This is a genomic window from Falsirhodobacter sp. alg1, assembly GCF_000739715.2.
Taxonomy (GTDB): Bacteria; Pseudomonadota; Alphaproteobacteria; order Rhodobacterales; family Rhodobacteraceae; genus Falsirhodobacter.
Genome location: NZ_BBJC02000003.1, coordinates 115,344 through 343,573, shown reverse-complemented (window position 1 = coordinate 343,573; position 228,230 = coordinate 115,344). Strand labels below are relative to the sequence as shown.

Here is a 228,230-nt window from a genome sequence, read left to right as displayed (position 1 = left end):
TCAAGGCCATGGGCGGCCCGGACCTTGTCCTCGATGCTGCGCGCACTGGCCGGATTGGCCCGCAGGAACTGCTTTGCGTTCTCACGTCCCTGCCCGATACGCTCGTCGCCAAAGGAGTACCACGAACCCGATTTCTCGACCACGCCAGCCTTGACCCCAAGATCCACCAGCTCACCCAGCTTGGAGATGCCTTCGCCATACATGATATCGAACTCCACCTCCTTGAATGGCGGGGCGACCTTGTTCTTGACGACCTTCACACGGGTAGAGTTTCCAACGACCTCGTCACGATCCTTGATCGCACCGGTACGGCGGATATCCAGACGGACGGAAGCATAGAACTTGAGCGCATTGCCCCCTGTCGTTGTTTCGGGGCTGCCGAACATGACGCCGATTTTCATGCGGATCTGGTTGATGAAGATGACCATGCAGTTGGAGCGGCCGATCGATGCGGTCAGCTTGCGCATTGCCTGGCTCATCAGACGGGCCTGGCTGCCCATCTGCATGTCACCCATATCACCTTCGATTTCAGCCTTCGGCGTCAGCGCCGCAACCGAATCGACGACGATCAGGTTCACCGCACCGGACCGGACCAGCGTGTCCACAATCTCCAGCGCCTGTTCACCTGTATCGGGCTGCGAGATAAGCAGTTCATCCAGATTCACGCCCAGCTTTTTCGCATAAGCGGGATCAAGGGCATGTTCCGCGTCCACAAAGGCGCAGACACCACCGGACTTCTGCTCTTCAGCCACGACATGCAGCGTCAGCGTTGTCTTGCCCGAGCTTTCCGGGCCGTAGATTTCGATGATCCGTCCCTTGGGCAGGCCGCCAATTCCAAGCGCGATATCAAGACCCAGCGATCCGGTCGAGGTTGCCTCAACATCCATCACGGCATTATCTTGCCCTAGCTTCATGATCGAGCCCTTGCCGAACTGCCGTTCGATCTGAGCCAATGCGCTTTCCAACGCCTTTGCCTTATCCATTTCGCGCTTTCCGTTCGATTCAAAGAGGTTCGCAGTTGCCATCGAAATCCCTTTTCGCACAGGCTACAAGCACCGGCAATCGGGCTTGATATTCTCTTTTTGTTCCTATGCTATATGGGCAAGCGGACCCGAGATAGCAAGGGTTTTCATCAAATTGATCTTTTTGCCAAAATGCTTAAGCAATACTTAAATGACGATGCGCTTCACGAAGGAATCAGACGATGTTAGTTTTTTGGGAACAGCGGCTTGTTTTCCTCTCGACGCCGAAAACAGGGTCAACAGCCATCGAAAGCGCGCTTGAATCGCTTTCCGCGATTGCGGTCACGCGGCCGCCGGTGCTGAAACATACCACCGTCCATCGCTACCGCCGGTTTATCGGCCCCTATCTGCGCGCAACCTCGGGTGCCGATTTCGAAACCGTGGCCCTGATGCGAGAACCGCGCGACTGGCTGGGAAGCTGGTTCCGCTATCGCACACGCAATTCCGTCAGTGCGGAAAAGGGAACCCAGGGGCTAACGTTTGAACAGTTCGTTACGGCCTACGCCTCGGAGGACAAGCCTGCCTTTGCCGATGTCGGATCGCAGGAGCGTTTTCTCCGCCCCCGCAATGGCGAAGGGATCGATCATCTGTTCCGCTACGAGGATATCGACAGCTTCGTCGCCTTTCTCGAAGACCGGCTGGATTGCGCGATCACCCTGCCCCGCTTGAACGTTTCGCCCCCCGGTGCCCTAGATCTTTCGCCCGAAGGCGAAGCCCTTTTGCAGCAGGCCTGCGTGAAGGATTACGAGATGTATGCCTCGATCAACTCAATTGGCGCTGCACCGTCATCGTCAGATCATTGAGAGAGAAGGGTTTTGGCAGGAATACCGAATTGGTGAACTGCGCCTGTTCGTCGGCAAAGGCCTCTTCGGCATAGCCGGATACGAAGATGATATGTGCATCGGGACGGTCCTGCAGCGCCCGGCGCACCCATGACGGGCCATCAAGGCCCGGCATGACCACGTCGGTAACGAACAGATCGACATGCAGCGACGTGTCGGCCAGCAAAGCCAGCGCTTCCTCCCCGCTCCCCGCCTCCAACACGGTATAGCCGCGCAGTCGCAGGGCGCGGGACGCGAATGCACGCACCGGGGCTTCATCTTCCACCAGAAGCACGACGCCATCACCAGGGCGGAACTTGGGCGTGACAACGGCAAGCGGCTCGGTCGTCTCGGGCATGTCGTAACTGCGCGGCAACAGGATGTGGAACGTACTGCCGATCCCGAGAATACTGTCGACAAAGATGAAGCCACCCGTCTGCTTGACGATCCCGTAAACGGTGGAAAGCCCGAGGCCGGTCCCTTCCCCCTGACGTTTGGTAGTAAAGAACGGCTCGAATATCTTTTCCAGCTGATCGGCAGGAATACCCACCCCTTTGTCGATCACACGAATGACAGAATAATCACCCGGCGGCACCACCGCACGATTGCGGCGCAATTCCTGCGTCAGCGCCATGCTGTCGGTTTCGATCAGGATTTCCCCGCCCGACATCATCGCATCGCGGGCGTTGACGACAAGGTTCATGATCACCTGTTCCAGCTGACGCCGGTCGGCATTGACGCGCCCCGCCCCCGAGGCATTCGACAGGCACAGCCGAACACGCTCTCCAACCAGGCGGTTCAGAAGGTGCGTCAGGTCCGACAGCACATCCGTCAGATCCAGCGTTTCCAGCTTTTGCGTCTGCTTGCGCGAAAATGCCAGCAGCTGCCCCACAAGGCTGGCTGCCCGATTGGCGTTCTGGTGGATCTGCATAAGATCCGAATATTCAGGATCATCCTGGTCGTGCCGCAACAACAAAAGATCGCAGTGCCCGGAAATAGCTGTCAGCAGATTGTTGAAATCATGCGCAATTCCCCCGGCAAGCTGCCCGATGGCCTGCATTTTCTGGCTCTGATTGAACTGCGCCTCCAGCGTCTTGACGGCTGTTGCATCAATCAGAACGGCCATCACCATCGGATTGCCGTTCGACGTCATGCGTCGTAGCGTCACCTGCAGGAAGCTGTCGGCCGTGGCCCGTTTGACACGCAAGACCTCGCTTGCAGGCGGAATACGACCAACCACCACGTCATGCAGCCAGGTGCTGACCGAACGCCCCAACCCCTCCAGCAGATCGGCAATCCCCGCAGGTTCACCGGATGGAATTAGAAGCTGTTCCCGCGCCAAAGCGTTCGCGCTCAGAAGCGTCCCGTCCATGGCGAAAGTAACGATCGAGAGCGGAATATCCTCGAAGAACCGTTCCAGCAGGGGCGCTTCGGCAGTTCCGTCCCCGGTGACCGCCAATGTGGAATCGGCGCAGCTCAACCGCTCTTCGATCCGCCAGAAATAGCGATCCACCCCGGCGGCATGAACGGACAGGCGAGCCTGCCGGGTATGCATCACCACATCTTCATAGGCGGAACCGACGCGGCTGGCCTGCGCCTGCAACCGGTACAGCACCGATGCCGGTGCGGCAAACAATGTGGACAATGCGGGCACGGGACCGCGATCCTCGACCTTGCCGACGCGGGCACGGGCCGCTGCGTTGACCCAGACGATCCGGCCATCCCCTGCCGTGGAAAAGCACATCGAGGGATCCCCCTCGGCCATCCGCTGCAAGGCAAGGCGCAACGTCCGCTCTCGCATCATGCGGACAGTGTACAGACAGGCGGCACCGAACGACAGCGTCCATAGCGTCAGCGTTACGGCAAGCGCCGCCTCGATCAGGCGAAAACTGCCTGCCGTGACGGTGACGACCAACGCCACCGCCCCACCCGCCAGCATGGCGACAATCCAGAAACCATAGATCCGCGAGAATGGCATTGTACGTCCGGGATATCTCATGCCAGTGGCGTCGCAGGAATTGATTAACTGTCGGTTAATCCTGTTTCTACGCAGAGTTATGCCTGCCGCTGCAACAGTGAAACAAAGAAACCGTCACCACCGTCCAGCGGTGTAAGCGTTCGGGTCGAAACGACCTTCCAATCGGGATTGCCTGATAGAAACGCCTCGATACGATCCTTGTTTTCCACATCCAGCAGCGAGCATGTCGCATAGGCCAGATAGCCACCCGGCTGGACCGCCCCGCGAACCTGCTTCAGGATGGCATCCTGTATCCCCGTCAACTCGTTCAGACGCTCCGGTGTCAGGGCCCACTTCCCCTCAGGAGAGCGCCGCCAGCTCCCCGAACCGGAACATGGCGCATCTACCAGCACCAGATCGTAGGTTTCGCTCAGCGCGGCAGCCGTATCCAGATAGCCGACACGAACGCCCGCACGTTCGGCCCGCACCCGGAAATCGGCCATGCGCCGCGGCACGGAATCATGGGCCACCAGCTTCAACCGTGCCCGTGTCGCCATGGCCAGGGTCTTGCCGCCGCCGCCCGCGCAGAAATCCAGAACGCGGTCATTGTCAGCCAGCGGCAAAAGCTCCACCACCGCCTGCGAGGCCGCATCCTGCAGCTCGACCTTGCCCGAGGCATAGGCCTTGGACTGGAGGATCTTGCGCGCGCCTTCTTTCACTTCCAGCGCCTTGGCAGCCAGCGGGTGCGGTTCGGTCATGATCCCTTCGGCAGCTAGGGCCTTGCGAACAGCCTCGACATTGCCGACTGCGCGCAGAAACACCGGCGCGCGATGGCGCAGTGCCTCCATGACGGGCGCAAAATCACCTCCCAGCGAGGATTCAAGCTGTGCGGCCAGCCATTCAGGACAATCCAGAGCTGCCCCGCCCTCGGGGGTATGGCCGGTCTCATCTTCGGCCACAGGGGCCGGGGCGTGGCCCTCACCGGTAAACATCCCGACCGGATCCTCCCCCCGCGCCCGCAGACCACCAAGGATCAGCCCGCGCCCCGTTTCCGAACCGCCAAGGGCCGCAAAACTGCGACGGCAGCGAATGGCGTCGAACACAAGATCACGTACGGCATTACGGTCACCAGACCCTGCAAAACGGCTGGCGCGAGCCCAGTTCACAAGGGCCTTTTCAGCGGGAACTCCGGCCAGCCAGCGGTCAAGGATCTCGATTGATGCAGATAGACGGGCGGCGGGGGTCATCATGGCCTCATGCGTTATAAGGCCCTGCCCATATCCCACCTCGCCCCTGCTGTCACGTCTGGCTACGGATTTGCCTTGGTTCTGCGGCAAAAAGGCTTCCCGTATGCGGATGTCCGGTTAACCTGTTCAACCGAATTAAAATCGCTTATGCGGACGCCGCGAAGGGATATCTGCCATGGATGAAGAAATTATCGCCCGCTGCGAAGCCAAGGGCCTGCGTATGACAGAGCAACGCCGCACCATTGCGCGCGTGATCGGCACGTCGAACGATCATCCTGATGTGGAGGAGCTTTATGCCCGTGCGCTGGCCCTTGATCCGCGCATTTCCCTGGCGACCGTCTATCGCACGGTTAAGCTGTTCGAGGAATCCGGGATATTGGACCGGCTGGAGTTCCAGGACGGCCGCGCGCGTTACGAGGATGCGGAACGTGACCATCACGACCATCTGATCGACCTCTATTCCGGCAAGGTCATCGAATTCGTCGATCCTGAAATTGAGGCATTGCAGGAAAAAATCGCACAGAAGCTGGGCTATACCCTGAAGGGCCATCGGCTGGAACTCTACGGCGTTCCGCTGAAGAAGACCTGAAACAGGCTTTCCAGACGTTCATTGGCGGGCTAGACAACTTCCAGACCTAATAGGAGGACTGTCATGAGCACGATTATTGATATTCACGCGCGTGAAATTCTGGACAGCCGCGGTAACCCGACGATCGAGGTTGACGTGACGCTGGAAAGCGGCGCGATGGGCCGTGCGGCAGTGCCATCGGGCGCCTCGACCGGCGCGCATGAGGCGGTGGAACGTCGCGACGGCGACAAATCCCGCTACATGGGCAAGGGCGTTCTGGAAGCCGTCGCAGCCGTCAACGGCGAGCTGGCCGAAGAGCTGATCGGCTTCGACGCGACAGACCAGATCGGCATCGACCGCACGATGATCGAGATGGACGGCACGCCGAACAAGGCGCGCCTGGGCGCGAACGCGATCCTCGGCGTATCGCTGGCGGTTGCAAAGGCTGCGGCCGAGGTTACCGGTCAGCCGCTGTTCCGTTATGTCGGCGGCACATCCGCCCGCATGCTGCCGGTTCCGATGATGAACATCATCAATGGCGGCGAGCATGCCGACAACCCGATCGACATTCAGGAATTCATGATCATGCCGGTTTCGGCTGAGAATATCCGCGATGCCGTACGCATGGGCTCCGAGGTGTTCCACACACTGAAGAAAGAGCTTTCGGCAGCTGGCCTGTCCACAGGTATCGGGGATGAGGGCGGCTTTGCACCCAACATTAGCTCTACCCGAGACGCGCTTGATTTCATTCTGAAATCGATCGAGAAGGCCGGATATAAACCGGGTGAGGATATCTACCTTGCACTGGATTGCGCCTCGACCGAATACTTCAAGGACGGTCGCTACAACATGAAGGGCGAAGGCAAGGTTCTGACTTCGGCCGAGAATGTCGATTACCTTGCAGAACTCTGCGCAGACTATCCCATCATTTCCATCGAGGACGGCTGCGCCGAAGACGACTGGGAAGGCTGGAAATTGTTGACGGACCGTTTGGGCAGCAAGATCCAGCTGGTCGGGGACGATCTGTTCGTCACCAACCCCAAGCGTCTTGCCGAAGGTATCGCCAAAGGCTGCGGCAACTCGATGCTGGTCAAGGTCAACCAGATCGGCACGCTGACCGAAACACTGGCAGCCGTCGATATGGCGCACCGCGCAGGCTACACCAATGTCATGTCCCACCGCTCGGGCGAGACTGAAGACAGCACGATCGCCGATCTTGCTGTTGCCACGAACTGCGGCCAGATCAAGACAGGCTCCCTGGCCCGTTCGGACCGGTTGGCAAAGTACAACCAGTTGATCCGGATCGAGGAAATGCTGGGCGCGGTGGCGGAATACGCCGGCCGTTCCATCCTGAAGTCTTAAGACCTCTGCCCGCCGCCCGCACCCCTGATGCGGGCGGCGGCATCACATGCTGATCCGCCCCCCTGTGACCGCCACAGGAACCCCCGTGGTCAGCGGTGCCGACAGCGGCATGCCCCGTGCAGATCGAACTGCCAGATAGGCAAAGGCCTGCGCCTCCAGCATATCGCCATCAAGACCCATCGCCTCGACAGGATGCACATCCAGCCCCGTCCGCTGGGCAATCATCTGCATCAACGTCGCATTATGCCGCCCGCCCCCTGTTACCAGCAGTCTGGCCACAGGCACCGGAAAATGCGGGAGCGCCGCCGCCACGGCCACGGCAATACCGGCGGTCAATGTCGCGCAGACATCCGCATCAGATCCCGTCACTGCCGCAAGGCTGTGCCTGAAATCATCCCGGTCCAGCGATTTGGGGGGCACCCTATCGAAGTAGTCATGCCGGACGAATTGCGCCAGAAATGCCTCATCCGCGTGCCCCTCCGCCGCCAGCTTTCCGCCTTCGTCGTAATCAAGCCCGCGCCGGGCCCGCATCATATCGTTGACCGGGGCATTCGCGGGGCCGGTATCAAAGGCAAGAATGGCCCCTGCGCTTTCGGGGGCAGCATGCCGTGGATCCAGCCATGTGACATTGCCCACACCGCCCAGATTCAGGATGGCAACAGGCGCTGCCTCATTGGCCCATTGAGCGCAGGCAAAGTGGAAAAACGGCGCAAGCGGGGCCCCTTGCCCCCCCGCTGCCACATCCGCACTGCGGAAATCCCAGACGACGGGCCGGCCAAGCGCCGCAGATAGCACCTGCCCCGAACCTGTCTGCAGGGTGCCGCGGCCTGCCGGATCATGCGCCAATGTCTGCCCGTGAAAACCGATGATATCCGCCTGCGGAAACTTCGCCAGAACCTCGATATGCGCGGCCTCCACCACCTGTGCCGCGGCAAGCACGGCATCGCCGTCCCACTGGCCCAGGGCGGCGCGGATCACCTCGCGTTCGGCATCGGTATAGGCGCGATATGCCGTGGCTCCGAATTCGTAGATCCGCTCTCCATCGGTCAGCACCATGGCGGCATCGACCCCGTCCAGCGACGTACCGGACATCGCCCCAAGCGCCCAGACAGGTCCGGAATTCAACATGGCCAATCCCCATTATCACCGTTATACGAAAGACCTGCACGATATAACGCAAGAGAACAACCATGACCTACCATGCGAAATCAGACTTCCTCCGGGTGATGATGGAACGCGGTTACCTTGCCGATTGCACTGATTATCAGGCACTCGACGAGGCATGCTGCAAAGGCACGGTCTCTGCTTATATCGGCTATGACGCGACGGCGGCTTCGCTGCACGTCGGGCATCTGTTGAACATCATGATGCTGCGCTGGCTGCAAAAAACCGGGCATAAGCCGATCACCCTGATGGGCGGCGGCACGACCAAGGTCGGAGACCCTTCGTTCAGGGCGGACGAACGCCCCCTGCTGACCAGCGACCAGATCGATGCCAATATTTCCGGCATGCAACGGGTATTCGCCAAATACCTGTCCTATGGCGATGGTGCCACGGATGCCATAATGCTCAACAATGCCGAGTGGCTGGACAATCTGAACTACCTTGAATTCCTGCGCGACATCGGCCGCCATTTCTCGGTAAACCGGATGCTGGCCTTTGAATCGGTCAAATCGCGCCTGGACCGCGAGCAGAGTCTGTCGTTCCTCGAATTCAACTACATGATCCTGCAAGCTTATGATTTCATGGAACTGAACCGCCGTTACGGCTGTGTCCTGCAGATGGGCGGTTCGGATCAGTGGGGCAATATCATCAACGGGATCGACCTGACCCGTCGTACGCTGGACACGCAACTGTTCGGATTGACCTCTCCCCTGCTGACCACCTCCGACGGCCGCAAGATGGGCAAATCGGCGGGTGGTGCCATGTGGCTGGATGGCGATATGCTGTCGCCCTATGATTTCTGGCAGTTCTGGCGCAATACCACCGATGCGGACGTGGGCCGTTTCCTGAAGCTCTATACCGAACTGCCGGTTGAGGAATGCGAGCGTCTTGGCGCCCTGCAGGGATCGGAAATCAACGAAGGCAAGGTCATTCTGGCCAATGAAGTTACCACCCTTCTGCATGGTGCGGCAGCAGCGGCAGCGGCGGCGGAAACCGCGCGGGCCGTGTTCGAACAGGGCGGCGTGGGCGGCGAACTGGAAGTGGTCACACTGCCCGCGGATACACTGCGTGCTGGCCTTGCCGTTACCCGCTTTCTGGTGGAGTCCGGCCTCGTTTCCTCGGGTAAGGAAGCGAAACGTCTGGTTGCCGAAAGCGGTCTGCGGTTCAACAACGACCTTGTCACCGACCCGAACATGGTAGTGACGGCGGAAACGGTTGGTGCCGAAATGAAAGTGTCCATCGGGAAGAAAAAGCACAGGTTGCTAAGACTTTCCTGATGGGGGTTGCCGCAGCGTTCCGGCGCTGCATTATAGAACATAAGCGAACAACAGGCACACGGAACATGACAATCAAGGCAACTCTGGCAGCGACGGCAATGCTTGCGGCATTGGCTGGCTGTGCGCAGATGACGGCATTGACGGGGGTGGGCCAAGAGACGGCCGCAACCGATACAGTGCCACAAGAACCCGAATTCTTCGAAAACGCATATGTGGCGAAGGACGCGGGCCGTTATGACCTTCCGGCGGTACCGGAAGACCAGATCCCGGTCGCCTATCGCCGCCAGATCGTCCCCTATACGACCACCGAAGTTCCCGGCACGCTCGTGATCGATCCGACACATGCCGTGCTGTATTTCGTGCTCGAGGGCGGACGCGCGATCCGCTACGGCATCTCTGTCGGTCGTGACGGTTTCGGATGGTCCGGTATCGCAAAGGTTTCCCGCAAGGGAAGCTGGCCGACCTGGACCCCCCCGTCGGAAATGATCGACCGCCAACCCAGCCTTGAGAAATGGCGGGGCGGGATGCCCGGTGGACCGGAAAACCCCTTGGGCGCACGTGCGATCTATCTGACCGTGAACGGTATCGATTACGGCTGGCGCGTGCATGGAACCCCCGAATGGCGGACAATCGGCAAACGGGCATCCTCGGGTTGTTTCCGCATGATCCAGCAGGATGTACTGGACTTGTACGAGCGTGTTCAGGTTGATGCGCGCGTGGTGGTGCTGACGGCCGATGGTGAAACACCCACGACGCTGACAATGCCGCCGCCTGCCCCGAAACCGGCAGCAAAGCCCAAGGCCAAACCTGCGCCCGTTGCGGAAACTGCCGCGGCAGGTGTGGTGGAAACCAAACCGCTGGCGGATACTGCAGCCAACACGACCGTGCCCGACGTGGCTGAAACGACGGATACGCCCGATCCGGCCCCGGCAGAACCTGCGACCGAGACACCGAGCGAACCGGAGCCTGCCCCCGAGGCCGCCCCGGTACAGCCCGACGCGCAGGCTGCGCCGGAAAGCCCAGCAGCAACCGATGAACCGGCACAGACCGAAGACCCCTCTTCGGAAACGCCACCCTCGGTTTACATCACGCCACTCCGCTGATCTTCAAAGGGCCGTGCAGATGCGCGGCCCTTTGCATTTATTTTAGGCATTCTGCCATCGTGCAGCACCCTTCACCTTCGCCTCATCACAATCTATGTTCGGGCCCAAGTACGGGAGATTTCTTCATGCGTGGCACCTCGCACCGCCCTGTCATCGGGATCATCGGCAACAACCAGCATCTGAACGAGGGATATGCGGCGCATACCAGTGGCAGCATGTGTACCGAAGCCATTGCCCGTGCCGCCGGTTGCATGCCGATCATCATTCCATCCGACCCACGCCTGGTATCCACGGATGAACTGCTGGATCTTTGCGACGGTTTTTTGCTGACCGGTGGGCGCCCCAACGTCCATCCAGAGGAATATGGCGAAGAGGAAACCCCCGCGCATGGTGCGTTCGACCGGCTGCGTGATGCGGTGACTCTGCCGTTGGTACGGGCTTGCGTAGATCGGGGACAGCCATTTTTCGGCATATGCCGTGGCTTTCAAGAGGTGAATGTCGCCATGGGTGGCACGCTCTACCCTGAAATCCGCGATTTGCCGGGCCGCATGAACCACCGCATGCCCCCGGATGGCACGCAGGAAGAAAAATTTGCGATGCGCCACATCGTCCGGTTTTCCGAAGATGGGCCCTTTGCAAAATTGATGGGCAGTTCCGAGGTGCTGACGAACTCGCTTCATGGGCAAGGGATCAAGACCGCCGGGAAACGTGTGGTCATCGATGGTTACGCACCCGACGGTACGCCCGAGGCCATCTATATCGCCGATGCGCCCGGCTTCACCTATTCGGTACAATGGCACCCGGAATGGAATGCGGCGGGCGATCCGGTTTCCCGCCCGCTGTTCGAGGCATTCGGTGCCGCCGCGGGCGAGTGGTCGGCAGAAAAACGCGGGTTCCGGCGGAGCGCTTAAGCGCTCTCACCGATCACACGGGCAGCCGCTTCGACGCCGCCTTTGCCGTGCGGAATACCGAGCGCGACCATGGCCGCCTCGATCACAGCAATCGCACCCAGCGTCATGTGTGCGTTCACATGGCCCATATGGGCAACGCGAAGAAATCCGTGATATTCCGGTGACGCCGGATCAGCCATGCCCAGCCCGATCCCGAGCGTGACGCCGGCCTTGTGTTCGGTCCATCGACGGATCTCCGTGGCATGGGGGGCTCCGAAACGCGCTGCCGTCACGGCATAGGCACGAAAGGCCGGTTCGGGGACATTCAGCCCGATTTCCGGATTATCGGTGCCCCACGCATCGAAAGCCGCCCAAACGGCACGGGCCAGGGCTTCGTGGCGCTTCCAGACGGCCTCCAACCCCTCCTCCCGCAGCATTTTCAGCGCTTCGGCAAGGCCGAACAGGTGATGCGTGGGCGCGGTGCCTGCGAATTGTTCGTAGAACATTTTGAAATCGTTGCGCGGCGTCCAATTCCAGATCGGCGTGCACAAATCGGTTTTCGGAAGATCCCGCGCCTTGTCCGAGAACCACACAAAGGCCAGCCCCGGCGGTGTCATCAGCCCCTTCTGGCTGGCCGAGATCATGACGTCCACGCCCCATTGGTCCATCAGGAACGGATCGCACCCCAGCGATGCGACGCAATCCACCGCCAGCAACGCATCGCTTCCGGCGGCATCGATGGCCGCACGAACCTCGGAAATGTTGTTGCGGATGGTGGTGGCGGTATCGACATGCGTGACCAGAACAGCCTTGATCGCGGGATCCGCCCGCAAAGCCTCGGTCACGCGTGCGGGGTCCACCGGAGAATGACGGCCAAAATCCAGTTCCTGCACATCGACGCACATACCACGGGCCGTTTGTGCCCAGGTCTTGCCGAAATGTCCTGTCTGCAGAACCAGTGCCCGATCCCCGCGCGAAAAGATATTCGCATTGGCCGCTTCCCACCCGGCATGGCCATTGCCCATATAAATGGCAACATTCTGCGTTGTGCCTGCCAACCACTTCAGATCGGAGCGGATCTCCTTGACGAGGTCGTAAAGCTCACCTTCGTAGATGTTCGGCGCAGCACGGTGCATGGCGTTGAGAACACGGTCCGGCATTACCGAAGGTCCTGGAATTGCAAGGTAATGTCGACCGTTGGCTAGGCTCATCGTCTATTCCCCAAAACTTGTGTAGCAATTGCGTACGCCCCGCAAATACTCGCGTCAATGCCACGCGCTTGTCAGCCCCCGCGCGTCGGGGTAGACCCTTCCGCAAAGGCGGAGATGGCCATTGTCCGAGACAGACCCGAACGACAGCACCGATCCCCGTTACTCATCCGGCCGCCTTTTTGGCCGGTTGTGGTCGGGCTATCTGCATAAGCATAAAGGGATGATGGCCTTCGCCTTCGCCCTGATGGTGATTGAAGGCTCCACGTTGGGGACGCTTTCATGGATGATAAAACCGTTATTCGACAAGGTGTTCGCCCCGGGCGGTGAAAGCGCGCTGGTCTGGGTCGGATTTGCGATCCTTGGTCTGTTTGTAGTCCGTGCCATCACGTCGATCCTGTCGAAGGCGATTCTGACACGCATTTCGCAGCGCAGTTCCACCGCGATGCAGGCGGATCTGCTGCGCCACCTGATGACGCTGGATCAGGCGTTCTTTCAGCGCAACTCTCCGGGGCAGCTCATCGAGCGGGTCCAAGGCGACACGATGGCGGTTCAGGGAGTATGGACATCGGTCATTACCGGCGTGGGGCGGGATACGATCGCACTGGTCGGTCTGTTCACCGTGGCATTGACAATCGATGTGAAGTGGACGCTGGCCGCCATGATCGGCACGCCCTTGCTGCTGCTGCCGGCCATCATCGTGCAGCGCTATATCCGCCGCAAGGTTGGGCAGACCCGTGCACAGGCAGGGTTGCGCGCCACACGGCTGGACGAGATTTTTCATGGAATCCAGGCAATCAAGCTGAACGGCATGGAAGATTATCAGGCAGGCCGCTTCCGCTCTATCGTCGGGCGGATTGTCAGCGCCGAGGTAAAGACAGCGACGGGGCGGGCATCCATGCCCGCGCTGATAGATATCGTCACGGGACTGGGCTTTTTTACCGTGCTGATGCTTGCTGGAGGACAGATCACTTCGGGTGATCGGACCGTGGGTGAATTCATGTCCTTCTTCACGGCCATGGCCCTGACGTTCCAGCCTATGCGCCGTCTGGGGGATATGGCCGGATTTTGGCAGGTGGCTGCCACCAGCCTGACCCGCATTTTCCGCCTGTTCGACATGACTCCGTCTGAACGCCCCCCCGCCACGGCCAAACCGTCGGGAAAACCGCCCCGGATAGAGCTGCGTGATGTGCATTTCGGATATGGCGATATGCCGGTTCTGAACGGTACGTCATTTGTTGCCGCAGCCGGCAAGATGACCGCCCTTGTCGGGGCTTCCGGCGCGGGGAAAAGCACGATCTTCCATCTGCTGACCGGCCTTGCCCAGCCTGCCTCCGGCGCAATCCTCATGGATGACACCGATACCGAGGCGTTTGCGCTACGGGATCTGCGATCGCAGTTTGCGGTTGTCTCACAGGACTCGGCCCTGTTCGACGAAACCATCAGGGAGAATGTGGTTCTTGGCCGCAATCTGCCCGAAGACCGTCTACGCAAGGCTCTGGATGCGGCGCATGTGACCGAGTTCGTGAGCAATCTGCCCAACGATGTGGATACGGCAGCCGGGCCGAGGGGCTCCGCGCTATCGGGTGGCCAGCGGCAGCGCGTGGCGATTGCCCGGGCCTTGATCTCGGACGCCCCTGTCCTTCTGATGGATGAGGCCACTTCGGCACTGGATGCCCAGTCCGAGGCCATGGTTGCCGCCGCATTGGCAACACATGGAAACGGGCGCACGATGCTGGTCATTGCCCACCGGCTGTCCACAATCCGTGAGGCGGACAGCATCGTGGTGATGGACGAAGGTCGTGTTGTCGACCAAGGCACGCATGACGAGCTTTTGGCCCGGGGCGGACTATATGCCGACTTGTACCGCCTGCAATTCAGGGACCAGACATGACCCAACGTATCCTGTGGACAATCAATGGCACCGACCGCTTGGACTTTCTGCAGAACCTTGTCACCAACGATGTGATGGTTTTGCGTCAGGATGGCATCATCTGGACGGGTCTTCTGACACCACAGGGAAAATACCTCGCGGATTTCTTTGTCCTGCGCAGGGGAGATGACCTGTTGATCGATATTGCCGAACCTCTGGCAGAAAGCACGCTCCGGCGCCTTTCGATGTACAGGTTGCGCGCTGATGTGCAGATCGTGCCGTCAGATCTGAAGGTCGCACGGGGCCTTGGCCCGATGCCCGACGGGGCATTTGCGGATCCTCGACACTCCGGGATGGGCTGGCGCCTTTACGATACGGATGCAATTGAGGCACCCGAGGATTGGGATGCCCTGCGCGTTCGACATACAATTCCCGAAAGCGGGATCGAGCTGACGCCTGATACATTCATTCTGGAGGCCGGCTTCGAGCGCCTGAATGGTGTGGATTTCCGCAAGGGATGCTACGTCGGGCAGGAAGTTACCGCCCGCATGAAACACAAGACCGAGTTGAAAAAGGGCTTGCGCCGCGTCGCGATCAGCAAGCCGGTTCCGGTCGGAACAGAAATAACAGCCAATGAAAAACCGGCAGGAACGATTTTTACGACTGCCGGAAACGAGGCAATTGCATATCTGCGATTTGACCGGATCAATTCCGGAATGATGGCAAATAACGCCACCGTCTCTATTATTGACTGATCGAAATCGTTAAAATATCTGATTAACGCGCAGCAGAAATTAACCATACATTTTCCACATTTAACGGAACATGTATAGGAATGACCTTCTGATGCAGGAAGGTCACAGTCTTTGATTTACATAAAGCTGTATCTGACAAAAGAATTAACAATTCCCTAACAAGGGTGCATAGAGTCGAAGATAGACGAATAATTCTCCCAACCCTCCCGAGGAGTACCCCATGTTCAAAACCAGCTACGCATTCGCTACCGCTGCCGTTGCAGCCATCGCTTCGCCCGCACTGGCCGGTGGCCCTGTTGTTCCGGTAGCAGAACCGGTTGTTGCCGCTCCGGTGGCTGTTGTGCCCGCTGCTCCGACATTTGCAGGCGGCTATGTTGGTGGTGGCATCGGCTACGCCTTCGGTAGCGATGATGGCGTTGGCGTACGTCGCGCAAACAACACCTCCTTCCGCAACTTCACCATCGGTGACGTCGCTCCTTCCGGTGTTGAAGTGAACGCGCACGCCGGTTACCGCTGGCAGCAACCGGGCAGCAACTTCGTCTACGGCGTCGAAGGCATGATCTCGACCGGCGAAGTAGAAGATTCCATTGAATCAGGCGATTATGCTGCCGCTGCGAAAATGCAGTACAGCGTGACACTGCGCGGTACGCTGGGTTACACCGTACGTCCTGACACGCTGCTGTACGGCTTTGCCGGTTACACCGCTGGCCGCTCGGAATACACCGTTGTCGGCCCGCTGGGCATCATCGACGAAACGGATGATGTTGACGGCTACGTCCTCGGCTTCGGCGCAGAAAAGTTCATCAACGACAAATGGTCGGTTCGTGGCGAGTACGAGTACTCCAACTACGGCAGCACCGACATCACCTCGAAAAACGGCGCTTACTACACAAAGAACACGCCGGAATTCAACACCATCCGCGTCGGCGTGAACTACAACTTCTGATAAGAAATCATCTTGCATGATTTGACGGTGGCTTTTGCAAAATAGCCACCGTTTCGCTTGCTTAAATAAGATATTAGGATAATGATCGCCTAGTTATCAAAAAGCGAGTATGGTCGTTTCTATGCAAATGGCCCCGAACCCCCAAATTCCAACTGCTTTTCCATCCTGTATTGGACGTGGAACGCTTGTGGATACATATCACGGGCCAATTCCGGTTGAAGATCTTGTAATCGGCGACAAGATCATGACCAAAGACGACGGCTTCCAACCCGTTAAATGGCTTGGAAATATCGCCGCCGAAGCACGGGGCCGTCATGCCCCCGTTCGCATTGCCCCCGGAACCCTTGGCAACAGCCGCAGCCTTATCGTATCGCAATACCAGCCCCTGCTTGTCAGCGACTGGCGCGCCGAACTTCTGTTTGGGGAACGAGAGGTTCTGATCCCGGCCCACCACCTGGTGAACAACGAAACGATCTGGGTGCAGGAAGGTGGGTTGATCGATTACTTCATGATTCTCTTTCCCCGGCATCAGGTTTTCTACACGCAGGATTCATTTGCCAGCAGCTTTCACCCTGCATCCCCGGGGTTGGAGATGATCGGCAATGACGGGCAGAACCGCCTGCGCCGCGCCCTGCCCGCCCTGGCAAACAACTGGGAGGCATATGGCGCCCCCGCACGGCCCATCCTGAAATCCTTTGAGGTTCGCGCGATGCGCGCCTTCGGATCGTGAACACAGCATTGCCGCTTCTATTCAAATATGTAAGGAAGACGGCATCGCGCAACCGAACACGAGCTTGCCATGACTGATTTCGCTACACGCCGCACTGTAATGGTTGATACGCAGGTGCGCCCATCCGATGTAACGACCTATAGCATCATTGATGCGATGCTGAAGGTTGCCCGCGAACGCTATGTTCCCGATTCCATGCGCGAAGCGGCCTATGCCGGGGAAAACATCGAAATCGGGGGGCAGCGCGTGGTGCTGGAGGCGCGGACCTTCGCCAAGATGCTTGATGCCCTTGATATCCGCAGCACGGAACTTGTTCTCGATATCGGCTGTGCGCTTGGCTATTCCGCAGCTGTCATGGCGCGTTTGGCCGATGCCGTCATCGCGGTGGAGGAAAGCGCCCTCGCCGAGGAAGCTGAGCGCAACCTTTCGGAGGATGCGGTTGATAACGCCGTCATCGTGGCAGGCGACATCACCCAGGGCGCGGCAAAACACGGGCCATATGACGTGATCCTGATCGAGGGCGGCGTGGAAGAAATTCCACCGGCCATTCTGGATCAGTTGAAAGAAAGCGGCCGTATCGCTGCTGTTTTCATGGAGCGTAATCTGGGCGTGGTGCGCATCGGGTACAAGGTAGATGGCATCGTCAACTGGCGCCCGCTGTTCAATGCCTCTGCCCCGATCCTGCCCGGTTTTGAAAAAGTCCGCGATTTCGTTCTGTAAGGCGTCTTGCCGCATCGGCCTCCCCTGCCTAGACTGAACCTGCAGCTACAAGGGGAAAACGATGCGCGATCCGATGGCTGAACCGCAGGTTGATGATGTCCTATCGTCCATCCGGCGACTGACGACGAGTGCCCCCGTGTCCGATACCGCCCCGCTTGGCAAACTGCTTCTGACGCCCGCATTGCGCGTCGATCCGGATCAATCGGCTGCATCACAGCTGCCCGTATCGGGGGATGTGCATGACCGAATGGCCCCTATCGATGAAGAAGTGCTTCACGATCTGATACGCGACCTGCTGACGGAAGAGCTGCAAGGCCCCTTCGGTGAAAAGATCACCCACAACATCCGCAAGATGGTGCGTGCCGAAATAAGTCGTGCCTTGGCACAGCACACTCAGAAATAAAAAAGCGCCCCCGCAAGGGAGCGCTGAATTCAGAAAGACCGGTAGGTTCAGGCAGCTTCTGCCTGATCCAGTTCCGCCGCATTGCGGCGTTCGCTTTCCTCGCGCGATAGCGCAACGGATGTCCGTACACCTTTGGCAACGAACTCCATCAAGCCCTTCACAACGCGCTCGTTCGGGTCGATCCCCGAGCAGGACAATACCTCACGGCCATCACGCGACCGCGCCCAACGGGCAATCTGGTCGGGGCCATTTCCATATTTCTTGTCATCCGCAATCGCATCATCCAACGCGGCGAGCACAACTGCGGCAAAGAGCTTGCGGGCACGTTGCCCCTGCTCAAAGTTGAACGCAGTGCTGTCAACAAAATCGGCCATCGCTTTTTTTCCTGTTCTTGCTCTTGCGGTTTCTGGCGTCTCGTGGGCTTAATCCCATTAACGTCTCATTAGGACTTCCAATTTGGAACGCCTGCCATGCGTATACTGCATGACGGGCCGCATCGCATACACAATTCAGTCATAATCGCTTTAATCACGGTTGGCATATAAGGCCGGTGTCCGAGCGATCAAGGTTTGCGCGCCATCGTCCTTAGCACTTTCTTAATCTGCAAAGCCTGTGTGTGTTGGGGCTTCCCTTGTAACTGCGGCTTGATTACGGTTTCGTGAATGTTTGATCGGAGAGATTGATGACGCGTTTTCTGACAGCCACAGCGATGGCAGCTTTGATTGCCGGCTCTGCACAAGCAGAGGATATCAAACTGGGAATCATCTTCGGATTCACAGGCCCTCTGGAATCGATCACGCCCGCCATGGCCGCAGGGGCCGAAATGGCGATGACCGAAGTGACCGAATCCGGCGCACTTTTGGACAATTCCACCGTCACTGCGGTCCGCGCCGATTCCACATGTGTGGATGCCACGGCGGCGGCTGCTGCTGCAGAGCGTCTGGTAACATCGGACAAGGTAAAGGCAATCGTCGGCGCGGATTGCTCCGGTGTGTCATCGGCCATCCTGCAAAACGTGGCACGCCCGAACGGCATCGTCATGATCTCCCCCTCGTCAACCTCACCCGGTTTGTCGCATACCGAGGATGACGGCCTCTTCTTCCGCACGGCGCCCTCGGATGCGCGCCAGGGCGAAATCATGGCCGACATCATCAGTGAGCGCGGCATCAAGAGCGCGGCTGTCACCTACACCAACAGCGATTACGGCAATGGCCTTGCCAACAGCTTTGCGACCGCCTTTGAGGCAAAGGGGGGCGAGGTCACCATCCAGTCGTCGCATGATGACGGCAAGGCGGACTACTCGGCTGAAATTGCGGCCCTCGCCTCGGCGGGTGGTGAAATTCTGGTCGTGGCAGGCTATGTCGATCAGGGTGGCCGTGGCATCGTGCAGGGCGCATTGGATACCGGCGCCTTCGATACATTCTATTTCCCCGATGGCATGTACGGAGACTCTCTGCTGGAGACATTCGGTGATGATCTGGACGGATCCTTTGGCGACGTTCCTTCCGCCGATGGTGACAATGCGACCGCGTTCCAGACCCTCGCATCGGATGCCGGACTGGACGGCACCGCGGTTTACGCCGGCGAAAGCTACGATGCGGCGGCCCTGATCCTTCTGGCGATGCAGGCTGCAAAATCCTCCGACCCGCAAGCGTTCAAGTCGCATGTGTTCGATGTGGCCAATGCCCCCGGCGAAAAAATCAATCCGGGTGAACTGGGAAAGGCGCTGAAGCTTCTGGCTGATGGCGTGGACATCGATTATGTGGGCGCGACAAACGTCGAATTCGTGGAGCCGGGCGAAAGCCGCGGGACATTCCGCGAGTACGACATCGAGGATGGCGAAGCCAAGACAGTCGGCTTCCGCTGATACTGCCGGCACGGAACAAGGGAACCGGATGATACGGGTCGAAAATCTGCACCGTCATTTCGGTTCGTTCCGGGCGGTTGATGGCGTTTCCCTGACCATTCGCCAAGGGTCGATCACAGGTCTGATCGGCCCGAATGGCGCGGGGAAATCCACTTTATTCAATGTTCTGGCGGGCAGATTGCCCCCGACATCGGGCAAGGTCATGCTGGCGGGGGAGGATGTTACCGGCCTTCCGCCCCATGCGCTTTATGCCAAGGGTCTGCTTCGGACCTTCCAGATCGCACATGAATTCGGGTCCATGACCGTGCGCGAGAACCTGATGATGGTGCCGCCGCAAGCGGGGGAATCGCTTTGGGCCACGTGGTTCCAGCGGGGGCGCATCGCCAAGGATGAGCGCCGCCTGCGCGACAAGGCCGATGAGGTTCTGGAATTCCTGACCATCAGCCATATTGCCGATGAAAAGGCCGCAAATATTTCGGGCGGTCAGAAAAAGCTGGTGGAACTGGGCCGCACCATGATGGCCGATGCCCGTATCGTGTTTCTCGACGAGGTCGGCGCGGGTGTGAACCGCACCCTGCTGAACACCATTGCCGATGCGATCCAGCGTTTGAACCGCGAACGCGGCTACACCTTTTGTGTGATCGAGCATGATATGGATTTCATTGGTCGCATCTGCGATCCGGTTATCGTGATGGCCGCAGGCCGGGTTCTGGCTGAAGACACACCTGACAATATCCTGCAGAACGAGGCCGTGATCGAAGCCTATCTTGGAACAGGTCGCAAGGCAGGTACCGTCAATGTCTGAACCCCTGTTGATTGGTCAATCCATGGTCGGCGGCTATGGCGCCGCCAATATCCTGAACGGCTGCACCATTTCCGTCCAGCGCGGAGAGATTGCGGTGATTGTCGGTCCCAATGGAGCCGGAAAATCCACCGCAATGAAGGCGATGTTCGGCATGATGTCGCTGCGCAGCGGCTCGGTCATGCTCAACGGGCAGGATATCACCGCCCTGTCGCCGCAGGACCGTGTGCCACTGGGGATGGCCTTCGTGCCGCAGACCCATAATATCTTCACCTCCATGACGGTGCAGGAAAATCTGGAAATGGGTGCATTCCTGCGACGGGATAATATCCATGCCACATTGGAAATGGTGTATTACCTGTTTCCAGTTCTTGCGACCAAGCGCCATCAACCGGCGGGCGAGCTGTCGGGTGGGCAGCGTCAGCAGGTTGCCGTCGGGCGCGCCCTGATGACCGAGCCACGCGTGCTGATGCTGGACGAACCGACTGCCGGTGTTTCCCCCATCGTGATGGATGAATTGTTCGACCGCATCGTGGAAATTGCCCGCACAGGCATTTCGATCATGATGGTCGAACAGAACGCACGGCAGGCGCTGGAAATCGCGCACCGTGGGTACGTGCTGGTGCAGGGCGAGAACCGTTTCACCGATACCGGCGCGGCCCTTATGGCCGATCCCGATGTCCGCCGCAGCTTTTTGGGAGGCTGAGCGATGGATTTCCTCAATGCCATGGTCGTTCTCGCAAACTTCGTCGTCATCCCGGCGCTTGCCTACGGGGCGCAGCTGGCGCTTGGCGCGCTTGGGGTAACGCTTGTTTACGGGCTGCTGCGTTTTTCGAACTTTGCGCATGGTGATACGATGGCCTTCGGGACCATGGTGACCATTCTGGCCACATGGGGGCTTCAGGCGGCAGGCATCGGCTTTGGCCCCCTGCCCACCGCGCTTCTGGCCCTGCCGGTCGGGATTGCCGGAACCGCGCTGTTCGCTTTGGCGACGGACCGTGCCGTTTACCGTTTTTACCGCAAGAATCGTGCCGCGCCGATCATCATGACCATGGCCTCGCTCGGGGTGATGTTTGTGATGAATGGCGTGGTCCGTTTCGTGATCGGTGTGGACGACATCTCCTTTGCGGATGGAGAGCGCTTTCTGGTGACGGCGCGCGATTTCCGTGATGCGACCGGCCTTGACGAAGGGCTGGCAATCCGGATGACGCAGATCATCACGCTTGTGGTGGCCGGCGTGGCCATGGCCTTGCTGTTCTGGTTCCTGAACCGCACGCGTACCGGAAAATCCATGCGGGCCTTTGCCGATAATGAGGATCTGGCCCGTCTGTCCGGGATCAATCCCGAACGGGTCGTCCGGCTGACATGGATCATCGTTGCGGCATTGGCCACAACGGCGGGCGTGCTGTACGGGTTGGACAAAAGCTTCAAGGCGTTCACCTATTTCCAGCTGTTGCTGCCGATTTTCGCAGCCGCGGTGGTTGGTGGCCTCGGCAGCCCGCTTGGCGCGGTGGCCGGCGGGTTCCTGATCGCGTTCAGCGAGGTCGGGATCACCTATGCGTGGAAAAAGGTCGCAACCTACGTCCTCCCAGAAGCGCTGGCCCCCGATGGATTGGCCCAGCTTCTTTCCACAGATTATAAATTCGCCGTCAGCTTTGCCCTACTGGTTCTGGTGCTTCTGGTGCGTCCGACAGGCCTATTCCGCGGGAAATCGGTATGATGCGAAATGTTCTTCTGTTTGCACTGGTCGCGGCCCTGTTCATTCTGACCGGCGCCCTGCAAAGCTGGAACTCTGCTCTGGGTATCCTCAACATGGCCGTGATCTCTGCGATCATGGCCATCGGGCTCAATATGCAGTGGGGCTATGCGGGCCTGTTCAACGTCGGGGTCATGGGTTTTGCTGCCCTGGGCGGATTGGGCGTCGTGCTGACGTCGACATCCCCGGTACAGGGTGCGATGGCCGCAGGGGGCTGGCGCATTCTGGGCGCATTGATCTTTGCGGTGGCGGTAATCGTTCTGGCGCGCATCCTGTGGCTCCGCACCACGGGCAAGATCCGTTACTGGCTGCTGGCGGCCTGCCTGATTGTCGGCGCCATCATCTTCCGCATCATTTTCGATGCAGGTGTCGAAGGTGTCGAATCCATCCGCCCGACGCTGGAGGGGAACATCGGCGGTCTGGGGTTGCCGGTGCTGCTGGCCTGGCCCGTCGGGGCAATCCTTGCGGCCGGGGCTGCATGGGCTATCGGCAAAACCGCCCTCGGCCTGCGTTCGGATTATCTTGCGATTGCCACGCTCGGGATTGCAGAAATCATCCTGTCGGTCATGCGGAACGAAGAATGGATGTCACGGGGCGTGAAGAACGTGATCGGCCTGCCCCGCCCCGTCCCCTACGAAGTGAATTTGCAACAGGATCCGGATTTCGTAGCCTGGGTGGTAAGGCATGGCTTCGATCCCGTCACGGCCTCCTCCATCGTGGTGAAGCTGTGCTATCTAGGCCTTTTCGGCCTCGTACTGGCCGGGATCATGCTGCTGGCGGAACTGGCGCTCCGCTCCCCCTGGGGGCGTATGATGCGGGCAATCCGCGACAACGAGATTGCGGCCTCAGCCATGGGCAAGGACGTAAAGGCACGTCACCTCCAGATCTTCATCATCGGATCTGCGGTTATCGGCCTTGCCGGTGCAATGATGACCACGCTTGATGCGCAACTCACGCCATCAAGCTATCAACCGCTGCGGTATACCTTCCTGATCTGGGTCATGGTCATTGTCGGCGGGTCCGGCAACAACTGGGGCGCCATGCTGGGCGGTTTCATCATCTGGTGGCTTTGGGTCATGGTAGAGCCGATTGGCACGGCCGCCCTGTCAACGCTGACCGATGCCCTGTCGGATGGCTGGCTCAAGGCACACCTGCAGGATGGCGTCGCCCATATCCGGCTTCTGACCATGGGCGTCATCCTGCTGCTGGTGTTGCGGTTCAACCCGCGCGGTCTGCTTCCCGAACGCTGATCCGCGCGGGTTTCCGCACCTTCAGCGGTTTCCGGACCGCTGGAAACCGCCGACGCCTGCCCCCTGACCTTGTGGCCCTCCACGCATGTTTTTAGCGTTCGGGGTGTTACGGAAGACCACAAGGAACATTCCTATGAAAAAGACATTCGCCACAACGATGATCGCTTCGGCCCTATTGGCCGGCGCGGCTGCGGCGCAGACCGAAACGCCGCAACTTTCGATGGATGATGCCTATGCCGCAGCGCGCAACCAGCTGGGCGTTCTGGAATACTGCCAGTCCAAGGATGCGGCAGATGCCTCGGTGCTTGATGTCCAGAACCGCCTTCTGGGAATGATCCCGACGCCCGAGGATACCTCTGCCGCAGACACCGCCTATGAAAAGGGGAAAGCTGGCACGGTTTCCGCAATGGGTCAGGAAACCACGCTCGCATCCGTTGCGGAAACACGGTCTACCACGGAAACAGCGCTTTGCCAGCAGATGGCACAACTGGTTACCCAGGCGGGTGAACAGATGCCCCCGGGCTGAGCGAATTCCGGGGCGGGCCTAGCGTCCGTCCCGACCCTCCTGCCGCCGTTGGCGTAATGCGCTGAAGATAACCCAGAGCATGAAGAATGCGGCAGCGCAGCACACGATCCCGACAAACCAGAATCCGAAGAAATACAAATACCCCAGCAGCGTGTCCGTCTCGCCCATCGGTAACCCCCTTGCAATACGCATCATGTTTACGCTTTGGCACCGCCAAAGGCAAACAAGCGGCCGCGGGATGTTTCAAAATATGCCTTGCCCGGTCTAGGCCACTTTGAAATCCCATGTTATGCGGTGGTTATGGTACGCACTCCGTGCCTTCCGGTTTCCATATTCGGACCCTTCAATGATCGATTTTCTTCGCCGCAGCGGCCAATGGCTCCTCTCTGCTGAATATACCGTTTATCTTGGCGCAATCTGGATGGGTCCGCTTCCTATACCAATGTTCCGGTTGGCGGCAAATGACGCCTGCAAGACGATGCTGCTGGTCCTGTTGTGGGGGGCCACGGTCACCTTGACGGTTCTCCATCTCGCATTCGGCCCGTTGCCGGGTCCGGCTGCGGTCGGACACTGGATGCTTCAACAGAATTGATACCGCACCGATGATCGCACAACGTGTTATTTCGCCGCGTGCGTGGATCGGCCTGATCCTGATCGCGGTATTCTGGGGCGGCTCTTTTTTGGCTATCCGTCTGGCGCTTGACGGTATGGGGCCGCATTGGATCGTGGCCACCCGCTGCCTCGGGGCATTTGCGATCCTTGCCGTATATATCCGCTGGCGCGGCCTGCCTCTGCCACAGTCACTACGCATATGGCTGGCATTTGCAGCCCTTGGTGTCTTCAACAATGTCGTTCCCTTTACCCTGATCACCTGGGCGGAACAGACGGTCCCAAGCGGGCTCGCATCTATCATCAACGCCTCGACCGCGCTGTTCGGCGTGACATTCGCTGCAATTGCCTTTGCCGATGAACGGCTGAGCGCACGGAGGCTGACGGGCGTTCTGATCGGATTTGCCGGGGTGGTCATAGTGATCGGCCCCGATCTTCTGGGCGAGTTCGACCTGACGTCCTTGGGCCAGCTGGCGCTGATCGGCGCCGCGATCTCCTACGCGGCATCGGGATTGATCGGGCGGATCGCCCTTGGCGGTGAACGCACCGCCCCGCAGGTTGTTGCGACGGGTATGTTGGGGGCATCGGCGGCGGTCAGCGTCGTTCTCGCCTTTCTGACCGAAGGCGCACCCCATCTGCCCGGTTTTGTACCGGCCCTGTCCATCCTGTATCTGGCCGCGCCGTCGACGGCATTGGCCTATCTTATGTATTACAGATTGATGGCGACCGCCGGCGCAGGAAATACCAGCCTAGTCACCCTGCTTGTGGCCCCCATTGCCGTGCTTCTGGGGGCGCTGGTTCTGAACGAGGTGCTGCCCCTTCGCGCATTTGCAGGCTTTGCAGGGATCGTTCTGGGCCTTCTGATATTGGACGGGCGCATTCTGGCGCGTATAACCCGCCGAAAGGCTCCCTGATTGAGGCATCGCATGATCTATACCACCGCCCGGGAATGGACCGACGCCCCGCGTAAACGGGCCCTGCTGTTCGGCATGTCCGGCCTGGGGAAAACCCACGCCTCTACCCTGCTGCGTAGCAGCGGCAAGTGGTTCCACTATTCCATCGATTACCGCATCGGCACCCGGTACATGGGCGAACACATCGCCGACAACTTCAAGCGCGAGGCGATGAAGATCCCGTTTCTGCGCGAGTTGCTGATGAGCGATTCCGTAAGCATCGCGTCGAATATTACCTTCGACAATCTTTCCCCCCTGTCGACCTACCTAGGCAAACCCGGCAATCCGGATAAGGGCGGCCTGCCGTTTGACGAATATCAGAACCGCCAGAACCAGCACACAAAGGCCGAGATCGCTTCGTTGATGGACAGCACCAGCTTCATCAACCGCGCCGAGGAAATCTACGGCTATCCGAACTTCATCTGCGATACCGGCGGCTCGATCTGTGAGGTGGTGGATGCAGAGAACCCCTCGGATCCCGTCATGACAGAGCTGTCGTCGAACATGCTGATGGTCTGGATAAAGGGCTCCGAGGCGCATACCGAAGAGCTTGTCCGCCGGTTCGACCGCGCCCCCAAACCGATGTGCTATCAGCCACAGTTCCTGCTGTCCTGCTGGACCGCCTATCTGGAGGAAAAGGGCAAGACACCCGCACAGGTGGACCCGGATGACTTCATCCGTTGGACCTATGCCCGCGCCCTGGCCCACCGCCAGCCGCGTTATGCCGCCATGTCCAGATGGGGCGTCACCGTGCTGGCCGAGGATGTGTATGATCTGAAGGATGACGCAGGCTTTATTGCCCTGATTGCGCAGGCTCTGGAAAACCGCGGTTCAGGGGCGTAAATAGGCCGTCTGCGAAAGGTCACAACATGCCCATCACCCTGCCCGAAACACTGCCCGCCTATAACATCCTGTCCCGCGAAGGCGTGATGGTCATGTCGCCGGGCCGTGCGGAGATGCAGGACATCCGCCCGCTGCGGATCGGGCTGCTGAACCTGATGCCGAAAAAGATCCAGACTGAAAACCAGTTTGCCCGTCTGATCGGAGCCACGCCGCTGCAGATCGATTTCCAGCTGATCCGCATGACGGAACATCAGGCGCGCAACACGGCTGCCGAACACATGGAAGAATTCTACCGACCCTTTCAGGACGTGAAACATGAAAAGTTCGATGGCCTGATCATCACGGGGGCCCCGATAGAACATCTCCCGTTCGAGGAGGTGACGTATTGGGACGAACTGCGCGAGGTCTTTGACTGGACCCAGACCAATGTGCATTCCACCTTTGGCGTTTGCTGGGGTGGAATGGCGATGATCCATTACCTGAACGGCATAGCCAAGCTTCCCTTGGCGGCCAAGGCATTCGGCTGCTATCCGCATGACAACCTGCAACCCACCTCTCCCTATCTGCGCGGGTTTTCGGATGAAATGGTCATTCCGGTCAGCCGCTGGACCGAAATGGACGAAACCCAGATCAAGGCGCATCCCGGCCTTACCACCCTTATCGGCTCGGATGAGGTTGGCCCCTGTCTGGTCGAAGATCCGGCGCACCGCGCGCTCTATGTCTTCAACCACCTCGAATATGACAGCGACACGCTGAAGCAGGAATACGACCGTGACGTGGAAAGCGGCACACCCATTGCGGTGCCGGTGAACTATTACCCGGATGATGATCCGACCAAGAAGCCGCGCAATCACTGGAGAAGTCACGCCCACCTGCTATATGGCAACTGGATCAACGAGATTTACCAGACAACGCCATATGATCCGCTTAATATCGGCAATTAGCCTTATCGCGCTGCTTTCGGGCTGCAATGCCCTTGCGGATGCACGGGCCAAACGGATCGATGGGCGCTTTCCTCCGCTTGGCCAGTTCGTGCAGGTGGATGATGCGACGATCCACGCCGAAATCACCGGCTCGGGCCCCGATCTGATCCTGATCCATGGTGCCAGTGGCAGCACACGCGATATGGCGGATCTGGCGGCACGCCTGTCCACGCGCTACCGGGTGATCCGCTTCGACCGCCCCGGCCTCGGTTATTCCAGCAATCCCGGCGACAAGACCAACAGCCCCCTTGTGCAGGCAGAATACCTGCGCAAGGCGGCAGAGCAGCTTGGGGTCCATCACCCGGTCGTTCTGGGCCACAGCTATGGCGGCGCCGTTGCCATGGCCTGGGCATTGGAAGAACCGGATACACGCGCCCTGGTCATCCTTGCCGGCGCCGTCTTGCCGTGGGAGGGGGGCAACGACGATCTGTACAGCCGCGCCGCCACCCCGTTGGGCGAGGCGACGCTGGAACCGCTCGCCTCGGCGTTCCTGCCGGATTGGGCGCTGCACCGTGTCATAACCAATCTGTTCAAACCGAATGCCGCACCGGATGATTATGCCGAAACCGCCGGTGCGGCATTGGCAATCCGGCCGGACACCCTGCGCGCCAACCTGCGGCAACTGCGTGAACTGAAGGGCTATGTCCGCCTGATGGCCCCCAATTACCGCAAGCTGACCCTGCCGATCGAAATCGTGCATGGCACCGATGATCCGGTTGTATCCTATGAGGTTCAATCGGTTCCGATGCAAAAACTGCCGAATGTGCACCTGACCCCCCTGCCGGGCGTTGGACATATGGTGCATCATGTCGCACCCGATGCCGTTGTCTCTGCAGTGGATCGGGCCTTTGCGCGCTCCAACTGAACCGCTTGACCGGAAAGGACGTTCCGATGCCACATCCATTTGACGGGCTGATCACGCAATATCTTCAGGAATCCGCCCCTGAAGAGATCAGGCACGCGATCAAACACGGCAAAGAGGATGATATCCTGTCGGAAAGCTATCCCTATCGGGAACGGATTTCGAAAAAGCAGTACAAAAAGAAGATGGCTGCTCTGCAATGCCAGATTGTACGCATGCAAGCTGATCTGCGCAAAACCGGCAAGCGTGTCGTGGTCGTGTTCGAAGGGCGCGATGCGGCGGGCAAAGGCGGCACCATCGACGCGATGCGGGAAAATCTGAATCCGCGCGTGGCCAATGTTGTCGCTCTTGCCGCGCCGAATGACCGCGAACAGGGGGAATGGTATTTCCAGCGGTACATCCGCAGATTGCCCGCAGGGGGTGAAATGGCCCTGTTCGACCGCAGTTGGTACAATCGAGGTGTGGTGGAAAAGGTATTCGGCTTTTGCCACGATACCGAGCGCGAGCGTTTTTTCCATCAGGTTCCGCAGTTGGAAAAGATGTTGGTCGATGATGGCATCACGCTGGTCAAATTATGGCTGAATGTGGGGCGTGCGGAACAGTTGCGGCGGTTTCTTGCACGCGAATCCGACCCGCTGAAACAATGGAAGCTGAGCCAGATCGATGTCGAGGGCCTGCGGCGGTGGGATGAATATACCAAGGCCATAGACGAAACCCTGTCCCGGACACATAGTCCGGAAGCTCCGTGGACCATCATACGGTCCGACGACAAACGGCGGGCACGGATTGCAGCCATGCAGACCCTGCTGAACCGCGTGGATTTTGATGGCAAGGATATCGGCAAGATCGGCACCCCGGACCCGGAGATTTGTGGAGGCCCCGAACTTCGTGACTAGGCGCGGCTATCATCACGGCAATCTGCGTCAGGCACTGGTCGAGGCAGCCCTGACGCTGATCGCGGAGAAAGGGCCGCAGGGGTTTACCCTGTCCGAAGCGGCAAAACATGCGGATGTAACACCCGCGGCTGTCTACCGGCACTTTGCCGGCCGTGATGACCTGATCATCGAAGTTGCGCGCCAAGGCTACGATATATTCGGCGCACTGATGGAATTCGCCTTTGACGAAGGCCGCCCGACGGCCCTTGCCGCCTTCGAGGCAGTGGGTCGTGCCTATCTTGCCTTTGCCCAGAAATATCCGGGGCATTATCAGGCGATGTTCGAAAGCGGGCTGTCGGCGCAGCGCCATCCCGATCTGGCACTTGCTTCCCGCACGGCATCGGATGTGCTGGAAAAGGCGGCGGCGCGGCTTTCGGAACATCTGCCACCGGCAAAGCGCCCCCCCGCCGCAATGTTTTCGGCCCATATATGGGCCATGAGCCACGGCGTCGTCGAGCTGTTCACGAGGGGCGATACCCGATCCCCCTTTGCCGCCAGTGATTTGCTGGAGGCGGGTATCGGCATCTACCTTCGCGGCCTCGGCCTTCTTCCACAGGATACCTGACCATGCAGACCAAGCTTCGCTGGGGACTGAAAAAGCTGATGCGGAAGCTTTGGGTGCGGGCCTCGGCAATCGGCGCATTGGGGATCGCTGCGGCAACGCTGGCGCTGGCAGCCGACCGCCTTGTACCGCTGACGATACCTGCGCTGCCCAGCAATGCGGTTGGAACAATCCTGACGATCATTGCCTCCAGCATGCTCAGCGTAACGACATTTTCCTTGTCGGTGGTTACGGCGGCCTATTCCTCGGCAACCAGTAATGTCACGCCCCGCGCCACCCAGCTGATCATGGAAGACCGGGTCACGCAGAACACGCTGGCAACCTTTCTCGGGTCGTTCCTGTTCAGTCTGGTCGGGCTGATCGTGTTGCAGACCGGGGCCTATGGCGAACAGGGGCGCGCGGTCCTGTTTCTCTTTACGCTGGGGGTGGTGGCGCTGATCGTGGCCATGCTGCTGCGCTGGATCGGCCATCTGAACGGTCTGGGGCGCGTGGCCGATACAACCTCGCGAGTAGAGGCTGCGACATGGCGGGCGATGGAGGGGCGCCTGAAATCACCCTGGCTCGGGGGCGTTCCGCTGACCGCGCAGAACGAGATCCGCAACGGTTTGGCCCTGCGGTCGGGGCGGACCGGATATATCCAGCATGTGGACGTCTCGGCTCTGCAACGGCTGGCGGAAAAGCATGATCTGCATATCCAGCTGGCGGATCTACCCGGCTCATTCGTGCATAAGGGTGAGGCCGTTGCCCATATCCGGGGTGGCGCCGATGCCGAAATCTGCGAAGACCTGTTCAAGGCCTTCATCGTCGATCACCAGCGCTCGTTTGAACAGGACCCGCGTTTTGGCTTGATCGTTCTAGGAGAAATCGCATCCCGCGCCCTCTCGCCCGGTATCAATGATCCGGGAACTGCCATTGATGTGACTGGTCGCGTTGTCCGCCTGCTGCTGGATTGGGCCATCAAGCAGCAGGAAATGGAAGAGGCAGCGCCGATCCATGACCGGCTGTACATTCCATCCCTGCTGGCCGAGGATATGTTTGACGATGTTTTCACCTCCATCTCGCGCGATGGGGGAAATACCCTGTCCGTGCAGATCCGGCTGCAAAAGGCGCTTGCCGCTCTGGCAACGGCACCCCATCCGGATTACCGCGCGCTGGCCACCCGCCATTCACGCGAAGCCCTGGCCCGTGCCGAGTCCGCCATGAGCTTTGAGGGTGACATCAAACGGCTGCGCGACATGGCGCTGTAAGAGGTTACCGGAAAAGGATCAGGGCTGCAGGGCTCCAGGCAATGCGGACGGCGGCCCCCCGATCCAGTACGGCACGGTTGAAGGTGTTTCGCATCGACAGCCGGGCGGCACGTTCCGTCCCTTCGATCCGCACATCGTAGTAGGTCATATCACCATAATACACGACCTCTTCGATGATGGCGGGCACCTCTCGCCCACCGGCAATCGGGGCATCCTGAATGATCGTCAGCGTTTCCGGGCGAAACCCTACGCTGGTTCCATGCCCCGCGTCAGCGCCAACTTGGTCCGCAGCCAATGTCATCCGGCCAAACCCCTGGGCGTCCACCTCCACGACATCATCGCTTTCGGCAATGACCGTGGCCGGCAGGAAATTCATCGTGCCGATGAATTCCGCAACGCGGCGGGATTTGGGCCGACGATACAAGGTTTCCGCATCGGAAAGCTGCGCAATCTCTCCGTCGAACATAACGGCGATCCGGTCCGACATGACCAGCGCCTCTTCCTGATCATGGGTTACAAGGATGAATGTGATGCCGACTTGCCGCTGCAGCTTGATCAACTCTACCTGCATCTGTTCACGCATCTTCTTGTCCAGCGCGGACAGCGGTTCATCCAGAAGCAAAACCTTCGGCTTCAGGATCAGCGCACGGGCAAGCGCCACACGCTGCCGTTGCCCCCCTGAAAGCGCATGGGCCGCCCTTGCGCCATATCCCTCCAGGCCGACCATTTCCAAGGCTTCACCTACCCGGCGGGCCATTTCATCCTTGCTCAACCGCTGTTTGCGCAGGCCGAAACCGACATTCTGCGCCACGGTCAGATGCGGAAAAATTGCGTAACTCTGGAACATCATGTTCGTTGGACGCTTGTTGGCGGGAACGTCCGCCATATCCTTGCCATCCACCAGAACGACGCCATCCGAAATGCCCTCGAACCCCGCAATGGTTCGCAGCAGCGTAGTCTTTCCACAGCCGGATGGGCCGAGAAGTGAAAAGAACTCCCCCGCACGGATCTTGGCACTGATCCCGCGCAATGCGTGATAGTCGCCATACCACTTCTGCACATCACGAAACTCGATCATCGTCTGATCGGCGATCGGCGCCTTGGGGATCATAGAAAGCCTCCGGTATCGGTGCCGCCCGAACGCGTAATGCCGCGGCGGCGGAAATATTCGGCAATGGTCAGCAATAGCACCGACAAGGCCACGAGAATGGTCCCCAGAGCCATGATAACAGGCACAGAGGCCGGAAAGCGGAACTGTGCGAAAATATAGACAGGCAATGTCACCTGCGTTCCCCCTAGGAAGAAGGCAATGATGAATTCATCAAGGCTGAGGGTGAACGAGATCAACAACGACGAAATGATGCCCGGCATCACCAGCGGCAGGATCACAAGGCGAAAGGCCGAAAGCCGTGTTTCCCCCAGATCATAGGCGGCTTCTTCCAACGAGCGGTCAAGGCTCTGGAAGGAAGAGGACAGGATGGCGATGGCAAAGGGAGTCGTCATCAGCACATGGCCCAGAATGATCGTCAGGATCGACAAGGGAACGCCGATGCCCAGAAGAACGACCAGCAAGGAAACGGCGACGATGATCTCGGGCAGGACCAGCGGCAGCATGATCAGGCCCATTAACGGCCCCTTTGCCGGAAATGCGTAACGGGTGGACGCGCGTGCCGCGAAAACCCCCAGCATCGTTGCGAGGACGGCCGTGGATACCGCGATGATCAGCGAATTGCGAACCGCCTGCCCCAACCCCGGCTCGGTCCACATCTGCGCAAACCAGCGCAGCGTAAACCCTTGCAGCGGAAATGCTATGACCGTGCCGTTATTGAATGCAAAGATCGGCAGCAGCACGATGGGCGCATAGAGGAACAGAAGATAGGCCAACGCATAGGCCCTGAAAATGGCGACGCCCTTCATTTCGGACCCCGCAGATATTTACGCGTCATGAACAGGAATACCGCGCTGAGCAATGCCACAATCCCCATCGCGGAAATGGCGATCGCGGACCCCAATGGATAATTATCAAGTCTTAGATACTGAAGCTGGATCAGGTTCGCCACCATGCGCCCCTCGGGGCCGCCGACCAGTTGCGGGGTGACGTAATCCCCGATGGTTGGAATGAAGACGATCAACACAGCCCCGACCAGTCCGGGCATCGCCAATGGCAACGTTACACGGAAAAACGTCATGAGCTTCGATTCACCCAGGTCCTGCCCTGCCTCCAGCAGGGAACGATCGATCCGTTCCAGTGCGACAAAGATCGGCAGAATGGCGAACGGGGCATAGGCATGTGCCAGCGTGATGACCACCGAATTGGTATTATACAGCAGGAAGGTCAGTGGCTCCGAGATGATGCCGGTCTTCAGCAGGCCGGCATTCAGCACCCCGTTGTATCCAAGAATGACCTTCCACAGGAAAACGCGGATCAGATAGCTGGTCCAGAAGGGAATCGTGATCAGGAACAGCCAGGTCGATTTCCGGTTCGGGGCAACGTGAAAGCTGACGAAATAGGCAACGGGAAAAGCCAGCAGCACAGTAGAAACCGTGACCAGCAGGGACACCATCAAGGAGCGCATCATCACGCCGCGATACAGCGGGTTCGTCCACGTTTCGTGATAGTTTGCAAAGGTGAAATCACGGATGATTTCAAGATAGCCATCGGTCCAGAAACTATAAACTAACAGCAGCAAAAGCGGGGCCGCCAGCAACAGCAATGCATAAACCGCGGGCGGGGCAATCATCAGCAGACCGCCCAATGCCTCGGGGTTGGCGCCTCGGACGCGTCGTGCCATGTATCCTCCGCGTCAAAACCTTTGCGGTCCGAGTCTTGCCCAAGCACTTTGCCGACGGCAAGCGGTTTTTGCGCGACTAGACCGCCAGATCGCCTGGTGGACTGAGCAGCAGATCACGCAAGCGCAGCAAGGCCTGTTCATAGGCATCACGCGGCACAGCCCCCGCAGTTGCCAGACGCACTGCATTCGGGGCGTTTCCATGCATCAGCGCATATTCGTCGGCGGACCGGATCAGAACTCCGGCGGCCTGCGCCGCACGCGCGAACGTCGAGGCACGCCACCCGTTCGGCAGGCGCAACCATGCGATGGCCAGGCCGGGCTGCCATGTCAGATCCTGGCCTTCCAGCGTTTCGACCATCAGGCGCATCCGCTCGTTCAACTCGGCCTGCACCATGATGCGCATGTCCTCGGCCGCCCCGCTTTGCATCAACTCGAGGCTTAGATCCGCCACAGGGCGCGGCAGGGCAAAGCTCATATGCTGCGCTGTCAGGCGCCCCGCATTGCCCATGCCGGTGGGGCATACGAGATAGCCGAAACGCAGTGCAGCGGAAATCGATTTGGAGAAGCTGCCGATGTACCACGTCCGTTCAGGAATATGCGCGCGGATCATGGGGCGGGAACTGTCGCTGACCGAATAGCAGTCATCCTCGATCACCTGCAGATTGTAGGCACGGGCGATCAGCGAAATTTCGGACCGGCGGCTTTCGGGCATCCGTACGGCTGTCGGGTTCTGCGCTTCGGTGGTGACACAAAGGATCTGCGCTTTGAGCCGCCGGCACGCGGCCTCCAGGGCATCGGGCCGCAATCCATGCTGATCAAGCTCGATGCCCACCACCTCGGCACGGGACAGGCGCGCCGCATGGCGAAAGCCGGGATATGACAATTCCTCGGTCAGAACCACGGGGCGATCCCCCCTTAGACAGCAGCTCATCACCAGATTGATCGCGGCCTGCCCGCCGTAGGTCAGTGCGATATCATCCTCGGACACCGGCCCCATCTTGCGATCCGAAACCCAATCGACCACGGCATGGCGCAGGTCCGTCTCGGATACCTGCGATGGATATTCGACAAAATCATCGGTGACGCGCGCGGTGACACGCTCCATGGCCGCCCGGAAGGTTTTGCCCTGCCCCAGAAACGGCAATGTCGGGGATCGCAGATCGACCACCCCCTGCGTGACAAGGCTATGATCAACATACAGTGGTTGGGTCGGTCCCAATTGTGGTGTGCTGGCCGCGACAAATGTCCCGCGGCCTACCGTTGCGGCAAGCAGGCCCTCTTGTGTGGCCAGCTGATAGGCGCGTGAAACTGTTCCGGGTGTAATTTCCAGACGCCATGCCAGATCCCGCACAGTGGGCAGCTTTGTATCGGGGGCCAAAGTTCCATCCCGAACGGCGTCCCGCAGGGCGCGTGACAGCGCAAGATACTTCGGGCCGGGGTATTGTGCCAAATCCGGCTGCCACTTTGTATCAGTCACAATAAAATACTCGCCGCGAATAGTGGAACAATCTATATATCAGGTAATCCAAATTCATAATTGTATCAATACAGAAAAGGTACACAACGTGTTTGCTTCAACTTCGAACAGCGCCCCAAGATCCATGCCGGCACTCGCATCGGCTGTCTTCAACCTTAGAAACACCCTGCGCACATGGGAAGCGCGTCGCTCGTCGCGTCGTCGCCTGGCAAAACTGGATCAATATATTCTGGCCGATATCGGCATGGATGCCACTGCTGCAAATGCCGAAATTCGCAAACCGTTCTGGCGCGCCTGAGCTTTTTGTCAGGTTACAATGCAAAAGGCCCGCCATATTGGCGGGCCTTTGTTTTGATATATGGAATATCAGCGCTTCGAGAACTGGAAGCTACGACGAGCCTTGGCTTTACCGTATTTCTTACGCTCTACAACACGGCTGTCGCGTGTCAGGAAGCCGGCAGCTTTCAGAGCGCCACGCAGCGAGGGATCGTAGAGTTGCAGCGCCTTGGACACGCCATGCTTTACAGCACCGGCCTGGCCGGACAGACCGCCACCAGCAACCGTCGCAACAACGTCGAACTGGTTTTCGACATTGGTGATCTGGAAAGGCTGACGCAGGATCATCTGCAGCACGGGACGGGCAAAATAAACTGCCATTTCCTTGCCGTTGACAATGACCTTACCCGAACCCGGCTTGATCCAGACGCGGGCAACCGCATCCTTACGCTTACCGGTTGCATAGGCGCGGCCCTGTGCGTCGCGAACAGCTTCGCGCACTGGCGCTTCGGCTTGAACCGGAGCAGTCTCCGACACGGCCGATTTCAGATCGTCGAGGGATTTGATGTCAGCCATGATCAGGCGCTCCGCGTGTTTTTCTTGTTCAGCGACGCAAGGTCGAGAACGGTGGGCTGCTGTGCCTCATGCGGATGCTCAGCGCTGGCGTAAACGCGCAGGTTGGTCATCTGCTGACGACCCAGCGAGTTACGGGTGATCATACGCTCTACGGCTTTGGTCACAACACGCTCGGGGTGCGCACCATCCAGGATCTGCTGAGCAGTACGGAACTTGATCCCGCCCGGGTGGCCTGTGTGCCAGTAGTAACGCTTGTCAGCGCGCTTGTTGCCCGTCATCTGCACCTTGTCGGCGTTGATGACGATCACGTTGTCACCCATATCCATATGGGGCGTGAAGGAAGGCTTGTTCTTGCCACGCAAGATGTTGGCGACGATCGTAGCGAGGCGACCCAGAACGATGCCTTCGGCATCAATCAAGATCCACTTCTTCTCGATGTCCGCCGGAGTAGCGGTAAAGGTTTTCATATTGAACCCTAATGAGTGGAGCGGGGTGGTCCCCGCGTAATCGTTGGGGGTGTATCGTCCATGTTGCCACGCAGGTCAAGCCGCAAGGCAATCATTAAATTATACAAAAACAGTGACTTATAAGAAAGGTATTATAATACCCCAATTCAACGGAGGCGTGGCGGCTTGTCGGGGTCGCTTCCCGGCGCCTTGGGGGCCGGCGCTTCGGGCGCAACAGGGGCAGGCATATCCAGGCGCATGCCGATTTCAGCCATGCGCCTTGCGGCCGGCCCGTCGGGCAAACAGACTACATCCATCTCTCCGGCATCGATCCCCGAGAACGTCAGCGCCTCGCTTGCGGCACGGGCCAGTGCCTCCTCGGCCCCCTCACGCGCGCCGATGAATGCAAGCAGGTGGCCGTTGCGGCCATCCGAATAGGAAACACCGGCAATCAGCGCATGTGAGGCCAGCCCCCCTGCCCGCGCCAGCTTCTGCCCCAGGCCGTCCAGCAGCCGCTGCGGAACCTGTGGCGCCTGAAACCCGGTGGGCTGCGCCTCGGCAGCCTCGGGGCCGTGCGACAATGTCCCTGCCAGCCAGTCCACGGCATCTGGCGGCAGCAGCATCGCGCTGTCTGCCCCCAGATTGATCCCGAGGCCGATCTGCTGCCCTGCCAATTGCTGCGCGATCACCCTGCCGGGCAAAGCCGCATAGGCATTGATGGAGCCTGTGAACGCCGACAGCTTCTCCTCGCTATCGAAAGCCAGCACATAGGGGCCGCCTTCCAGCGGAAAGACCCGCGGCGTGATCGTGCCACCCTGGGCTTCTTCCTCGACCAGCAATACCAGTTCGTCATCCGCAAGCCGCCCGTAATAGGTCAACCGTGCATTGTCATCTTTGGTATCGGCAGCCATTGCGGCATATGCTTGATCAAGTGGGGTCATCTGGCACTCCTTCGCCCTTGCAGGTAACGCCCCGCAGTGCGGCAGGCAAGGCAGCGCGCTTGTCAATTGTGTCGTAGGCGGACATGACATAGAAACAGCCAGATGCTTTGAAAGAAGCGGGACATGCCTACAACCATCGTGTAACAACGTCCTGTGAATTGGAGGGGACTCGATGATCGAGTTCGACAACGTAAGCAAGTCGTTCTGGACCGGAACACAGCGCAAGGTCATTCTCGACCGCGCCTCGTTCCGCGTGGAGCTTGGGAATTCGCTTGGCATCCTTGCACCGAACGGAACAGGGAAAACCACGCTCATCAACATGATGGCTGGGCTTGAACAGCCGGATGAGGGTACGATCACCCGCAGATCGCGGATCTCGTTTCCGCTCGGGTTCATGGGCGGGATTGTCGGCAAGCATACGGCGAATGAGAATGCCCGCTATGTTGCGCGGCTCTACAACCTCGACCCCGATTATGTCGAAAGCTTCTGCCGCTGGCTGGCCGATATCGGTGAGTATTTCGACCGCCCCATGTCCACCTATTCCGCCGGAATGAAATCGCGGTTCATGTTCGCGCTGATGCTGTCGCTGGAATTCGACATCTATCTGGTGGATGAGGGGATGCCCAGCACCACCGATGTCGCCTTCAACGAAAAGGCGGGGGCGATCTTGCAGGATCGCCTGATGAAGGGAACGATGGTCATCGTATCGCACCTGCCTGCCACACTGGAAAAATTCTGCCGGAGTGCGGCCGTTCTGATGAATGGTCAGCTTTACATGTTTGATTCTCTCGAGGAGGCGCGCCGCCTGTATGACTACCAAGCTCACAGCTAAGCGGTTCAATACGCGCACAACCGAAAACGGGGATCACCCCCTGTCGAACCAGCGGCCCGAGAATATGTTCGAGGCGCAGGATGACGGCATGGGCCCCGGCCTCAATCCGCAAAAGCCGGCTGGCGATGCCGATCATGCGATCACCGAAGAAGAACTGGCGGCCCTTGCCCAAGAGCATCTGACCGGTCGGCAGCTGCGTCTGGCACGGCGGATCGCGGCCAAACACAACATCGAGGCCCCGACGGACGAGGCGGCGGTGATCCTGCTGCGCCGCGCCGGTATCGACCCGCTGCAGCGTTCGTCGCTGATGGAACTGGTGACCGCCGGGCGCGATGACAGCAAGATCCAGCTGCCGCAGCGCATCCAGCCGGTCCAGGTCCCCTCTACCGAGCAGCGCGCGCAGGACAGCCATCTGTCCGATCTGCGCGAGATCCAGCGGGATATTGCCCGCCGCCGTCAACGCAAACTGGCGCTGCTGGGCGCACGCCTCGGGTTTTTCGTGGTACTGCCGACAATTGTCGCCGGCTACTATTTCTATGCTGTCGCCACACCCCTGTATTCGACCGAATCCGAATTCGTCATCCAGCAGGCACAAAACCCGACCGAATCCAGTGGCCTAGGGGGCACCGTTTCCACGGCGTCGCTTTCCTCCATTCAGGATTCCGTTGCCGTTCAGGGATATCTGCAGTCGCGTGAAGCGATGGAGCGTCTTGATGCGGATCAGGGCTTCCGCAAGGCGTTCTCCGGCCCCGAGATCGATAGCCTTCAGCGTCTGCCCGAAAACGCGACGATGAACGAAGCCTATTCGACCTACGAGAAAAACGTCAAAATCTCGTTCGATCCCACCGAAGGTATCGTAAAGCTGGAGGTCATTGCCCCCAAGCCCGAAGAAACCATGGCCTTTTCGCAGGCCTTGATCAGCTATGCCGAACAGCAGGTCGATCAGTTGACCCAACGGATGCGCGAAGACCAGATGGCTGGGGCGCGTCAGGGATATGACGACGCCGAGGCGAAGATGCGCCAGGCACAACAGACATTGGTCAACCTGCAGGAACAGTTCCGCGTCATTTCCTCGGATGTCGAAGTGTCGCTTGTCACCCAACAGCTCAGCGCGCTGGACAGCCAGTTGCTGCAGGAACGCCTGTCATTGGCGCAGATGCAGGCCAACAGCCAGCCGAACGAGGCGCGGATGCAGCCCGTTCGCGCCCGGATCGAACGGCTTGAGCAACAAATCACCGATCTGCGGGCGCGCCTGACGGAAACCACCGACGGCGGAGATTCCATTGCCCGACTGCAGGCAGAGCTGGCGGTCGCCCAGGCAGACGTCGAAACACGCCAGTCGATCATGGCGGATTCGCTGCGTGCCATGGAAACCGCCCGCGTGGAAGCAAGCCGCCAGACGCGGTACCTCTCGCGCTCGGTAAACCCGGTCATGCCTGACGAACCCGCCTACCCCCGTGCGTTTGAAAACACGGCCGTATCGTTTATCGTGTTCCTCGGCATCTACCTGATGATTTCCATGACAGTCGCCATTCTGCGCGAACAAGTTTCATCCTAAGGACGACTTATGAAAACCGTTTCTATCGGCTCCTTGACCGTTTCCAATGACTTGCCACTTCTGGTGATTGCAGGCCCATGCCAGTTGGAAAGCCTTGATCATGCGCAGATGATCGCCGGGAAAATGGCCGAAGTCTGCGCCGCAGCAGGTGCCCAGTTCGTGTTCAAGGCCAGTTACGACAAGGCCAACCGCACCTCTCTGAACGGACGGCGCGGCGTAGGGATCGAGGCTGGTCTGGGTATTCTGGAAACGATCCGGGCAACGGGCCTGCCGGTTCTGACCGATGTTCATGATGCAGCGCAGGCACGTGAGGCCGCAAAAGTGGTGGATATCATCCAGATCCCCGCATTCCTGTGCCGTCAGACAGACCTTCTGCTGGCTGCCGGCGAAAGCGGTGCGGTGGTTAACATCAAGAAAGGCCAGTTTCTGGCACCGGGCGATATGGGCAACGTTGCCGAAAAGGTTGCCTCTACCGGGAACGAGAACATTCTTCTGACCGAACGTGGCGTCTCGTTCGGCTACAATACACTGGTGGCCGACATGCGTAGCCTGCCCACCATGGCGCGCACCGGATATCCGGTGATCATGGATGCGACGCATTCCGTCCAGCAGCCCGGCGGCCTTGGCGGATCAAGCGGTGGGCAGCGCGAATTCGCACCAGTCATGGCACGCTGCGCGGTCAGCCTTGGGGTGGCCGGCGTGTTCATCGAAACGCATGAAGCACCGGACACCGCGCCATCGGACGGGCCGAACATGATCCCGCTGGATCGTATGGGTGCGCTGATCGACAGTCTGATGCAATTCGATCGCCTGGCCAAGGCAGACCCGATCCGCGTTTGACGGTCATCGCCGCCCGAACCGGGCGGCGATTGTTTTTCATCAGGCTGCCACGGTCGGGGCAGCCTGACGATATGGGTGGCTGGACGGAAGTTTTTGCTCCAGCCCGTAGCTCCAGGCAACACTGCCCTGAATGCGCGCCAGAAGGTCATCCTTCGGCTCCACCCCAAGTGCCAGCGCCATCCACATGGGGCCGCGCCAGCCACGCCCCGTTGCATTGTTTGTACGCCCCAATGACCATTGCGCGCTTTGGGCCGAACCGCGCAACTCGACCATTCCCATGGGCAGCGGCAGAACCGTGGCCGAAGAAGCCGCAGCATTCACCGAGGCCGTCGATGCCCAGACACCGCTTGATAGCAGGACTGCGCTACTGTCATCCCCCATAACACGCGCCGTCGCATTGCTGGTGGCACCATCTGAAATCAGAGTCGGATAACTCTTTTTCGGCCAGAGCGAGGTCTTTCCATCCGAAAACTGCATGACGATCAGCCACCAGACCGGGGCAAATGATGCAGTGGGCGCAAGGAAAAGATCATTGCTTGCATCGGGCCAGACCGCGGCAGGATAACCGGAAACCGTTTCATACGCAGGCTGGTAGGTTGATGTGGCCTGCATCATCGGCCGCACTCCCCAAGCATCTGGCACCGAGGAAATCTGCCCGCCAGAGGTCTGCGCAGCAGACATACGCCACAGCCCCCCATTGGTCCGATAGGAGGCCGGAATGTCATCGAGTGTCCACGCCTTCGTGAGACCTGTCGTCAGCGGGGGTTGGGTCAGGGACAATCCGATCCGTGGATACATCAGATCCAACCCGTGATTTTTCCAGCCGTCGTACCGGTCGCCATGATGCGAGTCGCAAACATCGCATAGGTTCCGATCGGAAGCTCGGCAGTAACATAGGTTGTTCCATCCTGCGCCACATAGCGAACGATACCTGCAGTGCCGATCGTGATGCTGCGAATGTCTTCTGCCAGATCGACCGTATCCGAAGGGGTCACTGCAAACGCACCCACAGCGGCCGAAGTTACGCCCTTATGAAAATTGGAAAACCGGTTGGCCATGACCACACTCCTTCATACCTGCCGCAAAAGCACGGCGTCTGATCGATGGCATGAATGTGGTGCGGGGTAGCTTAACGTATCCGGTATGCTGCGGCTGGCAGGTTAACGGGCTGTTCATAGCTGACCGATGTATGGCCCCCTGCGCCGGGGGCCATTGCAGATCAATGAACAAGCAGATGTTCATTCTTCATATGCCGGGAAACCAGCGCGCGGGATTTGCGCCCGCGCACCAATGGCCGCGCTGGCACGGCAATATAATCCGGGTCGGCCAGCATCGGAAACAGGGCTAGGATTTCATCCTGCGCCGCCTTGCTGACGGATCGGAGCGCAACCGGCCCGGTGAACATCGTCTCACTCTCGGCGCCGTTCGCGAACACGATTTCATGCGCTGCACACAAGAAATGGCAATAGGTGACGGTTTGCACGTCCGACGCGATTTCGACACCCTCAAGGCCCAGCAGGTGCTTAGCCGCAACCAGAACCTCATCGCTGTCGAACATCTTGCGCGCAATGCGCGAACGTACAAGCACACGGTGCTGCGGTGATACCAGCAGATCGGCCGCGGGGGTATTGCGACCCAATGCGCCTGCCCGAATCCGAATCGGTTGCAGTTTTGGATTGCGTGACAGGGAGCTGCCCGACACGTGAATGGAACCGACCCAGCAAACAGGTTGCAGGCCATGATCACGCGTTGCAACAAGATCCCCGACCCTCAGCTGCTCTACGGCAACAAGCCCGCTGTTGGTTTCGATCAACGTCCCCGCAACAAAGCAGATCACCGAATCGACCGGCAGAATGGTGTCCTCTGTCGTATCGACATCCATCGTGACCGCAGCCGCATTGAGCGTATTTTCCAGAAGCGTCTGCGAGCTTGCAACGGTCGCGGCAACAATTGTTCCTGCAAACCCGAGATTGGCATCCGTAATCGTATCGGAAATGCTGGAGGCAAGTTCGGATATCGGCGCTGTAACGGTGAGATCCTGACCCAGAACGCTGATCGTTGCGGTTACGAGCAAGTCGGCGTCGGTAACCGAACTGTCACTAACGAAATAGACATCACCGGTTTCAGACTCGATCAATGATCCTGTTACGGGGTTCACCTGCAGCGTGATGCCTGCAATACCGATATCCAGACCAACTTCTGCCGTCGAAATCGATGCGGTACCGACATAACTGCTATCGCCGGTAATATTGTCCGTACCATCAAGCAGCGCAACGCTATCGCCACTGCTTAGCGTCGTGTCGTTACCTGCACCCACGTCATACGTATCGAATTCCTGAGACGAATCGAAGAAGTTTCCGAGGGTTGTATTGGGAATGGTAACAACACCAAGATCAAGACCGATTGATGTGAGACTCGTTGGAAGATCGGTTGCGAAGGGCATGATCAATTCTCCTGACAAAGCTGAAATGGCCACTAAGCTCATTCATCGCAGCAGGCTGCGCTGTGAAATTTGCCGTGCGCTTCATGGTTAATCCACGCTTAATCAATGATCATTTAATTAACATACTATGCAATGCTAAAATAAAGCATTCACATATTTTATTTAAGAATGCCAAATAGAATCGGCGCTTCATTAAAATAACCGATATGATAATTTATTAATATTAAGTTAACAAATTCTAAAAACATCATGGCAAGATGTGTATTACGGTCATGCGTGCATCCCTTGCCCAATATTCCGGCACACCAAGATACAATACAGACAATGCGCTTGCGCCAGATCGGGCAAACCTGAACAGCCAGATCAAACCAACACCCGCGAAATTGCGATATGTTCGGCACAGCCGTCTATATTTCTTGGAATCTGGGAAAATTTCGCGCAACATTGTCGCGAGAATATGGTACCCAAGGTCGGACTCGAACCGACAAGCCGTGAAGCGGGGGATTTTGAATCCCCTGTGTCTACCATTCCACCACTCGGGCACTGGACCGTCATTTAGGCGATCATTTCCATGTCGTCAATGGCTGATCACGGGGGCTGTACACAACTTGGTGCCTTTCCCTGAAAGATTGTTCCGCTATGGTCCGGCGGACAAAAACATGGGGAATGGCATGGCAAGGGTTCTGGCAGGTTTAGCAGCGGCAGGCTCGGGGGCGTTACTGCTGGGGGCGCTGGCATTTCAATATATTGGCGGCCTCGCACCCTGCCATCTGTGCATGTACCAGCGTTATCCGCATGTCGTGGCGGTCGTCATCGGAATTGTCGTTCTCGCATTGCCGAAACGCGCCCTCATGTATCTGGGGGCGCTCGCCCCCCTGGTCAGCGCAGCCGTAGGCATCTTCCATACGGGGGTAGAGCGTAAATGGTGGGCAGGCCCGGCAAATTGCACAGGGTCTTCCAGCAGCCTTAGCGGCATGTCCGGCGGGGATCTGCTCTCGCTTGATACGCCGGTGAACCTTGTGATGTGCGATCAGGTCGCCTGGTCACTGGGGGGCTTGTCGATGGCGTCCTGGAACGCCATCGCATCTGTCATTCTGGTCGCAATCTGGATTGCCGCAGCCAGATCACCCCAAAAGCCGCGCATGCTCCTGTAAAGCATAACGGTCGGTCATGCCCGCTACGTAATCGGCTACGTGGCGGGCATATTGCACATCGTCATTTTCCGGCAGGCCTTGGCGCCACTCATCCGGTAGCAGCGCAGGCTTTGCCATAAATGCGCGGAACAGCCCGTCCACAGCTTCGGTCACCCTTGCCCGTTCGATCATGACCGAAGGGGCGCGGTACATCCGGTTGAACAGGAACGACCGGATCGCCTTCAGATCCTGATACATCGGCTTGGAAAAACGGATGACCGTCTGCTCCATTGCGCGAATTTCCTCGACCGATTTCGGCTGCGCCGCATCCAGCCGGATCTGTGCCACATGGATCACATCCTCCACCAAGGCACCGAATACGCGGCGAAGGGCCTCGTGGCGGCGACGTGTCGGATCAAGGTTGGGATAAAGCTTGTCGACCGCGGCAAATGCCGGGCCGGTAATGGGCAGTTCCATCAGGTCATTTTCGTCGAACAACCCGGACCGGAGCCCGTCATGCAAATCATGATGTGAATAGGCAACGTCATCCGCGATCGCCGCAACCTGCGCTTCGGCACTTGCAAAGGTATGCAGCTCCAGATCCCATTCCGCATTGGCCTCTGCCAGCGCATAGGGCAGCTCTCCGGTTACGGGACCGTTATGCTTTGCGATCCCCTCCAGCGATTCCCACGTCAGGTTCAACCCGTCGAATTCGGCATAATGCCGCTCCAACCGCGTCACGATCCGCAGCGCCTGCGCATTATGGTCAAACCCGCCATAATCCGCCATCAGCCGCTCCATCGCGTCCTCGCCTGTATGGCCGAACGGGGTATGCCCCAGATCATGGGCCAGCGCGATCGCCTCGGCCAGGTCGGTATTCAATCCCAGCACACCGGATATCGTGCGCGCCACCTGCGCCACTTCCAGCGTATGGGTCAGACGGGTGCGATAATAATCGCCCTCATGCTCCACAAAGACCTGCGTCTTGTGCTTCAGCCGGCGGAATGCAGAGGAGTGGATGATACGGTCACGATCCCGCTGAAAGGGCGACCGGAAGGAAGACAGATCTTCACCATAAAGACGCCCGCGCGATTCTGCGGGCTGGCAGGCATAAGGGGCCAACATGTTTTCGCCTGTTCTTGTTCGTCGTTTTACGGCATCCTATATGGGAAATATGAATTAAATGACATGGGGTATCGCAATGGAACTAAACCTTCCACCACGCGTGACCGACCGCGCTTTTGCCCGTTTGGCCGAAATTGCTGAAGATAGCGGAACCCCGCGCGCCCTGCGCGTTGCGGTAGAAGGCGGCGGCTGCTCCGGTTTTCAGTACGACATCAAGCTGGACGACGCCACCGACGACGATCTGATTCTGGAGAAGGACGGTCAGAAGGTGCTGGTGGATAGCGTCTCCCTGCCATTCCTTGCCAATGCCGTCATCGATTATTCCGAAGAGTTGATCGGCGCACGCTTTGTCATCCAGAATCCCAATGCTGCATCGTCCTGCGGCTGCGGCATCAGCTTTGCGATGTAACGAATGAAGATTGCCACATTCAACATCAATGGCGTCAAGGCGCGGATCGAAGCGCTATTGACGTGGCTTGATGAAGCAAAGCCGGACGTTGCCCTGCTGCAGGAAATCAAATCGGTCGATAAGGGGTTTCCCCGCGAACTGATTGAGGAAAAGGGCTACCGTGTCGAAACGCATGGCCAGAAAAGCTTCAATGGCGTTGCAATCCTGTCGCGCCTGCCGCTGGAAGATGTGACACGCGGCCTGCCCGGTGATGATACCGATGAACAGGCGCGCTGGATTGAGGCGACCGTTATCGGAGACCAGGGTGCCGTGCGCGTTTGCGGCCTGTATCTGCCCAATGGCAACCCTGCCCCCGGCCCCAAATACGATTACAAGCTGGCGTGGATGGCGCGTATGGAGGCGCGGGTTCGTGACATTCTCGCAACCGAAGAACCTGCGGTCTTTGCCGGTGATTACAACGTCATCCCGCAACCCGAAGACGCCGCAAAACCCGATGCATGGCGCGATGACGCGCTGTTCCTGCCGCAAACCCGCGCCGCATTTCGCCGGATTGTGAATTTGGGCCTGACTGAGGCTTTTCGGGCTCGCAACCAGATGGCCGGGCAGTATTCGTTCTGGGATTATCAGGCAAATTCATGGGGCCGAAACAACGGCATTCGCATCGACCACCTGCTGCTGACACCCCAAGCCGCCGACCTGATGCTGGATGTTCAGATCGACCGCGAGGTTCGTGGCCGGGAAAAACCCTCGGATCACGTGCCTGTCTGGATCGAGCTTGCCGCCTGAACCGGATCATAGCGATAAAGCCAATCGTATTTTTTCAGCGGCAGCTGGGGCGCAACCCGATCTGCCGCTGCCATTGCAGCCTGCATGATACGGCGCTTCAGCCCTTCTGCATGATATGTGTCCGCATTTGATGCAGCTGCGGCTACGATGCGGCGGCAGCGGGTCTGGCGCGCTGCCTGATATTCGCGCAGGGCAATATCCTGGGGCATCCGGTCAAGGCAATCAGCCAATATCCACGCATCCTCCAGTGCCATATTTGCACCTTGGGCCATGAAGGGAAGCGTGGGATGCGCCGCATCCCCCACCAGACACATTCCTTGCCCGTACCAATGTGTGGCTACGGGATGCAGAAACAGCCCCCAGACCCATGGACGCTCTACCTGTGCCAGCCAGCTCCGGACTGAGGGACCGAAAGTTGCAAAAGCGCGCTGCAAATCATCGCTCTCGTCGCGTGAAGACCAGCTTTCCTCGGCCCAGACTGTCCGCTCTTCGACCGCGACGATGTTGCGCAGCTGCCCCCCGCGGAGTGGATAGCTGACAAGATGCCGCTTTGGCCCCATATGAACCTGTGCAACCGGGTTGTCTGTATCGCCTGAAATCACGGCCCGCCACGCGACATGCCCACTGAACTGCGGCGCCGTGATGCCGTTCAGGGCATGGCGGATCTGCGAATGAACCCCGTCCGCCCCGATCAGAAGACCACCAGCGGCCAGTTCCGGCCCGCCGCGCTGGCCCAATCTGATCGTTACGCCCGCCTCGCGGGCGCCGTCGGCCAGCAGCCCGATCAGATCGGCACGGTGCAGCATGTGCCAATCACGATTTCCCAAGGGCATGCGCAGAATTCTACGGCCGCTTGGGCCGTCATGCAGCTCCACAGCCTGCCCCTGAACGGATATGGAATGCGGGTCCAGCCCGAGGGCGGCCAGAACGCGCGCGCCATTGGGCCCGATCTGCAGGCCTGCGCCGATATCCGTCAGCGCAGGCGCTTGTTCGTAAACCTGCACATCCCAGCCACGCAGCGCCAATGCACGCGCCGTGGCAAGGCCGGCGATCCCCGCACCAAGGATGATCGCCTTGTGCATGGGATCAGTCCTCGCGGTGAACCCGCTCGCGACGCTCGTGCTTTTCCTGAGCCTCAAGGGTCATTGTCGCAATCGGACGGGCATCCAGACGGCGCAGCGAAATCGGCTCACCCGTAACGTCGCAATATCCGTATTCACCATTTTCGATCCGGCGCAGGGCCGCGTCGATCTTGGATACCAGTTTGCGTTGACGATCCCGGGTGCGCAATTCCAGCGCGCGGTCGGTTTCCTCGCTGGCGCGATCCGCAATGTCCGGAACGTTCCGGCCCGATTCCTGCAGGCCTTCGATCGTCTCGGCACTTTGCGACAGAAGTTCGGATTTCCAGCTCAGCAGCTTGCGGCGGAAATATTCCAGCTGCCGGGCATTCATGAAGGGTTCCGACTCGGCGGGGCGATAGTCGTCTTCTAGAAAGTTCTCTGCTCTCATGTCTGCTTTTCCGCAGGCCGTGGCCCATAGGACTGGGGAGGTGGGCCCGGCACTCCCTTTCTCGCGTTCAAATACCTCTTTGAACCTGTCTTGTCACTATAAGACCACACGTCAACGCCACAATCTCAGGTAGACTGCGTCCCCCTGCCCGCAGGTGGCACCAAATGGGGTGGCAAGATTGCGATCATATCACGTTTCGGCCCCTTGGCGCGCCCGCGCTTCCATGATTATCGTCGCCCTACGGACCGGCATGTCGCCCTTACCCGTCTTCTCCGCCCAAGGGTGCCCATATGCGTCTCCGCCCCCTCCTGATTCCCGTTGTATTGTGTCTTGGAGTTGCCGCCTGCGCACCCGCGCCGCAACCTGCCCGGCCGACACCGCAAGTTCCGCCCCTGACCGACCGTCTGCCCCCCATGAAGCAGTTCGGCACTCCGAATCCCCTTGCCGCCCGCCGCAGCAATGATGAGATGTCGCGTGATTTTCTGGACCTGTCCTTCATGATGGAAAATGGCGAGGCCCTGCCCGTCATGAGCCGCTTTGAAGGCCCGATCACGGTTGCGATCCGCGGCCCCTCGCCGCCAACCGCGGAACATGATCTTGACCGCGTGATCAGGCGGTTGCGGAACGAGGCAAAGCTGGACATCAGCCGCACCACTCGCGACACGGCCTCTGTCGCGGTAGAGTTTGTGCCCGTTTCCCAGCTGCGCGAAGTGGCCCCGACGGCTGCGTGCTTCGTTGTGCCCCGCGTTACGTCCTTTGCCGATTATCGCGCCCACCTGCGTGGACCGGAGCCGGACTGGACAACCCTGACGCAGCGCAAGAATGTGGCCGTGTTCATCCCCGCCGATGAAAGTCCGCAAGAGATCCGTGATTGCCTGAACGAGGAACTGGCGCAGGCCGTGGGTCCGCTGAACGATCTGTACCGTATTCCCGATACGGTCTTCAACGATGACAACTTCCACAACATCCTGACGGGCTTCGACATGCTGATGCTGCGCGCCTATTATGCACCCGAGCTGCATAGCGGCACGACGCGCGAACAGGCCGCAGCAATCGTGCCAACCCTCCTGCAACGGTATAATCCCAAGGGGTCCTATTCGGCAGCCCTGCCCGATCCCGAAACCCCGCGCGCATGGATCAGGGCGATCGAGACATCCTTTGGCCCCGGCACCGCTGACAGCCGTCGCATCACTGCAGCCAAACATGCCCTGCAGATCGCCACCAAGAACGGCTGGACCGATACGCGCATGGGCTTCAGCCAGTTCGCGGTGGCCCGGCTCAGCCTTGATGGCGATGTCGGCCAGGCGCTTGACGCCTATCTGAATGCGGCTCGGATCTTCAGAACCCTGCCCGATGCAGACATCCATGCGTCGCATGTCGATATGCAAATGGCGGCCTTTGCCTTGTCATCCGGTCAGGCGGATGCGGCACTCATGTTGACGGACGTAGCCATTCCTGCCGCACGCAAATCCGAAAATGCCAGCCTGCTGGCGACACTTCTGATGATCCGCTCCGAAGCATTGCGTCTCAGCGGTGATAAATCGGGGGCTGCTGCAGCCCGTCGTGAAAGCCTTGGCTGGGGCCGTTATGGCTATAAGAATGATGCTGAATTGCGCAGCCGCTTGGCCGAAGTTCAGGCCCTGTCACCGGATCGGGGGCTTTAGGCGGTAACAGCCTTGGCCAGACGCGGCAACCGTGCGCGCTTCCACAGGGCGCGTGCGGATACGGGGGCGGCGGCCATCTCTTCCGCGCGCGCGTGCACCCGGGTAAGCACGGAATTCACTTTGTCAGGATGGTGGGACCAGATTTCCCATAGAAAACCATCGGGGTCACGGCGTTCCACCCCTTCGGCCCGCAGGGTATGCTGAGGAAAATCCGACGCATTCAATGTGACGATCACATCCGCACTGCCGCCAATTGCGGTTGCCAATACATGGATGTCATCCGGATCCGGCAGATGAAGGCGCGCCTCCAGCCCCGTCTGCAATCTGACGCGTGCAGCCGGAAATTGCGCGTTCATTGCAACTGCAACCGCCCGCGCCTCATCTTCGGAGCCGTGGCGGCGGGCGGCACGTGCCCATTCCTCAAGTATGCGGTCCGACCACAACGGTGCATAAAGCCCCGCTGCGGCCACCCCCAGCAGAACATCCCGCATGACAGGCGGAAAGATCACGCAGGTATCGAGGACTGCCCTCAACCGTCCAACCGGAAGAACAGCGCCTTGAGGTAGCCCCCCTCGGCCAACTGCGGCAGAACCGGGTGGTCCGCACCCGCAAAACCGGTGTGGATCAACTGCGCACGACGACCGCCGCGCCCGATCCCACGTGCACTGGCATTGCGAAACGCCGAAAGATCCGCCGCATGAGAGCAGGAGCACAAGACAAGGTAACCACCCGGCGCAACCAGCGGAGCTGCCAGACGGGCGACACGCTCGTATGCGCGCAGCCCGGCCTCCAGTGCAGGCTTGGCCGGGGCAAATGCCGGAGGGTCGCAGATCACCAGATCGAATTGCGCCGCTTCGGTGTTCAGCTCTTCCAGCACGGCAAAGGCATCGCCCTGCCGCGTGGTAAAGCGATCCCCCGCGCCGCCTGCCTCTGCACCGGCCTCGGCCAATGCCAAAGCAGCGGCCGAGGCATCGACCGCCAATGTGCTTTGGGCACCAGCAGCCAGTGCTGCAAGTCCGAATCCGCCGACATGTGTGAAAACATCCAGAACACGAGCATCCCTGGCCAGACGTGACGCAAAGGCGTGGTTCGGACGCTGGTCATAGAACAGGCCGGTTTTCTGTCCGCCTGTCAGATCAGCCATATACGTGGCGCCGTTCATCATGACAGGAACCGGACCATCAAGGTTACCGCGCAGAAGCACCGTTTCCTCGCCCAGCCCTTCAAGAGTACGGGAACGACCCGAGGCATTTTTGACAATTGCTGTAACGCCGGTCACATTCGCAAGTGCCGTGGCAAGCATATCGAGATGCGTTTCCGCCCAAGCGGCGTTCGGCTGGATTACGGCCGCATCGCCGAACCGGTCGATCACGATGCCCGGCAGCCCGTCCGCTTCGGCGTGGACAAGGCGGTAGAACGGAGTTTCGAACAAACGGGCGCGCATTGAAAGCGCACGCTCCAGCCGCGCCTCAAACCATGCAGCATCGATCTGCGCTTCCGGATCGCGATCCAGCATCCGCGCGATGATCTTGGATTTGGTGTTCACAGTCACCAGACCCATTGGGCGGCGATCCGCATCTTCCAGCACCGCAAGCGCACCGGGGGCCAGGGCCTGTGTGCGCCTGTCTGTTACCAACTCATCGGCATATACCCACGGAAAGCCATGGCGGATTGCACGTGCTTCGGCTTTCGGCTTCAGGCGTACGGTGGGACGGGTGTGTGATGCTTCGCTCATCCCCGCGCATTACCGCTTCGAAGGGGTTTTGGGAAGCCCCTCAGGCAGAAACAGGGCGCGTCGGCATGTTGCGGATACGGCCAAGCATACGGAAGAAGCTTTTTCCCAGTTTGCGCAGGTAGGCTGCACGGTCGGCTTCGGCTTGACGCAGGATGCGGGTATAGTCTTCGTGTGTCATGTTCTGTCCTATCAACAAGTGTTGTTATTGCTGTCGAGAACGAAGTTATGGCCTTTGCCGGGGGATGAGCAGGTATTTAACGCGAAACCCCGCCATGCATTTCGCGCAACGCTCTTTAATCTGATGAATGTTATCGCTACCATCATGGCAATCGTCGCGTCCGGCACCATCTAGGACGCATAATCCAGAGGTGGAGGTGGCCCGACCCATGAAACTCAATAGCACAATCGCCCGCGTAACCGATCGTATCCGCGAACGTTCCGCACCAACGCGCAGCGCCTATCTGGCCCGCATGGCCGAGGCGGCAGGCAACGGCCCGAACCGCGCACATCTTACCTGTGGCAACCAGGCGCATGCCTATGCCGCCATGGGGGATGACAAGGATGCGCTTGCCGAAGGACGTGCCCCCAATATCGGCATCGTCACGGCATATAACGACATGCTCTCGGCGCACCGCGTCTACGAGAATTACCCCGAACATATCCGCGAGGTGGCCCGCAAGGTCGGCGCCACGGCACAGGTGGCTGGCGGAGTCCCCGCGATGTGTGACGGGGTGACCCAGGGGCAGACCGGGATGGAGCTTTCGCTTTTCTCCCGTGATGTCATCGCATTGGCCGCAGGCGTTGCCATGTCGCACAATGTCTTCGATACCTCGTTGTATCTTGGCATCTGCGACAAGATCGTTCCGGGGCTGATCATTGCTGCTTCTACCTTCGGGCATATTCCCGCAGTTTTCGTACCGGGCGGCCCGATGACCTCGGGCCTGCCGAATGATGAAAAGGCAAAGGTCCGCACCCGTTTTGCCGCCGGTGAAATCGGGCGGGACGAACTGATGGCCGCTGAAATGGCCTCCTACCACGGTCCGGGGACCTGCACGTTCTACGGGACGGCCAATACCAACCAGATGCTGATGGAATTCATGGGCTTGCACCTGCCCGGTTCCAGCTTTGTCAACCCGCATACCCCCCTGCGCGATGCCCTGACTGCGGCGGCTGTTGAACGCGCCGTTTCGATCACCGCGCTCGGCAACAGCTATACCCCGGTTTCGGAAATTCTGGACGAACGTGCCTATGTCAACGGGCTTGTCGGCCTTATGGCCACGGGCGGCTCCACGAACCTTGTCCTGCACCTTCCGGCAATGGCTCGTGCCTCGGGCGTGATTCTCGACCTTCAGGACTTCGAGGATATTTCCAATTCCGTGCCGATGATGGCCAAGGTCTATCCGAACGGTCTGGCAGACGTGAACCATTTCCACGCCGCCGGCGGTCTGGGTTACATGATCGGCCAGCTTCTGGACAACGGCCTGCTGCACCCGGATGTGAAAACAGTAATGGGCGACGGGCTTGCCCCCTACCGTGACGAGCCGAAGCTGATCAATGGCGAGCTGACATGGGTCGAAGGCCCGAAGGACAGCTCCAACGACCGCATCCTGCGCCCCGCCAGTGACCCGTTCCAGAACACAGGCGGCCTCAAGCAGCTGAACGGCAATCTGGGCCGCGGCGTGATGAAGGTGTCCGCCGTTTCTCCCGAGCGGCATATGGTCGAGGCCAAGGCCCGCGTGTTCAAGGATCAGCTGGACGTTCGTACGGCATTCAAGAACAACGAGTTCACTGAGGATACGATCGTCGTGGTCCGTTTCCAGGGGCCAAGCGCTAACGGGATGCCCGAACTGCACTCGCTGACGCCGATCCTCTCGGTGCTTCAGGATCGCGGGTTGAAAGTGGCGCTGGTCACGGATGGCCGGATGTCCGGCGCGTCGGGCAAGGTGCCGTCCGCGATCCACGTCTCGCCCGAAGCGGCGCAGGGTGGACCGTTGGCTCGTGTCCGAGATGGTGACCGTTTGCGCGTAGATGCGGTTGCAGGCACGCTCGATGTACTGGAAGATGGGTTCGACGCCCGCACGCCGGTTACCGAAGATCTTACGGCAAACCGTTTTGGTCTGGGGCGTGAATTGTTCGAAAACTTCCGCCAGTCGGTCGGCAATGCGACCGAAGGTGCCGCCGTCGTCATTTGAAAGAGGATATCATGACTCCTGCCGAACAAAGCGCACGCAGCGCTGAAATCTGCCGCAAGGCCCCCGTCATTCCCGTTCTGGTGGTGGAGAACGTGGACCATGCGCGCCCGCTGGCCGAGGCGCTGGTCGCAGGCGGCACGCCCGCGCTGGAGGTGACATTGCGCACCCCCGCCGCTTTGGACGTGATCCGTGCGATGGCAGATGTCGAAGGCGGCATTGTCGGTGCCGGCACACTGCTGACCCCGGCCGATGTCAAAGCGGCTGTAAAGGCGGGCGCTACTTTCGGCGTTTCGCCGGGCGCAAGCGACCGTGTCATCGGTGCCTGTGAAGACGAAGGTTTGCCATTGCTGCCGGGCGCCGTGACGGCATCCGAAGTCATGGCCTTGCTGGAGCGTGGCTACACTACTGCCAAGTTCTTTCCGGCGGAAAGCTCGGGTGGTGCAGCGGCCCTCAAAGGGATCGGCGCCCCTATTCCGCAGGTAAGTTTCTGCCCGACAGGCGGGATCACCGTCGCCTCGGCAAAAACCTATCTGAGCTTGCCGAACGTCTTGTGCGTGGGCGGAAGCTGGCTGGCCCCGAAGGCTATGGTAGAAGCAGGCGATTGGGCAGGCATCACCGCCCTCGCCCGTGAGGCATGTTCACTCCGCGCTTAAAGAGCGGCTGACAACGCCCTGTTCGGCAAGTATTTTATCGAACAGGGCATCTACGTTTGCGGCATGTACCGCCAGAATATCGGGAATATCCATATCTCCCGTTTCCCGCGCCAGAAACGCCCGGCCTCCGGCTGCCAGTCTGGAAACATCCGCCGGCTTTATCCCCAGAAGATTGAAGGCCATCAGGACGGTCCGTCCAAAATGAAACGCCTTTTCCGCCATGTCCGCCTCGGCACTGTTCAGCAAACCGGCGCGCAATTGTTCTGGGATCGCCCGAGCAGACGAGCCTGCCCGCAGCGCACAGAATTCGGCAAGCAACTCCAGATCTTTCAACTGCCCCGCACCATCCCGAGGATCGAACGGCCCTGATTTCGGTTTGGCCTCGGCCAATCTGCGACGCATGTCCGCAAGATCCCCAGCGGCACGCGGATCCTGCCCGCAGTCACGCAGAATGGAGCAACGCAGATCCTCCACCTCGCGGCATAATTCCAGCGCGCCGGTCAACACTTCCGCACGGGTCAGGGCAAGGTGCTCCCACGTCCAGGCTTCGGTGCGCTGGTACTGGGAAAAGGCTGCGAGCGATGTAGCCAATGGCCCCTGACGGCCCGAGGGGCGAAGGCGCATATCGGCCTCGTACAGGTTGCCCTGTGCGGTGTGAACGGTCAGCGCCGTCAGTAAAGCCTGCGTCAGCCTTGCATAATAGATGCGGGATTCCAGCGGTTTGCCCCCGGAGCTTTGTGCAATGCCCGCCTCGTCATAGATCACCAGCAGGTCGAGGTCTGACCGCGCATGCAGTCGTCCCGCACCAAGGCTGCCCATTCCAACGACAACAGCCCCCCTGCCGGGCGGCTCGCCATGCCTTTGGGCAAAATTACGAACCACCGCCGGCCATAGCGCCACCACAACCGCGCGGGCCAGTCGCGCATAGGCCTGCCCTGCCTCATCCGCCGTCATCAGGCCGCGCAGATGATGAACGCCGATCCGGAAATGCCGCTCTTTCATCCAGCGGCGTGTCTGGTCAAGCTGCTCTTCATAGTCCCCGGCCTGATCCAGAACCGCACCCAGGCTTTGCGTCAATTGCCGGACATCGGGGAGCGGTTCGAAAAAGCTGCCGCCCAGAACCGCGTCCAGCACCGACGAATGGCGTGACAGATAGGCGGCAAGATCAGGCGCCACCGATGCGATTTCTACAATCAGGTCGACCAATGGCGGATTGGCCTCGAACAGTGAAAATATCTGAACGCCGGCAGGCAGGCCGCGCATGAACCCGTCCAGGGCCAGCAATGTGGCGTCCGCATCCCCCGCCTCCTGTATCCGCGCCAGAAGCTGTGGGCGAAGACGATCAAAGATACGGCGCGCCCGTACCGAGCGTAGGGCGGGATAGGACGGCCAGCGTGCAACGATCCCTTGTGCACGTTCGGAAATTTCCGGCTCGGCCGGTGTTTCATTCGGGGCAAAAAATGTTTCCGTCTGAGCTGCCGTGCGTTTGAGGCGGTCCATCACGTCCGAACAGAATGCCTCTGCCTCCTGCCCGGCCAGATGGGCCACACGGGCCAATGCCTCTGGTTCGACCGGCATTTTATGGGTTTGCTGGTCACCGATCATCTGCAACCGGTGCTCCACCTCCCGATGGGCACGGTACAGGCATGTCAATTCAGCAGCCACATCGGCGGCAATCCACCCTGCGTCGGCCAGAGCAGCCACCCCGCCGACCGTGGTACGGTCCCGCAACCCCGGATCGCGGCCACCGGCGATCAACTGCAGGGTCTGCGTAAAGAACTCGATATCGCGAATTCCCCCGCGCCCCAGCTTCATATCATGCCCTGCAACCTGCAGCGGACCGTGCAAGGCCCGGTGGTCGCGAATACGCAGCCGCATGTCATACGTGTCTTCGATAGTTGCGAAATCGAGGTGTCGACGCCAGACAAAGGGTGAGATCGCCTTCAGAAACCGCTCCCCTACGGCAAGGTCCCCCGCGCAGGGTCGCGCCTTGATGAAGGCAGCGCGTTCCCATGTGCGTCCCTCGCTTTCGTAATAGCTCTCTGCAGCGGAGACCGACAGGCACACCGGTGTCACCGCAGCATCCGGGCGCAGGCGCAGGTCGGTCCGGAAAACATACCCCTCGTCCGTAATATCCGACAGGATCGCCGTCATCCGCCGTGTCACGCGGATGAACGCGGCCCGCGCCTCATGCGGGTCATCATAGCGCTGATCGTCAAACAGGCAGATCAGGTCGATATCCGACGAATAGTTCAGCTCTGCAGCGCCGGTCTTGCCCATTGCCAGAACGACCATTCCGCCCGCATCCGGCCCTTCGGGCAATCGCCCCCGCCGCATCTCGGCCTGCACGAGATGCCGCACGCAAAGATCGATGGCCCGATCCGAAAGATCCGTCAGCGCACCCGTCACCTTTTCCAGGGGCCATACACCAGCCAGATCGGCCAGCCCTGTCAGCAGCGCCACACGCCGCTTCATCCCCCGCAGCAACGATGGCAGCGCAGCGACATCCCCATCCCGCGCCAATTCGGTCGCCAGCGCGGCATCAGGATCGGCAAGGGCATCCGGCAGCCAGTCCCGCTCCTTGCGCATCAAATCGCGCAAATAAGGGCTGCAGCTTGCCGTATTTGCCAACAGATCGGGCAATTGGCCGGGCAGATGCGCCCATTCCCCCCGCACCTCCGCAGCAAGTCGGGCATCATGGATCAGTGGCAGGCGAACAGGCTGGAACTTTATCATGGCCTATTCTGGAAGGTTTCGAACTACGGGGCAATCCTCTGTGTCGATATGTAAATAACATTAACATCGCCCCTTGAAGTCAGGCCACCCAATCCCGAAATCAGTAATGTGAAAGATATTTACATTTTCGAACCTCGGGAGACAGACCCTATGAACCAATCGTCCGTTTCCGCCCCCGGCGGCATTCTAAACTTGCCGCGGCAAGCGCAGGACTGGCTCGATGCACGCGGCAAGGCCGCCTGGATCGCGGCCACCGTTCTTGCAACCATCTTCGCCTGGCCCGTGGGGCTGGCTCTTCTTGCCTATGTGATCTGGAGCAAACGCATGTTCAACCGTTCTTCCTGTGGCCGTCGCGCCGCATCCGCCTTCTCCACTACCAAGTCCAGCGGCAACAGTGCCTTCGACAGCTACAAGGAGGATACCCTGCGCCGCCTGCAAGAAGAGCAGACCGCATTCGAGGGCTTCCTTGAGCGCCTGCGTCAGGCAAAGGACAAACAGGAGTTCGACGCCTTCATGGAAGACCGTGCCCGCACCCGCGACACGGCCCCTAACGACGCCAACTGACCGACGGGCGGCCATGTGCCGCCCCCTTCAGCGGAGAGATTGATGACCGATACGACCCTCATGGATCATTTGCCAGACCCTGACCGACACGCCGAATTCTACGAAGGTGTGGCCAGCCGCCGCGCGTTCGCATGGCTGGTGGATGTGACCGTGATCTTTCTGATCACATTGGTCATCGTGCCCTTCACGGCCTTTGTCGCCTTGTTTTTCTATCCGCTGCTGTTCGTGACGGTCGGCTTCATCTACCGCTGGTGGACCTTGGCCCGATCATCGGCCACGCCGGGCATGCGACTGTTCGGGATCCATTTCCTGAACCGTCATGGTAACCGGTTTGATACGGGGGAGGCTCTGCTGCATGTGATCGGATACGCCCTGTCGATGACGACCTTGCTGGTCCAGCTTCTTTCGGTTGTTCTGATGCTGACAACCGCCCGCGGTCAGGGCCTGACCGATCTTGTTCTGGGCACCGTCGCCGTCAATCGGGCGGCCTGACAAGAAATTGTCGCAAAACGTCTTGGCGCAAAGGGGGTGGAGGGTTACGTTACGCCCAATCACCCCAATTCCGGTACGTGTCCATGCGCCATACACTCCCTATCGCGCCCCAGTTCTATGTGACAGCGCCCCAGCCCTGCCCGTATCTGGATGACCGGATGGAGCGTAAGCTATTCACGGCACTTCAGGGGGATCAGGCGCAAACACTGAACGACGCGCTGTCGAAACAGGGGTTCCGGCGGTCGCAGAATGTCCTTTATCGTCCGGCTTGCGCGGAGTGTTCGGCCTGCATGTCCGCCCGTATCCGTGTGGCCGATTTTGAGCCGTCACGCACCCAGCGCAAGGTTATGCGCCGTAACAGCTATTTGCAGCGGAACCCGACCTCGGCATGGGCGACCGAAGACCAATATGCGCTGTTCCGCCGATATCTGGACGCGCGTCACGCCGATGGCGGCATGTCCGACATGGATATTTTCGAATTCGCCGCGATGATCGAGGAAACACCGATCCGTTCGCGTGTCGTGGAATACGCAGATGACGATGGCCTTGCCGCGGTCTGCCTGACCGATGTGTTCGATGACGGGCTGAGCATGGTCTATTCATTCTACGATCCGGACCGGGCCTCGGACAGCCTCGGGGCCTATCTGATTCTGGACCATATCGCCATCGCACGTGAGGCGGGCCTGCCGTACGTATATTTGGGGTATTGGGTGCCGGGCAGCCGCAAAATGGGCTATAAGGCAGGATATTCCGGGCTCGACATCTATAAGGACGGTATCTGGCAGAAAATGGGCAACCCCGAGGACCACCTCGATACACAACGCCCTGCCCTTGTCGATCCGATCGCAGAGCAAGTCTCGCGCATCACCCTTCCCGAGGCTCGGCGCGTCTGACACGAGGGGTTGCCGTAATCGTTACGCGTCGCTAGGTGTAATCCACCCCCTGAAAGGGGATACGAACGGTGACCGGGCCCCTCTGGCGTCAGTATGCGGCAACTACGTGATGTCGGCACCGCAACGTTCCTGCCGCATGGACGTTCGATTTATGAAAAATCATGATTTCCGGACCGGAGGCCTGTCATGACCCCGGCCCCCGCAAGCAAAAGCACCCTTTCCTATCTGACCTGGGCCTTCGTTGTCACCGTTGTCGGCCTCGGGCTCGGGATCTGGCTGGGGTGGGAAACCACGGGCACCTTCGAAGGCACGGCTTCGGTCTTCTTCATCGTTGCCGTTCTGGCGGTGCTTGAGATTTCCTTGTCCTTCGACAATGCCATCGTCAATGCAAACAAGCTGAAAACAATGGACCCCGTCTGGCAGCACCGCTTCCTGACATGGGGCATCATCATTGCCGTCTTCGGCATGCGGATCGTGTTCCCGCTGTTGATCGTGGTCATCGCAGCACAGGTCGGTCCGTGGACCGCTATCGTGATGGCCGCCGCCGAACCGGAGCAATATGCCGCCATCATGCATGATGCACATATGCCCATTGCGGCCTTTGGTGGCACATTCCTGATGATGGTTGCGTTGTCGTTCTTCTTCAATAGCGACAAGGACGTGCACTGGATGCCCGGCATTGAGGCATGGGCGCAGCGTTATTCCTCCATCAAGGGTATGGAAATTGCCTTTGTTCTGATCGTCTCCCTGCTCATCTCGCGCCTCATTCCCGAAGGGGCCGATCGTTCCACATTCATCCTGTGCTGCATCTATGGCTTGCTGACCTTTCTTCTGGTCGAAGTCCTTGGCGCATTCCTGGACAAATCGCAGGAAACGACCGGTGCGGCCATCAAGGGTGGCCTGGGTGCATTCCTTTATCTGGAGGTACTGGATGCGTCATTCTCGTTCGATGGTGTCATCGGGGCATTCGCCCTGTCCCAGAACCTGTTCGTGATTGCCATCGGCCTAGGCATCGGTGCCATGTATGTTCGTTCAATGACCATCATGCTGGTGGAGCGTGGGACACTGGCCCAATACCGGTATCTGGAACATGGAGCCTTCTATGCCATCCTGATCCTGTCGGTCATCATGTACGTTCAGGCCATTCCCGGGGTCCATATTCCCGAAGTCATCACCGGTCTGGGCGGCGCCTGTCTGATCGGGATCGCGCTATGGTCCTCCATCAGGTGGAACCGTGCCAATCCGGATGCGGAACCGATGGAACACTGAATGAAAAAGGCCCGCATGATGCGGGCCTTTTTCTTATTCCTCGACGGTCACCTTGACCATGCGGTCCGGGTTTGCCGGCGGCTCGCCCTTCGTGATCTGATCCACCACATCCATGCCGGCGATGACCTGCCCGACGACCGTGTACTGGCCGTTCAGGAAATCACCCGGTGCGAACATGATGAAGAACTGGCTGTTCGCGGAATTGGGATCCTGCGAGCGTGCCATACCGACCGTTCCACGCTGGAACGGACGATCGGAGAACTCCGCAGGCAGGTCCGGAAGCTCCGACCCGCCCATGCCCGACTGACGGGTCACAGCACCCTTGCCGAATTGCACATCGCCCGTCTGCGCCATGAAGCCGTCAATGACGCGGTGGAAAACCACATCGTCATATTCGCCGGTCTCGGCCAGTTTGACGATTTGCGCCACATGCTTGGGGGCCACATCCGGCAGCAGGTCGATCACGACCTGACCATTGGCGCCGGGGCCAGCAATGTCGATCACCAGATTGGGGCCCGGCCCGTCAGATGTCTGTGCCAATGCAGCACCGGCCAGCAACGAGAATGCTGTCGCCAGAATTGCCTTAGACATCCGCAGCCACCCGAACCTTGATCATGCGATCAGGGTTTGCCGGCGGCTCACCGCGGACGATCTTGTCCACATGTTCCATCCCTTTGATGACCTGCCCGTAAACGGTGTATTGCCCGTTGAGGAAACTGTTGTCATTGAAGTTGATGAAGAACTGGCTGTTGGCCGAATTCGGGTTTGCCGAACGTGCCGCGCCGATGCTTCCGCGGGCATGCGGTACCTTGGAGAATTCTGCAGGAAGGTCGGGCATGTCGGAACCACCGGTTCCTGCGCGGCGCAGATCGAAATCCTTTTCGGCATTACCGTTGGCCACATCGCCCGTCTGGGCCATGAAACCGTCGATGACGCGGTGGAAAACGACGTTGTCATAGGAACCCGCGCGTGCCAGCTCTTTCATGCGCGCAACATGCTGCGGTGCCACGTCGGGCAAAAGCTGAATCGTAACGTCCCCATCCTTGAGGGTGATGATGATCGTGTTTTCGGGATCGGTGATCTCGGCCATGAAAGGCGCTCCTTCTTCGCAGTTACGCAGCGGAACCTAATGCGCCCGCACTGCCATGAAAAGGAGCAACAGTCGTAGTGGCGCAATGCCGCCCGTTGACCTGACACGAAACGGGTGCGACTTCTGCTGCAACCGTAAGGAGGATCTGATGGCCTATAAGACGCTGGACGACATTGAAATGCAGGACAAGGTTGTTCTGGTGCGCGTGGATGTGAACGTCCCGATGGAAGGGGGTGTCGTGACCGATGCCACCCGCATCGAAAAAATCGTGCCCACTGTTCGCGATATCGTACAATCGGGTGGCAAGCCTGTATTGTTGGCCCACTTCGGCCGCCCCAAGGGAACTCCGGTTCCGGACATGAGCCTGCAACACATTCTGCCAGCCCTGGAAAAGGCACTGGGCATGCGCGTGATCTTCGGTGCCGATTGCGTGGGTGATGCTGCCCGTGATGCGATCGGTCAAGCTGGCGAGGGCGATGTGGTCCTTCTGGAAAACACCCGCTTCCACGCCGGTGAGGAAAAGAATGATCCCGCGCTGGCCCGCCAGCTGGCTGACCTGGGTGACATCTATGTGAACGACGCCTTCTCGGCAGCCCATCGCGCCCATGCCTCTACCGAGGGCGTTGCGCGCCTCCTGCCCTCTGCGGCGGGCCGATTGATGGCCGAGGAGCTGCGTGCCCTTGATGCCGCCCTGGGGTCGCCCAAACGTCCGGTGGTCGCTGTTGTCGGCGGCGCCAAGGTTTCGACCAAGCTGGACCTTCTGGGCAACCTCGTGACCAAGGTGGACCATCTGGTCATCGGTGGTGGCATGGCCAACACGTTCCTTGTCGCCCAGGGTATCGAAGTGGGCAAAAGCCTGGCCGAACGTGACATGGCCGGCACCGCTCAGGACATTTTGAAAAAGGCCGAAGCTGCGGGCTGCACGATCCACCTGCCCGTCGATGTGGTTGTCGCACGTGAGTTCAAGGCAAATGCCGCCTCCGAAACCGTTGCAGCCGACGCCTGCCCTGCGGATGCGATGATCCTCGATGCGGGCCCGGAAACCGTAGCCGCATTGTCCAAGGTCTTCACGGATTCCTCCACCCTTGTCTGGAACGGCCCGCTGGGTGCGTTCGAGATTGAGCCCTTCGATGCCGCAACAAATGCCGCCGCGCTGAAGGCCGCAGCCCTGACCGAGGCAGGAACGCTCGTTTCGGTTGCCGGGGGTGGCGATACGGTAGCAGCGTTGAACAAGGCGGACGCCGCCGCGCGCTTCAGCTATATCTCCACGGCTGGCGGTGCGTTTCTTGAATGGATGGAAGGCAAGGTCCTTCCCGGGGTCGCAGCCCTCGGCTAACCGCGGCTTCTGACCAAATGGAATGTGACACGGCTGATACACGCCTGTCACATTCCGACATTTCCCCTCCGAAACTAAGCGATTTCCGGCCCGAAATACGATTTTTCGTATTACGTTTAATATGTTAGCGCCACCACAGTTGCCGAGCCCAAAATCAGTCCCTAACACAGTTCGGGAGTAGGTATTTTAGGGAGATAAAGATGCGTGCATCCAGAACTGTCCAACGTATTCTGGCCAACTACGAGGGAGAGAATGCCGGCGTGAAAGGCAACCTTTGCCGCATGCTGATGGAGGGCAAACTGGGCGGAACCGGCAAGATGATCATCCTGCCGGTTGATCAGGGGTTCGAGCACGGCCCTGCCCGTAGCTTTGCACAGAACCCTGCCGGTTATGATCCGCACTATCACTACAAACTGGCGATCGATGCCGGCATGTCGGCCTATGCGGCGCCGCTTGGCCCGCTGGAAGCCGGGGCGGATACATTCGCAGGTCAGATCCCGACCATTCTGAAGGCGAACTCTGCCAATTCGCTGATGTCCGACACAGCTGGCAAGAACCAGGCCGTCACGGCATCGGTGGATGATGCGCTCCGCCTTGGCTGTTCGGCCATCGGCTTCACGATCTATCCGGGTTCCGACATGGCCCTCGATATGTTCGAGGAAATCGTCGAGATGCGCAAAGAGGCCGCGTCCAAGGGGATCGCAACGGTCATCTGGTCCTATCCGCGGGGTGAGGCGATCAGCAAGGACGGCGAGACGGCGATCGATGTTGCCGCCTATGCCGCCCATATCGCGGCTTTGCTTGGCGCCCATATTATCAAGATCAAACTGTCCACCGACCATCTGATGCTGCCCGAGGCGAAAAAGGTCTACGAAGCGCAAAACATCAACGTGGCAGATATGGCCGCCCGCGTGAAGCATTGCGTGGATGCCTCCTTCGCCGGCCGCCGGATCATCGTTTTCTCCGGTGGTGCGGCCAAGGGTGAGGACGCGGTGTACGACGATGCACGCGCCATTCTGGCCGGTGGGGGCAACGGCTCCATCATCGGGCGGAACTCGTTCCAACGCTCGCGTGAGGATGCGCTGGCCATGCTGGCAAAGCTGGTCGCGATCTACAAAGGTCAGGCCTGATCCCGCAGGGTTTCCCGGGAAATCGGGAAACCCTTTGCCTGATGCCGCGGGGCGTGGCATTATTCGGCCACCGTCGGCAAAAGAGGCGGGTGTTGAGGGCAGCAATGAATACGAACAACCGTCCGGCGCTTGGCGCCCTGATCTATTTCTTGCTGCTGGCCACCCTGGGGCTATATTTCACATTTGCAGCTGTGCAGGGGGACTATGGCGTATTCCGTCAGGTCCAGATCCGTGCCGAAATCGATCAGCTGGAAACCGACCGGGGGCGCCTTCAGGCGCAGCTCGACGATATTGAAAACAAGACGCATCGCCTGTCCGATGATTACCTCGACATGGACCTTCTGGACCAACAAGCACGTGACATCCTTGGCTATTTGCGTCCGGATGAGATCATGATCCGGTGAGCAGATTTTTTATGCTACACCTTCCGAACCTTATCGGATACAGATAGTTTAAGGCTAAACTATTTCCTTTTTCCGTGGAGGAGGACCCTATGGCCACCACCAAACCGGCCGACATTCCCAATGTCTCCAAGGACGAGCTCCTTGGCTATTACCGCGACATGCTGCTGATCCGCCGATTCGAAGAAAAGGCCGGACAGCTATACGGCATGGGCCTGATCGGTGGCTTCTGCCACCTTTACATCGGTCAGGAGGCGGTTGTCGTCGGCCTCGAAGCCGCCGCCAAAGAGGGTGACAAGCGCGTCACCTCCTACCGCGATCACGGGCACATGCTTGCCTGTGGCATGGATGCCAAGGGCGTCATGGCAGAACTGACCGGCCGCGAGGGGGGCTACTCCAAGGGCAAGGGCGGTTCGATGCACATGTTCAGCCGCGAGAAACACTTCTACGGCGGTCACGGAATCGTCGGCGCTCAGGTGCCGATCGGTGCCGGCCTGTCGTTCGCTGATAAATACCTTGGCAATGACAACGTCACCTTCTCCTACTTCGGGGATGGCGCTGCAAACCAGGGTCAGGTGTACGAAACCTACAACATGGCGCAGCTATGGGACCTGCCGGTCGTTTTCGTGATCGAGAACAACCAGTACGCCATGGGCATGAGCGTCAAGCGCTCGACCAAATCGCCTTCCTACTGGGAGCGTGGCGTCGCCTATGGTATCGCGGGCGAGGCTGTGGACGGCATGGACGTTCTGGCAGTGAAAGCCGCTGGTGAAAAGGCTGTGGCGCATTGCCGTGCAGGCAAAGGCCCGTACATCCTCGAGGTGAACACCTACCGCTACCGTGGACACTCCATGTCTGACCCTGCGAAATACCGCACCCGGGACGAAGTGGAAAAGATGCGCTCCGAAAAGGACGCAATCGAGCACGTCCGCGAATTGCTGGTTCAGGGCGGCCACGCCACGGATGATGACCTGAAGGCCATCGACAAAGAAATCAAAGCTGTCGTGAACGAATCTGCCGAGTTCGCGAAAGAAAGCCCGGAGCCGGATGTATCCGAGCTTTGGACAGACATTTACGCGTAAGGGGGCGATATTATGGCAACGCAAGTTCTGATGCCGGCCCTGTCGCCGACGATGGAAGAAGGTACGCTGGCCAAATGGCTGGTCAAGGAAGGCGATACCGTGACTTCGGGCATGGTCATGGCCGAAATCGAGACCGACAAGGCCACGATGGAATTCGAGGCTGTTGACGAAGGTATCATGGGCAAGATCCTGATCGCCGAGGGAACCTCGGGCGTAAAGGTCAACACGCCGATTGCCGTTCTGGTCGAAGAAGGCGAAAGCGCCGATGACGTAGAAGCCCCCGCCGAGGAGAAAGCTCCCGAAGGCGAAAAGGCCGAAGCGAAATCCGACGCGGCCCATATGGACAAACCTGCAGTGACATCACCGGCTGCCCCTGTGGCAGGCAAACGTGACGTGTCGCCGGATTGGCCTGAAGGCACGAAAATGAAGACCATGACCGTGCGGGAAGCCCTGCGCGAAGCCATGGCCGAAGAGATGCGCGGAAACGACAAGGTTTTCGTGATGGGCGAGGAAGTGGGTGAATACGAAGGCGCCTACAAGATCACCCAGGGTCTTCTGGACGAATTCGGCCCGAAGCGTGTCGTTGATACGCCCATTACCGAACATGGCTTTGCCGGTCTTGCCGTCGGTGCTGCTTTTGGCGGCCTGAACCCGGTCGTGGAATTCATGACGTTCAACTTCGCCATGCAGGCGATGGACCAGATCGTCAACTCGGCAGCCAAGACGCTGTACATGTCCGGCGGCCAGATGGGATGCCCGATCGTGTTTCGCGGTCCGAACGGTGCGGCTGCCCGCGTGGGCGCACAGCACAGCCAGGATTACTCGGCCTGGTATGCGCATATCCCGGGCCTGAAGGTGGTCATCCCCTATTCGGCGGCTGATGCAAAAGGCTTGCTGAAACAGGCGATCCGCGATCCAAACCCCGTAATCTTCCTTGAAAACGAGATCATGTACGGTCGCTCGTTCGAGGTTCCGGACGTGGATGACTTCACCATCCCGTTCGGCAAGGCCCGGATCTGGCGCGAAGGCAAGGATGTTACCATCGTTTCGTTCGGCATCGGCATGACCTATGCGCTGGAAGCAGCTGACAAGCTGGCCGAGGAAGGTATCGAAGCCGAAGTCATCGACCTGCGCACCTTGCGTCCGATCGATTACGAAACCGTGCTGGAGTCGGTTCGCAAGACGAACCGTTGCGTCACGGTCGAAGAAGGCTTCCCCGTCGGCTCGATCGGGAACCATATTTCGGCCACGATCATGCAACAGGCGTTCGACTACCTTGATGCTCCGGTGATCAACCTGACGGGCAAGGACGTTCCGATGCCCTATGCTGCCAACCTGGAAAAGCTGGCATTGGTTACGACGGCCGAGGTTATCGAAGCTGTTAAATCAGTCTGCTACCGCTGAAGGGGGAAACCATGGCGACCGAAATCCTGATGCCGGCCCTATCCCCTACGATGGAAGAGGGCACGCTGGCCAAATGGCTGGTCAAAGAAGGCGACACGATCACCTCCGGTATGGTGATTGCAGAAATCGAAACCGACAAGGCGACGATGGAATTCGAAGCTGTCGATGAAGGCGTGATGGGTAAGATCATCGTCTCCGAAGGCACCTCGGGCGTGAAGGTGAACCAGCCCATCGCCGTCATCGTCGAAGAAGGCGAAGAGGTGCCCGCAGATGCGGGTGCCGCGCAAAAAGCCGACACCGCCGAAGAAAAAGCCGGACGCGAGGAAAAGCCCGAGCCGAAGGCTGAAAAGACCCAGCCGGCCCCTGCAGGCGCAGTTGCGTCTAGCGCAGCACCCGCCGCCCCGAAAGCGAACGGAAAGCGCGTGTTCGCATCGCCCTTGGCGCGCCGTATCGCTGCAGACAAAGGTGTTGACCTTGCATCGATCAGAGGGTCCGGCCCGCATGGCCGGATCGTGAAGGCCGATGTCGAGAACGCCAAGGCCGGAGCAGCGCCGAAAGCCGATACTGCCTCTGCCGAAGCACCAAAAGCGGCTGCTCCCGTGGCTGCGGCAACAAATGGTGCGGATGCTGTCAAGAAGATGTACGATGGCCGGAAGTACGAGGAGATCACCCTCGACGGCATGCGTAAAACCATCGCGGCACGCCTGACAGAAGCCAAGCAGACTGTTCCGCACTTCTATCTGCGCCGGAATGTGAATCTCGATGCCTTGATGAAGTTCCGCAGCCAGTTGAATGCCCAGCTTGAAGGCCGTGGTGTGAAACTGTCGATCAACGATTTCATCATCAAGGCATGCGCATTGGCTCTGCAACAGGTTGGCACTGCCAATGCTGTCTGGGCTGGAGATCGCGTTCTGAAGATGAAGGCATCTGATGTCGCTGTGGCCGTCTCTGTCGAGGGCGGGTTGTTCACTCCGGTTCTCAAGGATGCGGACCAGAAATCCCTTTCGGCCCTGTCAGCCGAAATGAAGGATCTGGCAAAACGTGCGCGGGACAAGAAACTTGCTCCTCATGAATATCAGGGCGGAAGCTTTGCGATTTCAAACCTGGGAATGATGGGGATCGAAAACTTCGACGCGATCATCAATCCGCCGCAATCTGCAATTCTTGCAGTAGGTGCCGGACTGAAAAAGCCGGTTGTCGGCAAGGATGGCGAACTGACCGTGGCCACCGTGATGTCGATGACCCTGTCGGTCGATCACCGTGTAATCGACGGTGCCTTGGGTGCCGAACTGATGGCGGCGATTGTCGATAATCTGGAAAATCCGATGACGATGCTCGCCTGAGGTCACATTGGCGTAAAACCAGAAGGTCCGGAGGAAACCTCCGGACCTTTTTCATTAGTCGTTGACCAGTTGGTCCATACTGATGGATGGGCTGTCGCATCCGGCCGCCCCCACGACACGGGCCGGAACCCCNGCCACCGTGGTACAGGGGGGAACATCACGCAAAACGACGGAGCCAGCTGCAATCCGGCTGCAGTGCCCGATTAGGATATTGCCCAGAACCTTGGCACCTGCCCCGATCATCACGCCATCTTCGATCTTCGGATGCCGATCGCCGTCCTGCTTGCCCGTTCCGCCAAGTGTCACCGAATGCAGCATGGACACATTGTTTCCTACCACGGCCGTTTCACCGATCACGATGGAATGGGCATGGTCGATCATCACACCGCAACCGATCCGTGCAGCAGGGTGTATATCCACGCCAAACACCTCGGAAACCCGCGTCTGAATGAAATAGGACAGATCGTGCCGCCCCTGATGCCACAACCAGTGGCCGATCCGGTACGCCTGAATGGCCTGATAGCCTTTGAAATACAGGATCGGCTGCAGATAGCTGTGGCATGCCGGGTCACGTTCGAACACGGCGGTCAGATCCGCGCGCGCCATCTGCACAATCTGCCGTTCGGTCGCATGGGCTTCCTCTGCGATTTCCCGCAGGATCTGCTCTCCCATGTCATTCGATGCAAGCTTGGATGCGAAACGATAGGCCAGCGCCCGCTCCATGGTCGGATGGTGCAACAGGCTGGAATGGACAAATCCGCCGATCAGCGGCTCATCCCGGATGGCTTGCTCGGCTTCATTGCAGATACGCTGCCAAACAGGATCTAGGGTGGATAAATGGGCGTGTATCTCTGCCATCGTGCAACCTCCGTTCCGGAACGGGAATGTTAGCACCCCCATTCCGGAATGGCGACACCCGCCATCACTGGTCAGCCAAGGGCGTATCCCGCCCCGCGGACCGTGCGCAGCGGATCATCTCCGCCGCCGACCGAAAGTGCCTTTCGCAGCCGCCCGATATGCACATCCACAGTGCGGGTATCGACATAGATATCCCGCCCCCAGACACGATCCAGCAACTGCTCACGGCTGAAGACGCGCCCCGGCTTTTCCATGAATGTTGTCAGCAGGCGGAATTCGGTCGGGCCGAGTTTCAGCGCCTTATCCGCCCGGAATACCCGATGGCTTTCGGAATCGAGGCGAATATCCCCCCATTCCAGCAGCACACCCATCGTCGCCGGGCGGGACCGACGAAGCTGCGTACGCACACGCGCCATCAGCTCGACAACGGAATAGGGTTTGATGACATAATCATCAGCACCCGTTTCCAGGCCACGAACCCGGTCCACCTCTTCAGAGCGGGCCGAGAGCATGATGACTGGCAGATTGCGTGTGTCGGGGCGTGTCTTAAGCTGGCGGCAAACCTCGATCCCCGAAACGTTGGGCATCATCCAGTCCAGCACCACCACATCGGGCATCACCTCATCGACCAGCAGCAAGGCCTCTTCGCCGTTGCTGGCCTGAACCACCCTGAATCCCTCGGCCTCCAGGTTGTAGGAAAGAACCTCACGCTGAGCCGGCTCATCCTCCACCAAAAGAACTGTCGGACAATCTGCAGCGTTCATTTCGTCACACCCACATACGATGTGTCATCGCCCTTTACCCGTGTTTCATCCGGCAGCGCGCCGGTGACCAGATAGATGACCTGTTCGGCAATCGTCGTTGCATGGTCCCCCACGCGCTCGATATTCTTCGCGATGAAGTGCAGATGCATGCAGGCCGTGATATTGCGCGGATCTTCCATCATATGCGTCAGGAATTCGCGGAACAGCGCATTATACATCTGATCGACTTCGCTATCACGCTGCCGGACGTCGCTTGCCAGATGAACGTCACGCTGGATATAGGCGTCCAGGGCATCTTTCAGCTGCAGTTCAACCGTCTTGGCCATGCGGCGAATGGCAAGGCCGGCACCCGGTACAGGCGCCATCTGTGATAGAACGGTCGACCGCTTTGCAAGGTTCTTTGCAAAATCGCCGCAACGCTCAAGGCTGGATGCGATCTTTATAACCGTCAGGACCGTCCGCAAATCACCCGCGATCGGCGCGCGCAATGCGATAAGACGGGCGCATTCGACATTCACCTGCTCTTCAAGTGCATCAATGCCCTTGTCGGCCTTGCGTACGGCATCAGCCAGTTCTTCGTCGCGTGATTCCAGTGCCTGGGCGGCATCAAGGATGGCAGCCTCGACCAGACCGCCCATCTTCATGATCATTGCCTGAACCGCTTCCAGATCACGGTCGAAGGCAGAAAGGATGTGGGAATCGTTGTTCATCAGATCACCCGATTTTTCCGCTGATGTAGCTTTCGGTCCGCGGATCATGCGGATTGGTAAAGATTTGGCCCGTCTCACCGAATTCCACCAGATTTCCCATATGGAAAAAGGCGGTCTTCTGGCTGACGCGGGCTGCCTGCTGCATGGAGTGGGTCACGATCACCACGGCAAATTGCGTCCGCAGTTCATCGATCAACTCTTCCACCTGGGCGGTCGCAATCGGATCCAGCGCTGAACAGGGTTCGTCCATCAGCAGCACTTCGGGCGATGTTGCAACGGCACGGGCAATACACAGCCGTTGTTGCTGGCCCCCGGAAAGCCCGGTACCCGGTGCATGAAGGCGGTCCTTCACCTCGTTCCAAAGGGCTGCCTTCTTCAACGATGTCTCAACGACTTCGTCCAGCTCGGCCCGCGACCGCGTAAGGCCGTGGATCTTCGGGCCGTATGCAACATTGTCATAGATCGATTTCGGAAAGGGGTTCGGCTTCTGGAACACCATCCCGACCTTGGCGCGCAGGCGAACCGGATCGACCTTCGGATCGTAGATATCCTCATCATCCAGCAGGATGCTGCCCGTTACCTTGGCCGAGGGAATCGTATCGTTCATCCGGTTCAGACAGCGCAGAAACGTCGATTTACCACAGCCCGAAGGACCGATGAACGCAGTCACATGACCGTTCAGGATATCAACGTCCACACCCTTCAGCGCGTGACTGCTGCCGTAATGGACATTCACGTCCCGCGCCGCGATCTTGATTTCGTTGGTGGACACAAGTCTCTCCACAATTCGCATGTCGTTCATAAAATCTCTCCCGTTACCAGCGACGCTCGAAGCGGCGGCGAAGGATGATGGCGATTGCGTTCATCACCAGAAGGAAGGCCAGAAGGACAATGATAGCCCCAGAAGCACGTTCCACAAAAGCAGGGTCGGCACGCTGTGTCCAATTGTAGATCTGCACAGGAAGGGCAGAGGCGGGATCGAACAGGCCGGCAGGCGGCGCATCAGGATAGTCGCGGACAAAGGCAACCATGCCGATCAGCAGCAGCGGTGCCGTTTCGCCAAGCGCCTGCGCCAGGCCCAGAATGGTCCCCGTCAGAATGCCGGGCATAGCCAGTGGCAGCACGTGGTGGAAAACCGACTGCATGCGGCTGGCCCCGATACCGAGGGCCGCATCGCGGATCGAGGGCGGCACGGCCTTCAGCGCAGCACGGGTAGAGATGATGATTGTCGGCACCGTCATCAGCGTCAGCACCAGCCCTCCGACAATCGGTGCAGATTGCGGCAGATGGGCAAAGTTGATGAAGATGGCCAGCCCGAGAATACCGAAGACGATCGACGGCACCGCCGCGAGGTTGGAAATATTCACCTCGATCACATCGACCCAGCGGTTCTTCGGTGCAAATTCCTCAAGATAGATCGATGCGGCGACCCCGATCGGCACGGCCAACACCAGAACTACCAGCATCATGTACAATGATCCCAGAATTGCCACACCAAGGCCGGCCGCCTCGGGGCGCTGGTCCGATGCATCGGGTTTGGTCACAAAGCCCCAGTTGAACCGGATGGCCATAAGCCCGTTGTCGGTCATGGCTTGGGCCAGCTGCAGGCGTTGCGGCGTGATGTTTCCATCCCGCTCGGCACTTTGCATGGTAACGCGGCCCTTGAAGTATCCGTCGATCCGGCCATGGGCCAGCGCGTCGATATCTACGACCGTTCCCACCAGCTCCGGATTTGCCAGAACACGATTGCGCAAATCGGCAGCCGCCTCGGGCGAAAGGATCCCTGTGATATCGCTGTCAGCAACACCGTCCGGCACGATTCCCGCGCTGCGCACTGCCTCGATCAGGCCGCCACGCAGGACATTCTGGTACCCGATGGTCGTGACCTTGGCCATTTCCGCGGGATCACGGTTGCCCTTGGGATCGAGGGTTTCCGCCGGCAGCATCATCTCGAATGTCGCATAGGTTTGGCGGAACGCCGAACTGCCCGTGGAAAAGATCGAGAACATCAGCATTGCCAACGCGAGCAATGCAATCGTGATCGCGCCCAGACCATATGCCTTGAAACGCGCCTCGGCTGCATTGCGCGATTTGGTCCGCGCATCCAGTTGCATCAACGAGGTCCGGCGCGGTGTTGCGCCTGCAGTACGCTCGGTCATTCGTATTGCTCCCGATAGGTGCGGACGATGTAAAGGGCCACGATATTCAGGCCGAGGGTAATGACGAACAGCGTCAGCCCAAGGGCAAAGGCCACCAATGTCTCGGGTGAGTTGAAGTCGGTATCGCCTGTCAGCTGCGACACGATCTTTACAGTGATTGTCGTCATTGCTTCAAAGGGGTTCAGGCCGATCTGGGCGGCAGCCCCTGCCCCAAGAACAACGATCATGGTTTCCCCGATGGCACGCGATGCAGCCAGAAGGATTGCACCGACGATGCCCGGCAGCGCGGCCGGCACGATGACCTGACGGATGGTTTCCGACGGCGTCGCGCCCAGCCCCAAAGAGGCATCGCGCATCGATTGCGGAACTGCGTTGATGATATCATCCGAAAGCGATGACACGAACGGGATCAGCATGATCCCCATCACCAGCCCCGCCGTCATGACCGAAGACCCGGACGTGCCAAGTCCGAGCGGTTGGGCGAAGTAATCACGCAGCAGCGGCCCCACGGTAATCAGTGCGAAAAGGCCGTAAACGATGGTCGGAATACCGGCAAGAATTTCGATCAACGGCTTCACGATCGAGCGCATCCGCCGCGTTGCATATTCCGAAAGATAGATCGCGGTGAACAGGCCGACCGGCACAGCCACCAGCAGCGCAATGAAGCTGATATAGAGCGTGCCCCAAAGCAGCGGCAACAGCCCGAGCTGGCTTTGCCCCTGAAACGCAGGCGACCACGTCGTTCCGAAGAAGAAATCGATCCAGGAATGCTGGCTGAAGAAATTCGTTGTTTCGAAGACCATCGAAACCACGATTGCCACAGTGGTAAAGATGGCGATGACCGAGGCCATCACCAGAATGCTCATCGTGACCTTTTCCACGGCATTGCGGGCCCGGAAATCCGGGCGACACCGGCTGATGGCTACGAAAACTCCTGCCAGCGAAAGCCCGATGATCACAACGGTCATGATCCAGGCAAGCATGTTGCTGGTGCCGAGATAGACGTCGACGGCATTATAGAGGGTCGGCGTGACCGTCACCAGCATCGAGGAGCCAGCATCGCGCAGCGCCTGCCCCATGGGTGCAGGGTCCGTGGCAAAGGCGGCCAGCTGGTCCTTGGTCATGGCACCGGATGCCAGCGCGTCCTGTACGGCCATGGCGACGGTGCGTACCTGGCGCATGGCCGCGTTCTGATCGGCGGTGGAAACAGCTTCAGGCAGATCAAGTGCCGATACCGTCCGCATCTCGACGACGATCGGCTGCACGAAGATCCACATGATCATCACAACCAACGCCGGAACAGCGGCAAGGATGAAGCTGTACCATCCGTAATAGGAAGGCAGAGAATGCAATTGCCGGGAATCACCCGCGGTTCTGGCAACGGCACCGCGCCGCCCCAGAACAAAGGCGAGTGCCGCAATGGCAAGAACAATCAGGAAGGTCCAGAAAAGAGGCATGAACACTCTCGTCAATAAGGCAGGCTGAAGGATGACAACGGGGGTGGAAACCCACCCCNGCCAAAGCCGTCTTACATTGTTTCTTCAGCTTCGACAGCCGCTTGCGTTGCTGCAAGCTCGGGGTCCGAAACCAGACCGTAGGCTGCCAGCGGGCCGTTCGGGCCAGCCATGTCATCAGACACGAAGAATTCGACGAATTCCTTCAGGCCCGGGATAACGCCGATATGCGCCTTCTTGACGTAGAATTGCAGCGGGCGCGAAACAGGATATTCTCCCGATGCGATGGTCTCCGTCGACGGAACGACACCCGACATCGTTGCAACTTGCAGCGTGTTCATGTTGTTTTCGTAGAACGACAGGCCGAATACGCCGATACCGTTGCTGTCCGACTGGATACGTGCCAGCGTTTCGGTGTAATCGCCGTCGATGTCGACCGAGCGGCCGTCAGTGCGGGTCGCAACGCAAGCGGCTTCGGCAGTATCCTCATCGCTCATGGCGGTGATTTCTTCCATCGCGCCGGATTCTTCACAGCCTGCGGCCAGAACCTTCTCTTCGAACACTTCGCGGGTGCCGTGCTTGGTGCCCGGAATGAACGCGATGATCGGCTGCTCCGGCAGGTCGGGGTTCACTTCGTTCCAGGTCGTGTTGGGGTTCGCAACCAGCTCACCGTCAACGACCAGCTGTGCAGCCAGGCCCTTGTAGATGTCCGCCGGGGTAAAGGCGAACTCGGGACCGTTGATGTCCGAAGCAAAGACGATGCCGTCATAGCCGATCTGGACGTGCATGATGTCGGTCACGCCGTTTTCGGCACAGGTCGCAATCTCGCTTTCGCGGATAAGGCGCGAAGAGTTCGCGATGTCAGGAGTGTTCTCACCGATGCCCTGACAGAACTGCTGCAGGCCGGCCGACGAACCGCCCGATTGAACGACAGGTGTCGGGAAATCGAAATTCTCACCGAAAGACTCTGCAACGATCGTTGCATAGGGCAATACCGTTGACGAGCCGGCAACCTGAACCTGATCGCGGCTTTGGGCCGAAGCGGCGGCGGCACATGCAACAGTAATGGCAAGGCCGGATGCGGTGATTTTCATGAAGGACATCTCTGTCTCCTATGGATTGCGACATTCGGATGCCTCAGCAGGCTCCGTCGCCGCATGGGGTATCGGCGAATTGCGACTACAATGTAAAACCAAGGTGACAGTTTTATGACACCGCAGGCCGCGCCTGATCATTCTGTCACATCCCGCGCATAGGAAACAGGCGGTGAACCATGTCATATTTGGCAAATTTGCGCCCAAATGAGGCAGTTATGGCGCTCGTTCCTTGCCACTCCTGTTTCCCGCGCAATATACGCAACATAAGATAATTTGTTCATCGGCTGGAATCTGACTTGCTCAAACAACGTGTGACACATTCGGCGACCGGCCTTACCCGCCGCAGCCTGCTTGCAAGCGGTGCCGCAATAACGGCATTCGGCGCGCTCCCTGCCCTTGCACAAGAAGCGGCCCCGCCGCCGCAGGAACCGCTACCGGCACCGACTCCGCCAACGGAGCCTGTGGCCCCGACCCCGCCGGTCTCGACCAGTTTCAGCTTCGATCTGCTGACGGATGAAATGCGTCAGAATGCGTCCCAGCCCTACAAGGCGCCGGCCAAGCCGACCGGGGCGCTCGGCAATCTGCAATATGACGATTATCGCAGTATCAATTTCCGTACAGACCGCACACGTTGGGCGGATAATACCGGCAGTCTGTTCCGCGTCGCAGCCTTTCACATGGGCTGGCTGTACAGCGAACCCGTTCAGATGTTTGAAGTGCGGGACGGCAACTCGACCGAGATGCAGTTCTCGACCGATGATTTCGAATACCGCAACAACCTTGCCGAGCGGTTCCGGCCACATCTGGAGCTGCCGGGTGTTGCCGGTTTCCGCCTGTCCACGCCGATCAACCGCCCGGATACCTATGACGAGCTGGTGGCATTCCTCGGCGCGTCCTATTTCCGGGCCTTGGGTCGGGGCAACAGCTACGGGCTCTCGGCCCGTGGGCTGGCCATCAACACCGCGGCCAACGCACAGGAAGAGTTTCCGCGTTTCTCCCGATTCTATCTGGAAAAGCCCGCGGACGGATCGCAGACCGTGGTTGTCTACGCTGCCTTGGAAAGTCCCTCCGTCACCGGGGCCTATCGCTTTGTCATCACGCCGGGCGACGAGACGGTGATGATCGTCACCGCCCGCATTTTTGCCCGCAACGATGTCACCCAGCTAGGTGTGGCACCGCTTACATCGATGTATCTGTTCTCGGAAACCAACCGTTCCGATTTTGATGACTTCCGCCCGAATGTGCATGATTCGGATGGCCTGAGGATCGAACGCCCGAATGGCGAGATTCTGTGGCGCCCATTGAACAACCCGCCGCGCCTGGGTGGATCGTATTTTGGCGAAAAGTCTCCGCGGTCCTTCGGCCTGTACCAACGCGACCGGGAATTCGAAAGCTTTCAGGATCTTGAGGCGCATTACGAGCGTCGCCCCTCTGCCTTGGTCGAGCCGATTGGCGATTGGGGCAATGGCGCCGTGCGGCTGGTCGAGATCCCGACGGATTCCGAGGTCAACGACAATATCGTCGCCTTCTGGGTTCCGGAGGGAGAGTTCAAGGCGGGTGATTCCCGCGAATACGCCTATTCATTGCGCTGGGGTGGCATGTCGGCCAACCCGCGGGATTCGCTTGCCTATATTTACGAAACGCGGTCCGGTGTCGGCGGTGTATCGGGCCTGCAGAACGGTGAGAACTTGCGGAAATTCGTTATCGATTTCCGTGGCGGCGTAATCGCAAACCTGCCGCTTGAGGCGAAGCTGGAGCCTGTCATAAACATCCAGAACGGCCAGCTTGAAAACAGCACGCTTGAACGGATTTCCGGTACTGATATGTGGCGTCTGGTCTTGGATATTTCGGGAAATGCCGATGCGATTGTGGAACTGGGCGCGCATCTGGCGGGTTATGGACGGAAACTTTCAGAGACGTGGCTTTATCAATGGATCAACGCATGACGTCGGTTACCCCTTCTGAAACCCAGACGCCGGACACCCCGCCCCGTGGCAGCCTGCCCGAGGCCCCTTTGGCCATGCCCAAGCAGGTGCTGACAAGGGAATCGGGTTTCTCGCTCCGCAAGCTGTTTCTTCCTCTTATGTCGCGCGCAGGTAACTAGAATATGGCGAAAGCCAACGGCCCTTCGGAGGCAAGCGCAGCGCGCCTGCTCGGTCTCGTCTTCAGCTTGGTGGCTGCAGGCGGGGCTTTTCTTTTGTTCCTGCAGTTTGGATGGTCCGACGGGCTGGACGCCATGGATATCGTGCGCGCAGCCTTTATCCTCGTCTCCACCTTCTGGCTTGCGTGGGGGGCCATGCAGGCTGTCCTTGGCATGATGTCGCGCGCCAAACCTCCTGCACTGCCGCCGTTTGAAGGCCTGTCAACCAGGACCGCAATCCTCGTTCCCGTTTATAACGAAGATCCGGTAACCGTTTATTCCCGCATTGCCGCCATGGATGCCTCATTGAAGGCTACGGGCTATTCGGACCATTTCCATTTCGCGATCCTGTCGGACACTCGCAAGGATGACATCGCAGCGCTGGAAATGGAGTGGTACGACCGGCTTCTGGCGGAATGCGACGGTGAGGGCCGCATGTTCTATCGTCGGCGGGAATCCAATGCAGGGCGCAAAGCCGGCAATATCGAGGATTTCTTCCAACGTTCTGGTGCTGCCTATGATTTTGCACTGATCCTTGATGCCGACAGCCTGATGGAAGGCGACACCATCGTCGAAATGGCGCGTCGGATGGAGGCGGACACCACCCTTGGCCTTCTGCAAACCCTTCCGAAGGTAACACGCTCAACTGCGCGCTTCGGACGCGCGATGCAATTCTCTGCCAGCTTCCATTCACCGATCTTTGCCCGCGGGCTGGCAATGATGCAGGGGCGGACGGGTCCGTTCTGGGGCCATAATGCAATCGTGCGCTGCCGCGCCTTTGCCGAGAGCTGCGGCTTGCCGGAACTTCCGGGAAAACCGCCGTTCGGCGGGCATATCATGAGCCATGATTACGTCGAGGCCGCCCTTCTGGCCCGCGCTGGTTGGGTTGTCCGGTTGGACGATGATCTGGCCGGCAGCTTCGAGGAAGGCCCCGAAAACATTGTTGACCATGCCAAGCGTGATCGCCGCTGGTGTCAGGGCAACCTTCAGCATTCAAAGATTGTCGGCGCTCCGGGCCTGCGGATGTGGAACCGTTTCGTTTTCATTCAGGGCATCCTGAGCTATATCTCCCCCTTGTTCTGGCTGGGCTTCCTGATGGCGTCAATTGCGGCACCATGGTTTGCACCGCCCCTCAACTACTTTCCTGTCGAAGGCTGGCCTTTCCCGGTATTTCCTTCGGACGAAACGTGGAAAGCTATCGGTCTGGCCATCGGCATTTTCGGCCTTCTGTTCCTTCCAAAGCTGCTGGTGGCTGCGGATGCGATGACGTCCGGCAGGGCACGGCGTTTCGGCGGCTCCGGGCTGGTCTTCGGCTCGACACTGGCAGAACTGGTCCTGTCATCGATCAATGCCCCCATCCTGATGATGTTCCAAACACGTTCGGTGATGCAGGTCGTGCTGGGGGCCGATGGCGGCTGGCCCACGAACAATCGTGGCGATGGAACGCTGGCCTTGGGCGAATCCTGGGCTGCAACATGGTGGATCGTATTGACCGGTGTCTGCGGTCTGGCGGCCACATGGTATCTGGCACCCGGCCTTGTGCCGTGGCTGTTGCCAATTGCCGTCCCCATGATCGTGGCGCCCTATGTCGTATCATGGACATCCAAGGCCAGCACCACACGCACATTTCTGACGCCCCTGGAAATCAATCCTTCGCCCGTCATGTTGCTACAGGACCGCTATCTGGCGCGCTGGCAGGACAACCCCGAGGTGCCATCCGATCCGGCAGTCGGGCAGCCCGCACACATCTAGATATATGAGGGCAAGAATGCTTCGGATACTCCTGACGGTTTTCATGCTGTCGCCCCTGCCCGTCATGGCAGATAATGTAACGGTCTTTGCCGCCGCCAGCATGAAAACCGCTCTGGATGAAATCACGCCAAAATGGGAGGCCGAAAGCGGGGACGACATAACTGTGTCCTATGCCGGCTCCTCGGTTCTTGCCAAACAGATCATTGCCGGGGCACCGGCAGATATCTTCATCTCTGCCTCGACCGAATGGATGGACGCGGTGGAGGAAGAAGGGCTGGTCATACCCGGCTCGCGTAAGGATTTTCTAGGCAATTCGCTTGTGTTCGTCGGTTCTCCCGATGCAGCACCAATGGCCCCCGATGTGCTGTCCTCGTTGAATGGCGGCAAATTGGCGATGGCCTTCGTTGATTCCGTGCCTGCAGGGATTTATGGCAAGCAGGCTCTGACATCCTTGGGTATCTGGAATGGCGTTGCCCCACAGGTCGCGCAGGCCGACAATGTACGATCTGCCCTTGCCCTTGTCGCAACAGGTGAGGCGCCATACGGCGTCGTCTATGCAACCGATGCAATTGCCGAACCGCGCGTGAAGGTGGTGGGCACCATCAGCGACACGGCCCATGATCCGATCATCTACCCGATCGCCCTGATTGACGGTGCTGATGAAAAAGCAGCCACGGGCTTTTTGGCCTATCTGCAGGGCGATGAGGCAGCTACCATCTTCAAGTCTCAGGGGTTCAAGGTTCCGGACTGATATGGATATTTTCACCGCAGAGGAATGGCAGGCAATCTTCCTGTCCCTTCGCGTGTCTGCGGTGGCCACGATCGCCAGCCTCCCCTTGGGTATTTTTATCGCCTATATTCTGGCAAGATGCCGGTTCCCGGGGCGGGATCTGTTGAATGCCATCGTGCATCTTCCCCTGATCCTGCCCCCTGTGGTTACCGGCTATTTGCTGCTGATAACATTCGGGCGACGCGGTCCGGTGGGATCCGCCCTTGCAGAAATCGGCATCGTGTTTTCCTTCAACTGGACCGGAGCGGCACTGGCGGCCGCCATCATGGCGTTTCCGTTGATGGTCAGGGCCATCCGCCTGTCGATAGAAATGATTGATCAGGGGATAGAGGCCGCCGCCTCCACCTTGGGTGCAAGCCCGCTGCGCGTATTCGCCACGATCACACTGCCTTTGGCGCTGCCCGGCATAATCGCAGGAACGATACTCGCCTTTGCCAAGGCAATGGGCGAATTCGGGGCAACGATAACCTTTGTTTCTAGCATACCGGGGGTAACGCAGACGGTCCCCTCAGCCATCTATGCGCTGCTGCAGGCCCCGGGCGGGGAAGCACGGGCACTGCGACTGGTCGGCATATCGGTGATGATCTCGATGGGAGCAATTCTTGTTTCGGAAATCCTTGCCCGCAGATTGGCCCGAAGGATGGGGTCCTGATGCTGCAGGTTGAAGTGCACCACAGGTTTCCGGGGCTGGCACTGGACATTTCGTTCGAAGCGGCAGGCGGCGTTACCGCCCTGTTCGGCCGCTCGGGCGCAGGCAAGACCACTGTTGCCAATGCCGTGGCAGGGCTGGTTCGGCCCGATAGTGGCCAGATAGCGCTGAACGGGCGCATATTGTCCGCCCCCGGTATATGGACCCCTCCTTACCGCAGACGTATCGGTTATGTATTCCAGAACACGCGGCTGTTCCCTCATATGTCGGTTCGGAAAAACCTTCTGTATGGTGCCGCGGATGACCGGCACCTACCGCGCGTCATGGATATGCTGGGCATAGACCATCTTCTGGCGCGGCATCCGCAATCCCTCTCGGGGGGGGAGCAGCAGCGTGTCGCCATCGGGCGTGCACTGCTGATGAACCCCGAACTGCTGATCATGGATGAGCCGCTTTCGGCACTGGATCCCGCCCGCAAGGCAGAAATCCTGCCGTGGCTGGAGCGGCTGCGCGATGAGGCGGGCCTTCCGATCCTCTATGTCAGCCATTCCGTCGCCGAGGTTGCACGCCTTGCGGATCGTGTTGTGCTGATCGACGCAGGGCGCGTCGCCAGGATCGGAACGCCGGACCTGTTGCTGTCGGATCCGGCCCTCGCCCCGCGCCTTGGCCCCCGAGAGGCAGGGGGTGTTTTGACGGGTCAGGTCACCGAACACGCCGATGACGGTCTGACCGCCATCGAAACACCTGCAGGCACCCTGCATCTGGCTGCCGATGTTGCAGTAGGCCGAACAGTGCGGCTACGCATAAGTGCAGAAGATATCGTTCTGTCAACACGTTATCCCCAAGGGCTTTCGGCGCTGAATATACTGCCTGCGCAAATCGATGCCCTGCATACCGAAGGCGCGCAGATGCTTGTACACCTGCGGCTGAAAGGTGAGGCGGCCCTGGTGGCCCGGATCACCACACGATCCGCATCCGCAATGGGTCTGGCCGAAAACGTCCGCGTATTCGCGATTCTGAAATCGGTGGCCCTGATCCATCATTCCTGACGGCGGCGCACCGTCAGTGGATCGCTGGGTGCGACAACCGGCCTGTTTTCCGCCCTGTCACGGTACAATGCCGCACGCCCCAACAGCATCAGCGTGACAGGCGTTGTCGCAATAATAAACAGCGCGATCAGGACTTCATGCAGAACAATCTTGCCGCCCCCGACGGAAAAATAGAGCGCCGAGGCCAGGGAAATTGCGATTGTCCCCCCGCTGGTTGCCAGTGCAGGCGCATGAAGCCGACGATAGAACGTTGAAAGCCGAAGCATTCCGATCGTGCCGATCAATGCCAATCCGCCGCCGACCAGCAGCAGCAGGCTGACCACACAGGCAAGCCACAACGGAAGCTCTATCATTCGATCACCTCCCCCCGCATCAGGAATTTCGCCAACGCCACGGTGGCGATGAAACCAAGCACGCCGATCACCAAGGCAGCCTCGTAGAAAAAGACAGTGCCCGTGCGGATACCCAGCGTGATGAGCAGCAGCATCGCACAGACATAGGCGGTATCCAGCGCCAGAACCCGATCCTGTGCCCGTGGCCCCCGCAGCATGCGGATGCCGGCCAGCAAGACAGCAACGCTCAGCATCCCTTGCGTTATCAGGACAGAGATCGTCAGGATCGTCACGCTCATCCGAAAATCTCCATCAGGGTTCTTTCGTATCTGTTCTGCATCAGTTCGCGCCACATCTCCTCTTCCTCCAGATCCAGCACATGCACCAGAAGAACGCCGTTCCGCGGGTTCCATCCCAGCCATGCGGTCCCCGGCGTTGCCGTGATGAAGATGGCCAGAATAGCCAGCGAGGCTCTGTTCCGTGTTTGAAGCGGCACCTCGATCACGGCAGAGCGTGGGGGCTTCCGACGCAGGATGACACAAGCCACGGCATAATTGGACCAGAGCATATCGCCAATAAACACTGCCAGCAGCTTCGGGATTGGCCGCCAGCTCAGGATGCGGGTCCGTTGCGGCTCCAATGATTTCAACGCACCCGCTGCAACGCAGGCCACGATGGACCCAAGGATAAGCTGCCCGACAGAAAACCGTGTCAGGATCAACCAGACCAGCAGCAGGAACACGGCCAGGGCGGGATGGGGGAACAAGCGTTTCACGATCCACCCTCTCCGCGCTGGTCGAACGTCCGCTCGGCGGTGATGACACCGTTGATATAGACATCCGGGCTGTGCAGGGCGGCGGCTGTCGCCTCCATGTAGCGCATTACCGGCCGCGCCTGCCATGTCATCAGCAATGCCATCAGAACGAACGCCACAACAGGCCCGGCCTCGGCAATCGTGACGCGCGGGCCTTCATCGTCCGCCCCGGCCCAGAATGTCTGTACCCCCACCCGGACAAGGGCGATCAGTGTCGCCAACCCCGAAAGGATCAGCAACGCGAGGAAGACCCATGACATCGCGTTTCCGCCCTGATCCCCCTCCATCATCGCTGAAAGGATCATCACCTTACCCAAAAACCCCGGCAAGGGCGGCAGCCCTGCCAGCAGAACGGCCAGTGCGGCAAAACACAGGCTGAGGATTGTCATGGTGGCCGGAACGACGATACCCGAAGGTTCGTATTCGTCCTCATCTTCGGGTGTGCCGTAAAGGTCGGAGGAAAGCGCCAGCATGGCAGCCACCGCTCCATGCCCCCGCTCCGCCAGTTCAGCCAGCAGAAAGAACGCGGCCAACCCGAGCGTAGAAACCGTCATGTAATACAGGGCCCCTGCGAGCATCGAAATCCCGCCGCCGTTCATCGCAAGGCCGATCACGGCAAGCATCGTTCCCGACGAAATCAGCACCGCATGCCCCGCCATGCGGGACATGGCCTGTGCCCCCAGCACACCGATGCTGCCATATGTCATCGTGGCAAGGCCGCCGAACAGCAGCACCTCGGCCCCGAACCCCGCCGATGGCCCGCTGCCGGGTGCGAAGGTCAGGAAGCACAGCCGCAGCAGAACATAGATACCGACCTTGGTCAGAATTGCGAACATTGCGGCCGCAGGGGCCGACGCTGCCTGATAGGTCGGAGGCAACCAGAAACACAGGGGCCACATTCCCGCCTTTACCAGAAATGCGATGCCCAGAATGGCCAGCGCCGCATGCACCAATGGCCGCTCACGATCGGAAATTGTCGGCATCTGCTGTGCCAGATCTGCCATGTTCAGCGTTCCGACCACGCCGTAGATCAGAGATACCCCGATCAGGAAAAACAGCGAGGCCATCAGGTTGATCGCGATGTAATGCAGACCGGATTTCACCCGCTCCGCCCCCGACCCGTGCAGCAGAAGGCCGTAGGAACCTGCCAGCATGATCTCGAAGAATACGAACAGGTTGAACAGATCCCCGGTCAGGAATGCCCCATTCACCCCCATCATCAGAAACATGAACAACGAATGGAAATGCTGCCCTCGCGCCTGCCATTCGGCCGAGGCATAGACCAGGGCCGGAATGGCCATCAGACCCGCAATCACCAGCATCAGGGCCGACAGCCTGTCCAGCACCAGATTGATCCCGAAGGGCGTTGGCCAATCCCCCAGAAGATAGAGGCCGATCTCATTGCCGCCGGACGGCCCTGCCCCCTTGGCCCCCAACAGCAACTGTACCGCGATGACCAGCATCGCGACGCAGGCAATCATGCTGATGACGAACTTGGCGCGCCGCTGCCGGTCCTCATAGAACAGCATGACAGCGCCCGCGATCAGCGGGATCAGGATCGGGGCAATCATCAGATGGTTCGGGCTGTCGGTGCCCATGATGGCCTCTGCCCCGTTCACAGATCACGCTCCCGTCCATCGACGTGATCCGTGCCGGAAAAACCGCGTGCGGCCAGCAGGACCACCAGAAACAAGGCGGTCGTGGCAAAGCTGATCACGATTGCCGTCAGCACCAGTGCCTGTGGAATTGGGTCGGTATAAGCGGCGGGATCAACCTCTGCGCCCTTGGACAGAATGGGCGGCGCCGCCATGCGCAGCCGCCCCATGGAGAAGATGAACAGGTTGACCCCGTAGGACAGCAGGCAAAGACCCACGATCACCTGAAAGCTGCGCGGGCGCAGAACAAGCCATGTTCCCGAGGCAACAAGGGCACCGATGGCCAATGACAGGATCAATTCCATCAGTTTTCCTCCTCGGCGGCTTTTTCACGTGCCCTGCTCCACCGTAGGGACTGGTGGGCGATGGCGATCAGCATGATGACCACGGCCCCGACGACCAGCATGAACACCCCCGCATCAAACAGCAGTGCCGTGGCAGCCGGCACCTGCCCCACCAGAGGCAGCGTCACATATTGCGAATGGGCCGTCAGGAACGGATATCCGAATATCCAGGACCCCATTCCAGTCGTGGCGGAGACGAGCAACCCCGTCCCGATCCACCGTACCGGCAGAATGCGCAGACGGTCCTCCACCCATGTCACATCGGCAGCGAGGTATTGCAGCAGGAAGGCAATCGCCAGCGTCACCCCCGCGGCAAAGCCGCCACCCGGCAGATCGTGACCACGAAAGAACAGCTCGGCCGCCAAAAGGATGATGACGGGGAACATCCAGTGCATGATGACTGATGGTACCATGAGGTAATCGCGCACGGTATCACCCCGGCTTCGCCCATCCGCCGCGTCGTCATATTCGTTCTGGATGCGCTGCTGGGTCGTTAGTTCGTTGCTTTCCATGGCAGGACGAAAACGGCGCAGCAGCGCAAAGACGGTCAGGCCCACGATCGCCAGAACCGAAATTTCGCCGAATGTATCGAACCCGCGGAAATCCACGAGGATGACGTTGACCACATTCGTGCCGCCCCCCTCGGAATAGGCGTGCTGCAGGAACCAGTCGGATGCAAGATTGCCCGCAGGCATCATCATCACGGTATAGGAAATGGCGGCGACACCGGCCCCGCACACCAGCGCGATGATAAGATCCCCCCTGCGGCGCACACGGACGCGCAACGAGAAATTATCGACCATATCCGCACGCCGGCGCGGCAGCCACCGCAGACCCAACAGCAGCAGCACCGTGGTGACAATCTCCACCAGCAGCTGTGTCAGGCCCAGATCGGGGGCAGAGAACCAGACGAAGGTGACACAGGTCATCACGCCCGCCCCGCCCAGCAGGATCAAGGCCGCAAAACGATGGTATTTCGCCTTGTAGGCCGCCCCGATGGCACAGCCCGCACCGACGATCCAGATGAGCGCGAAGACGGGGTTCGCCCCGGTCAGACGCGGTTTGTACAGTTCTGCCCCCCCGGACCAGAGCGCGTAGATCGCCCCCATGACCCCCATCAGGATCATGACACGGATCTGCACCTGCAACCGTGTAGTTCCCAGCACATGCAGAAGGCGCCGCGGTTGCCGCCATGTCGCGTAGATCATGAACAGCTCGAACACACGGGCCGCGCGAAGGCGGTGGATGAACGGCGGACCTTCGGGGCCGCGCGCGATGAAGCCATGAAACGGCGCGTAGATCAGGATACCTGCACCCACGGCCAGAACGCTCATGATCAGTGCGGCGTTGACCCCATGCCACAGGGCCAGCGAGTATTCCGGCAGATCATCCCCCAGCACCGCCAACGCCCCGACGTGCAGGATCGGCCCCACGGTGATTGCGGGCAGCACACCGATCAGCAGACACAAGGCCCCGAGAAGTTCCGCAGGACGGCGCATCCATGGCGTAGGCTCGTGCGGTTCCTTGGGCAGATCCGTGGCGGGTGGCCCGAAGAATACGGAAAAGAACAGACGCAGCGCATAGGCCACCGAAAAGGCCGATCCGAGAACCGCGATATAGGGCAAGGCATCATCGAAATGCGAGCCGCCATGCCACGCATAGGATTCAGCGAAAAACATTTCCTTGGACAGAAAACCGTTGAACAGCGGCACACCTGCCATCGACGCCGCAGCAAAGGCGGCAAGCGTCGCGGTGAATGGCATCGCCCGTGCCAGCCCCGACAGTTTGCGGATATCCCGGGTTCCGGTTTCATGGTCGATGATCCCGGCGGCCATGAACAGCGCCGCCTTGAAAACGGCATGGTTCATGACATGGAAAATCGCGGCAACGATCGCCTCGGGGCTGCCGATTCCGGCCAAAGCGGTGATCAGGCCCAGATGGCTGATCGTCGAATAGGCCAGAAGCCCCTTCAGATCATGCCGGAACAGCGCCACCATCGCCCCCACAACCAGCGTGACCATGCCGACGCCTGCCACGATATTGAACCATTCCGCCGTACCCCCGAAAATCGGCGAAAAGCGGATCAGCAGGAAAACCCCCATCTTCACCATCGTGGCGGAATGGAGATAGGCCGATACCGGCGTCGGTGCCGCCATGGCATTGGGCAACCAGAAATGGAACGGAAACTGGGCGGATTTGGTAAAGGCACCGATCAGGAAAAGGATCAGCGCAGGCATGTACAGCGGATGGGCCCGCAGCGCGGGACCCGAGGCCAGAACTCGGTCAAGGTCATAACTGCCCGCGACATAGCCCACGATCAGCATGGCCACCAACAGGCACAGCCCGCCGGCCCCCGTAATGACCAGGGCCATCCGCGCACCATCCCGCGCCGCCGCGTTGCTGCGCCAGAAGCCGATCAGCAGAAATGAGATCAGGCTGGTCATCTCCCAGAAGATCACCATCACGATGATATTTCCGGATAACAGCATTCCGTTCATGGCCCCCGCAAAAAACAGGAGCAAGGCAAAGAACCGAGGAGCGCTATCCTTGGGTGACAGATAATACCGCGCATAGATCACCACGAGCAAACCGATGCCCATGACCATCATTGCGAATATCCACGCAAGGCCATCCAGCCGCAGCGTCAGGTTGATGCCTTGTCGGGGCAACCACGCATTATAATCACGCAGGGCATCGCCACTGGCCACCACCGGCCAGCAGACCGCCACCAGCAACGCACAGGCAGCCATTACCCCCCCGGCCACAACGGCCGAGGCATTGCGGGACGGGCGCTGCATCGTTGCCACGATCACACCCCCGAAAAAGGGGAATGTCAGCAGCAGAAGCAGGAGCGATGTTGGAAGCATGCGTATTGAAGCCGCTTTCACGAAATGTGGTGGGGATATCGAGACTTCGTGAAGTATCGGACAGGCAGCGCAGAGCTTCAACCACGCTTCTGCCACATTTCATATTACAACAAAGAATTTATTCCGATTTGCGCAGAAGCTGACGCAGCATTCCATGGAAAGTCTGCACTTCGGCCCGTGTCAGATGCAGCCGGCTCCACATGTTCCGCAGGGCAAGCCGCATTCCCGGAGATTTCGCAGGCGGATAGAAGAAGCCAGCCTCGTCCAGACGCTCTTCGAAATGGTCACCCAGTTTTTCGACCTCGACGGCAGTTGCCAGATCGGTCCGGCCCATCGCCAGCACTTCGGCCGGGACCTCGGTCGTCTGGCGACGGTATTCATATGCTGTCAGCAGCACGCATTGCCCAAGGTTCAATGACGGGAAATCCGGATTGACCGGCACGGTGATGATGGCATTCGCCAGTGCCACATCGTCGTTTTCCAGCCCGGCCCGTTCCGGCCCGAACAGAATGCCGACACGTTTGCCCTGTGCGGACATTTCACGCGCATATTCCATTGCGCGTTCCGGCGTCATCACCGGTTTTGTCAGTTCCCGCCCCCGCGCCGTGGTCGCAAAGACGAAATCGCAATCGCTGATCGCCGCCGGCAGATCATCATACAGACCCGCCGCATCCAGAACCCGCCCTGCGCCGGATGCCATCGCATTCGCCTTCGGGTTGGGCCAGCCATCCCGCGGGGCAACGATGCGCATACGCTCCTGCCCGAAGTTCAGCATCGCACGTGCTGCTGCGCCGATGTTTTCGCCCATTTGCGGGCGGACAAGGATAAATGCTGGGGGGATCATGGGGGCCTCATCTCGTTATGTGCTGATTAAGCCGCGCGGGCTGTAATGACAACCTTTGCGAACTGCGTTAGGGACAACGCCAGCCCTTTCAACCGGAGCCGGATATGGCCGATACCGAACGCCCGCAAATTTACCTTTCCACCCCAGCCGATTTCGATGCCGAGGTTTTTCCCGATCGTCTAGCCCGCGTGCTTGACGGGGCCGAGATCGGTTGCCTGCGTCTTGCGCTGGCAACCCGCGACGAAAGCCGTTTGTCGCAGGCTGCGGATACGCTGCGCGAGCTGTGCCATGCACGTGACATCGCCCTGGTGATCGAGAACCACGTACTGCTGGTTGACCGCCTTGGTCTGGACGGTGTCCATCTGACGGATGGCGCACGTTCCATCCGCAAGGTTCGCAAGGAAATGGGGCCGGATGCGATCATCGGTGCCTTCTGCGGCGTGACACGCCATGAAGGCATCTCCGCCGCCGAGGCTGGTGCCGATTATGTAGCCTTCGGCCCTGTCGGGGAAACTCCGCTCGGTGACGGCAGCCGTGCCGAGGCCGAGCTGTTTGCTTGGTGGTCCGAAATGATCGAGGTTCCTGTCGTAGCCGAGGGCGCGCTGACACCAGCCCTGATCGAGGCCTTGGCCCCCCAAACGGATTTCTTCGGCATCGGTGAGGAAATCTGGTTGGCGAATGATCCGCTGGCCGCGTTGAAAACCCTTATTGCTCCGCTGGGTTAAACCACTGCTCCGGCCGGGTGGGCGGCGCGCACCGCAGCCTCCACCTGCCGGGTCAGAACCTTCCGGTCCCCGGCTTCGGCGACCCCGACGGGTGCGTGGAACGTGATATCGACCGCGCCACCAAACGGGGCTGCCAGAACGCGTTTCATATGCGGCCCGAATGACATGCCGCCATACCAGCCATGGAACCCGGCCTCTGCACCCTTTGGCGGAGTATAGACGGTCGTGACAGGCTGGATCGACATCCTGTTTTTAAGATCCTCTGCAAAGAACGCTGCGAAAAGCGTTGACTTGAAAGGAAGAACCCGCAAACCGTCGGTGCTTGTTCCCTCGGGAAAAAACAGCAGATGGTGCCCTGCCCGCAAGCGCGCTTCGAATACCTGCTGCTGTGCCCGCGCCTCGGCGCCACGGCGATTGATGAATACGGTTCCCGTCGCCCGCGCCAACCAACCGATCCCCGGCCATTTGGCCACTTCGGATTTCGAGACGAAGTAGATCCGCGCACAGGCGTTCAGGGCATAGATATCCAGCCAGCTTGTGTGGTTCGCAACAATCGCGCCCCGCTGTTTCATCACCTTGCCATGACGTGTTAGGCGAATGCCCAGCACCCATAGCGACGTGACGCAGACGAACTGGGTGATATAGGGCGTCAATGGTCGGCGCATCCCGAAGACCGGACGTTCTATCAGACGGACAAGCAGCAGCAGAAGCAGGCAGCCGAAATTGATTGCCACCAGCACGGGTGCGCGCAAGACAATCCGCACCCATCCGGCAGCCCCGATGGGGCTGTCCGGTTCACGTTCCTGCATGCTCATGCTGCATCACCTTACGAGAGTAAAAATTACGATGCCGGTCGGACATCTTGGTCGTATCCATGACAAGACAGACATCTGTCGTGTTGAAGGTACGATCCACCCATGCCCCATCCCCGACGCATCCGCCCATACGGAGATAGGCACGGATCAGTGGCGGAATGGCCCGCATGGCCGCCCGGCTGTCAACGGCCTCTGCCGCGATGAGATCCATGCGCTGCCGCCCGCCGCCATGTGCCGCAACGCGCAATTCGGGCGGTGCCAGATGGGTGTGATGCAGAAAGGACAAAGGTAATGCCAGTTTGCGCACATCAAGTCCCGGAAAACTGGCTGTTCCGAACAGGATCTCGATCCTGCGGGACAGGATGTAATCCGCCAGCCCGTTCCATAGAAGCATCATCGCAGGCCCACCCCGCAGATCCGGCATGACACATGACCGGCCCAGCTCCAGCAGCGAACGACGCGACCGGATCAACGGCCCCAGATCATATTCCCCTGCCGAGTAGAAACCACCGGCCTTGCGCGCGCCTTCCATCGACAGAAGGCGATAAACGCCGACGACATCCTCCAGCAGCGACGGATCACGCCGTTTGTCGATCAGCAGAAGGTGGTCGCAGAACGGATCGTATCGGTCTTTCTCCAGCCGCAGATCATGATCGACAAGATCACCGCCTTCTGCGCCCAGTTCCTCAATGAAAATTCTGTAACGCAGGCGCTGCGCGGCCATAAGGTCGCGTTCTGTCGTTGCAAGGCGCAGGGTCAGGTAGCTTTCCTGGATCGTCATGGGCGAACGCCTAGCCAAAGCAGAATCGTTTTGCAATCACGCTTGAGTTTTACAGTCATCGATATTACCCCCGATTCATGGGTTGAAGACGAGGGTCAGGTCTATTTCGACACCGTTGACGACAACCTTTCCCGCATGTTCGAAGTTCACAGTTATTTTGTGACCAATTTTTGACTGTACCTGACCAAGCCCCCATTCCGGGCAGGCCGGATGCCTGACAAACATGCCCGGTTCAAGAATATCATTCATCTCGGAGCCTTTCATGCCAGACCAAACCCACCTTGCCGCCCTGATCGGTTCGCGAATTTGTCATGATCTTATCAGCCCGATTGGCGCGATCGGCAATGGGCTAGAGCTTATGACAATGACTGGCAGTGCCCAAACGCCGGAAATGCAACTGATTGCAGATAGTGTCGCACAGGCAAATGCACGTATCAGGCTGTTCCGGATCGCTTTCGGACTGGGCGGCGAGGAAACGACCGTCAGTAAATCCGAAGCTGTGTCAATTTTATCGGATATGACGCATGGAAGCCGCCTGCAAATAGACTGGCTGCCGGCAGAAGGGCTGACCCGCGAAGCAACGAGAATCGCTTTCCTGCTGATCCTGTGCCTGGAAACCGCAATGCCCTACGGCGGGCGCATTACCGTGACTGCCGCGAATGATATCCGGGCCGAGGCCGCGCGGCTGCGTCCCCTTCCCGAACTCTGGGCTGTGCTGCGGGGGGCGGACACCCCGGTCAAGGCCGCCCATGTGCAGTTCAGGCTGGCAGCACTGGCGATCGGATCGCAGATCTCCGTGGATGAACAGGAGACCGCGATCCATCTTGCCTATTAGGCGCGGGTCGCCCCGTTTCCACGCACCAGATATTTGAAGCTGGTCAACTGCTCGGCCCCGACAGGGCCGCGCGCGTGCATCTTGCCGGTGGCGATACCGATTTCCGCACCCATCCCGAATTCACCACCATCCGCGAATTGGGTGGACGCGTTATGCAGCAGGATGGCGCTGTCCAGACGCTGGAAAAAGCGGGCAGCAACAGCGTCATCTTCTGTAATGACGGCTTCGGTATGCTGGCTGCCGAATTTACGGATATGGGCAATCGCCCCGTCAACGCCATCCACCAGACGCACGGCGATGACCATATCCAGAAACTCCTTGCCGAAATCCGCTTCTGTTGCAGGGACGGTTCCATCAATTGCGGCCAGTTCACCTTCGACGCGCACCTCGACACCCTTTGCAAGCAGGGCGCGGATCAGCGCTTCCGGTTTACCAAAGGCGCGATCGATCAGCAGGCATTCAGCGGCACCGCAAATCCCAGTCCGGCGGGTCTTGGCATTCACGATGATGCGTTCGGCCATATCCGCATCGGCAGCGCCGTCCACATAGACGTGGCAAATACCTTCCAGATGGGCGAATACGGGTACGCGCGCCTCGCGCTGGACCAGACCGACCAGCCCCTTACCCCCGCGCGGCACGATGACGTCGATGAAATCAACAGCCCGCAGCATTTCGGTAACCACGGCCCGATCGCGAGAGGGGACCAGCTGGATCGCGTCCTCGGGCAGGCCGGCATGACGCAATCCATCGACCAGAGCCGCATGAATGGCGCGACTGCTGTGCAGACTTTCCGATCCGCCGCGCAAGATCACCGCGTTGCCGGATTTGAGGCACAGTGCCCCTGCATCCGCCGTTACATTCGGACGGCTTTCATAAATGACGCCGATCACGCCCAAAGGTGTCCGGACGCGGCTGATGTTCAACCCGGTTGGGCGATCCCATTGGGTAATCACCTCGCCGACCGGATCGACCTGCCCTGCAATATCGCGCAGACTTGTCGCGATGGCCCGGACCCGGCCTTCGTCCAGCGTCAGACGGTCGCGGAGTGCGGCTGTCAGATCCTTGGCCTCGGCCAGATCGCGGGCGTTGGCGTCAAGGATATCTGGCAGGCTGTCTTCGATGCGGGATGCAGCATGGATCAGGGCGGCGTTCTTTGTATCCGTGGGGGCAAAAGCGAGTTCGGCTGCAGCAGCCCGTGCTTTCATTCCCATTTCCCGCATCAATCCTGCGCCGTCATCCATGTCACGTTCCTTTGTTCAGATCACCATATCGTCGCGATGCACCAGCGCAGCACGTCCGGCATAGCCAAGTATTTCCTCGATCTCCCCCGAGCGGTGACCGGCAATGGCCCGCGCTTCGGTAGAAGTGTAGCGTGTAAGGCCGCGGCCCAGAACCTCACCATCCGGGGCGCAAATCTCGACCGGATCACCCCGACCGAATGCACCGGCAATGGACAAGACCCCGGCAGGCAATAGCGAGCGGCCTGCGGCCAATGCGGCCACTGCCCCGATGTCCACGATGATCTGGCCACGGGGCTTCATGGCATTGATCCACCCCTTGCGGGCAGTTTGCGGGTCATCCTGCGCAACAAACCATGTACAAGGTGCGCCGTCGATCAATGATTTCAACGGACGCTCGGCCGATCCTTCCATGATCGCCATGGCGCAACCCGCTGCTACCGCCGTCTTGGCCGCCAGAAGCTTGGTCTTCATCCCACCCTTGGACAAACCGGAAATCGGATCGCCCGCCATCGCCTCGATCGCGGGAGTGATGGTTTCCACGATATCGAAACGCTTGGCCGTCGGATCTTCCTTGGGGTTGGCAGAATAGAAGCCGTCCACATCCGAAAGCAGGATCAGCTGGTCAGCGGCCACGGTCACGGCGACCTGTGCGGCAAGCCGGTCATTATCGCCGAACCTGATCTCGTCGTTGGCGATCGTGTCGTTCTCGTTCACGATCGGCACAACGCCAAGCCCCAGCAGGGTTTCAAGAGTGGCCCGGCTGTTCAGATAGCGACGGCGGTCCTTGCTGTCTTCCAGCGTCACAAGCACCTGCGCCGCAGTGATGTCATGCGCCGCCAGCACCTCTGAATAGGCCCGTGCAAGTTCGATCTGCCCCACGGCGGCAGCCGCCTGCGACTGTTCCAGCGGCAAGGAGCCATATCCCAGATGCAGCACGCCACGTCCAAGCGCGATAGAGCCGGAGGATACGAGGATCACATCCGTTCCCCTCGCCTTGGCCTCGGCGACATCCATCGCAAGGGCTTCGAGCCATGCGCGGCACAGCCCTTTGTCCCGGTCCACCAGCAACGCAGAGCCGATCTTGATGACCAGCCGCGTCGCATTCCTGATATCGGGGCTTATGGATGCCATGGTGCAGGCTCCTCCTCCACAACACGCGCGGCGTCGATTTCCGTGAAGATGCCGCGCAATACGTCATTCACGCCCATTTTGGCCACGCCGGAAATTGCCAGAACCGGCCCGCCGGATGCAGCCTCTAGGGAGGCCTTCAGCTCGGCCACCGTTTCGTCGTCCAGCGCATCGCATTTGTTGAGCGCGACGATCCGAGGCTTGTTCCCCAGCGTTTCGGCATAGGCCTCCAGCTCGGTTACGATGGTATTGTAATCCTCGACAACGGTGTCCGAAGTGCCATCCACCAGATGCAGCAAGACAGAACACCGTTCAACATGCGCCAGAAACTGCGTGCCAAGGCCCCGCCCCTCGCTTGCGCCTTCGATCAGACCGGGAATATCGGCCATCACGAATTCGCGGCCATCAACACCCACCACACCGAGGTTCGGCACCAATGTGGTGAACGGATAATCCGCGATCTTTGGGCGGGCGTTGGAGACGGCCGCAAGGAAAGTGGATTTTCCGGCATTCGGCAGGCCGACAAGACCAGCATCCGCGATCAGTTTCAGGCGCAGCCAGATCGTCCGCTCCACCCCTTCCAGCCCCGGATTGGCACGGGCGGGTGCACGGTTCGTAGAAGATTTGAAATGCAGGTTCCCCCAGCCACCGTTGCCGCCCTTGGCAAGCAGGACACGCTCGCCAACCTTGGTCAGATCGGCGATGACAGTTTCTTCGTCCTCGTCGATGATCTCGGTTCCGACAGGAACCCGCAGGACAATATCGTCGCCGGTTTTGCCGGTGCATTGGCTGCCCATGCCCTGCTGGCCCGTCTTGGCAAAGAAATGCTGCTGATACCGGAAATCGATCAGCGTGTTCAGGCCATCGACTGCTTCGGCCCAGACAGAACCGCCATTGCCGCCATCACCGCCATCCGGACCGCCGAATTCGATGAACTTCTCCCGACGGAAGCTGACGCAACCGGCACCGCCCCCACCAGAACGAATATAGACCTTGCAGAGATCAAGAAATTTCATGGTTCGGCCTTTATGGTAGGATCAGGACAATTTGCGGATATACGTCCAGGTTGCAACATGGGCGTTACGCGCAACCGAAAAAGTTTCGGCTTCGCCCAGATACTGGAAACCTCCGTTCGTCAGGACACGTGCCGAAGCAGGGTTGTCCTGAAAAACCGAGGCAAAAATAGCGGTGTTCTGGAGCGGGTTCGCATCGACAAGCGCGAGAACCGCCTCGGATGCAAGGCCGGTTTTCCAGAATGCGGGCGCGACCCAATAGCCGATCTCGGATTGGTCACGATCCATCTGCTTCAGCGAGATGACTCCCATCACCTCCCCCAGATTATGCGCCGTGCCATCCATGATCCACACGATTTCATCACGCCCGGCCATCGCGCGGGCAATATATGCCTCTATCGCGCCGGGGGGCATGGGGTGCGGGATCGATGATGTCATTTCGGCCACGCGGCGATCACCTGCGTACATCGCAACCAGCCCCGCATCCGAACGGCGGGCCGGGCGCAGCAGCAGACGCGGTGTCTCGATCGTCCGGAGATCCGGTGTCAGATCAAGCGTCATAATCATAACATCCTTGAAAAACGCAGAAGGGACCGGCCCTTAAAGCCGATCCCCTTGTTGCATGCAACTTGCGCGATCCGGCTTACTCAGCGGCCTCCGCCACTGGCAGAACCGAAATGAACGTGCGGCCCTTGAGGCCTTTCTTGAAGGTTACCTTACCTTCACGCACAGCAAAGATCGTGTGATCCACGCCCATGCCAACGCCTTCACCCGGGAACCAGGTGGTGCCGCGCTGACGTACGATGATGTTGCCCGGATTGACCGCCTGGCCACCGTAGAGCTTCACGCCAAGACGGCGTCCGGCCGAGTCGCGACCGTTGCGGGATGAACCGCCTGCTTTTTTGTGTGCCATGGGGGATTACTCCTTCGATTCGTGGGCGCTACGGCGCGCATCGGCAGTACCGACAGCAGCCTTGACGTCCGATTTATCTGCGCCCGAACCCAGCACGTTGGTAACGCGCAGCAAAGTCAGATGCTGACGGTGGCCTTTGGTACGCTGCGAAGAGTGCTTACGACGGCGCTTCACGTAGTGAATTACCTTCTCGCCTTTGATCTGGGCGATAACTTCGGCTTGCACGGCAGCACCAGCAACGAAAGGAACGCCAACGGTCAGGTTTTCACCACCAACCATCAGGATGTCGTTGAACTGGATCGTTTCGCCAGCTTCAGCTGCAAGCTTCTCGACGCGCAGGATATCGCCTGTACGTACTGTATACTGCTTGCCGCCTGTCTTGAGGACCGCGAACATGGTCTTTCCTTTATCGTTCCGCGCCCTGTGGTCCCGGAATGCCGGTGTTAAACCTCGGGCGGCGCGCCTTTGGGGCGTACATAAAAATAGTCTGCCCACCGGAATCGGTGTCAGAAGCGGGACGTATCGTCGAAAAAGCCCTTTCTGTCAACCGTCAGATATCCTGCCCCGCCATATGGCGCGCAGTTTCACGGCCCAGAATTTCCGAGATGCGGGCAAAGACCTGATCATAGGATTCGAAAAGCCACTGGTTCATCGCCTGCCCCGCCCCGGATTGCGAAAACTGGACGTAACTGCGCAAATCGGCATCGCTGAGATCGGAATAGGCAGTAACCAGATATGGGTAAACCCATGTTTCCGTATCGGCCCGAATCGCGGGCTCCTGCGACCAGACATCATCCAGTATCTCACCTTCGGCAATGCCGTCGGGAAAGGCACCACCGCTGATCATGCCACGATAGAAGGCCAGGCTGGAATTCATCGCGCCGGAGATATTCATCTCCACCAGATCATTCGCCGTAACCAGTTCCTGCAACAACGCGAAACGGTCGGGGTCGGACTGCTGCAGATCACTGGCCGCAAGCCGGGCAAGATCCTCCTGCGCGTCATCCAAGAGCCTGTGGCGTGCTTCAAGCTCAAGCCTCACGACACGCTGCCCCAGCTCGGAAGAGAAAAACTCCAGCGCCTCTTGCGCAGCGTCGTCCGGCAGAGCGGCATCTGCAAGTGCCGCATCCAGCATGTGCTGCATGGAGGCATCATCGTACACCCGCGCCAGCGTTGCATCCCAGCGACGCCCTGATGTGGCGGGGAACATCTCCTGCCGGAGCTCCTGACCGCTTTGCGTTCCCTCTTCCCGCATGATTGCCAGAACGTCGGACAGCCTCAATGCGTCCTGCAACCGGACCGCGGCAGATTCCCCTGTTGCGGCCTGCGCAAAGCCAGCAGAAGGCACGAAGGGCACCAGCAGTGAAAGGCTGACGACAATTGCCCGAAACATCGCGTTCTCCTCGTTGGTTCATGGTGCGAATTAGGCTTCTTCCCGCACTCTGCCAAGCAGCACGACAGACAATACCGTAAAAATTGCAAAGACCTCTTGCAGAGGCGCATACACCTCGCTAAACGACCCGAACGACGACCCCTGATACGGAGAGGTGGCAGAGTGGTCGAATGCGGCGGTCTCGAAAACCGTTGTCGGTTTGCGCCGACCCAGGGTTCGAATCCCTGTCTCTCCGCCATTCACCATCATGGTTGACGGCCATCAGGGTTCAGATTGATAAATCTGACAGTCCTTCCCCATACAATCACGACAATGCCGTATTCCCATTGATGCCTGAGGAATGCGCTGTGCCATGCCTAAAATGCAAAAAAGGGCCCTTCAGGCCCTTTTCCACAAAATACATCATGTGCTGCACAAGGAAACCCTGCGCAGCACAGCAGATCAGCTGAACAGCATACCGCCATTGATGTCGAAGTTTGCACCGGTCACAAAAGCCGATTGGTCGCTGGCAAGGAAGTAAACCATATTGGCCACATCCATCGGCAGACCCTGACGTTTCAACGGTGCCGCTGCTTCGACGTTCTTGCGCACCTCGGGCTTTGTGAAGATGTTGTGGAAATCGGTATCGATCATGCCCGGGCACAACGCATTCACACGGATATCCGGGCCCAATTCCTTGGCCAGGCCGCGTGTCAGCGTCATGATTGCACCTTTGGATGCGGCATAGGCCGAAGAACCGGGGCCACCGCCGTCACGACCAGCCTGGCTGGCCAGGTTGATGATCGTACCGGATTTCATGTGATCCAGAACAGCACGGGTCATCATGACGGTGCTGGTCACGTTCAGATCCATCACTGCCAGCCAATGCTCGACAGTCATCTCACGGAACGATTTACGCGCGATCAGACCGCCCGAGTTGTTCACCAGAATATCAATTCCGCCGAACTTCTCGACCGTGGCCGAAACCAGTGCTGCCACGCCTTCGGGTTTGGAAAGGTCACCTTGAATGGCAATTGCCTTGCCACCGGCTGCCTCAACGTCAGCAACCGTCTGGTTCGCGCCTTCGGCGCTGGCAAAGTAGTTGATGACGACGTTTGCGCCCTCTTGGGCCAGACGTACTGCGCATGCACGGCCAATGTCACGTCCACCGCCAGTAACGATCGCTGTTTTGCCTTGGAGTGTCATAGTGTTTCCTTTTCAGTTATTTTTGATGCCAGGTGTTCCCACGTCGAACGTCTTGGGAACAATCACCCTGAAACTATTGTCATTGGCATCGGTGAAATAGAGATCGCAGTCGTAACCCTGATCATCAAGGAAGCTGAAAATGCGGCGCGGCGCATCCAGAGCATACGGGACGATCAAGGTCGCGATACGATGACGGGTGGATTTGGGGAAACGGGCGGTCAGGCAGGTGCTGACCGGCAGTCCCTCGATTTCGCTCGGATCGACATCCGGAAAGCCGGTTTCCTGCGTCAGTTCGGCAGGACCCGCCTCGGACCACAGGATCTGGCCATAGAAACCGGCCTTTTCACCGGTATAGCGGAAGCTGCTATCACCCAGATTGAACGGAGCATTCGCGTGCAGACGCCAGTCGATGCTGACGGGCGTATCCGCATCGATGGCATCCACGATCACGAAATATTCGCGATTCACGAAATACACATCACGGACAACCGAGCGGACCTCGGGTGACAATGTGCGATAGGCTTCGGTCGCATCCCCCTGCAGGAAGATATGATCGCCACGATCCTCGGCAATATTGACCTTACCGGTCGATTGCATGGCAATCGCCTTGTCCTTGCCGGCGTACTGGCCTTTTCCGTCGATCAGGATGGCGTTCTTCGACAGGGTCTGGCGACGCCAGTTCTGGTGCATTGTCGAGTTGAAGGCGACATAATGGCCGGACTGGATTGCAAGATCCTCACCGAATGCCGACAGACAGAACGCGTTCTGATCCCCATGGCTGTGGCTGATCGAGCCGTAGGGAGAGGATTTGAACACGAATTGAACATGCTCGTCCGGTGCCTGCATACGGTGCTGGATCGCGACCCAACCGATGCCCTTGAACCAGCGCAGTGCATCCTCATCCGCGGGCGGAACTGCCTCTACGATCGGGAAGTCCGTGCGGTAGAGCATTTCGTCAAACCGGAAATCCCACCAGCCCCAGTTGTAGAAGGCCATTTCCGTGCCGGGGTTGGTGCGCAGGATTTCGTCGTAGTACCATTGGTAGGCACCGTTGCCGGTCACCCCTGCGTATTGACGCAGGTTATATCCGACCTTGATCGCGGGCAGATCGCCCATGGTGCTATCATCGCCGAATGTGGCCCGACGTGTGTCCGGCGCCTTGGTATAAAGCGGGAAGTCCCCGGTTTTCTGGAAGAACGGGCGTTGGTACAGGTCGATTCCGCTCCAGCCGCGCAGCAGGTTTGCCGCGTCGATCAGATAGGCCATACCCGTCATCCAGTAGTGCGGACCCTCGGCCCAGCCACCGTCATGATCGCCCCACGGCGAATAGACGGTGAACAGGAATTCCACCGCATAGTTCAGCCAGTCCTCGGCCTCGGGTTCATCATCCAGCAAGGCAATACAGGCGGGGATCAGAACCGCAGACACCGCGCGGACAGCGTGGCTGTCAAACGGAAACAGGTGGATGCTGGCGTGGCGCATCAGGTGATCCGCCGTCTGGCGCGTACGCTCCAGCAAGGCGGTGCGGACCAGCGTACGCTCATCCTCGTCCAGCTGGTCATAGAGCCAGTCATAACCCCATGCGAGTGCGAGGTTCACACGGAAAGCCCATTCATCGGTATAGGCGCGCGAGGTGGTGCCTGCCGGATTCCAGCGTGCGGCGCTGAGCAGCCATTCCTTGGCGCGTGCCAGCATTGCCGCGTCCTGGGTAACCTGACCGCCCACAGCAAGGTGGCGGATCGCATACATCAGTTCCTGACACTCGATGTAGACCTTGCGCCAGATCTTCGCGACACGCTTGTGATCCGGATAGCCCACAGGCTCTTCGATGATGTCGCGGTCCATCCACGGCAGAACCGAACCCTCGAAAAAGGTAGACCATGTGCAATGCGTCGGGTCGGCGGCAACATCCTTGCGGAACTGTTCCAGCCGGCCGCCGTCCATCCACAGGCGCGGGTGCGCACGGGTCGCCGCGTCAAAACGCGTCTTGCGTGGTGCCAGCGGTGTCTGTGGCAGACCCTCGTCGAGAGTGATGCGACGGCTCGTGCTCCATTCGGTAACGGGCTTTCCCGAGGCATCGCATTGTGCATAGGACCAGTACCAAGTGCCTGCCGCCAAAGGTGCATCAGGCGTGAAGAAGTTCAGCTGGATGCCCGAAAACAGGAGGGTGTTTGCCGCGGAATATTCGGGATCGGTCGAGATGCGCAGCGCATAGGTTGCGCCATCCTCGATGACCGGCAGCCATGAGAAGCGTGGCGGGTTTTCAATCAGCGTCGTCGTTTCGAGCGGGCCATATTGGATCGTCAGCCGTCCCGCTTTGGGCTCATCAAGTGGAAACAGGTTTGAACGGGATTTGTTTTCCGTCGACATGGCAGAACTTTCTTGCAGTACGTCTGGTTCAAATAGCGAAGGAGCGCCGGATGCGCTCCTCCACGGGATTATGGGCCGTTATTCGTATTGGCGCTGATAGGCCTCGTTCATGACTTCGATAACCTTATCGTAGCCCATGCGGTTCAACGCGCTCATGTAGCCGTCCCAATCCGCCTCGACGTCGCCTGTTCCGAGGATCCAGGCCTGTTGACGTTCCAGCATGTAGGTCAGGATCGACGGCCAGTAGCGGTCGTAAACGGCCTGCTCTTCCTCGTTGAACGCCACACCCAGGAATTGGTCGATCAACAGGTCGTTCGCCTCGTAAAGGGCGATCCCCTTCAGGGCTTCCGGCGAGGTCCACTGCTCTTCATAGCTGTAGTCCATCCAGTAACCACGCGGGATTTGCGCACCTTCCAGATACATCTGGCTGTTCACCGGGCTGGTGCTGTTCAGCACTTCGGGTTTGAACGTGGGCTTTCCATCGACCATATCCCAGGTCTTGCCCTCGACACCGAAGTTGGACAGGTTGCGGCCTTCCTCGGTGAACCAGAAATCGAAGTACTTCACAGTCTCTTCGACATGCTGGTTCTGATAAGAGATCGCCCAGCCATCCGGCTTGATCGGCGTACGACGGTGCTCTTCCATCCGGACACCGCTGACGGAAGCCGGCGGCAGGAACGGGATGAAGTTGAAGCCCGGAATCTTGTCCTTCAGCGCCGCATTGTAGCCCGAAGTGGAGGCAAACCAGTCATGCGTGACGCCACCCAGGTTTTCAGACAGCAGATAGTCACGCGAAGACGAGCCACGGGTGAAGATTTCGGGATCGATCAGCCCTTCGGCATACCATTGCGCGATATTCTTGATGCCCGTCTTATATGCCTCTTGGGCATAAGGATGGACCACCTTGTCATCCGCGTTGACATAGAAATCATGGTAGGCGTCAGAGCCGGACGACCGCGCATCCCAAAGCGTCAGAAGGCGGTTAACCTCTTCCCAATCACGGGCGAAGTAAGGGATTTCATCCTTGCGGCCGTTGCCGTTCGGATCGTCGTTTCTGAACGCCGTCAGGACGGTATGCAGCTCTTCGACGTTCTGCGGCTGCTCCAGACCCAGCTTGTCCAGCCAGTCCTGACGGATGTACCATGCACGGCCGAATTTGCCGTCGGGCAGATACGGAATGTAATAGTAGTTACCATCAGCAGCCGAAATCGCCTTCAGCAGGTCGGGATGCGCATCCCAGAATGCCTGGATATGCGGCGCATATTCCTTGACAAGATCGTTCAACGGGACGAACGCGCCCTCGGGGCCATACTGGTTCACCGGCTGCTGGATACGGTTGCCGCCGACGATATCGGGCAGCTTGCCTTGGGCCAGCAGCAGGTTCATCGCCTCGTAGCTATCGGTGGAGTTCCGCCCGGCCGTCGCATCCTTCAAGGAGATGCCGGTCATTTCGCGTGCGGCCTGCTCTACCGGATAGACGTCGTTCGGCGACCCGCCGACGCCATAGCCCTGTGCACGTGGCCAGTGCATATGGATCGTCAGTTCCAGAGGCTTGTCGACGATCCGGAGATCGTCTTGGGCGTATACGGGCGCGGTCATGACTGTGCCGGCCAGCAGAGCTAGAAACAAAGTAGATTTACGCATAATTTCCTCCCTTTTGTGCAGAACGTTCCACTTACTCCTTCACCCCCCCCAAAAGGATTCCCTTGGTGAAGTATTTCTGTAGGAACGGATAGATAATCAGGATCGGGATTATCGAGCAGACGATGATAGCCGCGCTGACCGTTTCGAACGAATAGGCAGAGGTCAGCAGCGTGTTGGCAAATTCTTCATCGTCGGAAAGTTCGACAATCACGTGACGTAGATAGACCTGAAGCGGGATCTTGTCCTCATCCTGCAACAGGACCATGGCCCAGAAGAACCCGTTCCAGCGTGCAACCACACAGAACAATGCCACCGTAGCGATAGCGGGCTTGCTCAGGGGCATGTACACCTTCCAGAGAACCTGGAATTCATTGGCGCCGTCCATCCGGGCCGCTTCTTCGAATGACTGTGGAATAGCTTCGAAGAAGTTACGCAGAAGGATGATGTTGAAGCCGTTTACAGCAAACCCGATGATGATCCCGAAGTAGCTGTCCAGAAGCCCCAGATCCCGCATGTTCAGGAAGAACGGGATCAGACCGGCGTTGAACCACATGGTGAACGCCACCATCAGGTTCCAGAACCGGCGCCCGTAAAGCTGCGGGCGCGACAGGGCGTAGGCACCGGGAATGATCAGCACAAGGCTCATCAATGTCCCGAGGATCGTGTAGATGAAGGTGTTGGCGTAGGACTTCCAGAACATCGGCTCGCTCAGGACCTGCTTGTAGGCCTCCAGCGTAAAGCCGACCGGTGTCAGGATGACGTTGCCGGCACGCGCCTCGAACCCTGTGCTGAGCGACAGGGAAGCGATGTAGATGAACGGGTACAGCGTCGAGATCGTGAACAGCGCAATCAGCACCATGTTCATGATCACGAAGATCTTGTCGCCGCGCGAATAGAGTTTCATTTTGCTCATGGCCCCGGCCTCCTTACCAAAGCGACGTGCGCGAATAGCGACGCGACAGGGTGTTGGCGGTCATCACCAGGACGAATGCGACAACGGCGTTGAACAGACCGGCGGCAGCGGCAAGATCATATTGCCCGCCCTGCAAGCCCTGACGATAGATGAAGGTATTGACCACATCGGCCGTCTCGTAGGTCGAAGGCTGGTACAGCAGGATGATCATCTCGAAGGAAACCTCGAGCATGTTGCCGATACGGATGATCAGCATGATGATGATCGTGCTCATGATCGATGGAACGGTGATCTTCCACATCATCTGCCAACGCGACGCACCATCCACCACAGCACTTTCATAAAGCGTGGGCGAGATACCGGCCATGGCGGCAAGATAGACGATGGACTGGAAACCCGCCTCCTGCCAGATCGAGGTACCGACGAAGATGGGGCGGAACCATTCCGGCTTTGTCAGGAAGTAGATCGGATCGATCCCGATCCAGCCCAGAACGGTGTTCACGATCCCTGCCGAAGGTGAAAATCCGGTAATGACGATCCCCGCGATGATCACGGACGATATGAAGTGCGGCAGGTAAACGATTGTCTGCGCTGTCTTTTTAAAGGTCTGATGCAGAACTTCGTTGAACATCAGCGCCAGAAGGATCGGAACCGGAAAGCCGAAGATCAGGCTGAGCATGCTGATGTAGATCGTGTTGCGCAGGGCACGCACGAACTGGTCACTACCGAACAAGGTATAGAAGTGCTCCAAACCCACCCAGGGGCTACCGGCAACGCCGCGGAAAACGCTGTAGTCTTTGAACGCGATCTGAAGGCCGTACATCGGCTTGTACAGGAAAACGACAAGCCAGATGATCGTCGGCAGCAGCAGCACGTACAGCTGCCACTCCCGTTTCAAGTGGTCCCCTACGCGCTGGATGCGCGAAGGAGGGGTGTAATGGACCGCAACCTTTGCCTCTGCCACCAGCGTCTCGGTCGAACCACCGGTCTTATTGTCGACCCCCATCATGCGACACGCGTCTGGCCTGCAAGCGCGGCCCCTGTCTTGGCGTCGAAGATACGGATCAGTTCAGGCTTTACGGTAAATCCCGTAACATCGTTGAGGCTGGACATGTTGCCCAACGTCTCGGCACGGATGACGAACGGATGCTCTCCAAGCGTCGTATGCAGAAGCGCTTCGGACCCGAGTGTTTCGACCAGATCGAGGTGCGTCTCGATACGGCCCGGTGTCCCTGCCGGCGCGATTTCAGCGTATTCGGGACGGATGCCCACGATGATTTCACGACCTTCGGCATTTTGCAGGTCCGCAAGAGCGGGAAGCGGCAGGATCTGGCCCGCAATCTCGGCCACAGGCGCATCGGTTCCACGACCGACCAGAGCCTTGATCTGGTTCATGGGCGGCGCGCCGAGGAAGCCTGCAACGAAGGAGTTCTTCGGATTCAGGAACAGCTCCATCGGTGTGCCGATCTGCTCGATCCGGCCGTCGTGCATGACCACGATGCGGTCCGCCAGCGTCATCGCCTCTACCTGGTCGTGGGTCACGTAAACGGATGTGACACCCAGGCGGTTATGAAGGCGCTTGATCTCGGCACGCATCTGCGTCCGCAACTTGGCATCAAGGTTGGACAGCGGCTCGTCGAACAGGAACACCTTTGGGCGGCGGACGATCGCACGCCCCATGGCAACCCGCTGACGCTGACCGCCGGACAGATCCGCCGGACGACGATCAAGATAAGGCGTCAGGCCCAGAATGGCCGCAACCTCATCCACGGATTCGGCGATGACCTTCTTGCTCTCCTTGCGGATACGCAGGCCGAACGCGATATTGTCTGCCACGTTAAGGTGCGGATAAAGCGCGTAGTTCTGGAACACCATCGCAACATCGCGATCCTTGGGCGCAACCCGGTTCACGACCCGATCATCGATCGTCAGCGTGCCGCCCGAGATTTCCTCGAGACCGGCCATCATCCGCAATGTCGTGGATTTACCGCAGCCCGATGGCCCCACCAGAACAACAAACTCTTTGTCGGCAATTTCCAGATCAATTCCATGGACGACTTGTACCGCACCATAGGCCTTGACGATGGATTCTAGCTTGACCCCCGACATACCTCTCCCTCCCTCAACTTTGCGTCCCCGGTGGCCTCCTGCCAACGGAAATGCGATTCGCTTCTCCAATTAGAATTGATTACACAGACTCAATCTGGGATACTAGTCTTGTGATTGGCTTTGGTGATGATTGCGCAAACACATGGGTGCGCCGTAATATTCAGCAAAACCAGTTTATTACGGCGTGTTTTATGCGCTGATGAAACCGGCGCCGCGCAAAGGTTACCTTACGCCACGCCTGCCTATGGAATTTGCCTGCCTGCAGGCGCAGCAGCACACGTGGTCTGACACTTTCGTTTGTGCTATTGGCCGCGCCACCCAATCGGACGTATAGACGCCGCAGATCGGAGTGAAGAACATGGTTGAGACCGCACAGACATGGGATCGGCGCAGTGGCGTGGATCTTGTGACAAACCACCTCTACGAGGAAATCGTTTCGCTGCGGCTGCTGCCCGGCGCAAAGATTTCCGAAGCGGAGATTGCTGCGCGGTTCGGAATATCCCGACAACCGGTGCGGGATGCGTTTACGCGGCTTGCCAATCTCGATCTGCTCCAGATCCGCCCGCAAAAGGCTACGGAGGTCCGGCGGTTCTCCATCAAGGCGATCGAGACCTCGCGGTTCGTGCGCGCGTCAATCGAGGCCGAAGTGCTGCGGCGCGCCGCCGGCCTGTGTGATGCGAAGGGTGCCCAGGCACTGGATGAGGCACTGGAGCAACAGCAGGCGCTTCTGACCAATGGTGATTACTGCGATTTCGGCGAGCATGATTACGCCTTTCACAAGCTGCTTTGTGAAATTGCGGGCGTACCGAATGTGTTCGATGTGATTCAGACCGAAAAAGCGAAAGTTGACCGCCTCTGCATGCTCGGCCTTTCAAAGGAAGACCGCATGCCGCTGCTGATCGATGATCACACGGCCATCGCCACGCACATCAAGGCAGGCGAACCGGAAAAGGCGGTGGAGGCAGGAAAGCTCCATCTGTCACGGCTCGATTATACCATTGAATCCATTCGCGAACGGAACGCTGCCTATTTCGACGACGAGGAAGAATAGGCAAGACCCACCTCTCGATCCCGTGACCTGTCCGACCGCCGATACCGGCGGTCGTTTGCTTTTGTCAGACAGGTTTATAACAATTTTATGGATACTCTGCAAATTCCTCTTCTCATACCAATCCATGACTAGTATACCAGATTGTGTTGCGATGTTTCGGTCAGGCTCGGGAGCGCCGGATCGACACTGAAGGTGAGGACCTTCGCGACATCAGGAGGATCAGGGAGGAACCATGACCATTCTAAAATCAATGAATTGCCTTGCTGCCGCTGCAACCGTTGCAGGACTGGCCTTTTCGGCAAATATCGCCAGCGCAAACAATCTGCGCGGATGGAATATTCACGTAGACGACTACCCCGTTTCGATCGCCATGAAGAGCTTCGCGGATGATATCGCGGAAAAGACGAACGGCGAGATTACTGCACGCGTGTACAACAACGGCGTGCTGGGCGATCAGCCCGATGCGATCGAGCAGGTTCGCCTTGGCGTCATCGATTTCGGTGAATTCAACCTTGGTCCGATGGGCCAATCCGTGCCCGAAGCCAGCGTGACGTCCCTGCCCTTCATCTTCAAGGACGTGCCGCAGATGTATCGTCTGATGGACGGTGAAGTTGGCGATGCCATCGGTGAAGGCATGGAAGCCAAGGGTATCGTTCCTTTGGGCTGGTATGCTGCCGGGGCACGCAGCTTCTACAACTCGGTGCATCCGATCAACACCCCTGCGGATGTCGAAGGGCTGAAAGTCCGCGTGATGTCCAATGACCTGTTCGTCAAGATGATCGAGGCGATGGATGGCAACGCAACGCCGATGGCGTTTGGCGAAGTATACCAGTCGATCCGGACAGGTGTCGTGGACGGGGCGGAAAACAACACGCCATCCTATGAATCTACCAACCACTACGAAGTTGCGAAATACTTCTCGCTGACCGAACACCTGATCATCCCCGAGTGTCTGTGCATGAGCAAGCGTTCGTGGGACAAGATGACACCGGAGCAGCAGGAAATCGTGATGCAGGCCGGTCGCGACAGTGCGATCCTGCAACGCCAACTGTGGGACGAGCGTGAAAAGCAGAGCCTCGAGAAAATCGAAGCAGCAGGCACAATCGTGAACACGGTAGAGGACAAGGCCGCATTCCAGGCTGCGATGGAACCGGTGTACGAATCCTTTCTGCAACAGAACCCGAACCTGACGGATCTGGTGACCATGATCCGCGAAGCCGACTGATCGGTGCGCCCTACCTTCCGGTTCGCCTTAATGGGCGGGCCGGAACTTCCTTCACGGTGATGGAACCCCCAACATGTCAAATTCTTCGTTCCTGCGAGCTGTCGAGCGGGCGCTCGAATTTGTGAGCGGCTTATGCATCGCGATTGCCTCGGTGGCGGTTGCTGTCTTGGTTCTCACATTCGGTTGGCTTGTGTTCGGACGTTATGTCCTGAACGCGACCCCCACTTGGGTAGAGCAGCTGGCGCTGCTGCTGATCTGCTACATCGCGTTCCTGGGCGCTGCCGCCGGCGTGCGTGAGGATACGCATATCGGTGTGACACTGTTCCGCGACATGGTTCCTGTAACCGGGCGCAAGGTCATGATCATTCTTGTGGATATTGTACTCTGCGGCTTCGGAGCCATCATGCTGACCGCAGGTATCACATTGATGCGGTTCGGCTGGGCGACCGACCTGCCGATGCTGAACATCCCGGAATCATTCCGCACGCTGGCCATCACATCCTGTGGCGGCCTTGTCATGCTCTTTGCCGGCCTGCGCGCCATCCAACGTTGCCTGTCGTTTGCCGACTGGTCGCCCGAACCCGAATTTAAGGACGTCTGAGTATGGGACTTCTGATACTTCTCGGCATCTTTGCCGGCGGCGTGGTCATCGGCGCGCCCGTTGCATTCGCCATGGGCATCGCAGCCGCCGCGACCTTCATGTACGAAGGTTTTCCGATGCTGATCACCTTCCAGCGCGCCACGGCAGGCGTTGGGGTGTTTTCGCTGCTTGCAATTCCCTTCTTCATCTTTGCGGGGGAGCTGATGCTTCACGGCGGCATTGCAAGCCGCCTTGTTCGCCTGGCTTCGGCCTTGGTCGGGCATTTCCGTGGCGGTCTGGCCATGGTCAACATCTTCTCCTCCATGCTGTTCGGCGGCATTTCGGGATCGGCCGTTGCCGATATTTCGGCGCTCGGATCGCTTCTGGTGCCGGTGATGAAAGAACGCGGGTACCGCCCGGATTTCGCGGTCAACGTCACGGTGACTTCGTCCATTGCAGGGATCGTCATTCCGCCCAGCCACAACATGATCATCTTTGCTGTGGCCGCCGGCGGCGGCATTTCCGTGTCGAAGCTGTTCCTTGCAGGGGTGATACCCGGCGTCCTGATGTGCGTCTGCCTCGCCATTGCCGCCTATGCGATCTCGATCCGCGATCGCTATCCGGCAGAGCCCTTCCCCGGCTGGCGCGTAGTAGGCAAGACTGCCATCGATGCCCTGCCCGGCTTCTTCACCGCGGTTATCATCGTGGGCGGCACATTGTCCGGTGTATTCACGGTAACGGAATCCGGCGCATTCGGAGCCCTTTATGCTCTGTTCCTGACGGCATTCTACTATCGCAGCCTGACGCTCAAATCGCTGATCATCTCGCTCAAGGGTACCGTGCGCACCACGGCGATGGTCATGATCCTGATCGCATTCGCCAGCTCGTTCGCCTATCTTTTGGCGCTGTACGAGGTGCCGGCGCTGCTCAGCAGCCTGCTGCTGTCCGTATCCGACAATCCGATCATCATTCTGCTGATGATCAACGTGATCCTGCTGCTTCTGGGCATGATCATGGATATGGCCGCGCTGATCCTGATCTGTACCCCGATCTTCCTGCCGATCGCAGTCAGCCTGGGTATGGACCCGATCCAGTTCGGCATCATGTTGCTGGTAAACCTCGGTCTTGGTCTTTGCACCCCACCGGTTGGAACCTGTCTGTTCGTCGGCTGTGCCGTGGGCGGGATCAAGCTGGAGGACGCACTACGCACCATCTGGCCGTTCTACTTGGCAATATTCGCGGCACTGATGTTGGTCACCTATGTCCCAGCAGTCTCCCTGTGGCTTCCGGAAGTACTCAGTAATTAAAAAATGATCGCGCGCAGTAGAACTATTCCCGCCATTTTCCAAATGGCATGGCCCATGACACTGCGCGCGATGATGCTTTACGGGACGGTCGTCATCGATGCCTGGCTTGTTGCAGGTCTGGGTGAGGAGGCCTTGGCGGCAATGGGCGTTGCCGCTGCCATCGGGGGATTGCTGCTAGGTATCCTTCTGGCGTTTTCCAATGCCACGCAAATCCTTGTCGCGCAGAGTTATGGAACAGGGCGCGCGGAAACGCTGAAAACCGCCCTGATCTGCGGTTTGTGGATCAACCTCGGTGCGGCTGTGCTTGGCTTGATATGCGTCGGGATATTTGCCGGACCCGTTATCGACAGCTCTGCCCATACACCATGGATTGCCAGCGAAGCGCGCCATTACCTCATCGCATTCTCGGTCGTGGTTCTGGCCGAGGCTGTTGCCCAAAGCGTTTCCGCACATCTGAACGGATGCGGTGAAACGCGACAGCCCTTTTACAGCTATGTGGTCGCGGTACCGGTCAACATCATCGTCAGCGTCATCTTTATCTACGGCTATGCCGGAATGCCCGAAATGGGCGTCACGGGTGCGGCCATCGGCAGCGCGGTTTCGGCGATCGTCCGTGCCGGCTATCTGGTCCGCTACATAAAACGAAGCACGGATTTCCGGCTGGAGGGCACTGGCTGGACCCGCCGGACCATATGGCAGCCCTTGCGGCGCCATCTGGCGTTTTCCCTGCCCGTTGCAGCGACGTTCATCAGTGCAACATTCTCGAACAGCGTCTGCACGCTGATCTACGCGCGGATGGACGTAAACGACTTTGCCGCGATGACCCTGATAAACCCGTGGGTGCAAGTGGCCGGTACGGTAGGAATGTCCTGGGCCCAAGCGACGGGCATCATGGTGGCCCAGCACCTCGGCCGCGGCGTGCGTGACGAGGGGCTGGATGATTTCATGCGGCAGGCCTGGATTGGTGCAATTGCTGCAGCCGGGGCCGTCGCGCTGTTCTATTTCGGCATATGTGCTGCCTCCAGCTACATCTACGATGATCTGCAACCCCAGACCCGTGCGGCGCTGTGGTCATTCCTGCCGATCCTGCTGATCTTGCCCTTCCCCAAAGGCTCGAACGCCATATGCGGCAACACACTGCGCGCAGCTGGGGAAACGGTCTATGTGATGCATATCTTCGTATGGTCGCAATGGCTGTTTCGTGTACCGGCCACCGCAATCATGGTGCTATGGCTCGATCTGCCAGTCGCATGGGTTTTTGCCTTGGCACTTGGAGAGGAACTTGTGAAGTTTCCTTCATTCCATCTGCGCATTCGCAAAGGGAAATGGAAGCAAGGCTCCATTCCCCAATAAAAATACGTGCAGGGACACCGTCCCTGCACGCCATCACATCGTCAGTAATTCCACAGGGTTCCATCCTGAAGGCGTACAACCGGGTGGCTGCCCGCCTTGTATTCATAACGCGCAGCCTCGGCCTCATCGAAGTCGACGCCCAGACCCGGTGCATCGCTGACATAGACCATGCCATTTTCCATCCTGTGCGCTGACGGGAACAACGCGTCACATTCAAGCGTGCCCAGGACAAGATATTCCTGCACCCCGAAATTTGGCGCCCATGCGTTCAGATGCGCATGGGCAGCCATGCACAAGGGCGAATGGCTGGGGGCGCCGTGGAACCCTGTCCGAACATGGTGCAGTGCTGCCAGATCCACGATCCGCTTCACATGGGTGATTCCGCCGGCATAGGTGGCTGCAACGCGAATGAAATCAATGAGTTCGTTTTCAATCAGCTTGTTGCAATCCCAGATCGAGTTGAAAACCTCACCGATGGCGACCGGTACCGTCGAATGCTGACGCAAAAGCTTCAGCGCGTCCTGATCGTCGGCGGGTGTCGGATCTTCAAGCCAATACAGGCGCGCAGGTTCTACCGCCTTGGCAAATTCGGCAGCCTCACGCGGCAGCAGGCGGTGATGGACGTCGTGCAGCAGATGCAGCTCCGGGCCGAACCGTTCCCGGATTTTCATCAGCGCATCGGGCATATAGCGCATATAGAGATCGGTATCCCATATCTCGGTTTTCGGGCGAATACCTGTGTAATCGGTGATGTAATGCTTGGCATCACCCTTTTTCTCCGGCACCGCATAACCGGCGGTTGGCATTCCGGGAATACCGCATTGAACCCGCACCGCCTTGTAGCCCTGCTCTACGTAATGCGCGATGGAATCCATCAGGTCTTCCAGATCGGCACCCGTCGCATGGGCATAGACCATCGCGCCCTCACGGCTCTTGCCACCGAAGAGCTGATACACCGGCATGTTTGCCAATTTGCCCTTGATATCCCACAAGGCCATATCGATAGCACCATATGCCGCCATCGCGATGGGGCCGCGGCGGAAATAGGCACCGCGGTAAAAGAACTGCCAGATATCCTCGCTATTGCGCGGGTCCATTCCGATCAGGTTGGGAATCAGATAATCCTGCAGATATGCCGCCGGCAGGGTTTCGCGATTGTTCAGTGTGGCATCACCAAGCCCATAGACACCCTGATCCGTCATGATTTTCAGCGTGACGTAATTCTTTGCAGGCCCACCCACAAAGACTTTGGCATCGGTAATTTTCATAAAACAACTCCCATTAAAACAGCCCGCCGATCAGTCAGTCCGTCCGTTCAAACAACAGAGTATCTATACGGCCAGAATGATCAGGCTTTCCCCTAGGTGGCACAAGCAACATCGCCAGCCATGCCACAAAGGCACAGCCACCCTCTCCTGCAAAATCTTATATATCAACCGATTGATCATACAATTATTTATCGGGGCAATACGTCCGCTGCGCATGAAGACGCTTATGGCCGGATTGCCCCTGTTCCATAAGGGCAACGGAACGATGCTCGTCTCCTTGGAACAGCCATAAAATATCCCGGCGTTCCATCAACGCCCTATAAAATGCAAAGGCTTCGATCAGTCATAACACATGTGCATGAACGACACGCAACCTGCGTCGGAAAATGCAAAAACCGGACAAATGTATTGACCCGTATAAGCGCTCCGCAACATAAACGGCGATTGGCAATTTTCGGTGAGACCTCTGATGTTAGAGAAACAATTCGACCTGAGCAAACACGGCACCACCGTCAGACGCGAGGTTATTGCCGGCGTTACGACGTTCCTGACGATGGCGTATATTATTTTCGTGAACCCCGATATTCTGTCGACCACGGGCATGGATCGGGATGCCGTATTTGTCGCGACCTGTCTTGCCGCAGCCTTGGGTTCGGCAATCATGGCGCTTTGGGCGAATTGGCCGATCGGCATGGCCCCCGGAATGGGGCTCAACGCTTTCTTCGCCTTCACGGTCGTGGGTGCAATGGGCTTCACATGGCAGCAGGCACTTGGGGCCGTATTCATTTCGGGCGTGATCTTCCTGATCCTGAGCGCGACCGGAATTCGGCGCTGGCTGATTTCAGGTATTCCCGCATCGATGCGCAGCGCAATTGCGGCTGGTATCGGAATGTTTCTGGGCCTGATCGCACTGCAAAGTGCTGGCGTCGTTGTGGCAAATCCAGCCACCCTTATCGCGATGGGCGATCTGACAACGGCAGGAACGCTGCTGGCAATTCTGGGTTTCTTCATCATCGTGGCGCTTGATGCATTGAAAGTGCGGGGCGCCATTCTGATCGGTATCCTGTTGATCACGGTCATCTCGATCCTTGTCGGCGCAAGCGATTTTGGCGGCGTGATGTCGATGCCCCCGTCGTTGATGCCGACATTGCTGCAGCTGGACATTGCCGGCGCGCTGACCGTTGGGATCTTCCATGTCATCCTCGTGATGGTTCTGGTCGAGGTTTTTGATGCAACGGGTACACTGATCGGCGTAGCAAAACGTGCAGGTCTGCTCCCTGACACAAGCACCGAGACGAACAAAGGCCTTGGTCGTGCGTTGATGGCAGACTCGACGGCTATTGTCGGCGGCGCCCTTCTAGGAACAAGCTCGACAACCGCCTATGTTGAAAGCGCATCAGGTGTTCAGGCTGGGGGCCGTACGGGATTGACCGCGCTGGTCGTCGCGATCCTGTTCCTGCTGGCGATGTTCTTCGCCCCCTTGGCAGGCTCTGTTCCGGCCTATGCCACAGCCCCCGCCCTGCTGTTTGTTGCCTGCCTGATGGCGCGGGAATTCGAGAACATCGTTTGGGATGATGTGACCGAAAGCGCCCCTGCCGTGCTGACCGCCCTCGTCATGCCCTTTACCTATTCGATCGCGAACGGTCTTGCGGTGGGCTTCATCAGCTATGCGCTGATCAAGTTGATGACGGGCCGTGCCAAGGAGGTTCATGCAGCAACCTGGGTGGTTGCAGCACTGTTCGTCATCCGCTTTGCGTTCTTTGTAGAATGACATTCGCCCGGGCAACCGGGCGCAATGGTGTAAAATGAATAATGGCTCGGAAATTCCGAGCCATTGTTTTTAGAAAATCAGGGTAGGATCAAGGCCCGCATTGCAGCACCCACACATCATAACGTGGATGCTCCAGCGCATTGAGGGCGGGACTGGATGCGATCATCCAACCTGAAAACACCGGCGTAGACGTCCGGGTGTCCTGAATGGTCAGATGCGCATAGGCGTCAGATGACGGATCTTCTGCAGGATACCGGCAGTCGTCCATCTGGATCGTAAGAAAGCCGAAGGTGACAGATTGGCCGCGTGAGAGGGAAACATCGTCCGTTGCCCCTGTGACCTTATCCAACCAGCGCAGCGTACCACCCTGCGCCGATGCTGCCTGCGGTATATTCTGTGCCACCGCCGGAGATCCGATCAGGAACGCTGCGGCGCAAAGCCCATACAGGATTTTCATGGCGCAGCAGGATCGATATCTGACGAACCCGAGCTGGCGTCATCGCCACCTTTGCCGCCGACAAAGGCCATCAGCAAGGAGATCAGGCTAACCGAACCTTGCGTATCCTCGATCTCTTCGCCGGGTTGGAGATTGTCGATTGCACCGCCCGGCTGGATCTCGACGAAGTTGCCGCCAAGCAGACCTTCCGACGAAATGAGCAAGGATGAATCGGTCGGAACCTGAATGTTGTTCGGAACACTGATCGTCGCATCGGCAAAGAATGTGGTCGGGTTCAGCGACAATGCCGTGACCGTTCCGATCTTTACCCCTGCAAGACGCACATCGGTGCCGACACCCACGCCATCGGCAGTCCGAAAACTGCCCTGAAGGGTGTAGCTATCGCCGGTTCCGCCAAAACCGGCCACTTGGCCAGCATAGATCAGAAATGCCGCCGCTGCTGCAAGGACAGCTCCGCCAACGACAACTTCGGTTGTGTTCTGGGTCATTCGGGTCGCCATGCCTCGTAATCTTGCCGAACAGCGGGTTGTGGGCGCCGCAAGGAACCTGCCGGCGCATAGGCCGCCGAGGTTCCGGTCATATTTTCCTGATGCGGTTTTTCCCAAGCCTTATGAACCAGCGGGCGCTCGGACGGCGTCTCGTTCCATGTGTGGTGCAACCAGCCATGCCAGTCAGGCGATACGCGGCTTGCCTCGGACTCACCATTGAAGATGACCCAACGACGCTTCCCGTCCTTGCTCTGGTAGAAAGTGTTACCCTGCGCGTCCTCACCAGCCTTCTGGCCATGCCGCCATGTCCAGAACTGAGTGTTCAGTGTCTGCCCATTCCACCACGTCAACAATCGCGTAAGCGTCCGTATCATACCCATCTCCAGCGCTTGGGTGTCTATCGCAAAACAAACGCCCCGGGTACAGACCCGAGGCATCTGACTGGCATTAACTGGCCGAAGCGGATTCCTGTTTCGCTTCCGTATGAACGATCAACGGCTTGGCACCCTTGTTGACCGAGTCATCATTCACCACAACCTCATCCACGCCCGACAGGCCAGGCAGATCGAACATGGTATCCAGCAGGATATCTTCCATGATCGACCGAAGCCCGCGAGCACCTGTCTTGCGCTTGATCGCGCGCTTGGCAATGGCAGTCAAAGCATCCGGCGTGAATGTCAGGGTAACCCCTTCGATATCGAACAGGCGCTGGTACTGCTTGACCAGAGCATTCTTCGGCTCGGTCAGGATGGTGATCAATGCCGCTTCATCCAGATCAGTCAGTGTCGCAATCACCGGCAAACGCCCGACAAACTCCGGAATAAGGCCAAACTTCAGCAGATCTTCCGGCTCAAGCTGCGAGAACAGCTCACCAATGTTGCCCGCATCCGGATCCTTCACGTCGGCACCGAAACCGATCCCCGACCCCTTGCCGCGCTGTGCAATGATCCGGTCCAACCCGGCAAAGGCGCCGCCGCAGACGAAGAGGATATTGGTCGTATCCACCTGCAGGAATTCCTGCTGCGGATGTTTGCGTCCACCCTGCGGTGGAACACTTGCGACCGTTCCTTCCATGATCTTCAGCAAAGCCTGCTGGACACCCTCACCCGATACATCACGGGTGATCGACGGGTTGTCGGACTTCCGCGTGATCTTGTCGACCTCGTCGATATAGACGATGCCGCGCTGCGCACGCTCCACGTTATATTCGCTGGCCTGCAACAGCTTCAGGATGATGTTTTCGACATCTTCCCCGACATAACCCGCCTCGGTCAGCGTGGTCGCATCAGCCATCGTGAACGGCACGTCCAGAATGCGCGCCAGCGTCTGCGCCAGCAGCGTCTTGCCGCAGCCGGTAGGGCCGATCAGCAGGATGTTCGATTTGGCCAGTTCGATATCGGTCTTCGTCGAATGGTTCAGACGCTTGTAGTGGTTATGAACCGCAACAGACAGAACGCGCTTCGCATGGACCTGACCGATAACGTAATCGTCCAGTACCTTGCAGATTTCTGCAGGTGTCGGAACGCCGCCGGTTGTCTTCAGTCCGCTGGATTTCGTTTCCTCGCGGATGATGTCCATGCACAGTTCAACGCATTCATCACAGATAAACACGGTTGGGCCTGCGATTAGTTTGCGCACCTCATGCTGGCTCTTTCCGCAGAACGAGCAATAAAGAGTGTTCTTGCTGTCGCCGCTGGTCGTAGTCGCCATGCTTATCCTCTGGGGAAGTCTCCGATCGTGAAATCGGTCCATTAAAAGTAAAGTTTAGGCCAGCTTCCCGGCCTTCACAATCGCAAATCCGGCAGCGGGGCTGCCGTCAGGTGGCTGGCGCATCCGCCTTGCCGCGGCTCTCGACGATCTGGTCGATCAAGCCCCATTCCTTGGCATCCTCGGCGGACATGAAATTGTCACGCTCCAGGGCTGCCTCAACCGTTTCGTAGTCATTGCCGGTGTGGCGCACGTAGATCTCGTTCAGACGGCGCTTCAGCTTTTCGGTTTCGCGGGCATGGATCATGATGTCCGTCGCCTGCCCCTGATAGCCGCCGGAGGGTTGGTGAACCATCACGCGGCTGTTGGGCAGCGAGAAGCGCATTCCCTTTTCACCGGCTGTCAGCAGAAGCGATCCCATGGATGCCGCCTGACCGATAACCAGGGTCGAAACCTTCGGCTTGATATACTGCATCGTGTCGTAGATCGACAGTCCCGATGTTACAACGCCGCCCGGGCTGTTGATGTACATCGAGATTTCCTTGGACGGGTTTTCAGCTTCAAGGAAAAGAAGCTGCGCACAGATCAGGCTCGACATGCCGTCATGAACCGGTCCGGACAGAAAGATGATCCGCTCTTTCAGCATGCGCGAGAAGATATCATACGCCCGCTCACCACGGCTGGTCTGCTCGACCACCATCGGGACGAGCGTGTTCATGTAGGTATCAATCGGATCTTTCATCGGCCCTGCCCCTCGTATTCCACCTTCAGAGGTCCCCTCCAAAGCGCTATGTGAGTCTTAGTCATGCGGTCAGGAAGCCGCAAGGGTCCGAACCCACCTCTATCCTGCTCAATTTCCGTGGAACGGGAAGTTTCGCCCTATTCCCGCCGATTTTCGTGATGAGAACATCCCGTGAATAGACCGGCACCCCTCTACGGCGAAAAATATGAAAAACGACGTAGGTAGAACTGCATGCTCGCAGCACCCCGGTAAAAGCCATTCCCTATTTTGGCAGGCCTGCTTCCAGATAGGTCCGCAGGCGGCGCTTGCCCCGACGGCTGTAATGCTGGCGGGTAAACAGTTCCAGCGGAACCAATGTGCAGCCCCCCGTGCCACATTTGAACAGACGCGAGGCGCCGGCAATACCACCTGCCGAGGAGGTCGTTGCGACAACCGTCACCTCCACGGTCTCGAATTCCGCTTCGGGATCGATTTCGTCATTCTCATCCGCAGCGCGACGGATCAGTGTCGAGAACCGCCCGACATCCCGCATGGAGCCGCCAGCCATCGGCCCCTGGTTTGTCGGCAGATTATCGTCATCGCCTTCGGTCTTCATCATTTCATTCCGTTCGGAAACGATCGCACGATGGGAACTGTTACCGATACGCAGCTCAATGATGACGCTGAGCAGATAGATCGGTTCCAGCCCGAGGTTTGTCACCATGCAGTGCGTATTGGCCCCTTTTCCCCCACCGGAGGTAATCAGGATCACCGGACGCTGCTGGCGCAGGTACTGGCTTAGGAATATCCGCAGGTAGAAGATCCAGACCACTGCCGTGATCGTACTTACCGCAGCCTGCACCAGCCCGCTATGTTCAAGAAACCAGTTCATCGCACGCCCTTCTGCCCAGTCCCCCTCATCTAGGGCGGACGGATACAAAACAACCCCGCGCGGCAAAGTCGCAAGCAAAGGTCAGCCTAAAGCCAATCCGGCCGTCCAGCCGGGAGCGGGTATAAACACGATTGCGCGATTGGAAGAATGGTGGCCCGCAACAGATTTGAACTGCTGACATTTCCGATGTGAACGGAACGCTCTACCCCTGAGCTAGCGGGCCTTTGGTTCTACCGAACCATGGGTAGGCGCCGAAAACGCCGCCCCCATCATGCGCATGGCGCGTGATGGGGGCGGTTTAGCTTCAGTCCTCGTCATCCGCAAGCGAGTCATTGCCGGAATTCGCATCTTTGTTGCCACCGGTATGTGGCCGCAGCTTCAGCGTGATGGGACCGTTGTCGTCCTTCTGTTTCACAACACGGATCTTGCCCAACGGAGGCAGCATCATGTCCTGGCCATCACCCAGCTTTTCGCCCATCAATTTCAGGAATGCCTCGAGAATGGGCTTCACGGTCGAGCGTTTTTCGCCGGTCTGTTCCACAACGGCATCCAGCAGCTCCGGCATTTTCACGACCAAAGGTGCTTCTCCCCCTGCGACAGAGGTTTCGGGCAGAGCAGTTTCAACAGCGGCAGCAGGCTTTTCGGCTGCAGCGGCTTTGGTCGTTTTCGAAGTTGTGCGGGTTGCCATATAGAATCATCCTTACCGTTTGATCTGCGCCAACGATACGCGCCACAGGGCGATGTTCCATCAGCCAAATGAAAAAACGCGCCCGGAGGCGCGTCTTTTTTATCAATGCGCGCGGATTGCGGGCGATTGCTGCTGCTCGGACAGACGTTGGGCAGCGGCGGCTTCTTCTGCAGCCTCATCCCATTCCACAGGCTCCGGCATACGGATCAGCGCCTCACGCAGAACCTCACGGACGTTGCTGACAGGAATGATCTTCAACCCTTCCTTCACGTTGTCCGGGATTTCGGTCAGATCCCTCTCGTTTTCCTGCGGAATAAGAACCGTCTTGATCCCGCCGCGCAGGGCCGCCAGCAGTTTTTCCTTCAACCCACCGATCGGCAGCGCATTGCCGCGCAAGGTGACCTCCCCCGTCATCGCGATGTCCTTGCGTACGGGAATTCCCGTCAGGACCGACACGATGGAGGTTACCATAGCCAGACCGGCGCTTGGCCCATCTTTGGGAATGGCGCCTTCGGGGACGTGGACGTGGATGTCCATCGTCTCGAACCGCGGCGGTTTGACACCCAGTTCGGGTGCAACCGACCGGACGAAGCTGGATGCCGCATCAATGGATTCCTTCATCACATCGCCCAGCTTGCCCGTCGTCTTCATCCGCCCCTTGCCGGGCAGACGCAGCGCTTCGATCTGGAGCAGCTCTCCACCGACAGAGGTATAGGCCAATCCGGTAACTACACCGACCTGATCTTCCTTTTCCGCAAGGCCGTAACGGTGCCGCTTCACGCCCAGATAATCGGTAATATTATCTGCGGTGATCGCAACGCTGGTGCTTTGCTTGCGCACAATCTCGGTTACGGCTTTGCGGGCCAGCTTCGCGATCTCACGCTCAAGGTTACGCACCCCGGCCTCACGGGTGTAGGAGCGGATGACTTCGGTCAGCCCATCATCGCTGATGGAGAATTCGCCCTTTTTCAGACCATGGTTCTCGACCTGTTTTGCCACCAGATGCGACTTTGCAATCTCGCGCTTCTCGTCCTCGGTATATCCCGACAACGGAATGATCTCCATCCGGTCCAGAAGCGGGCCCGGCATGTTGTAGGAGTTTGCCGTGGTCAGGAACATCACGTTCGACAGATCATATTCTACCTCAAGGTAGTGATCCGCAAAGGTCGCATTCTGTTCCGGATCCAGAACTTCCAGCATGGCAGACGCCGGATCCCCGCGGAAATCCTGGCCCATCTTGTCGATTTCATCCAGCAGGATCAGCGGATTGGTCGTCTTAGCTTTCTTCAATGCCTGAATGATCTTGCCGGGCATGGAGCCGATGTAGGTCCGGCGGTGGCCGCGAATTTCGGATTCGTCGCGCACGCCACCAAGGCTGATCCGGATGAACTCACGCCCAGTTGCCTTGGCAACCGAACGCCCAAGCGAGGTTTTCCCCACACCGGGCGGTCCGACGAGGCACATGATCGGCCCCTTCAGTTTCGTTGCACGGGCCTGCACGGCCAGATATTCGACGATCCGTTCCTTCACCTTCTCAAGGCCGTGGTGGTCACCGTCCAGCACCTCTTGTGCCTTGGCCAGATCCTTCTTGACCTTGGATTTCACGCCCCATGGAATACCCAGCAGCCAGTCAAGATAGTTCCGCACGACAGTCGCCTCGGCGCTCATCGGGGACATCGACTTCAATTTCTTGATTTCGGCATCGGCCTTTTCACGGGCTTCCTTGGACAGCTTCGTTGCAGCCACCTTGGCTTCCAGCTCGGCAATCTCGTTTTGGCCTTCGTCGCCGTCACCAAGTTCCTTCTGGATCGCCTTCATCTGTTCGTTCAGATAGTATTCGCGCTGCGTCTTTTCCATCTGGTTCTTGACGCGGGACTTGATGCGCTTCTCGACCTGAAGAACGCTCATCTCACCCTGCATATGGCCGTAAACGCCTTCCAGACGCTGACCGATGTCCAGCGTTTCCAGAAGCGCCTGTTTCTTGCCGACGTCGATACCCAGATGGCCGGCAACCAGATCGGCCAGACGTGCAGGATCCTGCGTGTCCGACACGGCAGCCAGTGCCTCTTCGGGAATGTTCTTCTTGATCTTGGCGTAACGCTCGAACTCGTTGGCGACCGCACGCACCATGGCTGTGACGGTTTCTTCCTCACCAGGTTCTTCGGTCAGGGTTTCCGCGTGCGCCTCGAAGAAATGGTCATTTTCCAGAAATTCGGTGATCCGAACACGTTCCTTGCCTTCGACCAGCACCTTCACGGTGCCATCGGGCAACTTCAGCAGCTGAAGCACGTTGGCCAGAACGCCGGTACGGTAGATGCCGTCCTCGCCCGGATCATCCACGGAGGGGTCCATCTGCGACGACAGCAGGATCTGGCGATCCTCGGGCATGACCTCTTCCAATGCGCGAACCGATTTTTCACGGCCGACAAACAGCGGAACGATCATGTGCGGGAACACGACGATGTCCCGCAACGGCAGGACAGGATAGCTTTGAGGAAGGGTCTGGTTCATCTTTGGTCCTTTCGCAGGAAGGCTCTGGCCCCGTTCGTCGGCAGCACTCGGCCTTCCCCGGATCTGATTAATTTATTTGGGATTGCCCCCGCCCCGTGTCAACCTTGCTATAGCGGGTCGATATCACCGGCAGCCCGCTGCGCATGGAAATCGGCAACAAAGGCGGCAAGCCGCTGACCCGCAATCGCATCGCGCAACCCCTGCATCAATTCCTGATAATAATGCAGGTTATGCCATGTCATCAGCATGGAGCTGATAATCTCCTGCGCGCGCATGACGTGGTGCAGATACCCCCGTGAATAGTTGCGGCAGGCGGGGCAGCTGCAATTTTCATCCAAGGGACGCGGATCATCCATATGGCGCGCGTTCTTGATGTTCACGACGCCGCGCCGGGTGAATGCCTGGCCTGTCCGCCCCGAGCGGGAGGGCAGAACGCAGTCCATCATGTCGATGCCACGCTCGACGGCACCGACGATATCATCCGGCTTTCCGACACCCATAAGATAGCGGGGTTTGTGTTCGGGCAGCATTCCCGGTGCATAATCCAGCACCTCGAACATGGTCTTCTGCCCCTCGCCCACCGCAAGCCCGCCCACGGCATAGCCATCAAAATCAATGGCCCGCAGTTTCTCGGCGCTTTCGGCACGCTGATCGGGGAAAACACTGCCCTGCTGGATACCGAACAGGGCATGCCCCGGACGGTCGCCAAAGGCGTCGCGCGACCGCTGTGCCCAACGCATCGACAGCTCCATCGACTTGCGCGCTGTCTTTTCATCCGCGGGGAACGGCGTGCATTCGTCAAAGGCCATCACGATATCCGAGCCGAGCAGTGCCTGAATCTCCATGCTCCGCTCCGGCGTAAGATGGTGCGTGCTGCCATCGATATGGGATTTGAAGCGGACACCTTCCTCGGACATCTTCCGCAGCGCGGTCAGGCTCATCACCTGGAAACCGCCGGAATCCGTCAGAATCGGACGTTCCCAGTTCATGAACTTATGAAGCCCCCCCAGACCGGCAATCCGCTCGGCCGTGGGGCGCAGCATAAGGTGATATGTGTTGCCCAGCAGGATATCGGCACCGGTTGCGCGCACGTTTTCTGGCATCATCGCCTTTACCGTCGCCGCAGTTCCGACCGGCATGAACGCCGGTGTCCGGATTTCGCCGCGTGGCGTGTTGATGACACCGGTTCGCGCCCGCCCATCCGTGGCACCGATCTGGAATTCGAATTTGGTCATAGCATTGCCCCTTCGCGCGCCTGATGCGGCAGATCATCCGCGGTTGAAAGCAAAAAACGGCGGGGAAGGCGAATAACACACAATTGCGTCAAAGGTCACGAGAGAATATGAAGCGTCATTACGCCGCACCCGAAGGGGAGCGGGCCAATCCGGCACCTGAGGAGGAGACCGATGGAAATCGATTACGCGCAGGGGACCGAACCCCCGAAATTGCGCCCGTTCTATACCCACTTGTACTTTCAGGTGATCGTCGCGATCATTCTGGGTATCTTGCTCGGTCACTTTTATCCCGCTTTCGGGGCAAGTCTCAAGCCGCTTGGGGATGCGTTCATCAAGCTGGTGAAGATGATCATCGCACCCGTCATCTTTCTGACCGTGACAACCGGCATCGCCGGGATGAGCGATATGAAAAAGGTGGGCCGCGTTGCCGGCAAGGCGATGCTGTACTTCTTCACGTTCTCCACGCTTGCCCTTGTCCTCGGGCTGGTGGTGGCCAATGTGGTCCAGCCCGGCGCGGGCCTGAACATCGACCCGGCCACGCTCGATGCCGGAGCCATTTCCGATTATCAGGTCAAGGCACACGAAACATCCGTCGTCGGCTTCTTGATGAATATCATCCCCAGCACGCTGGTCGGTGCATTCGCAACGGGTGATATCCTTCAGGTCCTGTTCATCGCCGTGCTGTTCGGGATTTCGCTGGCGCTGGTAGGCGAACGTGCCGAACCGATCACCCGCTTCCTGACATCGCTGACCTATCCGGTTTTCAAACTGGTCTCGATCCTGATGAAAGCCGCACCGATCGGTGCCTTCGGCGCAATGGCCTTCACCATCGGCCGTTACGGGATCGGTTCGGTTGTGAACCTCGCATTCCTGGTTCTGTGCTTCTACGCGACAGCGCTGTTCTTCGTGCTGGTCATTCTGGGGGCTGTTGCCCGCTACAACGGTTTTTCCATCTTCAAACTGATCCGCTACATCAAGGAAGAACTGCTGCTGGTTCTCGGCACATCCTCTTCCGAAGCGGCCCTGCCCTCCCTGTTGCAGAAAATGGAACGGGCCGGCGCTTCGCGTTCGGTTGTGGGTCTGGTCGTACCGACCGGGTATTCGTTCAACCTTGACGGCACGAACATCTACATGACGATGGCCGCGCTGTTCATCGCACAGGCCACGAATACGGATCTGACCCTTGGGCAGGAAATCCTGCTGCTGGCGGTTGCAATGCTGTCGTCCAAGGGGGCAGCCGGGATCACCGGTGCGGGCTTCATCACTCTGGCCGCAACCTTGTCGGTTGTGCCGACGGTTCCGATCGCGGGTATGGCGCTGATCCTCGGGGTCGATCGCTTCATGTCGGAGTGCCGCGCGCTGACCAATTTCGTCGGCAATGCTGTCGCCACGATCGTCGTCGCCCGTTGGGAGGGAGAGCTTGATGAAAAAGCCCTTCATGCCGCATTGAACGGTGAGCCGCAGCCCATTGCAGCGACAGATGTTTCCGAACGGATGCCTTCGGCGTTCAAGGACGACGTTATCGCCGCCGACTGATCCCGCATTGGGGAAATCCGGAATGAAAAAGCCGCCCCAAGGGGCGGCTTTTGTTTTGCGATCAACCGGATCAGAGGCCCAGCTTGGCCGCGACGATCTCGTTCACCATCTGCGGAGAGGCTTTCCCCCCCGTCGCCTTGATAACCTGACCGACGAACCAGCCTGCCAGCTTCGGGTTCGCCTTGGCCTTTTCAACCTGTGCAGGGTTTGCCGCGATGATGTCATCAACAGCCGCTTCGATCGCCCCGGTGTCGGTCACCTGCTTCATGCCGCGTGCGGCTGCAACTTCGGCAGGGTCCCCGCCCTCGGTCCAGATGATCTCGAACAGGTCCTTGGCCATTTTGCCCGACAGATCCCCGCTGGCGATCAGATCGATGATACCGCCCAGCTGTGCGCCTGTCATCGGCGAAGCATCAATTGACAGCCCCTCCTTGTTCAGGCGGCCGAACAGTTCGTTGATGACCCAGTTCGCCACCTGCTTGCCATCACGCCCCTTGGCGACCTGCTCGAAAAATCCGGCTGCATCCAGCTCTGCGGTCAGAACATTGGCATCGTAATCCGTCAGACCGAAGTCACGCATGAAGCGGGCTTTCTTGTCATCCGGCAGTTCGGGCATGGTCGCGGCAATATCATCCACCCACCCCTGTTCGATTTCCAGCGGCAGCAGATCCGGATCGGGGAAATAGCGGTAATCCTGCGCCTCTTCCTTGGAGCGCATGGATCGTGTCTCGTTCTTGTCGGGATCATACAGGCGGGTTTCCTGCGTGACCGTGCCTCCATCCTCCAGAATGGCGATCTGGCGACGCGCCTCGACATCGATCGCCGCTTGAATGAACCGCATGGAGTTCATGTTCTTGATTTCACAACGCGTCCCGAGATGGCTGAAATCACCACTTTCGCGGAACCGCTCGTAATCTCCGGGGCGGCAGACAGATACGTTCACATCCGCGCGCAGGTTCCCGTTCTGCATGTTACCATCGCAGGTCCCCAGATAACGCAGGATCTGGCGCAGTTTCAGCACATAGGCAGCCGCCTCTTCGGGGCTGCGAATATCGGGACGGCTGACAATTTCCATCAGCGCAACACCGGTGCGGTTGAAATCCACAAAGCTGTTGGCAGGGTCCATATCATGGATCGACTTGCCGGCGTCCTGCTCAAGGTGGATACGTTCCACCCGCACCAGACGGGCAACGCCCGCCCCCAGCTCGACCAGAACCTCTCCCTCACCGACGATGGGGTGATAGAGCTGGCTGATCTGATAGCCCTGAGGCAGATCGGGGTAGAAATAGTTCTTGCGGTCAAAGGCCGACCGGAGATTGATTTCAGCCTTCAGCCCCAGCCCCGTGCGAACAGCCTGTTCGACACAGAATTCGTTGATGACCGGCAGCATGCCCGGCATTGCCGCATCGACAAAGGAAACATGGCTGTTCGGCTCGGCACCAAAGCCGGTTGATGCACCCGAAAACAGCTTCGATTCGGATGAAACCTGCGCATGGATCTCCATGCCGATCACCAGTTCCCAGTCCTCGCGCGCACCGGCAATGATTTTTGGTTTCGGGGCTTCATAGGTCAGGTCAAGCATCGTCATCCCTCTTGATTACCGTTGTTTTACGCGCCGGAACGCATGGCGGCAAGCCCCCGACCAAAGCGGCGGCATAGGCCGGAACGGGCAAGATCCCGCCGATACGCCCCCAAAAAGGTTGATCCCTTGGAACATCACAAGGCACAACGCGCGAGCCGCCTGCTGAGGGGCGGTGCCACTCGTGTCAAGAATATGAAGATCAAAACGTACCTTTTCGGCGCGATTCTTGCGTTGCCAATCTCGTGTGGCGCAACCGCTCAGGCCCCTTCCGAACCGGCTGCCCTGCCGGCCATGCGGTGGGACTTTCGCCCCGAAGGTGCGGTCTGGACACAGCAAACCCTTGCCGCTGTAAGCCAGAACGAAACCGATCTTACTTCCGTTATTCCGACCGACATCCAGACCTGGTGCCCCGGTTATCCAACCGCCACTACCGACGAACGTCGTGCATTCTGGGCGGCCATGCTGTCGGCCCTTGCCAAGCATGAAAGCACATGGAACCCGCAGGCATCGGGCGGCGGCGGTCGCTGGATCGGCCTCGTGCAGATCTCTCCCGGCACAGCCGAAGCGTACAACTGCGATGCCACTACCACTGCCGCATTGAAAAACGGATCTGCCAATCTGGCCTGCGCCGTCAACATCGCTGCGGAACAGGTCGTGCGGGACAACATGGTTTCGGGGGTTGCAGGCCGCAAAGGCATGGGGCGCGACTGGGCGCCCTTCCGTTCGGCCAGCAAACGGGCCGAGATGGCATCATGGACCCGCAAACAATCCTACTGCAAAGCCTGATTGGCAAAACGGCGCCCGGATGGGGCGCCGTTGTCAATTCATGGGCTTGTCAGCCGTGTGGAGGTCCGCCCCCCCGGAAAACGCGTGGCCTGGACAAGGCTGACCGCAGGGGCATGGATCCCCCCGAGCGATAGCGTCTCGGCGCGGAGCATTTCGATCCCCTCATCCGATTTGACAGGAACACGCTCCGGCAGGATGGGCTTGCCCACCGTAACCCGATATGGCTGGCGATGCTTGTTCAGCACCTCATGGAACAACGTTATGTCGCGCAATGTCGGGTGCATCACGTCGAACAGATAGAACAGCGTGGAATTTCTGGCACGGATATTCAGCGGCACGACCGGCAGATCGAACTTGCGTGCGATCATGGCGGCGGATGCCATCCACGGGCGTTCCATCAGTTTCAACCCGGTGCGCTTGGCCAGACGGCCCGATGGAAAGATTACCCCCAGACGTCCGGCCTCGATTGCCTTGCGGGTATAATCCATCGTTTCGCGCGTTTTCTGCATGGACCGTTTTTCCGGCCGCCATTCGACAGGACAGATCAGATCCGCCATCTGCGGCATGATCCGCAAAATGTCGCTATTGGCATAGAAGAACAGATCGGGCCGCAGCGGGGCAATCAGATGGTGCAGGATGACACCATCTGCAATTCCCGTCGGATGGTTGGCCACAATCAGCGCAGGTCCGTTGCGCGGAATATTCTCCAACCCTGTGATATCGATATCTTTGGCAATAAGGGCTGCCACACGCGCCATCAATTCGGGCGTGGGCAGATGTTCATATTCCTCTGCAAGCGCCAGCGTCCGCGGATAACCGAGTATCTGCGTCAGCGCGGAGTAGAGCAGCCGGTGGTGTGGGCGCCCCGAAAACAGCCAAGGTGCACGCTCGGCAATAAGGGGGTCGATACGGTCTCTCATGATCTCTCACCTAACGGAGGCGTGATAGAGTCATGCCGTGAACGCCCCCCAAAGGCAAGGGCAGAGGCACCAACCAGCGAAAATCTACCGTCTTTCTGTTGCCATCCGCCCGGCCATCTCGGCCAGATCAGGGGATAGACCGGCCTTTGATAGAATGCGGTCCAGCGCGGCCAGCATGTGTTTCTGGCGGCCTGCATCATATCGCAGCCGGTTGCTGAACGCCGCGGACATGCGGGCAGCCGTTTGCGGATTTGCGTCATCCAGCCTGATCAGCCAGTCTGCCAGCAGGGCATATCCGGCACCATCCGCCCGGTGGAAACCAGCGTGATTTGCCGGAAGGGCGCCGAAAACAGCACGGAAACGGTTCGGGTTGCGCCAGTCGAACTGGGGGTGACGGGTCATCGCCTCCACCGCCGCGACGGGATCCTCGGCATAAAGCACCCCGAGCGTGAACCATTTGTCCATCACCAGGCGGTCATCCCCCCAGCGTTCGGCAAAGCTATCCAGCGCCTTTTGCCCCTGCCCCACGGCCAGAAGTGCCACCAGCGCCCCCACCTCTTCGGTCATATTGGTGGCACCGGCAAAAGCGGTCCGTGCAGCCGCGCCGCCATCGATCCGCGACAGCAGCGCAAGGGCCTGCATCCGCAATGCCCGCGCCCCGGCCTGTGCCGGGTCCGGTGACCATGCCTCATCCAGCGGGGCTGCCATGGCCGGCAGATCATCCGCCAGCCGTCCGGCCAGCGCGGTGGCCATGGCGCGTCTGGCCTGCCGGATGACGTCCGGGTCCGGCGTCACCCCCCGCTCGAAGATCACCTGCGCCATATCTTCCTCGGACGGCAGGCGCAGGGCGATTGCGCGGAACGCGTGGTCTAGATCTGCATCCACCGCCAGCGCCGCCAAGGCCTCCAGCCATTCGGCGGAAACCTCGGCACCATCCATCACCATTGCGGCCATGACATCACTTGCAAGGGTCCGGCCTGCCTCCCACCTTGTGAACAGGTCTGTATCATGGGCCAGAATGAAGGCATGTTCGCCGGCAAGCGGCGTGCGTTCCAGAATTACGGGCGCAGAGAACCCGCGCAGCAGCGATGGAACGGGGCGCGATGCCAGTCCGTCGTAGCTGACGGATTGCCTTTCATCCGTCAGCTCGACGATATGCGTCGCCACAACTTCCGCCCCCGCCTCATCCAGCAGGCCCATGGCAATCGGTATCACCTTGGGCGGCTGCGGCTGCCCCGTCAGCGGATCGGTTAGCTTTTGCGTAAAGGTCAGGGTATACCGGCCATCATCCCAGTGTTCCGATACGGCAACGCGGGGCGTTCCCGCGTCGGTGTACCAGCGTGCGAATTGCGACAGATCGCGCCCCGTGGTATCCTCGAATACCCGCAGCCAATCCTCGATCGTGCAGGCCTGCCCATCATGGCGCGCGAAATACAGATCCAGCGCCTTGGCGTAATCCGCATCCCCCACCAACAGTTTCAGCATGCCGATGATTTCGGCCCCTTTTTCATAGACCGTGCGGGTATAGAAGTTGTTGATCTCGATATAGCTGTCGGGCCGGACCGGATGTGCCAACGGGCCGCCATCTTCGGGAAACTGCTGTGTGCGCAGTTTTACAACATCCTCGATCCGCTTTACCGCATGGCTTCGCATATCACCTGAAAACTGCTGGTCGCGGAAAACCGTCAACCCTTCCTTCAAGCACAGCTGGAACCAGTCCCGGCAAGTGATGCGGTTGCCGGTCCAGTTGTGGAAATATTCATGCGCGATAATTGTCTCGATCCGGGCAAAATCCTCGTCGGTGGCCGTCTCGGGCAAGGCCAGGACATATTTGGAGTTGAAGATGTTTAGCCCCTTGTTCTCCATCGCGCCCATGTTGAAATCATCCACCGCAACGATATTGAAAACCGACAGGTCGTATTCACGGCCATAGGTTTCCTCGTCCCATTTCATGGAGCGGACCAGACTGTCCATCGCATAGGCGCAGCGCCCTTCATCGCCCGGCCGCACCCAGATGTTCAGATCCACCTCCGCCCCCGACCGGGTGACGAACCGGTCCGGATGAGCCACCAGATCACCTGCGACCATTGCGAACAGATAGGCGGGCTTCGGCCACGGATCATCCCATTCCGCCCAGCCCGGCCCCGCCGCAACGGGATTGCCGTTCGACAAAAGGACCGGCAGATCGCTCTCGATCCGGACGTGGAACGGCGCCATCACATCGGGACGGTCGGGGTAATAGGTGATCTTGCGGAATCCTTCGGCCTCACATTGCGTGCAATACATGCCCCCCGACATGTAAAGGCCTTCCAGCGCGGTATTTCCGTCCGGTGAAATCTCTACCTCGGCGGAAAACGTGAAGGGCGCTTCGGGCACCGTCAGCGTCAGACCCGTCTCATCGGGCTGCGCCGCGACAGGGGCACCATTGATGCTGACCGAGATCAGCCGCAACTTCTCTCCGTCCAGCCGCAGCGTCGTCTGTGCCGGCACCGCAGGGTTCGGGTAAAACCGGATTTCCGACAGCACGCGCGTTGCTTTCGGTGCCAGGCGGAATGTCAGCGATACACGCTCGATCAGGTGGGAGGGGGGCGTGTAATCGGCAAGACGGATCGGTTGGGTCATGAATAGGCTCCGGTGATTTGCCCGAAGCCTATTCCCCTGATCCGTAGGCGCAAGACAGCTTACGCAGCGTCCAGTGCGAGCGCATGGATGCGCGTCATGATGGGGCCAAGTGCTGCATGAACCGCACGGTGGCGGGCAATCCGCCCCATTGCTGCCAGCTCCGGCGCGCGGATCAGCACGCGAAAATGGCTTTCCCCGCCCTCCTGAAAGCCGGAATGCCCGCGGTGGGCCTCGCTTTCATCCTCCACCTCCAGCTCGGTTGGTGAAAATTGCGCGGTCAGTCGCTGGGTAATCTCGTCTGTAATGCTCATTGTGATGGGTCCCCCCTTCTCCTTGCTGCTCAAATCACTAAACTCACGCCTCCGACTCGGAAAGGCCCTGATAATGTCCAAAGCTCCCTTCGAATTCGACCTACGGGTTTCAACCGACAAGAAACGCCGCAAAACCGGCCGACGGGGGATGTCCGGCGCACAGGAAGCGTCCACACGGCAGTGCGAATATCCGGGATGCTCCGAAGCGGGCCTGTACCGGGCACCGCGCTCTCCTGACCATCTGGATGAATTCGTATGGTTCTGCAAAGAGCATGTTCGTGAATACAACCTGAAATGGAACTTCTTCCAAGGCAAGACCGAGGATGATTTCCAGGAATTCCTTGATAAGGACCGCTTCGGGGGAAGCGAGGCGCGGCCGTTCACCAAACGCCCTGATGAGGGGCATGTCTGGTCCCGTGTCGGGATCGACGATCCGATGGGAATATTGGGCGACCGTTCCTCCCCCGCGCCGCAGCGCGTCAACAATGGTGCCACGCGCAAGCTGCCGCCTACCGAACGCAAGGCGCTGGAGATCCTTGAGGCACGGGACACTTGGGGCCGCCTGGAAATTCGCAAGCAGTACAAAAGCCTCGTCAAGGATCTGCACCCTGACATGAACGGCGGCAACCGCGCCGATGAGGAACGGTTGCAGGAAGTTGTCTGGGCGTGGGACCAGATCAAGGAAAGCCGCTTCTTCCGCGATTGACCTGTCAGGCGGGCTGGCCATTGGAGGCCATGAGCCCGCCATCCACCGGCAGATTCACCCCGGTGACAAAGCGGGCATCCTCAGACGCCAGAAAGGCAATGACGGCCGCGATCGCCGCCGGATCTGCCGGAGCCCCGAGCGGCATGCGTTCACTGAACTTGCGGATCGTCTCCTCGTTGCCCACCATTTTCGTGGTCATTCCACTTGCGGTGAAGGACGGATTGACCGCATTCACCCGGACGCCGTCTTTTGCACCATCCAGCGCCAGCGCACGGGTCATATTGCTGACCCCGCCCTTGGAGGCGTTATAGGCAAACATCTCCCAATCGCCGCCCAGCCCGGATACCGAGGAGACATTGACAATATTTCCCCGGCGCGCCTTCAGGGCGGGCCACGCGGCCTTGGTCATCCGGAATGTGCCGGTGAGATTGACATCGATCTGGCGCTGCCAGTTTCCCACCGTCACATTTTCGATCGTACCGCCGACCGCAATGCCCGCATTGTTCACCAGCACATCAATTCCGCCAAGATCATCGGCGGCGGTCACGATCCGCTCCGCATCGCCCTCTGCCGCAATATCCGCCACGATGATATGGGTACGATCCGCATCCATCTCCCGTGCGGTTTCCTCCAGCTTGCTCTCGGTACGCCCGACCAGCAACAGGATGGCCCCCTCCTCGGAAAACCTGCGGGCTGTTGCGGCACCAATTCCGGACCCTGCCCCGGTGACGACGACGATCTTGTCGGAAAACCTCATTTCACATGCTCTGCTATTGTTTGCACAAGCTATTTGAACCGGCTGCATGCGCCGTAGGTTCCGGTCTTGCGTGTCCTGCATGAATGTTCCATGAACGACACATCCCTAAGCAAAGAGGACGTCATGTCGGATATGCCTGCGAAACCCACCGAGGAAATCTCTGTCCGCGAAGTTTTCGGCATCGACACTGATATGAAGGTCAAAGGCTTTGCCGAACGCACCGATCGCGTTCCGACCGAAGACCCGACATACAAGTTCGACCCCGATACCACGCTGGCCATTCTTGCCGGATTTGCCTTCAACCGCCGTGTGATGGTCCAGGGTTATCACGGCACGGGAAAATCGACGCATATCGAACAGGTCGCCAGCCGACTGAACTGGCCCTGCGTGCGGATCAACCTTGATAGCCATGTCAGCCGGATCGATCTGATCGGTAAGGACGCCATCAAGCTGGTGGACGGCAAACAGGTCACCAGCTTTCAGGAAGGCATTCTGCCTTGGGCGCTGCGGAACCCCTGCGCCATCGTGTTCGATGAATATGACGCAGGTCGTGCGGATGTCATGTTCGTTATCCAGCGCGTGCTGGAAACCGACGGCAAGCTGACCCTGCTGGACCAGAACGAGGTCATCACCCCCCACCCGTCATTCCGCATGTTCGCCACCGCGAACACGGTCGGTCTGGGCGACACGACCGGCCTTTACCACGGCACCCAGCAGATCAACCAGGGCCAGATGGACCGGTGGAGCCTTGTGGCCACGCTGAACTATCTGAGCCATGACGCCGAGGTGAACATCATCCTGTCCAAGGCCCCGCATTACAACACCGAGAAGGGCCGCAAGACGATCGGACAGATGGTGACGGTCGCGGATATGAGCCGGACCGCGTTCATGAACGGTGATCTTTCCACCGTCATGTCACCACGGACCGTGATCGCATGGGCCCAGAATGCCGAGATCTTCCAGAATGTCGGTTATGCCTTCCGCCTGACCTTTCTGAACAAGTGCGATGAGCTGGAGCGCCAGACGGTTGCTGAGTTCTATCAGCGCTGCTTTGGCGAAGAGCTTCCAGAAAGCGCCGCCTCGACCGCAATGAAATAAGGGGGCGCTCTCTTCCCCCGGAGACGCGAATGAGCAAACCCTCCGACAACCCCGCCGATCCGTTCAAAAAAGCGCTGGCCGAAGCGACGAAGACCATGGCGCGGGATAGCGAGATGACAATCTCCTATTCCGTCGATCCACCGGGGATGACCCGTGAGGGCATGCGTCTGCCACAGGTCACCCGCCGCATGACCCGGGACGAGGTGCTACTGGCCCGCGGCACCGCCGATGCCTTTGCCCTGCGCCGCCGCTATCACAACGAGGCGACGGCAAGCCGCTATACCCCGTCGGGGCCTTTGGCGCGTGACATCTTCGACGCCATGGAAACCGCGCGCTGCGAGGCGATGGGCGCAAGGGATATGCCCGGCACCGCCACGAATATCGATGCCAAGATCGGCCATGAGGCGGATCGCAAGGGATACGGGCAGATCCGTCAGGCGCAGGATGCGCCATTGGCCACGGCTGCGGGATATCTGGTGCGCCATCTGGCGACCGGCCGCCCGCTGCCCGCCGGGGCCAACAACGTCATGGAACTATGGCGCGGCTTTATCGAGGATCAGGCCGGCGGCACATTGGAAACGCTGGACGATGTGCTGGCCGATCAGGCTGCTTTTGCCCGCTTTGCCCGCCAGATGATTTCCGACATGGGGTATGGCGACCAGTTGGGCGATGACCCCGATATGGAAGATCCCGCCGACGAGGCACCGGACGAGGCGGAGGAGGACGAGCAGGAGCCGGAATCCAACGCTGATCAGGACGGCGCCGATGACGAGGATGATGCCGCCTCCGAGCGCAGCCAGGAAGAGCAGCAGGACAGCTCTCAAGCGCAGGTATCCAGCGATGAAAGCGCCGAGCAGCAAGAGGGCGAAGAGGCCGAGATGCCCGAGGGCGATGCCCCGAACGAGCCTCCGCCCCCTGCCGCACATTCGGATGCAGATCCGAACTACAAGGTATACAGCCCTCGCTTCGACGAGGAGATCCGCGCCGAGGATCTGGCCGAGCCCGTGGAACTGGAACGGTTGCGCGCCTATCTCGACCAGCAGCTTGAGCCGCTGAAAGGCGCGGTCAGCCGCCTTGCAAACAAATTGCAGCGCAGGTTGCAGGCGCAGCAAAGCCGGTCGTGGGAATTCGATCTGGAAGAAGGCACGCTGGACGCGGGCCGTCTGGCGCGCGTGGTCGCCAATCCGACCATGCCGCTGTCTTTCAAGATAGAGCATGATACCGAATTCCGTGATACCTGCGTGACGTTGCTTCTGGATAATTCCGGCTCCATGCGCGGGCGCCCGATCTCCATTGCCGCGATCTGTGCCGATGTGCTGGCCCGCACGCTGGAGCGCTGCCAGGTGAAGGTTGAAATCCTCGGTTTCACCACCCGCGCCTGGAAGGGCGGACAAAGCCGCGAGGCATGGCTGGCCGAAGGGCGGCCACAGCAGCCCGGGCGGCTGAACGATCTGCGGCACATCATCTACAAGGGCGGCGATACGCCGTGGCGGCGCGCGCGCCCCAACCTCGGGCTGATGATGAAAGAGGGGCTGCTGAAGGAAAACATCGACGGTGAGGCGCTTGAATGGGCACATCGGCGGATCACGGCCCGCCCTGAATCCCGCAAGATCCTGATGGTCATTTCCGATGGCGCCCCCGTGGATGACAGTACGCTTTCCGTCAATCCGGCCAATTATCTGGAAAAGCACCTGCGCGATGTGATCGCCATGGTTGAACGCCGTCGCGCGGTCGAACTGTTGGCCATCGGTATCGGCCATGATGTGACCCGTTACTACGACCGAGCCGTAACAATTACGGATGTTGAGCAGCTGGCCGGCGCGATGACCGAACAGCTGGCCGCCCTGTTCGATGCTGACCCGAGAAAGCGTGCCCGCGTTCTTGGAATGAGGAATATGCGCTGATGTTTCAGAACTTCACCACCACCGCCCGCCCTGACCTTGGTGCCACCCGCCTGGCGGAATTGCGACAAGAGCTGCGGGCCGAAGGGCTGGATGGTTTCATCGTGCCGCGTGCCGATGCCCATCAGGGTGAATACGTCGCACCGCGGGACGACCGGCTGGCATGGTTGACGGGGTTCACAGGCTCTGCCGGATTCTGCGTGGTTCTGGCAGACAAAGCCGGAGTGTTCATTGACGGACGTTACCGTACACAGGTCAAACACCAGGTCGATCTGGCCCATTTCACGCCGGTTCCCTGGCCGGATGTGACACTGGGGAAATGGATTGCCGAAAACTGCAAGGGGACGATCGGATTTGATCCGTGGCTGCACACGCATGCAGAAATTACGGCAATGCGGGCTGCCGGCGTCACGCTGAAACCGGTTAAGAACTTGGTTGATCGCATCTGGGCGGATCAACCTGCCCCGCCTGCCGGCGCCGTGTTCCTCCAGCCGGACGAACTCGCCGGTAAGACTTCCGCTGAAAAAAGGGCTGAAGTAGGGGCATCCCTCGCGGCCGAGGTTGCCATCCTGACGCTGCCCGACAGCATCTGCTGGCTGCTGAACATCCGTGGCACGGATGTAGCGCGCAATCCGGTAACACATGCCTTTGCCCTGCTGCACCGTGACGGCAAGGTCGACCTGTTTGCCGATGCCGCCAAATATTCCGATGACGTTCTGGCGGCTCTCGGGCCTGACGTCAGGTTGCACCCCGTGGCCGAGCTGGAATCTGCAGTGCGCGGCCTCAGCGGCCCCGTGCAGCTTGATGCCGCCTCTGCCCCGGTGGCATTGCGACTGATGCTGATCGAGAATGTGAAAATCGTGGAGGCGGACGATCCCTGCCGGTTGCCCAAGGCACTGAAGACCGAAGCCGAAATCACCGGAGCACGCGAGGCGCATCTGCGGGATGGCGCGGCCATGGTCGAATTTCTTGCCTGGCTGGACGAAACGGCACCGAAGGGCGGGCTGACCGAAATCGATGTGGTCACCAAGCTGGAGAACTTTCGTCGTGCCACGAATGCACTGCGCGAGATCAGCTTTGAAACCATCTGCGGTTCGGGTCCGAATGGCGCGATGATGCACTACCGGGTCACCGAAGACAGCAATCGCGCAATCGGCATGGATGAATTGCTTCTGGTCGATTCCGGAGGTCAATATGTCGATGGGACGACAGATATCACCCGCACGATCGCCATAGGGGATCCGGGGGATGAGGCCCGCAATTGCTACACCCGTGTGCTGCAGGGGCTGATCGCATTGACCCGCGCGCGCTGGCCTGTCGGCCTGTCGGGCCGTGATCTGGACCCGCTGGCCCGCTTTCCGCTGTGGCTGGACGGTCGTGATTTCAATCACGGCACAGGGCATGGTGTCGGGGCGTTCCTGTCGGTCCACGAGGGCCCGCAGCGCATTGCCCGCATTTCCGAGGTGCCGCTTGAAGCGGGGATGATCCTCTCGAACGAACCGGGGTATTACCGCGAGGGTGCCTTCGGGATCCGGCTCGAAAACCTGATGGTGACGGAAAAGGCGCCCAGGATCACCGATGATCGTGACCAGCTTTGCTTTGACACGATCACCTTCGTTCCCTTCGATCTGCGCCTTGTGCTGGTGGATGCCCTGTCACGGGATGAACGTGACTGGCTGAACGCCTATCACGCCAAGGTGGTGGAGCTTCTGCTGCCGCGTATTTCGAAGAAGGCAGCCGCATGGCTGCATTCCGCGACCCGCGCCATCTGATCTCAGGCAGCGGCGGCAACTTCCTGGATGCGGGTCACCATGGCCCGCACCCCGTTAGAGCGTTGGGCAGACAGGTGGCTGTCCAACCCCAGCCGGGCCAGTTCGGCCGAGGCATCGATTTTCGCGATATCCCCCACCTGCACCCCTGAATAGAGCGCATGCAGAATGGCGATCAGACCGCGCACGATCATCGCATCACTGTCGCCATCGAAATCGAACGTACCATTTTCAATACGCGGGTGGATCCAGACCTGGCTGGCACAGCCATCTACCTTGGTCGCAGGTGCCTTCAGCGCGTCGTTCATTTCGGGCATTGCCTTGCCCAGATCGATGACGTGGCGATACCTGTCTTCCCAGTCATCAAGAAATTCGAATGTATCCGCGATGTCTTCAAATGCCTGTGTGGCCATGGTCGCCCTCCGGTTCTTCGGAGTGAGAGGTAAGACGCCCAAGCCCAAAGGTCCAGCCTGTCACGCTTTTCAACCGCAGCCGGTTACGCTAGCACTATTGCAAACGAGGGGGACATGATGACCAAACCGCTATTCTACATTCTGGCCGTGGGCCTTGCGCTGGCTGGTTGCAACCGGATGAACCCGGGGACATGGCTGAACGGCGGCGCGGATTCGCCGCGGCCCGAAGATGCACCACCTGCCGCCGCCGTTGTCGTGGATACCCGCCCGCTTATCGCGCAGGTGCAATCGGTATCGATCGCCCCTACCCCGACCGGTGCCATCGTTCGCGCATCCGGCATCGCCGCAGCACCGGGCTGGTATGGATCGTCGCTGGTGGCAACGCCGGTTCAGGACGGCACCCTGACGCTGGAGTTCCGCAGCACCCCCCCCGAAAGCACGAAAAGCACGGTGATCCAGCCGATCATCGCAGCCACCGCAATCAAACGGGATGTCTTGCAGGGTGTACGCCACATCGTTGTGCGCGGCGCAACCAATTCGGTGACCGCAACGCCTTAAAGCGTTACGATCTTTACGGAGTTGCCCTTGGCGGAAAGGGCAATTTCCCCCCTGCACAAACGCAATGCATCGGCACCGAAGGCCTCCATCCGCCACCCTTTGAGCGGCAGCAGATCGCGGTCGCCCGTGGCCAGCGCATCCAGATCGGCAGAGGAGGCGATCAGCTTCGAGGCAACGCCCAGATCTTCGGATTTGGCCTTCAGCAGAACACGCAACAAATCGGCCAGCGCCGGATTGACCTGCGCATTATCCTTCAGGACCGGCACCTTGGGCAGATCGGATGCCTTCATCTCCTGCCCTGCCTTTACCGCAGCCAGAATGCCGTCGGCAATGGCACCACGGCGCGCCTCACGCAGCAGCAACCGTGACTTGTTCAGATCCTCGATACTTGCCGGACGGGTAGAGGCGACCTCCAGCAGCGCATCATCCTTCATGACACGCGACCGGGGGACGTTATTGGATTGCGCATAGGTTTCCCGGAACCGGGCAAGCTCCTTGACGATTCCCAGAAAGCGCGCCGACGTGGTACGTGTCTTCACACGCATCCAGGCATCCTCGGGGTGGACGGTATAGGTGGCAGGATCCAGCAGGATCGCCAGTTCCTCGGTTACCCACCGTTCACGCCCCGCCTTGGCAATCTGCGCCTGCAATGACTCATAGATCTGGCGAAGATGCGTCACATCGGCCAGCGCATAAACCGATTGCGCCTCGGTCAGCGGGCGGCGGGACCAATCGGTAAAGCGCGAGGTTTTATCAAGCGACTCTCGGGCAATCTTGCGGACCAGCGTTTCATAGCCGACCTGCTCACCAAAACCGCAGACCATTGCCGCAACCTGCGTATCGAACAGCGGTTTCGGAATGACGCCGCCTTCAACAAAGAATATCTCCAGATCCTGACGTGCGGCGTGAAAGACCTTTACCGTCTGCTCCCACCGGAACAGGTCATACAAAGGCGCCAGATCCATATCCTCGCCCACGATCGGGTCGATAAGGACCGCCTCCCCGCCCGGCAATGCCATCTGGATCAGGCACAGCTTGGACCAATACGTCCGCTCTCGCAGGAATTCGGTATCAAGGGTGACATAGGGCTTCGTCTTGGCTTCCGCACAAATTGCAGCCAGGTCGGAGGTCGTCGTGATCGTGCGCATACATGGCCTTTCGCCGCCGGTTCATCCGGCCCGTCACGATTCTAACGCGCGGAAACGAGAAGTTGAAGGGACAAGATGCGGCGCATCATGTGGTATGGATTGAAACATTTCACTGCATGGCGCTATAAGCCCGCCATCATTCCGGCAATTAGATTTCACTGAAGCGGTTGCTGCAGATACTTTCATATAAATATATACCTGAAAAAGCCAGATTACGTTAATAAAGCGTAAATTGTGCCTTTATGGCCGGTTCACCTACATTTTGATTATCAAAATTGCCGTATCGGCGTAATGTCTCCTTAATAAGTATATTGTTAATGCAGGGGACAAGCTTGATGGCTGACCAAACTTATTACGTCACTGGCGATCAGATCGCATCTTATTCCGGACTGACCTCGTCGGGAAATGGCAGTGAAGCAACTGTTACACTCACCGGTGTCACACCGCTTGGAACGGCTTCGGATGTGTACACCGTTGTCATCAGCCAAACGAATGACCGGAATTATTTCTCGAATGGTCAACAGGTCTCGGTTTACGATTCCGAAGGCACATTGATCTATTCGAACGCGAACCCGCAGAACCAGGAGTTCCAGGGTGTCGCTGCAGCCGATAACTACCAGATCTTCTCGAATGCGAATTTCGTAATTGATGTTGACGGTTTTGACAGCAGCGAAGTGACGTATACCGCCACCTCCGATGCTTACAATGACTACCTTTCCTTCTCGTCGCTCTACGCAACGGCCGAAGCGGCACAGGCCAGCTTCTGCTTTACCGCCGGAACGTCCATCCTGACGCAGGACGGCCTGCGTTCGGTCGAGGATCTGAAAGTTGGCGACATGGTCATGACCCGCGACCACGGCGCACAGCCGCTGATCTGGGTCGGCAAGACCGAGACGATCGGCGTTGGCCCCTTTGCCCCCGTCGTGATCGAGGCCGGTGCATATGGCAACACCAAAGACCTGACGGTTTCGCAACAGCACCGCATGCTGATCGAGGGTGAAACCGCTGAAATGCTGTACGGTGAGGCAACCGTTCTGGTTGCGGCAGCGCACCTCGTGAACGGCACGACCGTCCGTATCGCACCGCGTGGCAAGATCTCCTACTACCACATCGCATGTGCGGCACATGAGGTGATCTTTGCCGAAGGCGCCGCAACCGAGACCATGTTCTTCGGTGACTCGCTCTATGCCGACAACAACTCGGCAGTCCGCGACGAGCTGGAGGCCCTGTTCCCCGATCTGGCAGGCATGCATCCGACAACGGCGCACCGTTGCCTGCGCAAATTCGAAGCGCGCCTGCTGGCCTAACGGCTGGCGAAAGCGCGGAGGCAGGCCGGGTAAAGCTTATGCTCCTCGGCCAGCACCCGCGCCGACAGCGTTTCTGCGGTGTCCGTCGGCAGCACGGGCACCGTCGCCTGACCCAGAATCGGCCCGTTGTCCAGAATGGCCGTCACCTCATGCACAGTGCAGCCGGCCTCGGCATCGCCGGCATCGATCGCACGCTGATGCGTATGCAACCCCGGATATTTCGGCAGAAGCGACGGATGGATATTCAGCATCCGCCCCTCGAACCGTTCCACAAAGGACGGCGTCAGCACCCGCATGAAGCCTGCAAGGCACAGAATATCCGGACGTGATTGCAGGATCGGTTCCAACAGGGCAGCCTCGAATGCGGCGCGATCCCCTTTGAACAGCCGGTGATCCACCGCCGCAGTGGCAACCCCCATGTCCGCCGCCGTGCGCAATCCCCCCGCTGCGGGATCATTCGAGGCGACCAGAACCGGGCGCGCCGGATGATCACCGGTCATGCTTTTGACGAGGGCCACCATATTGGAGCCCCCGCCCGAGATCAGGATCGCGACGCGTTTCACAGCAGGCTGCCAGAGTAACGCACGCCTTCACCGGCGGTGATGGTGCCCAGACGGGAAACGGTTTCACCTTCGGCGGCCAGCAGCTCGGCAATCGCCTCGGCCCGGTCGGCTGCCACGACGATGATCATGCCGATCCCGGAGTTGAAGGTCTTGAGCAGTTCGCTCTCGGCCATGTCGGCTGTCTTTGCCAACCAGTCAAAGACCGGCGGAAGGATCCATGCGTCCAGCGACACATCGGCCCCCAGCCCCTCGGGCAGCACACGCGGCAGGTTCTCGGTCAGGCCCCCACCCGTGATATGGGCCAGCGCATGCACGCCCCCTTCGCGAATGGCTGCCAGCGCAGGCTTTACATACAACCGTGTCGGCGTCAGCAAGGCGGCACCCAACGATCCATCGGCAAAGGGCGCATCCGCATCCCAGCCAAGGCCGGACATCTCGACCACCTTGCGGACGAACGAATACCCGTTGGAATGTACCCCGTCCGAGGCCAGCCCCAGAAGAACGTCCCCTTCGACCACGCCGTCCGGCAATGCCGTGCCACGCTCCATCGCGCCGACGGCAAAGCCCGCAAGATCGAAATCGCCACGGTGATACATGCCCGGCATCTCAGCCGTCTCACCACCGACCAGCGCGCAGCCGGAGGCTTCGCAGCCCGCGGCAATCCCCTCGACGATCGTAGCCGCCTGATCGACGTCCAATTTGCCCGTCGCAAAGTAGTCGAGGAAGAACAGCGGCTCTGCCCCCTGGCACACCAGGTCGTTGACACACATCGCGACCAGATCGATCCCGATCGTATCCACGACACCTGTATCGATTGCGATCCGCAGTTTGGTGCCGACCCCGTCAGTGGCCGCGACAAGGATCGGATCCTTGTAGCCGGCGGCCTTCAGGTCGAACAAAGCGCCAAAGCCGCCCAGCCCCGACATCGTTCCCGCACGATCCGTGCGCTTTGCCGCCGGCTTGATCCGGTCAACAAGCGCATTGCCTGCATCGATATCTACACCGGCATCGGCATAGGTCAGTCCGTTCTTGTTGGTCATGGCACCAGTCCCCACAGATCTTTAGCCCGCATTAGACGATCCCGGTTCCCTGCGCAACGCAGCTTGACCAACCCGCGCCTTCGCATTAGGCAATCATTGCCGGGCCTGTAGCTCAATGGTTAGAGCAGGGCGCTCATAACGCCTTGGTTGGGGGTTCGAGTCCCTCCGGGCCTACCAAACTGCAATAGGCAGCACGTCGGACAATATGGCTGACGGCAGAACGGAAAAGCAGTTTGCAGGAACCCTTCTCCCGCGATCAACGCTACCCTGCTTCCCTGACCACACTTGCATGACCTGCCCTCGGTGTTGCCGCCCATTGCGGCACCGCTGCCGTTTCGATAATGTTAGCGGTAAAATAACGGTTAAAGGAATGGCGCAATGATCCTGTGCTGCGGCGAAGCGTTGATCGACATGCTGCCCCGAGAGGGCGCTTTCATGCCCTACCCCGGTGGCGCGGTGTTTAACACTGCCATCGCGCTTGGTCGGCTCGGGGCGGATGTCGGGTTCTTTTCCGGCATCTCGAACGATCTGTTCGGCACCATGCTGGATGCGTCGCTGACGGAATCGCGGGTGAACACCGAGAATGCCGCGCGCAGCAACCGCCCCACGACGCTGGCATTTGTCACGCTGCGCGACGGTCAGGCCAGCTATGCCTTCTATGATGAGAATACAGCCGGCCGTCTGTTGGAACCCAAGGATCTGCCGGATCTTGGCCCCGAGGTGGATGCGCTGTTCTTTGGCGGCATCTCCTTGGTCAGCGAACCTGCGGCAGACACCTATGCCGCGCTGATCGCGCGGGAGGCGGCAACACGCGTCACCATGATCGATCCGAACATCCGCCCCGGTTTCATCACCGATCCCGATCGTTACCGCGCGCGGATCAACCACATGATCGAGGTGTCCGATATCGTGAAGATCTCGGACGAGGACCTTCATTGGCTGGAGGGTGAAGGCGAACTGGCGGATCTGGTCAAGGCCCTGCTGGCCCGCGGCCCCAAGATCGTGCTGCTGACCGAAGGGGCCAAGGGGGCGCATGCCTTTACCGCCAACGGCCATTGCTTTGCCGCCGCGCAAAAGGTGACCGTGGCCGACACGGTAGGTGCGGGCGATACTTTCAACGCGGGGTTCCTGGCCGCACTCCAGCGCGCCGGTGCGTTGAACAAGGCCGCCGTGGCCAACCTTTCCGAGGACGTGCTGCAAAGCGGTCTGGAACTGGGCGTACGGGCAGCAGCCGTTACCGTTTCCCGTGCCGGTGCAAACCCGCCGTGGGAGCATGAGGTGTGAAAGCCCTTCTGCAGCGCGTGACAGAAGCCTCCGTTCGCGTTGCGGATACGGAAATCGGCCGTATCGGGCCCGGTTTGCTTGTGCTGGTCTGTGCCATGCGCGGCGACACTGCCGAGCAGGCCGATGCCCTCGCTGCACGTATCGCCAAGCAGCGCATCTTTCGGGATGAACAGGACAAGATGAACCTGTCATTGAAGGATGTGGGCGGTTCGGTTCTGGTGGTCAGCCAGTTCACACTGGCGGCCGATACCAGCCGGGGAACACGCCCCGGCTTTTCGGCAGCTGCCCCCGTCGACGAGGGGCGCGCCCTTTATGAACGGTTCTGTACCGCGATGGCAGAACACGCCCCTGTTGAAACCGGCCGCTTCGGTGCCGACATGCAGGTATCGCTGGTCAACTCCGGCCCTGTCACGATCTGGGTTGAGGCCTGACCTCCCCATCCCTATATTCCTATCCAAAGAGGATCGTTCCATGACCGATATGCAAACCGAAGGTGACCCGCTTATCAAGCCGTCCACCACCGAACACCCCCTGTACGATCAGGTCGTCGATGCCTGCCGCAGCGTCTATGATCCGGAAATTCCGGTAAACATATTCGATCTGGGGCTGATCTACACGATCGAGATCAACGACCTGAACGAGGTCGAGATCCTGATGACGCTGACCGCCCCGGGCTGCCCCGTTGCAGGTGAAATGCCCGGCTGGGTCGCCGACTCGGTCGAACCCATTCCGGGCGTGAAGCAGGTCAATGTCGGAATGACCTTCGATCCCCCATGGGGAATGGAAATGATGTCGGACGAAGCCCGCCTCGAACTGGGCTTCATGTAAACCCCGCGTTCAATGCGGAAAGGAAATGCCATGTTCTCAATTCCCGGAAAACAGGCCGTCAGCATCACGCCCTCGGCGGCCAAACAGATTGCACGCCTGATGGCCAAGCAATCCTCTGCAGGGTTGCGCATCGGCGTGAAAAAGGGCGGCTGCGCGGGCATGGAATACACCATGGACTATGTGGCCGACATCAACCCGATGGATGAAACGGTGGAGCAGGACGGCGCACGCGTCATGATTGCCCCCATGGCGCAGATGTTCCTGTTCGGCACCGAAATCGATTACGAAACCTCGCTGCTGGAATCGGGCTTCAAGTTCCGAAACCCGAATGTGGTCGATGCCTGCGGCTGCGGAGAATCCGTCAAGTTCCGCGAGTAAGCTGTTTTCCTTTGGCGATCCCCGTCCTAGATTTACGCGGGTATCACCAAGGGGATTGATTATGCGCGGACTTGCTGCTGGCAACTGGAAGATGAACGGCACAAAGGCGGACCTTGCCGAGGTTGCCGACCTGCTGAAGGCGCATTCCGCACCCGCATGTGATGTTCTGCTATGCCCCCCTGCCACGCTGCTGTCACGGATGGCAGAGGCTGCAAAGGGAACATCCCTTGCTGTTGGCGGGCAGGATTGCCATGCCAAGGCATCGGGTGCGCATACGGGCGATGTATCGGCGGATATGCTAGCCGACGCGGGTGCTACCCATGTCATTCTTGGCCATTCGGAACGGCGCGCGGATCATGGTGAATCCGATGTCATGGTGGCCGATAAGGTCACCGCCGCACAGGCGGCAGGGCTGACAACGATCGTCTGTATCGGGGAAACCGAAGGTGATCGTGACGCTGGCCGCACTCTGGACATCATCGGCAGCCAGATCGATGGCTCGTTGCCCGCCACCTGCGAAGCGGGAAAGCTGGTCGTCGCCTATGAACCGATCTGGGCCATCGGCACCGGCCGCACCCCCTCCCTCGATGAAATTGCCGAAGTCCATGCGTTTTTGCGCAACCAGCTGTCCCCCCGCTTCGGGGATGGTATCCGGCTTCTCTATGGCGGTTCGGTCAAGCCCGGCAACGCGGCCGAAATATTCGCCCTTCCGAATGTCAATGGAGCACTGGTAGGCGGGGCCAGCCTGAAGGCCGCAGACTTTGGCGGGATTATTGCCGCCCTATCCGCCGCCTGAGCACTTCGATCCGCGCAACTACTTCGGGGCGGATGATCCCCTCCCGGCGAGGATCACGTAGGGTGGTCAGAATGTGGGGCTGCGGGGCCGGACGCGCCCCGCCACCCCAGCTCAGCTCAGCCAGCACTGCCTGCGCCGCTACGGGCAGCTGATCGGGAATATCCCGCCCGGCCAATGTGCCCCACAGCGCCGTCCAGCAGCGCCCCACGGTCCACGGATTGTAACCGCCGCCCCCGGTCAGGATGAACCTTGGCGCCAGATGCCGCAGGGCGCGCAGCACGCCGATATGGGCGTTGTTGGATAACCCCATCCGCGATAGCGGATCCTCTTCCACAGCATCAGCGCCGCATTGCAGAACGATCGCATCCGGGCGAAACGCGGCCACCGCCGGAACGATCAAGGCCTCACGGGCCAGACGCATCTCGCTGTCATTGAAACCGCGGGGTACGGGCAGGTTCATGGCAGCGCCGCCTCCGTCATCGTCCAGCGCCCCTGTGAATGGCCACCGCCCCTCTTCATGGGTGGATACCATCAAGATGTCCGGATCACCGGCAAAGGCGGCCGCCACGCCGTCACAATGATGCGCGTCGATATCGACATAGGCGATCCGCCGTGCACCGAAATGGCGCAATGCCAGCATACCCAGAACACAGTCGTTCAGATAGCAGAATCCGTTTGCACGATCCGGCAGGCCGTGATGCGTACCAGCCCCCGGAACATGCACGACCCCGCCATTCTGTACCAATTCCGCCGCCAGCATCATGCCCCCTACTCCGGTTGCCGGACGCCGGAACATTTCGGGGAACAGCGGATTCGACAAGGTTCCCAGATGATGCTGGCGCAACATTGTGTCCGTAGGCGCGTCCAGTGTCTCTGCCTGCTGCAATGCGGCGATATAGGCGGGGTCGTGCCATGCCATCAATGCGTTCGGCAAAGCGCGGGGACTGGTGCGATAGCGGGACCGGGGAAGCCACCCCAAGGCACGTGACAGATCCAGGACGGTAGAGACCCGGGGCACCCGTAATGGATGCCTAGGGCCGTAACTTGACCCGCGATAGATTTCGGCGCCGATCAAAATCGGGTGTTCAGGAAAAATCGGACTGCTCCATGGCAATTTATCATGCAAATGTAGAAATTATTAACCGTAGTCCATTCATTATGCTTCAGCCTCTTGATAGCGGCTGTAGGATACTAACTATTAGACTTCCGATGCGCAAAGACGTCGGGGAAACATGATAAGCAGACAGAAACAGGGTCGGATTGAAACAGGATCGAAAAATCGTCAGCGCCACACGGGAGCAATTGGCAGCATTATGCTGGCGAAAGAAAGATGGGGAACCGCAAGTTCTTCTGATTACAAGCCGCGAAACCGGCAGATGGGTCTTGCCCAAGGGATGGCCCATGCGCGGGCTGAGCAATACCAAAGCCGCCCAGCAGGAAGCGTGGGAAGAGGCCGGGGTCACCGGTGATCCCGGAAAGACCGTCGGGTATTATCTGTACGAAAAAATCCTGTACCGTGATCTGAAGAATGAAAGCACGGTACCCTGCCGCGTAGAGGTCATTGCCCTAAAGGTTACGGGCCTTGCTAAAAGATACCCCGAGTCGAAACAACGTCAACGCAAGTGGTTCTCACTTGAAACCGCGGCGACCAAGGTGCATGAACCGGAGCTCATCGACATTTTCAAGGGGTTGAGGGTCAAAGACCTTACATGACCCCTCGGTATCTCACGGGACGTTTGGAATGATCCGCTTTACCTTGCGTTGTTCGGATGGGCATAGCTTTGAAAGTTGGTTTGCATCGGGCGATACCTTCGAGACACTGCGGAAGGCAGGTCATGTTCCCTGCCCCGAGTGCGGGAACCCTGATGTAGAAAAAGCACTGATGGCACCGGCCGTCAGTATAACCAAAAAAACCGAAGCGCTGGCCGCTTTGAAAAAAATGGTTGAGGCCAATTCGGAATATGTCGGTACCGGATTTGTCGGCGAAGCGCGCAAGATGCATGCCGGAGACGCACCGAAACGGTCAATCCATGGCGAGGCGCGTCTGGATGAAGCCCGCAAGCTGATAGAGGAAGGCGTGCCCGTCCTTCCCCTTCCGTTCATTCCGAAGCGCCAGACCAACTGATCACACCCAATAGGGTGCAACGCCGTAATAACCGTAAAACGTAGTTGCCCATTGGCGGTTATCATCGGTTTCTTCGGGCTGGCGCGGTGCTTTCTGCAACTGTTCTTCGGTAATGTCCGTGACATAGCCATTCAGCGATGTGTCATAGCGCAGTTTCTTCCACGGTACGGGGTGATGGCCTTCGCCAACCCCCAGAAAACCGCCGAACCCCATAACCGCATAGGCGACATAGCCCAGCTCCTTATCGATCCTCAGATGATCGATATGGCCAAGCCGGTCGCCCGAGGGGCTGTAGACTGCGGTGCCATCAACGTCTTTGCTGGAAATTGTGGTACTGGCCATATTCTATCCTCTCTATCGATTTGCAGCGGCACGGGGCATATGGGCCATGCCAATTATGGACGGATCATTCCTTGATGACAGGCAGTGCCTTCAGTTCATCAAGCGACAGGCGCGTTACATAGGCATATTTCCCGTCATTCCCCGACAGCAGATGGACTGCATCCGACGGAAGCATCACCTCATGCTCCCCCATTCCAAGAAAGCCGCCAACTTCAGCGACGATGCCGATCATTTCACCTTCGGGTGACAGAACGATGTCTTCGATTTCACCGATGTTGTCCCATTCGGTGCTGATATCTGTGTATTTGGTTGTGCCGAAGGTCGCCTCTTCGATGCCGGTCTGGATGCTATAGACCTCGCCGCCCTCGATGGTGCTGGCGCGTACGCCGTCCATCGGAACGACGACCTCCTGGGCCATTGCCCCCGCTGTGCCAAGCGTCAGGATCATTGCCGAGGTTGCAAGAAGTTTCATAGCGTCATTCTCCGTATTCATTCTACGGAAACAACGGCACACTGCAGATGTGGTTCCTGTCAGCGCCTGAGATCGCTGAGCCGCGCGCGGAATGCCGCCTGCAAACCTTCGGGGCGGTAATCCAGCATGGCGTTGCCATTCCCCAGGCCCGCCTGCATCAGCCGGGATCCGAAGCCCCTTCGGGTAGGGTTTACCACCTCGGGCCCGCCGCTTTCCTGCCAAGCCATCACCAACTCATCCTCGGCGACGGACCAATCCAGCGACACCCGCCCCTCCGAAACCGAAAGTGCTCCGTACTTCATGGAATTCGTGACCAGTTCGTGGACCAGCAAGGCGACGGACAATGCACTTTCGGAACCCAGATCCACCGCCGGGCCGGAAAGATGGATGTTATCCGCCCCCGCCACCACCGCGACGGACCCTGCAACCACGGCTTCCAGCTTGGCCGCCTCCCACCGTTCATGGGCCAGCAGATCATAGGCGGCCCCCATGGCAATCAGACGGTTCGAAAAACCGCGCACAGCCTCACGATCCGCGCCATTGAAGGTCTGACGGGCAATGGCCGTGATCATGGCAAAGGTATTCTTGAGCCGATGGCTCATCTCCCGCCCGGCCGTACGCCGCTCTTCTATTGCGCGCAGGCTTACGATTGCGGCCTGAATACGGTCGGCCACAGCGCGGACAAAGCTGATGTCCACATCCGCCAGCGGACGTTCCCAGTCAAAATGGACAAAGCCGACCAGCGAAAACACACCATTCTGGAAGATCGGCACGTTGATCAGTACCCGGATGCCCATTTCTGCCAGCATCTTGCCGCTTTTGGCTGTGCGGGGATCCTTTTCGACATCCAGAACGATCACCAGCTCTCCGCGGTTCAGGTCATCCACAAAAGAGCCGTAGTCGCGAAAGTGGTGCAACCCCGCCAATGACTGAACGCCGGGCATCCGCCAATCCGGCTGCATCATCACGGTTTCATTGACGGCATCCACAATCCCGAACCCCGCGCGCGTGGCACGCAGCGTTTCGGCCATCGTCGTGGATCCCAGCGATACGACCTCGGGCACATTCTCGGTCTTGCGCAATACATCGCCCAGACGGACCAGCGCCTCGGCATGTTCGGCCGCCACACGCAGATTGGCGTTCCGACGCTCCACCTCGGCACGCCAAAGGTTACGGCGGTCGCGCTGCTGGATATGGTTCACCACCTCCAGCGCGATTGCCTTCAGTATCCGGATTTCCTCCGTGCTTAACCCCTGAGGCCGGGCGACAAGGTCGATGACGCAAAGCGAGCCGATCGTGACCCCTTCGACGCGCAGAGGCACCCCGGCATAGAACCGGATATTCGGATCCCGCAGAACCAGCGGGTTTTCGCGGGTGCGCGGGTCCTGTGTAAGATCCGGAATGACCAGGATTTCAGGTTCACCCAGAACATGGGTGCAGACGGATTCATCCAGCGGCGTTTCATGACGTTCGAACCCGACATGCGCCTTGAACCATTGGCGGTCACGATCAACAAGGCTGATCAGCGCAATGGGAGCGCGGCAAACCGCGCGTGCTATACCAACCAGATTGTCGAACTCCGGCTCATCCGGAGTATCGAGAATATTCAGCCGGTCCAGCATATCGTAACGGGCTTGCGCGTCGGGCAAGGTCGAACTCCAACAAGAAACCGGAACATTTTATTTCCCTTTTTCGTTCGACCATCACAAGTGGAAAAGGTGCTTTGATGAAACTCGATGGAAAAACCGTGGCCTTGCTGATCGCGCCAGAGGGAACCGAAGATGTCGAATTCGCGCGTCCCAAGGCTGCATTGGAAGCAGCCGGTGCCCGCGTCACCGTGATCAGCCTGACAACAGACGATGCCAAGACCGTTTCGGGCGATCTGCAGCCGGCCGGCACCCATAAGGTCGATGCCAAGGTTGCGGATGTGCATGCCGACCAGTTCGATGCGCTGGTCATCCCGGGCGGTACCGTCGGCGCCGACAGGCTGCGGGCATACAAGGATGTTGTCAGCTTCGTACGCACGATCGTGGAACAGCAAAAACCTGTTGCCGCGATCTGCCACGGTCCATGGGTTCTGGTAGAGGCCGATGTGCTGAAGGGGCGAACCGTTGCCTCCTTCCCCTCACTCCAGACCGACATCCGAAATGCGGGCGGCACATGGCAGGATCGTGAAGTCGTTGTCGATTCCGGCCTTGTAACCAGCCGCAATCCGAACGACCTTGATGCATTCTGTGCCAAAGTTGTCGAGGAAATCAGCGAAGGCCGTCATCGCGCCATGTCGCGCAGCCTGTGAGGAAAACATGAATCGTCCAGTACTTCTGATTGGAGCTGCCGCGGTCATCGTTCTTATTATTGTCTTTATTCGATAACAAAGGCGCGGGGTCTCCTCGCGCTTTTTCAATTCCGGCGCTATCCTTGGCCGACCAAGGACGTCAATACCGGAATATACCATGCCCCGCCTGCGCGATATCGGCCTGTCTGTCGGACCCTATCCGACAGGCCCCCTGAACTCTATTACCGATGTCGCGGGCGTATCGGTGGGGCATGTCACGCTTCACGAAGGGGCGCGGATCCGTACCGGTGCCACGGCAATCCTGCCGCACGCCGGAAATCTGTTTCAGGACAAAGTTCCGGCGGCCCTGGCTATTTTCAACGGGTACGGCAAACTGGCTGGTGCAACCCAGATACAGGAACTGGGTGAGATAGAGACCCCGATCCTGCTGACCAACACCCTTGCCACAGGCCGCGCCATAGAAGCCTCGGTCCAATGGACCTTGGAGCAGGCGGGGAACGAGCACGTCACTTCCATCAATGCGGTAGTAGGTGAAACCAATGACTCCCGATTGAATGACATACGGGCGGGCAGGCCCACGGTCGAAGAAATCACCCGTGCGATTACCGCAGCGACCGATGGCCCCATAGCCGAAGGCGCAGTCGGGGCCGGCACCGGAACAGTTGCATTCGGAATGAAGGGCGGAATCGGCACATCGTCCCGCGTTGTGACGGCCAGCGGCGAATGGCGTGTCGGTGTGCTGGTGCAATCCAACTACGGCGGCACCCTTCGCGTGGCTGGCAAGGAGGTCACCACCCCTGTGGCACATGACCGGGATGGCTCCATCATGATCATCCTTGCCACGGATGCGCCCCTTTCGGATCGCAATCTGCGGCGCCTGGCCGAACGGGCCTTTGGCGGACTGGCACGCACAGGGGCCGCGTTGAGCAACGGATCGGGCGATTATGCCCTGGCGTTTTCGACCCACCCTGCCCTGCGGCGCACGTCCGAACGCCGCGCGGCCGTTACCGCCTACCCCGAACTGTCGAATGATGCCGTATCCCCGCTGTTCGATGCGGTGATCGATGCCACCGAGGAGGCGATCCTCAATTCGATGCTTCAGGCCACAACCACCGAGGGGTGGAATACGGCATTGGCGCGCCCCGAACGTATCGAGGCGTTGCCCATCGCAGCGGTTCAGGAGGTCTTGGCCACCTGAAGCCCGGCATTGGATTGTGAGGTGGGCATCACTTCCAGCGTGTTGATGTTCATATGGGGCGGCAGGGTGGCGATCCACCAGATCGTTTCCGCCATATCTTCGGCCGTCAGCGGGTTGGCCCCTTCATACAGGGCATCGAACGCCTCCTGATTGCCGCCCGTACGGACCAGAGTGAATTCGCTCGTCGCCATGCCAGGTTCCAGCGATGTGACACGTACGCCCGTGCCATGCAGGTCGGCCCGCAGGTTGAGGCTGAACTGCTTCACAAACGCCTTGGTCGCACCATAGACGTTACCGCCCGCATAGGGCCAATTCGCGGCGATGGAGGCCAGATTGACGATCCCGCCCTTCTGCCGGATCAGCGTGGGCAACAGCTTCAGCGTGATTGCGGTCAGCCCCTTCACGTTGGTGTCGATCATGGTCATCCAGTTCGCCAGTTCAACATTCGGGGCGGGCGTTGTGCCCAGGGCCAATCCCGCGTTGTTCACCAGCAGATCCACATCGGCAAAAGCCGCAGGCAGCCCCTCAATCGCGGAATCCATTGCGGCGATATCCTGCATGTCGAACACCATCGGGCAGAAGTTCTCGCCCAGTTCCGCACCCAGCTCCTCCAGCCGCTCGGCCCGGCGGCCGGTGCCGATCACCTTCCAGCCCCCTTTTACAAATCGGCGGGCGGTTTCACGGCCAAATCCGGCCGTGGCACCGGTAATCAAAACGGTTTTCATAACTCTATCCTATACCAGAACGTCAATTTCAGGCGGCTCTTCGCCGCGATGGACACAGGCGATATTGCCGATCATCCGCGTGACCGAGGCCGGGAATGAATCTGCGGAAATGGCGCCGACATGCGGCGTTACGATGATCCGGTCCTGCCCCACCAGCGGATTGCCGGCCTCCACCGGTTCCTGTGCGAATACATCCACGGCGGCCCCCCGCAACGGGCCATTCCGTACAGCCGCCGCCAGATCGGCCTCGACAACCACACCGCCGCGGGCAAGGTTCACCAGCAGTGATCCTTCCTTCATCTGCGCCAGCGTCTTTGCATTCATCAGCCCGCGGGTCTGGTCGTTCAGCTCGCAGTTCAGGGTGACGACATCGGATTGGGCCAGCAGCTCTTCCAATGTGACGAACCGGACATCCAGCGCCGCTTCTTCCTCGGCCGGCAGCGGGCTGCGTTTGGTGTAAAGCACTGTGCAGCCGAACCCCTGCAACAGCTTTACCAGCGCCTTCCCGACATAGCCCAACCCGATGATCCCCACCGTTTTGCCCGACAGCTTCATGCTGGTCGGCGCCAGTTCAGATTTGGGCCATTCGCCAGCGGTCACCCCCATATGACCGCGCACCAGATTGCGCTGCATCGCAAGGATCATCCCCAATGTGGTTTCCGCCACCGCAACGGCGTTGGAGCCGGTCGTGCGCATCACCCGCACCCCGACGCGCCGCGCCGCCTCCAGATCGATGGCATCATAGCCGACGCCCCATTTCTGCACCGCCTTCAGCCCCGAGGCCGCGCCAGCCTCCAGCATGGCCGCCGTGACGGGCACATCCGATACGATCACGAAATCAGCTGCCTTCATTGCGGCCAGCTGGTCCTGCTCCGACCGGCTGGCAGCCCCCTCGATGGTGAACCCTTCGGGCAGATAACCTTCCATACGGGTCAGGCGGTCCGCACCGACTGGATCCAGAATTATGATACGTGGCATATTCAGTCTTTCTTTTGTTCCGGTGCGCGGTCGGGCCAGAACCGGACACCCGGTTTGGCAAGGCCACCACCCAATGCGGCAACAGTTCCGTCGGCGCGCCAACAGGCAGCACCTGTCATGCGGCCATTCCCCTCGAATGCGATGGCATTCATTCCGCCACCGATATGCGGCATGACCTTAACCCTGTGGCCAAGCGCCTCAAGTGCTTCTTTTTGCGGAAGGAACGGTTTCTCGACCTCCAGTTCCTGCCCCTGCGTCCAGATGCGTGGGGCTTCTACCGCCTCTTGCAAGGTCAGCCCATGATCCAGCAAGTTCACGATCCCCTGAAGGATGCTTGGAAAGATGCGCAGCCCCCCCGGCATTCCCAATGCATAAACGGGGGCACCGTCCTTCATCACGATCATCGGTGCCATGGATGTCGGCACCCGCTTGCCCGGAACGACCGACAGCGCCTTGCCCGGACGGGGATCGAAATTCATCATGTAGTTATTGGGGATGATGCCCGTTTCCGGCACGACAAAGCGCGCCCCGAACAGCCCGTTGATCGTATGCGTCGCGGTCACGATATTGCCGTCCTTATCCGCAACGGTCAGATGCGTGGTATCGGCACTTTCATAGCCCTGCGCCGCAGCCGCCTGCAAAGACGCGGCATTGCGAATCCCGGATGCACATTCGGCAGCATAGGCCTTGGAGGTCAGTCGCTCTACCGGCACATCGACAAAGGCGGGATCGCCGGAATGGGCACGACGATCCACAAAGGCCAGCCGGATAACCTCGGCCATCAGATGCAGGCTTTCAGCCGTACCGAACCCCATCGCGCGGACATCATACCGCTCCAGCATGTTCAGCATCTGGGTGATATGCACCCCCGAAGAGGCGGGCGGCGGTGGGCCGATCACCTGATAGCCGCGATAGGTGCCCGTGATCGGCGTACGTTCCACCGCACGGTAATCCGTCAGATCCGCCTCTGTCAGAAAGCCCGCATGATCATCCCCGGTGGCCATGCGCGCCACCAAGGCCTTGCCAAGGGCACCACCATAAAGCGCGGCCGCCCCCTCGCGCTGGATCAGACGCAGTGTTTCGGCGTAATCCCCCATGACCATACGTTCACCGGGGGACATCAGGGCCCCCTTGGGGGCCACCAGTGCGGCCATGGCCGGATCTGCCAGCAGATCCCCTGCAAATTCATTCATTGCCCCGGCCAGATAATGCGTCACGGTAAACCCGCGCGATGCGGCCCGGATCGCGGGTTCGACCACATCGGCAAAGGGCAGCTTTCCGAAGCGGCGATGCATGTCGCACCAACCGCGCAGGTTGCCGGGTACGGCCACCGCCGATGCGCCCAGCATACTGCACCGCCCTTCGGTTTCCATATACCGCGCCGGTTCATCCGACACCGGCCGATACATATCGGGCTGCATCTGCCCCCCGGCCGAGGAAAGCGCATCGAAGACGACATTCGTGCTATCGGCCATCCGCACATGCGACAGGCCGCCCCCCGCAATCCCGACCATCATCGGTTCCACCACCGTCAGCGTCAGCAGCGCCGCCACCGTCGCATCCACCGCATTGCCCCCGGCCGCAAGCATTTCAGAACCCGCCGCCGTTCCAAGGGGATGGTTGGTCACCACAACCCCGCCAGAGCCGCTTGCCGGCGCTTTGTCACAGGTGAACGGCAATGTTCGGGTCATGTCAGATATCCTCGGTTGCGAATACGGGGTGGGATGGATCGGGGCATGCATCCGGATGCTGCAGACATTCGCGCAGCAGGCTCAGCGGGTGACGAAGGGTTCTGCCAGCCTGCACATCGGCCTGACAACGGCAGGAAAAGCCGGTGGCCAATACCGGCATCACATCGCTCATCTGCGCGGCCCATGATTGTGCGAATATGCGGGACGAGGTTTCGGCATTCTCCACCTCATGCCCCCATGTTCCGGCCATGCCGCAGCATCCGGTGGCAGGCGTTTCCAGTGCAACCCCGACGTGCGCGAAGATCCTGGCCCAGACCTCTGCGGTATTGGAACGCAGGGTTCTTTCCGTGCAATGCGGCAGCAGGCGCGCCGTCTGTGTCATTGCCCTGACCGGCAGATCCGCAATCCGCCCTGCCAGCCATTCCTGTGGCAACATCACGGGGGCCACAGCCGTGCGCATCGCATCAGGATATTCATCGCCATAGGCCAGCGTCACCGCAGGTTCGATTCCGATCAACGGCAGGCCCGCCTTGTGCAGGCGGTCCAGCATTGCGGCTTGTCGCCTTGCCACTCGGGCAAAGGCGGTCAACCGCCCGGAAACATGCAAGGGCTTCCCCGAGGGGCGAAAAGGCGCGACCCAGGGGGTTACCCCGACCGCACGCAGGACATCCACCAGATCGATCACCAGATCAGGCTCAAAAAAATGGGTGAAGGCATCGGGAACAATGACCACCGCCGATGCGGGATCGGGCAACGTCTTTCCCACCATCCGCACGCCCCGCAACCGCAATTCCCGCATAAGATCGAATGCCGGTATCTGCGGCAGGTGGTGTAGCCCGATCCGTCGCAAGATCCCCGAGCGGATAATGCCGTTGAAGACCGGACGCAGCCCTGCGGCATAGGGCAAGGCAGGCTCCAGCATAGCAAGGGCGTGATCGCGCAACGGGCGCCGATGCCGCATGTACCACGCCTGCATGAACTTTACCCGAAAAGAGGGAACATCCACATGCACCGGACAGGCCCGTGAACAGGCCCTGCAAGACAGGCAGCCGTCCAGAGCTTCCTTGACCTCGGCCTCGAACCGGGGATCGGCACCACCATCAGGTCCGCCCTGACGCAACCATTCCCGCACCAGTCCGGCACGCCCCTTGGGGGAATGCCGCCGGTCCAGCGTGGCCTTGTATGACGGGCACATCACCTCTGCCGCGCTTTGGGCAAAACAGGCGCCGTTGCCGTTGCATGACAAGGCGGGGGCGTAATCCGCGCGGACCTGCGGCGCGATCTGGCGGTCGTTCTGGCCGCGCAGGGGGACGCCATCAATCTTCATCAACGGCTCCGGCCCGGCGATCTTGCCCGGGTTCATGCGATTGTCCGGATCGAAGGCCCGCTTCACTTCCTGCAGCGCAGGGTAGAGCAGGCCGAATACCGCCGGTACAAATTCGGAGCGGACGCCCTTGCCATGTTCACCCCACAGCAGGCCGCCATATTGCCGGGCCAATTCCTCCACCGCCTCGGTGATGCGGCGGATCAGGGGTTCCTGCCCAGGATCAGTCAGATCCAGCGCAGGGCGAACATGCAGAACACCGGCATCTACATGGCCAAACATGCCGTATTCCAGCCCCTCCGCATCCAGTATTGCCCGAAAGCCCGCGATGAAAGGCTCGAGGTTCTCGGGCGGAACGGCGCAATCCTCCACGAACGGCAGGGGGCGCTTCGCCCCTTCGGCACGGCCCAACAGCCCCACCGATTTCTTGCGCATAGTCCAGATGCGGGACACGTCGGCCCCCTGCACCTGCGAAAAGCCGCGTCTGCCGTTGATCTGGCGGGCAAGCTCCGACGTCAGTCGCCCGACTGCGGATTGTACCTGAAGCAGATCATCACCGGTGAATTCAACGATATTGACCCCCTGCGCCCCGGCATCGGGGAAATAGGCGGCAACATCGGCCCATATGATATCTGCCCGGGCCAGGCCCAGCACACGGCTGTCTATCGTCTCGACCGAAGTGGCCCCCATGCCTGCAAGTATACGGGCATCCCGCAGGGCAGACTGGAAATCATCGTAGAAAATATTGACCAGCACCGCGATTTTCGGGATCGGCAGCACATTCAGCCGTGCCTCGGCAATCAACCCCAATGTTCCTTCGGATCCGCAAAGGACAGATCGCACCCCCCGCTCGGGAATATGCGCCAGATCGTAGCCGGTCAGTGACCTGTTCATCTTGGGAAACCGTGCCTTGATCAGCGCGGCGTTGTCGGCAGCCAATCGTGCCATCCGGTCTGCCAAGGGGTGCGGCAGGTCGGTATCCAGCACCTCACCCCCCGTTAGAACGGCACGCAGCCCCAGCACATGGTCCGAGGTCTTGCCATAGGCGCAGGACCCCTGCCCGCAGGCATCGGTTGAAATCATCCCCCCGATCGTGGCCCGTGAGGAAGTCGAAAGTTCTGGTGCAAAGAACAATCCGTGTTCGGCAAGCACGGCATTCAGATGGTCCTTGATCACGCCGGGCTGCACCCGCACCCAGCCTTCAGCAGCGTTTACCTCAAGGATGCCCGTCATATGACGCGAACAATCCACCACCACCCCGTTGCCCAGGGATTGGCCATTGGTTCCGGTGCCGCCCCCGCGCGGACGCAGCACAATTCCCGGATGCTGCGGCAACAACCCCGCGATACGGACCAGATCCTGTTCGTTGCGTGGATGGACCACGGAATCGGGCAGCACCTGATAGATCGAATTATCTGTCGCCAGAACCACCCGCTCCGAGGTCGAGGAGCCGATATCCCCCTCGAACCCCGTTGCCGAAAGCGCTGCCAGAAACGCCGCGTAATCCGCCAATTCCAATTCCCGTGTGTCCATTGGCACCGGATCAGGCGCTGGCGAAAACGCGTGTGAGGGCGATATCGATTGCCGCTGTGATCGCGTCTATGTCCGCCGCCGTGGCAATCAGCGCTGGTGATAGACACAGCGTATTGTTGAACCCCGGCAGGGAGCGGTTTGTAACCCCGATCATGACACCCTCGGCTGCGGCTTCGGCCACCACGCGCTGGGCAAGCTTTTCATCCACGGGCTGTTTGGTATCGCGATCCGCCACAAGTTCTGCCCCGCAGAACAGCCCCGCACCGCGCACGTCCCCGATAACCGCATGCTTTTCCTGCAGGGCGCGCAGGTTCGCCAGAAGCCGTGCGCCCATTGCCTTGGTATTCTCCAGAAGCCCCTCATCCTCGATGATACGCATGTTTTCCAACGCGGCGGCAGGGCCGGCCGTACATCCGCCAAAGGTAGAAATGTCGCGGAAATGGTTCATCGTATCGGTCGGATCGCTTTTGAACAGATCGAACACTTTTTCGGTGGTCACCGCGCAGGAAATCGCGGCATAGCCGGAGGCGAGCCCCTTTGCCATCGTCACGAAATCCGGCTTGATGCCGTAATTTTGGTAACCGAACCATTCACCCGTACGTCCGATGCCGCAGACAACTTCATCGATATGCAGCAGGACATCGTATTTCGTGCAGATTTCCTGCACCCGCTCCCAATAGCCGGCGGGTGGAACGATGACGCCGCCGCCCGCGGTGATCGGCTCCAGGCACAGCAGACCGACCGTATCGGGGCCTTCGCGCAGGATCACCTCTTCGATGGCATCGGCAGCGCGCCGGCCATAATCCTCGACATCCCATTGCTTGCGGTATTCCAGACAATGGGGCACCTGCACGAAACCTTCGGGATAGGGGCCGTAATGTGCCGCCCGCTCGGGCTGGCCGGATGCGGCCAGCGTGCCGATGGTGGTGCCATGGTAATCCCGCTCCCGGTACAGGATCTTCGATTTCCCGCCGTTGCGATGCAGCGCCGAGATCTGGCGCACCATCTTGAACACCTTCTCGTTCGCCTCAGATCCCGAGTTGGCATAATAGACCCGGGACAGGCCCGGCATCTTCGACAACAGCTTTTCCGCGAAGCGTGCGGCGGGAATGGAGCCTGCGGCCTGCGCAAAGTAGTTCATCGTAACCAGCTGGTCGCGCACCGCATCGGCAATGCTCTCACGGCCGTATCCGACATTGACCGTCCAGACACCGCCCGAGAGGGCATCCAGATACTTGCGGCCCGCCGCATCCCAGACATGCATCCCCTTACCTTCGACGATGATGCGCGGATCGGTGGTTTCATAGGGTTTGTGCTGGCTCAGGTGATGCCAGACATGGGCACGGTCCGCCTCGATGACGGCGCTGATATCATTTACGGGAATGTTCATGCCACTTCTCCGCTCAGGAACGGGGCAAGACCTTCGGTCATCGCCATGTCGAAGCGGTGCAGCAGCTCGTCGACCTGCTCTTCGGTCATGATCAATGGCGGACAGAAGCAGATGCACTCACCGATCGCGCGCAGGATCAGCCCATGACGCTGTGCGGCCGCAGATACGGCCTGCGCGACCTTGCCCGGGGTCGAGAACCCGGCTTTGGTCGTCTTGTCGGAAACAAATTCCACCGCAGCGATGAATCCTTCGCCGCGCACTTCTCCCACCAAAGGATGGTCAGCATGGCGGGCAAGACCGGCCCGCATCCGCTCTCCCATCCATGCGGCGTTCGAAACCAGATCACGCTCTTCGATGATTGTCAGGTTCTCCAACCCTACAGCGGTCGCAACAGGGTGCCCCGAGGTGGTATAGCCATGCCCGAAGGTGCCAAGCGCCTCTGATCCATCCGCCATCCCCTGATAGAGTGCATCCGTGAAGACAATCGCGGCCAGCGGCAGATAGCTGGAAGTGATCTGTTTGGACACAACCAGCATGTCCGGTTTGATGCCATAGGTTTCACAGGCAAACATATGGCCTGTCCGGCCAAATCCGTTGATGACCTCATCCGCCACGATCAGGATATCGTATTTGCGGCAGACGGCCTGGATCTTTTCCCAATACCCCGCAGGCGGCACGATCACGCCCCCCGCCCCCATCAATGGTTCACCGATAAAGGCAGCGACGGTGTCGGGATCCTCGGCCAGAATCATCTCTTCCAACTCGGCGGCCAGACGGTCGGAATATTGTTCCTCGGTCTCCCCCTCATGGGCGTCGCGCCAGTAATGCGGGGTGCTGACATGGCGGGTGAAATCCAGCGGCAGATCAAAGCCCTTATGATTGGCCGGAATGCCCGTCAGGCTGCCCGAGGCAATGGTGATCCCGTGATACGCCTTGATCCGCGAGATGAACTTCTTCTTCTTCGGGCGCCCGATCGCGTTGTTGTAGAACCATACCATTTTCACCACGGTATCATTCGCCTCGGACCCGGAGTTGGTAAAGAAGACCCGATCCAGCCCTTCTGGCGCCATCTGCACCAGCTTTTCCGCCAGCAGGATCGAAGGCTCCTGCCCGCGGCTGCCGAACAGGTGCATATAGGGCAAGGACTGCATCTGCTTGTGCGATGCATCGATCAGACGCTGTTCGGAAAACCCGAGCGCCACGCTCCAGAGACCGGCCATGCCTTCGATATATTCCTTGCCGGCATCATCATAGACATAGATCCCCTCGCCCCGCGCGATCACCAGCGGGCCGGTCCGTTCATGCGCGCGCGCATTGGTGGTCGGGTGCATCAGATATTGCAGATCACGTCCGTGCAGGGAATTGGGGATGACGTTCATGGTGTATCCTGTTGGCAAAAACGGCCCGGTGGTGGTGCAATGCACCCCCGGTTACCCGCATCAGAATACCCGACACATTCCTTGGCAAGAAAAACCACATATTTTCCACACCGCGATGACCGAACGGTACAATCCTGCGGAAAATTCCGCGCCAGAATGCCCGATCGATCATGTTTGCGTATATTTTCCGCATTCCTGTAACGAGGCGGATTCGCCGCTCAGACGTGCTGGCCGCCGTTGATGTGGATTTCGGCGCCGTTGATATAGGCAGACTCACCCGAACAGAGGAAATGGATGGTCTTCGCCACCTCTTCGGTGGTGCCAAGGCGGCGCAGGGGGACATATTTCTTGACCATGTCATCCGTCCCCGGAGACAGGATGGAGGTCGAGATCTCTCCAGGTGATATCGCATTGGCACGCACACCCAAGGGGCCGAATTCATGCGCGAATTCGCGTGTCAGCGCAGCCAGTCCGGCCTTGGAGGCGGCATAGGCGACACCGGCAAAGGGATGAACCCGCGATCCGGCAATGGACGTGACATTGACGATGGAGCCGCCCGCAGCCTTCAGCTCGGGCAGCAGCTCCCGTACCAGCAGCGACACCGACACGAGGTTGACGTTCAGCACCTGCGACCATGCATCCGCATCCGTCATCGACACGCCCATCCGCGCACCGTTCGGCCCCTTGGGAGAGATTCCAGCGTTATTGACCAGTGCCGCCAGCTGCCCCTCGGGCAGGCGGCTCCGCACCTCATCCGCCAGCGCCTTGATGGATGACAGATCCGAAAGATCCGCCTGAATGTGGCTTTCGCGCGCCATTGGCCACCGGCATTCATCCGAAAACGGCTGGCGCGAAACGGTCAGGACCCGCCACCCCTCGCGTTGCAGAACCTTGACCGTGGCGTGCCCGATACCTCTGCTTGCACCGGTAAGAAGGCAAAAATTTGTCACGTGCAAAAGTCCTGTCATATTGGGGGATGGCATCCATCGCTGGCGATAGGCATGGCCGACTGGCGGGACGCACGGGCTATTTATGGTTTCAATCCACCCGCATTACAAGAGCGGCGGATCATCCTGCGCCACGATGACCTGAACGGAGGCATTTGCCAGCGCCCGCGCCATCGCAGGGTCCGGCGCCCGATCTGTCACCAACCGGTCCACCCGGGCCAGATCGGCAATCGCAAAGACGGCAGGGCGGCGGAACTTGGCATGATCCGCCAGAACCGTGACCTTTCGCGCCTGTGCGATCATGGCCCGGGACAAGGAGGCCTCGCGCAGATCGAAATCTAGCACCGCATCTTCCTGAACGGCCCCCACCGTCAGCACCACGTGCTCCGGCCGATACCGGCGCAGGTCGGCCTCGGTGATCGCGCCAAGCGTCTCCTGGGCTGCGGCCTCATATTCGCCACCCAGAAGGAACACACGGTTGCCACCACCGCCCAGATGCCGCAGCGCCCCGGCGGCATTGGTGATGACCGTCAGATTACTGAGCGCCGCGAGCCGTTCGGCAAAGAACATGCTGGTCGATCCGGCATCCAGAAACAGCGCATCGCCGTTGACGAACAATCGTGCCGCCGCCTGTGCGATCCGCCGCTTTTCCGGCACATTGGCAAACATGCGATTATCGAAACTTGCCTCTTCGGGGATCTGCGCCGCCCGACGTGCGCCCCCGTGGATCTTGCGCACCAGTCCGCGATCATCCAGCACCGCCAGATCGCGCCTGATCGTTTCGCGGGATGATCCGAGCGCCTCGGCCAGAACCTCCACGCTGACCGACCCGTGCCGGTCCAGATATTCGACTATGCGCGTATGGCGATCACGCGGATGCATCGGGCCACCTGTTGGTTATGTCCGGCATGGGGGTATCAGCCAAGCAGATGGCTGTCATCCTTCAGTGCGGTTCCGGTCAGGGAACGGTGCATTGCCTGCCTGACCAGCCATGCAATCTTGTGTGCCGCCGCCGCATGATCCAATCCGCCCTTATCGTGGATGTTCGATACACAATTCCGCAGGCTATCCGGTGTACCCGCTCTGGGCGCAAAGGTCAGATAGGCCCCGAGGCTATCGGAAACGCTCAGCCCCGGTCGCTCGCCAATCAGCATGATCGTCAGCCGGGCGCCCATCCGATCCCCGATCTCATCGGCAATGGCCACGCGCCCGCCTTCGACCAGAGCGATGGGCCCGATCGTCATTCCCTTCAGCGCGGACATCAGAAGGTTGCACATTGCGGGCGCATGATGCGCGATGGCCGTCGCCGACAGCCCGTCGGCGACAACCAGTGCCACATCGCATTGCACCTTCGGAACAATGGCCGAAGGGTCCAGCATGCGGCCCAGATCAGGCCGCCGCAGATAGTCGGCCCGCGCAGTGGCCCTGCTGGCCACGCGAAACGACGAACCGTCCAGTGCGGCGGCAATACTGTCCCAGTCCACCTGACCATGAATGGCCGCGCGGGCCGCAGCGTGGCAAGCCTGAAAATCCAGCACCGCTGCCAAAGGGGCCGCACCCCCGGCAGGATCCAGCCGCACCCGCGAGGGGGTCAGCGCATGCAGCCGCTCGATCAGGTCCTTGCTCATGCCACGATCCCCAAACGGCGGGTCATTTCTGCCATGTCCGGCAGCGCCCCTTCACCCGCCAGATCCATACGCTGCAACCACGCCTGGAACTCGGGCGCCGGACCTGCGCCGGTTACGGCGCGCAGATAATCGATATCCTCGAACGCAAGGCTTTGGTACGACAGCATCACATCATCCGATCCGGGTACGGTGATGACGAAATTGACACCTGCCGTGCCCAGAACGGTCATCAGCGTATCCATATCATCCTGATCCGCCTCAACGTGATTGGTGTAACAGACATCCACCCCCATCGGCAGGCCCAGAAGCTTGCCGCAGAAATGGTCCTCCAGCCCTGCGCGGATGATCTGCTTGCCGTCGTACAGATATTCCGGCCCGATGAATCCGACGACGGTATTGACCAGAAGCGGGCGGAATGCACGGGCAACACCATAGGCACGTGTCTCCAGCGTCTGTTGGTCGACCCCGTGATGCGCGCCTGCCGAAAGGGCCGCACCCTGCCCCGTCTCGAAATACATCACATCCTGTCCGACGGTCCCGCGGTTCAATGACAGGGCCGCCGCCTCGGCCTCGGCCAGCAGGGCCAGATCGATGCCGAACCCGCGATTGGCCCCCTCGGTCCCGGCGATGGACTGGAACACCAGATCGACAGGGCCGCCCCGCCGGATGATTTCCAGCGTGGTGGTCACATGGGTCAGCACGCAGCTTTGGGCAGGCATATCGAACCGCTCCCGCAGCCCGTCCAATGCCTGCATCATCGCCAGGCAATTCTCCACGCTGTCCGAAGCCGGGTTGATACCGATGACGGCATCCCCCGCCCCCCGCAACAACCCGTCCAGCACCGCCACGGCGATGCCCCGCAGATCATCGGCAGGATGGTTCGGTTGCAGCCGCGTCGACAGATGTCCCCGCAAACCCAGCGTGTTGCGAAAGCGGGTTACGACCTCGCACTTGCGTGCCACGCGGATCAGATCCTGATTCCGCATCAATTTCGACACTGCCGCGACCATCTCCGGTGTCAGCCCGCGTGCCACCGCATGCAACATTTCGGGCGTGGTCGTACGCGCCAGAAGCCAGTCCCTCAGCCCCCCGACCGTCATTGCCGCCACGGGGGCAAATGCGGCCGCATCATGTGTATCAATGATCAGGCGGGTAACTTCATCCGTCTCATAGGGAACGACAACCTCGGTCAGGAAACTGCGCAATGGCAAATCGGCCAGCGCATATCGCGCGGCCACACGTTGCGGGGCGGATCCTGCCGCAATACCGGCCAGTTGATCCCCCGACCGTTCAGCCGTGGCCGCCGCCAGAAGCGCTGCAAGGCCGTCAAAGCGGAACCGTTCACCTCCAACCGTGGCATGATAAACCGGCATCGCACATCTCCCGTATTCCGAAGACCTGCTTAGGGTCACCATCACAAACAGGCCAGTCCCAAGACGGCGGAGAACGGGCCCGCCGCTCTTTTCAGGTTACGGCCCGGCAAGGATGCGCAATTATTGTGCAGGCCGTGAATGATCGACGTCTGCCTGTACCTGGGCATGGCTGATCAGCGCGAATATGAAGGCGCCGCCCACGACATTGCCCAGCAAGGTGGGAATACCGAACCGGAAGATCGCCGGCGCAATTTCAAGCTGCCCAAGGAAGATGAGGTACAGAACCTCGATCGTTCCCACGATGATATGTGTGAAATCCCCAAGCGCCACCAGATAGGTCACCAGAAATATCATCACGAATGCCCAGGATTCGAAACTGCGAAGCGTCCAGACCAGCGTCGCGATCAACCAGCCGGCAACGATCCCCTTGGAGAACATCTCGAAAGCCGTATTCTCCATCAGGCCCTCGCCGATCTCTATCATCGCCGCGTCCACATTTGCCGAGAACATCGGCAAAAAGGCGAAAACCGCCGCCGCAATCGCACCGCCGATGATATTGCCCGCCAGCACCACCCCCCAGAGGCGGCCAACCTTGCCCAGATTGCGCCATGTCGGGGACGTCATCAGCGGCAGTACGGGGGTGACGGTGTTTTCGGTAAACAGCTGCTGGCCTGTCGCGATCACGAGGATGAAGCCGACGGTATACCCTGCAGATTCGATCAGAAACGCAGGGTCTGTATCTGGCAGATGCGCCGCCAGAATGGCCCGTGCCAGCATCGACGTACTCATGGTGATGCCACCTGCAATGGCAGACCACAAAAGGGCGCGGAACTTGCGCCGCATTTCTTTTTCGCCGTCTTCGCGGATCAGTTGGTGAACCGCCGCTGCCGCGGATGGCAGGTTTTCCTCCAGGGCTTCCACTTCGGATTTGGGCGCTTCCTTGACGACCTCGGTTTCCTTGACGACTTCAGGTGCCACCCAACGCTCCAATTCATGCTGATGGCAGGAAACGCGGTGGCTGTTGCGAGGGTTCCGTCAGATGCGGGTCAGGGCCAGAAGGATCGCAAGTTCGCCCAGAAGTTGGGCAGCGCCCAGCACATCCCCCGTTACACCGCCCACCTGATACCGTGCCAGAATGACGACCCCGGCCTGCACCGCAGCCACGGCCAGTATCGCCCCGACCCCGCCATGCAGGGCCAGCAGCGCCAACAGGCCAAGCGCCAGCGCCACATAGGCAGGCGCAGGCCGGGCGTCCTTGCCAGCCAAGGCGCCCAGCCCTTCGGTCCGGGCCTGCGGGGCATACATCTGGATCAACGGCAGCCCCGCCCTGCTGCCTATGCCCGCCGCAACCAGGGGCAGGATCATATCTGTCAGATCCGCCAACAAAAGGATGCGTAGCACCAGGGCCAGAACAAGGGCGGCGGCCCCATAGGTTCCCAGACGGCTGTCGCGCATGATGGCAAGCTTCGCCGCCCTGTCACGCCCGCCCCCGAAGCCATCCGCCAGATCCGACAACCCGTCTTCATGCATCGCCCCGGTGATCAGCAGCCCTGCGGCCACTGCCAGCACCGCAGCAGGGGCCGCGCCGAACCCGAGCGCATTTCCCATCCACAAGACAAGGCCGGAGACAAGGCCCACGCCCGCCCCCACCAATGGCCAGGCCCAGCCGGTGGATGCCAGTGGCACGATGCGTGCCACATGCCCCATCGGCAGCCGCGTAAGCAGCATCGCGGCAACCCGCATTTCATCCGTGCGGGCTGCGATGCTCATGCGCTGGCCACTCCCGCCTCGGCAAATGTGGCCATACCGTTGTGCGCCTCGAGGGCCGCGCGCAGCACCATCAGGGCCACAGCCGCACCGGACCCTTCGCCCAGCCGCATGCCCAGATCCAGAATGGCCCTGCGTCCCATTGCCGCCAGCAGCCGTGCATGCCCCGGTTCGGCACTGGCGTGACCGATCAGGCAATGATCCAGCGCGCCCGGTATTGTAGCCAGCGGCGCAACCGAGGCTGTCCCGATAAAACCGTCCAGCATTACCGGAATGCCTGCGGCACGCGCGCCCAGAACGGCCCCCGCCATAGCCGCCTGCTCCCGTCCGCCAAAGGCGCAAAAGGCACCTAACGGCGTATCCAGCAAGGCAGCGTGCAGGGCCATGCCCGCCTCGATCACCGCCGCCTTGCGTGCCTGCCCGGATGAATCGATACCCGTACCGGGGCCGACCCAATCCGTTGCCACGCCGCCAAACGCCGCCCGCGCCAAAGCGGCCGCGATGGTGGAATTGCCGATCCCCATTTCACCCAGAAGGACGATATCGGCCTGTGGATCAACTGCGTCCGCCCCTTTCGCCATGGCGTCCAGCACCTCGGCCTCGGTCATTGCGGCACCGCGCGTGAAATCCTGCGTCGGCAGGTGCAGGTCCAACGACACCACCGACAGATCGGCCCCCGCGGCGCGGGCCAGCTGGTTGATCGCCGCCCCGCCGGCGGAAAAATTCGCAACCATCTGCACTGTCACCTCGGGCGGAAACGAGCTGACGGATTGCGCGCAGATCCCGTGGTTGCCCGCAAAGACCAGCGCTTGGGCCCGATCGATGCGCGGCCGGTCCTGCCCCTGCCAGCCCGCCATGAAAACGGCCATATCCTCCAGCTGCCCCAAGCTGCCTGCGGGTTTGGTCAATTGTGCCTGACGGGCCTGCGCAGCCGCGCGCGCGGCCTCATCGGCGGCAGGCAGATCGGCCAGGGCATTCATCAGATCGGCCAGCGAAGTGGCAGGGAACAGTGCAGTCATTTCACCCTCATCGGTAATCCGGACACGACAAAGGTCACCTCGTCGGCCATTTCGGCAATCATCTGGTTCAGGCCACCCTGCGCATCCCGGAACGCACGGGCCATGGCGTTATCGGGCACGATGCCCATCCCCACCTCATTCGTGACAAGCACGACCGGGGCGCGTTGTGCCACCAGCGTATCCATCAGCGCCCGCGCCTCGGTCCGCCAGTCGCGGCCGTGATGCATCAGGTTTCCCAGCCACAAGGTCAGGCAGTCCACCAGCCGCGGACCCGCCCCGTCGGTCGCGTTCAGGGCGGCGCATAATTCCAGCGGTGCCTCGTGCAGTATCCATTCCGGCCCGCGACGTTGCTGGTGCAATTCGACCCTGGATGACATCTCGTCATCCCAAACCTCTGAGGTTGCGATATAAACCGGGTCCGGGCCAAGTGTGGCCACATGGCGTTCGGCGCAGAGGCTCTTGCCTGATCTGGCCCCACCTGTAAAGAGTATCACCGCCATATGCGCCCCCTTGATGGGCGTTGTAAAACCATGAAACCGCGCCGTTGCAAAGGGGCAGCCTATCCGTGCCCACCCAGTTCCTCCTGATCCGCCACGCGCCTGTCGCACCTCCGGCCCGCCTTGCGGGACGCAGCAATGTGCCTTGCATTCTGCCGGCGCGTATCCCTTCGGCCCCTGCGGCGGACCGGGTCCTCTCCAGTCCGGCCACACGCTGCACTGCAACAGCCCGCGCCCTGTATCCCGATGCAACCATCCCCACCGACCCCCGATTGTGGGAACAGGACTTCGGCGCATGGGAGGGATTGGATTTCAGCGCCATGCCCGATCTGGGTCGCCTTGAGCGTGAGCAGTTGGCCGCTCATCGCCCCCCCGGGGGCGAAAGCCATGCCGACATGGCGGGTCGGGTTGCCCCCGCGTTGCAGGATCTGGCGACAGGTGGAACTGTCGCGGTGGTTGCCCATGCAGGCACGATCCGGGTCGCGCTCGGGCTGGCACTGGGCCAGATGTCGCAGGGACTGGCCTTTGCGATTGCACCCCTGTCGTTAACGCGATTGTCGGTAATGGATGGGGAATGGGCGATCCTTAGCGTGAACGAGCCCTTGCGATGACCCATATCACCGGACATTTCGGCGAGTTTATGCAGGGTCGTCTTGGCCCCGATGGACCCGTGGTGCTGATCACGCTGCCCTGCCCGAACGTGGGTGTCACACTCGTCCGCCGCGCAGGTCCGTTCGCACTGCATGGCAGCCGCATCATCGCGCCCCGCACGGCACGGACGGTATTGAACGCCACGGGCCAGCCGCTCGGGCAGTTGCATCTGCGGGCCACCATGCCCGTCGGTGGCGGCGCGGGCAGTTCAACGGCGGCCATCCTTGCGCTGGCAGGCAAACAAACCCCGGAATTTCTGGCAGCACTCTGTCTGTCGCTGGAGGGGGCGGTCGACCCCTTGATGTATGCGGCCCCCGAGCAACTGCTGTGGGCCTCGCGCCATGGAGCCATCATGGCCCGTCTGCCGCAATTGCCCCGCATGCAGATCGTTGGTGGCTTTCTGCCGGGGGCCGAACGGACGGATCCTGCCGACACGCGGTTTCCGGATATCTCCGATCTGGTACAGGAATGGGCCGAGGCCTGCTCCAGTGCCGGACAGATTGCCCGCCTTGCCAGTTCATCCGCCGCGCGAACGCAGGCCCTGCGCGGACCAAAACAGGACCCGACGCCCGAAATCGCCCGAAGAACCGGCGCATTGGGGTGGCTTCGGGCGCATACGGGAACGGCGCGTGCCGTGATCCTGCCCCCCGCAGCCCCGGTCGGGCCGGCGCGGAATGCATTGCTGGCCGCAGGGCTGCGCGGCGTAACCTCATTCAAGGTGGGCACCTGATGGCAGCCATGCTTCTGGCCATGCTGATCGAAGGGGCGATGGGTTGGCCCTCTGCGCTCCATTCCCGCATCGGCCATCCCGTCACATGGATTGGCGCACTGATCTCGGCCCTGGACAGCCGGTGGAACGGCGGGGACCATCGCCGTGCCAAAGGCGTGGCCGCGGCCCTGCTTGTCATCGGCGTGACCGTGGGGCTTTCGGCACTGGTTACGGCGGTCCTGCCGGATGGCATCGCCGGTATCCTGCTGACGGGTCTGCTGGCCGCGCCCTTCATCGCCACGCGGTCGTTGCGCGATCATGTGGTGGCGGTTGCCCGCCCCCTGTCTGCCGGCGATCTGGTGGGGGCACGCGGGGCGGTGGCCATGATCGTCGGTCGGGACCCTGCGCGGCTGGATACCGCAGGGGTGGCGCGTGCCGCAATCGAGAGCCTGTCGGAAAACGCCTCGGACGGCATCGTTGCCCCCCTGTTCTGGGCTGTGCTGTTCGGTCTGCCGGGCATTGCGGGATACAAGGCAATCAATACGCTGGACAGCATGATCGGACACCGTACGCCACGACACGAGGATTTCGGCTGGGCCGCCGCGCGCATCGATGATCTGGCGAACCTGATCCCGGCGCGGCTGACGGGGGCGTTGTTCGCCCTGATCGGCGGGGGCGGCTGGCGGGTGATGTGGCGGGATGCCGGGCTGCACCGCTCTCCGAATGCAGGGTGGCCCGAAGCGGCCATGGCGGCAGCGCTCGGCATCCGCCTTTCAGGCCCGCGCGTCTATGCCGGCAGGATGACCGAGGAGCCATGGGTCAACCCCGAAGGCCGCGATCCTCTTGCCTCCGACCTGTGGAATGCATTGCGGCTTTATATCCGCGCGATGGTTGCATTGGGGCTGATCCTGCTGGCGGGGGCGGTAATATGAGGGATCATGGCGGCGATCTGGACCGGGCCATGACCCGATATGGCGGCACGGACTGGATCGACCTTTCGACAGGGATCAACCGTGTGCCCTATCCCGTGCCCCCCCTTCCGGCCTCGGCATGGACCAACCTGCCAACCCGCACGGCACAAACGGCCCTTGCCACCGCAGCGCAAAAGGCATGGAACGCGGCAATGCCCCTCTTGCCCTTGGCCGGGGCACAGGCGGCAATCCAGACACTCCCACGTCTGGGGCGCATCGGTACGGCGCGTGTGTTGGGGCCGACCTATAACGAACATGCCGCCAACCTGCGGGCTGCCGGATGGGCCGTCACCGAGGTTGGCGCGCTTGGCGCCCTGAACGGGGCCGATCTGGCGGTCGTCGTCAATCCCAACAATCCGGACGGGCGATCATGGTCGCCCGACGCATTGCGCGCGCTGGATGTGGGGCGGCTGATCGTGGACGAAAGCTTTGCCGATCCGTTTCCGGGGCTCTCTCTTCTGGCCCTGCCGCCCGAACGCGGACGGATCATTCTGCGCTCATTCGGGAAATTCTACGGGCTGGCCGGATTGCGTCTGGGGTTCGCGGCCGGGCATCCCGAGGATCTGGCACAAATCTCGGCGGTGGCAGGCCCATGGCCTGTATCGGGTGCCGCACTGGAAATAGGCCGCATCGCCCTGGCAGACCGGTCATGGGCAGAGGAAACCACCGCACGTCTGCATGCGGATGCCACCCGCATGGATGCAGCGGTCCCTTGGCCGCTGGTGGGTGGCACACCCCTGTTCCGTTTGTACGACACCCCTGATGCGACCGCCGCACAGCACCATCTGGCCCGTCATGGCATCTGGAGCCGGATTTTCCCTTATTCCAGCCGGTGGATACGCCTGGGGCTGCCCGCACCCCTTGAATGGCCGCGGGTGGAGGCTGCCCTATCTGGCCAGTGACAGCAGGCCCGGAATATCCATATGATCCTCGAGGTGGTCGGCCAGCGCGTTCAACGCATCCTCCACCCCCGCACCATAGCGGGCGGTGCCTGTCGCCCCGAACCCCGAGAGCCATGCGGCACGGAACGTGTCATGGGCGAACATCCCGTGCAGATAGCTGCCGCTGATCCGGCCATCGACCGAGGTCGCCCCCTCCGGGCGCCCGTCCACCCGGGCAAAGGGGCGCAGCCGGTCGGGGCCTTCGGTCATGCCGATGTGGATTTCGTATCCCGCAAAGGGAATGCCGTTCCGCACCCCCGTCACCCGCGCCAACCTCTTGTCTGCCGTCATGATCGTGGCTACATCCAGATGGCCCAAACCGTCGCTTGTTCCTGCCGGCCCTTCGATCCCGTCCGGGTCGGCAATGGTGCGCCCCAGCATCTGGAAACCGCCGCAGATGCCGAACACATGCCCGCCCCGCCGGACATGGGCGGCCAGATCGATATCCCACCCCTGCGCACGCAGATAGGCCAGATCACCGCGCGTGGATTTGGTGCCCGGAATGATCACCACATCCGCATCGCCCGGAATGGCCTGCCCCGCCCGCAGTAGGACAAGATCCACCGATGGTTCTGCCGCAAGCGGATCCAGATCATCGAAATTGGCGATCCGCGACAGGATCAGGCACACCACCTTGAGCGCGCCCCCCCGCGATGCGTGGCGCAGGTCCAGCGCATCCTCGGCGGGCAGCGCGTGGGCATGGGCAAACCAAGGGATGACGCCGAACCCCCGCCACCCGGTCCGTTGTTCGATAAGCGCATAACCTTCATCGAACAGGCGCGGATCGCCACGGAACTTGTTGATCGCAAAGCCGGCAATCATGGCCGCATCCCCTGCCTCCAGCACCGCCTGCGTCCCCACGATCTGCGCGATCACCCCGCCGCGATCGATATCGCCCACCAGAAGAACGGGCACATCGGCGGCACGGGCGAACCCCATGTTCGCGATATCCCCGGCCCGCAGATTGACCTCGGCCGGGCTACCCGCCCCTTCGATCAGAACCAGATCGACCTGCGATTTCAGGCGGGCAAAGCTCTGCATTACGGGGGCCATCAGCGACGGTTTCAGCGCGGCATAGTCGCGCGCCCGCACGGTGGCGACGCGGCGGCCCTGCACGATCACCTGGCTGCCGGTTTCGGTTTCGGGTTTCAGCAATACCGGGTTCATGTCCACCACGGGATCGCGGCCTGAGGCCAGCGCCTGCAATGCCTGCGCCCGCCCGATCTCCCCGCCGTCCACCGTCACCGCCGCATTATTGGACATGTTCTGCGGCTTGAACGGGGCCACCGACAGCCCGCGCCGCAGGGCGGCCCGGCACAGCCCCGCCACAAGCATGGATTTACCGACGTTCGATCCCGCGCCCTGCACCATCAGCGCGGGCATATCAGTATTCCACCCCCGCCTGCGCCTTGATCCCTGCGCGGAACGGATGTTTCACCACGGCCATCTCGGTCACAAGATCGGCCACTTCGATCAGTTCGGGTTTTGCATTCCGCCCCGTCAGCACGACATGGGTCATGGGCGGCTTGTTCGAAAGCACCTCCACCACCTCGGCCACGTCCAGATAGTCGTAGCGCAGGGCGATGTTGATCTCGTCCAGCACGACCATACGGATCGAGGGGTCGGCAATCAAAGATTTCGCCTTTTCCCATCCGGCACGGGCGGCGGCAATGTCCCGCGCCTTGTCCTGCGTTTCCCAGGTGAACCCTTCACCCATCGCGTGGAACTGTACCAGATCGGCGAAATGCGTGGTCAGCAGACGACGTTCACCGGTGTCCCATGCGCCCTTGATGAATTGCACCACGGCCGAAGGCATGCCATGCGCCACACAGCGCAGCACCATCCCGAATGCAGAAGAGCTTTTGCCTTTGCCCGGCCCCGTATGGATGATCACAAGGCCCTTCTCGCCTTCCTTCATCTCCATCATCCGGTCGCGGGCGGCCTTGATTTTCGCCATCTTGGCGGCGTGGCGTTCAGCGTCGTCCATGGTCCCCCTCGGGTTGACATTGGCGGGCAAGGCGCGCCATTTAGGCACGCGCTGGTTCCTGTTCCTAAAACAGGCGAAGAGGGAATGCGACACCAATCGCAGCCGCCCCCGCGACCGTGACCGGAAAGGTCCGCCCGATGCCACTGGGAAACCGGGAAGGCGGGCGAACCATTGGGATCCTCCCTGAATCCGTAAGCCGGGAGACCTGCCAGCGCCGATTGAGACGGGCGAACGGGGTGTTTCGCAACCGGGATGGACAGGGCCACGGGCGCTGGCCGTTTCGCTGCGCGCATCCGGAAAGGACTGACGTGACGGTAACGCTACTTGTGTGCACCACCTGCCGTGGAAACGACCCGACCGAGGATCCGAGGCCCGGTACGAAGCTGCTTGCGGCGCTTCGGGATGCCGAGGTCCGCACGGTCGGGGTGGAATGCCTGTCGGCCTGCAAGACCGGCTGCGCGATCGCCCTGTCGGGGCCGGGCCGCTGGTCCTACGTCTATGGTCACATGACGCCCGAGGATGCCCCCGAAATTGCCCGAGGTGCCGCGCTTTATGCCGCCAGTGCCGACGGAATCGTGCCATGGCGCGAACGCCCCGAAATCCTGCGCAAACGCTCTGTCGCGCGCCTTCCCCCAACCGAGGTTTGACATGTCCGATCTGGCAAAAATCCCCGTAACCGTCATCACCGGATTTCTGGGCAGTGGCAAAACGACCCTTGTGCGCCACCTGCTGGCCAATCCACAGGGCAAGCGTCTGGCCGTTCTGGTCAACGAATTCGGAACCGTCGGCGTAGACGGCGATATCCTGCGCGCCTGCGCCGACAAGAATTGCCCCGCCGAAAATATCGTGGAACTGGCAAACGGATGTATCTGCTGTACCGTGGCCGATGATTTCATCCCCACGATCGAGGCGCTTCTGGCGCGCGGCACCCGCCCGGACCACATCCTCATCGAAACTTCGGGGCTGGCCTTGCCGAAGCCTTTGCTAAAAGCCTTTGACTGGCCTGCGATCCGCTCTCGTATCACCGTCGACGGGGTGATTGCATTGGCCGATGCCGAAGCGGTGGCCGCAGGGCGCTTTGCCCCCGATGTCGCAGCCGTGGAGGCCCAACGTGCAGCCGATGACAGCCTTGACCACGAAACCCCGCTGGCCGAGGTTTTCGAGGACCAGATCTCTTGCGCCGATATCATTCTGCTGACCAAGTCCGATCTGGTCGATGAGGCCGGTCTGGCTGCCGCCCGCGCCGCGATTACGGCCGAGGCGCCGCGCCCCATTCCGATGATCGCCGTTACCGAAGGTGTGCTGGACCCCGCCCTGATACTGGGCCTGAACGCCGCCGCCGAGGATGATCTGGCGGCGCGCCCCAGCCATCATGACGGGGCCGATGATCATGAGCATGAGGATTTCGATACGGTCGTGATCGACCTTCCCGAGATTTCCGACCCCGAGGATCTGGTGGCCCGCATCCGGACGCTGGCGCATGAACAGAACATCCTGCGCGTCAAGGGTCATGTGGCGGTGGCCGGCAAGCCGATGCGCCTGCTGGTGCAGGCCGTGGGTGCGCGCGTTCGCTACCAGTATGACCGGCCATGGGGCGCCGCGCGTCGCTCGGCGCTCGTGGTGATCGCCGAACATGACCATATCGACGAAGCCGCCATCCGTCGGGTTCTGGTGGGCTGATCCATGCATGTCGTCTTTCGCGAAAGCCACGGGCTGGACGAGGTCGCCACCCCCTTCGATCCGGGCCAGACGGCGGCGGATCTGGTGGTGCTGTCATTCTCGGACAGTGATCTGGGCGCTTTCGCGGCGGGATGGCACCGGGGGCGGGATGGCCTGCCCTCTCTCAGGCTGTGCAACCTGATTGCGCTGAAACATCCCGTCTCGGTAGATCAATACGCTGAAACGGTGCTTTCGGGCGCCAAGGCGGTTCTGGTTCGCCTGATCGGGGGCGAGGGATATTGGCCCTACGGGCTGGCCACCTTGCAGGACATGGCACGCAGGCAGGGGCTGGCCCTTGCGATCCTGCCCGCGGATGGCAGGCCGGACCCCCGACTGGATGAACTTTCGACCGTGCCTGTCAGCACTCTGCGGCGGCTCCAGGCATTGTGCGATGCAGGGGGCGAGGTTGCGGCCCATGCGGCGCTGGCACAACTCACCCTGTCTGCGGGCCTGTATGCAGGGCCGGTAAGCGGCCTCAAGGAACTGCCGCAGATGGGCCTATGGTGCCCCGATGCAGGCATCCTGCCCATGGCGCCCGAGGGAACGGCGGTTCCGGTGATCTTCTATCGCAGTTACCTGACGGCTGCCGATACCGATACGGTGGCGGCCCTGATACGGTCATTGCGGGGGGCCGGGTTCACCTCCTACGGGGTGTTCGCCCCCTCTCTCAAGGCCGAGGGTGTTTCGGAATGGATGGCGGGCACCTTGGGCGCACCTGCGGCAATCCTGAACCTGACGGCGTTTTCGGCGCGCGACGGCAATGGCACCACGCCCTTTGACCATATCGACGCCCCTGTGTTTCAGGCGGCCCTATCCACGGCGCGACGGCGTGATTGGGCCGGCTCGGATCGCGGGCTGTCCCCGTCCGATCTGGCGATGCATGTGGTGCTGCCAGAGGTAGATGGCCGTATCTTTGCAGGCGTTGCCAGTTTCAAGCAGCCGCTGCGCCGTGATCCTGATCTGCAATGGTCACGCTTTGCGCATCGGGCGGACTCTGAACGTATTGCGGCCATTACAGCGCGCATCAAGGCATGGCACGGTCTGCGCCGGCCCCCAGCGGAAAAGCGGGTGGCCATGGTGCTGTCAACCTATCCGGGGCGCACGCATCAGGCGGCCCATGCCGTGGGGCTGGATGCCCTTGCCTCTGCCGAGGCAATGCTGGCGGATCTGGCCTCTGCAGGATACCGGATCACCGGCACGGGCCTGACCGGTGACACCTACACCTGGCCTCTGGAAAGCTATCTGGCGGCGCTGCAAACCCTGCCGCAGGGCTTGCAGGATGATCTGGCCGAGGCATGGGGACCCCCGAAGGGGGATTTCACATTTACCGTCACGCGGCGCGGGGCCGCGCTTGTGGCCCTGCAGCCCGACCGTGACGATCCGGCCACCCGCGCCGACAGCTACCATGATCTGACACGCACACCCTGCCATGCCTATGTCGCCTTCTATCTCTGGGTACAGGGCCAGGCAGATGCGCTGGTGCATGTCGGCGCACATGGCACGCTGGAATGGCTTCCCGGAAAATCGGTGGCCTTGTCGGGCACCTGCTGGCCCGAGGCGCTTACAGGGGCTCTGCCCGTCATCTATCCGTTCATCGTCAACGACCCGGGTGAGGCAGCCCAGGCCCGACGCCGTATCGGCGCGGTAACGCTGGGTCATATGCCGCCGCCCCTGACCACAGCCTCCCTGCCTGAAAATCTTGCAGCACTGGAGCGGCTGCTGGACGAATATTCCACCGCTGACGGCCTTGATCCCTCGCGACGTACCCGGCTGATTGCCGATATCCGCGACCTTGCCCGCGCGGCCGGGGTGGAGGAGGATCTTGCCATTCCCTTGGATGCCAGCGCAGCCGAGGCCATTCCGCAGATCGACCGCTTTGTTTGCGACCTGAAGGAAAGCCGCTTTGGCGAAGGGTTGCATATCTACGGGCGGGGTCAATGCGGGACGGCCGAGCGGGACGGGCTGATCACCGCCCTTGCCGGACGCAAGGTGGCTGCGGGTCCCTCCGGCTCTCCCGCGCGGGGGCGCCATGATGTACTGCCTACGGGCAGGAACATGTATGCCACCGACCCGCGCGCCGTTCCGTCCCCCGCCGCGCATGCACAGGGCATACGGCTGGCCGAAGAACTGCTGCGCCGCCATCTGCAGGACTACGGCGATTGGCCTTCGGGCCTTGTAATCGACCTGTGGGGCAGTGCCACGATGCGCACCGCCGGTGAGGATTTTGCCATGGCCCTGCATCTGGCCGGTTTGGCACCACTGTGGGATGGCGGTCGGGTATCCGGATACGAGGTGATCCCCCCGGCCCTTCTGGACCGGCCACGCATTGATGTGACGCTGCGTGTGTCCGGCCTGTTCCGTGACATATTCCCCGGATTGGCGCAGATGTTCGAGGCGGGCGCCGAGGCCTTGGCCCAGCGCGAGGATGGCGGTCCCTATTGCAACCGCGCGCCCCGCGTCTTCGGCCCACGACCGTCGCAATACGGGCTGGGCATGGACCCGAACCCCGAGTTCACCGATGCTGCACGCGATGCGGCCGGTGCCGCATGGTTGGCCGCATCGGAATGGGCAATCGGTGCAGATGGAGAAAGCCGCCCTGACCGCGCCGGGCTGGAGGCGAGGCTGAAAACCGCGGATGCATTCGTCCACACGCAGGATCTGGCTGAAAGCGATCTTCTGCTGGCCGCAGACTATGCGGGCCATGAGGCGGGTATCGCCGCAGCCAAGCGTTATCTGGGAATGGCCACGCCAGCCCTGTATCATCTGGATAACACCAACCCCGAAACGCCCAGCGCCCGCCCCCTGACCGAGGAAATAGCCCGCATCGTCCGCGCGCGCGCCAGCAACCCTGTATGGATTGATGGCATGTGCGCCCACGGATTTCGCGGGGCCGCGGAAATCACGGCCACGGCTGAAAACATGGCCGCCTTTGCCCATATGGCAGGGGTCGTCCCCCCGCATCTGTTCGATCTGTACCACGAGGCCACCCTTGGCCGACGGGACGTCGTCGCCTTCATGGAAGCTGCCAACCCGGCGGCGCTTTCGGCGCTGCAGGATCTGTTCCGGCGGTTGGCTGCAGCAGGATTGTGGCAAACCCGAAGCAACTCCATCGCGGTGACGCTATGAAACGCGGATGGTGCCCCTCTACCCTGCGGCCCATGCAATCGGGGGATGGCCTGATCGTACGGCTGCGTCCGGTCGCGGGGCGCCTGTCCGCCGACCAGGCGCAGGCCGTGGCGGATATGGCGCTGCGGTTCGGGAACGGACGCATGGACCTCTCTTCCCGCGCCGGGCTGCAGATCCGCGGTGTTTCCGCAGCGACGCATCCGCCACTGGTGCGCGCGCTGCAGAATGCGGGACTGGCGGTGGACAGCCCGCCCGTCTTGTCCGCCCCCTTTACCACCGATCCGCTGGAAACACGGATCAACGGGCTTCCAGCCCTCCCGTCCAAATTCGGTATCGTGCTGGATCGCGGCGAGGCACGGGTCATGGCACATGTCTCCGGCGATATCCGGCTGGAGCGGGGCATTGACGGAAGCACCATCATCCGTGCCGATGGCCGGCCGCTGGGCAGATCCGTAACCGATGCCGTGGCCGCCGTGCATGACATGGCCGAATGGTTCGTGGCGACAGGAGGCGCCGGGCGGATGGCAGCCCATGATGTACCGCTGCCAGATCACCTGACGGGGAACATTGCCCCTGTCCATGCCGTCACCCCCGCTTTGGGGATGCACACCCATGGGGCGCTGGTGGGGCTGCCCTTCGGTGAACTGGATGCCCCCACGCTGAGGGCTCTTGGCACCGTCGTGCTGACGCCATGGCGCGCGCTGTTTCTGCCGGGCGTGGCAATACCCCCGGTGGACGGCCTGATCCTGCGGGAAGATGATCCGTTGCGCCGTGTCGTTGCCTGCCCCGGCGCGCCCGCCTGCAGCCAAGGGTTGCAGGCGACCCGGCCCCTTGCCCGCCGTCTGGCAGCGCAGGGAATGGGCGTTCTGCACATATCCGGCTGTGCCAAGGGTTGCGCGCGGCCCCATGATCCTGCACCCACCTTGGTGGGCATGGCAGACGGGTTCGGGTTGATTCCCTTCGGTCTGGCAGCGGACCCGCCACAGCGAACCGGGCTTTACCCCCCTACCCGACCCGAGGATGACAATGCCGCATCACTATGAAACCGACGGTGCGGCAATCTATGCCCAAAGCTTTGCCGCCATCCGGGCCGAGGCCGATCTGGCCCGCTTCACCTCGGAAGAGGAGCCTGTTGCCGTTCGCATGATCCATGCCGCAGGTCTGGTGGGGCTCGAGGCGCATATCCGCTTTACCCCCGGCATGGCCCTGGCCGCACGGAAGGCGCTTGCCGCAGGCGCGCCCATCCTTTGCGATGCGCGGATGGTCAGCGAGGGGATTACCCGACCGCGCCTTCCGGCAGACAATGCGGTGATCTGCACACTGCATGATCCGCTGGTGCCGGACCTGGCCCGCAAGATGGGCAACACCCGTTCGGCTGCCGCGTTGGAACTGTGGCGGCCACATCTGGCAGGGGCCGTGGTGGCCATCGGCAATGCGCCGACCGCGCTGTTCCATCTGCTCAACATGCTGGAAGATCCGGCCTGCCCGCGCCCTGCCGCCATCATCGGCTGCCCCGTGGGTTTTGTCGGGGCTGCGGAATCCAAGGCTGCCCTCATGGCTGCGCCGCCCTGCCCCGCGGTTGTGGTGGATGGGCGGCTCGGGGGATCCGCCATCACCGTGGCGGCGGTAAATGCCTTGGCGAGCCGCGCAGAATGACGGGCCGCATCATCTGCACGGGGCTTGGCCCTGGGGACCCGGACCTGATTTCGGTTCGTGCCGACCGCACCATTCGCGCGGCCAGACATGTCGCCTATTTCCGCAAGGCGGGCCGTGCTGGTCAGGCCCGCCGGATCGTCGACGGGATGCTGGCCGAAGGTGTTGTCGAATATCCGATGGAGTATCCGGTCACCACCGAGATTGCGTTCGACCACCCTGACTATATCGCGGCACTGGCGGCATTCTATGACCATTGGGCCGACAGGCTGGCCACATTGGCCCGGACAGAAACCATCGTGGTGCTCTGCGAGGGGGACCCCTTCTTCTACGGCAGTTTCATGCATCTGCATTCGCGCGTGCAGGGCATTGCGAAGGTCGAGGTCATTCCCGGCATTCCCGGCATGGCAGGATGCTGGACGGCAACGGGCGTCCCCATCACATGGGGGGATGATGTGCTGACCGTTCTGGCCGGCACCCTGCCCGAAGACGATCTGATCCGTCGTGCGCGGGATGCCGATGCCCTTGTGATCATGAAGACGGGCCGCAACCTGCCGAAAGTCCGCCGGGCGTTGGCCGCTGCCGGCAGGCTGGAGGCGGCATGGCTGGTCGAGCGGGGCACGATGCCCGGTCAGCGGATTGCCCGCCTTGCCGATGTGGACGCCGCGGATTGCCCCTATTTCGCAATCGTTCTGGTTCACGGCCACGGGCGTCGCCCCGAGGCGCTGGAATGACCGGCTGGCTACGGATCGTGGGCCTTGGCCCGGGTGCGGAGGGCATGGTCACCCCCGAGGTGACAGGGGTTCTGGCACAGGCGACCGATGTGGTCGGCTATATTCCCTATGTTGCACGCATTGCCCCCCGGAATGGCCTGACCCTGTACCCCAGCGATAACCGTGTAGAAGCGGATCGCGCCCTTCACGCCCTGACGCTTGCCGCGGCAGGGCGGCGGGTAGTTGTGGTATCATCGGGTGATCCGGGGGTGTTTGCGATGGCCTCTGCCGTGTTCGAGGTGGTGGAACCGCACCCTGCGTTTCATGCGCTGGACATTGCAGTCCTGCCCGGAATTACGGCCATGCTGGCCGCCGCCGCTGCGGCAGGGGCGCCTTTGGGCCATGATTTCTGCACGATCAATCTTTCCGATAACCTGAAGCCATGGGCCACCATAGAACGGCGGTTGCTGGCGGCAGTGGCGGGCGATTTTGCGATGGCCTTCTACAACCCGCGATCCCGCGCCCGCCCCGAGGGGTTCGGCCGCGTGCTGGACCTTCTGACGCGCACCTGTGAACCGGGTCGGCTGATAACATTTGCCCGTGCCGTATCCACCCCCGATCAAAGCCTGCGGACGGTAACACTGGCCGAGGCGCGCCCGGAAATGGCCGATATGCGTACTGTCGTCCTGATTGGCAGTTCTGCAACCCGACGTGCGGGTCCGTGGATCTATACCCCCCGGGGTGTGGCATGAAGCCAGTCCATCACATCCCGAACCCTGTGCAAGGTTCTGCGCGGCGGAATATATGGCCGGGCAATCAGGATGACTGGAATGCCCAGCACGCGGGCAGCGTCCAATTTCGCCCGTGCTCCGCTTCCGCCGGCATTCTTGGCCACTACGATCTGTATGTTCCGCGACTGCATCAGGGCCGTATCATCCTCGGTCGTGAAGGGGCCTCGCGACACGATCACCTCTGCGCCGGCCAGCGGCTGGGGTGCGGGATCGATCAGTCGCAGCACCCAATGATGCGGCAATCCTGCAAAGGCATCCAGATTCTGCCGCCCGATGGCCAGAAACACCCGCGTCGGTCTGTCCGGCAGGGCTGCAACGGCCCCCTTGATATCTGGCACATGGATGCATCCCGTACCGTCCCACGCAGCCCGTTCCAGCGCGATCAGCGGCGTCCCGGTGGCTGCACAGGCCGCTACCGCATTTGCGCTGATCCGTGCGGCAAAGGGATGGGTGGCATCCACCACATGGCTGATGTTTTCCGTCCGGATAAAATCGGCCAAGCCCGTTGCACCGCCAAAACCACCGATCCGCAGCGGCAGGGGCACCGGGATCGAAGCTTCCGTCCGCCCGGCAATGCTGTAGACGGCATCCAGCGCACCCTCGGTCAGCGCGGCGGCAAGGCGGCGCGCGTCAAGCGTGCCCCCCAGCAAAAGGATGCGTGTCATGGCTGACCCCTGGCTTGTCATCATCGGTGTGGGCGAAGATGGACTGGACGGCCTGCCCGCTGCAAGCAGATCCGCACTGGACCGTGCCGAAACGGTGTTCGGTGCCCCACGACATCTGGCGCTTTTGGGTATTGCGGGGCAGGCATGGCCTGTGCCGTTCGACATAACGCCCGTATTGGCACACCGGGGGCGACCCGTCGTGGTTCTGGCCTCGGGCGATCCGTTCTGGCACGGAGTTGGCGGAACATTGGCCGCACATCTGGCACCGGATGAATGGCGCGCGCTGCCTGCCCCTTCCACGCCGTCGCTTTTGGCGGCGCGCCTCGGATGGCGGCTGGAGGATGTGATCTGCCTTGGCCTGCATGCCACGCCGTTCGCACGCCTGCGGTCTGTTCTGCATCTAGGGGCAAGGGTTATCGTGACCCTGCGGGACGGTGCCGCGGCCACTGAATTGGCCGCCTGGCTGACGTCACAAGGACTGGGCGCATCGCGGCTGTGGCTGGGTGAAGCGATTGGTGGCCCGCGGGAAAGGTTGCGGCACAGCACGGCGGAAACCTTCGAGCTGATTGCCAGCGCCCCCTGCATCATGGCGATCGAAGCCATGGGCACCGGCTTTCTGCCCCGCAGCGGCGGCCTGCCCGACAGCCTGTTCGCGCATGATGGCCAGATCACGAAGGCCCCCGTTCGTGCCATGACTCTGTCCGCCCTTGCCCCACGGCGGGGGGAGCATCTGTGGGATATCGGTGCGGGATCAGGCTCTGTCGCGGTCGAATGGTGTCTGGCTGGAGGTACGGCAACCGCAGTTGAGGCGCGGGCCGAGCGCGCCGATAACATCCGGCGCAATGCCCAGGGTTTCGGCGTGGATATAGATGTGATGACGGCTACCGCCCCCGAATGCCTGCCCGGACGGGCACCGGATGCGATCTTTGTCGGTGGTGGGTTCAGTGCCCGGCTGTTCGCAGCCCTGCCCCCGGCACGATTGGTGGTAAATGCGGTGACGCTGGAAACCGAAAGCCTGCTGATCGATCTGCATGCCCGCCACGGGGGGCGTCTGCTGCGGCTGGACATTGCCGAGGTGCAGCCCCTAGGTCGGCTGCGCGGCTGGACCCCGTCCCGCCCTATCACGCAATGGAGCCTGCCATGATCGTTGCCGGTTTCGGATTTCGCAATGGCGTGACGGAGGCATCGCTGCGTGCCGCGCTGGCCGCCACGGGTGGTGTGCCGGATGCGGTTGCCACTGTTGCGGCCAAGGCCCCTGCGCTGGCCTGCCTGGACCTGCCCGTCATTGCCGTGCCGCTGCACCTGCTGCACAAGCAGCAGACCCTGACCGAAGGTGCAGCAAGCCGGGCCGCCTATGGCACCGGATCTGTCGCCGAGGCGTCAGCCCTCGCGGCCCTAGGGCCCGGCGCCCATCTGCTGGCACCACGATCTGTTTCCCCCGACGGGATGGCCACTGCCGCCCTTGCCAAAGGACACCCCCTATGACCGTCCATTTCATCGGTGCAGGCCCCGGCGCCCCCGACCTGATCACCCTGCGCGGCCGTGATCTGATCGCGGCCTCCCCCGTCTGTCTTTATGCAGGATCGCTGGTCCCCGAAGGGGTGTTGGCCCATTGCCCCAAGGGCGCGCGGATCGTGAATACCGCCCCGATGAGTCTGGATGAGATCATGGCCGAAATAGAGGCTGCCCATGCTGCGGGCCTTGACGTGGCCCGCCTGCACTCCGGGGATCTGTCGGTATGGTCGGCCATGGGTGAACAGCTTCGGCGGCTACGGGCGCTGGACATCCCCTACGATATCACGCCGGGTGTACCCTCCTTTGCGGCGGCGGCGGCCACGCTCGGGGCAGAGCTGACATTGCCCGGTCAGGCGCAGTCGGTGGTGCTGACGCGCACCTCCGGTCGGGCCACGGCCATGCCTGATGGTGAAACACTGGCCGCCTTTGCCGCAACGGGCGCTGTGCTGGCCGTCCATCTGTCGATCCACGTCCTGCCGAAGGTCGTGGCGGAATGCCTGCCGTACTACGGGGCGGATTGCCCCGTCGCGATTGTATGGCGTGCAAGCTGGCCGGATGAGCTGGTTGTGCGCGGCACCCTTGCCACGATCGAAGGTCTGGCTGCCGAAGGCCCGTCACGTACGGCCCTGATACTGGTTGGCAAGACACTGGCTGCCGAAGGGTTCGGGGAAAGCCGCCTGTATGCCGGAGATTATGACCGCCGCTTTCGCCCCACCGGCCCCGAACCCCGGTTTCCCGAATGAACGGGCTGATCATATCTGCCGCAGCCTCGGGCAGCGGGAAAACCACCGTCATGCTGGGGCTGGCACGGGCCTTCAGCCGCAGCGGGCTGTCAGTGCAGGCCTTCAAAAGCGGGCCGGATTATATCGACCCCGCCTTTCATACCGCCGCGACGGGGCGGGCTTCTGTCAATCTTGACAGCTGGGCCATGGGGCGTGACCGGATCGCAGGGCTGATTACCGGCCATGGCGGGGATCTGGTGCTGGCCGAAGGGTCCATGGGGCTGTTCGACGGTGTGGCAAGGGCCGGCGCCTGCGGCAACGGGGCAACGGCGGATCTGGCCGAAATGACCGGCTGGCCGGTGGTGCTGGTGGTCGATGCATCTGGTGCGGCACAGACGGCGGCGGCGGCGGCCTTGGGTCTGGCCCGTTTCCGACCCAATGTGCGGGTGGCCGGTGTCATCCTGAACCGCGTGGCAAGCCCCCGCCACGAGGCGCTTTTGCGCGTGGGCATGCAGGAGGCGGGGTTGCAGGTATTCGGCTGTCTGCCCCGCAATGCCGGAACCGTGCTGCCCGAACGGCATCTGGGCCTGATCCAGGCCGAGGAAACCGCCGATCTTCAGTCCCGTCTGGATACACTGGCAGATCTGGCCGAGGCGCATCTGGACCTGCCACGCCTACGAAATGCCGCGCGCCCCTCGTCGCTGGTCGGGGCATCGCGCACGGTACCTGCCCCGGCGGGCCGGATCGCATTGGCGCGGGATGCGGCCTTTTCATTCGTCTACCCCCATCTGATTGCGGGCTGGCGCGCGGCTGGTGTCACGATCCTGCCGTTCTCGCCTTTGGCCGACGAAGGGCCTGATGACAGTGCCGACCTTTGCTGGTTGCCAGGCGGATATCCCGAACTGCATGCCCCGCGGCTGGCCGCCTGCAGCGGGTTCCGAACGGCACTTCGCCAATTTGCCGAAACGCGGCCCGTTCATGGCGAATGCGGCGGATATATGGCGATGGGGGCCGGGCTGGTTGCGGCAGATGGCGTACGATATGAAATGGCGGGGCTGCTGGGATTGGAAACCAGCTTTGCCAAGCGGCGCATGAATCTGGGCTATCGCCATGCAACGCTGGATGTGCCGCACCTGCCGCGGGGCGTTCGGGGGCATGAATTCCATTACGCCACCATTCTGGACCGCCCCGATGCGCCACTGGCCCATGTGACCGATGCGAATGGGGATACCGTTTCCGAAACCGGATCACGCCGTGATTTTGCGGGCGGCGGAATCGCGACCGGCACCTTCTTTCACATGATCGCCGAGGACGCATGACAGTCTCGTTCGTTTCCGCCGGTCCGGGTGATCCGGAATTGTTGACGCTGAAGGCTGTTGCGCGGTTGCAGGCCGCCGATGTGGTGCTGTTTGACGATCTGGCCTCGGGGCCGGTGCTGGGCCACGTGCGCCAGGGGGCCGACTTGGTGGCTGTGGGTAAACGCGCGGGCCGCCTGTCCATGAAGCAGGATCACATCTGTCGCCTGCTGGTGGAACATGCCCGAAGCGGGCAACGGGTGGTGCGCCTGAAATCCGGTGATTCCGGCCTGTTCGGTCGGTTGGAAGAGGAGCTGATCGCCCTTCGCGCCGCTGGCATCGACTATGAGATCATTCCCGGGGTGCCCTCGGCACTGGCCGCCGCCGCCGTGGCGGGCATTCCGCTGACCCGGCGGGAAACGGCGCGACGTGTGCAATTCGTAACGGGGGCCGGACTGGATGGCGGGTTGCCCGAAGGGTTGAACTGGCCCGCACTGGCGGATCCGCATGCGGTGACCGTGCTGTTCATGGCGCGCCGTACCTTTGCCGGATTTGCCGCCCGGCTGATGGATCTGGGCCTGCCGGCAGAAACCTCGGCCCTGATGGCCGAAGGCGTCGGGCACCCGGATCAGAAGATCACGCGGGATACGGTTGACGGTCTGGCACGGTTTCTGGGCGCAACGCCCCCCGGCCCCCTACCTGCCCTGATCATGTATGGGGCGCTGGCATGATCCGCCTGTCCCTGATCGGCATCGGCACGGGCAACCCGGAACACCTGACGCTTCAGGCCATCCGTACGATCGGGGCGGCGGATCTGCTGCTGATCCCTGAAAAAGGGGCAGGCAAAAAGGATCTGGCCGATCTGCGCCGCATGATGCTGGATACGCTGGTTCCTGCCCCCCATCCAATGATCGCCCCCCTGACCCTGCCTGTCCGCGATCCAGCCATCCGTAATTACCACGCGCGGGTGGAGGCGTGGCATGATGCCATCGCCGCATTATGGGAACGAACGATCCGCAATGCATTGCCCTCTGGCAACGGCCATGTGGCGCTGATGATCTGGGGGGATCCCTCACTCTATGACAGCAGCCTGCGGATTGCGGCGCGGCTGGCCGCCCATCTTCCCCTGCAGGTAGAGGTGGTTCCGGGCATCACCTCCATTCAGGCGCTATGCGCGGCCCATGCGATCCCCATGAACACGCTTGGCGGGCCGGTGACGATTACCACCGGCCGACAGTTGCGCGATCACGGATGGCCGCCCGGTGCCCAGACGCTGGTCGTCATGCTGGACGGGAATTGCGCGTTCCAGATGCTGGATCCGGCTGGTCTGCATATTGCGTGGACGGCCTTTGCCGGCATGCCGCAGGAGATATCACTGGCCGGCCCCCTGGGCAGCACAGGGCCGCAAATCATATCGGCCCGCGCTGCTGCGCGGGCCGATCATGGATGGATCATGGACATCTACCGTCTGACAAGATCGGGCAGCGCCCTAGCCTAGCTTACCCGAAAGCTGGCCGTGGAATGCCGCGCTGCGGGTATCCAGTCCGGTAAACGTCACCTCGTGCCCGCGATCGTGGTAGCGGGTGGCGATGGAATCCAGCGAGGCCACCGTCGATGCATCCCAGATCTGCGCGCCAGCGAAATCGATCGTGACATGCTGCGGATCATCGGCATAGCGGAACCGCTCGAACAGATCGTTGCTGCTGCCAAAGAACAGCGGGCCGGAAACCTCGTAACGGACCTTGCCGTCCGCCTCGAACCGGCGCACGTCGATCACATGGGCCACGCGGCGGGCGAACATCAGCGCGGCAAAGATCACGCCCCCGCCCACACCGATGGCAAGGTTGTGCGTCAGCAGGGTCAGCACGACAGTGGTCACCATCACGAATGTTTCCGGCAGCGGCATCAGGCGAAGTGTGGACAGGCGGACAGAGTGCCAGTTCACCGTATCGACAGCCACGATCATCATCACGGCAGCCAGCGCCGCCATCGGAATCTGGGCCATGACACCGCTGAGAACGGTAACCAGAAGCAGCAGCACGATCCCCGCGGCAAAGGTGGAGACACGGCTGCGGCCACGACCGATCCGCACGTTCACCACCGTCTGGCCGATCATCGCGCAGCCCCCCACGCCACCATAGAACCCTGCAAGGATGTTGGACACGCCGAGACCCCAGCTTTCGCGCCCCTTATGCGACCGGGTATCCGTCATCTCGTCCACCAGCTTGGCGGTCAGCAGCGTCTCCAGCAGGCCGACCAGCGCCACGCTGAGCGCCGGGGCCCAGATGATCGACAGGGTCTGCATGGACAGCGGCACCAGAAGCTGCGTCAATCCGGGAAGGCCCGGCGCCATATCACCCTCGGCCCCCACATTCGGCACGGACATGCCACCGAAGATGACGATGCTGGTCACCACCACGATCGCGACCAGCGCCGATGGAACGATCTTGGTCAGCCGCGGCAGGAACAGCACGATGGCAAGCGTCAGTACGAACAGCGGGTACACCGCAGCCGGAACCCCCAGAATATGCGGCACCTGTGCTGCGAAGATCAGGATCCCCAGTGCATTCACAAATCCGATCATCACGGATCGCGGCACGAACCGCATCAGACGCGCCATGCCCGACACGCCAAAGCCGATCTGCATGATCCCCGCCAGAACCACCGTCGGCAGCAGATATTCGACGCCATACTCCTTGACCATCGGGCCGACCACCAGCGCGATCGATCCCGCAGCGGCGGTGACCATGGCCGGACGACCGCCCAGCACCGACATCGACAGACAAAGGACGATGGATGCGATCAGGGCCGTTTTCGGATCAACGCCCGAGATGAACGAAAACGAAATCACTTCCGGGACCAGTGCCAGCGCGGTTACGATGCCGGCCATCGTTTCGCGCGTCAGCGCACGCGGCGAGGTGACGATTTCCATAATGGAGGGGGAATCGTCACCCTCATGGCGAAAGGTGTCGGGCTGTGCGGTCATTGCAATTCCTTGGCAGCTTTTGTGCGAGACCTTGCCCCAACTCCCCCCTAAGGTCGAGGGGGTGGAGCCACGGATGAAGGACCTTGCCACACGATCACGCATCCGTGATACAAAATGATACGTATTAACCGACGGAACCTGCGTATCACCACGTAACATCATTCAACGGGCGTTTTCTCGACACGAGGCATATATGACACATACCCAACGCACAGGCGCAGGCCGATGGATACGGTACGGGGTCGCGCTTGCAGCGTTTCTTTGTGTCGGCGGATTCGCCGAGGCGCAGGGAAGACCTGGCGGCGCCCCGACAGGACCGGCACGTGCCGGGTTCGTGACATTGACCCGCGAGACGGTTCCCCTGACCGTTCCCCTGACAGGGCAGGCCACCGCGCAAAGCGATGCCGATATCCGCCCGTTGGTGAACGGCATCATCACCAGCATCGATTACGAACCCGGCTCGGAGGTAGAGGCCGGAGCCCCCCTGTTCAGCATCGACGACCGCAGCTATCGCGCCGAACTGGCCTCGGCCGAAGCCCAGCTTGCCAGCGCACAGGCCGCCCTTCCCGCAGCAGAAGCTACCGTTGAGCGGTACAAGCGCCTTGCCGGTACCGGCGTGACACAGGCCGATGTGGACAGCGCGAACGTCAGCCTGCTGCAGGTGCGCGCCGCCATCAGCCAGGCCGAGGCTTCGACCGAAGCCGCCAGGATCAACCTTGACCGCGCCACGATCGTCAGCCCTATCAGGGGTGTGGCGGGCATTCCCGATGTCTCTATCGGGGACCTTGTCACCTCGGGGCAAAGCGCCACGCTCACGACCGTTACCGAACTGGATCCGATCTATGTGGATCTGGCCCAGTCCAGCGCCCGCATGCTGCAGTTCCGCGCCCGGATCGCCAATGGGGATGTGGATGAAGGCGATCAGCTTCATATCGCGCTCAGCCTTGAAAACGGTGAGGTCTATGACGGCACGGGAACCGTGCGCACCATATCCTCGACCGTATCCACCACCACGGGAACGGTGCGTATCCGGGTGGAGTTTGCAAACCCCGATCACGTCATCCTGCCCGGCATGTTCGTGCGGGCCTCGGTCACGCTGGGAACGGCCAATGCCTTCCTGATCCCGCAGCTGGCCGCCGGACTGGAGCCGGACGGCACCATTTCGGTCTGGACGCTGGATGCGGAGAACATGGCCCGCAAGATCATGCTCAACACCGTGGGCAGCACCGACAAGGCGTGGATCGTAACCCAAGGGCTGGAGGACGGTGCCCGCCTGATGGTCGACAATATCGAAACCATGCGCGAAGGCACCAAGATCGAGCCTGTTCCCGTGACAATCAGCGCCAATGGCGTGATCGAAAACGGGAACGGTTGATCGAATGGCAAGATTTTTCATTCACCGCCCGATCTTTGCATGGGTTCTGGCGATAGTTACCATGTTGTTCGGGGCCTATGCCCTGACCACATTGCCGATTTCGCAATATCCCGAAGTTTCCCCACCCACAGTCCGCATCACCGCAAGCTATACGGGGGCCTCTGCCCAGGCCGTCGAGAACTCGGTGACCACCGTGATCGAGGATGCGATGACCGGCCTTGACGGCCTGCTGTACATGACCGGATCATCGGGCGCGGGCAGCTCCTCCATCACCATGGTCTTTGATGACAGCGTCGACGGTGATGATGCGCAGGTGGATGTCCAGAACGAACTGTCGCGTGTGTTGAGCCAGCTGCCCGACAAGGTGCAGGATTCGGGCGTGAGGGTGCGTCAATCGACCACCTCGATCCTGATGGTCGGCGCCCTGGTCAGCGAGGATAACAAATACGATGCCATCCAGCTGGCAGACATGCTGGAGGAAACCGTACAGGGGCCAATCGAACGGACGCCCGGCGTGGGGGGCATCAATGTCTTCGGCTCCGGCTATGCAATGCGGATCTGGCTGGATCCGGACAAGCTGGCACAATACCAGCTGACCCCGAACGATGTGACCAGCGCGGTTGCGGCCCAGAACAGCACCGTCACCGTCGGCTCGCTGGGGGACCAGCCCACCACGGAGGCACAGCAGTTCACCGCGCAGATCACCGCGCAGAGCCAGCTGACCACCGCCGATGAATTCCGCCTGATCCTGCTGAAAACCGGTGAGGACGGGGCCGCAGTCCATCTTGGGGATGTTGCGCGCGTAGAGATCGGCCAGGAAGATTACGGCCGGAACTCGCGCTTTTCGGGCAAGAATGCCGCAGGCTTCGGGGTCAACCTTCAGACTGGCGCAAATGCTGTGGAAACGGCAGCGAATGTGCGTGCCGTTCTGGACGGAATGGCCAATGCCTTTCCCGAAGGTGTCAGCATTGCCTATGCCTATGACACTTCCCCCTTTGTAAAGCTGTCCATCGAGAAGGTCGAACACACGCTGCTGGAAGCGATCGTTCTCGTGTTTATCGTAATGCTCGTCTTCCTGCAGAACTGGCGCGCGACCCTGATCCCGACGCTGGCCGTTCCCGTGGTTCTGCTGGGGACATTCGGTGTATTGTCAGTCCTCGGATACTCCATTAACACACTAACTATGTTTGCGGTCGTTCTGGCCATCGGCCTTCTGGTGGATGATGCCATTGTCGTGGTCGAGAACGTCGAGCGTGTGATGGAGGAAGAAGGTCTGGGTCCGGTCGAGGCAACCGAGAAAAGCATGGGGCAGATCACCGGTGCACTGATCGGCATCGGCATGATCCTGTCGGTGGTATTTCTGCCCATGGCCTTTTTCGGGGGATCGACCGGTATCATCTACCGGCAATTCTCGGTCACGATCATATCGGCGATGGTCCTGTCGGTACTCGTGGCCCTGATCCTGACACCTGCGCTGTGCGCGACCATGTTGAAGCCGCGCAACCATGCGGGCGGTAATGCCGCGGCGCGCTGGTTCAACCGTAATTTCGACCGGTTCACCACCCGCTATGTCTCGACCAACCGCACCATCCTCAAACGTCCCTTCGTGGCGCTTGTCGCGCTTGCGGCGGCGATCGGGCTGATCTGGGTGCTGTTCGTGAACATCCCCTCCTCGTTCCTGCCGACCGAGGATCAGGGATCGTTGATGGTGCAGGTGCGCCTGCCCGAAGGCTCCACCAGCATCCAGACCGACGCCGTGGTCCGCCAGGTTGAAAACTATTTCCTGACCAAGGAACCGGATGCAGTCAAAAGCACCTTTGCCGCGCTTGGCTTCGGGTTCAGCGGCAACTCTCAGAATGCCGCCATGGTCTTTGTCCAGCTGAAGGATTTTGACGAGCGTGCGGGCAATCCCGAACTGGGGGCCACCGCAGTGGCGCAGCGTGCGAACAGAGCAATGGCGCGGATCAACCGACTGGGCCGGGTGAACGTTCTGCAGCCGCCGGCCATTCCGGGCATGGGCGACACCTCGGGCTTCTCCATGTCCTTGCTGGACCAGAGCGGTCAGGGGCAGGATGCCCTGCGGACCGCCGCAGCCGATCTGGTGGAAGTTGCCACGGCAGACGGCAAGGTCATGAACCTGCGCGGGGCCGAAGATCGTGACCAGACGGCGTTGCGGATCAATATCGATGCGCAAAAGGCCGAGAGCTTCGGCCTGTCCCTCACCGAGGTGAATGCGATGCTCAGCACCATTTTCTCGGGCGATGACGTGAACGATTTTGAAATGGGGTCGGAATTGCGCCCTGTGATCGTGCAGTCCGATGCGCCGTTCCGGATGCAGCCTGATGATGTGCTGCGCTGGTCCGCCCGCAATACCGGCGGGGAAATGGTGCCCTTCCCGTCCTTCACGACCCTGGATTGGGAAAAGGTTCCCGCCTCCTTGAAGCGTTATGGCGGTGCTTCCTCGATCGAGCTGTCGGGCACACCGGCGCCGGGCGTTTCGTCGGGTGAGGCGATGGCCCGCATGGAAGAGCTGGTTGCGCAGATGCCGGGTGGCTACGGTGCGGCCTGGACGGGGCTGTCCTATCAGGAACGGCTGTCAGGCGATCAGGCACCCTATCTCTATGCGATCTCGGTTCTGGTGGTATTCCTCTGCCTTGCCGCGCTTTATGAAAGCTGGTCGATCCCGTTTGCCGTGATGCTGGCCGTGCCGGTCGGGATCATCGGTGCCCTTTCGGCGGCCATGCTGGCGGGACAGGCCAATGACGTCTACTTCAAGGTCGGCCTTCTGACCACCATCGGCCTTGCCGCCAAGAACGCCATCCTGATTGTCGAATTCGCCGTCGATCTGCAAAAACAGGGGCGCGGTCTGGTAGAGGCCACATTGGAGGCTGCACGTCAGCGGCTTCGCCCCATCCTGATGACCTCTTTCGCGTTCATCCTCGGGGTCGTGCCATTGGCCACCGCCACGGGGGCCGGTGCAGGGGCGCAGAATGCTATCGGGATCGGGGTGCTCGGGGGGATGACCACGGCGACGCTTCTCGGCATCTTTCTTGTACCGGCCTTTTTTGTCATCATTCGTAAAATCTTCCGCACAAAGGAAAAAGCGACCTCATGAAATTTTATCCATTTGTGTTGATGTTGGGTGTAGCCGGTTGTGCAGTTGGCCCGAACTATACGATGCCTGACATGAAGGTCTCGTCGACCTTCAACGAAAGCAGCGCTGCGGCCATTGGCGAGGTTGCCTCGCGCAAATGGTGGACTGCCTATAACGACGACATGCTGAACACGCTGGTATCGCGCGGTCTGAAGCAGAACCTCGACATTGCCGCTTCCTATGAACGGATTACTGCGGCAAAGGCTGCCCTGCGGCAAACCGGTCTGTCGGCCTCGGTGGATGGAGACATCACCGGCAGTTCCACCCGCAGCGGCAGCGATACCATCAGCGCAGGCACCAACAGTTCCACCACATTGGATGCGGATTTCGTGATCGACCTGTTCGGCGGCATCCGCCGTGAACGGGAGGCGGCTGTGGCCGATCTGGGGGCGGCACAGGCAAACGAGGGCGTGACCCGACTGGCCTATCTGACCTCGATCGTCGGGGCCTACCTCAATGCGCGCTATGCCCAGAACGCCATCGAGCTGACGCGCCAGACCATCGCCAGCCGTCAGCGCACGCTGGATATTACCGTGGCGCAGCGGGCATCAGGTGCCGCAACCGAGTTGGAAGAAGCACAGGTGCAGGCATTGCTGGACAGTGCGCGCGCCTCCCTGCCGGAACTGGAAACCACCTTCCTGACCAACGTCTATGCCATCGCCACCCTTCTGGCAGAACCGGCACAACCGCTGGTCACCCAGATGCAGCGCGGCGCGCCACAGCCCCGTGCGCGGGGCGGCGTTTCCACGGGCGTTCCTGCGGATCTGGTCCGCAACCGTCCCGATGTCCGCGAAAGCGAGCGTGATTTCGCCTCGGCCGTGGCCGATCTGGGCGCAGCCACTGCCGATCTTTATCCTTCGGTCACCCTTTCAGGGTCCGTCACCGAAGGGGGCAGCAACGCGTGGAGCTTCGGGCCATCCATCTCGTTGGCGCTGCTGAACCAGCCGCAATTGCGGGCAGTCCGCGACGAAACGGCGTCCGAGGCGCGGCAAGCCGAAATCGAATGGCGCAGCACCGTGCTTGACGCGATCGAGGATGTGCAATCGGCCAACAGCACATGGCGGCGCGATCAGCAGACCGTAGATGCGTATGCCCGATCGGCAGCCTCCTATGAACGTGCGCTGAACCTGTCGCAGCAGAACTTCGAGGCGGGCGCCCTGTCATTGCTGGATCTGCTGGATACCGACCGGTCCCTGGCATCGGCGCGCCTGTCGCTGGTCGACTCGATCCGTGACATGGCTGTGGATTATGCCACGCTGCAAATCGCGCTTGGTGCGGGGGCCTACCCCGCCCCCTAATTCGGCAACGCGCCGCAAAAGCCGCCACTTGCCGCAACCCCTGACCCAAGCGCCAGCATTGGCGGCGCCTGGTAGGGGTTCGGCGGGGCCCCTGCCACATCCAGCGCCACCATTGCAGCCAATCCGGCAACGGCAAGAAATGCTGTCATACGGCGTGTCATCGGCGCGCCTCCAGTCCCAGTATCGGTCGTAGCCACACGCCCAGCGCAGCGCCCGGAAACGCCATCGCGAACCACACCCATCCATGCAGGCTTCCGGTGGAAATACCGGAGAAGAACGCGCCCACATTGCACCCGAATGCAAGGCGCGAGGAATACCCCAACAGAAATCCGGCCACGACCGTTGCGGCCCACGCCCGTGCCGGCAGCTTCGGGATGGGTTGCGACAGTCCACCCACACGCCACGCGGCCACCCCGAACGCGCCTGCCACAATCCCCAGATTGGTCAATGAGGTCACATCCGTCAGCACGCTTTGCCCCAATCGCGCGGCGTTGTTCGGCGCCGCCCAGAAGCCCGAGGCAGACAGATCCATGCCCAATGTCGATGCAGCCTTGGCCGCCCATAGGCCCAATCCGTATACCACCCCCCAAGGCTGGCCGCCCACGACCAGATTGGCCAGCGCAAGCGCTGCAACCGCCACTGCGGCAACCAGCAGCCGACCGGACGGCATGCGTGTGCCGGGGGCGGCCAGCAGCATCAGGACTGCCGCAACGGCCAGCAGCAATACGACCGTGATCGCCAGCCCTCGCCCGCCTTCCAGCACCAGAATGGGAAGGGATCCCAGATCGGTCCACCACAAAAGGTTGTAGGACCCGGCAAAACTGCCGACTGCAAAGAAGGGCAATGCCAACAGGCTGACGGGATTGCCGCTGCCCGCATTGACCAGGGTGCCGGACCCGCACCCCAGAACGATCTGCATGCACATGCCGAACACGAACGCGCCGCCGGCCATGGCCCAGCCGATCGGCGCGGCTGCCCCCGAAAGTTCTGCGCCATGTGTGGCCAGCAGGGGAAAGGCGACGATAGCCACCAACCCGATAGCCAGAAGCTGTGCCAGAATACCCGCAGGATCACGGCGCAGGATCATCGCACGCCACGGGCCGGCAAAGCCAAAGCGCAATCCCTCCAGCGCCACGCCGAACCCCAGCCCGATGGCCAGCAGCAGCCCGTAGCGCGCGCCGACAAACAGGGCTACGATCGCAACGATTGCCAAAGCTGCGGCGATCAGGCCGCCCCGCCCCAAGGCACCGCCGGTTTGTGCCGCAGCCATCAGTTCGCCCCCCGCACCTGACGCAGCAGGTTCTGGAACAGGTTCGGCGTATTTTCCATCTCTCCACCTGACTGAGAGTATCCGACGATGGATTCAGGATAGAGCTTTACATTGGGCATCCCTGCCAGTTCCGACAGCGCAAACCATTCGGTGGCTGCCCAATGCCCGGTATTGCAGAAGGACACGACCTCTGCCTCGGCGCCCAAGCCCAAACGTGCTGCGACAGATTGCGCCAGCGTCGTATCCCCAATTTGCGCTGAGCCGCCAAAGAATTCACTGTGCGGCAAATTCTGCGCACCGGGCAAGGTGCCGGGCCGATCGGCAGCCGGATGCGCCATGCTTCCCTCGTAATAGGCAGGTGGACGGGCATCGACCAGAGCCGCGTTCTGCCTGCCCGCCACGATGTCCTGTACATCCGCGCGGGAGGCCAGCCACTGGTCCGAAAAGATGATATCCACATCCGAAGGCACGGGAACGACCGGATCGTCATCCACGGGCAAGCCGGCATTACGCCAGGCGTCCATGCCGCCATTCAGGATTGCAAGATCGGTGACGCCTGATGATTTCAACGTCCAATATACCCGGGCCGCGGCGCCAAAGTCGGTATCATCACTGCCTTGGTGTACGACAACAACCGGCCGATCCAGAGTGACGCCAAGGGCGCGCAGACGCTGCTCCAACTCCTCTTCGGGCACCAACTGACCCGGGTTTTCCGCAGGGCCACGAAACAGCGGATAAGGAGCCGAAACGGCCCCTTCGATATGCCCGCTGTCATAGGCCGCGCCGCGAATGTCCAGAATAAGGGGCGCTGCCTTATCCTCGGCCAATGACATCGGGGTCATCAACGGACCCGCATTCACCAGACTGCCCAACCCCATGGCCGTCAGCGCGCCAAGAACAATCGTCTTCATGGCCTGTCACCCTTCTATGAACATGCCCGCTATTTCGGACTGCCAGACGGTCGGGGCAAGATAAATATTTCACCTTCTGGATTGGAAAAAGTACCGGAAATCCAATCAAGGCATTCGTTATGGAACCCCATTTCCCTCGCGCCACCCACGCAGAACACTTGGACAGATAATCCAAAAAACTCGGAATATTCGTCCTGCTGCAAAATCCGGTTGTAAGTCTGCCCTCCCGCTCGTAGCGTAATGGACAACAACTCGTTGGGGGGTCCCGTTACCGGGGCTGAGAGGTGCTTGGCACTGACCCATCGAACCTGATCCGGGTCATGCCGGCGTAGGGAACGAGTGTGCCACAACTGTTCGCGGGGCAATCCATCCGCGATAGGCCAAGGCAGAATCCCGTTCACCCGTACGTCATGCCCCCTAGAACCGGAGGCGTATGTGACGATTACGGCCATGACCATCGCAGGGTCCGACAGTGGCGGCGGCGCGGGCATTCAGGCGGACCTGAAGGCGTTCTCCGCGCTCGGGGTGTATGGCACCAGCGCGATCACCGCCATTACCGCACAGAACACCCGTGGCGTCATGGCGGTTGCCCCCGTCGCCCCTGATATGATCGCGGCCCAGATCCGCGCGGTTGCGACAGACATACCGCCCGATGCGATAAAGATCGGCATGGTCGGCGATGAGGCGGCCATCCTTGCCGTTGCCGATGCATTGCCCGACTGCCCCGTCGTTCTGGACCCGGTGATGATCGCGAAATCCGGTGATGCGCTGCTGCCCGAAGGTGCAATTGCGGCGCTGATCGAATTGCTGCTGCCCCGTGCCGATCTGCTGACCCCGAACCTGCCCGAAGCGGCCCGGCTTCTGGGCACCACCCCGGCCCTGACCGAAGCTGAGCGGATTGAACAGGGCCGCGCGCTTCGGGCCCTGGGCCCGCGTTTCGTGCTGATGAAGGGGGGACACGCGGCAGGGGATATCTGCACGGACCTGCTGATCGGGGATAAGGTGACGCGATACACCGCCCCGCGCATCGCCACCCGCAACACGCACGGTACGGGATGTTCGCTGTCGGCCGCAATTGCGGCGGGTCTGGCACGGGGCATGCCCGTAGAGGCCGCATTGGCCCGCGCCCACGAATGGCTGCACGGTGCGATCCGCGCGGCGGATCGGTTGGCCATCGGTCAGGGGCATGGGCCGGTCCACCATTTCCACGAACTCTGGAGTCAGGAATGATTACCGTGCTTGGTGCAGGGGTGATGGGACTGTCCATCGCCAGCGAATTACACGCACGTGGCGTTCCCGTCCGCATTGCAGGCCGCCCGGCCGGACCGGAGGCGTGTTCATGGTATGCGGGCGGAATGCTGGCCCCCTTTTGCGAGGGTGCCTCGGCCGAGGAGCCCGTGGTGCGTCTTGGCCGTCTGGCGGCGGCATGGTGGGCCGGACGCGGCGTGCCTGTGACCCATGCCGGAACGCTGGTCATCAGCCCGGCACGTGATCGCAGCGAACTGTCGCGCTTTGCCCGCCGCACCACCGATTACGAAACGCTGGATGCCGACGGGATCTCGGCGTTGGAACCCGATCTGGCAGGCAGGTTCGCCCAAGGGCTGTATTTCCCGACCGAGGCGCACCTGTCCCCCCGCACGGCCCTGGCACGACTGACGGCAGGCCTGTCGGAGGTGGAATTCGGAGCGCCCGCAACGGGCCGGATCATCGATGCGCGGGGCCTTGCCGCGCGGGACCGGCTGACGGATCTGCGTGGCGTACGGGGGGAGATGCTGGTTCTGCGCTGCCCGGACCTGAATCTGACCCGACCCGTGCGCCTGCTGCATTCGCGCATCCCCCTGTACATCGTCCCCCGTGGCAACGGGCTGTACATGCTGGGCGCCACGATGATCGAGAGCGACAATCGCGGCCCTGTCACCGTGCGGGCCATGCTTGAAATGCTGTCGGCGGCCTATGCCCTGCATCCGGCACTGGCCGAGGCCGAGGTCATCGAAACGGGGGCGGATGCGCGCCCGGCCTTTGCCGACAACCTGCCCCGCATCCGCCGCCATGGCGATACGCTTTATGCCAACGGCCTGTACCGACACGGCTTTCTGTTGGCCCCTGCCGTCGCGCAGATGGTGGCCGACCACATCACAACAGGTCAACGACCGGAGTTCATGGATGAAGATCACGATTAACGGCACTCAGCGAACGCTGGCCGCCACCACGGTGGAAGAAGCCCTGACCGAGGCCGGCTTTACCGGCACCGTTGCCACCGCGCTGAACGGAACATTCGTTCCCGCTGCCGCACGCGGCACCACCGCATTGACCGAGGGCGCGCTGCTTGAAGTGCTTGCGCCCATGCAGGGGGGATAAAGGATGCCAAGGTTCTATGGCACACAGGTCGACAGTTGCCTGATGCTCGGCACGGCGGGATACCCCTCCCCCGCCATTCTGGCCGAGGCGTTCCGCACTTCGGGCGCGGGAATTGCCACCGTTTCCCTTCGGCGCGAGGGTGGCGGCGGTCAGGCATTCCGCGAATTGATACAGGGGCTGGATGTCCACCTGCTGCCCAATACCGCAGGCTGCCACACCGCACGTGAGGCGATCACGACCGCCCAGATGGCGCGCGAACTGTTCGGAACCAGCTGGATCAAGCTGGAGGTGATCGGCCATGCCGACACGCTGCAGCCCGATCCGTTCGCGCTGGTCGAAGCCGCGACTGCCCTGTGCCGCGACGGGTTTCAGGTGTTTCCCTATTGCACCGAGGATCTGATCCTGTGCGAACGGCTTCTGGAGGCGGGATGCGAAGTGCTCATGCCATGGGGGGCACCTATCGGTTCGGGGCGCGGGCTGAACAATCCATACGGTCTGGCCACCTTGCGCGCGCATCTGCCGGATGTGCCGATGGTGATCGACGCGGGCATCGGCCTGCCCAGCCATGCCGCCCAGGCGATGGAAATGGGGTTCGACGCGATCCTGACCAATACCGCCGTAGCGCAGGCGGGCGATCCTGCCGCAATGGCCCATGCCCTGTCTTTGGCCATCGAGGCCGGTCGCCTTGCCCGTGCGGCCGATCCGATGGGGCCACGCGACATGGCCTCCCCCTCCACCCCCCTGATCGGAAAGGCATTCCTGTGACATTGCCACGGTTCTACCCGATTTTCGACAGTGCGGACTGGATTGCCCGCGCCCTGCCCCTTGGCGTGCGGATGGTGCAGATCCGGCTGAAAGATCACCCCGACACAAAGGCCGAGATTGCCCGCGCACAGGAAATGTGCCGCGCCGCAGGGGCAATTCTGGTGGTGAACGATCACTGGAAGATCGCGCTGGATCTGGGGTGTGACTGGCTGCATCTGGGACAGGAAGATCTGGATACCGCCGATCTGTCGGCCATCCGTGCCGGTGGTCTGAAACTGGGCATTTCCACCCATGACCATGCGGAACTGGATCGCGCGTTGACCCTGACCCCGGATTATATCGCACTTGGCCCCGTATGGCCCACCATTCTGAAAAAGATGAAGTGGGAACAGCAGGGCGTTGAAAAACTGGGGGAATGGAAACGGCTGATCGGAGATATCCCGCTGGTAGCGATTGGCGGGCTGACGCCGGAACGCGGAAAACTGGCACTGGCCGCAGGCGCGGATATCGCATCGGCCGTGACCGATATCACGCTGAACCCGAACCCCGAGGCCCGCATGGCAGAGTGGCTGTCATGATGCGCTATGCCCGCCAGATGCAGGTGGCCGCCGTCGGCACGGAGGGGCAATCCCGTATCGGCCATGCGCATGTGCTGATCGTGGGGGCTGGCGGGCTGGGCGTGCCTGCCTTGCAATATCTGACGGGGGCCGGCATTGGGCATATCACCCTGATAGATCCCGACCGGGTCGAGGAATCGAACCTGCATCGCCAGCCGATCTATGGCCGTCATCTTGGCGCGCCCAAGGCCCTTGCCGCACAGATGGAAATGGCGGCACTGAATGCCGACACCGTGGTGACGCCCGTGGTCAGCCTGCTGGATCCGGCCAATGCCCCGCCCCGGATCGCCGCAGCCGATATTGTGCTGGATTGTGCCGACAGTTTTGCCGCCAGCTATACCCTGTCGGACCTGTGTCTGGCTGCAGGTGTCCCACTAATCTCGGCTTCGGCATTGGAAACGGGTGGATATGTGGGCGGATTCTGTGGCGGTGCGCCTTCGCTGCGGGCGGTGTTTCCCGATCTGCCGGACAGGGCAGCCCGATGCGAAACTGCAGGCGTGATGGGGCCGATGGTGGGAATGCTGGGGGCGGCACAGGCCCAGATGGCACTGGCCGTTCTGATCGGCATACACCCCTCGCCCCTGGGCCAAATATTGCGGTTTGACGGATTACGGCCTTCCACCTTCCGCTTTGACGGGGTCGCCGAACCGCAAAGCGGCCCCCGCTTTGTTGCCCGCACCGATCTGACACCGCAGGATCTGGTCATCGAACTGCGGGATGCCACCGAAGCCCCCGTTCCTGCCGTTCCCTGGGCCGTACGCAACGGCACGCCCGATCCGGCACGCCGTACTGTATTCGCCTGCCGCAGCGGCCTGCGCGCATGGCACGCCGCTGCCACCCTTTCCCCCAACTGGCCGGGCGAGATCGCCCTTCTGGCCGCCGGAGATTCAGAATGAGCCGTTTGGTCCTTGCAGCCGCCCTTGTGGCGCTTCCCACCGTCGCACCGGCAAAGCCGGTCCGGCTGATGCTCGATTGGTTCGTTAACCCCGACCATGCCCCGATCATCATCGCCGCAGAGAAAGGTTTCTTCGCCGATGAGGGGCTGGAGGTCGAGATCATTCCCCCCGCCGATCCGTCGGACCCGCCAAAGATGGTTGCCTCCGGCCAGGTGGATATCGCCGTCACCTATCAGCCCCATCTGCATCTGCAGGTCCATGAAGGGCTGCCCGTAATCCGTATCGGCACGCTGGTTGCAACCCCGCTGAACTGCGTGACAGTATTGGCCGACAGCGGGATCGAAAGCGTCGCCGATCTGGCGGGAAAAACCGTGGGCTATTCCGTGCCGGGCGTGGAAACAGCCCTGATGGGGGCCATGTTGCGCCACGCGGGCCTGCCCGAGGATGCCGCGACAATGGTCAATGTTTCATGGTCGTTGACCCCCGCCCTTCTGACGGGGCAGGTCGATGCGACCCTTGGGGGGTATCGCAACTTCGAACTGACCCAGATGGCACTGGAAGGGGCCGAGGGGCGGTGCCTGTTCGTGGAGGAACAGGGGATCCCCAGCTACGACGAGCTGGTATTCATCGCCCGAAAGGACGGCCTGGATAAGGAAATGGCCCGCCATTTCATGGCTGCCATCGAACGGGGCGCGCAATGGACCATCAACCACCCGACCGAGGCATGGCAAACCTTTGTCAGCGCCTATCCCGATCTGGATGACGAGCTGAACCATGCCGCATGGGACGCGACACTGCCGCGGTTCTCTCAAAGCCCGGCAGCGCTGGATCATGGCCGCTATGCGGGGTTCGAGGCATTCCTGATCGAAGCGGGGCTGATTGACAGCGCCCTGCCCGTTTCCGATTACGCGATGGATCCCGGCCAATGACATATGGACACAACTTTGAATCATGGCGCGCGGCATCACCGGATTGGGACGCCTATACCCGCGCGCCATTTCTGGCGGCACTGGCGGATGGAACCCTGCCGCAGGCCACGTTCCTGCATTATCTGGCGCAGGATTACCTGTTTCTGGGGCACTTCTCGCGCGCATGGGGGCTGGCCATTGCCAAATCCGGGGATCCCTCCGAAATGCGGGCCTGCGCCACGATGGTCCATGCCCTGCTGCATGACGAAATGGCCCTGCATATCGGCATCTGCGCCCAAGCGGGCCTCTCCAGGGCGGATCTGCTGGCCACGGCCGAAACGCCTGCAACGCTTGGCTATACGCGGTATGTGATGGATGCCGGATATACGGGCGGTTTTCTTGATCTGCTGGCCGCGCTGGCCCCCTGCGTTCTGGGATATGGCGAGATTGGGGCGCGGCTGGTGCAGGGCACCACGGATACCCCCTATCGTGCATGGATCGAAACCTATGGCGGTGCGGATTATCAGGCACTTTGCCATGAAACCGGGGCGCTGATCGACGGGGCCATTGCGTCACGCCTTGGCGAAAGCCCCAGGTCAGTGCCGTACTGGCAGGATCTGACAAACCGTTTCGCCACCGCCACGCAATTGGAGGCGCAATTCTGGCCCGCTTTGCGCTGATCCTTGTTCTATTCCTGCTGGGGTGGAAAGCCGCCGTCGTTCTGACAGGCCTGCCCCCTTACCTCCTTCCCCCGCCCGAGCGTGTGGCAAGTGCCCTTTGGGAGGGGCGCACCACCTTGGCACGCGCGGCAGGGTTCACGCTGGCCGAAGTATGCATCGGCTTCATCCTTGGGGCGCTGCTGGGAATGGCGCTGGCCCTGATGATGACGGTATCCGGCGCGCTCCGTGCCGCCGGCATGCCCCTGCTGACATTCAGCCAGACCGTCCCCGTCTTCGCCTTGGCACCGCTGCTGACACTATGGCTGGGGTATGGCATGGCCCCAAAGGTGGCGGTGGTCATGCTGCTGACCCTGTTTCCAGTGGCAGCCGCCTGGCTGGACGGATTGATGAATCCGCCCGAAGACCAACGAGAGGTGATGCAAAGCTTTGGGGCCACGCCCCGGCAGATGCTGTTGCAGCTGCGCATTCCCGCAGCAAAGCCCTCCTTGGCAACGGGGCTGCGGCTGGCGGCCGTCTATGCGCCGGTAGGTGCCATCATCGGTGAATGGGTGGGCGGTTCGCGCGGATTGGGGGCGGTGATGATCGCCTCGAACGCCCGGATGAAAACCGACATGCTGTTCGCGGCCCTTTTCGCCACCGTCGCCCTGTCGTTGGTTTTCAGGGCCATCATCGGTGCGCTGGCCCACCGGATCGCCCGCTGAACCATTCATGAAAAAGGGGCAGCCGAAGCCGCCCCTTATGTAGTGCCCTTTATTGCGACCTAGTCCGCATCCCGTACGGCTTTGACATCCGCTGCGGTAACGGGGGCCGCGTCATTACCCCATCCACTGCGGACAAAGCTTGCAAGCTCTGCAATCTCCTGATCCGACAGGCGGTCGGCATAGCCCTGCATCACCAGATGCATCGGCCGCTTTTGCGTGGATGGAACATCCGCGCCATGCAGGATGATGGAAATGAGGGGTTCGGTCTGATCGGCCGTTACCAACGTATTTCCCGCCAGCGAAGGGAAAATCTGCGGCGCGCCATTTCCCGTTACGAAGTGACAGGCAGAGCAGTTATCAAGATACAGCCGCGCCCCTTCGGACAGATCCGTAGCTTCTGAAAGCATCTTTTCCGTCTCGGTCGGAACGGCGTCCGGGGCATCTTCTTCCAAGGCCAGCGGTGCATCCGCAAGCGATGCGAAATCCTCGGGCACCGTCACATCCGCGCCGTCGATCCCCTTGAGAAAGGCCGCAATCGCCAGATTGTCCTGATCTGTCAGGTGCTGCAACGAATGCTCCACCACCAAGCCCATTTCACCGTTCGCGGTCGAATGGTTGTTGCGCCCCGTGGCCAGATAGGTGGCCGTATCCTCTACCGACCATTTTTGCGGGGCTGAATCCTCACCACGCAAGGTGGGGGCAAGCCATCCGTCGATCTCACCGCCGGCAAGGAAGTTCTTGTCCCCCGCGGTCGTGCCGTCCTGCGTCATGAAGGCGGTACGGGGCGAGTGGCAGGCGGCACAGTGCCCCGGCCCTTCGACCAGATACTGCCCGCGGTTCTGGATGTCCGCCGCCTGCGTGGGATCGAAACCTGCGTCCCCCGTCAATGCCAGCCAATTCCACGCGCGGATACCGAAACGCAAATTGAACGGGAACGAAAGTTCGGTCTTCTGAACCTCGTTATGCACGGGTGCCACATCATTCATGAAGTAGTCATAGAGCGCGCGCACGTCCTGCTCGCTCAACTTGCGAAAGTTCTCGTAGGGCATGGCGGGATAGAGGTGCGCCCCCTCGTCATCAATCCCGTCATAAAGCGCCGCCCGGAACTGGTCGAGCGTCCAGTTTCCGATGCCGGTTTCCTTGTCAGGGGTGATATTGCTGGCCCAGATCGCGCCCATCGGGCTGTCAATCGCGACACCACCGGCAAAATCACCGTCCTTGCCCGTATGGCATGCCGCGCAATCCGAGGCATACATCACGTATTCGCCCTGCCCCTCGGCAGGTTTCCAGTCGTCGGCCAGATCCTCGGTCGGTTTGGTTGTCTGGACCGGCACGAAGATGAACGCCAACAGAGCCACTACGCCAAGAACGACCAACCCTGCGACAATACGGAGAAAGGTTTTCATGTTATCCTGCTCCTCAAACCAGCGGCCGCGGATTGGACAGGTACTGCGTACGGATCGCATGCGCTGTCCAATATGCCAGCCCGCCAACCAGCCCTGTCGGGTTGTACTGCGTGTTCTGCACGAAGTTGCCTGCACCCATTACGAAAACATTGTGCTGGGTCCACGCTTGGGAATAGCGGTTCAACGGCCCTTCGGTCGCATTTTCCCCCATGATGGTGCCACCGACGTTATGCGTCGTCTGATAGGGCCGCACGTCATATTGCGCGCCGTCCTTCTTGAAGCTGGGATTTGACAGATCCGGGGCCATCTGTTCCACGACCTCACCGATCTTGCGTTCCATGAATGCGTTCATCCGCAGTTCGTTCGGCTGCCAGTTGAATGTCATGCGCATCAGCGGCCGACCGTGCCGGTCCTTGTAGGTCGGGTCCAGATCCAGGTAATTGGTCTTGTAGGCCATATGCGAGCCATGGGCACTGATACCCATCGCGTGGCCGTACCATTCTCCCACCGCTTCCTTCCATCCGGCGCCCCAGCTGGGTGTTCCCGCCGGGAGGGACATCGACCGGATGGGCTGGCCATTGGTCTGTCCCGCACGCCAATAGGCCCCGCCGATGAAACCCTCGCGTTCGAAATCGATCTGGCTGATAGAGAAATCATCCAGCGTGATGCCGTTCGCACCACTACCGACGAACGGATTGAATGATTCATCCTTGAAATGCAGCGAGTAGCCGCCGGTGATCTGGTAGGCGTAATTCTTGCCCGTCACCCCTTCACCCGTCACCGCGTCATAGGGTTGGCCAATGCCCGAAACCAGCATCAGATGGGCGTTGTGCAGCGAATAGGCGGCCAGAATGACCAGATCGGCGGGTTGGAACACCTCTTCCTGCGCCGCCTCGTCAAAATAGGTGACGCCGGTCGCCGTCTTGCCATCTGCTGCCATTTCCACCCGAAGCGCCTCGGCACCGGTGCGGTAGCTGAAGTTCGGCATTCTGCGCAAGGCATCCAGAATGGAGGTTTGGGGGGATGATTTGGAATACTGGTAGCAGCCGTACCGCTCACAGAAACCGCAGTGGTTGCACGGCCCCATCTGCATTCCGTATTCGTTTACATAGGAGGTGGATGCGATCCCGCCCGGGGACGGGAATGGATGGTAGCCCATCGCCTTGGTGGTGTTGAGGAATTTTTCGCCGTCCCATGTATGCGGCATCGGGGGCATCGGATAATCCCGCGACCGGGGCGCTTCAAACGGGTTTCCACCCTCGATGATATCGCCGTTGATATTGCCCGCCTTGCCCGAAATCCCGGCGACACGCTCGAACCGGTCAAAGAAGGGTTCCATCTCGTCATAGCTGAAGGGATAATCCATCAGGGTCATGTTTTCGGGAATGATCCCTGCGCCCCAGCGCTCCTCGACATAGCTGCGCAACTTGTATTCGGGCAGTTGCGGCCGCCAGTTCTGGCCGTTCCAGTGCGTCCCAGCCCCGCCCACACCGTCGCCCGGCAAAAACGACCCGAGGCTGCGATACGGCAATGCCGTCTCGGCCTGCGTCCGACGAATGGTAAGGGTGGAATTCCTGGGCTTCTGCATCAGCCCGAACCGGACGCCGTACTTCAGCTCGTCGATCATCTGCGGATATTTGAACGTGGGAACGGTGTTCTGTTCCGGTCCGCGTTCCAGCGCGACAATCTCCAGCCCTTCCTGCGCCAGCTCCATCCCGATGATCGAACCGGTCCAGCCGAGGCCCACAATCACGACGTCTTTCTTCTTTTCCTGACGTGCCATTGCTATGCCCTCTCGCCTTTGATGGAAACGGGGCCGAGGGGATATTCGACGTTATACCGCTCCACCCATTCCTTGTAGTTTGCCCGCGCGCCCGGAAAGCCGATATAAAGCCATGCCTGCATGCCGTGATTGCCGCCATACATCGGATCGGCAAAATAGCCTTCTTTGGTATTGGACAGCAGGATGGTGAAGAAATCGCGCAGTTCGGCCCGAAGCCCGACCTCGCCCTTCTGAAGCGACGTAAGGGCGGCATCCTGATCGTCATCACCCAGATCGGCGAATTCCGCATCATAGGTGTCCTTGCACCATGCATTGAACACCGGAATGGCCTGACGATAGATTTCCGCAGGCGTCAGCGGCGATTGCCAGCCGAGCAGCGGGTCCGCAGCCGGATCATGCGGCCCTTCCATGTACCAGTCCGAGGCGGTTCCGTAGGTATCCAGCATCTGACGGTCGATGAACACCGGCACCCGCGCATCGATCGCGCCCGGCCCTTCCCCTTCGGACGGGATCAGCCGCGATACCGCCGCAAGGATGAACTGCCATTCTTCGGGCTGGAAATACTCGGGCTCGTATTCATGCAGCGGAACAGGCGGGGGGGTGGATTGCGCCTTGGCGGATACCGCAAGGCCGCTAAGCGCTGCCCCTGCCGCCGTGGCTTTCAGGAAACTGCGCCGACTTGGCAGGCCTGGAAGATCGGTCATGTAATTGCTCCCTGCCGGAGAAACCCCGGCGTTGGTGGCTATCGTCAGGATAGGGTGCTCCGCGACGCTTGGTCGCACCTAAAGCCTAACGCACTCATTTCCAAAGTCCATCCCGCAAGGGGAATAATTCAATTGGTTTCACGATTGGGTATTAAAACATGTCCGCCACCCGACCTTGCAAGGCACGTTTCCGGGCAGACTCCGCATAAGGCGAAGGCGGTCTAGAAATGGGAAATCATGTATGGCAGGGAACGTGCAAAGTGATTGCGCCCGCTGCGCAGACACAATGCCTTGGATCGTTCGGAGATATTGTAAGGTGGTGGGCCGTGACGGGTTCGAACCGCCGACATTTTCGGTGTAAACGAAACGCTCTACCAACTGAGCTAACGGCCCCACGAGGTGCTCTTTAGCGATAATGGTTTCTGCCCGCAAGCGATATTTACAAAATTATTGCAATGCGCTGCATAAACCTGCGCCTGCCCCGTTGGTTGGCAACATTCAGCGGATGGGGTCTGCATTCCCGGCACGTTGCCGTTACGTGTTTTCAATTTGGCGGCATGACCGTTAGGGTTGCGCCGGGGAATATGCCCCATCCTAGCAACAAGGACCGATCCTGTGATTAAAACTCTTGGGGCCTCCGCTTCTGTTATTGCTCTTTCCTGCCTGCCTGCATTGGCACAGTCCGAGTCTGGCGTTTGCGGACAACCTTCCATCCTGACGCAACCGATTGGCGAAACCATCGCACCCGGCTTCGATGATCTGACGGTGATGATGCAGCCGGAGCGGTCGGAACCGAGCTATGTCGAGTTCGAAGTTACTGAACCTACCGACATCACACTGGAAACCCTTGCGCGGGATAACGATGCCTTGCTGACGCTGTTTGACAGCAATGGCGACATGATCATGTATGACGATGACGGAACGGGGTCACTGGACGCGCGTCTAAGCGCGACCTTGCAACCCGGAAACTATTGCGCCCAAGTGCGCCTGATCGCGACCTCCGTACCTGTGGCCAGCCCCCGCATCATTCTTCTGGGGTACGAAGGTCTGCCACCCGACCCCAATGCAGCCGACAATCGGGCCGTTGCGGCCATGTGCGAAACCGCTCCTGTGCTGAGCGATGATATGACGGGGGCCGGTACGCAAACCGCCCGTGGTATGGTTACCCGCCAATCCGCCGCAGGTGCGCCGTTCCGCTTCAGCGTCAGCGACCAGACAGACTTGCAGATCGATGCCACAAGCGACGCGATCGATACCGTCCTCAAGGTGGTGAATTCCGAAGGCGCCACGCTTTATGAAAATGACGATAGCGATGAAATGCGCGGGACCGACAGCCGCGTGCGCTCCACCTTCGCACCGGGGGATTATTGCGTCATCGTAAGTCCGTTCGATTCCGATGAGGGCGCGTTCCAGATATCGGCCACCGCGCTTGGCGGTGAAACGGATACCACATCCAATGAGGGCACGGCCCCTGTCGATCCGTCAAACCTGTCGGTTCCGCAGGACGGCGATGGCACCCAGATCGAAGCACTTGGCGCCCTGGCCGATGAAGAACTGGGCACGCAGACGTTCAGCGATGATGAAACGCTTTGGGCAACCTTCGAGGTGGAAGAAGATCGCGGCGTAACCGTCGAGGGGTTGAGTGTCACCAGCGGGTTCAACCTTGCCCTGTTTGCCGAAGACGGAACGCAGATCCAGACAGTGCCAAGCAGCGGGTCCGTATCCTCTGCCACGATCGAAACCGAGCTTCCCGCAGGTCGGTATTTCGTGGCCATGACCGACGCGGAAACCACGTCGGGCATGAAGATGCGTCAGGTGAAGGTCCGCCCGAACTGACCGGTCAAAGGCGCGTGAAGCGCGCCTTCTGCCGCCCTGTCCAACGGACGGTCATGTGGTGGGCGGTTTCATCCGCCCGCTCCGCCTCCACGACACCTTCCTCGTGCAGCCATGCCCGGCGCCGGCCGTCAGCCAGATCCAGCGTCAGCTCTTCCAGCTCACGTGGTTCATCCAATGTGCTGGTAATCGCCTGGATCAGCGCATCGATCCCCTCACCCGTGACGGCGGATACGGGGAATACCTCACCCGAGGTGGCACCACGCTTCTGGATCGCCTCACGCGCGGTGGCATCCACCAGATCCAGCTTGTTCCATGCCTCGAACATGGGAACCGAAGGATCGACCCCAAGGCTGGCAAGGATATCCCCGACATCCGCAGCCTGTTCGGCCGTTTCGGGGTGCGAGATGTCCCGCACATGAACGATGAGATCGGCTTCCAGCACCTCTTCCAATGTGGCGCGAAAGGCCGCGACCAGTTGGGTCGGCAATTCGGAAATGAACCCCACCGTATCGGACAGGATCACCGTAAACCCGGTCGGAAGCTCGACCGAGCGCATGGTCGGATCCAGCGTGGCAAAAAGCATATCTTTCGCCATCACATCGGCACCGGTCATGCGGTTGAACAGGCTGGATTTGCCCGCATTGGTATATCCCACCAGCGCCACAATCGGAAACGGCACTTTGCGCCGTGCGGCACGGTGCAATTCACGGGTGCGAACGACCTTTTCCAGCTGACGCCGGATGCGGATCATCTGTTCATCGATCGCACGGCGGTCCGCCTCGATCTGCGTTTCGCCCGGGCCACCGACAAACCCGAGGCCGCCCCTTTGCCGTTCAAGGTGGGTCCACGCCCGTACCAGCCGCGTCCGTTGATAGGACAGTGCTGCAAGTTCGACCTGTAGCACACCTTCGCGCGTTCCGGCACGATCGGCAAAGATCTCGAGGATCAGGCCGGTCCGGTCCAGCAGTTTGACCCCCCATGCCTTTTCCAGATTGCGTTGCTGCACGGGCGTGACGGGTCCATCCACCAGCACCAATGCCACATCCTCGGCCTTGAAGCGTGCCGCCAGTTCCTCAACCTTGCCCGAACCGAACAGCATGCCCGGCGTCGCCTTTGGCACGGGCACGACATCGGCCCCCACCACTTCCAGGCCGGGCAAGGCAGCAGCCAGCGCCACAGCCTCTGCCAGACCATGCTCCGGCAGGCGCCGCGATGATTTCGCACGCAGATCGGGGTGAAGAACAAAAGCCCGTGTCAGCGCAGCTTCGGTTGAATATGAGGCGACAGGGCCGCGCGTATCATCAGTATCGGAAATCAGTCTTCACCTTCATAAAGGTTGATCGGCGCACCCGGCATGATGGTCGAGATCGCATGTTTGTACACTAGCTGCGACTGTCCGTCGCGACGCAACAGCACACAGAAATTGTCGAACCAGCTGATCACGCCCTGAAGCTTTACGCCATTGATCAGAAAAATTGTGACAGGCACTTTCGCCTTGCGAACGTGGTTGAGGAAAGCGTCCTGAAGGTTTTGTTTGTCAGTGGCCATTTATGCATGCCTTATCGTTTTTATGCGGTGTCCCTACCCTGCCTTACTATATAAGCGGGGCCTAGCAACTATGAAGTGCCGCCGCGACAGTTTCCAGACCAGAAATCACCCTATCGCCGCCAGCTTGAGGGGGCGAGCAGCGCCAGCACCACAAGCGTTTCGACCCGGCCGAATATCATTGTAATGCCCAGAATGAACTTGGCCACATCTGTCTGGGCGGACCAGAAGATCGGCACTTCGCCCGCCACACTGGCCAGGGGACCGGCGGTGGTCAGCGCCGACATGGTCAGAATGACCGCAGGTTCGAACCGCATTCCCACCAGCCCCAGCAGCAGCATTGCCACCACAGCCGTCACGCCGAACAGCATGATGAATATCCATGCCACATAGGCCCCGTCACGACGAAGACGGCGGGCAACCGGACTGCCCCCGCCAATGGACGAAGGGTGGATGATCCGCTGCATCTCACGGTGGGAATGCCGCGACAGGGCATAGACCCGCAGCAGCGTCACCCCGCCCGCCGCGGTGCCCACGCCACCGCCGACGACCGCCAGCCCTAGCAGGATCAGGCCCGAACTGTCCAACCCCGACCAGCCCCGCGCCACATCCCAGCCCCCCGAGACATAGCCTGTGGTGGTCATGAAGCTGAGCGTGGTGAACAGGCTGCCCCACATTGCCTGCGAGAACTCCCCGATCCCGCCGATATAATCGACCTGCCCCAACCAGTGGCGCAATACCAGCACCGTGGGGGCCGTCAGCATCAACATGGCTGCGAACCTGACCTCGGGGTTGTCGCGCAATCGGGCAGAGCGGTCGATCAGGACGCGCCCGGGCAACATGCGCCGGGTGATTGCAACCGTCAGAAACGCAAAAACCGCAATTTCACTGACATGCAGTCCGGGCATATGGGAATAATCGACGCCCGGATAGATTCCCGATGTCGACAGTGTACCCATTGCATAGGACAGCGCGAAAAGCCCGTTTTCACCCATGGCCAGCAGGATTACCCAAAGCACAAGCGTCAGTCCGCCATAGGCTGGCAACAGGCGGATCGCATGATGGAACATGCGCTCTGCCGGTTCGGCCACCTCGATCAGGGCCTTCAGGTTCTGCCGGCCCGGTGCCCGCCCCGACAAGACCTCGATCCCGCCGAGGTTCAGGGGCGCAAGCACTGCAACGGCATTCAGGATAACGAAAAACCCGCCCAGCCACCCGACCAGCGCGCGCCATAGATGCAGCGTATCGCTCAACCGATCAGGTCGATCATAAAGCGTTGCCCCCGTCGTGGTGAACGAGGACAGCATTTCGAACCATGCGTTGAAAAACGACGTATCTCCGACCGCCCATTGGAACGGCACCGCCAGCATCACCGGCACGATCAGATAGGCCCCGACCAGAGAGGCCAGATGGTTGCGCGCAAGGTTCGTGGGGCGGTAGTTGGCTGTTGCCAGCGCCATCATGCCCGCAAATATCAGAAACAGGGTGCCCGAATAGAAAAACGCGCGTGACACCTCCATATGGCCGCGCACCAATCCATGCGCGGCAGGCAGGAACATGGCAAGCGCACCTACCCCCAATACCCAGATCAGCATAGGGACCGTACGGACGGAGGCCATCAAAAGAAATCGATCGAAACTTGCAGCAGACGTTCCACTTCGGGAACATCCTTGGTCATGGCAAAGATCGCGACGATATCCCCCTCCTCGATCCGCAGGTCGGCGGTCGGCTTCATCACCCGGTCCCCCTTGAGGATACCGCCCACCAGCACGCCTTCGGGAAAGGCGATATCCCGAACGGCCTTTCCAGCCATGGACGAGGTGGAAAGCACCTGCGCCTCGATCATTTCCGCCTCGGAATCACCGATGGAATAGATCTGACGCACGCGACCGTGCCGGATGTACCGCAGGATCGACGATACGGTCGTGGCCCGCGGGTTGATGTAGGCATCGATATCCAGCGGCCCCATCAGCGGAACCAGTGTCGGATCATTGACCAGCGCGATGGTCAACGGGCAGCCGGCCTGCTTGGCCCGCACCGCTGCCAGCAGGTTCGTCTTGTCATCATCCGTCAGGGCCAGAACCGCATCCGCGCCGGTGATATCCGCCTCGGCCAGCAGCTCGTTATCCATCGCATCGCCGTTCAGCACGATGGTATGGCTCAGCGCCTCGGCCGCAAATTCGGCGCGGGAACGGTTCCGTTCGATGATTTTCGTGCGGATACGGCGGCTGTGGGTTTCAAGGCGCTGTGCCACGGTCAAGCCGACGGCACCGCCCCCCAGAATGATGATACGTTCCTGACGGCGGCTCGCCTTGCCGAAAATCTCCAGCGCGCGCGGAACGTCTTCATGATGGGTGAACACATAGATCGAATCCCCGGCGAACAACTGGTCCTTCGCCTCGGGGACAAACAGCTTTCCGTCGCGACGGATACCGACGACGATCGCCCGCAGAGTGGAGAACAGTTCGTTCAACTGGCGCAAGGGCGTGTTCAGAACGGGGCAGTCATCTTCCAGTGCAATCCCCAGCAACTGGGCACGCCCGTCCATGAAGCTTTCGGTATCGAAGGCAGATGGTGCTGCCAACCTTTGCAGCGCCGCCTCGGCCACCTCTTTCTCGGGGGAGATCACGACGTCGATCGGCATATGCCCCGACCGGTACAGATCGGCATAGATCGCATCGAGATAGCTTTGCGCTCGCAGACGTGCCACCTTGCGCGGCACCTCGAAAATCGAATGCGCCACCTGGCAGATGACCATGTTCACTTCATCCGAACGGGTCGCCGCGATGACCATATCGGCATCCTTGGCACCTGCACGGTGCAGCACGTCGGGATAGCTTGCAAAGCCGATCACCCCCTGCACATCCAGTGTTTCGGTCGCCCGTCGCACCAGATCATCGGACATATCGATAACGGTCACATCGTTCCGTTCACCCGAAAGCTGCCGGGCAATCTGCCACCCGACCTGTCCGATGCCGCAAATGATGACTTTCATTATTCGTCCTCGGAATCCCGACCCTTGACCACGCCAAGGGATTTCAGTTTGCGGTGCAATGCGGAACGTTCCATCCCGACAAAGCTGGCTGTGCGGCTGATATTACCACCGAAGCGGTTGATCTGCGTCAACAGATATTCGCGTTCAAACAATTCCCGCGCCTCCCGCAGGGCCATCGTTGCCAAAGCTCCGCCGATCAGCATCTTGCCGTCGCCGCTCTCGATGACCGGGGTCATGCCCGGCAGTTCCGACGGCTCGATCGGCCCGCTGCCATCCCCGAGGATCAGCACCCGCTCGATCACATTGCGCAGCTGCCGCACGTTGCCGGGCCAGTGCATGGTCTGCAATGTCGCCTCCGCATCCGGCGAAAGCTGGCGTTGCGGCAACCCCTGAATACGGTGCAGGCCGGCAATGAAATGGCGCACCAGCATCGGAATATCCTCACGCCGGTCTTCCAGCGAGGGAACCGAAATGGGCACGACATTCAGCCGGTCATACAGTTCCTGCCTGAAACGGCCTGCCGCAATTTCGGCCCGCAGATCACGCGAGGTGGAGGAGATTACCCGCAGGTCCACCCGCACCTTTTCCACGCCCCCGACCCGCGTGAACTGCTGTTCGACCAGCACCCGCAGCATCTTGGACTGGGTTCCAAGCGGCATGTCCGCCACCTCGTCGAAATAGACGACGCCGCCATGTGCCTGTTCCAGCAAACCCTTTTCCAACCCCCGCTCGGAGGTTTCCCGACCGAACAGAACCTCTTCCATTCGCTCCGGCTCTATGCCTGCCGAGGATACAGATACGAAGGCGGCATCCGCACGGTTCGAATTGGCATGGATATAGCGGGCGGCAATTTCCTTGCCCGACCCTGCGGGACCGGACAGCATGACCCGACCGTTGGATTTCGTGACCTTGTCCAGCTGCGCACGCATCGCCTTGAACGCAAGCGATTGGCCAAGCATCTCCGACGATGTGGTATCCTTGCGCCGCAATTCGTTGTTTTCATGGCGCAGGCGCGATGCTTCCATCGCCCGCGTCACGACCACCATCAACTGATCGATGTTGAAGGGCTTCTCGATGAAATCATAAGCCCCCTGCTTGATCGCGGCGACAGCGATCTCGATGTTGCCATGCCCTGAAATGATCACCACCGGCACATCGGGATTGTTGCGCTTGACGGTCTTCAGAATGTCGATGCCATCCATCCGGCTGTCTTTCAGCCAGATATCCAGAATGATCAGCGACGGTGCCTCTGCCTCGATTGCGGCCATGCAATCATCGGAATTACCGGCAAGACGTACGGTAAACCCCTCGTCCTGAAGAATATCGCCGATCAGTTCGCGGATATCGCGTTCATCATCCACGATCAGGATGCTGCTCATCGGTTTTCTCCGTCTTTCTTTCCTTTACGGTGGCTGCGCGGCAAACGAATTTCCGCAAGCGCCCCCGCATGGGACATTCCTTCAAACACAGGTGCATCAGTCAAAGCCAGCGTTCCGCCATGCTCTTCAACAATTTTTTTCACAATTGCCAAGCCCAACCCCGTGCCTTTCTCTCGGGTTGTCACATAGGGCTCGAACAGCCGTGTTCTATCCGGCGGCAGACCAACACCGTTGTCGGCTACGCGGATAACCGCTGCCTCCGCTTCGGTCCTGACAGATACGCGGATCTCCGGCACGTAATGTTCGTCTCCCTTTAGCGCTTCATCTTCAACAGCTTCGCCCGCATTCTTCAACAGGTTTGTGAATATCTGGGACATCATGGTGGAATCGACATCCACCATCAATGTGCCTTCGGGCAAATCCGTAGAAATCCGCAATCCGGCCTGCAAAAGGACAGCTTCGCGGATCAGGCGCAGCAAATCATGCTCGGCGCGGTCAGGTTCCGGCATGCGGGCAAATCGCGAAAATTCATCGATGATCCGTCGCAGATCGTTTGTTTGGCGCACGATGACATCTGTATATTGCTCCAGGTCACCGCCCAGATCACCGACCATGGGACGGAACTTGCGTTTGATCCGCTCGGCCGACAGCTGGATCGGGGTCAGCGGATTCTTGATCTCATGGGCGATCCGGCGGGCAACATCCCCCCATGCTGCCATCCGTTGTGCGCTGACCAGTTCGGTTACATCATCAAAGGCGACAACATAGCCCTCAAGCCCTTCCGGCGTTTCCCGTACGGACATCCGCACAAGCAGGCTTTCGATCTTGCCCTTGCGAACCAGCCGCACCTCTTCCTGCACGGTGCCGCCCATTTCCCGCAACCGCCGGAACAGATGTGCGAATTCGGGGACGGCAACATCCAGCGGCAGCTCGGTCGACCCCATATCCAGCAGCCTGCGCCCCGACCGGTTCACGAAATCGACCCGCCCCGAGGCATCCAGCCCGATCACCCCCGCCGTAATCGAATACAGGACGGAATCAAACAGGCGGCGCCGGCTCTCGACATGGGCATGGCTGCTTTCCAGATCATCGCGCTGCCCTTTCAGCTGGCGGGTCATCTGGTTGAACAGACGGCCCAGAATGGCAATTTCATCATCGCCATCTTCTTCGACCACCTGCACCTCCAGATCACCGGAGCCGACACGCTGCGCCGCCCCCGCCAATCTGCCTACCGGCCCTGCCAGCCGTTCCGCAAACCAAAGCCCCAGCCACACTGCCGCAAGGATCAGGATAACCGCAAACCCAAGATACAGAAGCGCAAATTCGAACAGCATCCGGCCACGATCCGCCTCCAGCTGATGGTACAGCCGCACGGTTTCACGGGTATCGTCCAACAGGCTCAGGATCTGGCCGTCCACCTCGCGGCTGACATACAGAAACCTGTCGGGAAAGGCATCCAGCCGCACGATGGCGCGGAATTCGTTGTTGCTCCAATCCTGGATCAACGAGATTCCGTTCTGGCGCGCCTCGTCGATCTGGGCCAGCGTCGGCTGCTCGAAGTCGAACAGATAGCTCCGCTCTCCCCGCGTCCGAAGTTCGCCGCCACCGTCGATCAGAAAGGCTTCGCGCAATCCCCGCTGAACCAGCTCCTGCCCCTGGCTCAGGATCGGGCGCAGCTGATCATCCTGCAGGAAGAAACTGCTGCGTTTTGCCGTGTCGAGATAGGCGGCCAGCGCATTGGCGTCAGAGGTCAGATCCTCACGGTGTTCATTGTCATAGGCTTGTGCCGCGGCCAATGAATTGCCGACCACCCGCTGCACCCGGTCCGAAAACCATCCCTCCAACCCAATATTCAGGGTCACGACAGCGAATACGGCCACCAGAATTGTGGGTATCAGCGCAACAAGCCCGAACACGCCCGACAACCGCAGGTGCAGGCGCGAACCGGCCGATTTGCTGCGACGGTCCGACAGGATCTGCGCCACGCGCGAGGTGACCAATGCCGCCACGACCAGCACATAGACCAGATCCGACAGCAGCACCAAACGAAAGATCGGAGAGCTGCTGGAAAGCTTCATCGGCCCCAGAAACAGCAGCGTCGCCGCTGTCAGGATCGGCCCGAGCGCCACCAGAAACAATGTCGCCGCCGTCTGCGCCCGCGGATGCCTGCGGAGCCGCGACAACCAGAGAAAGATCGAGTTACGTGTCGTAGATCGCAAAAAGGCGTCCCCTTGCCCAACGGGGCTGAACCTTCGGGCACATGATTATACCCTCATTGCGGTGCTACATCAGCTTGCGCCGCCGTGTCACGCGAATATCCAGATCCGTTATCTTCTTGCGCAGGGTATTGCGGTTGATCCCCAGAAGATCAGCACATTTGGCCTGATTGCCCGCAGTGGCATCAAGGGCGATCTCGATCAGCGGGCCTTCCACCTCGCGCAGGATGCGTTGATAGACGCCGGGGGGCGGCAGTGCCCCGCCATGCAGATCGAAATACCGCTTCAGGTGGCGGGCAACCGAAGCCGACAGCTTCTCGCTCTCGCCCCCGCCCTTGAGCGGCTCCATCGCGGGCTGGGCGCCCAGCACGGCCTCTACCTCGGATTTCGTGATCTCTGCCTCGCCCGAGGTCACGATCAGGCGGCGCAGGGTATTTTCCAGCTGCCGCACATTGCCCGGCCAGCTATAGGCGCGGACCAGTTCACGCGCGTCGCTGTTCAGCCGACGGACGGTGCCCATATCCCGCTCTCCGCGGGCCAAGAAATGTTCGGCCAGCAGCGGAATATCATCCACCCGTTCGCGCAGGGCCGGCACATGCAGCGTCACGCCCCCCAGACGGTAGAACAGATCCTGACGGAAGGATCCCTGCTCCATCCGGGCCTGCAGATCGCTTTGCGAGGTCGCCATGATCCGTGGCGCGTGTTCGCCCATCTGGTCCAGCAGGCGTACGATGCGGGCCTGCGTATCCTCATCGTAATCGGCCACCTCGTCGAACACGAGGCTGCCCCCCTTTGCCCGCGACATCAGCGCCGAAGGCCCGTCGGCCCCTTGCAGATCGCCGGATTGGGCCACCACGAAGGGCTGCGTCCGACGGTCCGAGAAATCGTGGATCGCGCGGGCAATCAGCGATTTCCCCGTTCCGGATTCCCCGGTGATCAGAACAGCCAGATCGGTGTTCATCACACGCGCCACCAGCCGGTAAAGGGCCTGCATTGCAGGCGTGCGTCCGACCAGCGGCAGATCATCGGCACCTTCACGCGGTGCGGCCGTACGGGGTGGCACGCGGCGCTTCATGTCAAGCGCGCGCGCCGAACGCTTCATCAGATCCGGCAGGTCGAAAGGTTTGGGCAGGTAGTCATAGGCCTCGGCCTCGGCGGCCTGAATGGCGGTCATGATGGTGTTCTGCGCCGAGATGACTATGACCGGCAGCCCCGGACGCAGCTTGGAGATGCGCGGCAGCGCCTCCAGTCCGTTCCCGTCGGGCATGACCACATCGGAAATGACCAGATCGCCCTTTCCCTCCTCCACCCAACGCATCAGCGTCATCAGCGACGAGGTCGCATGCACCTTGCATCCCGCGCGTGTCAGCGCCTGCGTCAACACGGTACGAATGGTGCGGTCGTCGTCTGCAACAAGAATGGTGCCGTCCATTTAAATCTCCATCGCAGGCTGCGCTGCCTCTCGCGGGGCAACTGGAAGGGAAACCCGGAATACGGTCCGTCCGGGCACGGAATCGACGGAAATGATACCGCCATGATCCGAAATGATCTTGGATACGAGCGCGAGGCCCAGGCCTGTCCCGTTCTCACGACCCGAAACGAACGGATCGAAAATGGATTCCGCGATCTCGGGCTTGATGCCCGGACCGTCGTCGATGATCTCTACCTGCAGCGGAAGGGCGCTGCCCTGCCCGTCCTTGCGACGCAACCGCAGGGCAAGATCGTAGAAGGTGCGCAACCGGATCGTTCCGCCGGTCTTGCCCGACGCCTCTGCCGCATTCTTGATCAGGTTCAGGAAAACCTGCATCAACTGGTCGGCGTCGGCAAAGGTGGCGGGCAAGGACGGGTCATAATCCTCGATGATCTGCATTTTTGCGGCAAATCCGACGACCGCCGAGCGGCGGGCGCGGTCCAGCGCATCATGGATGTTCACAGCGCGGCATTCCGGCGGGCGGATATTGCCGAATTGCTCCACCTGCTCCAGCAGTTTCACGATCCGGCGGGTTTCCTCGACGATCAGATCCGCCAGTTCCCGATCCTCGGCATTGAGGTTTTCGGAAATCAGCTGCGCCGCCCCCGAAATACCGGCCAGAGGGTTCTTGATCTCATGCGCGAGCATCTCGGCCATTCCGATGGCGGAGCGGGCCGCCGACCGGACCGCATCCACACGCCCCAGCCTGTCCGCAAGTTCACGCGGCGAGATCAGCAGCAGCAGCAGGCCGCGCACATCCCCCAAAGGCGCTATCTGCACGTTGCACTGGACGGGCGGGCGTTCGCCGGTGGTTACATCCACATCATTGATGAACAGGGCCGACTGGTTGCGCCGAACCCGGTCCAGCGCCTCATCCATCGGCGCATCAATCGAAAGACGGTCCAGAACCGGTTGCTGAAGCAGGCTTTTCTGCGAAGCATTCAAAAAATTCTCGGCAACCGGATTGATGGCGGCAATCAGGTTTGCCGTATCGATCAGCAGGGCGGGCACAGGCAGGCTGGCCCAGATTGCTCCGGCGGGCAGGTGATCGATGCTGCCGCTCATGCTGCACACCGCGCAGGTTCGGACAATGCCGCCCGAACCGCCTTTTCTACGGCTGCGGGGTCGGTTTCGGTCAGGGCATTGCCCTTGACCGCCCCTGCCGCCTCCAGATACCAACCGAGATGCTTACGCGCCACTTTCACCCCCAGCTCGATACCGTAAAATCCCAGCATCGCTTGATAATGCCCGATAACCATGTCGGCGAGCGCAGCCCCCTGCGGCACCACCGGCGCCGGCGTTCCGTAAAGCGCCGCCGCAATCTGGGCCAGAATCCAAGGCCGCCCCTGCGCGCCCCGCCCCACCATCACGCCATCCGCGCCCGATTGGCGCAGAGCCTCGGCGGCGGTATCGGCATCCGTGATGTCACCATTGGCGATCACGGGAACATTTACGGCCTCGGTCACCGGACGGATTGCGGCCCAATTGGCGCGGCCCTTGTAGAACTGGCACCGGGTACGCCCGTGGATGGTGATCATCCGCACACCGGCCGCCTCGGCCCGCGCGGCGATTTCCGGCGCGTTATGGCTGTCATCATCCCACCCCAGACGCATCTTCAGCGTCACCGGAACCTGCACGGCCTGCACCACCGCCTCGATCAGGGTCAGCGCCAGATCCGGCTCGCGCATCAGGGCCGAACCGCAGGCACCGGCACCACCGGCCGAGGTTACCCGCTTGGCGGGGCAGCCCATGTTGATGTCGATGATCCGTGCGCCCTGCGCCTCGACATATCGCGCGGCCTCTGCCAGCCAATAGGCATCACGCCCTGCAAGCTGTACCGATGTCGCCCCTTCGCCAAAGCCGAGTTCCGCCTTCGCACGGGCCGCGGGCTTTGCCTGCACCACCTCCTGGCTTGCGACCATTTCCGACACCACCAGCCCAGCGCCGAAACGGCCGACAAGCTGACGGAACGGCAAATCGGTGATCCCTGCCAGAGGGGCAAGCAGGACCGGGGGGTCGATGGAGACAGAGGCGATGTTGATGGGCAAGTGCCTAAACCTTAAGCGTCAGCCTCGGATTAGGCCGAAAGTTGATCTTATACAATTTCATCAATTGAAAACAGGCTTCTAAACAAAGCAAACGCCTTATTTTTATTCGTTTTGCATATATTTGTGGCGAAGACATGACTTTCCAGAATGAAAACCGCGTGTCATATCGCCAGTATGAGCACCGTAGCCATCATCGTGGCCGCCGGACGCGGAACCCGCGCAGGTGGCGAAATGCCGAAGCAATGGCAGTCCCTGCTGGGCCGCCCCCTGCTGGCCCATACGCTGGATGCCTTTGCCGGAATGCAGCGGATTCTGGTGATCCACCCCGACGATCGCCCCCTTGCCCAAGGCTTGGGCGTGGAGCTGGTAGAAGGCGGCAGCAGTCGCACGGAATCAGTACATAACGCCCTGAAAGCGCTGACCGGGCGCGGGGTTGCCCGTGTCCTGATTCACGATGCTGCCCGACCGCTGGTTTCGCCCGACGTGATTGGCCGCGTGATTGCAGCACTGGACACCGCAGCCGGTGCGGCCCCCGCCCTTCCGGTCACGGATGCATTATGGCGTGGCGAGACGCATGTGACTGGTACGGAATCACGCGAACATCTGTGGCGCGCGCAGACCCCTCAGGGGTTCGATTATGCCGCCCTCTGCGACGCCTATGACCGGCATAGCGGCCCCGCCGCCGATGATGTGGCCGTGGCCCGCGCCGCGGGACTCGAGGTTGCCATCGTCGAGGGGGAGGACGATAATATCAAGGTAACCTGGCCGCAGGATTTCCAACGGGCCGAGGGTTTGCTGAAAGGGCGCGCAATGGATCTACGTTTGGGCAATGGCTATGATGTCCACCGCTTCGGGGAGGGGGACCACGTCTGGCTGTGCGGCATCAAGGTGCCACACGGTCGTGGTCTGGTCGGCCATTCCGATGCCGATGTGGGTATGCATGCGCTGACCGATGCAATCTATGGCGCCTTGGCCGAGGGCGATATCGGTCGTCACTTCCCCCCTTCCGACCCGCAATGGAAAGGGGCTGCCAGCCACATCTTTCTGGAACACGCCGTCGGGCTGATGCGGGATCGCGGATACCGTCTGGCGAATTGCGACATAACGCTGGTGTGTGAATACCCCAAGGTGGGCCCCCATGCCGCCGCGATGCAGGCCGAACTGGCCCGGATCATGGCGGTGGACCTTGGTCGCGTCTCGGTAAAGGCAACCACCTCCGAACGCCTGGGCTTTACCGGGCGCGAGGAAGGGATTGCCGCCATTGCCACTGCCGCCCTGGTATCGGAATGACACGCTGGATCTGCCTCGGTTTCGGATTGGGGCTGCTGCGCCCCGCCCCCGGCACATGGGGCTCCTTGGGGGCGCTAATAATCGGGCTGCTGATCGACCGCGCTTTCGGTTTTCCGGGGTTGCTCGTCGCCACGCTGCTGGTCACCCTGCTGGCCTATTTTACCCTGCGTGCCGAGCTGGGTACCGGACATGAGGACCCGTCGGAATTCGTGATCGACGAGGTTGCGGGCCAGTGGCTTGCGCTGCTGTTTCCCTCTGCCGCATTCTGGTGGCACGGCCTTAGCGATTGGGCAATCGTGGCCTATCCGGGGTGGATTGCGGCATTCCTGTTCTTCCGTCTGTTCGACATATGGAAGCCATGGCTCGTGGGCAGGGCCGACCGCATGGGCGGCCCGTGGGGGGTGCTGTCCGATGACCTTTGGGCCGGGGTGTTTGCAGGCGTTGCCACGATGCTGGCTGCGGGTTTTGCCCATGGGGTGCTGATGTGAATACCGCCGACCTGATCGCACGGGCAAGCGCGCTCGGCCTGACCATCACCACCGCCGAAAGCTGCACCGCAGGCATGACGGCAGCGGCCCTGACCGATCCGGCCGGTGCATCCCGCGTATTCGAACGCGGGTTTGTGACCTATTCCAATGCGGCCAAGATCGACATGCTTGGTGTACGCCCCGAAACGCTGGAAAGAACCGGCGCCGTTTCCGAGGAGACGGCCCGCGAAATGGCCGAAGGGGCACGTCATCGCGCTGCTGCGGATATTGCCGTCAGCATCACGGGCATTGCAGGACCGGGCGGGTCCGAATTCAAACCTGAAGGGCGGGTATGCTTTGCCCTTGCCCGTTCAAACGCACCGACCATTTCGGAAACCTGTGAATTCGGGGCATTGGGACGAGGGGCCGTCAGGCTGGCTGCCCGCGACCATGCCCTTGGGCTGATCGCAAAGGCGCTGGATCAGCCGTAAAGCACGGCCGCACGTTTCTCAAAGGCGCGCACGATCCGCTGCATCGCTTCATTGAAGACGACACCGATGATCCTTTGAAGGATCACGTTCTTGAATTCGAAATCCACAAAAAATTCCACTTCGCATCCGCCTTCGGGCAGATCGCTGAAGGACCATGTCGATTTCAGATATTTGAACGGGCCATCCAGATATTCTGTATCGATTTTCTTGGGTTCAGGCCACAATGTGACCCGGCTACCGAACCGTTCGCGAAACACCTTGAAGGAGATCACGAGATCCGCTTCCATCACCTCACCCCCGCCATCGATCGGGGTCCGCGACCGGATGCGCGCGGCAGAGTTCCAGGGCAAGAACTTGGGGTAAGACCCGACATCGGCCACCAGATCATACATCTGCTGGGCACTGTAGGGTAGTTTCCGGGCTTCCTGATGGGTCGGCATAGCGTTCTCCGTATCACGCGCGGCGGTTTTCGCGGCTCTATCTGCCAAGCGCAAGGGGTCCTGTGCAAATACCCCGAGGCGCGCTAGGTTCAGCACCATAGACGCTAGCTGAAAGACACCTGCATGAATTTGATCTGGTTTGTTCGAATGGCGCGTTGGGCGCGTCACCCCCCACCGATGTGGAAGGTGCTGCTGGTCTTCGGTGTCATTGCCGCCTGCGGGGCAATGGTGCTGTTCGAACGGCAGGTCGGTTGGCCCGACTGGCTGACCGTGAACAGCGGCGGCAGCATGCGCATCCGTTAGGCCCGCCGTGCAAGGCAGAAGCCGAACGGACCCAGCTTGACCGTTTTGGCCGGTGCCGCAGTGCCCGTATCAGGGCCGATCGCCTCCCATTTGCCATCAGGCATATGGGCGGTGACATCCCCTGCCCCGAGGTTGAAGGCACAGAAGATCGTCTCGGTCCCGAGGCGCATGAATTGCGCCAGATCTCCGTCGGTCCACATCGCATCCATCGCACCGTGGCGCAGGGTCGGATGATCCTTGCGCAGGCGAATGGCCGCCCGATAATGCTCCAGCATCGATCCGGCGGTTCCTTCCTGCTCGCTTACGGCAAGGGGCAGGTGGGATTGGCCTACGGGCAGCCACGGCTTTTCCGAAGTCGAGAACCCGCCATCGGGGCGGTTTTCCCAGACCATCGGGGTACGGGCCCCGTCCCGGCCCTTGAACTCGGGCCAGAACTCCTTGCCATAGGGATCGCGGATGTCCTCAAAGGCCACCTCCGCCTCGGGCAGACCCAGTTCCTCCCCTTGATAGATACAGGCCGAACCGCGCAGGCACATCAACAGCACCGCATAATTCTTCAGCGCCGCATCACAGGCTTTCCACCGGGTCGGCAGGCGTACCGTATCGTGGTTGGAATAGGCCCAGCAGGGCCATGCATCCGGGGCCGCCCGGTTCATCCGGTGGAATGTATCCTCCAGGCTGTCGGCGGTCAGCCGTTTTGGCTGAAGCAGCTCGAAAGGATAGCACATATGCACCTTGTCATTGCCCGAGGTGTATTCGGCCATCAGCTCCAACCCCTTCTGGGCATCGCCAACCTCGCCCACGGCGGCCGCGCCATATGGCTCCATCTCCGCCCGCAAACGGCGCAGGAAATCGATGTTCTCGGGCTGGTTCTTGTCGAACAGGTGCAACTGGTGGTTATAGGGGTTCACCGAAGGCGCGATGCTGTCATTGCGCAGCTCCCGCGGCAGGGGCGGATTGCTTCGCAGATAGCGGTCGCAGAAGTAAAAGTTGATGACATCCAGCCGGAACCCGCCAACACCCTTTTTCAACCAATAGCGCAACACATCGAGCAGCGCCTCCTGCACCTCGGGGTTGTGCAGGTTCAGGTCAGGCTGAGAGCTGAGGAAGTTGTGCAGGTAATACTGCTCCCGCCGCGAATCCCAATGCCATGCCGACCCGCCGAACATCGACAGCCAGTTGTTTGGAACGGTGCCATCGGGTGACGGATCTGCCCAGACGTACCAATCCGCCTTCGGGTTGTCGCGGCTTTGGCGGCTTTCCTGAAACCATGCGTGCGTGGAGGCGGTGTGCGAGAACACCAGATCGATCATGACGCGCAGACCCAGTTCGTCGGCGCGGGCGATCACCTCGTCGAAGTCCTCATCCGCGCCGAACATCGGATCCACGGCGCAGTAATCTTCGACATCATAGCCGAAATCCAGCATCGGCGATTTGAAGAACGGGCTGACCCAGACCGCATCCGCCCCAAGCCTCGCGATATGCTCCAACCGTCGCGTGATGCCTCTGAGATCCCCGACACCATCGCCGCTGCTATCCTGATAGCTGCGGGGGTAGATCTGGTAGATCGTGGCACCACGCCACCAGTTGCGGTCATTCCGGTCGACCGGGCGCATCGCTGAGTCCATGCCGTTTCCTCTTCGTTACCTGAACATCAACATAACGCATACAAAACACTTTTCGACCCCCCGCTTGCGGGCAACCATAAGCGTGCTAAACCCGAGGGAAGAGGGAGGCGTCTGATGTCCGATTTGTTTCTGGTGGCCGATGTTGGCGGCACAAATACCCGCGTGGCCTTGGCCGATGGCCTGAATATCGATCCCGAAAGCGTCCGACGCTATTCGAATGCCGAACATCCCAGCCTGACCGTCATTCTGGACAGGTACCTGCAAGAGGTGAAAACAAAGGTCCGTGGCGCCTGTCTGGCTGTTGCGGGGCCTGTGGCGAACGGTGTGGCACGGCTGACCAATCTGGATTGGGTTATCGATCCCGATATGCTGCGCACCGCCACGGGCGCCGGATCGGTCGCGGTGCTGAATGACTTGCAGGCGCAGGGCTGGGCATTGGGCCACATCACAAAACTGCGACCGCTGGTTCAGGGTGAAGAAGCTCCGGCAGACGCCAGCCGTCTGGTGGTAGGGATCGGGACCGGCTTTAACGCGGCCCCCGTGCATATGGTCAATGGCGGCCGAATCGTTCCCGCCGCCGAGAGCGGGCATGTGACCCTGCCGATGCGCAGCGAAGAAGATCTGCAACTGGGGAACTACCTGTCACAGACCCACGGTTTTCCGGGTGTCGAAGAGGCGCTTTCAGGACGCGGACTGGCGGCTATCCACGGTTTCGTCGCCGGTGCGCCCCGCCCCTCGTCCGAAATCATCCCGCTGATCGGCTCCGATCCCGAAGCGACCCGCACCGCGCGTATTTTCTGCCGGCTGCTGGGGAATGTTGTCGGGGACCTGGCACTGCACAACCTGCCCTTTGGCGGCATCGCATTGTGTGGCGGCATGGCCCGCGCAATGGGGCCGCATCTGGTCGAACTGGGGTTTGTCGATGCGATGCATGACAAGGGCCGCTTTTCGGCCCTTGTGCAATCGATCTCGGTTCAGGTGATCGAGAATGATTACGCAGCCCTGATCGGCTGCGCAAACTCGCTCAGGTAATCACGTCGGGCGTAACGCGACCGGTATAGCCCTGAATGTCCGCCAGCCCTTGGGCCGCGCGGATGACCGGGGCCAATGCTTCTTGCGGGTCCTGATCGAAACCGCTTTCGGCATAACGCTCCAGATATAGCCGCAGGGTCGCGCCCTGGGTTCCCGTGCCTGACAGACGCATCACGATACGGCTGCCATCCTCGAACAGGATGCGTACGCCCTGCTTGGCCGAGGTGGAACCATCGACCGGATCGGTATAGGCAAAATCGTCGGCATTCGCGATCTTCAGTCCCTCGATCTCACGCCCGGGCAGATCTGCCAGCGAACCGCGCAGCGCGGCCATCATGGCATCCGCCTTGTCCTTGTCCACCGCTTCGAAATCATGGCGCGAGTAGTAGTTGCGACCGTATTTCGCCCAATGCGCCTCAAGAATTTCCGAGACCGACTGGCCGCGAACCGCAAGAATGTTCAGCCATAGCAATACGGCCCAAAGACCATCCTTCTCACGGACGTGGTCCGATCCGGTGCCGAAACTTTCTTCGCCGCACAGCGTCACGCGGCCCGCATCCAGAAGATTGCCGAAGAATTTCCAGCCCGTCGGCGTCTCAAAGGCCTCGATCCCCAGATCGGCGGCAACACGGTCCACCGCTGCGGATGTCGGCATCGAGCGGGCCACACCGGCAATCCCCTTGGCATAGCCTTTGGCCAGATGCGCGTTTGCCGCCAGTACAGCCAGGCTGTCCGAGGGGGAGACATAGATGCCCCGACCCACCACCATGTTCCGGTCCCCGTCCCCATCAGAGGCGGCGCCGAAATTCGGTGCATCATCACCCATCATCTCGGCCATAAGCTCATGCGCCCAGGTCGGGTTCGGATCGGGGTGCATTCCGCCGAAATCCGGCAGCGGGGTGCCATGGGTCACCGTACCGGCAGGGGCGCCAAGGCGGTTTTCCAGAATTTCGGTCGCATAGGGACCTGTCACGGCGCACATCGCATCAAAACGCATGCGGAAGCCATTGGCGAACATTGCACGGATCTTGTCGAAATCGAACAGCGTTTCCATCAGCGCGGCGTAATCGGCCACACAATCGACCACCTCGACGGCCATCCCGCCGATGGTGGTCTCACCGATTGCGCCCAGATCCACATCCTGCGCCTCGACGATGTTGTAGCTGACCAGTACGCTCGCTTCGCGGAACATGGCATCGGTGATGTTTTCCGGCGCGGGGCCACCGTTGGGCATGTTGAACTTGATGCCGAAATCCTCATCCTCGCCGCCGGGGTTGTGGCTGGCCGAAAGGATGATGCCGCCGTCGGTTTTCCGGCTGCGGATAAGATGGGATGCAGCGGGCGTGGACAGGATACCGCCCTGCCCCACGATCACCTTTGCCGCGCCATTGGCTGCCGCGATCCGCAGGATGACCTGCACAGCGCGGTCATTGAAGAACCGCCCGTCGCCGCCGACGATGAACGTCTTGCCCTTGGCACCGCCGATCGCGTTGAAGATCGCCTGTACGAAGTTTTCCAAGTAGTGCGCTTGCATGAACACACGGGTTTTCTTGCGCAAGCCAGAGGTTCCGGGTTTCTGATCGTCGAAGGCAACAGTCTGGATGGTCGTCATTCTTGGTTCCTAATCGATGTGCCGGAAGACCAACACGGAATGGGCGGGGGCTTCAATCCCCCAATTCGGCTGGTCCGCATCCGGCTGCGTCGTATCAAGCACCAGTTGCCAGTTGCGGCCATAAGGCAGGGTCAGCGGATGGGCAGCTCCTTGGTTGAATACCGCCAGCAGACTTTCCCTGCTATCATTCAGCTCCATTGTCAGAAGCGATAGGTCCGCCCAATCATCCGGTTTGAGCGGTCGGGCATCTGCATC

General features: G+C 60.4%; 228 protein-coding genes, 5 tRNA genes and 2 riboswitches (2 of these 235 cut by a window edge). Of the genes, 114 read left to right on the top strand and 119 right to left on the bottom strand.

Annotated elements, in window-relative coordinates:
- Positions 1-1,025: the 5' portion of a recombinase RecA gene (gene recA / locus TR36_RS08120; protein ID WP_045390180.1), read on the bottom strand. It extends 43 nt beyond the left edge of the window; the window shows 1,025 of its 1,068 coding nt (coding positions 1-1,025); it begins with the start codon at positions 1,023-1,025; its stop codon lies off the left edge, out of view.
- Positions 1,026-1,204: 179 nt separating this feature from the next.
- Between recA and TR36_RS08115 the strand changes: the two genes are divergently transcribed.
- A complete protein-coding gene (locus TR36_RS08115; protein ID WP_062762978.1) occupies positions 1,205-1,825 on the top strand; it encodes a hypothetical protein in 621 nt (206 codons plus the stop codon).
- Here the strand turns inward: TR36_RS08115 and TR36_RS08110 are convergent.
- Both TR36_RS08110 and TR36_RS08105 read right to left on the bottom strand, forming a co-directional pair.
- Positions 1,785-3,821, bottom strand: a complete 2,037-nt coding sequence (locus TR36_RS08110) for an ATP-binding protein (RefSeq protein ID WP_062762976.1) — start codon at positions 3,819-3,821, stop codon at positions 1,785-1,787. The two genes, TR36_RS08115 and TR36_RS08110, sit on opposite strands and share 41 nt — an antisense overlap.
- Before the next feature lie 77 nt (positions 3,822-3,898).
- Positions 3,899-5,047, bottom strand: a complete 1,149-nt coding sequence (locus TR36_RS08105; RefSeq protein WP_045390184.1) for an RsmB/NOP family class I SAM-dependent RNA methyltransferase — start codon at positions 5,045-5,047, stop codon at positions 3,899-3,901.
- A gap of 175 nt (positions 5,048-5,222) precedes the next feature.
- Between TR36_RS08105 and TR36_RS08100 the strand changes: the two genes are divergently transcribed.
- Entirely contained in the window at positions 5,223-5,636 is a 414-nt protein-coding gene (locus TR36_RS08100) for a Fur family transcriptional regulator (protein WP_062762974.1), read from the top strand.
- A 63-nt stretch (positions 5,637-5,699) separates the two neighbouring features.
- Positions 5,700-6,977, top strand: a complete 1,278-nt coding sequence (gene eno, locus TR36_RS08095) for a phosphopyruvate hydratase (protein WP_045390188.1) — start codon at positions 5,700-5,702, stop codon at positions 6,975-6,977.
- 42 nt (positions 6,978-7,019) lie between these two features.
- On the opposite strand, the gene TR36_RS08090 is transcribed toward eno, so the two are convergent.
- On the bottom strand, positions 7,020-8,105 hold the full coding sequence (locus tag TR36_RS08090) for an anhydro-N-acetylmuramic acid kinase (protein ID WP_045390190.1): 1,086 nt from the start codon (positions 8,103-8,105) through the stop codon (positions 7,020-7,022).
- A gap of 62 nt (positions 8,106-8,167) precedes the next feature.
- Between TR36_RS08090 and tyrS the strand changes: the two genes are divergently transcribed.
- The 3 genes from tyrS (at position 8,168) to TR36_RS08075 (ending at position 11,432) form a co-directional block, all read left to right on the top strand.
- Positions 8,168-9,418: a tyrosine--tRNA ligase gene (gene tyrS, locus TR36_RS08085; protein WP_045390192.1), complete on the top strand. Its 1,251-nt coding sequence runs from the start codon at positions 8,168-8,170 to the stop codon at positions 9,416-9,418.
- Between the two features lie 65 nt (positions 9,419-9,483).
- The gene (locus tag TR36_RS14770) at positions 9,484-10,521 is read left to right on the top strand and encodes a L,D-transpeptidase (RefSeq protein ID WP_067397922.1); all 1,038 of its coding nucleotides are present in this window, start codon (positions 9,484-9,486) and stop codon (positions 10,519-10,521) included.
- A gap of 125 nt (positions 10,522-10,646) precedes the next feature.
- On the top strand, positions 10,647-11,432 hold the full coding sequence (locus TR36_RS08075) for a gamma-glutamyl-gamma-aminobutyrate hydrolase family protein (RefSeq protein WP_045390194.1): 786 nt from the start codon (positions 10,647-10,649) through the stop codon (positions 11,430-11,432).
- Here TR36_RS08075 and TR36_RS08070 read toward each other — a convergent pair.
- A complete protein-coding gene (locus TR36_RS08070; protein ID WP_045390196.1) occupies positions 11,429-12,622 on the bottom strand; it encodes an alanine--glyoxylate aminotransferase family protein in 1,194 nt (397 codons plus the stop codon). The two genes, TR36_RS08075 and TR36_RS08070, sit on opposite strands and share 4 nt — an antisense overlap.
- 220 nt (positions 12,623-12,842) lie before the next feature.
- On the opposite strand from TR36_RS08070, the gene TR36_RS08065 reads away from it, so the two are divergent.
- The 6 genes from TR36_RS08065 (at position 12,843) to TR36_RS08040 (ending at position 18,046) form a co-directional block, all read left to right on the top strand.
- On the top strand, positions 12,843-14,513 hold the full coding sequence (locus TR36_RS08065) for an ABC transporter ATP-binding protein (RefSeq protein ID WP_082714901.1): 1,671 nt from the start codon (positions 12,843-12,845) through the stop codon (positions 14,511-14,513).
- Entirely contained in the window at positions 14,510-15,247 is a 738-nt protein-coding gene (locus tag TR36_RS08060; protein ID WP_045390198.1) for a folate-binding protein YgfZ, read from the top strand. Before TR36_RS08065 ends, TR36_RS08060 begins: the two co-directional genes overlap by 4 nt.
- Before the next feature lie 220 nt (positions 15,248-15,467).
- Positions 15,468-16,193, top strand: coding sequence for an outer membrane protein (locus tag TR36_RS08055; RefSeq protein WP_045390200.1), 726 nt, complete (start codon positions 15,468-15,470; stop codon positions 16,191-16,193).
- Between the two features lie 109 nt (positions 16,194-16,302).
- A complete protein-coding gene (locus tag TR36_RS08050; protein WP_052362588.1) occupies positions 16,303-16,923 on the top strand; it encodes a Hint domain-containing protein in 621 nt (206 codons plus the stop codon).
- 69 nt (positions 16,924-16,992) lie between these two features.
- Positions 16,993-17,643 (top strand): protein-L-isoaspartate O-methyltransferase, encoded by a 651-nt coding sequence (locus TR36_RS08045; RefSeq protein ID WP_045390202.1) that lies wholly within the window; start codon positions 16,993-16,995, stop codon positions 17,641-17,643.
- Positions 17,644-17,704: 61 nt separating this feature from the next.
- On the top strand, positions 17,705-18,046 hold the full coding sequence (locus tag TR36_RS08040; protein ID WP_045390204.1) for a hypothetical protein: 342 nt from the start codon (positions 17,705-17,707) through the stop codon (positions 18,044-18,046).
- Positions 18,047-18,093: 47 nt separating this feature from the next.
- Here the strand turns inward: TR36_RS08040 and TR36_RS08035 are convergent, their stop codons facing one another.
- On the bottom strand, positions 18,094-18,420 hold the full coding sequence (locus TR36_RS08035; RefSeq protein ID WP_062762970.1) for a DUF6280 family protein: 327 nt from the start codon (positions 18,418-18,420) through the stop codon (positions 18,094-18,096).
- A gap of 308 nt (positions 18,421-18,728) precedes the next feature.
- On the opposite strand from TR36_RS08035, the gene TR36_RS08030 reads away from it, so the two are divergent.
- From TR36_RS08030 to TR36_RS08005, 6 genes are all read left to right on the top strand, one after another.
- Positions 18,729-19,913 carry an ABC transporter substrate-binding protein gene (locus TR36_RS08030; RefSeq protein ID WP_045390210.1) on the top strand — a complete coding sequence of 395 codons (1,185 nt, stop codon included), beginning with the start codon at positions 18,729-18,731 and terminating at the stop codon, positions 19,911-19,913.
- Positions 19,914-19,941: 28 nt separating this feature from the next.
- Positions 19,942-20,718 (top strand): ABC transporter ATP-binding protein, encoded by a 777-nt coding sequence (locus tag TR36_RS08025; protein ID WP_062762968.1) that lies wholly within the window; start codon positions 19,942-19,944, stop codon positions 20,716-20,718.
- Entirely contained in the window at positions 20,711-21,421 is a 711-nt protein-coding gene (locus tag TR36_RS08020; RefSeq protein ID WP_045390216.1) for an ABC transporter ATP-binding protein, read from the top strand. Before TR36_RS08025 ends, TR36_RS08020 begins: the two co-directional genes overlap by 8 nt.
- 3 nt (positions 21,422-21,424) lie before the next feature.
- Positions 21,425-22,435: a branched-chain amino acid ABC transporter permease gene (locus TR36_RS08015; RefSeq protein WP_045390219.1), complete on the top strand. Its 1,011-nt coding sequence runs from the start codon at positions 21,425-21,427 to the stop codon at positions 22,433-22,435.
- Positions 22,432-23,721 (top strand): branched-chain amino acid ABC transporter permease, encoded by a 1,290-nt coding sequence (locus tag TR36_RS08010; protein ID WP_153010526.1) that lies wholly within the window; start codon positions 22,432-22,434, stop codon positions 23,719-23,721. Before TR36_RS08015 ends, TR36_RS08010 begins: the two co-directional genes overlap by 4 nt.
- A gap of 133 nt (positions 23,722-23,854) precedes the next feature.
- Entirely contained in the window at positions 23,855-24,247 is a 393-nt protein-coding gene (locus tag TR36_RS08005; protein WP_082714889.1) for a pore-forming ESAT-6 family protein, read from the top strand.
- A gap of 18 nt (positions 24,248-24,265) precedes the next feature.
- Here TR36_RS08005 and TR36_RS15760 read toward each other — a convergent pair whose 3' ends face one another.
- Positions 24,266-24,415: a hypothetical protein gene (locus tag TR36_RS15760; RefSeq protein WP_192841333.1), complete on the bottom strand. Its 150-nt coding sequence runs from the start codon at positions 24,413-24,415 to the stop codon at positions 24,266-24,268.
- A 178-nt stretch (positions 24,416-24,593) separates the two neighbouring features.
- On the opposite strand from TR36_RS15760, the gene TR36_RS08000 reads away from it, so the two are divergent.
- From TR36_RS08000 to TR36_RS07965, 8 genes are read left to right on the top strand one after another with little or no spacing between them, the layout of a single operon-like run.
- Positions 24,594-24,839, top strand: coding sequence for a hypothetical protein (locus TR36_RS08000; protein ID WP_062762966.1), 246 nt, complete (start codon positions 24,594-24,596; stop codon positions 24,837-24,839).
- Between the two features lie 10 nt (positions 24,840-24,849).
- On the top strand, positions 24,850-25,770 hold the full coding sequence (locus TR36_RS07995) for a DMT family transporter (protein WP_045390225.1): 921 nt from the start codon (positions 24,850-24,852) through the stop codon (positions 25,768-25,770).
- 12 nt (positions 25,771-25,782) lie between these two features.
- Entirely contained in the window at positions 25,783-26,652 is an 870-nt protein-coding gene (locus TR36_RS07990) for a hypothetical protein (protein WP_045390228.1), read from the top strand.
- 26 nt (positions 26,653-26,678) lie between these two features.
- Positions 26,679-27,596: a homoserine O-succinyltransferase gene (gene metA / locus TR36_RS07985; protein ID WP_045390231.1), complete on the top strand. Its 918-nt coding sequence runs from the start codon at positions 26,679-26,681 to the stop codon at positions 27,594-27,596.
- The gene (locus tag TR36_RS07980) at positions 27,571-28,500 is read left to right on the top strand and encodes an alpha/beta fold hydrolase (RefSeq protein ID WP_082714888.1); all 930 of its coding nucleotides are present in this window, start codon (positions 27,571-27,573) and stop codon (positions 28,498-28,500) included. The genes metA and TR36_RS07980 overlap by 26 nt, the downstream gene beginning before the upstream one ends.
- Before the next feature lie 26 nt (positions 28,501-28,526).
- Complete coding sequence (gene ppk2 / locus TR36_RS07975) at positions 28,527-29,393, top strand: polyphosphate kinase 2 (RefSeq protein WP_062762960.1); 867 nt, start codon at positions 28,527-28,529, stop codon at positions 29,391-29,393.
- On the top strand, positions 29,386-29,997 hold the full coding sequence (locus TR36_RS07970) for a TetR/AcrR family transcriptional regulator (protein WP_045390914.1): 612 nt from the start codon (positions 29,386-29,388) through the stop codon (positions 29,995-29,997). The genes ppk2 and TR36_RS07970 overlap by 8 nt, the downstream gene beginning before the upstream one ends.
- A gap of 2 nt (positions 29,998-29,999) precedes the next feature.
- Positions 30,000-31,241 carry a DUF2254 domain-containing protein gene (locus TR36_RS07965; RefSeq protein ID WP_192841332.1) on the top strand — a complete coding sequence of 414 codons (1,242 nt, stop codon included), beginning with the start codon at positions 30,000-30,002 and terminating at the stop codon, positions 31,239-31,241.
- A gap of 4 nt (positions 31,242-31,245) precedes the next feature.
- On the opposite strand, the gene TR36_RS07960 is transcribed toward TR36_RS07965, so the two are convergent.
- The 4 genes from TR36_RS07960 to TR36_RS07945 form a co-directional block, all read right to left on the bottom strand.
- Positions 31,246-32,352 carry an ABC transporter ATP-binding protein gene (locus TR36_RS07960; RefSeq protein WP_045390240.1) on the bottom strand — a complete coding sequence of 369 codons (1,107 nt, stop codon included), beginning with the start codon at positions 32,350-32,352 and terminating at the stop codon, positions 31,246-31,248.
- On the bottom strand, positions 32,349-33,158 hold the full coding sequence (locus tag TR36_RS07955; protein ID WP_045390243.1) for an ABC transporter permease: 810 nt from the start codon (positions 33,156-33,158) through the stop codon (positions 32,349-32,351). The genes TR36_RS07960 and TR36_RS07955 overlap by 4 nt, the downstream gene beginning before the upstream one ends.
- Positions 33,155-34,033, bottom strand: coding sequence for an ABC transporter permease (locus tag TR36_RS07950; RefSeq protein ID WP_045390246.1), 879 nt, complete (start codon positions 34,031-34,033; stop codon positions 33,155-33,157). Before TR36_RS07950 ends, TR36_RS07955 begins: the two co-directional genes overlap by 4 nt.
- 76 nt (positions 34,034-34,109) lie before the next feature.
- Complete coding sequence (locus TR36_RS07945; RefSeq protein WP_045390249.1) at positions 34,110-35,510, bottom strand: PLP-dependent aminotransferase family protein; 1,401 nt, start codon at positions 35,508-35,510, stop codon at positions 34,110-34,112.
- Between the two features lie 124 nt (positions 35,511-35,634).
- Here TR36_RS07945 and TR36_RS15490 point away from each other — a divergent pair, with 124 nt between their 5' ends.
- Positions 35,635-35,808, top strand: a complete 174-nt coding sequence (locus tag TR36_RS15490; RefSeq protein ID WP_153010525.1) for a DUF1127 domain-containing protein — start codon at positions 35,635-35,637, stop codon at positions 35,806-35,808.
- 68 nt (positions 35,809-35,876) lie between these two features.
- On the opposite strand, the gene rpsI is transcribed toward TR36_RS15490, so the two are convergent.
- The 3 genes from rpsI to TR36_RS07930 form a co-directional block, all read right to left on the bottom strand.
- Positions 35,877-36,362 carry a 30S ribosomal protein S9 gene (gene rpsI, locus TR36_RS07940; protein ID WP_045390252.1) on the bottom strand — a complete coding sequence of 162 codons (486 nt, stop codon included), beginning with the start codon at positions 36,360-36,362 and terminating at the stop codon, positions 35,877-35,879.
- A 2-nt stretch (positions 36,363-36,364) separates the two neighbouring features.
- On the bottom strand, positions 36,365-36,829 hold the full coding sequence (rplM, locus tag TR36_RS07935) for a 50S ribosomal protein L13 (protein WP_045390254.1): 465 nt from the start codon (positions 36,827-36,829) through the stop codon (positions 36,365-36,367).
- 146 nt (positions 36,830-36,975) lie between these two features.
- Positions 36,976-37,749: an SseB family protein gene (locus tag TR36_RS07930; protein ID WP_062762958.1), complete on the bottom strand. Its 774-nt coding sequence runs from the start codon at positions 37,747-37,749 to the stop codon at positions 36,976-36,978.
- A gap of 172 nt (positions 37,750-37,921) precedes the next feature.
- Between TR36_RS07930 and TR36_RS07925 the strand changes: the two genes are divergently transcribed.
- The 3 genes from TR36_RS07925 to kdsA are packed head-to-tail and all read left to right on the top strand — an operon-like array spanning position 37,922 to position 40,979.
- A complete protein-coding gene (locus tag TR36_RS07925) occupies positions 37,922-38,581 on the top strand; it encodes an ABC transporter ATP-binding protein (RefSeq protein WP_045390256.1) in 660 nt (219 codons plus the stop codon).
- A complete protein-coding gene (locus tag TR36_RS07920) occupies positions 38,559-40,139 on the top strand; it encodes a hypothetical protein (protein WP_045390259.1) in 1,581 nt (526 codons plus the stop codon). Before TR36_RS07925 ends, TR36_RS07920 begins: the two co-directional genes overlap by 23 nt.
- A gap of 9 nt (positions 40,140-40,148) precedes the next feature.
- Positions 40,149-40,979 (top strand): 3-deoxy-8-phosphooctulonate synthase, encoded by an 831-nt coding sequence (gene kdsA / locus TR36_RS07915; RefSeq protein WP_045390262.1) that lies wholly within the window; start codon positions 40,149-40,151, stop codon positions 40,977-40,979.
- Between the two features lie 39 nt (positions 40,980-41,018).
- Here the strand turns inward: kdsA and TR36_RS07910 are convergent, their stop codons facing one another.
- From TR36_RS07910 to TR36_RS07895, 4 genes are all read right to left on the bottom strand, one after another.
- Positions 41,019-41,777, bottom strand: a complete 759-nt coding sequence (locus TR36_RS07910) for a hypothetical protein (protein WP_062762956.1) — start codon at positions 41,775-41,777, stop codon at positions 41,019-41,021.
- Complete coding sequence (locus tag TR36_RS07905; RefSeq protein ID WP_045390268.1) at positions 41,777-42,037, bottom strand: hypothetical protein; 261 nt, start codon at positions 42,035-42,037, stop codon at positions 41,777-41,779. Before TR36_RS07905 ends, TR36_RS07910 begins: the two co-directional genes overlap by 1 nt.
- A gap of 161 nt (positions 42,038-42,198) precedes the next feature.
- Positions 42,199-43,422, bottom strand: a complete 1,224-nt coding sequence (locus tag TR36_RS16030) for a Hint domain-containing protein (protein WP_045390271.1) — start codon at positions 43,420-43,422, stop codon at positions 42,199-42,201.
- A 458-nt stretch (positions 43,423-43,880) separates the two neighbouring features.
- A tRNA-Leu gene (locus TR36_RS07895) sits at positions 43,881-43,964 on the bottom strand.
- Between the two features lie 129 nt (positions 43,965-44,093).
- Between TR36_RS07895 and TR36_RS07890 the strand changes: the two genes are divergently transcribed.
- Positions 44,094-44,576: a disulfide bond formation protein B gene (locus tag TR36_RS07890; protein WP_045390920.1), complete on the top strand. Its 483-nt coding sequence runs from the start codon at positions 44,094-44,096 to the stop codon at positions 44,574-44,576.
- On the opposite strand, the gene TR36_RS07885 is transcribed toward TR36_RS07890, so the two are convergent.
- Complete coding sequence (locus TR36_RS07885; protein ID WP_045390274.1) at positions 44,547-45,680, bottom strand: deoxyguanosinetriphosphate triphosphohydrolase; 1,134 nt, start codon at positions 45,678-45,680, stop codon at positions 44,547-44,549. The genes TR36_RS07890 and TR36_RS07885 overlap by 30 nt on opposite strands.
- Positions 45,681-45,756: 76 nt before the next feature.
- Between TR36_RS07885 and TR36_RS07880 the strand changes: the two genes are divergently transcribed.
- Together TR36_RS07880 and xth are read left to right on the top strand one after the other, a co-directional pair.
- Positions 45,757-46,089, top strand: a complete 333-nt coding sequence (locus TR36_RS07880) for an iron-sulfur cluster assembly accessory protein (protein WP_045390277.1) — start codon at positions 45,757-45,759, stop codon at positions 46,087-46,089.
- 3 nt (positions 46,090-46,092) lie between these two features.
- Positions 46,093-46,875: an exodeoxyribonuclease III gene (gene xth / locus TR36_RS07875; RefSeq protein WP_045390280.1), complete on the top strand. Its 783-nt coding sequence runs from the start codon at positions 46,093-46,095 to the stop codon at positions 46,873-46,875.
- On the opposite strand, the gene TR36_RS07870 is transcribed toward xth, so the two are convergent.
- Positions 46,842-47,957: an FAD-dependent oxidoreductase gene (locus TR36_RS07870; protein WP_045390282.1), complete on the bottom strand. Its 1,116-nt coding sequence runs from the start codon at positions 47,955-47,957 to the stop codon at positions 46,842-46,844. The two genes, xth and TR36_RS07870, sit on opposite strands and share 34 nt — an antisense overlap.
- 4 nt (positions 47,958-47,961) lie before the next feature.
- Positions 47,962-48,384 carry an RNA polymerase-binding protein DksA gene (gene dksA, locus TR36_RS07865; RefSeq protein ID WP_045390284.1) on the bottom strand — a complete coding sequence of 141 codons (423 nt, stop codon included), beginning with the start codon at positions 48,382-48,384 and terminating at the stop codon, positions 47,962-47,964.
- A gap of 290 nt (positions 48,385-48,674) precedes the next feature.
- Between dksA and TR36_RS07860 the strand changes: the two genes are divergently transcribed.
- Entirely contained in the window at positions 48,675-50,048 is a 1,374-nt protein-coding gene (locus TR36_RS07860) for a DUF2927 domain-containing protein (protein ID WP_045390286.1), read from the top strand.
- On the opposite strand, the gene TR36_RS07855 is transcribed toward TR36_RS07860, so the two are convergent.
- Genes TR36_RS07855 through TR36_RS15755 form a run of 3 tightly spaced genes read right to left on the bottom strand, consistent with a single transcriptional unit; the run spans position 50,045 to position 51,961 of the window.
- A complete protein-coding gene (locus TR36_RS07855) occupies positions 50,045-50,581 on the bottom strand; it encodes an RSP_2648 family PIN domain-containing protein (protein WP_045390288.1) in 537 nt (178 codons plus the stop codon). The genes TR36_RS07860 and TR36_RS07855 overlap by 4 nt on opposite strands.
- Positions 50,578-51,783 carry an RSP_2647 family RNA methyltransferase gene (locus tag TR36_RS07850; protein WP_045390290.1) on the bottom strand — a complete coding sequence of 402 codons (1,206 nt, stop codon included), beginning with the start codon at positions 51,781-51,783 and terminating at the stop codon, positions 50,578-50,580. The genes TR36_RS07855 and TR36_RS07850 overlap by 4 nt, the downstream gene beginning before the upstream one ends.
- Positions 51,784-51,823: 40 nt before the next feature.
- A complete protein-coding gene (locus TR36_RS15755; RefSeq protein WP_192841331.1) occupies positions 51,824-51,961 on the bottom strand; it encodes a hypothetical protein in 138 nt (45 codons plus the stop codon).
- Positions 51,962-52,169: 208 nt separating this feature from the next.
- On the opposite strand from TR36_RS15755, the gene edd reads away from it, so the two are divergent.
- Together edd and eda are read left to right on the top strand one after the other, a co-directional pair.
- The gene (gene edd, locus TR36_RS07845) at positions 52,170-53,975 is read left to right on the top strand and encodes a phosphogluconate dehydratase (protein WP_045390292.1); all 1,806 of its coding nucleotides are present in this window, start codon (positions 52,170-52,172) and stop codon (positions 53,973-53,975) included.
- Positions 53,976-53,986: 11 nt separating this feature from the next.
- Positions 53,987-54,628 (top strand): bifunctional 4-hydroxy-2-oxoglutarate aldolase/2-dehydro-3-deoxy-phosphogluconate aldolase, encoded by a 642-nt coding sequence (gene eda / locus TR36_RS07840; RefSeq protein ID WP_045390296.1) that lies wholly within the window; start codon positions 53,987-53,989, stop codon positions 54,626-54,628.
- Here eda and TR36_RS07835 read toward each other — a convergent pair.
- Positions 54,614-57,364 (bottom strand): glutamine-synthetase adenylyltransferase, encoded by a 2,751-nt coding sequence (locus TR36_RS07835; RefSeq protein WP_062762954.1) that lies wholly within the window; start codon positions 57,362-57,364, stop codon positions 54,614-54,616. The two genes, eda and TR36_RS07835, sit on opposite strands and share 15 nt — an antisense overlap.
- A gap of 150 nt (positions 57,365-57,514) precedes the next feature.
- On the opposite strand from TR36_RS07835, the gene TR36_RS07830 reads away from it, so the two are divergent.
- The 4 genes from TR36_RS07830 to TR36_RS07815 all read left to right on the top strand — a co-directional run bounded on the left by TR36_RS07830 (position 57,515) and on the right by TR36_RS07815 (position 60,582).
- Entirely contained in the window at positions 57,515-57,928 is a 414-nt protein-coding gene (locus TR36_RS07830) for a DUF2852 domain-containing protein (protein WP_045390300.1), read from the top strand.
- Positions 57,929-57,970: 42 nt separating this feature from the next.
- Complete coding sequence (locus TR36_RS07825; protein WP_237763538.1) at positions 57,971-58,420, top strand: RDD family protein; 450 nt, start codon at positions 57,971-57,973, stop codon at positions 58,418-58,420.
- An 83-nt stretch (positions 58,421-58,503) separates the two neighbouring features.
- A complete protein-coding gene (locus TR36_RS07820; protein WP_045390302.1) occupies positions 58,504-59,313 on the top strand; it encodes an arginyltransferase in 810 nt (269 codons plus the stop codon).
- 186 nt (positions 59,314-59,499) lie between these two features.
- Positions 59,500-60,582, top strand: coding sequence for a DUF475 domain-containing protein (locus TR36_RS07815; protein WP_045390304.1), 1,083 nt, complete (start codon positions 59,500-59,502; stop codon positions 60,580-60,582).
- 33 nt (positions 60,583-60,615) lie between these two features.
- Here TR36_RS07815 and TR36_RS07810 read toward each other — a convergent pair whose 3' ends face one another.
- Both TR36_RS07810 and TR36_RS07805 read right to left on the bottom strand, forming a co-directional pair.
- Positions 60,616-61,173, bottom strand: a complete 558-nt coding sequence (locus TR36_RS07810) for a peptidylprolyl isomerase (protein ID WP_062762951.1) — start codon at positions 61,171-61,173, stop codon at positions 60,616-60,618.
- Positions 61,166-61,672, bottom strand: coding sequence for a peptidylprolyl isomerase (locus tag TR36_RS07805; RefSeq protein WP_045390307.1), 507 nt, complete (start codon positions 61,670-61,672; stop codon positions 61,166-61,168). The genes TR36_RS07810 and TR36_RS07805 overlap by 8 nt, the downstream gene beginning before the upstream one ends.
- Before the next feature lie 148 nt (positions 61,673-61,820).
- On the opposite strand from TR36_RS07805, the gene pgk reads away from it, so the two are divergent.
- The 6 genes from pgk to TR36_RS07775 all read left to right on the top strand — a co-directional run bounded on the left by pgk (position 61,821) and on the right by TR36_RS07775 (position 68,368).
- On the top strand, positions 61,821-63,008 hold the full coding sequence (pgk, locus tag TR36_RS07800) for a phosphoglycerate kinase (RefSeq protein WP_045390932.1): 1,188 nt from the start codon (positions 61,821-61,823) through the stop codon (positions 63,006-63,008).
- A gap of 200 nt (positions 63,009-63,208) precedes the next feature.
- Entirely contained in the window at positions 63,209-64,138 is a 930-nt protein-coding gene (locus tag TR36_RS07795) for a class I fructose-bisphosphate aldolase (protein ID WP_045390308.1), read from the top strand.
- 104 nt (positions 64,139-64,242) lie between these two features.
- Positions 64,243-64,542 carry a septum formation initiator family protein gene (locus TR36_RS07790; protein WP_045390310.1) on the top strand — a complete coding sequence of 100 codons (300 nt, stop codon included), beginning with the start codon at positions 64,243-64,245 and terminating at the stop codon, positions 64,540-64,542.
- 89 nt (positions 64,543-64,631) lie between these two features.
- Positions 64,632-65,621 carry a pyruvate dehydrogenase (acetyl-transferring) E1 component subunit alpha gene (gene pdhA, locus TR36_RS07785; RefSeq protein ID WP_045390312.1) on the top strand — a complete coding sequence of 330 codons (990 nt, stop codon included), beginning with the start codon at positions 64,632-64,634 and terminating at the stop codon, positions 65,619-65,621.
- A 12-nt stretch (positions 65,622-65,633) separates the two neighbouring features.
- Positions 65,634-67,025 carry a pyruvate dehydrogenase complex E1 component subunit beta gene (locus TR36_RS07780; protein ID WP_045390314.1) on the top strand — a complete coding sequence of 464 codons (1,392 nt, stop codon included), beginning with the start codon at positions 65,634-65,636 and terminating at the stop codon, positions 67,023-67,025.
- An 11-nt stretch (positions 67,026-67,036) separates the two neighbouring features.
- The gene (locus TR36_RS07775; protein ID WP_045390316.1) at positions 67,037-68,368 is read left to right on the top strand and encodes a pyruvate dehydrogenase complex dihydrolipoamide acetyltransferase; all 1,332 of its coding nucleotides are present in this window, start codon (positions 67,037-67,039) and stop codon (positions 68,366-68,368) included.
- 54 nt (positions 68,369-68,422) lie between these two features.
- On the opposite strand, the gene cysE is transcribed toward TR36_RS07775, so the two are convergent.
- The 7 genes from cysE to TR36_RS07740 form a co-directional block, all read right to left on the bottom strand.
- The gene (gene cysE, locus TR36_RS07770; protein WP_062762948.1) at positions 68,423-69,226 is read right to left on the bottom strand and encodes a serine O-acetyltransferase; all 804 of its coding nucleotides are present in this window, start codon (positions 69,224-69,226) and stop codon (positions 68,423-68,425) included.
- A 71-nt stretch (positions 69,227-69,297) separates the two neighbouring features.
- Positions 69,298-69,990, bottom strand: coding sequence for a phosphate regulon transcriptional regulator PhoB (phoB, locus tag TR36_RS07765; protein ID WP_045390320.1), 693 nt, complete (start codon positions 69,988-69,990; stop codon positions 69,298-69,300).
- Complete coding sequence (gene phoU, locus TR36_RS07760) at positions 69,987-70,700, bottom strand: phosphate signaling complex protein PhoU (RefSeq protein WP_045390322.1); 714 nt, start codon at positions 70,698-70,700, stop codon at positions 69,987-69,989. The genes phoB and phoU overlap by 4 nt, the downstream gene beginning before the upstream one ends.
- Before the next feature lie 4 nt (positions 70,701-70,704).
- A complete protein-coding gene (pstB, locus tag TR36_RS07755; protein WP_062762945.1) occupies positions 70,705-71,502 on the bottom strand; it encodes a phosphate ABC transporter ATP-binding protein PstB in 798 nt (265 codons plus the stop codon).
- Between the two features lie 13 nt (positions 71,503-71,515).
- Positions 71,516-72,859 (bottom strand): phosphate ABC transporter permease PstA, encoded by a 1,344-nt coding sequence (gene pstA / locus TR36_RS07750; protein WP_045390326.1) that lies wholly within the window; start codon positions 72,857-72,859, stop codon positions 71,516-71,518.
- Positions 72,856-74,316: a phosphate ABC transporter permease subunit PstC gene (gene pstC, locus TR36_RS07745; protein WP_045390328.1), complete on the bottom strand. Its 1,461-nt coding sequence runs from the start codon at positions 74,314-74,316 to the stop codon at positions 72,856-72,858. The genes pstA and pstC overlap by 4 nt, the downstream gene beginning before the upstream one ends.
- A gap of 71 nt (positions 74,317-74,387) precedes the next feature.
- Positions 74,388-75,416: a PstS family phosphate ABC transporter substrate-binding protein gene (locus tag TR36_RS07740; protein WP_045390330.1), complete on the bottom strand. Its 1,029-nt coding sequence runs from the start codon at positions 75,414-75,416 to the stop codon at positions 74,388-74,390.
- Positions 75,417-75,706: 290 nt separating this feature from the next.
- On the opposite strand from TR36_RS07740, the gene TR36_RS07735 reads away from it, so the two are divergent.
- The 6 genes from TR36_RS07735 to modC are packed head-to-tail and all read left to right on the top strand — an operon-like array spanning position 75,707 to position 81,790.
- The gene (locus tag TR36_RS07735; RefSeq protein ID WP_237763537.1) at positions 75,707-77,356 is read left to right on the top strand and encodes a glucan biosynthesis protein; all 1,650 of its coding nucleotides are present in this window, start codon (positions 75,707-75,709) and stop codon (positions 77,354-77,356) included.
- Positions 77,353-77,514, top strand: coding sequence for a hypothetical protein (locus TR36_RS15750; RefSeq protein WP_192841330.1), 162 nt, complete (start codon positions 77,353-77,355; stop codon positions 77,512-77,514). The genes TR36_RS07735 and TR36_RS15750 overlap by 4 nt, the downstream gene beginning before the upstream one ends.
- A gap of 3 nt (positions 77,515-77,517) precedes the next feature.
- Positions 77,518-79,302: a glucans biosynthesis glucosyltransferase MdoH gene (gene mdoH / locus TR36_RS07730; RefSeq protein WP_062762941.1), complete on the top strand. Its 1,785-nt coding sequence runs from the start codon at positions 77,518-77,520 to the stop codon at positions 79,300-79,302.
- Between the two features lie 16 nt (positions 79,303-79,318).
- Complete coding sequence (modA, locus tag TR36_RS07725) at positions 79,319-80,053, top strand: molybdate ABC transporter substrate-binding protein (RefSeq protein ID WP_237763536.1); 735 nt, start codon at positions 79,319-79,321, stop codon at positions 80,051-80,053.
- A 1-nt stretch (position 80,054) separates the two neighbouring features.
- On the top strand, positions 80,055-80,744 hold the full coding sequence (modB, locus tag TR36_RS07720; RefSeq protein WP_045390340.1) for a molybdate ABC transporter permease subunit: 690 nt from the start codon (positions 80,055-80,057) through the stop codon (positions 80,742-80,744).
- Positions 80,741-81,790 (top strand): molybdenum ABC transporter ATP-binding protein, encoded by a 1,050-nt coding sequence (gene modC / locus TR36_RS07715; protein ID WP_062762938.1) that lies wholly within the window; start codon positions 80,741-80,743, stop codon positions 81,788-81,790. The genes modB and modC overlap by 4 nt, the downstream gene beginning before the upstream one ends.
- On the opposite strand, the gene mnhG is transcribed toward modC, so the two are convergent.
- The 7 genes from mnhG to TR36_RS07680 form a co-directional block, all read right to left on the bottom strand.
- Positions 81,781-82,143 carry a monovalent cation/H(+) antiporter subunit G gene (gene mnhG, locus TR36_RS07710; RefSeq protein ID WP_062762935.1) on the bottom strand — a complete coding sequence of 121 codons (363 nt, stop codon included), beginning with the start codon at positions 82,141-82,143 and terminating at the stop codon, positions 81,781-81,783. The two genes, modC and mnhG, sit on opposite strands and share 10 nt — an antisense overlap.
- Positions 82,140-82,421 (bottom strand): K+/H+ antiporter subunit F, encoded by a 282-nt coding sequence (locus tag TR36_RS07705; RefSeq protein WP_062762932.1) that lies wholly within the window; start codon positions 82,419-82,421, stop codon positions 82,140-82,142. The genes mnhG and TR36_RS07705 overlap by 4 nt, the downstream gene beginning before the upstream one ends.
- Positions 82,418-82,897, bottom strand: coding sequence for a Na+/H+ antiporter subunit E (locus TR36_RS07700; protein ID WP_045390351.1), 480 nt, complete (start codon positions 82,895-82,897; stop codon positions 82,418-82,420). The genes TR36_RS07705 and TR36_RS07700 overlap by 4 nt, the downstream gene beginning before the upstream one ends.
- The gene (locus TR36_RS07695; RefSeq protein ID WP_237763535.1) at positions 82,894-84,555 is read right to left on the bottom strand and encodes a monovalent cation/H+ antiporter subunit D; all 1,662 of its coding nucleotides are present in this window, start codon (positions 84,553-84,555) and stop codon (positions 82,894-82,896) included. Before TR36_RS07695 ends, TR36_RS07700 begins: the two co-directional genes overlap by 4 nt.
- The gene (locus tag TR36_RS07690) at positions 84,552-84,896 is read right to left on the bottom strand and encodes a Na+/H+ antiporter subunit C (protein WP_045390354.1); all 345 of its coding nucleotides are present in this window, start codon (positions 84,894-84,896) and stop codon (positions 84,552-84,554) included. The genes TR36_RS07695 and TR36_RS07690 overlap by 4 nt, the downstream gene beginning before the upstream one ends.
- Positions 84,896-87,802 carry a monovalent cation/H+ antiporter subunit A gene (locus TR36_RS07685; RefSeq protein ID WP_062762929.1) on the bottom strand — a complete coding sequence of 969 codons (2,907 nt, stop codon included), beginning with the start codon at positions 87,800-87,802 and terminating at the stop codon, positions 84,896-84,898. The genes TR36_RS07690 and TR36_RS07685 overlap by 1 nt, the downstream gene beginning before the upstream one ends.
- A gap of 118 nt (positions 87,803-87,920) precedes the next feature.
- Complete coding sequence (locus tag TR36_RS07680) at positions 87,921-88,646, bottom strand: RNA methyltransferase (RefSeq protein ID WP_045390360.1); 726 nt, start codon at positions 88,644-88,646, stop codon at positions 87,921-87,923.
- A 104-nt stretch (positions 88,647-88,750) separates the two neighbouring features.
- Here TR36_RS07680 and TR36_RS07675 point away from each other — a divergent pair, with 104 nt between their 5' ends.
- Positions 88,751-89,371: a thiamine phosphate synthase gene (locus TR36_RS07675; RefSeq protein WP_045390363.1), complete on the top strand. Its 621-nt coding sequence runs from the start codon at positions 88,751-88,753 to the stop codon at positions 89,369-89,371.
- Here the strand turns inward: TR36_RS07675 and TR36_RS07670 are convergent.
- The 3 genes from TR36_RS07670 to TR36_RS14760 all read right to left on the bottom strand — a co-directional run bounded on the left by TR36_RS07670 (position 89,368) and on the right by TR36_RS14760 (position 91,216).
- Complete coding sequence (locus TR36_RS07670; protein WP_045390366.1) at positions 89,368-90,186, bottom strand: 1-acyl-sn-glycerol-3-phosphate acyltransferase; 819 nt, start codon at positions 90,184-90,186, stop codon at positions 89,368-89,370. The two genes, TR36_RS07675 and TR36_RS07670, sit on opposite strands and share 4 nt — an antisense overlap.
- On the bottom strand, positions 90,167-90,967 hold the full coding sequence (locus TR36_RS07665) for a GNAT family N-acetyltransferase (RefSeq protein WP_045390369.1): 801 nt from the start codon (positions 90,965-90,967) through the stop codon (positions 90,167-90,169). The genes TR36_RS07670 and TR36_RS07665 overlap by 20 nt, the downstream gene beginning before the upstream one ends.
- A 75-nt stretch (positions 90,968-91,042) precedes the next feature.
- On the bottom strand, positions 91,043-91,216 hold the full coding sequence (locus TR36_RS14760; RefSeq protein WP_067397920.1) for a DUF3553 domain-containing protein: 174 nt from the start codon (positions 91,214-91,216) through the stop codon (positions 91,043-91,045).
- 13 nt (positions 91,217-91,229) lie between these two features.
- Between TR36_RS14760 and TR36_RS07660 the strand changes: the two genes are divergently transcribed.
- Positions 91,230-91,802 (top strand): histidine phosphotransferase family protein, encoded by a 573-nt coding sequence (locus TR36_RS07660; RefSeq protein ID WP_062762926.1) that lies wholly within the window; start codon positions 91,230-91,232, stop codon positions 91,800-91,802.
- Here the strand turns inward: TR36_RS07660 and TR36_RS07655 are convergent.
- From TR36_RS07655 to TR36_RS07625, 7 genes are all read right to left on the bottom strand, one after another.
- The gene (locus tag TR36_RS07655) at positions 91,799-93,043 is read right to left on the bottom strand and encodes a glutamate-5-semialdehyde dehydrogenase (RefSeq protein ID WP_045390373.1); all 1,245 of its coding nucleotides are present in this window, start codon (positions 93,041-93,043) and stop codon (positions 91,799-91,801) included. The genes TR36_RS07660 and TR36_RS07655 overlap by 4 nt on opposite strands.
- A gap of 15 nt (positions 93,044-93,058) precedes the next feature.
- A complete protein-coding gene (gene proB / locus TR36_RS07650) occupies positions 93,059-94,174 on the bottom strand; it encodes a glutamate 5-kinase (protein ID WP_045390375.1) in 1,116 nt (371 codons plus the stop codon).
- Complete coding sequence (obgE, locus tag TR36_RS07645) at positions 94,162-95,187, bottom strand: GTPase ObgE (protein WP_062762923.1); 1,026 nt, start codon at positions 95,185-95,187, stop codon at positions 94,162-94,164. Before obgE ends, proB begins: the two co-directional genes overlap by 13 nt.
- A 21-nt stretch (positions 95,188-95,208) precedes the next feature.
- Positions 95,209-95,745 carry a GNAT family N-acetyltransferase gene (locus tag TR36_RS07640; protein ID WP_062763002.1) on the bottom strand — a complete coding sequence of 179 codons (537 nt, stop codon included), beginning with the start codon at positions 95,743-95,745 and terminating at the stop codon, positions 95,209-95,211.
- 82 nt (positions 95,746-95,827) lie between these two features.
- Positions 95,828-96,097: a 50S ribosomal protein L27 gene (gene rpmA, locus TR36_RS07635; RefSeq protein ID WP_062762920.1), complete on the bottom strand. Its 270-nt coding sequence runs from the start codon at positions 96,095-96,097 to the stop codon at positions 95,828-95,830.
- A 6-nt stretch (positions 96,098-96,103) separates the two neighbouring features.
- Positions 96,104-96,493 (bottom strand): 50S ribosomal protein L21, encoded by a 390-nt coding sequence (gene rplU / locus TR36_RS07630; protein ID WP_045390383.1) that lies wholly within the window; start codon positions 96,491-96,493, stop codon positions 96,104-96,106.
- Positions 96,494-96,647: 154 nt separating this feature from the next.
- Entirely contained in the window at positions 96,648-97,490 is an 843-nt protein-coding gene (locus TR36_RS07625) for a DUF2059 domain-containing protein (RefSeq protein ID WP_045390385.1), read from the bottom strand.
- Positions 97,491-97,638: 148 nt separating this feature from the next.
- On the opposite strand from TR36_RS07625, the gene TR36_RS07620 reads away from it, so the two are divergent.
- A tRNA-Ser gene (locus TR36_RS07620) sits at positions 97,639-97,728 on the top strand.
- A gap of 203 nt (positions 97,729-97,931) precedes the next feature.
- On the opposite strand, the gene TR36_RS07615 is transcribed toward TR36_RS07620, so the two are convergent.
- The 6 genes from TR36_RS07615 to TR36_RS07590 all read right to left on the bottom strand — a co-directional run bounded on the left by TR36_RS07615 (position 97,932) and on the right by TR36_RS07590 (position 105,711).
- Positions 97,932-98,675 (bottom strand): SDR family NAD(P)-dependent oxidoreductase, encoded by a 744-nt coding sequence (locus tag TR36_RS07615; RefSeq protein ID WP_045390387.1) that lies wholly within the window; start codon positions 98,673-98,675, stop codon positions 97,932-97,934.
- Positions 98,676-98,687: 12 nt separating this feature from the next.
- Positions 98,688-101,045, bottom strand: coding sequence for a DUF4962 domain-containing protein (locus TR36_RS07610; protein WP_062762917.1), 2,358 nt, complete (start codon positions 101,043-101,045; stop codon positions 98,688-98,690).
- Positions 101,046-101,123: 78 nt separating this feature from the next.
- The gene (locus TR36_RS07605) at positions 101,124-102,689 is read right to left on the bottom strand and encodes an extracellular solute-binding protein (protein ID WP_082714886.1); all 1,566 of its coding nucleotides are present in this window, start codon (positions 102,687-102,689) and stop codon (positions 101,124-101,126) included.
- Between the two features lie 31 nt (positions 102,690-102,720).
- Positions 102,721-103,602 carry a carbohydrate ABC transporter permease gene (locus TR36_RS07600; RefSeq protein ID WP_045390393.1) on the bottom strand — a complete coding sequence of 294 codons (882 nt, stop codon included), beginning with the start codon at positions 103,600-103,602 and terminating at the stop codon, positions 102,721-102,723.
- Between the two features lie 13 nt (positions 103,603-103,615).
- Positions 103,616-104,611: a sugar ABC transporter permease gene (locus TR36_RS07595; protein ID WP_237763534.1), complete on the bottom strand. Its 996-nt coding sequence runs from the start codon at positions 104,609-104,611 to the stop codon at positions 103,616-103,618.
- A complete protein-coding gene (locus tag TR36_RS07590; protein WP_045390396.1) occupies positions 104,608-105,711 on the bottom strand; it encodes an ABC transporter ATP-binding protein in 1,104 nt (367 codons plus the stop codon). The genes TR36_RS07595 and TR36_RS07590 overlap by 4 nt, the downstream gene beginning before the upstream one ends.
- A gap of 358 nt (positions 105,712-106,069) precedes the next feature.
- Here TR36_RS07590 and TR36_RS07585 point away from each other — a divergent pair, with 358 nt between their 5' ends.
- The 5 genes from TR36_RS07585 to TR36_RS07565 all read left to right on the top strand — a co-directional run bounded on the left by TR36_RS07585 (position 106,070) and on the right by TR36_RS07565 (position 111,227).
- Positions 106,070-106,762, top strand: coding sequence for a GntR family transcriptional regulator (locus TR36_RS07585; protein WP_045390399.1), 693 nt, complete (start codon positions 106,070-106,072; stop codon positions 106,760-106,762).
- Positions 106,763-106,994: 232 nt separating this feature from the next.
- Positions 106,995-107,987 carry a TRAP transporter substrate-binding protein gene (locus TR36_RS07580; protein ID WP_082714885.1) on the top strand — a complete coding sequence of 331 codons (993 nt, stop codon included), beginning with the start codon at positions 106,995-106,997 and terminating at the stop codon, positions 107,985-107,987.
- 73 nt (positions 107,988-108,060) lie between these two features.
- Complete coding sequence (locus TR36_RS07575) at positions 108,061-108,588, top strand: TRAP transporter small permease (RefSeq protein ID WP_237763533.1); 528 nt, start codon at positions 108,061-108,063, stop codon at positions 108,586-108,588.
- A gap of 2 nt (positions 108,589-108,590) precedes the next feature.
- Complete coding sequence (locus TR36_RS07570) at positions 108,591-109,874, top strand: TRAP transporter large permease (RefSeq protein ID WP_045390405.1); 1,284 nt, start codon at positions 108,591-108,593, stop codon at positions 109,872-109,874.
- A gap of 54 nt (positions 109,875-109,928) precedes the next feature.
- Positions 109,929-111,227 (top strand): MATE family efflux transporter, encoded by a 1,299-nt coding sequence (locus TR36_RS07565; RefSeq protein WP_045390408.1) that lies wholly within the window; start codon positions 109,929-109,931, stop codon positions 111,225-111,227.
- Between the two features lie 41 nt (positions 111,228-111,268).
- Here the strand turns inward: TR36_RS07565 and manD are convergent, their stop codons facing one another.
- The gene (gene manD, locus TR36_RS07560) at positions 111,269-112,495 is read right to left on the bottom strand and encodes a D-mannonate dehydratase ManD (RefSeq protein ID WP_045390411.1); all 1,227 of its coding nucleotides are present in this window, start codon (positions 112,493-112,495) and stop codon (positions 111,269-111,271) included.
- A gap of 469 nt (positions 112,496-112,964) precedes the next feature.
- On the opposite strand from manD, the gene TR36_RS07555 reads away from it, so the two are divergent.
- Positions 112,965-114,266, top strand: coding sequence for an NCS2 family permease (locus TR36_RS07555; RefSeq protein WP_045390417.1), 1,302 nt, complete (start codon positions 112,965-112,967; stop codon positions 114,264-114,266).
- An 88-nt stretch (positions 114,267-114,354) separates the two neighbouring features.
- On the opposite strand, the gene TR36_RS07550 is transcribed toward TR36_RS07555, so the two are convergent.
- The 10 genes from TR36_RS07550 to tgt all read right to left on the bottom strand — a co-directional run bounded on the left by TR36_RS07550 (position 114,355) and on the right by tgt (position 122,965).
- The gene (locus TR36_RS07550) at positions 114,355-114,723 is read right to left on the bottom strand and encodes a DUF2155 domain-containing protein (RefSeq protein ID WP_045390419.1); all 369 of its coding nucleotides are present in this window, start codon (positions 114,721-114,723) and stop codon (positions 114,355-114,357) included.
- Positions 114,720-115,211 (bottom strand): outer membrane lipid asymmetry maintenance protein MlaD, encoded by a 492-nt coding sequence (mlaD, locus tag TR36_RS07545; RefSeq protein WP_045390948.1) that lies wholly within the window; start codon positions 115,209-115,211, stop codon positions 114,720-114,722. The genes TR36_RS07550 and mlaD overlap by 4 nt, the downstream gene beginning before the upstream one ends.
- A complete protein-coding gene (locus TR36_RS07540) occupies positions 115,208-115,591 on the bottom strand; it encodes an NADH:ubiquinone oxidoreductase subunit NDUFA12 (RefSeq protein WP_045390951.1) in 384 nt (127 codons plus the stop codon). The genes mlaD and TR36_RS07540 overlap by 4 nt, the downstream gene beginning before the upstream one ends.
- Before the next feature lie 67 nt (positions 115,592-115,658).
- The gene (gene clpX / locus TR36_RS07535; RefSeq protein WP_045390421.1) at positions 115,659-116,921 is read right to left on the bottom strand and encodes an ATP-dependent Clp protease ATP-binding subunit ClpX; all 1,263 of its coding nucleotides are present in this window, start codon (positions 116,919-116,921) and stop codon (positions 115,659-115,661) included.
- Between the two features lie 106 nt (positions 116,922-117,027).
- Entirely contained in the window at positions 117,028-117,660 is a 633-nt protein-coding gene (locus TR36_RS07530; RefSeq protein WP_045390424.1) for an ATP-dependent Clp protease proteolytic subunit, read from the bottom strand.
- A 262-nt stretch (positions 117,661-117,922) separates the two neighbouring features.
- The gene (locus tag TR36_RS07525) at positions 117,923-118,531 is read right to left on the bottom strand and encodes a hypothetical protein (protein ID WP_062762913.1); all 609 of its coding nucleotides are present in this window, start codon (positions 118,529-118,531) and stop codon (positions 117,923-117,925) included.
- 148 nt (positions 118,532-118,679) lie between these two features.
- Positions 118,680-118,754, bottom strand: a tRNA-Val gene (locus tag TR36_RS07520).
- Positions 118,755-118,835: 81 nt separating this feature from the next.
- On the bottom strand, positions 118,836-119,219 hold the full coding sequence (locus TR36_RS07515) for an HU family DNA-binding protein (protein WP_052362589.1): 384 nt from the start codon (positions 119,217-119,219) through the stop codon (positions 118,836-118,838).
- 102 nt (positions 119,220-119,321) lie between these two features.
- The gene (gene lon, locus TR36_RS07510) at positions 119,322-121,730 is read right to left on the bottom strand and encodes an endopeptidase La (RefSeq protein WP_045390430.1); all 2,409 of its coding nucleotides are present in this window, start codon (positions 121,728-121,730) and stop codon (positions 119,322-119,324) included.
- A 107-nt stretch (positions 121,731-121,837) separates the two neighbouring features.
- Positions 121,838-122,965, bottom strand: a complete 1,128-nt coding sequence (gene tgt / locus TR36_RS07505) for a tRNA guanosine(34) transglycosylase Tgt (RefSeq protein ID WP_045390432.1) — start codon at positions 122,963-122,965, stop codon at positions 121,838-121,840.
- A gap of 171 nt (positions 122,966-123,136) precedes the next feature.
- Here tgt and TR36_RS07500 point away from each other — a divergent pair, with 171 nt between their 5' ends.
- Positions 123,137-124,501, top strand: a complete 1,365-nt coding sequence (locus TR36_RS07500; RefSeq protein WP_062762910.1) for a dicarboxylate/amino acid:cation symporter — start codon at positions 123,137-123,139, stop codon at positions 124,499-124,501.
- A gap of 70 nt (positions 124,502-124,571) precedes the next feature.
- On the opposite strand, the gene gatB is transcribed toward TR36_RS07500, so the two are convergent.
- Positions 124,572-126,083, bottom strand: a complete 1,512-nt coding sequence (gene gatB / locus TR36_RS07495) for an Asp-tRNA(Asn)/Glu-tRNA(Gln) amidotransferase subunit GatB (protein WP_045390434.1) — start codon at positions 126,081-126,083, stop codon at positions 124,572-124,574.
- Positions 126,084-126,275: 192 nt separating this feature from the next.
- On the opposite strand from gatB, the gene TR36_RS07490 reads away from it, so the two are divergent.
- On the top strand, positions 126,276-126,869 hold the full coding sequence (locus tag TR36_RS07490) for a transglycosylase SLT domain-containing protein (RefSeq protein WP_045390958.1): 594 nt from the start codon (positions 126,276-126,278) through the stop codon (positions 126,867-126,869).
- 38 nt (positions 126,870-126,907) lie between these two features.
- Here the strand turns inward: TR36_RS07490 and TR36_RS07485 are convergent, their stop codons facing one another.
- From TR36_RS07485 to TR36_RS07475, 3 genes are all read right to left on the bottom strand, one after another.
- The gene (locus TR36_RS07485; RefSeq protein ID WP_045390436.1) at positions 126,908-127,789 is read right to left on the bottom strand and encodes a lysophospholipid acyltransferase family protein; all 882 of its coding nucleotides are present in this window, start codon (positions 127,787-127,789) and stop codon (positions 126,908-126,910) included.
- Between the two features lie 84 nt (positions 127,790-127,873).
- Entirely contained in the window at positions 127,874-130,411 is a 2,538-nt protein-coding gene (pepN, locus tag TR36_RS07480) for an aminopeptidase N (protein ID WP_062762907.1), read from the bottom strand.
- Between the two features lie 59 nt (positions 130,412-130,470).
- On the bottom strand, positions 130,471-130,722 hold the full coding sequence (locus tag TR36_RS07475) for a BolA family transcriptional regulator (protein WP_045390438.1): 252 nt from the start codon (positions 130,720-130,722) through the stop codon (positions 130,471-130,473).
- Positions 130,723-130,795: 73 nt separating this feature from the next.
- On the opposite strand from TR36_RS07475, the gene TR36_RS07470 reads away from it, so the two are divergent.
- Positions 130,796-131,428, top strand: coding sequence for a DnaJ domain-containing protein (locus TR36_RS07470; protein ID WP_370553377.1), 633 nt, complete (start codon positions 130,796-130,798; stop codon positions 131,426-131,428).
- A gap of 4 nt (positions 131,429-131,432) precedes the next feature.
- Here the strand turns inward: TR36_RS07470 and TR36_RS07465 are convergent, their stop codons facing one another.
- Positions 131,433-132,185, bottom strand: a complete 753-nt coding sequence (locus tag TR36_RS07465) for an SDR family NAD(P)-dependent oxidoreductase (RefSeq protein ID WP_045390441.1) — start codon at positions 132,183-132,185, stop codon at positions 131,433-131,435.
- Positions 132,186-132,275: 90 nt separating this feature from the next.
- On the opposite strand from TR36_RS07465, the gene cobS (TR36_RS07460) reads away from it, so the two are divergent.
- The 3 genes from cobS (TR36_RS07460) to TR36_RS07450 are packed head-to-tail and all read left to right on the top strand — an operon-like array spanning position 132,276 to position 136,956.
- Positions 132,276-133,283: a cobaltochelatase subunit CobS gene (gene cobS / locus TR36_RS07460; RefSeq protein ID WP_062762904.1), complete on the top strand. Its 1,008-nt coding sequence runs from the start codon at positions 132,276-132,278 to the stop codon at positions 133,281-133,283.
- A 29-nt stretch (positions 133,284-133,312) separates the two neighbouring features.
- Positions 133,313-135,187 (top strand): cobaltochelatase subunit CobT, encoded by a 1,875-nt coding sequence (gene cobT / locus TR36_RS07455; RefSeq protein ID WP_045390446.1) that lies wholly within the window; start codon positions 133,313-133,315, stop codon positions 135,185-135,187.
- Positions 135,187-136,956, top strand: coding sequence for an aminopeptidase P family protein (locus TR36_RS07450; RefSeq protein WP_045390449.1), 1,770 nt, complete (start codon positions 135,187-135,189; stop codon positions 136,954-136,956). Before cobT (TR36_RS07455) ends, TR36_RS07450 begins: the two co-directional genes overlap by 1 nt.
- A gap of 2 nt (positions 136,957-136,958) precedes the next feature.
- On the opposite strand, the gene TR36_RS07445 is transcribed toward TR36_RS07450, so the two are convergent.
- Positions 136,959-137,366: a SufE family protein gene (locus tag TR36_RS07445; RefSeq protein WP_045390452.1), complete on the bottom strand. Its 408-nt coding sequence runs from the start codon at positions 137,364-137,366 to the stop codon at positions 136,959-136,961.
- Between the two features lie 117 nt (positions 137,367-137,483).
- Here TR36_RS07445 and TR36_RS07440 point away from each other — a divergent pair, with 117 nt between their 5' ends.
- A complete protein-coding gene (locus tag TR36_RS07440) occupies positions 137,484-137,924 on the top strand; it encodes a hypothetical protein (protein WP_062762901.1) in 441 nt (146 codons plus the stop codon).
- Here TR36_RS07440 and rnd read toward each other — a convergent pair.
- The gene (gene rnd / locus TR36_RS07435) at positions 137,921-139,072 is read right to left on the bottom strand and encodes a ribonuclease D (protein WP_045390455.1); all 1,152 of its coding nucleotides are present in this window, start codon (positions 139,070-139,072) and stop codon (positions 137,921-137,923) included. The genes TR36_RS07440 and rnd overlap by 4 nt on opposite strands.
- A 335-nt stretch (positions 139,073-139,407) precedes the next feature.
- On the opposite strand from rnd, the gene TR36_RS07430 reads away from it, so the two are divergent.
- Positions 139,408-140,379, top strand: a complete 972-nt coding sequence (locus TR36_RS07430) for a Hint domain-containing protein (RefSeq protein ID WP_052362591.1) — start codon at positions 139,408-139,410, stop codon at positions 140,377-140,379.
- Here the strand turns inward: TR36_RS07430 and purN are convergent.
- Entirely contained in the window at positions 140,376-140,942 is a 567-nt protein-coding gene (purN, locus tag TR36_RS07425; RefSeq protein ID WP_062762898.1) for a phosphoribosylglycinamide formyltransferase, read from the bottom strand. The two genes, TR36_RS07430 and purN, sit on opposite strands and share 4 nt — an antisense overlap.
- Positions 140,939-141,982: a phosphoribosylformylglycinamidine cyclo-ligase gene (gene purM / locus TR36_RS07420; protein WP_045390458.1), complete on the bottom strand. Its 1,044-nt coding sequence runs from the start codon at positions 141,980-141,982 to the stop codon at positions 140,939-140,941. Before purM ends, purN begins: the two co-directional genes overlap by 4 nt.
- A gap of 101 nt (positions 141,983-142,083) precedes the next feature.
- Here purM and TR36_RS07415 point away from each other — a divergent pair.
- The 6 genes from TR36_RS07415 (at position 142,084) to tpiA (ending at position 145,268) form a co-directional block, all read left to right on the top strand.
- Positions 142,084-142,159 (top strand) — tRNA-Ile (locus tag TR36_RS07415).
- Positions 142,160-142,360: 201 nt separating this feature from the next.
- On the top strand, positions 142,361-143,266 hold the full coding sequence (locus TR36_RS07410) for a carbohydrate kinase (protein ID WP_045390460.1): 906 nt from the start codon (positions 142,361-142,363) through the stop codon (positions 143,264-143,266).
- The gene (gene dtd / locus TR36_RS07405) at positions 143,263-143,697 is read left to right on the top strand and encodes a D-aminoacyl-tRNA deacylase (protein WP_045390463.1); all 435 of its coding nucleotides are present in this window, start codon (positions 143,263-143,265) and stop codon (positions 143,695-143,697) included. Before TR36_RS07410 ends, dtd begins: the two co-directional genes overlap by 4 nt.
- A 40-nt stretch (positions 143,698-143,737) precedes the next feature.
- Positions 143,738-144,094, top strand: a complete 357-nt coding sequence (locus TR36_RS07400; protein WP_045390465.1) for an SUF system Fe-S cluster assembly protein — start codon at positions 143,738-143,740, stop codon at positions 144,092-144,094.
- Between the two features lie 30 nt (positions 144,095-144,124).
- Entirely contained in the window at positions 144,125-144,472 is a 348-nt protein-coding gene (locus TR36_RS07395) for an iron-sulfur cluster assembly accessory protein (RefSeq protein ID WP_045390467.1), read from the top strand.
- Positions 144,473-144,533: 61 nt separating this feature from the next.
- Positions 144,534-145,268 (top strand): triose-phosphate isomerase, encoded by a 735-nt coding sequence (tpiA, locus tag TR36_RS07390; protein WP_045390470.1) that lies wholly within the window; start codon positions 144,534-144,536, stop codon positions 145,266-145,268.
- On the opposite strand, the gene TR36_RS07385 is transcribed toward tpiA, so the two are convergent.
- Positions 145,243-146,382 (bottom strand): acetoin utilization protein AcuC, encoded by a 1,140-nt coding sequence (locus TR36_RS07385; protein ID WP_045390970.1) that lies wholly within the window; start codon positions 146,380-146,382, stop codon positions 145,243-145,245. The genes tpiA and TR36_RS07385 overlap by 26 nt on opposite strands.
- A gap of 146 nt (positions 146,383-146,528) precedes the next feature.
- Between TR36_RS07385 and TR36_RS07380 the strand changes: the two genes are divergently transcribed.
- Positions 146,529-146,981, top strand: coding sequence for an NUDIX hydrolase (locus TR36_RS07380; protein ID WP_045390472.1), 453 nt, complete (start codon positions 146,529-146,531; stop codon positions 146,979-146,981).
- Between the two features lie 28 nt (positions 146,982-147,009).
- A complete protein-coding gene (locus tag TR36_RS07375; RefSeq protein ID WP_062762895.1) occupies positions 147,010-147,393 on the top strand; it encodes a DUF1178 family protein in 384 nt (127 codons plus the stop codon).
- On the opposite strand, the gene TR36_RS07370 is transcribed toward TR36_RS07375, so the two are convergent.
- From TR36_RS07370 to TR36_RS07360, 3 genes are all read right to left on the bottom strand, one after another.
- Positions 147,394-147,735 carry a PRC-barrel domain-containing protein gene (locus TR36_RS07370; protein ID WP_045390476.1) on the bottom strand — a complete coding sequence of 114 codons (342 nt, stop codon included), beginning with the start codon at positions 147,733-147,735 and terminating at the stop codon, positions 147,394-147,396.
- Positions 147,736-147,799: 64 nt separating this feature from the next.
- On the bottom strand, positions 147,800-148,207 hold the full coding sequence (locus TR36_RS07365) for a PRC-barrel domain-containing protein (RefSeq protein ID WP_045390973.1): 408 nt from the start codon (positions 148,205-148,207) through the stop codon (positions 147,800-147,802).
- Positions 148,208-148,266: 59 nt separating this feature from the next.
- On the bottom strand, positions 148,267-149,856 hold the full coding sequence (locus TR36_RS07360) for a sensor histidine kinase (RefSeq protein ID WP_153010524.1): 1,590 nt from the start codon (positions 149,854-149,856) through the stop codon (positions 148,267-148,269).
- Positions 149,857-149,933: 77 nt separating this feature from the next.
- Between TR36_RS07360 and TR36_RS07355 the strand changes: the two genes are divergently transcribed.
- Positions 149,934-150,503, top strand: a complete 570-nt coding sequence (locus TR36_RS07355) for a type 1 glutamine amidotransferase domain-containing protein (protein ID WP_045390478.1) — start codon at positions 149,934-149,936, stop codon at positions 150,501-150,503.
- A gap of 157 nt (positions 150,504-150,660) precedes the next feature.
- A complete protein-coding gene (locus TR36_RS07350; RefSeq protein WP_153010523.1) occupies positions 150,661-151,701 on the top strand; it encodes a P1 family peptidase in 1,041 nt (346 codons plus the stop codon).
- Here the strand turns inward: TR36_RS07350 and TR36_RS07345 are convergent.
- The 14 genes from TR36_RS07345 to cobU all read right to left on the bottom strand — a co-directional run bounded on the left by TR36_RS07345 (position 151,680) and on the right by cobU (position 167,955).
- The gene (locus TR36_RS07345) at positions 151,680-152,426 is read right to left on the bottom strand and encodes an SDR family NAD(P)-dependent oxidoreductase (protein ID WP_045390482.1); all 747 of its coding nucleotides are present in this window, start codon (positions 152,424-152,426) and stop codon (positions 151,680-151,682) included. The two genes, TR36_RS07350 and TR36_RS07345, sit on opposite strands and share 22 nt — an antisense overlap.
- 9 nt (positions 152,427-152,435) lie before the next feature.
- Entirely contained in the window at positions 152,436-153,404 is a 969-nt protein-coding gene (locus TR36_RS07340) for a 2-hydroxyacid dehydrogenase (protein WP_067397919.1), read from the bottom strand.
- Positions 153,405-153,406: 2 nt separating this feature from the next.
- On the bottom strand, positions 153,407-155,095 hold the full coding sequence (gene ggt / locus TR36_RS07335; RefSeq protein WP_045390487.1) for a gamma-glutamyltransferase: 1,689 nt from the start codon (positions 155,093-155,095) through the stop codon (positions 153,407-153,409).
- A gap of 1 nt (position 155,096) precedes the next feature.
- On the bottom strand, positions 155,097-157,952 hold the full coding sequence (locus TR36_RS07330; RefSeq protein WP_045390489.1) for an FAD-binding and (Fe-S)-binding domain-containing protein: 2,856 nt from the start codon (positions 157,950-157,952) through the stop codon (positions 155,097-155,099).
- Between the two features lie 10 nt (positions 157,953-157,962).
- Positions 157,963-159,342 (bottom strand): aspartate aminotransferase family protein, encoded by a 1,380-nt coding sequence (locus TR36_RS07325; protein WP_045390491.1) that lies wholly within the window; start codon positions 159,340-159,342, stop codon positions 157,963-157,965.
- Positions 159,339-160,721, bottom strand: coding sequence for an aspartate aminotransferase family protein (locus tag TR36_RS07320; RefSeq protein ID WP_062762892.1), 1,383 nt, complete (start codon positions 160,719-160,721; stop codon positions 159,339-159,341). The genes TR36_RS07325 and TR36_RS07320 overlap by 4 nt, the downstream gene beginning before the upstream one ends.
- 218 nt (positions 160,722-160,939) lie before the next feature.
- Positions 160,940-161,671 (bottom strand): SDR family NAD(P)-dependent oxidoreductase, encoded by a 732-nt coding sequence (locus TR36_RS07315; RefSeq protein WP_237763532.1) that lies wholly within the window; start codon positions 161,669-161,671, stop codon positions 160,940-160,942.
- A gap of 102 nt (positions 161,672-161,773) precedes the next feature.
- Positions 161,774-162,550 (bottom strand): DeoR/GlpR family DNA-binding transcription regulator, encoded by a 777-nt coding sequence (locus TR36_RS07310; protein WP_045390497.1) that lies wholly within the window; start codon positions 162,548-162,550, stop codon positions 161,774-161,776.
- 35 nt (positions 162,551-162,585) lie between these two features.
- A complete protein-coding gene (gene eutC, locus TR36_RS07305) occupies positions 162,586-163,296 on the bottom strand; it encodes an ethanolamine ammonia-lyase subunit EutC (RefSeq protein ID WP_062762889.1) in 711 nt (236 codons plus the stop codon).
- Positions 163,293-164,669: an ethanolamine ammonia-lyase subunit EutB gene (locus TR36_RS07300; protein ID WP_062762886.1), complete on the bottom strand. Its 1,377-nt coding sequence runs from the start codon at positions 164,667-164,669 to the stop codon at positions 163,293-163,295. The genes eutC and TR36_RS07300 overlap by 4 nt, the downstream gene beginning before the upstream one ends.
- Before the next feature lie 120 nt (positions 164,670-164,789).
- A complete protein-coding gene (locus TR36_RS07295) occupies positions 164,790-165,647 on the bottom strand; it encodes a formate/nitrite transporter family protein (RefSeq protein ID WP_045390500.1) in 858 nt (285 codons plus the stop codon).
- Between the two features lie 57 nt (positions 165,648-165,704).
- Positions 165,705-166,439: an adenosylcobinamide-GDP ribazoletransferase gene (gene cobS, locus TR36_RS07290; RefSeq protein ID WP_062762882.1), complete on the bottom strand. Its 735-nt coding sequence runs from the start codon at positions 166,437-166,439 to the stop codon at positions 165,705-165,707.
- Entirely contained in the window at positions 166,436-167,455 is a 1,020-nt protein-coding gene (gene cobT, locus TR36_RS07285) for a nicotinate-nucleotide--dimethylbenzimidazole phosphoribosyltransferase (RefSeq protein ID WP_045390504.1), read from the bottom strand. The genes cobS (TR36_RS07290) and cobT (TR36_RS07285) overlap by 4 nt, the downstream gene beginning before the upstream one ends.
- On the bottom strand, positions 167,452-167,955 hold the full coding sequence (cobU, locus tag TR36_RS07280; RefSeq protein ID WP_045390506.1) for a bifunctional adenosylcobinamide kinase/adenosylcobinamide-phosphate guanylyltransferase: 504 nt from the start codon (positions 167,953-167,955) through the stop codon (positions 167,452-167,454). Before cobU ends, cobT (TR36_RS07285) begins: the two co-directional genes overlap by 4 nt.
- Positions 167,956-168,020: 65 nt before the next feature.
- On the opposite strand from cobU, the gene TR36_RS07275 reads away from it, so the two are divergent.
- The 4 genes from TR36_RS07275 to TR36_RS07260 are packed head-to-tail and all read left to right on the top strand — an operon-like array spanning position 168,021 to position 171,185.
- Positions 168,021-168,563 (top strand): histidine phosphatase family protein, encoded by a 543-nt coding sequence (locus TR36_RS07275; RefSeq protein ID WP_062762879.1) that lies wholly within the window; start codon positions 168,021-168,023, stop codon positions 168,561-168,563.
- Complete coding sequence (locus TR36_RS07270) at positions 168,560-169,333, top strand: hypothetical protein (protein WP_045390508.1); 774 nt, start codon at positions 168,560-168,562, stop codon at positions 169,331-169,333. Before TR36_RS07275 ends, TR36_RS07270 begins: the two co-directional genes overlap by 4 nt.
- The gene (gene cbiB / locus TR36_RS07265; protein WP_202814386.1) at positions 169,333-170,244 is read left to right on the top strand and encodes an adenosylcobinamide-phosphate synthase CbiB; all 912 of its coding nucleotides are present in this window, start codon (positions 169,333-169,335) and stop codon (positions 170,242-170,244) included. The genes TR36_RS07270 and cbiB overlap by 1 nt, the downstream gene beginning before the upstream one ends.
- Complete coding sequence (locus TR36_RS07260; RefSeq protein ID WP_045390510.1) at positions 170,241-171,185, top strand: threonine-phosphate decarboxylase; 945 nt, start codon at positions 170,241-170,243, stop codon at positions 171,183-171,185. The genes cbiB and TR36_RS07260 overlap by 4 nt, the downstream gene beginning before the upstream one ends.
- Here the strand turns inward: TR36_RS07260 and TR36_RS07255 are convergent.
- Positions 171,171-172,607: a cobyric acid synthase gene (locus TR36_RS07255; protein WP_062762876.1), complete on the bottom strand. Its 1,437-nt coding sequence runs from the start codon at positions 172,605-172,607 to the stop codon at positions 171,171-171,173. The genes TR36_RS07260 and TR36_RS07255 overlap by 15 nt on opposite strands.
- Before the next feature lies 1 nt (position 172,608).
- The gene (cobO, locus tag TR36_RS07250) at positions 172,609-173,211 is read right to left on the bottom strand and encodes a cob(I)yrinic acid a,c-diamide adenosyltransferase (RefSeq protein WP_045390515.1); all 603 of its coding nucleotides are present in this window, start codon (positions 173,209-173,211) and stop codon (positions 172,609-172,611) included.
- Positions 173,212-173,246: 35 nt separating this feature from the next.
- Positions 173,247-173,439: riboswitch (cobalamin riboswitch) on the top strand.
- 80 nt (positions 173,440-173,519) lie between these two features.
- Here cobO and TR36_RS07245 point away from each other — a divergent pair.
- From TR36_RS07245 to cobJ, 7 genes are read left to right on the top strand one after another with little or no spacing between them, the layout of a single operon-like run.
- A complete protein-coding gene (locus TR36_RS07245; protein WP_045390518.1) occupies positions 173,520-173,858 on the top strand; it encodes a DUF1636 domain-containing protein in 339 nt (112 codons plus the stop codon).
- Position 173,859: 1 nt separating this feature from the next.
- A complete protein-coding gene (gene cobW, locus TR36_RS07240; RefSeq protein ID WP_045390521.1) occupies positions 173,860-174,891 on the top strand; it encodes a cobalamin biosynthesis protein CobW in 1,032 nt (343 codons plus the stop codon).
- Positions 174,892-174,894: 3 nt separating this feature from the next.
- Positions 174,895-178,056 carry a cobaltochelatase subunit CobN gene (gene cobN, locus TR36_RS07235; protein ID WP_062762873.1) on the top strand — a complete coding sequence of 1,054 codons (3,162 nt, stop codon included), beginning with the start codon at positions 174,895-174,897 and terminating at the stop codon, positions 178,054-178,056.
- Complete coding sequence (locus TR36_RS07230; RefSeq protein WP_067397918.1) at positions 178,053-179,099, top strand: hypothetical protein; 1,047 nt, start codon at positions 178,053-178,055, stop codon at positions 179,097-179,099. Before cobN ends, TR36_RS07230 begins: the two co-directional genes overlap by 4 nt.
- On the top strand, positions 179,083-179,712 hold the full coding sequence (locus TR36_RS07225; RefSeq protein ID WP_045390530.1) for a precorrin-8X methylmutase: 630 nt from the start codon (positions 179,083-179,085) through the stop codon (positions 179,710-179,712). Before TR36_RS07230 ends, TR36_RS07225 begins: the two co-directional genes overlap by 17 nt.
- Positions 179,709-180,443, top strand: coding sequence for a precorrin-2 C(20)-methyltransferase (locus TR36_RS07220; RefSeq protein WP_045390533.1), 735 nt, complete (start codon positions 179,709-179,711; stop codon positions 180,441-180,443). The genes TR36_RS07225 and TR36_RS07220 overlap by 4 nt, the downstream gene beginning before the upstream one ends.
- Positions 180,440-181,174 (top strand): precorrin-3B C(17)-methyltransferase, encoded by a 735-nt coding sequence (cobJ, locus tag TR36_RS07215; protein ID WP_045390536.1) that lies wholly within the window; start codon positions 180,440-180,442, stop codon positions 181,172-181,174. Before TR36_RS07220 ends, cobJ begins: the two co-directional genes overlap by 4 nt.
- Here cobJ and TR36_RS07210 read toward each other — a convergent pair.
- Positions 181,150-181,878, bottom strand: a complete 729-nt coding sequence (locus TR36_RS07210; RefSeq protein WP_062762870.1) for a cobalt-precorrin-6A reductase — start codon at positions 181,876-181,878, stop codon at positions 181,150-181,152. The genes cobJ and TR36_RS07210 overlap by 25 nt on opposite strands.
- Between TR36_RS07210 and TR36_RS07205 the strand changes: the two genes are divergently transcribed.
- Genes TR36_RS07205 through cobF form a run of 6 tightly spaced genes read left to right on the top strand, consistent with a single transcriptional unit; the run spans position 181,877 to position 186,908 of the window.
- On the top strand, positions 181,877-183,022 hold the full coding sequence (locus TR36_RS07205) for a bifunctional cobalt-precorrin-7 (C(5))-methyltransferase/cobalt-precorrin-6B (C(15))-methyltransferase (protein ID WP_062762867.1): 1,146 nt from the start codon (positions 181,877-181,879) through the stop codon (positions 183,020-183,022). The genes TR36_RS07210 and TR36_RS07205 overlap by 2 nt on opposite strands.
- Entirely contained in the window at positions 183,019-183,363 is a 345-nt protein-coding gene (locus tag TR36_RS07200; protein WP_045390541.1) for a cobalamin biosynthesis protein, read from the top strand. The genes TR36_RS07205 and TR36_RS07200 overlap by 4 nt, the downstream gene beginning before the upstream one ends.
- On the top strand, positions 183,360-184,136 hold the full coding sequence (cobM, locus tag TR36_RS07195) for a precorrin-4 C(11)-methyltransferase (RefSeq protein ID WP_062762864.1): 777 nt from the start codon (positions 183,360-183,362) through the stop codon (positions 184,134-184,136). The genes TR36_RS07200 and cobM overlap by 4 nt, the downstream gene beginning before the upstream one ends.
- Positions 184,133-185,434 (top strand): cobyrinate a,c-diamide synthase, encoded by a 1,302-nt coding sequence (locus TR36_RS07190; protein WP_045390546.1) that lies wholly within the window; start codon positions 184,133-184,135, stop codon positions 185,432-185,434. Before cobM ends, TR36_RS07190 begins: the two co-directional genes overlap by 4 nt.
- The gene (cobA, locus tag TR36_RS07185; RefSeq protein ID WP_045390548.1) at positions 185,431-186,141 is read left to right on the top strand and encodes a uroporphyrinogen-III C-methyltransferase; all 711 of its coding nucleotides are present in this window, start codon (positions 185,431-185,433) and stop codon (positions 186,139-186,141) included. The genes TR36_RS07190 and cobA overlap by 4 nt, the downstream gene beginning before the upstream one ends.
- Positions 186,138-186,908 carry a precorrin-6A synthase (deacetylating) gene (cobF, locus tag TR36_RS07180; RefSeq protein WP_045390551.1) on the top strand — a complete coding sequence of 257 codons (771 nt, stop codon included), beginning with the start codon at positions 186,138-186,140 and terminating at the stop codon, positions 186,906-186,908. Before cobA ends, cobF begins: the two co-directional genes overlap by 4 nt.
- Here cobF and TR36_RS07175 read toward each other — a convergent pair.
- Positions 186,900-188,396: a SulP family inorganic anion transporter gene (locus TR36_RS07175; protein WP_062762861.1), complete on the bottom strand. Its 1,497-nt coding sequence runs from the start codon at positions 188,394-188,396 to the stop codon at positions 186,900-186,902. The genes cobF and TR36_RS07175 overlap by 9 nt on opposite strands.
- Positions 188,397-188,589: 193 nt before the next feature.
- Between TR36_RS07175 and TR36_RS07170 the strand changes: the two genes are divergently transcribed.
- The 3 genes from TR36_RS07170 to TR36_RS07160 are packed head-to-tail and all read left to right on the top strand — an operon-like array spanning position 188,590 to position 194,223.
- On the top strand, positions 188,590-189,771 hold the full coding sequence (locus tag TR36_RS07170) for an efflux RND transporter periplasmic adaptor subunit (protein WP_052362595.1): 1,182 nt from the start codon (positions 188,590-188,592) through the stop codon (positions 189,769-189,771).
- A gap of 4 nt (positions 189,772-189,775) precedes the next feature.
- On the top strand, positions 189,776-192,886 hold the full coding sequence (locus TR36_RS07165) for an efflux RND transporter permease subunit (protein WP_062762858.1): 3,111 nt from the start codon (positions 189,776-189,778) through the stop codon (positions 192,884-192,886).
- Positions 192,883-194,223 (top strand): efflux transporter outer membrane subunit, encoded by a 1,341-nt coding sequence (locus TR36_RS07160; RefSeq protein WP_045390558.1) that lies wholly within the window; start codon positions 192,883-192,885, stop codon positions 194,221-194,223. The genes TR36_RS07165 and TR36_RS07160 overlap by 4 nt, the downstream gene beginning before the upstream one ends.
- On the opposite strand, the gene TR36_RS15745 is transcribed toward TR36_RS07160, so the two are convergent.
- The 3 genes from TR36_RS15745 to TR36_RS07150 are packed head-to-tail and all read right to left on the bottom strand — an operon-like array spanning position 194,220 to position 196,404.
- Complete coding sequence (locus TR36_RS15745) at positions 194,220-194,384, bottom strand: hypothetical protein (protein ID WP_192841329.1); 165 nt, start codon at positions 194,382-194,384, stop codon at positions 194,220-194,222. The genes TR36_RS07160 and TR36_RS15745 overlap by 4 nt on opposite strands.
- The gene (locus TR36_RS07155) at positions 194,381-195,493 is read right to left on the bottom strand and encodes a YeeE/YedE family protein (protein ID WP_045390561.1); all 1,113 of its coding nucleotides are present in this window, start codon (positions 195,491-195,493) and stop codon (positions 194,381-194,383) included. Before TR36_RS07155 ends, TR36_RS15745 begins: the two co-directional genes overlap by 4 nt.
- Positions 195,493-196,404, bottom strand: coding sequence for a sulfurtransferase (locus TR36_RS07150; RefSeq protein WP_045390564.1), 912 nt, complete (start codon positions 196,402-196,404; stop codon positions 195,493-195,495). Before TR36_RS07150 ends, TR36_RS07155 begins: the two co-directional genes overlap by 1 nt.
- A 246-nt stretch (positions 196,405-196,650) precedes the next feature.
- A riboswitch (TPP riboswitch) is annotated at positions 196,651-196,756 on the top strand.
- Positions 196,757-196,854: 98 nt separating this feature from the next.
- On the opposite strand from TR36_RS07150, the gene thiD reads away from it, so the two are divergent.
- The 9 genes from thiD to TR36_RS07105 all read left to right on the top strand — a co-directional run bounded on the left by thiD (position 196,855) and on the right by TR36_RS07105 (position 203,329).
- Positions 196,855-197,634 (top strand): bifunctional hydroxymethylpyrimidine kinase/phosphomethylpyrimidine kinase, encoded by a 780-nt coding sequence (thiD, locus tag TR36_RS07145; RefSeq protein WP_045390985.1) that lies wholly within the window; start codon positions 196,855-196,857, stop codon positions 197,632-197,634.
- Positions 197,631-198,584 (top strand): FAD-dependent oxidoreductase, encoded by a 954-nt coding sequence (locus TR36_RS07140; RefSeq protein ID WP_045390567.1) that lies wholly within the window; start codon positions 197,631-197,633, stop codon positions 198,582-198,584. Before thiD ends, TR36_RS07140 begins: the two co-directional genes overlap by 4 nt.
- A complete protein-coding gene (gene thiS, locus TR36_RS07135) occupies positions 198,568-198,762 on the top strand; it encodes a sulfur carrier protein ThiS (protein ID WP_045390570.1) in 195 nt (64 codons plus the stop codon). The genes TR36_RS07140 and thiS overlap by 17 nt, the downstream gene beginning before the upstream one ends.
- A gap of 3 nt (positions 198,763-198,765) precedes the next feature.
- The gene (locus TR36_RS07130) at positions 198,766-199,527 is read left to right on the top strand and encodes a thiazole synthase (RefSeq protein WP_062762855.1); all 762 of its coding nucleotides are present in this window, start codon (positions 198,766-198,768) and stop codon (positions 199,525-199,527) included.
- The gene (locus tag TR36_RS07125; protein WP_045390576.1) at positions 199,524-200,105 is read left to right on the top strand and encodes a thiamine phosphate synthase; all 582 of its coding nucleotides are present in this window, start codon (positions 199,524-199,526) and stop codon (positions 200,103-200,105) included. The genes TR36_RS07130 and TR36_RS07125 overlap by 4 nt, the downstream gene beginning before the upstream one ends.
- Positions 200,102-201,040, top strand: coding sequence for a HesA/MoeB/ThiF family protein (locus TR36_RS07120; protein WP_045390579.1), 939 nt, complete (start codon positions 200,102-200,104; stop codon positions 201,038-201,040). The genes TR36_RS07125 and TR36_RS07120 overlap by 4 nt, the downstream gene beginning before the upstream one ends.
- Complete coding sequence (locus TR36_RS07115) at positions 201,037-201,969, top strand: ABC transporter substrate-binding protein (RefSeq protein ID WP_045390582.1); 933 nt, start codon at positions 201,037-201,039, stop codon at positions 201,967-201,969. Before TR36_RS07120 ends, TR36_RS07115 begins: the two co-directional genes overlap by 4 nt.
- Positions 201,966-202,628: a TenA family protein gene (locus tag TR36_RS07110; RefSeq protein ID WP_045390587.1), complete on the top strand. Its 663-nt coding sequence runs from the start codon at positions 201,966-201,968 to the stop codon at positions 202,626-202,628. Before TR36_RS07115 ends, TR36_RS07110 begins: the two co-directional genes overlap by 4 nt.
- A 116-nt stretch (positions 202,629-202,744) precedes the next feature.
- Positions 202,745-203,329, top strand: a complete 585-nt coding sequence (locus tag TR36_RS07105) for an ABC transporter permease (RefSeq protein WP_237763531.1) — start codon at positions 202,745-202,747, stop codon at positions 203,327-203,329.
- Positions 203,330-203,388: 59 nt separating this feature from the next.
- Here TR36_RS07105 and TR36_RS07100 read toward each other — a convergent pair whose 3' ends face one another.
- The 4 genes from TR36_RS07100 to TR36_RS07085 all read right to left on the bottom strand — a co-directional run bounded on the left by TR36_RS07100 (position 203,389) and on the right by TR36_RS07085 (position 207,615).
- Entirely contained in the window at positions 203,389-204,735 is a 1,347-nt protein-coding gene (locus TR36_RS07100; protein WP_062762852.1) for a cytochrome c, read from the bottom strand.
- Positions 204,736-204,748: 13 nt separating this feature from the next.
- Positions 204,749-206,518, bottom strand: a complete 1,770-nt coding sequence (locus TR36_RS07095; protein WP_062762849.1) for a GMC family oxidoreductase — start codon at positions 206,516-206,518, stop codon at positions 204,749-204,751.
- A gap of 2 nt (positions 206,519-206,520) precedes the next feature.
- Positions 206,521-207,222 (bottom strand): gluconate 2-dehydrogenase subunit 3 family protein, encoded by a 702-nt coding sequence (locus TR36_RS07090; RefSeq protein ID WP_062762846.1) that lies wholly within the window; start codon positions 207,220-207,222, stop codon positions 206,521-206,523.
- A 317-nt stretch (positions 207,223-207,539) separates the two neighbouring features.
- Positions 207,540-207,615 (bottom strand) — tRNA-Val (locus TR36_RS07085).
- Positions 207,616-207,837: 222 nt separating this feature from the next.
- On the opposite strand from TR36_RS07085, the gene TR36_RS07080 reads away from it, so the two are divergent.
- Complete coding sequence (locus TR36_RS07080; protein ID WP_045390601.1) at positions 207,838-209,058, top strand: PPC domain-containing protein; 1,221 nt, start codon at positions 207,838-207,840, stop codon at positions 209,056-209,058.
- 4 nt (positions 209,059-209,062) lie between these two features.
- Here TR36_RS07080 and hflX read toward each other — a convergent pair whose 3' ends face one another.
- The 9 genes from hflX to dusB all read right to left on the bottom strand — a co-directional run bounded on the left by hflX (position 209,063) and on the right by dusB (position 220,712).
- Positions 209,063-210,316 carry a GTPase HflX gene (gene hflX, locus TR36_RS07075; RefSeq protein ID WP_082714882.1) on the bottom strand — a complete coding sequence of 418 codons (1,254 nt, stop codon included), beginning with the start codon at positions 210,314-210,316 and terminating at the stop codon, positions 209,063-209,065.
- 56 nt (positions 210,317-210,372) lie between these two features.
- The gene (gene hfq, locus TR36_RS07070; RefSeq protein WP_045390607.1) at positions 210,373-210,606 is read right to left on the bottom strand and encodes an RNA chaperone Hfq; all 234 of its coding nucleotides are present in this window, start codon (positions 210,604-210,606) and stop codon (positions 210,373-210,375) included.
- Between the two features lie 110 nt (positions 210,607-210,716).
- Positions 210,717-212,222 (bottom strand): potassium transporter TrkG, encoded by a 1,506-nt coding sequence (locus TR36_RS07065; protein ID WP_045390609.1) that lies wholly within the window; start codon positions 212,220-212,222, stop codon positions 210,717-210,719.
- The gene (gene trkA / locus TR36_RS07060) at positions 212,222-213,598 is read right to left on the bottom strand and encodes a Trk system potassium transporter TrkA (RefSeq protein ID WP_045390612.1); all 1,377 of its coding nucleotides are present in this window, start codon (positions 213,596-213,598) and stop codon (positions 212,222-212,224) included. The genes TR36_RS07065 and trkA overlap by 1 nt, the downstream gene beginning before the upstream one ends.
- On the bottom strand, positions 213,598-214,977 hold the full coding sequence (locus tag TR36_RS07055; protein WP_045390613.1) for a sigma-54 dependent transcriptional regulator: 1,380 nt from the start codon (positions 214,975-214,977) through the stop codon (positions 213,598-213,600). The genes trkA and TR36_RS07055 overlap by 1 nt, the downstream gene beginning before the upstream one ends.
- Positions 214,974-217,196 (bottom strand): PAS domain-containing sensor histidine kinase, encoded by a 2,223-nt coding sequence (locus tag TR36_RS07050; RefSeq protein ID WP_045390615.1) that lies wholly within the window; start codon positions 217,194-217,196, stop codon positions 214,974-214,976. Before TR36_RS07050 ends, TR36_RS07055 begins: the two co-directional genes overlap by 4 nt.
- Positions 217,197-217,260: 64 nt before the next feature.
- Positions 217,261-218,625, bottom strand: coding sequence for a sigma-54-dependent Fis family transcriptional regulator (locus TR36_RS07045; protein ID WP_045390619.1), 1,365 nt, complete (start codon positions 218,623-218,625; stop codon positions 217,261-217,263).
- Positions 218,626-219,729 carry a nitrogen regulation protein NR(II) gene (locus TR36_RS07040; protein WP_045390622.1) on the bottom strand — a complete coding sequence of 368 codons (1,104 nt, stop codon included), beginning with the start codon at positions 219,727-219,729 and terminating at the stop codon, positions 218,626-218,628.
- Positions 219,726-220,712 carry a tRNA dihydrouridine synthase DusB gene (gene dusB, locus TR36_RS07035; protein WP_045390626.1) on the bottom strand — a complete coding sequence of 329 codons (987 nt, stop codon included), beginning with the start codon at positions 220,710-220,712 and terminating at the stop codon, positions 219,726-219,728. Before dusB ends, TR36_RS07040 begins: the two co-directional genes overlap by 4 nt.
- Positions 220,713-220,886: 174 nt before the next feature.
- Here dusB and TR36_RS07030 point away from each other — a divergent pair, with 174 nt between their 5' ends.
- The 3 genes from TR36_RS07030 to TR36_RS07020 are packed head-to-tail and all read left to right on the top strand — an operon-like array spanning position 220,887 to position 222,960.
- On the top strand, positions 220,887-222,002 hold the full coding sequence (locus TR36_RS07030) for a bifunctional 2-C-methyl-D-erythritol 4-phosphate cytidylyltransferase/2-C-methyl-D-erythritol 2,4-cyclodiphosphate synthase (RefSeq protein WP_045390629.1): 1,116 nt from the start codon (positions 220,887-220,889) through the stop codon (positions 222,000-222,002).
- Positions 221,993-222,490 (top strand): phosphatidylglycerophosphatase A, encoded by a 498-nt coding sequence (locus tag TR36_RS07025; protein WP_045390632.1) that lies wholly within the window; start codon positions 221,993-221,995, stop codon positions 222,488-222,490. Before TR36_RS07030 ends, TR36_RS07025 begins: the two co-directional genes overlap by 10 nt.
- Positions 222,487-222,960 carry a CinA family protein gene (locus tag TR36_RS07020; protein ID WP_045390633.1) on the top strand — a complete coding sequence of 158 codons (474 nt, stop codon included), beginning with the start codon at positions 222,487-222,489 and terminating at the stop codon, positions 222,958-222,960. The genes TR36_RS07025 and TR36_RS07020 overlap by 4 nt, the downstream gene beginning before the upstream one ends.
- On the opposite strand, the gene TR36_RS07015 is transcribed toward TR36_RS07020, so the two are convergent.
- Positions 222,951-223,400: a type II toxin-antitoxin system RatA family toxin gene (locus TR36_RS07015; protein WP_045390636.1), complete on the bottom strand. Its 450-nt coding sequence runs from the start codon at positions 223,398-223,400 to the stop codon at positions 222,951-222,953. The genes TR36_RS07020 and TR36_RS07015 overlap by 10 nt on opposite strands.
- Before the next feature lie 123 nt (positions 223,401-223,523).
- Here TR36_RS07015 and TR36_RS07010 point away from each other — a divergent pair, with 123 nt between their 5' ends.
- Complete coding sequence (locus tag TR36_RS07010; protein ID WP_045390639.1) at positions 223,524-223,703, top strand: hypothetical protein; 180 nt, start codon at positions 223,524-223,526, stop codon at positions 223,701-223,703.
- Here TR36_RS07010 and TR36_RS07005 read toward each other — a convergent pair.
- Positions 223,700-225,331 (bottom strand): alpha-amylase family glycosyl hydrolase, encoded by a 1,632-nt coding sequence (locus TR36_RS07005; RefSeq protein ID WP_062762841.1) that lies wholly within the window; start codon positions 225,329-225,331, stop codon positions 223,700-223,702. The genes TR36_RS07010 and TR36_RS07005 overlap by 4 nt on opposite strands.
- Positions 225,332-225,445: 114 nt before the next feature.
- Between TR36_RS07005 and TR36_RS07000 the strand changes: the two genes are divergently transcribed.
- Positions 225,446-226,363: a glucokinase gene (locus TR36_RS07000; protein ID WP_045390645.1), complete on the top strand. Its 918-nt coding sequence runs from the start codon at positions 225,446-225,448 to the stop codon at positions 226,361-226,363.
- Here TR36_RS07000 and TR36_RS06995 read toward each other — a convergent pair.
- Together TR36_RS06995 and glgX are read right to left on the bottom strand one after the other, a co-directional pair.
- Positions 226,356-227,975, bottom strand: coding sequence for an alpha-D-glucose phosphate-specific phosphoglucomutase (locus TR36_RS06995; RefSeq protein WP_045390648.1), 1,620 nt, complete (start codon positions 227,973-227,975; stop codon positions 226,356-226,358). The two genes, TR36_RS07000 and TR36_RS06995, sit on opposite strands and share 8 nt — an antisense overlap.
- Positions 227,976-227,984: 9 nt before the next feature.
- Positions 227,985-228,230, bottom strand: partial view of a glycogen debranching protein GlgX gene (gene glgX, locus TR36_RS06990; protein ID WP_062762838.1) — the 3' portion only. The gene runs 1,668 nt beyond the window's last position; only the last 246 of its 1,914 coding nucleotides appear in the window; the start codon falls outside the window, past its right edge; it ends in the stop codon at positions 227,985-227,987.

Coding starts and splice junctions, on each gene's coding strand:
- TR36_RS08115 (WP_062762978.1), top strand. CDS start 1,205: ATGTTAGTTTTTTGGGAACAGCGGCTTGTTTTCCTCTCGACGCCGAAA.
- TR36_RS08110 (WP_062762976.1), bottom strand. CDS start 3,821: ATGCCATTCTCGCGGATCTATGGTTTCTGGATTGTCGCCATGCTGGCG.
- TR36_RS08105 (WP_045390184.1), bottom strand. CDS start 5,047: ATGACCCCCGCCGCCCGTCTATCTGCATCAATCGAGATCCTTGACCGC.
- TR36_RS08100 (WP_062762974.1), top strand. CDS start 5,223: ATGGATGAAGAAATTATCGCCCGCTGCGAAGCCAAGGGCCTGCGTATG.
- eno (WP_045390188.1), top strand. CDS start 5,700: ATGAGCACGATTATTGATATTCACGCGCGTGAAATTCTGGACAGCCGC.
- TR36_RS08090 (WP_045390190.1), bottom strand. CDS start 8,105: ATGTTGAATTCCGGACCTGTCTGGGCGCTTGGGGCGATGTCCGGTACG.
- tyrS (WP_045390192.1), top strand. CDS start 8,168: ATGACCTACCATGCGAAATCAGACTTCCTCCGGGTGATGATGGAACGC.
- TR36_RS14770 (WP_067397922.1), top strand. CDS start 9,484: ATGACAATCAAGGCAACTCTGGCAGCGACGGCAATGCTTGCGGCATTG.
- TR36_RS08075 (WP_045390194.1), top strand. CDS start 10,647: ATGCGTGGCACCTCGCACCGCCCTGTCATCGGGATCATCGGCAACAAC.
- TR36_RS08070 (WP_045390196.1), bottom strand. CDS start 12,622: ATGAGCCTAGCCAACGGTCGACATTACCTTGCAATTCCAGGACCTTCG.
- TR36_RS08065 (WP_082714901.1), top strand. CDS start 12,843: ATGATGGCCTTCGCCTTCGCCCTGATGGTGATTGAAGGCTCCACGTTG.
- TR36_RS08060 (WP_045390198.1), top strand. CDS start 14,510: ATGACCCAACGTATCCTGTGGACAATCAATGGCACCGACCGCTTGGAC.
- TR36_RS08055 (WP_045390200.1), top strand. CDS start 15,468: ATGTTCAAAACCAGCTACGCATTCGCTACCGCTGCCGTTGCAGCCATC.
- TR36_RS08050 (WP_052362588.1), top strand. CDS start 16,303: ATGGTCGTTTCTATGCAAATGGCCCCGAACCCCCAAATTCCAACTGCT.
- TR36_RS08045 (WP_045390202.1), top strand. CDS start 16,993: ATGACTGATTTCGCTACACGCCGCACTGTAATGGTTGATACGCAGGTG.
- TR36_RS08040 (WP_045390204.1), top strand. CDS start 17,705: ATGCGCGATCCGATGGCTGAACCGCAGGTTGATGATGTCCTATCGTCC.
- TR36_RS08035 (WP_062762970.1), bottom strand. CDS start 18,420: ATGGCCGATTTTGTTGACAGCACTGCGTTCAACTTTGAGCAGGGGCAA.
- TR36_RS08030 (WP_045390210.1), top strand. CDS start 18,729: ATGACGCGTTTTCTGACAGCCACAGCGATGGCAGCTTTGATTGCCGGC.
- TR36_RS08025 (WP_062762968.1), top strand. CDS start 19,942: ATGATACGGGTCGAAAATCTGCACCGTCATTTCGGTTCGTTCCGGGCG.
- TR36_RS08020 (WP_045390216.1), top strand. CDS start 20,711: ATGTCTGAACCCCTGTTGATTGGTCAATCCATGGTCGGCGGCTATGGC.
- TR36_RS08015 (WP_045390219.1), top strand. CDS start 21,425: ATGGATTTCCTCAATGCCATGGTCGTTCTCGCAAACTTCGTCGTCATC.
- TR36_RS08010 (WP_153010526.1), top strand. CDS start 22,432: ATGATGCGAAATGTTCTTCTGTTTGCACTGGTCGCGGCCCTGTTCATT.
- TR36_RS08005 (WP_082714889.1), top strand. CDS start 23,855: ATGAAAAAGACATTCGCCACAACGATGATCGCTTCGGCCCTATTGGCC.
- TR36_RS15760 (WP_192841333.1), bottom strand. CDS start 24,415: ATGGGCGAGACGGACACGCTGCTGGGGTATTTGTATTTCTTCGGATTC.
- TR36_RS08000 (WP_062762966.1), top strand. CDS start 24,594: ATGATCGATTTTCTTCGCCGCAGCGGCCAATGGCTCCTCTCTGCTGAA.
- TR36_RS07995 (WP_045390225.1), top strand. CDS start 24,850: ATGATCGCACAACGTGTTATTTCGCCGCGTGCGTGGATCGGCCTGATC.
- TR36_RS07990 (WP_045390228.1), top strand. CDS start 25,783: ATGATCTATACCACCGCCCGGGAATGGACCGACGCCCCGCGTAAACGG.
- metA (WP_045390231.1), top strand. CDS start 26,679: ATGCCCATCACCCTGCCCGAAACACTGCCCGCCTATAACATCCTGTCC.
- TR36_RS07980 (WP_082714888.1), top strand. CDS start 27,571: ATGATCCGCTTAATATCGGCAATTAGCCTTATCGCGCTGCTTTCGGGC.
- ppk2 (WP_062762960.1), top strand. CDS start 28,527: ATGCCACATCCATTTGACGGGCTGATCACGCAATATCTTCAGGAATCC.
- TR36_RS07965 (WP_192841332.1), top strand. CDS start 30,000: ATGCAGACCAAGCTTCGCTGGGGACTGAAAAAGCTGATGCGGAAGCTT.
- TR36_RS07960 (WP_045390240.1), bottom strand. CDS start 32,352: ATGATCCCCAAGGCGCCGATCGCCGATCAGACGATGATCGAGTTTCGT.
- TR36_RS07955 (WP_045390243.1), bottom strand. CDS start 33,158: ATGAAGGGCGTCGCCATTTTCAGGGCCTATGCGTTGGCCTATCTTCTG.
- TR36_RS07950 (WP_045390246.1), bottom strand. CDS start 34,033: ATGGCACGACGCGTCCGAGGCGCCAACCCCGAGGCATTGGGCGGTCTG.
- TR36_RS15490 (WP_153010525.1), top strand. CDS start 35,635: ATGCCGGCACTCGCATCGGCTGTCTTCAACCTTAGAAACACCCTGCGC.
- rpsI (WP_045390252.1), bottom strand. CDS start 36,362: ATGGCTGACATCAAATCCCTCGACGATCTGAAATCGGCCGTGTCGGAG.
- rplM (WP_045390254.1), bottom strand. CDS start 36,829: ATGAAAACCTTTACCGCTACTCCGGCGGACATCGAGAAGAAGTGGATC.
- TR36_RS07930 (WP_062762958.1), bottom strand. CDS start 37,749: ATGACCCCACTTGATCAAGCATATGCCGCAATGGCTGCCGATACCAAA.
- TR36_RS07925 (WP_045390256.1), top strand. CDS start 37,922: ATGATCGAGTTCGACAACGTAAGCAAGTCGTTCTGGACCGGAACACAG.
- TR36_RS07920 (WP_045390259.1), top strand. CDS start 38,559: ATGACTACCAAGCTCACAGCTAAGCGGTTCAATACGCGCACAACCGAA.
- kdsA (WP_045390262.1), top strand. CDS start 40,149: ATGAAAACCGTTTCTATCGGCTCCTTGACCGTTTCCAATGACTTGCCA.
- TR36_RS07910 (WP_062762956.1), bottom strand. CDS start 41,777: ATGTATCCACGGATCGGATTGTCCCTGACCCAACCCCCGCTGACGACA.
- TR36_RS07905 (WP_045390268.1), bottom strand. CDS start 42,037: ATGGCCAACCGGTTTTCCAATTTTCATAAGGGCGTAACTTCGGCCGCT.
- TR36_RS16030 (WP_045390271.1), bottom strand. CDS start 43,422: ATGCCCTTCGCAACCGATCTTCCAACGAGTCTCACATCAATCGGTCTT.
- TR36_RS07890 (WP_045390920.1), top strand. CDS start 44,094: ATGGCAAGGGTTCTGGCAGGTTTAGCAGCGGCAGGCTCGGGGGCGTTA.
- TR36_RS07885 (WP_045390274.1), bottom strand. CDS start 45,680: ATGTTGGCCCCTTATGCCTGCCAGCCCGCAGAATCGCGCGGGCGTCTT.
- TR36_RS07880 (WP_045390277.1), top strand. CDS start 45,757: ATGGAACTAAACCTTCCACCACGCGTGACCGACCGCGCTTTTGCCCGT.
- xth (WP_045390280.1), top strand. CDS start 46,093: ATGAAGATTGCCACATTCAACATCAATGGCGTCAAGGCGCGGATCGAA.
- TR36_RS07870 (WP_045390282.1), bottom strand. CDS start 47,957: ATGCACAAGGCGATCATCCTTGGTGCGGGGATCGCCGGCCTTGCCACG.
- dksA (WP_045390284.1), bottom strand. CDS start 48,384: ATGAGAGCAGAGAACTTTCTAGAAGACGACTATCGCCCCGCCGAGTCG.
- TR36_RS07860 (WP_045390286.1), top strand. CDS start 48,675: ATGCGTCTCCGCCCCCTCCTGATTCCCGTTGTATTGTGTCTTGGAGTT.
- TR36_RS07850 (WP_045390290.1), bottom strand. CDS start 51,783: ATGAGCGAAGCATCACACACCCGTCCCACCGTACGCCTGAAGCCGAAA.
- TR36_RS15755 (WP_192841331.1), bottom strand. CDS start 51,961: ATGACACACGAAGACTATACCCGCATCCTGCGTCAAGCCGAAGCCGAC.
- edd (WP_045390292.1), top strand. CDS start 52,170: ATGAAACTCAATAGCACAATCGCCCGCGTAACCGATCGTATCCGCGAA.
- eda (WP_045390296.1), top strand. CDS start 53,987: ATGACTCCTGCCGAACAAAGCGCACGCAGCGCTGAAATCTGCCGCAAG.
- TR36_RS07835 (WP_062762954.1), bottom strand. CDS start 57,364: ATGATAAAGTTCCAGCCTGTTCGCCTGCCACTGATCCATGATGCCCGA.
- TR36_RS07830 (WP_045390300.1), top strand. CDS start 57,515: ATGAACCAATCGTCCGTTTCCGCCCCCGGCGGCATTCTAAACTTGCCG.
- TR36_RS07825 (WP_237763538.1), top strand. CDS start 57,971: ATGACCGATACGACCCTCATGGATCATTTGCCAGACCCTGACCGACAC.
- TR36_RS07820 (WP_045390302.1), top strand. CDS start 58,504: ATGCGCCATACACTCCCTATCGCGCCCCAGTTCTATGTGACAGCGCCC.
- TR36_RS07815 (WP_045390304.1), top strand. CDS start 59,500: ATGACCCCGGCCCCCGCAAGCAAAAGCACCCTTTCCTATCTGACCTGG.
- TR36_RS07810 (WP_062762951.1), bottom strand. CDS start 61,173: ATGTCTAAGGCAATTCTGGCGACAGCATTCTCGTTGCTGGCCGGTGCT.
- TR36_RS07805 (WP_045390307.1), bottom strand. CDS start 61,672: ATGGCCGAGATCACCGATCCCGAAAACACGATCATCATCACCCTCAAG.
- pgk (WP_045390932.1), top strand. CDS start 61,821: ATGGCCTATAAGACGCTGGACGACATTGAAATGCAGGACAAGGTTGTT.
- TR36_RS07795 (WP_045390308.1), top strand. CDS start 63,209: ATGCGTGCATCCAGAACTGTCCAACGTATTCTGGCCAACTACGAGGGA.
- TR36_RS07790 (WP_045390310.1), top strand. CDS start 64,243: ATGAATACGAACAACCGTCCGGCGCTTGGCGCCCTGATCTATTTCTTG.
- pdhA (WP_045390312.1), top strand. CDS start 64,632: ATGGCCACCACCAAACCGGCCGACATTCCCAATGTCTCCAAGGACGAG.
- TR36_RS07780 (WP_045390314.1), top strand. CDS start 65,634: ATGGCAACGCAAGTTCTGATGCCGGCCCTGTCGCCGACGATGGAAGAA.
- TR36_RS07775 (WP_045390316.1), top strand. CDS start 67,037: ATGGCGACCGAAATCCTGATGCCGGCCCTATCCCCTACGATGGAAGAG.
- phoB (WP_045390320.1), bottom strand. CDS start 69,990: ATGAACGCTGCAGATTGTCCGACAGTTCTTTTGGTGGAGGATGAGCCG.
- phoU (WP_045390322.1), bottom strand. CDS start 70,700: ATGAACAACGATTCCCACATCCTTTCTGCCTTCGACCGTGATCTGGAA.
- pstB (WP_062762945.1), bottom strand. CDS start 71,502: ATGAACGACATGCGAATTGTGGAGAGACTTGTGTCCACCAACGAAATC.
- pstA (WP_045390326.1), bottom strand. CDS start 72,859: ATGACCGAGCGTACTGCAGGCGCAACACCGCGCCGGACCTCGTTGATG.
- pstC (WP_045390328.1), bottom strand. CDS start 74,316: ATGCCTCTTTTCTGGACCTTCCTGATTGTTCTTGCCATTGCGGCACTC.
- TR36_RS07740 (WP_045390330.1), bottom strand. CDS start 75,416: ATGTCCTTCATGAAAATCACCGCATCCGGCCTTGCCATTACTGTTGCA.
- TR36_RS15750 (WP_192841330.1), top strand. CDS start 77,353: ATGACGTCGGTTACCCCTTCTGAAACCCAGACGCCGGACACCCCGCCC.
- mdoH (WP_062762941.1), top strand. CDS start 77,518: ATGGCGAAAGCCAACGGCCCTTCGGAGGCAAGCGCAGCGCGCCTGCTC.
- modA (WP_237763536.1), top strand. CDS start 79,319: ATGCTTCGGATACTCCTGACGGTTTTCATGCTGTCGCCCCTGCCCGTC.
- modB (WP_045390340.1), top strand. CDS start 80,055: ATGGATATTTTCACCGCAGAGGAATGGCAGGCAATCTTCCTGTCCCTT.
- mnhG (WP_062762935.1), bottom strand. CDS start 82,143: ATGATAGAGCTTCCGTTGTGGCTTGCCTGTGTGGTCAGCCTGCTGCTG.
- TR36_RS07705 (WP_062762932.1), bottom strand. CDS start 82,421: ATGAGCGTGACGATCCTGACGATCTCTGTCCTGATAACGCAAGGGATG.
- TR36_RS07690 (WP_045390354.1), bottom strand. CDS start 84,896: ATGGAATTGATCCTGTCATTGGCCATCGGTGCCCTTGTTGCCTCGGGA.
- TR36_RS07685 (WP_062762929.1), bottom strand. CDS start 87,802: ATGCTTCCAACATCGCTCCTGCTTCTGCTGCTGACATTCCCCTTTTTC.
- TR36_RS07680 (WP_045390360.1), bottom strand. CDS start 88,646: ATGATCCCCCCAGCATTTATCCTTGTCCGCCCGCAAATGGGCGAAAAC.
- TR36_RS07675 (WP_045390363.1), top strand. CDS start 88,751: ATGGCCGATACCGAACGCCCGCAAATTTACCTTTCCACCCCAGCCGAT.
- TR36_RS07670 (WP_045390366.1), bottom strand. CDS start 90,186: ATGAGCATGCAGGAACGTGAACCGGACAGCCCCATCGGGGCTGCCGGA.
- TR36_RS07665 (WP_045390369.1), bottom strand. CDS start 90,967: ATGACGATCCAGGAAAGCTACCTGACCCTGCGCCTTGCAACGACAGAA.
- TR36_RS14760 (WP_067397920.1), bottom strand. CDS start 91,216: ATGAATGATATTCTTGAACCGGGCATGTTTGTCAGGCATCCGGCCTGC.
- TR36_RS07660 (WP_062762926.1), top strand. CDS start 91,230: ATGCCAGACCAAACCCACCTTGCCGCCCTGATCGGTTCGCGAATTTGT.
- TR36_RS07655 (WP_045390373.1), bottom strand. CDS start 93,043: ATGGATGACGGCGCAGGATTGATGCGGGAAATGGGAATGAAAGCACGG.
- proB (WP_045390375.1), bottom strand. CDS start 94,174: ATGGCATCCATAAGCCCCGATATCAGGAATGCGACGCGGCTGGTCATC.
- obgE (WP_062762923.1), bottom strand. CDS start 95,187: ATGAAATTTCTTGATCTCTGCAAGGTCTATATTCGTTCTGGTGGGGGC.
- TR36_RS07640 (WP_062763002.1), bottom strand. CDS start 95,745: ATGACGCTTGATCTGACACCGGATCTCCGGACGATCGAGACACCGCGT.
- rpmA (WP_062762920.1), bottom strand. CDS start 96,097: ATGGCACACAAAAAAGCAGGCGGTTCATCCCGCAACGGTCGCGACTCG.
- rplU (WP_045390383.1), bottom strand. CDS start 96,493: ATGTTCGCGGTCCTCAAGACAGGCGGCAAGCAGTATACAGTACGTACA.
- TR36_RS07625 (WP_045390385.1), bottom strand. CDS start 97,490: ATGTTTCGGGCAATTGTCGTCAGCCTTTCACTGCTGGTGCCCTTCGTG.
- TR36_RS07615 (WP_045390387.1), bottom strand. CDS start 98,675: ATGACACTCCAAGGCAAAACAGCGATCGTTACTGGCGGTGGACGTGAC.
- TR36_RS07610 (WP_062762917.1), bottom strand. CDS start 101,045: ATGTCGACGGAAAACAAATCCCGTTCAAACCTGTTTCCACTTGATGAG.
- TR36_RS07605 (WP_082714886.1), bottom strand. CDS start 102,689: ATGCGTAAATCTACTTTGTTTCTAGCTCTGCTGGCCGGCACAGTCATG.
- TR36_RS07600 (WP_045390393.1), bottom strand. CDS start 103,602: ATGAGCAAAATGAAACTCTATTCGCGCGGCGACAAGATCTTCGTGATC.
- TR36_RS07595 (WP_237763534.1), bottom strand. CDS start 104,611: ATGATGGGGGTCGACAATAAGACCGGTGGTTCGACCGAGACGCTGGTG.
- TR36_RS07590 (WP_045390396.1), bottom strand. CDS start 105,711: ATGTCGGGGGTCAAGCTAGAATCCATCGTCAAGGCCTATGGTGCGGTA.
- TR36_RS07585 (WP_045390399.1), top strand. CDS start 106,070: ATGGTTGAGACCGCACAGACATGGGATCGGCGCAGTGGCGTGGATCTT.
- TR36_RS07580 (WP_082714885.1), top strand. CDS start 106,995: ATGACCATTCTAAAATCAATGAATTGCCTTGCTGCCGCTGCAACCGTT.
- TR36_RS07575 (WP_237763533.1), top strand. CDS start 108,061: ATGTCAAATTCTTCGTTCCTGCGAGCTGTCGAGCGGGCGCTCGAATTT.
- TR36_RS07570 (WP_045390405.1), top strand. CDS start 108,591: ATGGGACTTCTGATACTTCTCGGCATCTTTGCCGGCGGCGTGGTCATC.
- TR36_RS07565 (WP_045390408.1), top strand. CDS start 109,929: ATGACACTGCGCGCGATGATGCTTTACGGGACGGTCGTCATCGATGCC.
- manD (WP_045390411.1), bottom strand. CDS start 112,495: ATGAAAATTACCGATGCCAAAGTCTTTGTGGGTGGGCCTGCAAAGAAT.
- TR36_RS07555 (WP_045390417.1), top strand. CDS start 112,965: ATGTTAGAGAAACAATTCGACCTGAGCAAACACGGCACCACCGTCAGA.
- TR36_RS07550 (WP_045390419.1), bottom strand. CDS start 114,723: ATGAAAATCCTGTATGGGCTTTGCGCCGCAGCGTTCCTGATCGGATCT.
- mlaD (WP_045390948.1), bottom strand. CDS start 115,211: ATGACCCAGAACACAACCGAAGTTGTCGTTGGCGGAGCTGTCCTTGCA.
- TR36_RS07540 (WP_045390951.1), bottom strand. CDS start 115,591: ATGGGTATGATACGGACGCTTACGCGATTGTTGACGTGGTGGAATGGG.
- clpX (WP_045390421.1), bottom strand. CDS start 116,921: ATGGCGACTACGACCAGCGGCGACAGCAAGAACACTCTTTATTGCTCG.
- TR36_RS07530 (WP_045390424.1), bottom strand. CDS start 117,660: ATGAAAGATCCGATTGATACCTACATGAACACGCTCGTCCCGATGGTG.
- TR36_RS07525 (WP_062762913.1), bottom strand. CDS start 118,531: ATGAACTGGTTTCTTGAACATAGCGGGCTGGTGCAGGCTGCGGTAAGT.
- TR36_RS07515 (WP_052362589.1), bottom strand. CDS start 119,219: ATGGCAACCCGCACAACTTCGAAAACGACCAAAGCCGCTGCAGCCGAA.
- lon (WP_045390430.1), bottom strand. CDS start 121,730: ATGAACCAGACCCTTCCTCAAAGCTATCCTGTCCTGCCGTTGCGGGAC.
- tgt (WP_045390432.1), bottom strand. CDS start 122,965: ATGACCAAATTCGAATTCCAGATCGGTGCCACGGATGGGCGGGCGCGA.
- TR36_RS07500 (WP_062762910.1), top strand. CDS start 123,137: ATGGAAATCGATTACGCGCAGGGGACCGAACCCCCGAAATTGCGCCCG.
- gatB (WP_045390434.1), bottom strand. CDS start 126,083: ATGCTTGACCTGACCTATGAAGCCCCGAAACCAAAAATCATTGCCGGT.
- TR36_RS07490 (WP_045390958.1), top strand. CDS start 126,276: ATGAAGATCAAAACGTACCTTTTCGGCGCGATTCTTGCGTTGCCAATC.
- TR36_RS07485 (WP_045390436.1), bottom strand. CDS start 127,789: ATGAGAGACCGTATCGACCCCCTTATTGCCGAGCGTGCACCTTGGCTG.
- pepN (WP_062762907.1), bottom strand. CDS start 130,411: ATGACCCAACCGATCCGTCTTGCCGATTACACGCCCCCCTCCCACCTG.
- TR36_RS07475 (WP_045390438.1), bottom strand. CDS start 130,722: ATGAGCATTACAGACGAGATTACCCAGCGACTGACCGCGCAATTTTCA.
- TR36_RS07470 (WP_370553377.1), top strand. CDS start 130,796: ATGTCCAAAGCTCCCTTCGAATTCGACCTACGGGTTTCAACCGACAAG.
- TR36_RS07465 (WP_045390441.1), bottom strand. CDS start 132,185: ATGAGGTTTTCCGACAAGATCGTCGTCGTCACCGGGGCAGGGTCCGGA.
- cobS (WP_062762904.1), top strand. CDS start 132,276: ATGAACGACACATCCCTAAGCAAAGAGGACGTCATGTCGGATATGCCT.
- cobT (WP_045390446.1), top strand. CDS start 133,313: ATGAGCAAACCCTCCGACAACCCCGCCGATCCGTTCAAAAAAGCGCTG.
- TR36_RS07450 (WP_045390449.1), top strand. CDS start 135,187: ATGTTTCAGAACTTCACCACCACCGCCCGCCCTGACCTTGGTGCCACC.
- TR36_RS07445 (WP_045390452.1), bottom strand. CDS start 137,366: ATGGCCACACAGGCATTTGAAGACATCGCGGATACATTCGAATTTCTT.
- TR36_RS07440 (WP_062762901.1), top strand. CDS start 137,484: ATGACCAAACCGCTATTCTACATTCTGGCCGTGGGCCTTGCGCTGGCT.
- rnd (WP_045390455.1), bottom strand. CDS start 139,072: ATGCGCACGATCACGACGACCTCCGACCTGGCTGCAATTTGTGCGGAA.
- TR36_RS07430 (WP_052362591.1), top strand. CDS start 139,408: ATGGCTGACCAAACTTATTACGTCACTGGCGATCAGATCGCATCTTAT.
- purM (WP_045390458.1), bottom strand. CDS start 141,982: ATGACCAACAAGAACGGACTGACCTATGCCGATGCCGGTGTAGATATC.
- TR36_RS07410 (WP_045390460.1), top strand. CDS start 142,361: ATGATCCTGTGCTGCGGCGAAGCGTTGATCGACATGCTGCCCCGAGAG.
- TR36_RS07400 (WP_045390465.1), top strand. CDS start 143,738: ATGACCGATATGCAAACCGAAGGTGACCCGCTTATCAAGCCGTCCACC.
- TR36_RS07395 (WP_045390467.1), top strand. CDS start 144,125: ATGTTCTCAATTCCCGGAAAACAGGCCGTCAGCATCACGCCCTCGGCG.
- tpiA (WP_045390470.1), top strand. CDS start 144,534: ATGCGCGGACTTGCTGCTGGCAACTGGAAGATGAACGGCACAAAGGCG.
- TR36_RS07375 (WP_062762895.1), top strand. CDS start 147,010: ATGATCCGCTTTACCTTGCGTTGTTCGGATGGGCATAGCTTTGAAAGT.
- TR36_RS07370 (WP_045390476.1), bottom strand. CDS start 147,735: ATGGCCAGTACCACAATTTCCAGCAAAGACGTTGATGGCACCGCAGTC.
- TR36_RS07365 (WP_045390973.1), bottom strand. CDS start 148,207: ATGAAACTTCTTGCAACCTCGGCAATGATCCTGACGCTTGGCACAGCG.
- TR36_RS07355 (WP_045390478.1), top strand. CDS start 149,934: ATGAAACTCGATGGAAAAACCGTGGCCTTGCTGATCGCGCCAGAGGGA.
- TR36_RS07350 (WP_153010523.1), top strand. CDS start 150,661: ATGCCCCGCCTGCGCGATATCGGCCTGTCTGTCGGACCCTATCCGACA.
- TR36_RS07345 (WP_045390482.1), bottom strand. CDS start 152,426: ATGAAAACCGTTTTGATTACCGGTGCCACGGCCGGATTTGGCCGTGAA.
- TR36_RS07340 (WP_067397919.1), bottom strand. CDS start 153,404: ATGCCACGTATCATAATTCTGGATCCAGTCGGTGCGGACCGCCTGACC.
- ggt (WP_045390487.1), bottom strand. CDS start 155,095: ATGACCCGAACATTGCCGTTCACCTGTGACAAAGCGCCGGCAAGCGGC.
- TR36_RS07330 (WP_045390489.1), bottom strand. CDS start 157,952: ATGGACACACGGGAATTGGAATTGGCGGATTACGCGGCGTTTCTGGCA.
- TR36_RS07325 (WP_045390491.1), bottom strand. CDS start 159,342: ATGAACATTCCCGTAAATGATATCAGCGCCGTCATCGAGGCGGACCGT.
- TR36_RS07320 (WP_062762892.1), bottom strand. CDS start 160,721: ATGAACGTCATCCCCAATTCCCTGCACGGACGTGATCTGCAATATCTG.
- TR36_RS07310 (WP_045390497.1), bottom strand. CDS start 162,550: ATGCATCCGCGTGATCGCCATACGCGCATAGTCGAATATCTGGACCGG.
- eutC (WP_062762889.1), bottom strand. CDS start 163,296: ATGAGCAAGGACCTGATCGAGCGGCTGCATGCGCTGACCCCCTCGCGG.
- TR36_RS07300 (WP_062762886.1), bottom strand. CDS start 164,669: ATGCCGGTTTATCATGCCACGGTTGGAGGTGAACGGTTCCGCTTTGAC.
- cobS (WP_062762882.1), bottom strand. CDS start 166,439: ATGAGCATCGCAGCCCGCACGGATGAAATGCGGGTTGCCGCGATGCTG.
- cobT (WP_045390504.1), bottom strand. CDS start 167,455: ATGACTGCACTGTTCCCTGCCACTTCGCTGGCCGATCTGATGAATGCC.
- cobU (WP_045390506.1), bottom strand. CDS start 167,955: ATGGCGGTGATACTCTTTACAGGTGGGGCCAGATCAGGCAAGAGCCTC.
- TR36_RS07270 (WP_045390508.1), top strand. CDS start 168,560: ATGACCCATATCACCGGACATTTCGGCGAGTTTATGCAGGGTCGTCTT.
- cbiB (WP_202814386.1), top strand. CDS start 169,333: ATGGCAGCCATGCTTCTGGCCATGCTGATCGAAGGGGCGATGGGTTGG.
- TR36_RS07260 (WP_045390510.1), top strand. CDS start 170,241: ATGAGGGATCATGGCGGCGATCTGGACCGGGCCATGACCCGATATGGC.
- TR36_RS07255 (WP_062762876.1), bottom strand. CDS start 172,607: ATGCCCGCGCTGATGGTGCAGGGCGCGGGATCGAACGTCGGTAAATCC.
- cobO (WP_045390515.1), bottom strand. CDS start 173,211: ATGGACGACGCTGAACGCCACGCCGCCAAGATGGCGAAAATCAAGGCC.
- cobW (WP_045390521.1), top strand. CDS start 173,860: ATGTCCGATCTGGCAAAAATCCCCGTAACCGTCATCACCGGATTTCTG.
- cobN (WP_062762873.1), top strand. CDS start 174,895: ATGCATGTCGTCTTTCGCGAAAGCCACGGGCTGGACGAGGTCGCCACC.
- TR36_RS07230 (WP_067397918.1), top strand. CDS start 178,053: ATGAAACGCGGATGGTGCCCCTCTACCCTGCGGCCCATGCAATCGGGG.
- TR36_RS07225 (WP_045390530.1), top strand. CDS start 179,083: ATGCCGCATCACTATGAAACCGACGGTGCGGCAATCTATGCCCAAAGC.
- TR36_RS07220 (WP_045390533.1), top strand. CDS start 179,709: ATGACGGGCCGCATCATCTGCACGGGGCTTGGCCCTGGGGACCCGGAC.
- cobJ (WP_045390536.1), top strand. CDS start 180,440: ATGACCGGCTGGCTACGGATCGTGGGCCTTGGCCCGGGTGCGGAGGGC.
- TR36_RS07205 (WP_062762867.1), top strand. CDS start 181,877: ATGGCTGACCCCTGGCTTGTCATCATCGGTGTGGGCGAAGATGGACTG.
- TR36_RS07210 (WP_062762870.1), bottom strand. CDS start 181,878: ATGACACGCATCCTTTTGCTGGGGGGCACGCTTGACGCGCGCCGCCTT.
- TR36_RS07200 (WP_045390541.1), top strand. CDS start 183,019: ATGATCGTTGCCGGTTTCGGATTTCGCAATGGCGTGACGGAGGCATCG.
- cobM (WP_062762864.1), top strand. CDS start 183,360: ATGACCGTCCATTTCATCGGTGCAGGCCCCGGCGCCCCCGACCTGATC.
- TR36_RS07190 (WP_045390546.1), top strand. CDS start 184,133: ATGAACGGGCTGATCATATCTGCCGCAGCCTCGGGCAGCGGGAAAACC.
- cobA (WP_045390548.1), top strand. CDS start 185,431: ATGACAGTCTCGTTCGTTTCCGCCGGTCCGGGTGATCCGGAATTGTTG.
- cobF (WP_045390551.1), top strand. CDS start 186,138: ATGATCCGCCTGTCCCTGATCGGCATCGGCACGGGCAACCCGGAACAC.
- TR36_RS07175 (WP_062762861.1), bottom strand. CDS start 188,396: ATGACCGCACAGCCCGACACCTTTCGCCATGAGGGTGACGATTCCCCC.
- TR36_RS07170 (WP_052362595.1), top strand. CDS start 188,590: ATGACACATACCCAACGCACAGGCGCAGGCCGATGGATACGGTACGGG.
- TR36_RS07165 (WP_062762858.1), top strand. CDS start 189,776: ATGGCAAGATTTTTCATTCACCGCCCGATCTTTGCATGGGTTCTGGCG.
- TR36_RS07160 (WP_045390558.1), top strand. CDS start 192,883: ATGAAATTTTATCCATTTGTGTTGATGTTGGGTGTAGCCGGTTGTGCA.
- TR36_RS15745 (WP_192841329.1), bottom strand. CDS start 194,384: ATGACACGCCGTATGACAGCATTTCTTGCCGTTGCCGGATTGGCTGCA.
- TR36_RS07155 (WP_045390561.1), bottom strand. CDS start 195,493: ATGGCTGCGGCACAAACCGGCGGTGCCTTGGGGCGGGGCGGCCTGATC.
- TR36_RS07150 (WP_045390564.1), bottom strand. CDS start 196,404: ATGAAGACGATTGTTCTTGGCGCGCTGACGGCCATGGGGTTGGGCAGT.
- thiD (WP_045390985.1), top strand. CDS start 196,855: ATGACCATCGCAGGGTCCGACAGTGGCGGCGGCGCGGGCATTCAGGCG.
- TR36_RS07140 (WP_045390567.1), top strand. CDS start 197,631: ATGATTACCGTGCTTGGTGCAGGGGTGATGGGACTGTCCATCGCCAGC.
- thiS (WP_045390570.1), top strand. CDS start 198,568: ATGAAGATCACGATTAACGGCACTCAGCGAACGCTGGCCGCCACCACG.
- TR36_RS07130 (WP_062762855.1), top strand. CDS start 198,766: ATGCCAAGGTTCTATGGCACACAGGTCGACAGTTGCCTGATGCTCGGC.
- TR36_RS07120 (WP_045390579.1), top strand. CDS start 200,102: ATGATGCGCTATGCCCGCCAGATGCAGGTGGCCGCCGTCGGCACGGAG.
- TR36_RS07115 (WP_045390582.1), top strand. CDS start 201,037: ATGAGCCGTTTGGTCCTTGCAGCCGCCCTTGTGGCGCTTCCCACCGTC.
- TR36_RS07110 (WP_045390587.1), top strand. CDS start 201,966: ATGACATATGGACACAACTTTGAATCATGGCGCGCGGCATCACCGGAT.
- TR36_RS07100 (WP_062762852.1), bottom strand. CDS start 204,735: ATGAAAACCTTTCTCCGTATTGTCGCAGGGTTGGTCGTTCTTGGCGTA.
- TR36_RS07095 (WP_062762849.1), bottom strand. CDS start 206,518: ATGGCACGTCAGGAAAAGAAGAAAGACGTCGTGATTGTGGGCCTCGGC.
- TR36_RS07090 (WP_062762846.1), bottom strand. CDS start 207,222: ATGACCGATCTTCCAGGCCTGCCAAGTCGGCGCAGTTTCCTGAAAGCC.
- hfq (WP_045390607.1), bottom strand. CDS start 210,606: ATGGCCACTGACAAACAAAACCTTCAGGACGCTTTCCTCAACCACGTT.
- TR36_RS07065 (WP_045390609.1), bottom strand. CDS start 212,222: ATGGCCTCCGTCCGTACGGTCCCTATGCTGATCTGGGTATTGGGGGTA.
- trkA (WP_045390612.1), bottom strand. CDS start 213,598: ATGAAAGTCATCATTTGCGGCATCGGACAGGTCGGGTGGCAGATTGCC.
- TR36_RS07055 (WP_045390613.1), bottom strand. CDS start 214,977: ATGAGCAGCATCCTGATCGTGGATGATGAACGCGATATCCGCGAACTG.
- TR36_RS07045 (WP_045390619.1), bottom strand. CDS start 218,625: ATGGACGGCACCATTCTTGTTGCAGACGACGACCGCACCATTCGTACC.
- TR36_RS07040 (WP_045390622.1), bottom strand. CDS start 219,729: ATGAGCGGCAGCATCGATCACCTGCCCGCCGGAGCAATCTGGGCCAGC.
- TR36_RS07030 (WP_045390629.1), top strand. CDS start 220,887: ATGAGCACCGTAGCCATCATCGTGGCCGCCGGACGCGGAACCCGCGCA.
- TR36_RS07015 (WP_045390636.1), bottom strand. CDS start 223,400: ATGCCGACCCATCAGGAAGCCCGGAAACTACCCTACAGTGCCCAGCAG.
- TR36_RS07010 (WP_045390639.1), top strand. CDS start 223,524: ATGAATTTGATCTGGTTTGTTCGAATGGCGCGTTGGGCGCGTCACCCC.
- TR36_RS07005 (WP_062762841.1), bottom strand. CDS start 225,331: ATGGACTCAGCGATGCGCCCGGTCGACCGGAATGACCGCAACTGGTGG.
- TR36_RS07000 (WP_045390645.1), top strand. CDS start 225,446: ATGTCCGATTTGTTTCTGGTGGCCGATGTTGGCGGCACAAATACCCGC.
- TR36_RS06995 (WP_045390648.1), bottom strand. CDS start 227,975: ATGACGACCATCCAGACTGTTGCCTTCGACGATCAGAAACCCGGAACC.